The 227,188-nt window shown below is 67.1% G+C and carries 199 protein-coding genes, 4 tRNA genes, 2 pseudogenes and 1 riboswitch (1 of these 206 only partly in view); of the genes and pseudogenes, 119 read left to right on the top strand and 86 right to left on the bottom strand.

Annotated features, from left to right (window positions below; translation table 11 throughout):
- The gene (locus BLR51_RS04970) at window positions 1-972 is read right to left on the bottom strand and encodes a TRAP transporter substrate-binding protein (RefSeq protein WP_089844547.1); all 972 of its coding nucleotides are present in this window, start codon (window positions 970-972) and stop codon (window positions 1-3) included.
- A gap of 43 nt (window positions 973-1,015) precedes the next feature.
- The gene (locus BLR51_RS04965) at window positions 1,016-2,257 is read right to left on the bottom strand and encodes an NAD(P)/FAD-dependent oxidoreductase (protein ID WP_089844546.1); all 1,242 of its coding nucleotides are present in this window, start codon (window positions 2,255-2,257) and stop codon (window positions 1,016-1,018) included.
- A 196-nt stretch (window positions 2,258-2,453) separates the two neighbouring features.
- Between BLR51_RS04965 and BLR51_RS04960 the strand changes: the two genes are divergently transcribed.
- Window positions 2,454-3,143: a fumarylacetoacetate hydrolase family protein gene (locus BLR51_RS04960; protein WP_089844544.1), complete on the top strand. Its 690-nt coding sequence runs from the start codon at window positions 2,454-2,456 to the stop codon at window positions 3,141-3,143.
- 53 nt (window positions 3,144-3,196) lie between these two features.
- On the opposite strand, the gene BLR51_RS04955 is transcribed toward BLR51_RS04960, so the two are convergent.
- From BLR51_RS04955 to BLR51_RS04925, 7 genes are all read right to left on the bottom strand, one after another.
- Entirely contained in the window at window positions 3,197-4,342 is a 1,146-nt protein-coding gene (locus BLR51_RS04955) for an iron-containing alcohol dehydrogenase (RefSeq protein ID WP_089844542.1), read from the bottom strand.
- Window positions 4,339-5,718, bottom strand: a complete 1,380-nt coding sequence (locus tag BLR51_RS04950) for an aldehyde dehydrogenase family protein (protein ID WP_089844540.1) — start codon at window positions 5,716-5,718, stop codon at window positions 4,339-4,341. Before BLR51_RS04950 ends, BLR51_RS04955 begins: the two co-directional genes overlap by 4 nt.
- A gap of 12 nt (window positions 5,719-5,730) precedes the next feature.
- On the bottom strand, window positions 5,731-7,092 hold the full coding sequence (locus tag BLR51_RS04945) for a glutamine synthetase family protein (protein WP_089844538.1): 1,362 nt from the start codon (window positions 7,090-7,092) through the stop codon (window positions 5,731-5,733).
- A 72-nt stretch (window positions 7,093-7,164) separates the two neighbouring features.
- Window positions 7,165-8,202: a TRAP transporter substrate-binding protein gene (locus BLR51_RS04940; RefSeq protein ID WP_089844536.1), complete on the bottom strand. Its 1,038-nt coding sequence runs from the start codon at window positions 8,200-8,202 to the stop codon at window positions 7,165-7,167.
- A gap of 60 nt (window positions 8,203-8,262) precedes the next feature.
- Window positions 8,263-9,588, bottom strand: a complete 1,326-nt coding sequence (locus tag BLR51_RS04935; protein ID WP_089844534.1) for a TRAP transporter large permease — start codon at window positions 9,586-9,588, stop codon at window positions 8,263-8,265.
- Window positions 9,588-10,184 carry a TRAP transporter small permease subunit gene (locus tag BLR51_RS04930; protein WP_089844532.1) on the bottom strand — a complete coding sequence of 199 codons (597 nt, stop codon included), beginning with the start codon at window positions 10,182-10,184 and terminating at the stop codon, window positions 9,588-9,590. Before BLR51_RS04930 ends, BLR51_RS04935 begins: the two co-directional genes overlap by 1 nt.
- Window positions 10,177-10,950 carry an N-formylglutamate amidohydrolase gene (locus BLR51_RS04925; RefSeq protein ID WP_089844530.1) on the bottom strand — a complete coding sequence of 258 codons (774 nt, stop codon included), beginning with the start codon at window positions 10,948-10,950 and terminating at the stop codon, window positions 10,177-10,179. The genes BLR51_RS04930 and BLR51_RS04925 overlap by 8 nt, the downstream gene beginning before the upstream one ends.
- Window positions 10,951-11,091: 141 nt before the next feature.
- On the opposite strand from BLR51_RS04925, the gene BLR51_RS04920 reads away from it, so the two are divergent.
- Complete coding sequence (locus BLR51_RS04920) at window positions 11,092-11,961, top strand: MurR/RpiR family transcriptional regulator (RefSeq protein WP_089844528.1); 870 nt, start codon at window positions 11,092-11,094, stop codon at window positions 11,959-11,961.
- 108 nt (window positions 11,962-12,069) lie between these two features.
- Here BLR51_RS04920 and kce read toward each other — a convergent pair whose 3' ends face one another.
- From kce to BLR51_RS04895, 5 genes are all read right to left on the bottom strand, one after another.
- A complete protein-coding gene (gene kce / locus BLR51_RS04915) occupies window positions 12,070-12,999 on the bottom strand; it encodes a 3,5-dioxohexanoate:acetyl-CoA acetone transferase (protein ID WP_089844526.1) in 930 nt (309 codons plus the stop codon).
- Between the two features lie 12 nt (window positions 13,000-13,011).
- Window positions 13,012-13,956 (bottom strand): 3-hydroxyacyl-CoA dehydrogenase, encoded by a 945-nt coding sequence (locus tag BLR51_RS04910; protein WP_089844524.1) that lies wholly within the window; start codon window positions 13,954-13,956, stop codon window positions 13,012-13,014.
- A gap of 11 nt (window positions 13,957-13,967) precedes the next feature.
- A complete protein-coding gene (locus BLR51_RS04905; protein WP_089844522.1) occupies window positions 13,968-16,478 on the bottom strand; it encodes a branched-chain amino acid ABC transporter ATP-binding protein/permease in 2,511 nt (836 codons plus the stop codon).
- 4 nt (window positions 16,479-16,482) lie between these two features.
- Entirely contained in the window at window positions 16,483-17,358 is an 876-nt protein-coding gene (locus BLR51_RS04900) for a branched-chain amino acid ABC transporter permease (RefSeq protein WP_089844520.1), read from the bottom strand.
- Between the two features lie 76 nt (window positions 17,359-17,434).
- Window positions 17,435-18,676 (bottom strand): ABC transporter substrate-binding protein, encoded by a 1,242-nt coding sequence (locus BLR51_RS04895; protein WP_089844518.1) that lies wholly within the window; start codon window positions 18,674-18,676, stop codon window positions 17,435-17,437.
- Window positions 18,677-18,847: 171 nt separating this feature from the next.
- Between BLR51_RS04895 and BLR51_RS04890 the strand changes: the two genes are divergently transcribed.
- The 3 genes from BLR51_RS04890 to BLR51_RS04880 all read left to right on the top strand — a co-directional run bounded on the left by BLR51_RS04890 (window position 18,848) and on the right by BLR51_RS04880 (window position 21,000).
- A complete protein-coding gene (locus BLR51_RS04890; protein ID WP_089844516.1) occupies window positions 18,848-19,588 on the top strand; it encodes a GntR family transcriptional regulator in 741 nt (246 codons plus the stop codon).
- Window positions 19,585-20,352 (top strand): SDR family oxidoreductase, encoded by a 768-nt coding sequence (locus BLR51_RS04885; RefSeq protein WP_089844514.1) that lies wholly within the window; start codon window positions 19,585-19,587, stop codon window positions 20,350-20,352. Before BLR51_RS04890 ends, BLR51_RS04885 begins: the two co-directional genes overlap by 4 nt.
- A 213-nt stretch (window positions 20,353-20,565) precedes the next feature.
- Window positions 20,566-21,000: a DUF4168 domain-containing protein gene (locus BLR51_RS04880; protein ID WP_089844512.1), complete on the top strand. Its 435-nt coding sequence runs from the start codon at window positions 20,566-20,568 to the stop codon at window positions 20,998-21,000.
- Between the two features lie 65 nt (window positions 21,001-21,065).
- On the opposite strand, the gene BLR51_RS04875 is transcribed toward BLR51_RS04880, so the two are convergent.
- Both BLR51_RS04875 and lepA read right to left on the bottom strand, forming a co-directional pair.
- Complete coding sequence (locus BLR51_RS04875) at window positions 21,066-21,704, bottom strand: hypothetical protein (protein WP_089844510.1); 639 nt, start codon at window positions 21,702-21,704, stop codon at window positions 21,066-21,068.
- Between the two features lie 469 nt (window positions 21,705-22,173).
- A complete protein-coding gene (lepA, locus tag BLR51_RS04870) occupies window positions 22,174-23,976 on the bottom strand; it encodes a translation elongation factor 4 (RefSeq protein ID WP_089844508.1) in 1,803 nt (600 codons plus the stop codon).
- Window positions 23,977-24,279: 303 nt separating this feature from the next.
- Between lepA and BLR51_RS04865 the strand changes: the two genes are divergently transcribed.
- Window positions 24,280-24,624: a hypothetical protein gene (locus BLR51_RS04865; protein ID WP_089844506.1), complete on the top strand. Its 345-nt coding sequence runs from the start codon at window positions 24,280-24,282 to the stop codon at window positions 24,622-24,624.
- Window positions 24,625-24,640: 16 nt separating this feature from the next.
- Here the strand turns inward: BLR51_RS04865 and hisD are convergent, their stop codons facing one another.
- Window positions 24,641-25,930: a histidinol dehydrogenase gene (hisD, locus tag BLR51_RS04860; RefSeq protein WP_089844504.1), complete on the bottom strand. Its 1,290-nt coding sequence runs from the start codon at window positions 25,928-25,930 to the stop codon at window positions 24,641-24,643.
- 89 nt (window positions 25,931-26,019) lie between these two features.
- Here hisD and BLR51_RS04855 point away from each other — a divergent pair, with 89 nt between their 5' ends.
- A complete protein-coding gene (locus BLR51_RS04855) occupies window positions 26,020-26,988 on the top strand; it encodes a LysR family transcriptional regulator (RefSeq protein WP_089844502.1) in 969 nt (322 codons plus the stop codon).
- 132 nt (window positions 26,989-27,120) lie between these two features.
- Here BLR51_RS04855 and BLR51_RS04850 read toward each other — a convergent pair whose 3' ends face one another.
- Window positions 27,121-27,888, bottom strand: a complete 768-nt coding sequence (locus tag BLR51_RS04850; protein WP_089844500.1) for an alpha/beta fold hydrolase — start codon at window positions 27,886-27,888, stop codon at window positions 27,121-27,123.
- Window positions 27,889-28,115: 227 nt separating this feature from the next.
- Here BLR51_RS04850 and BLR51_RS04845 point away from each other — a divergent pair, with 227 nt between their 5' ends.
- Entirely contained in the window at window positions 28,116-28,508 is a 393-nt protein-coding gene (locus tag BLR51_RS04845; protein WP_131821789.1) for a hypothetical protein, read from the top strand.
- A 7-nt stretch (window positions 28,509-28,515) separates the two neighbouring features.
- Here BLR51_RS04845 and BLR51_RS04840 read toward each other — a convergent pair whose 3' ends face one another.
- Both BLR51_RS04840 and BLR51_RS04835 read right to left on the bottom strand, forming a co-directional pair.
- Window positions 28,516-29,211 (bottom strand): NUDIX hydrolase, encoded by a 696-nt coding sequence (locus tag BLR51_RS04840; RefSeq protein WP_089844496.1) that lies wholly within the window; start codon window positions 29,209-29,211, stop codon window positions 28,516-28,518.
- Between the two features lie 50 nt (window positions 29,212-29,261).
- A complete protein-coding gene (locus BLR51_RS04835) occupies window positions 29,262-29,702 on the bottom strand; it encodes a DUF983 domain-containing protein (RefSeq protein ID WP_089844494.1) in 441 nt (146 codons plus the stop codon).
- 221 nt (window positions 29,703-29,923) lie between these two features.
- On the opposite strand from BLR51_RS04835, the gene BLR51_RS04830 reads away from it, so the two are divergent.
- The 4 genes from BLR51_RS04830 to BLR51_RS04815 all read left to right on the top strand — a co-directional run bounded on the left by BLR51_RS04830 (window position 29,924) and on the right by BLR51_RS04815 (window position 32,047).
- A complete protein-coding gene (locus tag BLR51_RS04830; RefSeq protein WP_089844492.1) occupies window positions 29,924-30,502 on the top strand; it encodes an EF-hand domain-containing protein in 579 nt (192 codons plus the stop codon).
- Window positions 30,503-30,595: 93 nt separating this feature from the next.
- On the top strand, window positions 30,596-31,180 hold the full coding sequence (locus BLR51_RS04825; protein ID WP_089844490.1) for an RNA polymerase sigma factor: 585 nt from the start codon (window positions 30,596-30,598) through the stop codon (window positions 31,178-31,180).
- On the top strand, window positions 31,173-31,550 hold the full coding sequence (locus tag BLR51_RS04820) for a hypothetical protein (protein WP_230797143.1): 378 nt from the start codon (window positions 31,173-31,175) through the stop codon (window positions 31,548-31,550). The genes BLR51_RS04825 and BLR51_RS04820 overlap by 8 nt, the downstream gene beginning before the upstream one ends.
- The gene (locus BLR51_RS04815; protein WP_242656638.1) at window positions 31,550-32,047 is read left to right on the top strand and encodes a periplasmic heavy metal sensor; all 498 of its coding nucleotides are present in this window, start codon (window positions 31,550-31,552) and stop codon (window positions 32,045-32,047) included. Before BLR51_RS04820 ends, BLR51_RS04815 begins: the two co-directional genes overlap by 1 nt.
- 58 nt (window positions 32,048-32,105) lie before the next feature.
- Here the strand turns inward: BLR51_RS04815 and BLR51_RS04810 are convergent, their stop codons facing one another.
- The gene (locus BLR51_RS04810; RefSeq protein WP_089844485.1) at window positions 32,106-33,530 is read right to left on the bottom strand and encodes a diguanylate cyclase domain-containing protein; all 1,425 of its coding nucleotides are present in this window, start codon (window positions 33,528-33,530) and stop codon (window positions 32,106-32,108) included.
- Window positions 33,531-33,649: 119 nt separating this feature from the next.
- On the opposite strand from BLR51_RS04810, the gene BLR51_RS04805 reads away from it, so the two are divergent.
- From BLR51_RS04805 to BLR51_RS04785, 5 genes are all read left to right on the top strand, one after another.
- Window positions 33,650-33,934 (top strand): DUF3572 domain-containing protein, encoded by a 285-nt coding sequence (locus tag BLR51_RS04805; RefSeq protein WP_089844483.1) that lies wholly within the window; start codon window positions 33,650-33,652, stop codon window positions 33,932-33,934.
- Entirely contained in the window at window positions 33,931-34,638 is a 708-nt protein-coding gene (locus tag BLR51_RS04800; protein WP_089844481.1) for an HAD family hydrolase, read from the top strand. The genes BLR51_RS04805 and BLR51_RS04800 overlap by 4 nt, the downstream gene beginning before the upstream one ends.
- Window positions 34,639-34,730: 92 nt before the next feature.
- Window positions 34,731-35,348 carry a heme NO-binding domain-containing protein gene (locus tag BLR51_RS04795; RefSeq protein ID WP_089844479.1) on the top strand — a complete coding sequence of 206 codons (618 nt, stop codon included), beginning with the start codon at window positions 34,731-34,733 and terminating at the stop codon, window positions 35,346-35,348.
- Complete coding sequence (locus BLR51_RS04790; RefSeq protein ID WP_089844477.1) at window positions 35,345-36,349, top strand: GGDEF domain-containing protein; 1,005 nt, start codon at window positions 35,345-35,347, stop codon at window positions 36,347-36,349. The genes BLR51_RS04795 and BLR51_RS04790 overlap by 4 nt, the downstream gene beginning before the upstream one ends.
- A 93-nt stretch (window positions 36,350-36,442) precedes the next feature.
- Window positions 36,443-36,517: transfer RNA gene (locus tag BLR51_RS04785), tRNA-Gln, on the top strand.
- A 250-nt stretch (window positions 36,518-36,767) separates the two neighbouring features.
- Here the strand turns inward: BLR51_RS04785 and BLR51_RS04780 are convergent.
- From BLR51_RS04780 to BLR51_RS04760, 5 genes are all read right to left on the bottom strand, one after another.
- A complete protein-coding gene (locus BLR51_RS04780) occupies window positions 36,768-38,009 on the bottom strand; it encodes an extracellular solute-binding protein (protein WP_089844474.1) in 1,242 nt (413 codons plus the stop codon).
- A gap of 73 nt (window positions 38,010-38,082) precedes the next feature.
- A complete protein-coding gene (locus BLR51_RS04775) occupies window positions 38,083-38,901 on the bottom strand; it encodes a carbohydrate ABC transporter permease (RefSeq protein ID WP_089844472.1) in 819 nt (272 codons plus the stop codon).
- On the bottom strand, window positions 38,898-39,782 hold the full coding sequence (locus BLR51_RS04770; protein ID WP_207543550.1) for a carbohydrate ABC transporter permease: 885 nt from the start codon (window positions 39,780-39,782) through the stop codon (window positions 38,898-38,900). The genes BLR51_RS04775 and BLR51_RS04770 overlap by 4 nt, the downstream gene beginning before the upstream one ends.
- Window positions 39,779-40,858, bottom strand: coding sequence for an ABC transporter ATP-binding protein (locus BLR51_RS04765; RefSeq protein ID WP_089844468.1), 1,080 nt, complete (start codon window positions 40,856-40,858; stop codon window positions 39,779-39,781). The genes BLR51_RS04770 and BLR51_RS04765 overlap by 4 nt, the downstream gene beginning before the upstream one ends.
- Window positions 40,859-40,879: 21 nt before the next feature.
- Window positions 40,880-41,524 (bottom strand): TIGR00725 family protein, encoded by a 645-nt coding sequence (locus BLR51_RS04760; protein WP_165616729.1) that lies wholly within the window; start codon window positions 41,522-41,524, stop codon window positions 40,880-40,882.
- A 54-nt stretch (window positions 41,525-41,578) separates the two neighbouring features.
- Between BLR51_RS04760 and BLR51_RS04755 the strand changes: the two genes are divergently transcribed.
- Window positions 41,579-42,301 (top strand): DeoR/GlpR family DNA-binding transcription regulator, encoded by a 723-nt coding sequence (locus BLR51_RS04755; protein ID WP_089844465.1) that lies wholly within the window; start codon window positions 41,579-41,581, stop codon window positions 42,299-42,301.
- Between the two features lie 9 nt (window positions 42,302-42,310).
- On the opposite strand, the gene BLR51_RS04750 is transcribed toward BLR51_RS04755, so the two are convergent.
- The 5 genes from BLR51_RS04750 to BLR51_RS04730 form a co-directional block, all read right to left on the bottom strand.
- A complete protein-coding gene (locus BLR51_RS04750) occupies window positions 42,311-43,666 on the bottom strand; it encodes an HlyD family type I secretion periplasmic adaptor subunit (RefSeq protein ID WP_165616728.1) in 1,356 nt (451 codons plus the stop codon).
- Window positions 43,667-43,697: 31 nt separating this feature from the next.
- The gene (locus BLR51_RS04745; protein ID WP_089844461.1) at window positions 43,698-45,896 is read right to left on the bottom strand and encodes a type I secretion system permease/ATPase; all 2,199 of its coding nucleotides are present in this window, start codon (window positions 45,894-45,896) and stop codon (window positions 43,698-43,700) included.
- Window positions 45,897-46,080: 184 nt separating this feature from the next.
- Window positions 46,081-56,898: a calcium-binding protein gene (locus BLR51_RS04740; protein ID WP_089844459.1), complete on the bottom strand. Its 10,818-nt coding sequence runs from the start codon at window positions 56,896-56,898 to the stop codon at window positions 46,081-46,083.
- A gap of 66 nt (window positions 56,899-56,964) precedes the next feature.
- Complete coding sequence (locus BLR51_RS04735; RefSeq protein WP_089844457.1) at window positions 56,965-57,279, bottom strand: hypothetical protein; 315 nt, start codon at window positions 57,277-57,279, stop codon at window positions 56,965-56,967.
- Between the two features lie 374 nt (window positions 57,280-57,653).
- Window positions 57,654-58,262, bottom strand: coding sequence for a GntR family transcriptional regulator (locus tag BLR51_RS04730; protein ID WP_089844455.1), 609 nt, complete (start codon window positions 58,260-58,262; stop codon window positions 57,654-57,656).
- 187 nt (window positions 58,263-58,449) lie between these two features.
- Here BLR51_RS04730 and BLR51_RS04725 point away from each other — a divergent pair, with 187 nt between their 5' ends.
- From BLR51_RS04725 to BLR51_RS04705, 5 genes are all read left to right on the top strand, one after another.
- Window positions 58,450-59,535, top strand: coding sequence for an amino acid ABC transporter permease (locus BLR51_RS04725; RefSeq protein WP_207543549.1), 1,086 nt, complete (start codon window positions 58,450-58,452; stop codon window positions 59,533-59,535).
- On the top strand, window positions 59,535-60,599 hold the full coding sequence (locus BLR51_RS04720; protein ID WP_089844451.1) for an amino acid ABC transporter permease: 1,065 nt from the start codon (window positions 59,535-59,537) through the stop codon (window positions 60,597-60,599). The genes BLR51_RS04725 and BLR51_RS04720 overlap by 1 nt, the downstream gene beginning before the upstream one ends.
- 130 nt (window positions 60,600-60,729) lie before the next feature.
- Window positions 60,730-61,767, top strand: coding sequence for a type 2 periplasmic-binding domain-containing protein (locus BLR51_RS04715; protein ID WP_089844450.1), 1,038 nt, complete (start codon window positions 60,730-60,732; stop codon window positions 61,765-61,767).
- 111 nt (window positions 61,768-61,878) lie between these two features.
- Window positions 61,879-62,427, top strand: a complete 549-nt coding sequence (locus BLR51_RS04710; RefSeq protein WP_131821788.1) for a protein-tyrosine phosphatase family protein — start codon at window positions 61,879-61,881, stop codon at window positions 62,425-62,427.
- Window positions 62,428-62,457: 30 nt separating this feature from the next.
- Window positions 62,458-63,234: an amino acid ABC transporter ATP-binding protein gene (locus BLR51_RS04705; protein ID WP_089844446.1), complete on the top strand. Its 777-nt coding sequence runs from the start codon at window positions 62,458-62,460 to the stop codon at window positions 63,232-63,234.
- A gap of 21 nt (window positions 63,235-63,255) precedes the next feature.
- On the opposite strand, the gene BLR51_RS04700 is transcribed toward BLR51_RS04705, so the two are convergent.
- Window positions 63,256-65,124, bottom strand: coding sequence for a monovalent cation:proton antiporter-2 (CPA2) family protein (locus BLR51_RS04700; RefSeq protein ID WP_089844445.1), 1,869 nt, complete (start codon window positions 65,122-65,124; stop codon window positions 63,256-63,258).
- A gap of 101 nt (window positions 65,125-65,225) precedes the next feature.
- Window positions 65,226-65,302, top strand: a riboswitch (SAM riboswitch).
- Window positions 65,303-65,383: 81 nt separating this feature from the next.
- Between BLR51_RS04700 and metZ the strand changes: the two genes are divergently transcribed.
- The 4 genes from metZ (at window position 65,384) to BLR51_RS27665 (ending at window position 69,818) form a co-directional block, all read left to right on the top strand.
- Window positions 65,384-66,556 carry an O-succinylhomoserine sulfhydrylase gene (gene metZ, locus BLR51_RS04695; protein ID WP_089844676.1) on the top strand — a complete coding sequence of 391 codons (1,173 nt, stop codon included), beginning with the start codon at window positions 65,384-65,386 and terminating at the stop codon, window positions 66,554-66,556.
- A 282-nt stretch (window positions 66,557-66,838) separates the two neighbouring features.
- Window positions 66,839-67,936, top strand: a complete 1,098-nt coding sequence (gene folE2, locus BLR51_RS04690; RefSeq protein WP_089844443.1) for a GTP cyclohydrolase FolE2 — start codon at window positions 66,839-66,841, stop codon at window positions 67,934-67,936.
- Between the two features lie 107 nt (window positions 67,937-68,043).
- Window positions 68,044-69,492, top strand: a complete 1,449-nt coding sequence (locus BLR51_RS04685) for a TrkH family potassium uptake protein (protein ID WP_089844674.1) — start codon at window positions 68,044-68,046, stop codon at window positions 69,490-69,492.
- An 89-nt stretch (window positions 69,493-69,581) separates the two neighbouring features.
- A complete protein-coding gene (locus tag BLR51_RS27665) occupies window positions 69,582-69,818 on the top strand; it encodes a hypothetical protein (RefSeq protein WP_165616727.1) in 237 nt (78 codons plus the stop codon).
- Here BLR51_RS27665 and BLR51_RS04675 read toward each other — a convergent pair.
- Window positions 69,815-70,962 (bottom strand): IS3 family transposase gene (locus BLR51_RS04675; protein WP_375342675.1). Its coding sequence is split into 2 segments (ribosomal slippage): window positions 69,815-70,674 and window positions 70,674-70,962, totalling 1,149 coding nucleotides; the frame shifts between segments, so codons are not numbered across the junction. The genes BLR51_RS27665 and BLR51_RS04675 overlap by 4 nt on opposite strands.
- 97 nt (window positions 70,963-71,059) lie before the next feature.
- Between BLR51_RS04675 and BLR51_RS04670 the strand changes: the two genes are divergently transcribed.
- Window positions 71,060-71,503, top strand: coding sequence for a hypothetical protein (locus BLR51_RS04670; RefSeq protein ID WP_089844439.1), 444 nt, complete (start codon window positions 71,060-71,062; stop codon window positions 71,501-71,503).
- A 52-nt stretch (window positions 71,504-71,555) separates the two neighbouring features.
- A complete protein-coding gene (locus tag BLR51_RS04665) occupies window positions 71,556-72,734 on the top strand; it encodes a porin family protein (protein WP_110506200.1) in 1,179 nt (392 codons plus the stop codon).
- A 38-nt stretch (window positions 72,735-72,772) separates the two neighbouring features.
- On the opposite strand, the gene BLR51_RS04660 is transcribed toward BLR51_RS04665, so the two are convergent.
- Entirely contained in the window at window positions 72,773-75,910 is a 3,138-nt protein-coding gene (locus tag BLR51_RS04660; RefSeq protein WP_089844672.1) for a valine--tRNA ligase, read from the bottom strand.
- A gap of 745 nt (window positions 75,911-76,655) precedes the next feature.
- Window positions 76,656-76,874 carry a DUF1127 domain-containing protein gene (locus BLR51_RS04655; RefSeq protein ID WP_089844434.1) on the bottom strand — a complete coding sequence of 73 codons (219 nt, stop codon included), beginning with the start codon at window positions 76,872-76,874 and terminating at the stop codon, window positions 76,656-76,658.
- Window positions 76,875-77,123: 249 nt separating this feature from the next.
- On the opposite strand from BLR51_RS04655, the gene BLR51_RS04650 reads away from it, so the two are divergent.
- Entirely contained in the window at window positions 77,124-78,185 is a 1,062-nt protein-coding gene (locus BLR51_RS04650; RefSeq protein ID WP_089844432.1) for an Mrp/NBP35 family ATP-binding protein, read from the top strand.
- A 106-nt stretch (window positions 78,186-78,291) separates the two neighbouring features.
- Here BLR51_RS04650 and BLR51_RS04645 read toward each other — a convergent pair whose 3' ends face one another.
- The 4 genes from BLR51_RS04645 to BLR51_RS04630 are packed head-to-tail and all read right to left on the bottom strand — an operon-like array spanning window position 78,292 to window position 82,136.
- On the bottom strand, window positions 78,292-79,413 hold the full coding sequence (locus BLR51_RS04645; RefSeq protein ID WP_089844430.1) for a DNA polymerase III subunit delta': 1,122 nt from the start codon (window positions 79,411-79,413) through the stop codon (window positions 78,292-78,294).
- Window positions 79,410-80,039, bottom strand: a complete 630-nt coding sequence (gene tmk / locus BLR51_RS04640; protein WP_089844428.1) for a dTMP kinase — start codon at window positions 80,037-80,039, stop codon at window positions 79,410-79,412. Before tmk ends, BLR51_RS04645 begins: the two co-directional genes overlap by 4 nt.
- Window positions 80,036-81,211, bottom strand: coding sequence for a D-alanyl-D-alanine carboxypeptidase family protein (locus BLR51_RS04635; RefSeq protein WP_089844426.1), 1,176 nt, complete (start codon window positions 81,209-81,211; stop codon window positions 80,036-80,038). Before BLR51_RS04635 ends, tmk begins: the two co-directional genes overlap by 4 nt.
- A gap of 43 nt (window positions 81,212-81,254) precedes the next feature.
- Complete coding sequence (locus BLR51_RS04630) at window positions 81,255-82,136, bottom strand: SPOR domain-containing protein (RefSeq protein ID WP_089844424.1); 882 nt, start codon at window positions 82,134-82,136, stop codon at window positions 81,255-81,257.
- A gap of 456 nt (window positions 82,137-82,592) precedes the next feature.
- On the opposite strand from BLR51_RS04630, the gene BLR51_RS04625 reads away from it, so the two are divergent.
- Window positions 82,593-82,682 (top strand) — tRNA-Ser (locus BLR51_RS04625).
- A gap of 732 nt (window positions 82,683-83,414) precedes the next feature.
- On the opposite strand, the gene BLR51_RS04620 is transcribed toward BLR51_RS04625, so the two are convergent.
- Complete coding sequence (locus BLR51_RS04620) at window positions 83,415-83,702, bottom strand: hypothetical protein (protein ID WP_089844422.1); 288 nt, start codon at window positions 83,700-83,702, stop codon at window positions 83,415-83,417.
- A 137-nt stretch (window positions 83,703-83,839) separates the two neighbouring features.
- Between BLR51_RS04620 and BLR51_RS04615 the strand changes: the two genes are divergently transcribed.
- The gene (locus BLR51_RS04615) at window positions 83,840-84,655 is read left to right on the top strand and encodes a hypothetical protein (protein WP_131821786.1); all 816 of its coding nucleotides are present in this window, start codon (window positions 83,840-83,842) and stop codon (window positions 84,653-84,655) included.
- 64 nt (window positions 84,656-84,719) lie between these two features.
- On the opposite strand, the pseudogene BLR51_RS28115 reads toward BLR51_RS04615, so the two are convergent.
- Window positions 84,720-84,949, bottom strand: a pseudogene (locus BLR51_RS28115) (integrase core domain-containing protein); the annotation flags it as partial.
- A 132-nt stretch (window positions 84,950-85,081) separates the two neighbouring features.
- A complete protein-coding gene (locus BLR51_RS04605; protein WP_089844417.1) occupies window positions 85,082-85,975 on the bottom strand; it encodes a LysR family transcriptional regulator in 894 nt (297 codons plus the stop codon).
- 336 nt (window positions 85,976-86,311) lie between these two features.
- Here BLR51_RS04605 and BLR51_RS04600 point away from each other — a divergent pair, with 336 nt between their 5' ends.
- From BLR51_RS04600 to BLR51_RS04590, 3 genes are all read left to right on the top strand, one after another.
- Window positions 86,312-87,403, top strand: coding sequence for an alpha/beta hydrolase (locus tag BLR51_RS04600; RefSeq protein WP_089844415.1), 1,092 nt, complete (start codon window positions 86,312-86,314; stop codon window positions 87,401-87,403).
- Window positions 87,404-87,534: 131 nt separating this feature from the next.
- Window positions 87,535-87,888 (top strand): cyclophilin-like fold protein, encoded by a 354-nt coding sequence (locus tag BLR51_RS04595; protein ID WP_207543548.1) that lies wholly within the window; start codon window positions 87,535-87,537, stop codon window positions 87,886-87,888.
- 128 nt (window positions 87,889-88,016) lie between these two features.
- On the top strand, window positions 88,017-88,766 hold the full coding sequence (locus tag BLR51_RS04590; RefSeq protein WP_089844411.1) for a carboxymuconolactone decarboxylase family protein: 750 nt from the start codon (window positions 88,017-88,019) through the stop codon (window positions 88,764-88,766).
- A 401-nt stretch (window positions 88,767-89,167) separates the two neighbouring features.
- Here BLR51_RS04590 and BLR51_RS04585 read toward each other — a convergent pair whose 3' ends face one another.
- Window positions 89,168-90,265 (bottom strand): Acg family FMN-binding oxidoreductase, encoded by a 1,098-nt coding sequence (locus BLR51_RS04585; RefSeq protein ID WP_207543547.1) that lies wholly within the window; start codon window positions 90,263-90,265, stop codon window positions 89,168-89,170.
- Window positions 90,266-90,302: 37 nt separating this feature from the next.
- Window positions 90,303-90,716: a cupin domain-containing protein gene (locus BLR51_RS04580; RefSeq protein WP_242656637.1), complete on the bottom strand. Its 414-nt coding sequence runs from the start codon at window positions 90,714-90,716 to the stop codon at window positions 90,303-90,305.
- A gap of 425 nt (window positions 90,717-91,141) precedes the next feature.
- On the opposite strand from BLR51_RS04580, the gene BLR51_RS04575 reads away from it, so the two are divergent.
- From BLR51_RS04575 to BLR51_RS04550, 6 genes are all read left to right on the top strand, one after another.
- Complete coding sequence (locus tag BLR51_RS04575; RefSeq protein WP_089844409.1) at window positions 91,142-93,055, top strand: heavy metal translocating P-type ATPase; 1,914 nt, start codon at window positions 91,142-91,144, stop codon at window positions 93,053-93,055.
- 368 nt (window positions 93,056-93,423) lie between these two features.
- Window positions 93,424-93,756: an ElaB/YgaM/YqjD family protein gene (locus BLR51_RS04570; RefSeq protein ID WP_242656636.1), complete on the top strand. Its 333-nt coding sequence runs from the start codon at window positions 93,424-93,426 to the stop codon at window positions 93,754-93,756.
- Window positions 93,757-93,771: 15 nt separating this feature from the next.
- A complete protein-coding gene (locus BLR51_RS04565; RefSeq protein ID WP_089844407.1) occupies window positions 93,772-94,080 on the top strand; it encodes a hypothetical protein in 309 nt (102 codons plus the stop codon).
- A 146-nt stretch (window positions 94,081-94,226) separates the two neighbouring features.
- A complete protein-coding gene (locus tag BLR51_RS04560; protein WP_089844405.1) occupies window positions 94,227-94,877 on the top strand; it encodes a protein-L-isoaspartate O-methyltransferase family protein in 651 nt (216 codons plus the stop codon).
- 47 nt (window positions 94,878-94,924) lie between these two features.
- Window positions 94,925-96,319, top strand: coding sequence for a TolC family outer membrane protein (locus tag BLR51_RS04555; RefSeq protein WP_089844403.1), 1,395 nt, complete (start codon window positions 94,925-94,927; stop codon window positions 96,317-96,319).
- Between the two features lie 71 nt (window positions 96,320-96,390).
- Complete coding sequence (locus tag BLR51_RS04550; protein ID WP_089844400.1) at window positions 96,391-97,089, top strand: hypothetical protein; 699 nt, start codon at window positions 96,391-96,393, stop codon at window positions 97,087-97,089.
- A 102-nt stretch (window positions 97,090-97,191) separates the two neighbouring features.
- On the opposite strand, the gene BLR51_RS04545 is transcribed toward BLR51_RS04550, so the two are convergent.
- The gene (locus BLR51_RS04545; RefSeq protein ID WP_089844398.1) at window positions 97,192-97,521 is read right to left on the bottom strand and encodes a DUF6280 family protein; all 330 of its coding nucleotides are present in this window, start codon (window positions 97,519-97,521) and stop codon (window positions 97,192-97,194) included.
- 215 nt (window positions 97,522-97,736) lie between these two features.
- Between BLR51_RS04545 and efp the strand changes: the two genes are divergently transcribed.
- Together efp and BLR51_RS04535 are read left to right on the top strand one after the other, a co-directional pair.
- Window positions 97,737-98,300, top strand: a complete 564-nt coding sequence (efp, locus tag BLR51_RS04540; protein ID WP_089844397.1) for an elongation factor P — start codon at window positions 97,737-97,739, stop codon at window positions 98,298-98,300.
- A gap of 88 nt (window positions 98,301-98,388) precedes the next feature.
- Window positions 98,389-98,862: a GNAT family N-acetyltransferase gene (locus BLR51_RS04535; RefSeq protein WP_089844395.1), complete on the top strand. Its 474-nt coding sequence runs from the start codon at window positions 98,389-98,391 to the stop codon at window positions 98,860-98,862.
- A gap of 4 nt (window positions 98,863-98,866) precedes the next feature.
- On the opposite strand, the gene ygfZ is transcribed toward BLR51_RS04535, so the two are convergent.
- Genes ygfZ through BLR51_RS04520 form a run of 3 tightly spaced genes read right to left on the bottom strand, consistent with a single transcriptional unit; the run spans window position 98,867 to window position 102,112 of the window.
- Window positions 98,867-99,604, bottom strand: coding sequence for a CAF17-like 4Fe-4S cluster assembly/insertion protein YgfZ (gene ygfZ / locus BLR51_RS04530; protein ID WP_089844393.1), 738 nt, complete (start codon window positions 99,602-99,604; stop codon window positions 98,867-98,869).
- Between the two features lie 55 nt (window positions 99,605-99,659).
- Window positions 99,660-101,420, bottom strand: a complete 1,761-nt coding sequence (locus BLR51_RS04525; protein WP_089844391.1) for an ABC transporter ATP-binding protein — start codon at window positions 101,418-101,420, stop codon at window positions 99,660-99,662.
- The gene (locus tag BLR51_RS04520; RefSeq protein WP_089844389.1) at window positions 101,417-102,112 is read right to left on the bottom strand and encodes a phosphatase domain-containing protein; all 696 of its coding nucleotides are present in this window, start codon (window positions 102,110-102,112) and stop codon (window positions 101,417-101,419) included. Before BLR51_RS04520 ends, BLR51_RS04525 begins: the two co-directional genes overlap by 4 nt.
- Window positions 102,113-102,280: 168 nt before the next feature.
- Here BLR51_RS04520 and BLR51_RS04515 point away from each other — a divergent pair, with 168 nt between their 5' ends.
- Window positions 102,281-103,477: a pyridoxal-phosphate-dependent aminotransferase family protein gene (locus BLR51_RS04515; RefSeq protein WP_089844387.1), complete on the top strand. Its 1,197-nt coding sequence runs from the start codon at window positions 102,281-102,283 to the stop codon at window positions 103,475-103,477.
- Window positions 103,478-103,494: 17 nt separating this feature from the next.
- Here BLR51_RS04515 and BLR51_RS04510 read toward each other — a convergent pair whose 3' ends face one another.
- Together BLR51_RS04510 and BLR51_RS04505 are read right to left on the bottom strand one after the other, a co-directional pair.
- A complete protein-coding gene (locus tag BLR51_RS04510) occupies window positions 103,495-103,683 on the bottom strand; it encodes a histidinol phosphate aminotransferase (RefSeq protein ID WP_089844385.1) in 189 nt (62 codons plus the stop codon).
- 145 nt (window positions 103,684-103,828) lie between these two features.
- Complete coding sequence (locus BLR51_RS04505) at window positions 103,829-104,935, bottom strand: pyridoxal phosphate-dependent aminotransferase (RefSeq protein ID WP_089844383.1); 1,107 nt, start codon at window positions 104,933-104,935, stop codon at window positions 103,829-103,831.
- A 247-nt stretch (window positions 104,936-105,182) separates the two neighbouring features.
- On the opposite strand from BLR51_RS04505, the gene BLR51_RS04500 reads away from it, so the two are divergent.
- A complete protein-coding gene (locus tag BLR51_RS04500; RefSeq protein WP_089844664.1) occupies window positions 105,183-106,469 on the top strand; it encodes a lipoprotein-releasing ABC transporter permease subunit in 1,287 nt (428 codons plus the stop codon).
- Window positions 106,462-107,145, top strand: coding sequence for an ABC transporter ATP-binding protein (locus BLR51_RS04495; RefSeq protein ID WP_089844381.1), 684 nt, complete (start codon window positions 106,462-106,464; stop codon window positions 107,143-107,145). The genes BLR51_RS04500 and BLR51_RS04495 overlap by 8 nt, the downstream gene beginning before the upstream one ends.
- A gap of 7 nt (window positions 107,146-107,152) precedes the next feature.
- Here the strand turns inward: BLR51_RS04495 and BLR51_RS04490 are convergent, their stop codons facing one another.
- Entirely contained in the window at window positions 107,153-107,926 is a 774-nt protein-coding gene (locus BLR51_RS04490; RefSeq protein ID WP_131821785.1) for a hypothetical protein, read from the bottom strand.
- Window positions 107,927-108,001: 75 nt separating this feature from the next.
- A complete protein-coding gene (locus tag BLR51_RS04485) occupies window positions 108,002-108,436 on the bottom strand; it encodes a DMT family transporter (RefSeq protein WP_089844661.1) in 435 nt (144 codons plus the stop codon).
- 193 nt (window positions 108,437-108,629) lie between these two features.
- On the opposite strand from BLR51_RS04485, the gene BLR51_RS04480 reads away from it, so the two are divergent.
- Complete coding sequence (locus tag BLR51_RS04480; RefSeq protein WP_242656635.1) at window positions 108,630-108,977, top strand: c-type cytochrome; 348 nt, start codon at window positions 108,630-108,632, stop codon at window positions 108,975-108,977.
- Between the two features lie 9 nt (window positions 108,978-108,986).
- Here BLR51_RS04480 and BLR51_RS04475 read toward each other — a convergent pair whose 3' ends face one another.
- Complete coding sequence (locus BLR51_RS04475) at window positions 108,987-109,574, bottom strand: TetR/AcrR family transcriptional regulator (RefSeq protein WP_089844660.1); 588 nt, start codon at window positions 109,572-109,574, stop codon at window positions 108,987-108,989.
- Window positions 109,575-109,685: 111 nt separating this feature from the next.
- On the opposite strand from BLR51_RS04475, the gene BLR51_RS04470 reads away from it, so the two are divergent.
- The 9 genes from BLR51_RS04470 (at window position 109,686) to BLR51_RS04430 (ending at window position 116,844) form a co-directional block, all read left to right on the top strand.
- Window positions 109,686-109,973: a hypothetical protein gene (locus BLR51_RS04470; RefSeq protein ID WP_089844377.1), complete on the top strand. Its 288-nt coding sequence runs from the start codon at window positions 109,686-109,688 to the stop codon at window positions 109,971-109,973.
- A 108-nt stretch (window positions 109,974-110,081) separates the two neighbouring features.
- Window positions 110,082-111,374: a homoserine dehydrogenase gene (locus BLR51_RS04465; RefSeq protein ID WP_089844374.1), complete on the top strand. Its 1,293-nt coding sequence runs from the start codon at window positions 110,082-110,084 to the stop codon at window positions 111,372-111,374.
- 110 nt (window positions 111,375-111,484) lie between these two features.
- Window positions 111,485-112,450, top strand: coding sequence for a class II fructose-bisphosphatase (gene glpX, locus BLR51_RS04460; RefSeq protein ID WP_089844372.1), 966 nt, complete (start codon window positions 111,485-111,487; stop codon window positions 112,448-112,450).
- 111 nt (window positions 112,451-112,561) lie between these two features.
- On the top strand, window positions 112,562-114,325 hold the full coding sequence (gene recJ, locus BLR51_RS04455; protein WP_089844370.1) for a single-stranded-DNA-specific exonuclease RecJ: 1,764 nt from the start codon (window positions 112,562-112,564) through the stop codon (window positions 114,323-114,325).
- Between the two features lie 113 nt (window positions 114,326-114,438).
- Window positions 114,439-114,513 (top strand) — tRNA-Glu (locus tag BLR51_RS04450).
- Window positions 114,514-114,648: 135 nt separating this feature from the next.
- Window positions 114,649-114,723 (top strand) — tRNA-Glu (locus tag BLR51_RS04445).
- A 164-nt stretch (window positions 114,724-114,887) separates the two neighbouring features.
- The gene (locus BLR51_RS04440; protein WP_089844368.1) at window positions 114,888-115,664 is read left to right on the top strand and encodes an IclR family transcriptional regulator; all 777 of its coding nucleotides are present in this window, start codon (window positions 114,888-114,890) and stop codon (window positions 115,662-115,664) included.
- An 89-nt stretch (window positions 115,665-115,753) separates the two neighbouring features.
- Window positions 115,754-116,332 (top strand): helix-turn-helix domain-containing protein, encoded by a 579-nt coding sequence (locus BLR51_RS04435; RefSeq protein ID WP_242656634.1) that lies wholly within the window; start codon window positions 115,754-115,756, stop codon window positions 116,330-116,332.
- Entirely contained in the window at window positions 116,329-116,844 is a 516-nt protein-coding gene (locus BLR51_RS04430) for a GNAT family N-acetyltransferase (RefSeq protein ID WP_089844366.1), read from the top strand. Before BLR51_RS04435 ends, BLR51_RS04430 begins: the two co-directional genes overlap by 4 nt.
- 96 nt (window positions 116,845-116,940) lie before the next feature.
- On the opposite strand, the gene BLR51_RS04425 is transcribed toward BLR51_RS04430, so the two are convergent.
- On the bottom strand, window positions 116,941-118,314 hold the full coding sequence (locus tag BLR51_RS04425; RefSeq protein WP_089844364.1) for an L-serine ammonia-lyase: 1,374 nt from the start codon (window positions 118,312-118,314) through the stop codon (window positions 116,941-116,943).
- Between the two features lie 317 nt (window positions 118,315-118,631).
- Here BLR51_RS04425 and rpiA point away from each other — a divergent pair, with 317 nt between their 5' ends.
- The 4 genes from rpiA (at window position 118,632) to hflC (ending at window position 123,268) form a co-directional block, all read left to right on the top strand.
- Complete coding sequence (gene rpiA, locus BLR51_RS04420) at window positions 118,632-119,414, top strand: ribose-5-phosphate isomerase RpiA (RefSeq protein WP_089844654.1); 783 nt, start codon at window positions 118,632-118,634, stop codon at window positions 119,412-119,414.
- Window positions 119,415-119,502: 88 nt separating this feature from the next.
- Window positions 119,503-120,960, top strand: a complete 1,458-nt coding sequence (locus BLR51_RS04415; protein WP_089844362.1) for an FAD-dependent oxidoreductase — start codon at window positions 119,503-119,505, stop codon at window positions 120,958-120,960.
- Window positions 120,961-121,027: 67 nt separating this feature from the next.
- Window positions 121,028-122,185, top strand: coding sequence for an FtsH protease activity modulator HflK (gene hflK / locus BLR51_RS04410; RefSeq protein ID WP_089844361.1), 1,158 nt, complete (start codon window positions 121,028-121,030; stop codon window positions 122,183-122,185).
- A 3-nt stretch (window positions 122,186-122,188) separates the two neighbouring features.
- Window positions 122,189-123,268 carry a protease modulator HflC gene (gene hflC, locus BLR51_RS04405; protein ID WP_089844359.1) on the top strand — a complete coding sequence of 360 codons (1,080 nt, stop codon included), beginning with the start codon at window positions 122,189-122,191 and terminating at the stop codon, window positions 123,266-123,268.
- Between the two features lie 402 nt (window positions 123,269-123,670).
- Here hflC and BLR51_RS04400 read toward each other — a convergent pair whose 3' ends face one another.
- Together BLR51_RS04400 and BLR51_RS04395 are read right to left on the bottom strand one after the other, a co-directional pair.
- Entirely contained in the window at window positions 123,671-125,749 is a 2,079-nt protein-coding gene (locus BLR51_RS04400; RefSeq protein ID WP_089844358.1) for a TRAP transporter permease, read from the bottom strand.
- A gap of 96 nt (window positions 125,750-125,845) precedes the next feature.
- Window positions 125,846-126,841, bottom strand: a complete 996-nt coding sequence (locus BLR51_RS04395; protein ID WP_375342677.1) for a TAXI family TRAP transporter solute-binding subunit — start codon at window positions 126,839-126,841, stop codon at window positions 125,846-125,848.
- A 555-nt stretch (window positions 126,842-127,396) separates the two neighbouring features.
- Here BLR51_RS04395 and BLR51_RS04390 point away from each other — a divergent pair.
- The 15 genes from BLR51_RS04390 to BLR51_RS04325 all read left to right on the top strand — a co-directional run bounded on the left by BLR51_RS04390 (window position 127,397) and on the right by BLR51_RS04325 (window position 146,549).
- Window positions 127,397-128,800: a DegQ family serine endoprotease gene (locus BLR51_RS04390; RefSeq protein WP_242656642.1), complete on the top strand. Its 1,404-nt coding sequence runs from the start codon at window positions 127,397-127,399 to the stop codon at window positions 128,798-128,800.
- A 426-nt stretch (window positions 128,801-129,226) separates the two neighbouring features.
- Entirely contained in the window at window positions 129,227-130,822 is a 1,596-nt protein-coding gene (locus BLR51_RS04385; protein ID WP_089844353.1) for an ABC transporter substrate-binding protein, read from the top strand.
- Between the two features lie 66 nt (window positions 130,823-130,888).
- Window positions 130,889-131,842, top strand: coding sequence for an ABC transporter permease (locus BLR51_RS04380; RefSeq protein ID WP_089844351.1), 954 nt, complete (start codon window positions 130,889-130,891; stop codon window positions 131,840-131,842).
- Window positions 131,843-131,845: 3 nt separating this feature from the next.
- The gene (locus tag BLR51_RS04375; protein WP_089844349.1) at window positions 131,846-132,733 is read left to right on the top strand and encodes an ABC transporter permease; all 888 of its coding nucleotides are present in this window, start codon (window positions 131,846-131,848) and stop codon (window positions 132,731-132,733) included.
- A complete protein-coding gene (locus tag BLR51_RS04370) occupies window positions 132,720-133,769 on the top strand; it encodes an ABC transporter ATP-binding protein (protein WP_089844347.1) in 1,050 nt (349 codons plus the stop codon). Before BLR51_RS04375 ends, BLR51_RS04370 begins: the two co-directional genes overlap by 14 nt.
- The gene (locus BLR51_RS04365; protein WP_089844345.1) at window positions 133,766-134,740 is read left to right on the top strand and encodes an ABC transporter ATP-binding protein; all 975 of its coding nucleotides are present in this window, start codon (window positions 133,766-133,768) and stop codon (window positions 134,738-134,740) included. Before BLR51_RS04370 ends, BLR51_RS04365 begins: the two co-directional genes overlap by 4 nt.
- On the top strand, window positions 134,737-135,915 hold the full coding sequence (locus BLR51_RS04360) for an amidase (RefSeq protein ID WP_089844344.1): 1,179 nt from the start codon (window positions 134,737-134,739) through the stop codon (window positions 135,913-135,915). Before BLR51_RS04365 ends, BLR51_RS04360 begins: the two co-directional genes overlap by 4 nt.
- Window positions 135,902-136,363 (top strand): RidA family protein, encoded by a 462-nt coding sequence (locus tag BLR51_RS04355; protein ID WP_089844342.1) that lies wholly within the window; start codon window positions 135,902-135,904, stop codon window positions 136,361-136,363. The genes BLR51_RS04360 and BLR51_RS04355 overlap by 14 nt, the downstream gene beginning before the upstream one ends.
- A complete protein-coding gene (locus BLR51_RS04350) occupies window positions 136,356-136,991 on the top strand; it encodes an aspartate/glutamate racemase family protein (protein ID WP_131821784.1) in 636 nt (211 codons plus the stop codon). The genes BLR51_RS04355 and BLR51_RS04350 overlap by 8 nt, the downstream gene beginning before the upstream one ends.
- A gap of 217 nt (window positions 136,992-137,208) precedes the next feature.
- Window positions 137,209-138,819: an OpgD/OpgG family glucan biosynthesis protein gene (locus tag BLR51_RS04345; protein ID WP_089844339.1), complete on the top strand. Its 1,611-nt coding sequence runs from the start codon at window positions 137,209-137,211 to the stop codon at window positions 138,817-138,819.
- Entirely contained in the window at window positions 138,816-138,998 is a 183-nt protein-coding gene (locus BLR51_RS27355) for a hypothetical protein (RefSeq protein ID WP_131821783.1), read from the top strand. The genes BLR51_RS04345 and BLR51_RS27355 overlap by 4 nt, the downstream gene beginning before the upstream one ends.
- An 11-nt stretch (window positions 138,999-139,009) precedes the next feature.
- Entirely contained in the window at window positions 139,010-140,809 is a 1,800-nt protein-coding gene (gene mdoH / locus BLR51_RS04340) for a glucans biosynthesis glucosyltransferase MdoH (RefSeq protein ID WP_089844337.1), read from the top strand.
- A complete protein-coding gene (locus BLR51_RS04335; RefSeq protein ID WP_089844335.1) occupies window positions 140,796-142,070 on the top strand; it encodes an OpgC family protein in 1,275 nt (424 codons plus the stop codon). The genes mdoH and BLR51_RS04335 overlap by 14 nt, the downstream gene beginning before the upstream one ends.
- Before the next feature lie 129 nt (window positions 142,071-142,199).
- Window positions 142,200-143,438 carry an efflux RND transporter periplasmic adaptor subunit gene (locus BLR51_RS04330; RefSeq protein WP_089844333.1) on the top strand — a complete coding sequence of 413 codons (1,239 nt, stop codon included), beginning with the start codon at window positions 142,200-142,202 and terminating at the stop codon, window positions 143,436-143,438.
- A gap of 3 nt (window positions 143,439-143,441) precedes the next feature.
- Window positions 143,442-146,549 carry an efflux RND transporter permease subunit gene (locus BLR51_RS04325; protein WP_089844332.1) on the top strand — a complete coding sequence of 1,036 codons (3,108 nt, stop codon included), beginning with the start codon at window positions 143,442-143,444 and terminating at the stop codon, window positions 146,547-146,549.
- Between the two features lie 12 nt (window positions 146,550-146,561).
- On the opposite strand, the gene BLR51_RS04320 is transcribed toward BLR51_RS04325, so the two are convergent.
- The 11 genes and pseudogenes from BLR51_RS04320 to BLR51_RS04270 form a co-directional block, all read right to left on the bottom strand.
- A complete protein-coding gene (locus BLR51_RS04320) occupies window positions 146,562-147,002 on the bottom strand; it encodes a MarR family winged helix-turn-helix transcriptional regulator (RefSeq protein WP_089844653.1) in 441 nt (146 codons plus the stop codon).
- A gap of 85 nt (window positions 147,003-147,087) precedes the next feature.
- On the bottom strand, window positions 147,088-147,789 hold the full coding sequence (locus BLR51_RS04315) for an ABC transporter ATP-binding protein (RefSeq protein ID WP_089844329.1): 702 nt from the start codon (window positions 147,787-147,789) through the stop codon (window positions 147,088-147,090).
- Complete coding sequence (locus BLR51_RS04310; RefSeq protein WP_089844327.1) at window positions 147,782-148,552, bottom strand: ABC transporter ATP-binding protein; 771 nt, start codon at window positions 148,550-148,552, stop codon at window positions 147,782-147,784. The genes BLR51_RS04315 and BLR51_RS04310 overlap by 8 nt, the downstream gene beginning before the upstream one ends.
- Window positions 148,549-150,408 (bottom strand): ABC transporter permease, encoded by a 1,860-nt coding sequence (locus BLR51_RS04305; RefSeq protein WP_089844326.1) that lies wholly within the window; start codon window positions 150,406-150,408, stop codon window positions 148,549-148,551. Before BLR51_RS04305 ends, BLR51_RS04310 begins: the two co-directional genes overlap by 4 nt.
- A gap of 113 nt (window positions 150,409-150,521) precedes the next feature.
- Window positions 150,522-151,730: an ABC transporter substrate-binding protein gene (locus tag BLR51_RS04300; RefSeq protein WP_207543546.1), complete on the bottom strand. Its 1,209-nt coding sequence runs from the start codon at window positions 151,728-151,730 to the stop codon at window positions 150,522-150,524.
- Window positions 151,731-151,794: 64 nt separating this feature from the next.
- Window positions 151,795-152,865 carry an aromatic ring-hydroxylating dioxygenase subunit alpha gene (locus tag BLR51_RS04295; protein WP_089844324.1) on the bottom strand — a complete coding sequence of 357 codons (1,071 nt, stop codon included), beginning with the start codon at window positions 152,863-152,865 and terminating at the stop codon, window positions 151,795-151,797.
- A 31-nt stretch (window positions 152,866-152,896) separates the two neighbouring features.
- Window positions 152,897-153,472: an amino acid synthesis family protein gene (locus BLR51_RS04290; protein WP_089844322.1), complete on the bottom strand. Its 576-nt coding sequence runs from the start codon at window positions 153,470-153,472 to the stop codon at window positions 152,897-152,899.
- Window positions 153,469-154,053 (bottom strand): amino acid synthesis family protein, encoded by a 585-nt coding sequence (locus BLR51_RS04285; RefSeq protein WP_089844320.1) that lies wholly within the window; start codon window positions 154,051-154,053, stop codon window positions 153,469-153,471. The genes BLR51_RS04290 and BLR51_RS04285 overlap by 4 nt, the downstream gene beginning before the upstream one ends.
- A complete protein-coding gene (locus tag BLR51_RS04280; RefSeq protein ID WP_242656633.1) occupies window positions 154,046-154,942 on the bottom strand; it encodes a UPF0280 family protein in 897 nt (298 codons plus the stop codon). The genes BLR51_RS04285 and BLR51_RS04280 overlap by 8 nt, the downstream gene beginning before the upstream one ends.
- A complete protein-coding gene (locus BLR51_RS04275) occupies window positions 154,909-156,342 on the bottom strand; it encodes a 6-hydroxynicotinate reductase (protein WP_242656641.1) in 1,434 nt (477 codons plus the stop codon). Before BLR51_RS04275 ends, BLR51_RS04280 begins: the two co-directional genes overlap by 34 nt.
- Before the next feature lie 182 nt (window positions 156,343-156,524).
- Window positions 156,525-157,351: pseudogene (locus tag BLR51_RS04270) on the bottom strand (ferredoxin--NADP reductase).
- 203 nt (window positions 157,352-157,554) lie between these two features.
- Here BLR51_RS04270 and BLR51_RS04265 point away from each other — a divergent pair.
- From BLR51_RS04265 to BLR51_RS04250, 4 genes are all read left to right on the top strand, one after another.
- On the top strand, window positions 157,555-158,391 hold the full coding sequence (locus BLR51_RS04265) for an FAD binding domain-containing protein (protein WP_089844316.1): 837 nt from the start codon (window positions 157,555-157,557) through the stop codon (window positions 158,389-158,391).
- Window positions 158,381-161,104, top strand: coding sequence for a molybdopterin-dependent oxidoreductase (locus BLR51_RS04260; RefSeq protein WP_089844314.1), 2,724 nt, complete (start codon window positions 158,381-158,383; stop codon window positions 161,102-161,104). The genes BLR51_RS04265 and BLR51_RS04260 overlap by 11 nt, the downstream gene beginning before the upstream one ends.
- The gene (locus tag BLR51_RS04255; RefSeq protein WP_089844311.1) at window positions 161,101-163,197 is read left to right on the top strand and encodes a hydantoinase/oxoprolinase family protein; all 2,097 of its coding nucleotides are present in this window, start codon (window positions 161,101-161,103) and stop codon (window positions 163,195-163,197) included. Before BLR51_RS04260 ends, BLR51_RS04255 begins: the two co-directional genes overlap by 4 nt.
- 93 nt (window positions 163,198-163,290) lie before the next feature.
- Window positions 163,291-164,991 (top strand): hydantoinase B/oxoprolinase family protein, encoded by a 1,701-nt coding sequence (locus tag BLR51_RS04250; RefSeq protein ID WP_089844309.1) that lies wholly within the window; start codon window positions 163,291-163,293, stop codon window positions 164,989-164,991.
- A gap of 179 nt (window positions 164,992-165,170) precedes the next feature.
- Here BLR51_RS04250 and purU read toward each other — a convergent pair whose 3' ends face one another.
- Window positions 165,171-166,055 (bottom strand): formyltetrahydrofolate deformylase, encoded by an 885-nt coding sequence (gene purU, locus BLR51_RS04245; protein ID WP_089844307.1) that lies wholly within the window; start codon window positions 166,053-166,055, stop codon window positions 165,171-165,173.
- A gap of 248 nt (window positions 166,056-166,303) precedes the next feature.
- Between purU and BLR51_RS04240 the strand changes: the two genes are divergently transcribed.
- Window positions 166,304-168,034 carry a sugar phosphorylase gene (locus BLR51_RS04240; protein WP_089844645.1) on the top strand — a complete coding sequence of 577 codons (1,731 nt, stop codon included), beginning with the start codon at window positions 166,304-166,306 and terminating at the stop codon, window positions 168,032-168,034.
- A gap of 6 nt (window positions 168,035-168,040) precedes the next feature.
- Here BLR51_RS04240 and BLR51_RS04235 read toward each other — a convergent pair whose 3' ends face one another.
- From BLR51_RS04235 to metF, 4 genes are all read right to left on the bottom strand, one after another.
- Window positions 168,041-169,426, bottom strand: coding sequence for a GntP family permease (locus BLR51_RS04235; protein ID WP_089844305.1), 1,386 nt, complete (start codon window positions 169,424-169,426; stop codon window positions 168,041-168,043).
- 141 nt (window positions 169,427-169,567) lie between these two features.
- On the bottom strand, window positions 169,568-170,788 hold the full coding sequence (locus BLR51_RS04230; protein WP_089844303.1) for a glycosyltransferase family protein: 1,221 nt from the start codon (window positions 170,786-170,788) through the stop codon (window positions 169,568-169,570).
- A 3-nt stretch (window positions 170,789-170,791) separates the two neighbouring features.
- The gene (locus tag BLR51_RS04225; RefSeq protein ID WP_089844301.1) at window positions 170,792-171,565 is read right to left on the bottom strand and encodes an HAD-IIB family hydrolase; all 774 of its coding nucleotides are present in this window, start codon (window positions 171,563-171,565) and stop codon (window positions 170,792-170,794) included.
- Window positions 171,566-171,664: 99 nt separating this feature from the next.
- On the bottom strand, window positions 171,665-172,531 hold the full coding sequence (gene metF / locus BLR51_RS04220) for a methylenetetrahydrofolate reductase [NAD(P)H] (RefSeq protein ID WP_089844299.1): 867 nt from the start codon (window positions 172,529-172,531) through the stop codon (window positions 171,665-171,667).
- Window positions 172,532-172,626: 95 nt separating this feature from the next.
- On the opposite strand from metF, the gene BLR51_RS04215 reads away from it, so the two are divergent.
- A complete protein-coding gene (locus BLR51_RS04215) occupies window positions 172,627-173,532 on the top strand; it encodes a LysR family transcriptional regulator (protein ID WP_089844297.1) in 906 nt (301 codons plus the stop codon).
- Between the two features lie 11 nt (window positions 173,533-173,543).
- Here BLR51_RS04215 and BLR51_RS04210 read toward each other — a convergent pair whose 3' ends face one another.
- A complete protein-coding gene (locus tag BLR51_RS04210; protein ID WP_089844295.1) occupies window positions 173,544-173,750 on the bottom strand; it encodes a cold-shock protein in 207 nt (68 codons plus the stop codon).
- A gap of 226 nt (window positions 173,751-173,976) precedes the next feature.
- Between BLR51_RS04210 and BLR51_RS04205 the strand changes: the two genes are divergently transcribed.
- Entirely contained in the window at window positions 173,977-174,291 is a 315-nt protein-coding gene (locus tag BLR51_RS04205; RefSeq protein ID WP_089844293.1) for an arsenate reductase family protein, read from the top strand.
- Window positions 174,288-174,986: an SDR family NAD(P)-dependent oxidoreductase gene (locus BLR51_RS04200; RefSeq protein ID WP_089844291.1), complete on the top strand. Its 699-nt coding sequence runs from the start codon at window positions 174,288-174,290 to the stop codon at window positions 174,984-174,986. Before BLR51_RS04205 ends, BLR51_RS04200 begins: the two co-directional genes overlap by 4 nt.
- Before the next feature lie 56 nt (window positions 174,987-175,042).
- Here the strand turns inward: BLR51_RS04200 and thrS are convergent, their stop codons facing one another.
- The gene (gene thrS, locus BLR51_RS04195) at window positions 175,043-176,989 is read right to left on the bottom strand and encodes a threonine--tRNA ligase (RefSeq protein ID WP_089844289.1); all 1,947 of its coding nucleotides are present in this window, start codon (window positions 176,987-176,989) and stop codon (window positions 175,043-175,045) included.
- A gap of 268 nt (window positions 176,990-177,257) precedes the next feature.
- On the opposite strand from thrS, the gene BLR51_RS04190 reads away from it, so the two are divergent.
- The 7 genes from BLR51_RS04190 to BLR51_RS04160 all read left to right on the top strand — a co-directional run bounded on the left by BLR51_RS04190 (window position 177,258) and on the right by BLR51_RS04160 (window position 183,360).
- Complete coding sequence (locus BLR51_RS04190; protein WP_165616726.1) at window positions 177,258-178,157, top strand: DMT family transporter; 900 nt, start codon at window positions 177,258-177,260, stop codon at window positions 178,155-178,157.
- A 108-nt stretch (window positions 178,158-178,265) separates the two neighbouring features.
- Window positions 178,266-178,463, top strand: coding sequence for a hypothetical protein (locus tag BLR51_RS04185; RefSeq protein ID WP_089844643.1), 198 nt, complete (start codon window positions 178,266-178,268; stop codon window positions 178,461-178,463).
- Between the two features lie 78 nt (window positions 178,464-178,541).
- Window positions 178,542-179,114: a transcriptional regulator BetI gene (gene betI / locus BLR51_RS04180; protein ID WP_089844287.1), complete on the top strand. Its 573-nt coding sequence runs from the start codon at window positions 178,542-178,544 to the stop codon at window positions 179,112-179,114.
- Window positions 179,111-180,565: a betaine-aldehyde dehydrogenase gene (betB, locus tag BLR51_RS04175; RefSeq protein ID WP_089844285.1), complete on the top strand. Its 1,455-nt coding sequence runs from the start codon at window positions 179,111-179,113 to the stop codon at window positions 180,563-180,565. Before betI ends, betB begins: the two co-directional genes overlap by 4 nt.
- 89 nt (window positions 180,566-180,654) lie before the next feature.
- Complete coding sequence (gene betA / locus BLR51_RS04170; protein WP_089844283.1) at window positions 180,655-182,307, top strand: choline dehydrogenase; 1,653 nt, start codon at window positions 180,655-180,657, stop codon at window positions 182,305-182,307.
- 73 nt (window positions 182,308-182,380) lie between these two features.
- Window positions 182,381-183,046 carry a thermonuclease family protein gene (locus BLR51_RS04165; RefSeq protein WP_089844282.1) on the top strand — a complete coding sequence of 222 codons (666 nt, stop codon included), beginning with the start codon at window positions 182,381-182,383 and terminating at the stop codon, window positions 183,044-183,046.
- Window positions 183,047-183,123: 77 nt separating this feature from the next.
- Entirely contained in the window at window positions 183,124-183,360 is a 237-nt protein-coding gene (locus tag BLR51_RS04160) for an HP1242/YdcH family protein (RefSeq protein ID WP_089844280.1), read from the top strand.
- 6 nt (window positions 183,361-183,366) lie between these two features.
- Here the strand turns inward: BLR51_RS04160 and BLR51_RS04155 are convergent, their stop codons facing one another.
- Window positions 183,367-183,897 carry a glutathione peroxidase gene (locus BLR51_RS04155; RefSeq protein WP_089844278.1) on the bottom strand — a complete coding sequence of 177 codons (531 nt, stop codon included), beginning with the start codon at window positions 183,895-183,897 and terminating at the stop codon, window positions 183,367-183,369.
- A gap of 118 nt (window positions 183,898-184,015) precedes the next feature.
- Between BLR51_RS04155 and BLR51_RS04150 the strand changes: the two genes are divergently transcribed.
- Window positions 184,016-184,285, top strand: coding sequence for a DksA/TraR family C4-type zinc finger protein (locus tag BLR51_RS04150; RefSeq protein ID WP_089844276.1), 270 nt, complete (start codon window positions 184,016-184,018; stop codon window positions 184,283-184,285).
- A gap of 107 nt (window positions 184,286-184,392) precedes the next feature.
- Here BLR51_RS04150 and BLR51_RS04145 read toward each other — a convergent pair whose 3' ends face one another.
- The 5 genes from BLR51_RS04145 to BLR51_RS04125 all read right to left on the bottom strand — a co-directional run bounded on the left by BLR51_RS04145 (window position 184,393) and on the right by BLR51_RS04125 (window position 190,311).
- Window positions 184,393-186,210, bottom strand: a complete 1,818-nt coding sequence (locus BLR51_RS04145; RefSeq protein ID WP_375342674.1) for a M3 family oligoendopeptidase — start codon at window positions 186,208-186,210, stop codon at window positions 184,393-184,395.
- Window positions 186,211-186,413: 203 nt separating this feature from the next.
- A complete protein-coding gene (locus tag BLR51_RS04140) occupies window positions 186,414-188,006 on the bottom strand; it encodes an ATP-dependent DNA ligase (RefSeq protein ID WP_089844274.1) in 1,593 nt (530 codons plus the stop codon).
- Window positions 188,003-189,016: a ligase-associated DNA damage response exonuclease gene (locus BLR51_RS04135; RefSeq protein WP_089844273.1), complete on the bottom strand. Its 1,014-nt coding sequence runs from the start codon at window positions 189,014-189,016 to the stop codon at window positions 188,003-188,005. Before BLR51_RS04135 ends, BLR51_RS04140 begins: the two co-directional genes overlap by 4 nt.
- A 36-nt stretch (window positions 189,017-189,052) precedes the next feature.
- Entirely contained in the window at window positions 189,053-190,021 is a 969-nt protein-coding gene (locus BLR51_RS04130; protein WP_089844271.1) for an alpha/beta fold hydrolase, read from the bottom strand.
- Window positions 190,021-190,311, bottom strand: coding sequence for an SCP2 sterol-binding domain-containing protein (locus tag BLR51_RS04125; protein WP_089844269.1), 291 nt, complete (start codon window positions 190,309-190,311; stop codon window positions 190,021-190,023). The genes BLR51_RS04130 and BLR51_RS04125 overlap by 1 nt, the downstream gene beginning before the upstream one ends.
- Before the next feature lie 63 nt (window positions 190,312-190,374).
- Between BLR51_RS04125 and BLR51_RS04120 the strand changes: the two genes are divergently transcribed.
- The 6 genes from BLR51_RS04120 (at window position 190,375) to BLR51_RS27350 (ending at window position 196,081) form a co-directional block, all read left to right on the top strand.
- Window positions 190,375-190,938: a hypothetical protein gene (locus BLR51_RS04120; RefSeq protein ID WP_230797426.1), complete on the top strand. Its 564-nt coding sequence runs from the start codon at window positions 190,375-190,377 to the stop codon at window positions 190,936-190,938.
- A 36-nt stretch (window positions 190,939-190,974) separates the two neighbouring features.
- Window positions 190,975-194,043, top strand: a complete 3,069-nt coding sequence (locus BLR51_RS04115; protein ID WP_089844267.1) for a helicase-related protein — start codon at window positions 190,975-190,977, stop codon at window positions 194,041-194,043.
- Window positions 194,044-194,430, top strand: coding sequence for an Hsp15 family ribosome-associated heat shock protein (locus BLR51_RS04110; RefSeq protein WP_207543545.1), 387 nt, complete (start codon window positions 194,044-194,046; stop codon window positions 194,428-194,430).
- A 57-nt stretch (window positions 194,431-194,487) separates the two neighbouring features.
- The gene (fdxA, locus tag BLR51_RS04105; RefSeq protein WP_089844265.1) at window positions 194,488-194,826 is read left to right on the top strand and encodes a ferredoxin FdxA; all 339 of its coding nucleotides are present in this window, start codon (window positions 194,488-194,490) and stop codon (window positions 194,824-194,826) included.
- A gap of 279 nt (window positions 194,827-195,105) precedes the next feature.
- Window positions 195,106-195,615 carry a CarD family transcriptional regulator gene (locus BLR51_RS04100; protein WP_089844262.1) on the top strand — a complete coding sequence of 170 codons (510 nt, stop codon included), beginning with the start codon at window positions 195,106-195,108 and terminating at the stop codon, window positions 195,613-195,615.
- A 154-nt stretch (window positions 195,616-195,769) separates the two neighbouring features.
- Complete coding sequence (locus BLR51_RS27350; protein ID WP_131821782.1) at window positions 195,770-196,081, top strand: hypothetical protein; 312 nt, start codon at window positions 195,770-195,772, stop codon at window positions 196,079-196,081.
- Window positions 196,082-196,914: 833 nt separating this feature from the next.
- Here the strand turns inward: BLR51_RS27350 and BLR51_RS04095 are convergent.
- Together BLR51_RS04095 and BLR51_RS04090 are read right to left on the bottom strand one after the other, a co-directional pair.
- Complete coding sequence (locus BLR51_RS04095; protein ID WP_089844260.1) at window positions 196,915-197,382, bottom strand: GNAT family N-acetyltransferase; 468 nt, start codon at window positions 197,380-197,382, stop codon at window positions 196,915-196,917.
- A 127-nt stretch (window positions 197,383-197,509) separates the two neighbouring features.
- Window positions 197,510-197,779: a S24 family peptidase gene (locus BLR51_RS04090; protein WP_242656640.1), complete on the bottom strand. Its 270-nt coding sequence runs from the start codon at window positions 197,777-197,779 to the stop codon at window positions 197,510-197,512.
- On the opposite strand from BLR51_RS04090, the gene BLR51_RS27345 reads away from it, so the two are divergent.
- The 17 genes from BLR51_RS27345 to BLR51_RS04015 all read left to right on the top strand — a co-directional run bounded on the left by BLR51_RS27345 (window position 197,747) and on the right by BLR51_RS04015 (window position 215,865).
- The gene (locus tag BLR51_RS27345; RefSeq protein ID WP_131821781.1) at window positions 197,747-198,001 is read left to right on the top strand and encodes a hypothetical protein; all 255 of its coding nucleotides are present in this window, start codon (window positions 197,747-197,749) and stop codon (window positions 197,999-198,001) included. The two genes, BLR51_RS04090 and BLR51_RS27345, sit on opposite strands and share 33 nt — an antisense overlap.
- A gap of 95 nt (window positions 198,002-198,096) precedes the next feature.
- Window positions 198,097-198,657, top strand: a complete 561-nt coding sequence (locus BLR51_RS04085) for a phage protein Gp27 family protein (RefSeq protein WP_089844255.1) — start codon at window positions 198,097-198,099, stop codon at window positions 198,655-198,657.
- A complete protein-coding gene (locus tag BLR51_RS04080; protein ID WP_089844253.1) occupies window positions 198,654-198,947 on the top strand; it encodes a ubiquitination-like system serine protease family protein in 294 nt (97 codons plus the stop codon). Before BLR51_RS04085 ends, BLR51_RS04080 begins: the two co-directional genes overlap by 4 nt.
- Window positions 198,947-199,312, top strand: coding sequence for a hypothetical protein (locus BLR51_RS04075; RefSeq protein ID WP_089844251.1), 366 nt, complete (start codon window positions 198,947-198,949; stop codon window positions 199,310-199,312). Before BLR51_RS04080 ends, BLR51_RS04075 begins: the two co-directional genes overlap by 1 nt.
- 124 nt (window positions 199,313-199,436) lie before the next feature.
- Window positions 199,437-199,727 carry a hypothetical protein gene (locus tag BLR51_RS04070; RefSeq protein WP_242656632.1) on the top strand — a complete coding sequence of 97 codons (291 nt, stop codon included), beginning with the start codon at window positions 199,437-199,439 and terminating at the stop codon, window positions 199,725-199,727.
- Window positions 199,724-200,746, top strand: a complete 1,023-nt coding sequence (locus BLR51_RS04065) for a carbohydrate binding domain-containing protein (protein ID WP_131821780.1) — start codon at window positions 199,724-199,726, stop codon at window positions 200,744-200,746. The genes BLR51_RS04070 and BLR51_RS04065 overlap by 4 nt, the downstream gene beginning before the upstream one ends.
- A 10-nt stretch (window positions 200,747-200,756) precedes the next feature.
- Entirely contained in the window at window positions 200,757-203,090 is a 2,334-nt protein-coding gene (locus tag BLR51_RS27660; RefSeq protein WP_165616725.1) for a hypothetical protein, read from the top strand.
- A 10-nt stretch (window positions 203,091-203,100) separates the two neighbouring features.
- Complete coding sequence (locus BLR51_RS04060; protein ID WP_165616724.1) at window positions 203,101-203,841, top strand: LamG-like jellyroll fold domain-containing protein; 741 nt, start codon at window positions 203,101-203,103, stop codon at window positions 203,839-203,841.
- A gap of 773 nt (window positions 203,842-204,614) precedes the next feature.
- A complete protein-coding gene (gene mraZ, locus BLR51_RS04055) occupies window positions 204,615-205,121 on the top strand; it encodes a division/cell wall cluster transcriptional repressor MraZ (protein ID WP_089844244.1) in 507 nt (168 codons plus the stop codon).
- Between the two features lie 3 nt (window positions 205,122-205,124).
- Window positions 205,125-206,099: a 16S rRNA (cytosine(1402)-N(4))-methyltransferase RsmH gene (gene rsmH / locus BLR51_RS04050; protein WP_089844242.1), complete on the top strand. Its 975-nt coding sequence runs from the start codon at window positions 205,125-205,127 to the stop codon at window positions 206,097-206,099.
- Window positions 206,099-206,449, top strand: a complete 351-nt coding sequence (gene ftsL, locus BLR51_RS04045) for a cell division protein FtsL (protein ID WP_089844241.1) — start codon at window positions 206,099-206,101, stop codon at window positions 206,447-206,449. Before rsmH ends, ftsL begins: the two co-directional genes overlap by 1 nt.
- Window positions 206,446-208,245 (top strand): peptidoglycan D,D-transpeptidase FtsI family protein, encoded by a 1,800-nt coding sequence (locus BLR51_RS04040; RefSeq protein ID WP_089844239.1) that lies wholly within the window; start codon window positions 206,446-206,448, stop codon window positions 208,243-208,245. Before ftsL ends, BLR51_RS04040 begins: the two co-directional genes overlap by 4 nt.
- 49 nt (window positions 208,246-208,294) lie before the next feature.
- On the top strand, window positions 208,295-209,776 hold the full coding sequence (locus tag BLR51_RS04035; RefSeq protein WP_089844237.1) for a UDP-N-acetylmuramoyl-L-alanyl-D-glutamate--2,6-diaminopimelate ligase: 1,482 nt from the start codon (window positions 208,295-208,297) through the stop codon (window positions 209,774-209,776).
- Complete coding sequence (locus BLR51_RS04030) at window positions 209,773-211,197, top strand: UDP-N-acetylmuramoyl-tripeptide--D-alanyl-D-alanine ligase (protein ID WP_089844235.1); 1,425 nt, start codon at window positions 209,773-209,775, stop codon at window positions 211,195-211,197. The genes BLR51_RS04035 and BLR51_RS04030 overlap by 4 nt, the downstream gene beginning before the upstream one ends.
- Before the next feature lie 18 nt (window positions 211,198-211,215).
- The gene (gene mraY, locus BLR51_RS04025; RefSeq protein WP_089844233.1) at window positions 211,216-212,298 is read left to right on the top strand and encodes a phospho-N-acetylmuramoyl-pentapeptide-transferase; all 1,083 of its coding nucleotides are present in this window, start codon (window positions 211,216-211,218) and stop codon (window positions 212,296-212,298) included.
- Window positions 212,299-212,503: 205 nt separating this feature from the next.
- Entirely contained in the window at window positions 212,504-213,907 is a 1,404-nt protein-coding gene (murD, locus tag BLR51_RS04020) for a UDP-N-acetylmuramoyl-L-alanine--D-glutamate ligase (protein WP_089844231.1), read from the top strand.
- Window positions 213,908-214,089: 182 nt separating this feature from the next.
- A complete protein-coding gene (locus BLR51_RS04015) occupies window positions 214,090-215,865 on the top strand; it encodes an SLC13 family permease (protein WP_089844229.1) in 1,776 nt (591 codons plus the stop codon).
- 30 nt (window positions 215,866-215,895) lie between these two features.
- Here the strand turns inward: BLR51_RS04015 and BLR51_RS04010 are convergent, their stop codons facing one another.
- Window positions 215,896-216,381, bottom strand: a complete 486-nt coding sequence (locus tag BLR51_RS04010) for an RrF2 family transcriptional regulator (protein WP_089844227.1) — start codon at window positions 216,379-216,381, stop codon at window positions 215,896-215,898.
- A 260-nt stretch (window positions 216,382-216,641) separates the two neighbouring features.
- Between BLR51_RS04010 and BLR51_RS04005 the strand changes: the two genes are divergently transcribed.
- The 5 genes from BLR51_RS04005 (at window position 216,642) to tig (ending at window position 225,539) form a co-directional block, all read left to right on the top strand.
- Window positions 216,642-219,737, top strand: a complete 3,096-nt coding sequence (locus BLR51_RS04005) for a response regulator (protein WP_242656631.1) — start codon at window positions 216,642-216,644, stop codon at window positions 219,735-219,737.
- Complete coding sequence (locus tag BLR51_RS04000; RefSeq protein ID WP_089844225.1) at window positions 219,734-220,603, top strand: CheR family methyltransferase; 870 nt, start codon at window positions 219,734-219,736, stop codon at window positions 220,601-220,603. The genes BLR51_RS04005 and BLR51_RS04000 overlap by 4 nt, the downstream gene beginning before the upstream one ends.
- Complete coding sequence (locus BLR51_RS03995; RefSeq protein ID WP_089844224.1) at window positions 220,593-222,446, top strand: response regulator; 1,854 nt, start codon at window positions 220,593-220,595, stop codon at window positions 222,444-222,446. Before BLR51_RS04000 ends, BLR51_RS03995 begins: the two co-directional genes overlap by 11 nt.
- 153 nt (window positions 222,447-222,599) lie before the next feature.
- On the top strand, window positions 222,600-224,033 hold the full coding sequence (locus tag BLR51_RS03990) for an alanine/glycine:cation symporter family protein (protein WP_089844222.1): 1,434 nt from the start codon (window positions 222,600-222,602) through the stop codon (window positions 224,031-224,033).
- A 174-nt stretch (window positions 224,034-224,207) separates the two neighbouring features.
- Window positions 224,208-225,539, top strand: a complete 1,332-nt coding sequence (tig, locus tag BLR51_RS03985; protein ID WP_089844220.1) for a trigger factor — start codon at window positions 224,208-224,210, stop codon at window positions 225,537-225,539.
- A 616-nt stretch (window positions 225,540-226,155) separates the two neighbouring features.
- Here tig and rplI read toward each other — a convergent pair.
- The 3 genes in view from rplI to rpsF are tightly spaced (at most 19 nt apart) and all read right to left on the bottom strand, a layout consistent with a single transcriptional unit that may run on beyond the window.
- Window positions 226,156-226,749 (bottom strand): 50S ribosomal protein L9, encoded by a 594-nt coding sequence (gene rplI / locus BLR51_RS03980; protein WP_089844218.1) that lies wholly within the window; start codon window positions 226,747-226,749, stop codon window positions 226,156-226,158.
- A gap of 12 nt (window positions 226,750-226,761) precedes the next feature.
- A complete protein-coding gene (rpsR, locus tag BLR51_RS03975) occupies window positions 226,762-226,989 on the bottom strand; it encodes a 30S ribosomal protein S18 (RefSeq protein WP_089844216.1) in 228 nt (75 codons plus the stop codon).
- A gap of 19 nt (window positions 226,990-227,008) precedes the next feature.
- Window positions 227,009-227,188, bottom strand: partial view of a 30S ribosomal protein S6 gene (rpsF, locus tag BLR51_RS03970; protein ID WP_089844213.1) — the final stretch only. 249 nt of this gene lie beyond the right edge of the window; the window shows 180 of its 429 coding nt (coding positions 250-429); the start codon falls outside the window, past its right edge — the gene reads right to left on this strand; it ends in the stop codon at window positions 227,009-227,011.

Raw genomic sequence — 227,188 nt, 5'->3', positions numbered from 1 at the left:
TTACTCGCCGCGATAGGCGTCGATGATCGCCTGACCGTCGGGCCCGGCCTTGGCGAGCCAGTCCTGCGTCATCACTTCGCCCATCTCGCGCAGTTCCGCCATCATGGCGTCGCTGGCGCGTTCCACGGTCATGCCGTTGTCCTTCAGCGCGTCCACCGTGGTCTGCGTATAGTCCATGGAGGTCTGCAGCCCCTCTTCGGCGGCCTTGCCGGCGCAGTCGGTCAGGGCGGTGCGGGTTTCGTCCGAGAGGCCCTCCCATGCGTCCTTGTTCACGAAGACCGCGTTGCGCGGCAGCCATGCGTCGACTTCGTAGAAGTTGGACAGATGCTCCCAGACCTTGCGGTCAAAGCCGGTGGCGCCCGAGGAGATGAAGCTTTCCGCCACGCCGGTGGCCAGCGCCTGACTCAGTTCGGCGGCCTCCACCTGCACCGGCAGCGCGCCGGTCATCTCCGCCATCTTGGCGGTGGCGGTGGAGTAGGAGCGGAATTTCACGCCCTTCAGTTCCGAGATCGACGTGATGGGCTTGTTCATGTAAAGCCCCTGCGGCGGCCACGGCACCGAATAGAGATAGTGCAGATTGTCCTCTGCCAGCGCCTCGGTCACATAGGGTTCGGCCACATCCCACAGCTTTTCATGCTCCTCGAAGGAGGAGACGAGGAAGGGGATGGAATCCACGCCGTAAAGCGGGTTTTCGTTTTCATGCGCCGACATCAGCCGTTCGCCGATATTGGCCTGCCCGGTCATCACCGCGCGCTTGATCTCGGCCCCGCCGAACAGCGAGCCGGAGGGATGGGTGACAATCTCCAGATCGCCGCCGGTGGCCTCGGTCACGCAGGTCGCAAAATTGGCGGCGACTTCGGAATGGAAATTGGTCGCGGCATAGGCCAGCGGCATGTCCCATGTTTCCGCCGACGCGGCGCCCGCAGCCCCGGCCAGCGCCGTGGCGGCAAGAAGGGTGGTCATCGTCTTCATGGTCAGTCTCCCCGTGGTTTGTTTGTATGCAAAGGTTTATGTCTTATTGAAACCGCGTCGGCGCATAGGGTGCAAGGTCGATGTTGGGCCGCGCGCCGCTGACAAGCTGCGCCAGCAGCCGTCCGGTCTTGGGACCGCCTGTCAGACCGACATGATCGTGACCAAACCCGGCAAAGACGCCGCGCAGCTTTGGCGCCTCGCCGATCACCGGCAGCGAATCAGAGATCGACGGCCGGTGCCCCATCCATTCCACCTTGTGCTTCCATGTCAGCCCGGGCAGGGCGGCGCGGATGTTGCGCTCCAGCAGGGCGAAGGGCGCGCGCGAGGCGGGGGCCACCAGCCCGCCGAATTCCACGATCCCCGCCAGCCGCAGCCGCCCCTCCATCGGCGTTGCCACGAACTTGCCGCTGGCGATCATCATCGGCGCGCGCGGCATCACCGAGGGCTCCCAGAGTTCCAGATGGTAGCCGCGTTCGCTTTCCAGCGGCACGTCCAGCCCCAGCTTTGCCGCCAGCGGTTTCGACCAGACGCCGGTGGCCAGCACCGCCGCGTCGCAGGGCAGGGTTTCGCCGCCAAGGCGCAGCCCGGTCAGCCGGTCGCCCTGCCGGATGAAATCCGTGACCTCGCCGATGCGCAGCTCTGCCCCCTGACGCTGGGCATGGGCGGCAAGGTCTTTGACATACTGGCCGGGATCGGTGATGCGGCCATGGTTCGGCATCCGCACGCCAAGGCCAAGGCTCGGCGCCAGCGCCGGGTCATAGGCGGCAAAGGCCGCGCCCTCCATCACCTCGAACTCGAAGCCCAGATCGCGGCGGATGCCCCAGCCGAAGGCATCGGCCTCATAGGCGGCGCGGTTGGCATAGACGAAGGTGTAATCGCCGGGCACGAGCCATTTTTCCGCCCCCGTGCCCGCCGACAGCGCCTGATGGTCGGCAAGGCTGTCGCCGATGATATGGGTCACCGCCTCTGCCCGGCGGCGGGCGGCATCGGCATTGGCATGCGACATGTAGCGCCAGAGCCATGGCGCCAGCCGGGGCAGGTAGCCCCAGCGCAGGAACAGCGGCTGGTTGGGATCAAGCAGCATGCGCGGCGCGCGCCCCCAGAGCCCGGGCCCGGTGACCGGCACCACGGAGCCCGAGGCCAGCACGCCGCCATTGCCATGGCTCGTGCCTTCGCCGGGGCCCTTGCGGTCGATCAGCACCACGCGATGCCCGTCGCGCAGCAGCCACAGCGCCGTGGCCACGCCCACGATCCCCGCCCCGATCACCGCCACCGTCTTTGCCATCCGTCCGTTCCTCTGCCGCATCTGCTGCCGAACGCTTGCACAGACCGCGGGTGATGACAACGCCGTGACATTGGTGTGATCTTGGGTCCGGCCCGCAGCCAAGCGGGGGTGGCGCAGCCCGCGCCAAGCCGTCATGGTGCGGCAGCCCGCGCTGCGTCGCGTGGCGGATGATCCGCGCTGAAAGGAGCCTTAGCCGATGTCCTTCGTCTTTTCCCCTGCCGACACCTCCTCGCTGCCCGTGGCGGGATCCACGGACCGCTTTCCGGTGCGCCGCATCTTCTGCGTCGGGCGCAACTATGCCGCCCATGCCGCCGAGATGGGCGGGGATGCCGACCGCGAGCCGCCGTTCTTCTTCATGAAGCCCGCCGATGTTCTGGTCGAGGACGGGGCAGAGATTCCCTATCCGCCGCAGACCTCCAACCTGCATCACGAGGCGGAACTGGTCGTGGCGCTGGGGCAGGGCGGGCGCGACATCGCCGAGGCCGACGCGCTTACCCATGTCTGGGGCTACGCCGTGGGCAATGACCTGACCCGCCGCGACCTTCAGGCCGAGGCCAAGAAGATGGGCCGCCCGTGGGACATGGCCAAGGGGTTCGATCTGTCGGCGCCCATCGGGCCGGTGCATCCCGCGTCGCAGGTGGGGCATCTGGCCAAGGGGGCGATCCTGTGCCGGGTGAACGGCGCGCTGCGCCAGCAGGGCGATCTGGCCGACATGATCTGGTCGGTGCCGGAAATCGTGTCCTTCCTGTCGCGCAGCGTCGTGCTGCGGGCGGGTGACCTGATCATGACCGGCACCCCCGCAGGCGTGGGCATGCTGACCCCCGCCGACACCTGCGAGGTGGAGATCGAGGGGCTGGGCATCCTGACCACCCGCATCGCGGGCTAAGCCGGGGCAGGGACGCGCCCCGCACGGGCGCGTCCCGGTTCAGTCAGGCCGGATCAGAGGGCGGCGCGGAACAGCTCGGCCAGATTGGCCTCGGTCAAGGCCACCGGGTTGCCGCCGCAGGACGGATCCTTGATGGCGCCTTCGACCAGCGCCGGGATCGCCGCCTCGGTCACGCCAAGCGCGGAGAGGCCTTGCGGCACGCCCAGCCGGGTGTTGAATGCATCGACAAAGGCGCAGAACCCGTCAAACCCGCCGTCGATCCCCAGATAAGGCGCGGCGCGGTCGAACCGCGCGCGGATCGCCTCGGCGTTGAACTTCAGCACGGCGGGCATGCAGACGGCGTTGGTGGTGCCGTGATGCGTGCCGAAATGCGCGCCGATCGGATGGCTCATGGCATGGATCGCGCCCAGCCCCTTCTGGAAGGCGGTGGCACCCATGGCGGCGGCGCTCATCATCTGCGCGCGCGCTTCCAGATCGGTGCCGTCGTCATAGGCGCGGGGCAGGTAGTCGATCACCAGCCGCATGCCTTCCAGCGCGATGCCTTGGCTCATCGGGTGATAGAAGGGCGAGGAGAACGCCTCCACGCAATGGGCAAAGGCGTCAAGCCCAGTGCCGGCGGTGATCGCCTTCGGCATGCCCACGGTCAATTCGGGATCGCAGATCACCACGGCGGGCAGCATCCTTGGATGGAAGATGATCTTTTTCTCATGGGTGACGGAATTGGTCAGCACCCCGGCGCGGCCCACTTCGGAACCGGTGCCTGCGGTGGTGGGCACCGCCACCACGGGGGCGATGGCGCTGGCATCGGCGCGGGTCCACCAGTCGCCGATATCCTCGAAATCCCAGACCGGGCGGGTCTGCCCGGCCATGAAGGCCACGCATTTGCCCAGATCAAGCCCCGAGCCGCCGCCAAAGGCCACCACGCCGTCATGGCCGCCCGCAGTATAGGCGGCGACCCCGGCGGCAAGGTTGTGCTCGTTCGGGTTGGGATCGACATCGGCGAAGATCGCGGCATCAAGCCCCGCCGCGCGCAGGATTTCCAGCGTCTGCGCGGTGATGGGCAGGGCGGCCAGCCCGCGATCCGTCACCAGCAGCGGTTTCGTGATGCCCGCCTGCGCGCAGGCGGCGGGAAGCTCCGCGATGCGGCCCGCGCCGAACTTGATGGCGGTGGGATAGGACCAGTTGGCGGTCAGCGTCATTGGGTCACCTTCTTGAGATGGTAGGATTTGGGACGGGTCAGGGAGTGATAGCCGATCTCTGACAGCGCCCCGCCGCGTCCGGTGTTCTTGCAGCCGGTCCAGCACAGGCCGGGATCCAGATAATCGGCGCGGTTGAGAAAGACCGTGCCGGTCTGGATCGCATCGCCCAGACGGATGGCGCGGTCGACATCGCCGGTCCAGAGCGAGGCGGTCAGCCCGAAGGGGCTGTCATTCATCAGCGCCAGCGCCTCGGCATCGTCCTTGACCGGCATGATGCCGACCACGGGGCCGAAGCTTTCGTCGCGCATCACCCGCATGTCATGGCTGACATTGGTCAGGATCTGCGGGGTCAGATAGGCGCCGCCGTCATCTTCGGCAAAGGTCGGGATATGCGCGCGGGCGCCCATGGCCAACGCCTCGTCGATCTGGGCGCGGACCTCGGCGGCAAAGCGGGTGTTGGCCATGGGGCCGATGGTGGTCTCCGCGTCCAGCGGATTGCCCAGCCGGTAGCCTTTGACCACGGCCACCGCCTTGTCGACAAAGGCGTCGAACAGGCTTTCCTGCACATAGATGCGTTCGATCCCGCAGCAGCACTGCCCGGAATTGAACATCGCCCCGTCGATCAGCGTGTCGACGGCGGCATCCAGATCGGCATCTTCCATGACATAGCCCGGATCCTTGCCGCCCAGTTCCAGCCCCAGCCCGGTAAAGGTGCCCGCAGCGGCGCGTTCCACCGCCTGACCGCCGCCCACAGATCCGGTGAAATTGACAAAATCGAAGGCCCGCCCGGCGATCAGCGCCGCCGTGCTGTCATGATCCAGATAGACGTTCTGGAACACGTCCTCGGGGATACCCACCGCGTGAAAGGCGCGCGCCAGCCGTTCGCCCACCAGCAGCGTCTGCGTGGCGCCTTTCAGCACCACGGCATTGCCCGCGATCAGCGCGGGGGCCACGGTGTTGATCGCGGTCATGTAGGGGTAATTCCACGGCGAGACCACCAGCACCACGCCCTGCGGCACGCGGCGGATGAAGCGGCGGAAGGTGGCATCCTCGCCCACCTGAATGTCGGCCAGCGCGCGTTCGGCGATCTGGGCCATATAGGCGGCGCGTTCGTGAAAGCCGCGGAATTCACCGCCATAGCGCACCGGGCGGCCCATCATCCGGGCCAGTTCCGGCACGATCTCGTCATTCATCTCGCCGATGGCGGCAACCCCGGCCATGACAAGTGCCGTGCGTTCGGCCAGCGGGCGCGCGGCCCATGCGGCCTGTGCGGCACGGGCGCGGCGGGCGGCCTGCCGCGCCGCCTCCAGAGGCAGCGCCTCGCGGGTGGCAAAGACCGATCCGTCGATCGGAGAAACGCAGGTGAGGGTGGTCATGTCTGTCCTCGTTCAGGCTTTCTCGAACCCGCGGGCGAGTTCGTAATCGGTCACGGCGCGGTCGAAATCGGCCTGCTCGACCCGGGCGGCATGGGCGTAGTGATCCACCACCGCATCGCCGAAAGCGGCGCGCAGCATCGCCGATCCGGCAAAGGCCTCGGTGGCGGCGCGCAGGCTTGCGGGCACGTCGGGCACATCGGTCATGGCATAGACATCGCCGGAGACGGGATCGGGCAGATCAAGCCCTTCCTCGATCCCGGCCAGCCCCGCCGCAAGCTGCGCCGCACAGGCGAGATAGGGGTTCATGTCCGATCCGGGGATGCGGCATTCGATGCGCACGCCCTTGGTGTCCTCGCCCACCAGACGGAAGCCTGCGGTGCGGTTGTCCACCGACCATGCGGATTTGGTGGGGGCAAAGGTGCCGGGCACGAAGCGCTTGTAGCTGTTGACATAGGGCGCCAGCAGCAGCGTGACCTCTGGCGCGTATTTCAGCAGCCCCGCCACATAGCTGCGCATGGTCGCGGACATGCCATGCGCGGCCTCGGCATCATGGAACACGTTGCTGCCGCCCTTGAACAGCGACTGGTGGATATGCGCGGCGCTGCCCACCTTGTCGGCGCGCCATTTGGCCATGAAGGTGGCGGCATGGCCCTTCTGGTGGGTGATCTCCTTGATCGCGTGTTTGGCGATCGTGTGGTAATCGGCGCAGGTCAGCGCGTCGGCATAGCGGATGTTCAGCTCTTCCTGCCCGGTCTCTGCCTCGCCCTTGGTGCTTTCCACCGGGATGCCCATGGCGACCAGGTGGTTGCGGATGGGCCGCATGACATATTCTTCGCGGCTGGTGAACTGGATCGAATAATCCTGATTGAACGGGGTCAGCGGTTCCAGATCGCGGTGGCCGCTGTGCCGGATCGCGTCATAGGAGCGGGCATAAAGGAAGAACTCCAGTTCCGTCGCCATCATCGGCGCAAGCCCCAGGGCGGCGGCACGGTCCACCTGCGCCTTGAGGATCTGGCGCGGCGACTGCGGCACGGGCGCGTGGTGGTGATCCATCACGTCGCAAAGCACCATGGCGGTGCCCTCCAGCCATGGCACGAGGCGCAGCGTCGACAGATCCGGCTTCATCACGTAATCGCCATAGCCTGCCGCCCAAGAGGTGGTGGCATAGCCGTCCGGCGTCATCATCTCCAGATCGGTGGCCAGCAGGTAATTGCAGCAATGCGTTTCCACATGGCCATGTTCGATGAAGTTCGAGACATGGAACCGCTTGCCCTGCAGCCGCCCCTGCATGTCCACGATGCAGACGAGGATCGTGTCGATCTCGCCGCGCTCTGCGGCGATCTTGATCTGGTCGAGTGTCAATGTGCCGGTCATCGGCTGCTCCTTGGATCGGTCATGCGGGCCCTCCGCGCGCAGGCGGAGGGCCCCTTGGTCAGAAAGTGCGGATCAGAACGTATAGGGCGGACCGGCGCGGTTGATCACATCGTTATAGTCGCGGAAGATGTCCACGACCTTCTGATGCACCTCGCCTTCCTGCGCGATCTCGTCCCAGAAGGTGATGGCGGCGTCTTCGACCTGTTTCCATTCCTCGGGCGGGATCGAGCGCAGTTCCAGCTTGTCGCCGCGCGCGCGCAGCCGCGCCTCGCCGCCCCAGTACCACTGGTTGCGATAGGTGTCGGCGGATTTGATCGCCGCCATCACCAGTTCCTTCAGATGGTCGGGCAGATCGGCCCAGCGCTGCTGGTTGACGAAGATCGACCCGATCCACGCGCCGGAGATGTTGTTGGTCAGGAAATAGTCGGTCACATCCGCCCAGCCCACGGTGTAATCCTCGGTGATGCCGGACCATGCCATGCCGTCCAGCTCGCCGGTCTGCACCGCGACTTCGGCATCTTCATAGGGGATGTTCACCGGCACCACGCCGAACTGCGACAGGAAGCGGCCCGCCGTGGGGAAGGTGTAAAGCTTCAGCCCCTCCAGATCAGCAAGGCTGGTCACCTCTTTCTTGGTGTTGAAGTTGCACGGATCCTGCCCGGCCGCCGACAGCCATGTGACGCCGACCTTTTCGTATTCCGCCCGCCAGATATCGGCCAGCCCATACTGGTTGAACAGCACCGGCACGTCGAGGATGTGCTTGGTGGCAAAGGGGAAATAGCCGCCAAAGACCCGCATCGGCGTGGGCGAGGCCATGCTGTCGTCATCCGAATGCACCGCATCCAGCGTGCCGCGCTGCAGCGCCTGAAACAGCTCGCCGGTGGGCACGATCTGGTCGGCGTAATACAGCTCGATCTCCAGCTCGCCCTGGGCTGCGGCGTTGATGGCGTCGATGATGGGCTTGGTCACATGTTCGCCAAGGGCTGCACCCGCATAGGTCTGGAAGCGCCAGCGGATCGGTTCCTGCGCGCGGCCCACCGACGGGGCGGCGAGCGCGGCGGGGGCGGCAAGGGCTGCCCCGGCAAGGATCTTGCGTCGTGAAAGGGTCATTTCTGTCTCTCCTGTTGGTGGTTTGACGTCTCTGCCCCCGTTAGGCCGGGGGTCTTGGGCTTACTTGCCGTAGACCAGATCCGGCAGCCACAGCGCCAGATCGGGGAAAATCATGATGATCACCAGCACCACGATCATGACCGCCACAAACGGGATGATCGAGGTGTAGATGTCGCGCAGGCCGATTTCGGGCGGGGCCATGGCGCGCATCAGGAACAGGTTGTAGCCGAAAGGCGGCGTCATGTAGGCGATCTGGCAGGTGATGGTATAAAGCACGCCATACCACACCAGATCGAAGCCCAGCGCCCCCACCAGCGGCACGTAAAGCGGCGCCACGATCACCAGCATCGCGGTGTCGTCCAGAAAGGTGCCCATGACGATGAAGCTCAGCTGCATCAGGATCAGGATCACCCACGGGCTGAGCCCAAGCTGGTCGGTGAACAGCGTCTCGATGGCGCTGACCGCGCCCAGACCGTCGAACACCGCGCCAAAGGCCAGCGCCGCAAGGATGATCCACATGAACATGCAGGTCACGCCCAGAGTGTTGCGCACCGAATTCTCGAACACCTCGCGCGTCATGCGGCCCTTGAGCACCGCCGCGACAAAGGCCGCCAGCGCCCCGATGGCCGAGCTTTCCACCAGCGAGGTCCAGCCATTGATGAAGGGCACCATCATCACCGCGAAGATGCCCAGCGGCAGCAGCCCCGCCGTCAGCAGCCGCAGCTTTTCGGCGCGCGGCAGGTCGCGGTCGGCCTTGGGTAGGATCGGGCCAAGTGCGGGGTTCAGCTTGCAGCGGATCACGATGTAGATGATGAAGGCCGCCGCCATGATGAGCCCCGGCACGATGCCCGCCAGCCACAGCTGCCCCACCGGCTGCCGCGCGATCATGGCGTAAAGCACCAGCACCACCGAGGGCGGCACGAGGATCCCCAGCGAGGATCCGGCCTGGATCACCCCCGTGACCATGCGCTTGTCATAACCGCGTTTGAGCAGTTCCGGCAGCGCGATGGTGGCGCCGATGGCCATGCCCGCGACGGAAAGCCCGTTCATGGCGGAAATCAGCACCATCAGCCCGATGGTCCCCACCGCCAGCCCGCCCGACAGCCCGCCCATCCAGACATGGAACATCTTGTAAAGATCGTCGGCGATGCGGCTTTCGCTCAGCACATAACCCATGAAGATGAACATCGGCAGCGTCAGCAGCGGATACCATTTCATCAGCTTGATGGAGGCGGCAAAGCCAAGGTCGAAGCCGCCGCGATCCCCCCAGAGCAGCAGCGCCGCGATCACCGCGACAAAGCCGATGGCGCCGAACATCCGCTGCCCGGTCAGAAGCAGCCCCATCATGCCCGAAAACATGACGATTGCGATCATGTCCTGCGACATCAGATCTCCTCCCCGCGCAGGCGGGCGATGTCGCGGAAGAATTCCGCAGTGCATTGCAGGATCATCAGCGCGACGCCAAGGCACAGCACCACCTTGACCGGCCAGACATAGGGGCGCCACGCGCTGGGGCTGCGCTCCATATGGCCCATGACCTCGGAGGCGGCGGCGGGGCCGCCAGTGACGAAGGCGCGCGCCAGATCGGCGAAAAAGCTGAACGGCTCGGTGCCGAAATAGCCCAGCGAATAGGCGGTGGAGCTGATCGCGCCGTAAAGCAGCACGCCCAGATAGAACATCAGGAACCAGATGGTGATGACATCGGCCATGGCCTTGCGGCGCGGCGACCAGTCGCCATAGAAGAAATCCATCCGCACGTTGGAGCCCATCTGCATCGCATAGGGCCCGCCAAGGATGTAATAGCCCACCATGATGAACTGCGCGGTTTCCAGCGTCCAGAGCGTGGGGGTGAAGAAGGTTTTCGACACCGAGGACCACAGCAGCACGCCCACCAGCGCAAACAGCAGATACATGGCGCAGCGCCCGATGGCGCGGTTCATGGCGTCGATGCCGCGCACATAGGCGCGCAGGGCGTCAGGCATGATGCGCCTCCGCCAGTCCCAGCGTGGCAAAAGCGGGGCGCAGCAGGGCCAGCAGCTCGTCCGCCATGGCCTCTACCGCTGCGGCATCGGCAAGCAGGTCGTTGCGCGCCTCGATCATCACATTGGGCAGGCCATGGCGCAGGCCGTGACGCTGCAGCGAATGGGTCACGCCATCCTCGGGGCCATAGGGCGCGTTGCGGCGCAGGATCCGGTGGGGCAGGGCGGCGGCATGGTCCAGCATCGCATCGGCCAGACGGCTGTCGGCATCATGCAGCAGGCCCAGCTCCACTTCGCGCGGGGTGCCGTGCCAGAGCGGCGTGAAGCTGTGCAGCGTGACCAGCGCAAAGGGCGTGCCCTGCGCCTGCCGGGCCGCCAGAACCCGGTCCACCGCGTCGCAGAAGGGGGTATAGACCTGCGCCACGCGCGCCGCCCGTGCCTCGGGTGACAGGCCGGCATTGCCCGGCACCGCGATGCGTTCGCTGCGTTCGGGCATGGCAGACGGCGCCTCGGGCGGGCGGTTGCAGTCATAGACCAGCCGCGACACCGCCCCCGCCACCAGCGGCGCGTCAAGGGCGGCGGACAGCGCCTCTGCCAGTGCCAGCGCGCCCGGATCCCAGACCGCGTGGCTGTGCAGATCCTCCTCCGCCAGCCCCAATCCGTGATACTCTGGCGGAATCAGCGCCGAGGCGTGTTCGCACAGCAGCACGGCAGGGCCGCGCCCGGTCTTGTTGATGATCTGAAAGGCTGTTTCCGTCGTGGCGGTCACGGCTGATCCCCTCTGCTCTGGAAAAACCTTTCCACGCCGAAAATATTGCGTCAATAATTTTCCAGTTTCCGGAGCGTGGTTGTGGGCAGGCTGCACGGCGCGCGGGGAACTGCACAAAAAACCATCCGGGAAAGGCCGCCGATGACCACACCGTCAGGCACCGTGCGCCAGCTGATCCGCGAACATCACGCCCAGCTGACCCAGTCGGAACGCAAGTTCGCCCAGGCCCTGCTGGACGATTACCCCGGCGCGGGCCTGTCCTCCATCACGCAGGCGGCGGCTAATGCGGGCGTGTCGACGCCGACCGTGGCGCGCATGGTGCAGAAGCTGGGCTTCAAGGGCTATCCCGCCTTTCATGCCGCCCTGCTGGGCGAGCTGCAGGCCAAGGTGTCGGGCCCCGAGGCGCGGCGCGCGGTCTGGGCGGCGGAGGCGCCGGATTCGCATCTGCTGAACCGTTTCGCCGAGGCGGTGACCCAGAACCTGCGCCAGACCTTCGCCCATGTGGACACCGCGCAGTTCGACGCGGCGGCGGCACGGCTCGCCTCGCCGGAGGGGCGGCTTTACGTTGTGGGCGGGCGCATCACCCGGTCCCTTGCGGAATATGCCTTTACTCATTTTCAGGCGATCCGGGCGCGGGTCACGCATCTGACCTCCTCCTCCGCCACATGGCCGCATTACGTGCTGGACATGACCGAAGGCGACACGCTGCTGATCTTTGACATCCGCCGGTATGAGGAAAACCTGCTGCGGCTGGCCGAGATCGCGCAGGCCCGCAGCATGCAGGTGATCCTGATCACCGACCAGTGGTCGAGCCCCATCGCCAGCGTCGCCGCGCATACCTTCAACTGCTGGGTGGAAATCCCGTCGGCATGGGACAGCAACATCGCCACGCTGTCGCTGGTCGAGGCGCTGGTGGCGGCGGCGCAGGAACACCGCTGGCCCGAGGCGCGGGACAGGTTCGAACGGCTGGATGCGCTGTTCGAACTGACGCGGCTCTTCCGCAAGCCCTGAGCGGGATCGCCCCCGGCGCGTAAGGGCGCACCGGGGGCGGAGGCAGATCCGCCGGACCTTGGGCGGGAGGGGGAGCAAACCTTGCGCCCCGGGCCACGGCGGACCCGTTCAGAAGGCCACGCGGTCGGGGCCTTTCAGCTCGAGGATCTCGCGCGCGTCGTTGGGGGTGGCGATCTCCAGCCCCAGACCTTCGATGATCTGGCGGGCCTTCTGGACCTGTTCGGCATTGCTGCGCGCCAGCACGCCGGGAGCGAGCCACAGCGAATCCTCCAGCCCCACGCGCACATGCCCGCCCATGGCGGCGGCCATGGCGGCGATGGGCAGCTGGTTGCGGCCCGCGCCCAGCACCGACCAGCGATACTGGTCGCCAAAGAGCCGGTCGGCGGTGCGCTTCATGTGCAGCACGTCCTCGGGATGGGCGCCGATCCCGCCCATCAGCCCGAACACGGTCTGGATGAACAGCGGCCCCTTCACCAGCCCCTCGTCGAGGAAATGCTTGAGGTTATAAAGATGCGAGGTGTCGTAGCATTCGAATTCGAACTTGGTTCCCAGCGGCCCCAGCGTGGTCAGGATATGTTCGACCTGTCCGAAGCTGTTGTTGAAGATGATGTTCTTGTTGGCCAGATAGTCGCGTTCCCACTGGTGCTTGAGATCGGGGAAGCGCTTGAGCATCGGGAACAGCCCGAAATTCATCGACCCCATGTTGAGCGAGGCGACCTCGGGCTGGTGGGTGGCGGCGGGGCGCACCCGTTCCTCGATGGTCATGGTGGGGGCGCCGCCGGTGGTGATGTTCACCACCACGTTGGAGCCCTGCTTGATGACGCCCAGAAACGGCGTGAACGCCTCGGGGGACTGGTCGGGGCGGCCATCCTGCGGGTCGCGCGCGTGCAGGTGCACCACGGCGGCACCCGCCTCGGCAGCGCCAAGCGCGGCTTCGGCGATCTCTGCCGCGCTGACCGGCAGATGTTCCGACATCGACGGCGTGTGGATGGCGCCGGTGACGGCGCAGGTGATGATGACCTTGCGGGGTTTGGCCATGGGTCTGGTCCTTCAGTTCTGATCTGGGGTGGGTTCGGCGGCGAAATGACGGCGCAGCGCTGCCAGCCGCGCATCGCGGATGTCCTGCCGCGCCCGGATGCGGTCGGGGCTGCGGTCCTGCGGCCAGCTTGCGGCGATCTTTTCGGCATTGGCCACGTCAAAGACCTCTGGCCCGGCGGGCGCCTCGGCCAGCCGCGCGTAGAAGCCGCCATAACGGCTCATGTAATCGACGATGCCGCCGGGCGCGTTGAGGTCGATGGTTTCCATCGGCCCCATGAAGGACCAGCGCAGCCCCAGCCCGTGCTTGATGGTGGCGTCCAGCCCCTCGACGCTGACCACGCCTTCGCCCAAGAGCCGCATCGCCTCGGCCAGCAGCGCGCCCTGCAGCCGGTTCAGCACGAAGCCGTCGCGTTCTTCCGTCATGCGCACCGGCACCTGCCCGATGCCGTGATACAGCGCCTCCGCCCGGTCGAGCGTGGCGCTGTCGGTCCATGGCGCGGGGCACAGCTCGACCACCGGCACCAGATGCGGCGGGTTCACCGGATGCGCCACCAGACAGCGCGCCCGCCCCGCCAGCCCTTCGGTGAAGCGCGAGGCGACGATGGCGGAGGTGGAGGAGGCAAGGATGGTGCCGGGCGCTGCCGCCGCATCCAGCCGGGCGAACAGATCCTGCTTCACCTCCAGCCGTTCGGGGCCGTTTTCCTGCACCAGCGCCACGCCCGCCATCGCCTCTTCCAGCGTGGGGCAGGTGCGGATGCGGGCGAGCGTGGCGTCGCGGTCGGTCAGCAGCTGTTCGGCCAGCAGCGTGTCGCAGAGCGTGGCCATATCGGCGGCAAAGCGGTCCAGCACGCCGGGATCGGCGTCCCAGACCTGCACCGGATGGCCCGCGCGGGCAAAGAGCGCGGCCCAAGAGCGGCCGATGAGGCCAGCGCCGATGATGGCAACGGGGTCGGTCATGGGTAGTCCTTTCAAAGCCAGAGCACCTTGCGCCGCAGATCCAGATCGCTGGCCAGCGCGGCGGAGGGGCCTTCGTGGATGATGCGTCCGCGTTCCAGCGCCACGGTCCGGTCCGACAGCGTCAGCGCCAGATCAAGGTTATGGTCCACGATGATGATGGACACATCCTGCCGCAGCCGGTCGAAGGTGTCGAACAGCTGTTCGACCACGGCGGGGGCCAGCCCCTCGAACGGTTCGTCCAGCAGCAGCACGCGGGTGTCGCCCGACAGCGCGCGGGCCACCGCCGCCATCTGCTGCTCGCCGCCCGACAGGTAATCGGCGGGCGTGTCGATGCGGTCGCGCAGGCGGGGGAAATAGGCGAAGATGCGGTCCTGCGACCAGTGCGTGCCCTCGCCGGTGCGGCGCTGGATCCGGCCCAGTTCCAGATTGTCGCGCACCGACATGCCCGCGAAGAGCCCGCGCCCCTGCGGCACGTAGGAAATGCCCGCCCGCGCCATCGCCGCCGAGGATTCGCCCGAGATCACCCGCCCGTCGAGCCGGATTTCGCCCGAGCCCACCGGGGCGATGCCGATCAGCGATTTCAGCAGCGTCGACTTGCCCGCGCCGTTGCGCCCGAGCAGGGCAAGGATTTCGCCCTGCCGCAGATCGAAGCTGACATCGTTGAGGATGTGGCTTTTGCCATAGCTGACATTCACCTTCTCGAGCGACAGCAGCACCTTGTCCTGCACGGCGCTGACGCGCGGCTTGGCCGCCACGGCGGAGGTGCCGGAGCCGATATAGACCTCCTGCACGCGGGCATCGCCGCGCGCCTCCTCCACGGTGCCGTCCAGCAGCACCTGACCTTCGTTCATCACCGTGACATGATCGGCCAGTTCGAACACCCGGTCGATGTCATGTTCGACCAGCAGCACCGGGATGTCGCGGCTCAGCGCCTTGATAAGCAGGCCGACCCGTTCGCGTTCGGCCACCGACAGGCCCGCCAGCGGTTCGTCCGCCAGCAGGATGCGCGGGCTGTTCCCCAGCGCCAGCCCCAGATCCAGCAGCCGCTGCCCGCCATAGGACAGCGCGCCCGCCTCGGCCTCGTCCATGCCCGACAGGCCCGCATAGTCCATGATCTGGGTGGTGCGGTCGTTGACCTGCCCAAGGTTGCGGGCGCGGATCAGCGGGTTCATGCGCCGCGGATCCCCGGCCTGCACGGCAAGCCGGATGTTTTCCCGCACGCTGAGCGCCGGAAACAGGTTGGTGATCTGGAAGCTGCGCCCGATCCCGGCCTCCGAGATCTCCTCGGGGCTGCGGCCCGACAGCGGCCTGCCCGCCAGCGTCACCTCGCCGCCATCGGGGGTATGCAGCCCCGACATCAGGTTGAAGGCGGTGGTCTTGCCCGCGCCATTGGGCCCGATCAGCGCATGCAGGCTGCGGTCGCGGACCGAGATCGACACCTCGTCCACCGCCTTGAGCCCGCCGAACTGCTTGGAGATGCCGCGCGCCACCAGAAGCGGTGCCTCGCTGTGGCTTGCGGGTTTCAGGAAATCGGGCAGGGGGCGGATTTCGGCCCGGCGGTTGGCCATGGCGGCGCCGGTTTCGGCGGGCGGGTTCAGCGCGCGGCGGATCTGGCCGGGGATGCCCACCAGCCCGTCGCGGGCGTAAAGCACGAAGATCATGAAGACCAGACCGAACCAGAACAGCCAGTTGTCGGTGTAGATCGACAGGTATTCCCGGAACAGGATGTAGAACAGCGCGCCGATGGCTGGCCCGATGAAGCTGCGCATCCCCCCGATGACCACCATGGCCAGCAGTTCGCCGGAAAAGATCACCGACATCGGCTCTGCCGAGGTCATGCGGTTCTTGTAAAGCAGCAGCACGCCTGCCAGCGCGGTGATGGTGGCCGACAGCACGAAGGCCGCCAGCTTGTAGCGGTCCACCGGATAGCCAAGAAAGCGCGTGCGCTGTTCATTCTCGCGGATGGCCAGCAGCACCGATCCCAGCGGCGAATTGTTGAACCGCCACAGCAGCACCAGCACGGCAAAGGCGATGGCGGCGACCAGCCAGTAATAGGGTTCGGACATCTCGAAATCGAGCCCGGCAAAGCTGGGCCGGTCGATGCCGCCCAGACCGTTCTCGCCGCCGGTCACCTCGGTCCAGCGGAAAGCGATGGTGAAGCCAAGCGCCGACAGCGCCAGCGTCATGAGCGAGAAATAGACCCCCCTGCGGCGCAGGATCAGCGCACCGAAGGCGGCGGAGATCACGCCGGTGGCCAGCACCGCCACCAGAAGCGGGATCAGGAAGGCACCGCCCATGGCCAGCGAGGTGAGCCCGGCCAGATAGGCGCCCAGCCCGAACCACGCGCCATGGCCGAAGCTGATGAGCCCGGTGCGCCCGGCAAGGATGTTGAGCCCCATGCAGGCCAGACCATAGACCACCACCTCGGTGGCGGAGGTATAGGTCAGGCCTGCGGCAAGGATGACGAAGGGCAGGGCGATCAGCGCTGCGGCAGCGATCAGAAGCGGATGGATGCGGGGCATGGGATCACTCGAATCGCAGGATGCGTTCGCCCAGCAGGCCGCGCGGGCGCAGCAGCAGGACCACGAACATCAGAAGATAGATGGCGGCGGTGGACCAGGACGACAGGCCCACGGCGACCAGCACGCCCTTGGTCAGGCCGACCAGCACGGCGGCGATGATGACGCCCCAGAACGATCCCAGCCCGCCGATGACCACCACCACGAAGGCCAGCGTGATGATCTCTGCCCCCATGGCGGGGTGGATGGTGTAGATGGGCGACAGCAGCACGCCCGCCAGCCCGGCAAGCCCGATGGCGATGCCCGCCACCACCGACAGGTAGGGCCGCAGCGAAATGCCAAGGCTGCCGACGATTTCGGGGTTCTGCACGCCTGCGCGCACGATGCGGCCAAAGGCGGTGCGGTTGAGCAGCACCCACAGCCCGGCCACGGCCAGCACCGCCACGGCGATCAGGAAGATGCGGTAGCGCGAATAGATGAAATCGCCGAAGAACACCTGCCCGCGCAGGATGTCGGGCATGTTGTAGCTTTGCGGCGAGGCGCCGAAGATCCAGCGCAGACCCTGTTCGATCACCATGGCGAGCCCGAAGGTCAGCAGCAGCGAATAAAGCGGGTCGATGCGGTAGAACCGGGTGAACAGCGTGCGTTCGGTCACCATGCCCAGACCCGCCACGATCAGCGGCACAAGGATCAGCGCGCCGAAAAAGCCGGTGACCGGCGTGATGAGGATGGCAAGATAGGCGCCGATGGCAAAAAATGCCCCATGGGCAAGGTTGATGATGCCGCCCAGCGAAAAGATCAGCGACAGGCCAAGCGCGATCAGCAGGTAATAGGTGCCGTCCAGCAGGCCGTTCAGCACCTGCGCGATAAAAAGCCCCAGCATGTGGCGACGTGCCTCCTTGTGTCCGGTCAGGGTCGGGGGCGCGGCTTGCGCGCCCCCGGATGCGGGAAACGGGCGCTCAGAAGCTGCAGGTGCCGCCGGTCACGCTGGTGGCGAGCCGTTCCAGCGGTTCATTGGCAGCGGGGACCGGATCGGAGGTGGTGAAGATGTCCCATTCGTTCTGCGCCTCACCGGCGGGCAGCGCGGTGATGGCATAGATCTCCTGGATCAGCTGGTGGTCGGAGGGGCGGAAATAGCCCTTGCGCGATTTCATCAGGTCGAACTGCGCCTCTGGGCTTTCCAGATAGGCCACCAGCGCGTCGCCGCCCGCCTCTCCGGCTGCGGTCACGGCCTGCGCCATGATGAGGCCCGCGTTGTAATCGCCCCAGGCCTGATTTTCCGGCGGCTTGCCATAGGCGGTGGTGAAGGCCTGCACGAAGGCTTGGCTTGCGTCATTCTGCACGAGGTGGTTCCAGACGTTGGGCCATGTGCCGCGGAAGTTCTGCGCGCCTGCCGCCCATGCCGACACGGTGTCGAAGCCAAAGCCGCCCAGCGTGAAATCCAGCCCGAATTCGCCATATTGCTTGAAGAAGTTGGTGATCTGCGTGCCCGCAAGGTTCAGCGCAACCACATCCGGCTCGGCCTGCCGGATCTTCAGCAGATAGGACGAGAAATCGGTGGCATCCGTCGGTACCAGATCGTCGCCCACCAGCACGCCGCCATTGGCGTCCAGAAACGCCTTGGCCGCGTTCAGCAGGTCATGGCCAAAGGCGTAATCGGCGCTGAGCGTGTACCAGTTCTTGCCGTCTACCATGCCTTGCGCGTCGAAATATTCGCCCTCGGCATTCACATACATCGAGTTCTGCGTCTCGACATGGAACATGTAGCGGTTGCAGTCCGCCCCGCGCAGGCTGTCGGAATTGCCGCCGGTGTTGACGAAACATTTGCCATAGCGCGCCGCGACCTGACTGATGGTCAGGCAGGAGGCCGAAGAGATCTCGCCGATGATGAAATCGACCTGATCGCGTTCGAACATGCGTTCGGCCTTGGTCGAGGCGGTCTGCGGGTTGACGCTGTCCTCCATGATCAGCTCGACCTGACGGCCGCCCGCGCCGCCATTGGCGTTGATATGCTCCACCGCCAGCTTGATGCCCATCTGGGCATATTCGCCAAGCGGTCCCAGAAAGCCGGTGGTGGGGGTCAGGTGGCCGATCTTCAGCGGGGCGCCCTGCGCCCGCAGATAGGCCGGGGCCGCCAGCCCCAGCGCGAGCCCGGCGGCGCCGGTCCGCAGAACGGTCCTGCGGGTGGTCTTGAGTGTCATCTTGGGTCTCCTCCCTTTGTGACGATCACGGCGGGGTGTGGCCCCTGATTTTCCCGGCTGACTCTCCTCCTCCGCCGGGAGATCAATGGTTGCCTTCTTGCCCGTTCTGTTGTGATCTGAGATCACAGTTGCAGAGGGGGCACCTTCGAGTCAACAGGAGTTCCCGACGCCATGTCGCAAAATCTGGATCAGATCCGCCCCGCGCGCCGCCAGACCCTGTCGGATCAGGTGCATGACACGCTGAGCGAGATGCTGCTGTCGGGCGCGCTGCGCCCGCGCGACCGGCTGTCGCTGCGCGATCTGGCCGAGCGGCTGGAAGTGTCGATGATGCCCGTGCGCGAGGCGGTGAGCCGCCTTGCCGCCAGCGGTGCGCTGGACGTGTCACCCAAACGCGCGGTGATGGTGCCGCTGATGACCTCGGAGGCTTTCGCCGATCTGACGCAGGTGCGGATGCTGACCGAGGGCGAGGCGGCGCGGCTTGCCGCCAGCCGCGCGAGCCGCACCGAAATCGCCGGGATCCTCGCGCTGGCCGACCGGTTCGAGGAGGTGCTGGATGCCGCCTATGGCAGTGCCGCCGCCGTGGCCGCCAACAAGGATCTGCATTTTGCGCTCTATCGCGCGGCGGGATCGCCCGCGCTGATGGAGGTGATCACCATGCTCTGGCTCAAGGCCGGGCCGATCATCAATTTCGACATCGGGGTGGAGGCGGGCGTGCCCTCGGAGGAGGAAATGTCGCGCTCGCGCACCCACCATTCCCGCGCCCATCACCGCCAACTCTGCGAGGCGCTTTCCGCGCGCGATGGCGCGGCGGCGGCGCAGGCCATTGCCGAGGACATCCGTGTCGCCTCGGACCTGATCCGCGCCCATGGCGCGATGGACACGGACAACAGCCGCAGGAGGATCATGCCATGAAGCTGGAACTGGAGGGCGCGCGCGTCATCGTCACCGCAGGCGCGCAGGGCATCGGCCGCGCCATTGTCGAGGCCTATCTGGCCGAAGGCGCCCACGTCGCCACCTGCGACATCAACGAGGCCGCGCTGGAGACGCTGCCGGGCGAGGTGTTCCGGCAGCGGGCCGATATGGGCGATGCGGGCCAGATCGCCGGGTTCATGACCGCCGCCATGGCCCATCTGGGCGGGCTCGACGTGCTGGTGAACAATGCGGGCATCGCGGGCCCCACCGGCCCGGTGGAGGACATCGACCCCGCCGACTGGGACGCCTGCCTGACTGTCTGCCTGACCTCGCAGTTCCATTGCGTGCGCCATGCCGTGCCCGCGCTGCGGCAAAGCGGCAATGCCTCGATCATCAACCTGTCCTCGATGGCGGGGCGGGTCGGTTTTGCGCTGCGCACGCCCTATGCGGCGGCGAAATGGGGGGTGATCGGGCTGACCAAGTCGCTGTCTATCGAACTGGGCCGCGACGGCATCCGCTGCAACGCCATCCTGCCCGGGCTTGTCGCCGGGGACCGCCAGCGCCGCGTGCTGGAGGCCAAGGCGCAGCGGCAGGGCCGCAGCTTCGAAGAGGTGGAGGCCTCGGCCTTTTCCCATACCTCGCTCAAGGAATATGTGCAGCCCGAGCAGATCGCCGACCAGATCCTGTTCCTGACCAGCCCGCGCGGGCGCACCATCTCGGGGCAGGCGGTGTCGGTCTGCGGTGACTGCCAGATGCTGGCCTGACCGCGCGACCGTGACACGGGGGCGCAAAGGGTTCCATTGCGGCACTCCCTTTGCGCGGTCTGCCGCCGGTCGCGGGCGGCGGTTCCGGCGGCTCGCCGCTGCCGCAGCGCCGCAACACGCGCCGCCCTTTGCAGGGTGCGGTCGGGCTGCCTACCTCTTGGGGGACACCGCAGGACAGGTCTGCGGCAAAGCAAGCCGAGAAGGAGACAATCGATGAAACGCACGAGCATGCTGCTGAAATCTACGGTCATTGCCGCCCTCGTCGCCGCCCCGATGGCGCCGGTGCTGGCGCAGGACGCCATGCCCGCCGATCCCGCAACCCCGGCCGCGCCCGAAGCGCCCGCCGCGAATTTCAGCGATGACCAGCTGACCTCGTTCGTCGACGCCGCGATGAGCGTTCAGGAACTGCGTCAGGATTACATGACCCGCATCGACGCCACCGAAGCGCCCGAGGAAAAGCAGGCGCTGGTCACCGAGGCGCAGACCGAGATGGCCTCCGCCGTCGAGGAAACCGATGGCATGGACATCGCGACCTACAACCAGATCGGTCAGGCCGCGCAGGCCGACCCGCAGCTGAACGAACGCATCATGGCGATGGTGCAGACCCGTCAGGGCCCGGAAGACGGGCAGGGCACCATGACGGAATGACATCCCGGCGCTGACGCGACAGGGGGCCGTGCCGCAAGGCGCGGCCCTTTGTCATTCTATCTTGGTCATTCCACGGGGGCCGCATCCATCTCGGCCTCGGTCGGGACAAAGACCACCCGCCCGATGCGGCGGTTCGGCCCCCAGCTGCGATGCTTCAGCATGCCGTCGACGATATACAGATCCTCGACCAGATAGCTGTGCCGCTTGCCCGCCTCGTCATAGACTTCGATAAACGGGTTGAGCGTGTTTTCCTCCAGCCGGAAATAGGCCGGGTCGGAATGCGCCTGAAAATCCCGCATGACCTGCAGCACCGCGTCATATTCGGTGATGCGCTCGTCGACAAAAAGCGCGCAGGTCGCCTCGTATCCGGCGCCGCCCGCCACCACGATCAGCGCGGGCACCCAGACCGTCGGGTTCAGCACCACCGAGGCCACACCACCCGCGCCGCCCGCACCTTCGATCAGGCCGACGGTGCTGCTGGTGGCGGCGCCAAGCTTGGTGCCCAGAAGGGTCAGCCCGCTGGTGGTGTTGACCAGCGTGTAGAACCCGCCATCCGCCACCCGGTCGACGACGCCGCCCGCGAGGTCGGCAGCCCCCGCCACGGTGTCGCCCACCAGACGGCTGGGCCGGTAATCACAGACAGCCGCGGCGGCGGGGGCAGCCGACAGCGCCAGCAGAAGCGGAGCAAGGCAGAGGCGGGACATGGCGGATCCAAAGGTAAAAAGGGCTGCGCCCTTCTACCTCTGGCTGTGCGTCTGTGGGAAGGGTCCATGACAGGGCCCCCCGACACGACCGCGTGAACCTCAGGGCGTTCCGGCTGCGGCCATCTCGACAAAGACAACCCGCCCGATCTCCCTGTCGAAGCCAAGGCGGCGGTGCTTCAGCACTCCCGCAGGGGTCAAGTGCAGCCTGTTGCGGATACGGAAGGTGGGATGGCCGCGTCCCGGCAAGCTGGAATTACACAGGATCGACCTCCGTCGAAACCTGCGGCATCTCCTCCAGCACCGCGGGACACGGTCATCGCCAGAGACGCCACTCGCCTTGGCGCGCCGGCCCCTTGGGAAGACTGGAGCCAAGGGTAAAACGCAAATCCCCGCAGGCCAGACAGGCTCTGCGGGGAGTCATACGTCCAGAACGTCGCGGTCCGGCACCGGAGAGACGCAGACCTGCGGCTCAGCTGTCCATCTTCAGCGCGGAGATGAAGGCTTCCTGCGGGATCTCCACCTTGCCGAACTGGCGCATCTTCTTCTTGCCGGCCTTCTGCTTTTCCAGCAGCTTTTTCTTCCGCGTCGCGTCGCCGCCGTAACATTTGGCGGTCACGTCCTTGCGCATGGCCGACAGGGTCTCGCGCGCGATGACCTTGCCGCCGATCGCGGCCTGAATCGGGATCTTGAACATGTGGCGCGGGATCAGCTCCTTGAGCTTCTCGCACATGGCGCGGCCCCGCATTTCGGCGCGGTCGCGATGCACCATCATGGACAGCGCGTCCACCGGCTCGTCATTCACCAGAACCTGCATCTTCACGAGGTTGTCCTCGCGATAGCCTTCCAGATGGTAATCGAAGGAGGCATAGCCCTTGGTCACCGATTTCAGCCGGTCGTAGAAATCGAACACCACCTCGTTCAGCGGCAGGTCATAGACCGCCATGGCGCGCCCGCCCACATAGGTCAGGTCAAGCTGGATGCCGCGCCGGTCCTGACAGAGCTTCAGCACGTCGCCCAGATACTCGTCGGGCACCATGATGGTGGCCTTGATCCGCGGCTCCTCGATATGGTCCACGGTCGTCATGTCGGGCATGTCGGCGGGGTTGTGCAGGTCGCGCCGTTCCCCGTCCTTGGTGTAAAGATGGTAGATCACCGACGGCGCGGTGGTGATCAGCTCGATGTTGTATTCGCGCTCCAGCCGGTCGCGGATCACCTCGAGGTGCAGAAGCCCCAGAAAGCCGCAGCGGAAGCCGAAACCCAGCGCCGCCGAGCTTTCCATCTCGTAGGTGAAAGAGGCGTCGTTCAGCGCCAGCTTTTCGATCGCGTCGCGCATGTCGTTGAAGTCGTTGGCATCGACCGGGAAAAGCCCGCAGAACACCACCGGCACCGACGGCTTGAAGCCCGGCAGCGGCTCGGCGCAGGGTTTCCGTTCATGGGTGATGGTGTCGCCGACGCGGGTGTCGCGCACCTGCTTGATCGAGGCGTTGAGATAGCCGATCTCGCCGGGGCCAAGCTCCTTCACGCCGGTCATGGCGGGACGGTAGACGCCCACGTCATCCACGTCATAGGTGCCGCCGGTCTTCATCATGCGGATGCGGTCGCCCTTGCGCAGCACGCCGTCTATGATGCGCACGATACAGATCACGCCCAGATACTGGTCGTATTTCGAATCCACCAGCATCGCCTTCAGCGGCTTGTCGCGGTCGCCCTCATGGGGCGGGGGCAGGCGCTTGACGATGGCTTCCAGAACGTCGGGGATGCCGACGCCGGTCTTGGCGGAAATCAGGCAGGCCTGCGAGGCGTCGATGCCGATCACGTCCTCGATCTGCTCCTTCACCCGGTCGGGTTCGGCGGCGGGCAGGTCGACCTTGTTCAGCACCGGCACGATCTCGTGGTCGGCATCGATGGCGGTATAGACATTGGCAAGCGTCTGCGCCTCGACGCCCTGTGTGGCGTCCACCACCAGCAGCGAGCCTTCGACCGCGTGCATCGACCGCGCCACCTCATAGGCGAAGTCAACATGCCCGGGCGTGTCGATCAGGTTCAGGACATAGGTCTGCCCGTCTTGCGCCGGATATTCGATGCGCACGGTGTTGGCCTTGATCGTGATGCCCCGCTCGCGCTCGATATCCATCGAGTCGAGCATTTGCTCCTGCATGTCGCGTTCCGCGACAGTGCCGGTGAGCTGGATCAGCCGGTCGGCCAGGGTGGATTTCCCGTGGTCGATATGGGCGACGATGGAGAAGTTACGGATGTGCGCGAGATCGGTCATGATGCCCGGATATGTAAGGGATTCCGCTCCCGGTCAAGCCGGATCGCAAGCCCATCCGGCGGCCTGCCGCTTCTTCTGACCACAAATATCCCGGGGGAGGCCACGCGGCAGCGTGGCCGGGGGCAGCGCCCCCGCCCGCGAAGCGGCCTCGGGCGGCGCCTTGGGCGGCAAAGGCGGGGCGTCTTCCGCCTGCCAACGGATCGGTGAATTGAAAATATCGCAATTCTGCGGCATCCTGCCGTGAAGCTCCGCAAGACGTGTCGGCAGGACGCGCGAGGGGCATCGAGCAGAGAGTTCAGAGCAATGAAACCGATTTATCTCGTGACGATTCTCGCCGTGCTGGCGGGCTGCGGCGGCGGCTCGCGCTCGGGCAGCGAGTATCAGGTGGTGCGCACCGCCTCCGGCCCCATCAGCAAGGCCTGCATGGCCTCGGACCGCAAGGCGCGTAATCCGGCGCTTTGCGGCTGCGTGCAGGCGGCGGCGAATGTGGACCTGACCTCGGGCGACCAGCGCCGCATGGTCGGGTTTTACCGCGACCCGCACGAGGCGCAGGAAGTGCGCCAGTCCGACCGCAGCCGCGACCGCGACTTCTGGGACCGCTACAGCGCCTTCGTCACCCGCGCCGAAGGCATGTGCGCCGGGCTCTGATCCTGCCTTCCGCCGCTCAGCCGCAGGCGCGCAGATGCGGCGGCGGCACCAGCCGCGCCTCGGCGCTGCGGGCATGGCCCTCCATGCCCTCGGCGCGGGAAATCGCGGCGCTGGCCCGGGCAAGCTCGGGCAGGGCGGCGGGGGCGGCCTGCTGCCATGTCACGCATTTGAGGAATTTCAGCACCGACAGCCCGCCGGTATGCCGTGCCGCACCGCCGGTGGGCAGCACATGGTTGGGCCCCGCCGCCTTGTCGCCAAAGGCGACCGTGGTCTCCGCCCCCAGAAACAGCGAGCCATAGGCGCGCAGCCGTCCGCGCCACCAGCCCGGATCGGCGGCCATCACGTGCAGATGTTCGGGGGCGTAGCGGTCGGCCAGGTCCGCCATCTCTTCGGGGCTTGCGGCCAGCATCACCTCGCCCATCTGCGCCCATGCGGCGCGGGCCGCCGCGCGGTTGGGCTCCGGCAGGGCCTCGGCCAGCAGGGGCACCAGCGCCAGCACCGCCTCGGCCAGCGGGCGGTGCGTGGTGACCAGCCAGCAGGGGGAGGTGGCACCATGTTCGGCCTGCGCCACCAGATCGGCGGCGACGCGCTGCGGATCGGCGCTGGCATCGGCAAGGATCATCACATCGGTCGGCCCCGCCACCATGTCGATGCCCACCGGCCCGAAAAGCTGCCGCTTGGCTTCGGCCACATAAGCATTGCCGGGGCCGGCAAGGATATCCGCCGCAGGCCCGCCGAACAGGCCAAAGGCCAGCGCCGCGATCCCCTGCACCCCGCCAAGCGCCAGCACCCGCCGCGCCCCGGCCAGATGCAGCGCGTGCAGCACGGCGGGCGGGATGCCCTCCGGCCCGGGCGGGGTGGCGGCCACCACCTGCGCCACACCCGCCGCGCGCGCCGTGGTCACCGTCATCAGCGCCGAGGCGATATGGGCATAGCGCCCGCCGGGCACGTAGCAGCCCGCGCAGTCCACCGGGATCAGCCGCTGACCGGCGCGCAGGCCGGGGCGCAGTTCCACCTCGAATTCCTGCACCGACCCGCGCTGCGCCTCGGCGAAGGCGCGGATATTGGCATGGGCATAGGCGATGTCCTCGACCAGCGTCACCGGCAGGGCGCGGTGCGCGCGGGCAAGGCTCGCCTCGGGGACCACCACCTCCTGCTGCCAGCCATCCAGCCGCCGCGCGTAATCCCGCGCCGCCTCCTCGCCGCCCGCGCGCAGGCGGGCCAGCATGATCTGCACGGTGTCCTTGATGTCGGCGGCGCCTTCGGGCGGCAGGCCGGGAGCGGTTTTAAGATACGTCACGGGCATGGCGTTTGGTGTTGACCTGCGGGCTTCAGAGTTTCAGGAAGAGCGAAAGGACGGGAGGTGCGGCACCTGCCCGGAAGGAGGCAGGACCGATGCTGATGAAAGGGGTGACGCTGCGCGGGCTCGAGGTGTTCGAGGCGCTGGCGGCCACCGGCTCCGTGGCGCAGGCCGCCGAACGCACCGGGCTCAGCCAGCCTGCCGTCAGCCAGCAGATGCGCAATCTGGAAACCGCGCTTGGCACGGAACTGGTGGATCATGGCCGCCGCCCGATGCAGCTGACCTCGGCGGGGCGCAGTTTCCTGAGCCGCACGCAGGTGGTGCTGGGCCAGCTGCGGCTGGCGCAGAACGAACTGACGGTGATGGATCTGACCCATCTGTCGGTGCTGAACCTTGGCGTGATCGACGATTTCGACAATGACGTGACGCCGCAGCTGGTGACCATCCTTGCCGAGAACATGACGCGCTGCCGCTTCAAGCTGGTCACCGCCCCCAGCCACGAGATTGTCGAGGCGATGCGGGCGCGCAGCCTGCATATCGGCATTTCCGCCAGCCCCGGCGGGGTGATGGAAGGGGTCATCGAATATCCGCTGGCGCGCGATCCGTTTATTCTTGTGGCCCCGCGCGACCGCATGTCCGAACTGGGCGGGCCGGAGGCGCTGATGCGGGCGCTGCCCTTCCTGCGCTATGATCGCGACCAGATGATCGGGCGCCAGATCGAGGCGCATCTGGCCCGGCTCAAGCTGGATTTCCCGGAAAGGTTCGAGATCGGCGCGCATCTGTCGCTGATGACGCTGGTGGCGCGCGGCATGGGCTGGGCGATCACCACGCCCTTGGGTTACATGCGCGCGGCACGGATGCATGACCGGCTGGAGGCGCATCCGCTGCCCTTCACGCCCTTTGCCCGCACCATCGCGCTGTTTGCCGCCGCCGACTGGGCCGACCGGGTGCCGCGTGACGTGGCGCGCACCATGCGCATGCTGGTGGCCGATCAGGTGATGGGTCCGGCGCTGCGGCAGCTGCCATGGCTCGATGGCAAGCTGCGCCTGATCGAACCCGAATGATGCTGTCTGTGCCGTCTCGCTGACCATCACGCTCTCCGCCGGTCCGCGCAGACAGAAGCAGGCCGCCCCCACCCGCAAGAGGGGGCGCGGCTCTTTCGCAAAGAGGGATGGCCGGTTTCCGAAAAGCCGAATTCAGGCGGCGGTCATGTCCAGAAAGGCGCGCACGGCGGCTTCGAACTCGCGCGGTTTTTCGGCATGCAGCCAATGCCCGCAGCCGGGCAGCTTGGCGAATTTCGCCGATCCGAACAGCGCGCGAATCCGGTCGCGGTGTTCGGGCAGCACATAATCCGACTCCGCCCCGGACAGGAACAGCGCGGGCCCGTCGAACCGGCCCTCGATCTCGGGGAAGGACAGGATGGTCGGCATCTCGCGCGCCAGCACGTCAAGGTTGAGCATCCAGCGTCGCGCCTTCAGATCCAGCGACTGCGTGAAGAAGCTGGCCAGCGCCGGATCCTCCACCAGCCGTTCCAGCTGCGCCACGGCGTCGGAGCGTTTTTCGACGCGCCCCAGATCGACCGCCTGCATGGCGTCGATGTTGTGCTGCTGGCTGTGGCCATAGGTGACCGGCGCGATGTCGGCGACGATCAGCCGGTTGACCAGCGCGGGCCGGGTCAGCGCCAGCACCATCGCGGCCTTGCCGCCCATGGAATGGCCCAGCACGTCGGCACGCCCGCCAAGGCTGTCGATCACCTCGGCCAGATCCTCGGCCATGGCGGGATAGCTGTGGCTTTCCTTCCATGGCGAGGCGCCGTGATTGCGCAGATCCACCGCGATGACCTCGCGCCGGTCGGACAGGCGTTTGGCGATCACCCCCCAGTTGCGGGCGGACCCGAACAATCCGTGGATGATCAGCAGCGGCGGTTCATCGGTGGCGGCACCGTGGCGGAGAAGGTTCAGCATGGCCCCGTTCTAGAACCGGGCGCAGCGCGGGGGAAGGGGCAAAAGTGCTGCGCCGGAGCGGCGCCCCTTGCGGCGCTTGGTGTTCGCGCCCCTTGCGGGGCTTGTGGGTAGCGCCCCTTGCGGGGCTTGTGGGTAGCGCCCCTTGCGGGGCTTATGGGAAGCGCCCCTTGCGGGGCTTGAAGGACGCGCCCCTTGCGGGGCGACGCAAAATGCCGGAACCTGCGCGCATGAGCAGTGTCACCGAGCCCCCCGTCTTTGCCGAAACCGCCCGTCTGCAGGCGCTGTTCGACCAGCATCTCGACCAGCATCTTGGCCTGCGTCGTGGCAGCTTTGCCAGCAGGGCGCGCGCCGCCTCCCGTCATCTGCCGCGCCCGCTGCGCGCCGATCTGGCGCAGGTGGTGGCCGCGACCCGGCTGATGGGGCCGCCGAAGCTGTTCCGCCAGATCGACGCGGCGGCGCTTTCTGCCGCCAGCAACCGCGTCGCCGCACATCTGAAAACCATCGACCGCGCCGACCGCCGCCGCGGGCTGTGGCTGGGCATCCTTGGCGCGATCATGGCCAATATCCTGATCCTGACCGCTCTTCTGATCGCGCTGCTGCGCTGGCGCGGGCTGGTCTGATCCGGCCTCAGTCCGGCTGCGGCGCGCCGTAAAGCCGCAGGAACAGGCTCTGTTCGTCATCATTGCGGAAAAACGGCACCGAGGCGGGCGGGCTTGCATCCTGCGCGCGGGCGGCGATTTCGCCCAGCACCACCTCGGTGATGAAGGGCAGATCCAGACGCCGCACCTCGTCAAGCGCGATCCAGTGCAGATGCGAAAGCTCGTCGCAGGCCGCCGAGAAATCATCGGGATCCGAGGCAAGCTCTTCGGCCTCCAGCAGGAAGAACCGCGCGTCAAAGCGGCGCGGGCGGCCCGGCGGGGTGATGGCGCGGAAGACGAACTGCAGCGCCGAGGCATCGGGCAGATGGCCGGTGGCGGCAAATCGGCGCCAGCAGGGGGGCGGCGGGTCCGTCCATGTGCCCGACCTGCCCAGCACGAGGCCGGTTTCTTCCCAAAGCTCGCGCACGGCGGCCACGGCCAGCGCATGGGCGATGCCTTCGGGGGCGTTTTCAGTCAGGCGCGCGGCGCAGAGCGGCGGCAGCGGGCGGGCCAGCGGCACCTCGGCATCCTCGGCATCCACGGCACCGCCCGGAAAGACGAACTTGTTGGGCATGAAGGCCGCCTTGGCGCCGCGCTGCCCCATCAGCACGCGCGGGCGGGTGTCCCGGTCGCGCAGCACGATCACGGTGGCCGCGTCGCGCAGGCCGGTCTTGTCAAGCACCATGGTCTTTTCCCTCCTTCGGCCCGGCCCGCAGGCCCCGGCAAGGAGGCCGTTCAGCGGGGCGCGGCGAATCCGTGCATCCCGCGCGCCCATTGAAAGCCCACGATCGCCCCCTTCAGCCTTGGCAGAAGATAGAGGGAGAGACCGATGCAGCCAACAAGGAAGATCGTCATCAGGATCAGCGGCTCTGGCCGCCATGTGGTGAAGACCCAGAGCAGGCCGGGGGCCATGATATGGCCCACGATGAGGATGGTGAGGTACGCGGGGCCGTCATCGGCACGGTGATGGTGCAGTTCCTCGCGGCAGACCGGGCAATGGTCGCGCACCTTGAGATAGCCGCGCAGCACCGGGCCGGACCCGCATTTGGGACAGCGTCCCCGGTAGCCCCGCCAGACGGCGGGCCATGTGTCCCGCTCGGCGGCGGGGGAGGTGGAGGCGGCAACGGAAGCGGATTCCGCTCCGTCGTGCAGAGATGTGTCGGACAGATCGGACATGGATGTTCCTCGGGCGCGAATGTCCTGAAAATGGGGCAGGAGCGGTCCGGATGAAAGGGGGCACGATGACCTTGCGTCGGGATGTCGCAAACCCGCCCCGCGGCGGCAGGCGCCGGATTTTCTGCGCAGGGCCGCGACGGAAGCGCCGGGGCGGCGCGTGTCATGTCCAGATCGACGCGGCAAGACCCGCCGAGATGACGCGACAGACAGGAGTTCGCAGCATGACCCACATGACCCGCTTTCTGACCGGCGCCGCCATCCTTGTGATGGGGTCGGCGAGCCTTGCCGCCGCCTTTCCGGGGGACCGCTCCGAAGGCCCGCGCGACGCAGGCCCGGCGCCCGCGCCGATGATGTTCCGCATGATCGATGCGGATGGCGACGGGCAGGTGACACGCGCCGAGATGGAGGCCGCAGGCCCCGCCGCGGCCTTTGCCGCCGCTGATGCGGATGGCAGCGGCACGCTGGAGGGCGCCGAACTGACCGCCTTCGAGGAGGCGCGGCAGGCAGAGCACGAGGCGATGCGCCTGCGGATGCGCCAGCAGCGGATGCTGGACCGGCTCGATGCCGACAAGGACGGATCGCTGAGCCTTGAGGAACTGCAGGCGCGCGGCCCGGCGGGGATGTTCGAGCGTCTGGATGCCGATAGCGACGGCACCGTGACCGGCGAGGAACTGGCCGCCGCCCGCGCGATGCGCGACCGCGACGGCGACGGCCCGCGCGGCGATGGCCCGCGCGGCGGCTGGCACGAGCACGGGCGCGAGCATGGCAAGCGCCCCGGTGGCGAGCGCTGGGACCGCTGAGCTGATCGCTGTCCCCGGGATCCCTGCGGATCCCGGGGACAGCGGAGGATTGCGCGGGGCCCGGCATCGGGCTAGCGCGGGGACATGGACCGGATGCCCTACGACGCGATGACCGACACAAGCGACGAGCAGCTGCTGGCGGCCTATGCCGCAGGCGCCCCCGGGGCGGCGCGGGCGCTGACCGCCCGGCTGGGGCCGCTGGCCTTTGGCCATGCCTTCCGGATGCTGCGCGACCGGGCCGAGGCGGAGGATGTGGCGCAGGAGGCGCTGCTGCGGCTGTGGCGGGCGGCGCCGGGCTGGCGCGAGGGCGAGGCCAAGGTGTCGACATGGCTTTACAAGGTGGTGTCGAACCTCTGCATCGACCGGATGCGGCGCAGGCGCGGCGGCTTTGCCGCGCTGGAGGATGTGGCGGAACCTGCCGATCCCGCGCCCTCTGCCGCCGCGCGGCTGCAGGAGCGGTCGCGGGCCGAGGCGCTGGAGGGGGCGCTGGCGGCGCTGCCCGACCGGCAGAAACAGGCGGTGGTGCTGCGGCATCTGGAGGGGCTGACCAACCCCGAAATCGCCGCGATCATGGACATTGGGGTGCGTGCGGTGGAAAGTCTGACCGCGCGCGGACGCAAGGCGCTGGAGGGGCTGCTGGCGCCCCGGCGCGCGGATCTGGGGTATGAGGATGACTGACAGGCCAAGCAACGAGGAGGGCGCGCTGGCGCCATGGTTCGCGGCGGGCCGCGAGGCCGCACCGCTGCCCTCGGGCGAGTTCATGGCCCGGATGGAGGCGCTGGCGCTGGAAAGCCAGCCCGCGCCGCGCGCGGCCCCCGCCGCGCCTGCCCGGCAGAGCCGCGGGCCCGGACGGCTGCTGGCACGGCTGCGCGCCATGGGCGGCTGGCCCGCGCTGGCGGGGCTGACCGCCGCCTGTGCCATGGGCCTCTGGATCGGCGCCGCAGCCCCCGAGGCGGCGGTGGACTGGGTGGCCACGGCCACGCAGGAGCAGGGGCTGTCCGGGCTCGATCCGGCCAGCGGGTTCGATTACGCGATGCTGGGGCTGTGATGATGGCGGAATCCGAGAAAAAGACGCGAACGCCGCTCTGGATGCGTGGGCTGCTGCTGGGCTCGCTGGCGCTGAACCTCGCGGTGGCGGGGATCGTGGCGGGGGGGCTGTGGCGGCATGGCCCCGAGCGGTTCGAGCCGCCGCGCGGGCGCGATTTTGTCACGCCCTATACCCGCGCCTTCACGCCGGAGCAGCGGCGCGAACTGGGGGGGCAGCTGCGCGCGCGGTTCGAGCGGGGCCGGGACGAGCGTCCGCCACCCTTTGCGGATTACCGGCAGGCGCTGGATCTTCTGCGGCGCGAGCCCTTTGACCGCGCCGGGTTCGAGGCGGCGCTGGCGGCGCAGGACGGGCGGGCGGCGGCGCGCCAGCAGATGGGCCAGCAGGTGCTGGCGGAGTATATGGCGGGGCTGCCGCCCGCCGCCCGCGCCGCCTATGCCGACCGGCTGCAGGAGGATCTGGACCGGCTGATCCGCCGCATCGAGAAGGCGCGGAAGTGACGGAGGGAGCGGTTGCGCCGCGCCTTCGGACGCGGCGCCCGGGACACGGGGTCGCGGGTCAGGCCCCGCGCCCCGCTGCGGCCACGCTGCCGCCGCTGCACCGGGGCGGCACCGGGGCCAGCGGCGCCATGCGGGCGCAGTTGCGCCCGGCATGTTTGGCGGCATAAAGCGCCCGGTCCGCCTGCAGCAGCAGCGCCTCCGGGCCTTCGGTGGCCTCGGGCGTGCGCAGGGCGAGCCCGATGCTGAGCGTGACGCGCACCCCCTGCGGCGCCTCCCGCAGCGCCACCGGCTGCGCCGCGACGAGGGCGCAGATCCGCTCGGCGCTGCGCCGCGCCTGATCGGCGCCGGTATCGGGCATGGCGATCAGAAACTCCTCTCCGCCGATGCGGGCCACCAGATCGGCGGCGCGCAGGTTCTGCATCAGCCGCGCGGCCACCTCGGTCAGCACCTGATCGCCTGCGGCATGGCCGTAGCTGTCATTCACCTGTTTGAAATGGTCGAGATCGGCCAGCAGCAGCGCATAGGGGCGGCGGGTCTGCACCGCGCGTTCCTCGAGCCGGGCCAGATGCGGCAGGGCATAGCGGCGGTTGTAGAGCCCGGTCAGCGGATCGGTCACCGCCGCGCGCAGCCCGTCGCGCATGTCGGCGCGCAGCCGTTCGGCGGTGCGCTTGCGCGCCACCTGCCGGGGCAGGCGCACCGCCAGTTCCTCGGGGTCGAGCCCGTCGGCCAGAATGTCATTGGCGCCCAGATCCAGCGCGCTGGCGGCCAGATGCCGCGCCTCGGGTGCTGCGACATAGACAAGGCCCAGATGCCGGAAGCCGGGGCTGGCGCGCAACTGCGCCAGCAGCCCCAGCCCGTCGCCTGCGCCGCCGCTGTCGGCGATGACCACCACATCGGGCTGGCCGGTCAGGCCGGTGCGGATGTCGGCGGGGCGCAGCACCCGGACCACCGCCCCCAGCCGGGTGCGCAGGCGGCAGGCCGCCTCCGCCAGCCCGCGCAGCGGCCCCATCGGCACGATCACCACCTGCGGCGGCGTCTCGAAGGCGCGCGGCGCCTCGGCCAGACCCAGCGCGCGGCGGGTGTCTTCGCGCAGGCGCAGTTCGTCCTCGGCATGGGCGTCGCGCAGCAGGCTGCGCAGCCGGGCCAGCAGCACGCTGTCATCGGCCTGCGGCCCCAGCACGTCCTCCGCCCCGGCGGCGAGGGCGGCCATGCGGGCCTGCGGATCGGTCTGCCGCTGCAGCAGGATCAGCGGCATGTCGGCCAGACCGGCGCTGGCCTGCAGGGCGCTGCAGAACGCCTCTGCCTCCATGTCGGGCAGGTCGGCGGAGGCGATCACCAGATCGGGCCGCTCCTGCCGGATCAGGGCCAGCGCTTCGGCGCCGCTGCTTGCCTGCTGCACGTCGTAGAAGGCCGAGGTGAGTTTCACCCGCAGCACGATACGATTGGTCGGCACGCCATCGGCGATCAGGATTCGTCCGGTCATTGCAGCTGTCCAAGGCGAGCGGCGCCGCGATGCGGGACCGGGTGGTCCGGGCTTGCATCCGGCGTCCCGCTCAGTCTTTATAAAAACTGGTTAAGAAACGGTTGCGGAGTCTCCGGCCCATGTCGCTTTTGCAGGAACAGGCCGAACTGATCGGGCTTCAGGCCGTGGCGTGGCTGGCCGGGGAGGACGAGCTGCTGCCGGTCTTTCTGGGATCCACCGGCGCCTCCGAGCAGGATTTCCGCGAGGGTCTGGGCGATCCGGCCTTTCAGGGCGCGGTGCTGGATTTCCTGCTGATGAACGATGCGTGGGTGCGGCAGTTCTGCGCCGCGCAGGATCTGCCGCCCGACATGCCCTTCCGCGCGCGGCAGGCACTGCCCGGCGGCGGCGAGGTGCACTGGACATGACCCCAGCCATCGCGGCGGTGCTGTTCGACAAGGACGGCACGCTGTTCGATTTTGGCCGCACATGGAACGCGTGGTCGCTGCGCGCGCTGCGCGAGCTGTCGCAGGGCGATGCGCAGGTGATGGCCGCCATGGCCGAGGCGGCGCGGTTCGATCTGGTGGCGGGCCGGTTCCTGCCCGACAGCCCGATCATCGCGGGCACCAACCGCGAGGCGGCGGAGTGTTTCGCCAGGGGTCTGCCCGGGGCCGATGTGGCGGCGATCGAATCCTATCTGGCGCAGGGCGCCGCAGAGGCGCCGCTGGCCGAGGCGGTGCCGCTTGATCCCTTCCTGCGCGGGCTTGCGGCGCAGGGGCTGCGGCTGGGGGTGATGACCAATGACACCGAATTTTCGGCCCGGGCGCAGCTGGGCCGGGCCGGAGTGCTGGAGCGGTTCGAGTTTGTCGCAGGCTTTGACAGCGGGTTTGGCGCCAAGCCCGCGCCCGATCCGCTGCTGGCCTTTGCTGCCCATGTCGGGCTGCGCCCCGATCAGGTGCTGATGGTGGGCGACAGCCGCCATGACCTGATCGCGGGGCGCGCGGCGGGCATGGCCACGGCGGGCGTGCTGACCGGCATGGCGCAGGCGGCGGATCTGGCGCCGCTGGCCGATGTGGTGCTGCCCGATATCGGCCATCTGCCGGGCTGGCTGGGGATGACGCTGCCGGTCTGACCGCCGGGATTGTCCTTAAACTTTGAGGTGTTGCGGGTTTCTTAAACCGCCCCGCGCTAAGGTCTGTCCGGAATCGCGGACGGAATGGGCGGATGCACGGGCTGATCGCAAGGACATTTCAGTGCTTCCTGCAGGACACCTATGGACAGGCGGTCTGGGAGGAGATTGCCACCGCTGCCCGGGTCGATCCGCCGGGATTCGAGGCGATGCTGGATTACGCCCCCGACCGGGTGGAGGCGGTGCTGGTGGCCGCGACGGTGCGGCTGCACCGCCCGCGCGAGACGATTCTGGAGGATGTGGGCACCTATCTGATCACCCATCCCAACAATGAAAGCCTGCGCCGCCTGATGCGCTATGGCGGGGTGGATTTTATCGACTTCCTGCATTCGCTGGAGGATCTGCCGGGCCGTGCCCGGCTGGCGGTGGCCGATCTGGTCCTGCCCGATCTGGAGCTGCGCGATGACATGACCGGGCAGTTCCTGCTGCTCTGCCATGGCTCCGGGGCGGGGCTGCGCGGCTTCGGGCAGGTGCTGGTGGGGGTGCTGCGCGCCATGGCCGACGATTACGGCGCGCTGGTCATCCTTGACCATCGCGGGCGGCGCTGCGGCACCGAGGTGATCGACATCACCGTGGTGGAGGCGGATTTTTCCGAAGGGCGCGATTTTGATCTGGGCGCGGCGCTGCCCCTGCGTGAGGGATATGGCGGATGACCCTGCCGCAAAGCAGCCTCGACCTGCTCTGCCCGCTGCATGCGCGGCTGGATGCGGCGGGGCGGCTGGTGGCGGCGGGGCCGACGCTGACCAAGCTGCTGGGCGGGGAGGCGGCGCTGGGCGCGCCCTTCGCCACGGTGTTCGACATCTACCGCCCGCGCGAGGTCCAGACGCCGGAGGCGCTGCAGGATCTGGCCGGGCGCAAGCTGCAGCTGCGCCTGCGCCATGCCACACAGACGGCGCTGCGCGGCGTGGCGGTGCCGGACGGGCAGGGCGGGCTGGTGCTGAACCTGTCCTTCGGCATCGGCGTGGTGGAGGCGGTGCGCAGCCACGCGCTGACCAGCACCGATTTTGCGGCCACCGATCTCGCCATCGACATGCTCTATCTGGTGGAGGCGAAATCGGCGGCCATGGCCGCCTCGCGCACGCTGAACCGGCGGCTGCAGGGGGCGATGCTGGCCGCCGAACAGCGCGCCTATACCGATCCGCTGACCGGGCTGCGCAACCGCCGCGCGGTGGCGCATGTCCTGGGCGGGCTGCTGCGGCAGGAAAGCGCCTTCGCGCTGATGCATCTGGATCTGGATTACTTCAAGCAGGTGAACGATTCGCACGGCCATGGCGCGGGCGACCGGGTGCTGCAGGTGGTGGCGCGGGTCATGCTGGATCTCACCCGGCGCGATGACACGGTGGCGCGAATCGGCGGCGATGAATTTGTGCTGATTCTGGCCGGGCTTACCGGACGCAAGCGGCTGGCACATCTGGCCAGCCGCCTGATTCGCCGAATCGAGGAGCCGATTCCCGTCGGCGACACGCTGGCCCGGGTGTCCGCCAGCATCGGCATCGCCTGTCATGACGGCGGCGGCGGGCTGACGGCGGCGCAGGTGCTGCATGCTTCCGATCTGGCGCTTTATGCGGCCAAGCGCGCGGGGCGCGCGCAATATGCCTTTCTGCCTGTGGCAGAGGGGCGGACCGAAGCGCAGGAGGTGCTGCGCGATGGCTAGCGCGGGGACGGCAGGGCTGCGAAATTTCTGTCATATTTTTTCCGAGAAGGGGTTGATCCCGTCCGGAGGCTGGCGTAAATCCCGCTCCACAGTTGGGGCGTGGCCAAGTGGTAAGGCATCGGTTTTTGGTACCGTGTACCGTAGGTTCGAATCCTACCGCCCCAGCCAATTTTCTAGCAAGACACTGAAACGTTTGAAGGTTCTGGCGTCCGCCGGGACCGGTCGCGTCAGGCTTTGCCGCGCTGCGGGCGGGCTTCTGTGCCTGATCCGCATGGTCTGGCCCTGCTGCGCGCGGCAGGGCGCGGGGTCTGCCGCATCCGCTCCGCCCGCGCAGCAAAAAGCCCCCGCGCGGCGATGCGCAGGGGCTCGGTCTGGTGGCGGGGCTGTGGCGCCGCAAGGGCGCGGCGCCCGGCCCGGATCACTTCATGCCAAGCTGCAGGCGCAGGGTTTCGGCCAGATCGGTGATCGTCGGTTCGACTTCGGCGCCCTCGGTCACCTCGACCAGCGCTGCCGCGATCAGGTCGGTGACGGCCACGCCCTCGGCGCCGGGGAAGGCGTACCAAGGCCCGGCATGGTCGGCGACCTGCGCATGGGCGGTGCGGGCATTGGCGTTTTCGGCATAGTAGCTGCCCAGATAGGCCGAATCGTCCAGCACCAGCTTGTTGGCGGGGGCATAGCCGGTGTTTTCCACGATGATCTTCTGCCCCTCGGGCCCGGTGACGAAGGCGATGTAATCCCAGGCCGCCTGCTGCTTGGCGGGATCCTCGGTCAGCATCACGATGGCATTGCCGCCGGTGGGGAAATAGACGTTCTCCTCTGCCGCCACGGGCAGCGGTTTCACCGTGACGTCAAAGCTGTCGCCCGCGCCTTCGGTGAAGCGGGTCAGCAGCGACGAGCTTTCGAACATGATCCCCAGCGTCCCCGCCGGAAAGGCCTGCCGCGCGTCGTTTTCCGACATGGAGGACATGCCTGCCTCGGTGGCGAAGCGCTGGTAAAGACCTGCCGCTGCCAGCCCCGCCGCGTCGTCGAAGGTGATGTCGGATTCGTCCTCGGTCATCGGGCGCCCGCCATGCGAGCCCAGAAGCGACTGGAACCGCCAGTCATGGCGTGCGATCCAGACGCCTTCGGTGGTGTCCGACAGCGCGTCGATCTTGGCGGCAAGCTCGATCACCCCGTCAAAGCTGGTGGGGAAGTCCTCCATCGACCCGCCCGCCTGTTCGACCAGAGCCGGGTTCACATACATCACCAGTGTCGAGGCGGAGGTCCCGAGCCCCCATTGCGTGTCCTCGAACCGGCCCAGCGACAGCAGCGCGGGCGTGTAGCCCGCCGCTTGCGGATCGGCGGGCAGGAACGGGTCGAGCGGCTGCAGCACGCCCCGGTCTTCCAGCACGCGCCACAGGTTCAGCCCCACATAGGCGACATCCGGTGCGGTGCCCGCCACATGTTCGCGCAGCAGCCGCTGGGCGCCGTCCTCGTAGCCCTCGGCGGGACCGTCCAGCGTCAGCGTGACCTCGGGATGGGCGGCCATGAAGGCGGCGGTCAGCTTGTCCTGGGTTTCGGCCCAGATGGTGGGGATGGCGTAATGCACGCGCAGTTCGGTTTCGGCCAGCGCCGCGCTGGCGGACAGGGCCAGACCTGCGGACAGGATCAGGTGTTTCATGACATTCCTCGGAAGGTTGCGGGAGAAAGGAAAGGGGGGTGGGGACGGGCCTTTGGCCTCTTCTGCTCGGGTCTCATCGTTTCAGCCCCGTGCTGGCCAGCCCTTGGGTGAAGCGCCGCTGCGCCAGCAGGAAGGCCAGCACCAGCGGCGCGGTGACCAGCGTGGCCCCGGCCATCAGCGGGCCGGGTTCGTCGCCGCTTTCGGCATCGCGGAAGTAAAGGATGCCGCGCGGCGGGGTGGCGAGATCGGGATCGGTGACGGCGATCATCGGCCAGAACAGGTCGTTCCAGTGCGCGGTGACCGAAAAGATCGCAAAGGCGATCACGGTGGGCAGGGCCAGCGGGAAGGCCACGCGCCATGCAATCGCCAGTTCGGACATGCCATCGACCCGGCCCGCGTCGATCAGCTCGGCGGGGATCTGGGCAAAGGCCTGCCGCAGCAGGAACAGCCCGAAAGCGGTGGCGGCAAAGGGCAGGATCAGCGCCGTGTAGCTGTCCAGCATCTGCAGCCGCGCCATGCCCAGAAAGATCGGCAGTGCCGTGACATGGAAGGGCACCAGCAGGGCCGCCACCACCGCCCCGAACAGCAGCCCGCGCCCCGGAAAGCGGCGATGCGCCAGCGCATAGGCGCAGGGCACGCTCAGCACCAGCTGCAGGATCAGGATGCCCCCCGTGACCAGCACGCCGTTCAGCAGATAGCGCGGAATGGCGGTTTCGGTCAGCGCGCGGCGGTAATTTTCCAGCGTGGGGTTCTGCGGCAGCAGGCTGACATGGGGGGTGAAGATCTCGGCATGCGGTTTCAGCGAAACCGAGACCATCCAGACGAAGGGCAGCAGCACCAGCACCGCGCCAAGCGCCAGCAGGCCGAAGCCAAGGATCAGACCCGGTCTCATCGGTAATGCACCCGGCGTTCGACCAGCAGCATCTGCAACGCGGTCAGCGCCAGCAGCGCCAGAAAGAACACCACCGTGATGGCCGCCGCGTAACCTGCCTTGAAATAGACGAACCCCTCGCGATAGAGCGCGTAGACGATGGTGTCGGAGGCGAAGGCGGGGCCGCCCGCCGTCATTGTGGCCACGGTTTCAAAGACGCGGAAGGCGCTGGCGGCGGTGACGATCATCACGAAGAGCGTGGTCGGTCCCAGCATCGGCCATGTCACCGACCAGAACCGGGTCCAGCCGCGGTCTGCGCCGTCAACGGCTGCGGCATCGTAAAGCGTGGAGGGAATGGCGGCGAGCCCGGCCAGAAACAGCACCATGTTGTAGCCGGTGCTCTGCCAGATGCCGATGCCCGCCAGCGTGTAAAGCACCAGCCCCCGGTCCGACAGCCATTGCTGCCCGGGCAGGTTCAGCGCCTGCAGCCATGTGTTGGCAAGCCCCAGCGAGGGATGCAGCAGCATCTGCCAGCTGACCGCCATGGCCACCAGCGTTGCCGCGACCGGCAGGAAATACACCGCCCGCAGCAGCGCCGACAGCCGGGGCAGGCGGGTGGCCATGCCATGCAGCCCCAGCGCCACCAGCAGCCCCAGCCCGACCGAGCCGGGGATGACGATGGCGGCATAGGTCAACGTGTTCAGCAGCGCGTTGCGCCCCAGCCGCGACCCGAAGAGCTGGGCGAAATTGGCGCCACCCACCCACTCGGCCTGCGCCGCGCCCACCTGATAGTCGGTGAAGGCCAGCCCGAAGACCACGCCCACGGGCAGGAAGATGAACAGCACCACGGCCAGCGCGGCGGGTCCGACCAGCAGCAGGTCGGTCAGCGCGGCGCGGATCATGACAGCACCTGCTGGCGCAGGCCGCAGGCATCAAAGCCATGCAGCGCCTCGGGCGGGGCGGTCAGCCGCACGCTGTCGCCCGGCAGCGGCAGTGCCGACCCGCCGCGCAGCACCATGCGCAGCGCGGTGCCACGGTCGTCCTGCAGGCTGAGGATGGTTTCTTCGCCATGAAAGGCGCGGGAGCGGACCACGGCCTGCAGCGGGCCATCCGCCTGCAGCCGCAGATCCTCGGGGCGCACGCCCAGATCCAGCCCCTTGCCTGCCGGGTGCAGGGCGGCGGCGGGGCCTTGGGGCAGGATGTTCATGCGGTGATGGCCGATGAATTCGGCCACGGCGCGGGTGGCGGGGGTGTGAAACAGCTGCTGCGGCGTGGCGATCTGTTCGATGCGCCCGGCGATCATCACCGCCACCCGGTCGGCCATGGACAGCGCGTCGGACTGGTCATGCGTGACGATCAGGAAGGCATGGCCGGTGTCGCGGTGCAGGGCGCGCAATTCGTCGCGGGTGTCGGCGCGCAGCTGCGTGTCGAGATTGGACAGCGGCTCGTCCAGCAGGAAGGCCGCCGGTTTGCGCACCAAGGCCCGCGCCAGCGCCACGCGCTGCTGCTGGCCCCCCGACAGCTGGCCGGGCTTGCGCGCCAGCAGCGGCTCCAGCCGCAGCATGGCGGCGACGCGGCGCACCTGCGCGTCGATGTCCTCGCGGGTGCGGCGCACCGCGCCACTGAACCGCGCCGCGCCGGGCAGCCGTCCGGCCACCGACAGATGGCGCAGCCGCAGCGGCATGGCGATGTTCTGATAGACGCTCAGATGCGGATAAAGCGCGTAGGACTGGAACATCAGCGCGATGTTGCGGGCGGCGGCGCTGTCGCGGGTCACGCAGCGGCCCTGCATCAGCACCTGTCCTTCGCTGGGCCGGTCCAGCCCGGCAAGGATGCGCAGCGTGGTGGACTTGCCACAGCCGGAGGCCCCCAGCAGCGCCACGAATTCGCCCTGACCCAGCGCCAGCGACACGTCGGTGATTGCGGTCGTGTCGCCGAAGCGCTTGGTCACGCCGTCCAGCGCAAGGGCGGCGGTCATGTCCGCACCATGTAAGATATGTTACACATGATCCGGGCTCCGCGCCTGATCCAGCAGAGCGGCCAGCGTCAGATCCACCGCCTCCGCCACGGTGCGGGCGGGGCGCACGCCGTCGATCTGCGGCGCATCCTCCAGCGTGATCACCGGCTTGTCGAAATGCAGCCCATAGGCGACCTCGCTCAGCGTGCCATAGGATCCGCCGATGGCGACCAGCACCCGCGCGGCACGGGCAATGACCATATTGCGCCCCTCGCTAAGCCCGGTGGGCAGGGCGATGCTGACAAAGGGATTGGCCTCGGCGGGGTCGGTGCCGGGCAGGATCCCGATCATCAGCCCGCCCGCCGCCTGACAGCCCTTGCTGGCTGCCGCCATGACGCCAGTTTTTCCGCCACAGATCAGCGTGATGCCATAGCTGCCAAGCGCGCGGCCCACCGCCTCGGCGGCCTGTTCCTGCGCGGGGGTCGCGGCGCGCGGTCCGATGACCGCCACCACCAGATGCCGCAGCGATGCCTGCTGCGCCAGCGCGGCAAACGCCTCGGTCAGCGATACGCTGCGGCCCGGGGTCGCGGGTGCGGGCTGGCGCTGCCATGCTGCGGGGGTGATCCGGTGCCCGCCAAAGCACAGGCTGCCATCCTCTAGGATCCGGGTGTCTTGGGTGATTGTCATTCGTCTTCCACCGTGTAAGTTATCTTCCATATGTCAGGGGAGTGACACAGAAATATGACACTGCATCGCAAGGACGCCCTGCGCAGCGACCGCCAGACCGTGATCCTCGAACAGGTGGCGGAGACCGGCTATGTCACGATCGAGGCGCTGGCCGCGCGCTTTGGCGTGTCCACGCAGACCGTGCGCCGCGACATCATCGCGCTGGCCGAGAGCGGGCGGCTGCAGCGCTTTCACGGCGGGGCGGGACCGGTCGGCGCCACCGAGGCGGCGCGGCTCGACCATGGCGCCAAGCGCGAGATCGGGCGGCCGGAAAAGGCGATCGTCGGGCGGCGCGCCGCCGCCATGGTGCCCGACGGGGCGGCGGTCTTTCTGGACGTGGGCACCACCATCGAGGCCTGCGCCCGCGAACTGGCCCGGCGGCAGGGATTCGTGGTCTTCACCAATTCCATGCGCGCGGCGATGGAATTCGATCCGGCCCTGCACGAGGTGCATGTGCTGGGCGGGCGGATGGCGGGGCGCGACGGCTCGCTGGTGGGCGAAGGCGTGGTGGAGATGCTGCGCAACGTGCGTCTGGACGTGGCGCTGATCGCCTGTTCGGCGGTAGAGGAGGGCGGTCAGGTGATGGATTTCGACCTGTCGAAGATCGCCGTCAAGCGCGCCGCCATGGCCGCCTCGAACCGGTCGCTGCTGCTGGCCACGCGCAGCAAGTTCGGGCGCCGCGCGCTGGGCACCATCGGCCCGGTCGACCGGTTCGACGCGCTGGTGACGGAAGACTAGGCGCGGGGATCAGGGTTCGCGGATCGCCTCGTCGCTGTAGCGGTAGAGCGGGGACAGCAGGAAATCGATGATGCGGCGGCGCCCGGTCTTGAGTTCCACCGTGACGGCCATGCCGGGGGCCAGCGCCACGTCGCGGCCCTCGGCATGGATCGTCGTGCTGTCGAGCCGGATGCGCGCGTCATAGACCAGCCCCACGCCCTCCTGTTCGATGGCATCCTGCGAGATCGACACCAGCCTGCCGTGCAGCGTGCCGTAACGGGTGAAATTATAGGCCTCCAGCTTCACCTCCACGGGCAGACCTTCGCGGAGGCGGCCCATGTCCTTGTTCTGCAGCGTCGCGCGAATTTCCAGCGGTGCATTGTCGGGCACGATGACCATGATCGGGCGCGCGGGTTCGACCACGCCGCCTTCGGTATGGATGGCCAGCTGCTGCACGGTGCCGGTGACGGGGGCGCGCAGGATCTGCCGCTCCATCCGGGTCTGCGCCCGGTGCAGCGCAAGACTGATCTGTGCCAGCGCGGTTTCCGCCTTGGTCAGCGCGGCATAGGCCAGCCGCAGCCTGTCGGCCAGCAGATAGGCCAGTTCGCGCTCGATGGCGACCAGCGCGGTATCGGCCTCGGCCAGCCGGTTGCGCTGGATGTCCAGATCATGCGTGGCCTCGATCATGCTGGCCTGCACCTGCTGCATCTGCGGTTTCGAGGTCAGGCCCTTGTCAAACAAAGTGCCGGTCGACACCTCGCGGTCGCGCAGGATCGGCAGGATTTCTTCGCTTTTGGCCAATTCCGCCATGGCGGAGGCGCGGGCCGACAGGCGGCGGCTGCGCTCGGCCTCGATGCTGGCGCGTTCGGCCTCGAAGGCGGTGATGTCGCTGCGCAGCTGGGTTTCGTGGATGCGCCGCAGGGTGGCCGACGCGCCGGTGCCGCTGCCGTCGAAGGGCTGCGGATCGCCCAGAAGCACCGCGATATAGGCGGAGAGCCGCGCGGCTTCGAGCGCCTGTTCGACGTGCTGCTGGCGCAGCTGGTCCAGATCGACTTCGGCCTCGGTCGGGTCCAGTTCCACAAGGATCTGCCCTGCCGTGACCTTCTGCCCGTCACTGACATGGATGGCCCGCACCGTGCCCAGTTCCAGCGGCTGGATCAGCTTGCTGCCGCCCACCGGCGCCGTGCGCCCGGGAGCCACCGCCACCACATCGACCTTGCCGATCACCGCCCAGCAGATGGCCGCAACAAACATCGCGGCAAGGAGCAGCGCCAGCGCCCGCCCCGCCGGATTGGCCGGGGTCTCGAGGATTTCGAGGGCCGCCGGCAGAAACTCGCGCGCCTCGCCTGCGGGGGAGGGGGGCTTTGCCGTCAGGGCGCCGGTCATCGGGGGGATCTTGCCAGGAAGGGTCATGGGGTCACGCTGCGCTGACGGTTTCGCCGGACTGGATCCGCCACAGCCGGGCATAGGCCCCGCCGCTGCGGATCAGCTCGTCATGGGGGCCATCCTCGACCACGGCGCCGCCCTGCAGGGTGATGATCCGGTCGGCATGGCGCACGGTGGACAGCCGGTGCGCGATGATCAGCACGGTGCGGCCTTCGCAGATCTTGCGCATGTTCTGCTGGATGATCCGTTCGGATTCGTAATCCAGCGCCGAGGTCGCCTCGTCAAAGATCAGGATGCGCGGATTGCGCACCAGCGCCCGCGCGATGGCAAGCCGCTGTCGCTGGCCGCCCGACAGGTTGGAGCCGCGTTCGCCCACCAGCGTGTCATACCCTTCGGGCAGTTCCGAGATGAACTCCTCGGCCCCGGCCATGCGCACCGCCGCCACCACCTGGTCGAAGGGCATGCCCGGATCGCTGAGCGCGATGTTTTCCCGCACCGACCGGTTGAACAGCAGGTTTTCCTGAAGCACCACGCCGACCTGCTGGCGCAGCCAGCCCGGATCGACGGTGGCAAGGTCGATGCCATCCACCAGCACCCGTCCGGCGGCGGGCACGTACATGCGCTGCACCAGCTTGGCCAGCGTGGATTTGCCCGATCCCGAGGGGCCGACCACCCCCACCACCTGACCCGGCGCAATATCGAGATCGATGCCTGTCAGCACGTCGCGCAGATCGGGGCGGTAACGGAACCGCACCTGATCGAAGCGGATGCGGCCTTCGACCCGTTTCAGCGTGGCGCGGTTGGGGTTGTATTGCGGTTCGGTCGGGGTGTTGAGGATGTCGCCCAGCCGTTGCACCGACAGCCGCGCCTGCTGGAAATCGTTCCACAGCTGCGCCAGCCGCAGGATCGGCCCGGTGACGCGCCCGGCCAGCATGTTGAAAGCCACAAGCTGCCCCAAGGTCATCGCCCCGCCCACCACCGCCAGCGCGCCGAAATAGAGCGTCAGCGCGGTGGTGATCTTGCTGATGAGCTGCGTTGACTGACCCGCGATATTGCCAAGGTTGGCGGTGCGGAACGACGCGCCCACATAGCCCGCCAGCTGCTCTTCCCAGCGGCGCTGCGACTGCGGCTCCACCGCCAGCGCCTTCATCGTTTCCATGCCGGTGACGCTTTCGACCAGAAATGCCTGATTGCGGGCGCCGTGTTCGAATTTCTCGTCAAGCCGCGCGCGCAGGATCGGGGTCACCACCAGCGCCAGCACCACATAGAACGGGATCGACCCCAGCACGATCAGGGTCAGCATCGGGCTGAAATACCACATGACCGCGAAGAACACGCCGGTGAACACCACATCCAGCAGCAGGGTCAGCGTGGATCCGGTGATGAAATCGCGGATGTTTTCCAGCTCGCGCACGCGGGCGACCGACTGGCCCACCTGCCGGGATTCGAAATAGGCCAGCGGCAGCGCCAGCAGGTGCCGGTAAAGCTTGGCCCCCAGTTCCACGTCGATGCGGTTGGTGGTGTGAGAAAAGATGTAGGTCCGCAGCCCGCCCAGCACCACCTCGAACACCGACACGACGATCAGCGCAAAGACCAGCACGTCCAGCGTGGTCATGCCGCGATGCACCAGCACCTTGTCGATGATGACCTGAAAGAACAGCGGCGTGACCAGCGCCGCAAGCTGCAGGAAGAACGACGCGATCAGCACCTCTATGAACAGGCGGCGGTATTTCAGGATGGCGGGGATGAACCACGAGATATCGAATTTCGACCCCTTGCCGCCCAGCGTCGCGCGGCGGGTCACAAGGATCACCCGCCCGGTCCAGCTGGCGCGGAACTCTGCCGTGCCTTGGGTGGTCACCTGTCCGCTGCGCGCGTCCAGCAGCAGCAGCGCCCCGTCGCGGACACCCCCCAGCACCATAAAATCGCCCGAGGCCATTTCCACGATGGCGGGGGTGGGCAGGCGGGCAAGCTCGGCCGCGTTGCTGCGCAGCAGGCGGCCCTTCAGGTCCAGCCGCTTGATTGCCCGCACCATGGCCTCGGCAGAGATGGGGCGGCCCGGTTCGGCATATTGATGGCGCAGCTGCTGGTCATCAGCCGGAAGCCCCAGCATCTGCAACAGCCGGACGAGGCAGATCAGTCCGGTATCCGGCCCGGTGTCGCGGGGGTCATCGGCATCGGGCGCCGCGTCGATCCGCTGTGCCGATCCTTGAGGCGTGGTCCTGCGCATGTCGGGTCTCCTGTCGGGGCGGATCTTTTGCTGGCCGTATCCTGTATACAGGAATGCATCGCGAAGGTCACAAGGTCATGTCAATCGCGGGCGGGGCGGTCGGAAAACATGCGGGGGCGCCACTTTGCCGGGCAGGCGGCGCCCCTGTGCCGGTTCCGTCTGCCGGAACCGGCAGGGCCGCAGGTCAGGTCGCGGGCCGCCATGCGGCGGCCAGCGCCGTCTGCAGCCCGGTATCGGCCAGCATCGCGGTGTGGCGGTCCGCAAGCATCCCGCCATCCGAGGACCACGAGGCCATGGCCTGCACCAGCTGCTGCGTGGCGCTTTCCTGCATGACCTGATCGCCGACGATGAACTTGTCCATGCGGGTGGCGGCGCTGTCGTCAAGGGCGAACCAGTTGCTGATCTGATGCGTGCTCAGCACGCTGCCATCATCCCCCAGCACCTCCAGCAGCAGGTGATCGCCGTTCTGGCTGAACCAGATGTCCTGCAGCGACACGGTCTCGTCCGCCGCGCCGATCTGCAGCACATCGACCGACTCCGCGTCCATGGTGGTCAGCGCGTCCGGGCCCGCCCCGATGTCGAAACCGGGCTGCTCGATCACCGAACTGCCAGAGCCCGCGCGCACCTGATAGGTGTCGCTGCCCGCGCCCCCCACCAGCAGGTTGTGACCCTCGCCGCCGCTGAGCGTGTCATCTCCGGCGCCGCCGAACAGCGCATCGTCCCCGGCGCCGCCATCCAGCATGTCGTCGCCCCCCCGGCCGCTGAGCGTGTCATCGCCAGCCCCGCCGATCAGCATGTTGGACCCGGCGCCCCCGGCAAGCTCGTCATCCTGACCGGTGCCCAGCACGTCCTCGATGCCGGACAGGCTGTCGGTGACGCCATCCAGAGTGGCTGTCCCTGCGGCAAGATCCAGCCGCAGGCCAGCCGAGGCCGCTTCGCCGCTGTAATCCACCAGATCGAAGCCCGCACCGCCGATCAGCGTGTCGCTGCCCGCGCCGCCCGAAAGCTGGTCGTCGCCCGCGCCGCCGGTCAGCAGGTCATTCCCCGCGCCCCCCGACAGGGTGGCAGCGGTGTCACCTGCGGTCATCTGATCGTCAAAGCCGGTGCCGGTGACGGTGGTGATGTCGGTCAGGCTGTCCGACAGGCCGGTGCTATGGGCGGTGCCCTGCGCCAGATCGACCACCACAGCCGCTGTCAGCCTGTCATAGCTGACCCCGTCATTGTCGCCCAGATTGCCGATCAGCCGGTTGATGCCCAGCCCGCCAAAAAACAGCTCGGTCACCTCGGCCCTGCCGCGCAGCGTGTCGTCAAAGGCGCTGCCGATGATCTGCTCCATCTCGAAGATCCCGCCTTCGGTGCCGGTCTGGCCGACCGTGAAGCTGTCCTGCCCCAGATCGACGGAGACGCCTGCCGTTGCGGCAGAAAAATCCGCCGTGTCGGTGCCGTCGCCGCCCCGGATCGTGTCCCCTGCCAGATCGCCGCTGAAGAGGTCGTCGCCCCCGCCGCCTTCCATCTGGTTGAGCGCCGCGCCGCTGGCCAGACTGTCGTCGTGATGGCTGCCGATGACGTTTTCGATGCTGATGAAGCTGACGTCGGTATCGCCCACGGTCAGCCTGTCCTGTCCCATGTCCACCACGACGCCACGGGTCGCGCCCGAAGCGTCAAGCCAGTCCGACCCTTCGCCGCCGTCCAGTTCGCTCTCGGTCACCACCCCCGGAAGGTTGTTGGTGATGAAGTCGCCCACCGCGATGGTGTCTTCTCCGGCGCCGCCATGGACAAAGGCGGTGCCCGCGCCCGGATCCAGCAGGTCGTTGCCGTCATGGCCCATCAGCACATCGGCGCCGCCATTGCCGAACAGGCTGTCATTGCCCGCGCTGCCGTGCATCACGTCAAGATGATCGGTGCCGGAGACCATCTCGAACCCGGTGATCTGGTCGGTATAGGTCACGCCACCGGTCTGAAAGCTGACCGTGCCCGCCGCCAGATCGACGGTGACACCCGAGGTCAGCGTCAGGTATTCCAGCAGGTCGGCCTCGCCTTCGCCGCCATCCAGAACGTCATTGCCCAGACCGCCAAGCACGATGTCATTGCCGGCACCACCCCGCAGCGTGTCGTTGCCCGCCCCGCCTTCCAGCGTGTCGTCAAGTCCGGTGCCCTCGATCAGATCGGCGGTCACGCCGCCCGCAAGATAAAGCCCGCGGGCCTGCGCGATCTTGTAATCGGACAGATCCGACCCGGTCCTGACCTTCCCCTCCGCAGCCCAGCCCTGCGCCGCGTCGTCATACTGCGCCTGCCAGAGGTCCGCCCAGATCTCGCTTTCGGTCCGGGTCTGCCCCGGTTCGGCCCGTGCCGCAGCATAGGCCGACAGCAGCGCCTTTATCCCGTCGCGGGTCAGGTAGGTGTAGTCTGAAAAGGTATGTTCGGACCACGTATGCACCGCCTGAATGTCCTTGCCCGCCGCCTCTGCCGCAGCGGCGGCTGCCGCCTCTTCGGCGTTGTGTTCGGATTTCCACTCGTCAAGGAAGGTTGCGCCCTTGGTGCTGTCGCTCCAGACCGACAGCACCACCTGCGCGGCATTGGCGGTCCTGCTGTTGAAATAGTCCTTCACCCGGACAGAATTCATCGCGTCGGTGTCGTTGTCGGGATCGTCATCCAGCAGCGCCGCGGCATCCAGCGGGGCAGGGGCATCGCGATAGACCACCGGATCGGGCGCGTAGATCAGCAGATCGTCGCCGTCGCGGCGGAAGATCACCGGGGCGTCGCGCAGATCGGCGCTGTAATCGCCCAGACCCAGCTTTTCGCCGATGATGATCTTGTCCTCTGTCTCGTCGCCAAAGCCCAGCTTTTCGCCCCCCGCGTCAAGGATCACGCCGTCTTTCAGGCCAAAGCCCATGACATACAGATCCCTGTCCTTGGCGCCGCCTGCGCCGCCAAAGGCCACCACGTTGCGGCCCCGCATCACGATGGTATCGTCCCGCGCGACGATGCCGTGATCCTGCAGCGCGCGCCACGCCTCGCCAAAAGAGGAGGGGTCAAGTTCGGCCTGACGCTGCAGTTCTTCGGTGCCCGCGCTGCTGTCGCCGATCAATTCGCCCTGATCGGAATCGCGCGAGAACATCAGCAGATCCTCGCCCTCGCTGCCCCGGAAGGTGTCGCCTTTGCTCATCGCCTCGATATAGACCTTGGCGCCGGGCGACAGGGTGACGCTGGCCGCGCCGATATTGTGCACCAGCGCGCGGCTGCTGCTGCCGCCAAGGATGTAATAGTTGTTTTCGCCGCCCACGGCAAAAACCACATCGCTGCCCGCAAGATAGATGGAATTCTTGGCGCCATAGACCATCAGCAGGTTATAGCCCGATCCGGCGCGGGCCTTGGATTTGTTGCCCGCCACGATGATCGTGTCATTGCCGTCGCCCAGACGGATGTCGTTGCGGTCGCCAAAACCGAAGACCGTGTTGTGACCCTGACTGTCATGGATGACGTTATAGGCGCCCAGACCAAACATGTAGTCATCCCCGGCATTGCCGTTGAGATAGCCGTATTTGCCGATCGACAGCATGAAATCGTTGCCATAGCCGCCGAAATTATGGCCGACCTCGCCCAGCGTCACCATGATGTCGTCACCATGGCCGCCGAACTGCATGTTGCCGCCGCCTATGGCCAGCAGCACGTCGCCGTCACCTTTCAGGATTTCCATCTTTTCGGTCATGTTCAGCAGGCTGTCGAGCGGACCGCCTTCGCCCACGGCCACCACATCGGTGAAATTGACGATGGTCTGGTAAAGCGACTCCATGTTGGGAATGCCGGGGATCACCGGAAAGCCCGAGGCGCCGAAATGCATGTCTCCGACGCTGCCATCACCTTCGCTGTCGGTGTTGAGCATGAAGTCCTCAAGTGCGGCCATGGGATCGGTTTCTTCGGGGGCCTCTTCGGTTTCGCCCGGGGTTTCGAAAAACTCCGTATCCTCCTGAAAGGCGTCGGGCATGAAGCCGGTCAGCATGGTGCCCGCCATCTGGAACGTGTCGGTCCCGGTCAGCATGTTGAGCCCCTGCGCGCCGCCGCCGCCCAACAGGCCGCCAAACAGGCTGGAGGGCACGGTCAGGTCGATCCAGAGGGCATTGGCCAGCTGTCCCGCCACGGCATTGCCATCGGTGCCATAGCCGACGATCGCGCCCGTCGAGTCATAGCCAAGGTTGAACATCTCGCCGATGGTGAAATAGGGCACCGTTACCCCGATATCGCCAAAGTTCTGGAACCATTCGACAAATTCGATGGTGCGCTGGGTGGATGTCCAGTGCTTCTGGGTGGTGGCGGCCTTGTTGAAGCGCTCGTTGGACTGATCGTTAACGATCCCGTCCAGGTCCTTGTCATGCGGCTTGTTGACATACATCGCGATGATTTCGTTCAGCGACAGGGCCTGCGCATTGGCCGGGAAAAATGCCGTGACGGCAAAATCCACGAAGAACGACGAGGCATTGTCGCCAAAGACAAGGTTGCCTGATCCGTAAGTGACCACCACATCGGCGCCCGCCCCGGCATTGATGATGTTGCCGCCCTTCTTGAAGCCGTCGGTATAGGCGCCGGTGATGGTGTTCATGGCCTGCCGGATCTCGTAGCCATCCTGATAGGTCTGGGCATTGCGCGTCAGGGGCCTGGTGCTGTCCGCCTTCTGGTCCGCCTCCCGCTTTTGGCGGATCTCATAGCGCGTCATATGCGGCTCGGGCTCGGACGCGGACTTGTTGCTCGTGAACGGGCCGGTGAGGCCGGAGGCCATGCCGCTCAGCGCGCTATAGAGCGCAGCGGGGATCTTGGTGATCTGCGACTGGCCGGTGCGTTTGGCGAACTGGCTGGTGTTCTGGCCGGGTTTGTCGCCGAAATTCGCCAGCCCGGGGAAGGAGACGCCCAGCACCGCCAGCGACGCAAAGCTGCCGAACGAGGATGCGGCATTTCGGTCCCAGCTTTGCTTGCTGCTGACCGGACCGCCGGTCTTGCCCATATCGGTCAGATAGGTGAGCTGCGTCTTGCCGAAGTCGGTGACAGCGGCCATCGACCCGCTGAGTTTTTGTGAAAACTTCGCCTGATCGGCATCGGTCTTGTCCTTGCTCTCCCAGGAATGGCCGACATTGAACAGCAGGTCGTTGGAATAGCCGTAGTCGATAACGACGTTGTTCTGTCCTACCGTGGCTTTCATCCCGTCCAGCTTGGCCGGCAGCCATGGCAGTTTCATGTTGTTGTCGTCGTCGCCGTCGATGGTGCTGCCGATACGGACCATAAGGTTGTGCTTGCCATAGCTGAAGCCCAGCTCTGACCCGTTGCCGATGGTCACGCCCAGATTGTTGTCGCCGAACATCGCACGGGTGCTTGACCCGTCGCCGACCTTGATGCTGGCATTGAACGAGCCCTTGAACAGCGACAGGGCATCGCGGCCCCGGCTGGTCTGCAGCTCGCCCGCCGCGTTGGTCCTGATCTGGCCAAGCGGGGTGCCCGCGACAAAGACCCGGTCATCGCTGATATCGACCGAGATATTGGCATTGCCCACCGCCGCATGGACAAAATCGAAGCCCAGCCCGTGATCGGGGCCGGAGTCCCGGTAATTCTGCTCTGACGTGGAGGTGCTGTCGATGCTGTCGACGTAATTCGCCACCACGTTCAGGCTGCCCGTTTGCGCCACCACGGTGCGCCCGTCGCCGATCCGCAGGAAGATGTTGGCGGAACTGTCGAAGGACATGATCGACAGCAGATCCGACAGCGCCGACTGGCTGCCGGTCTGCGCCGCGCCCGCCTGCAATTCGCGGCCCGCATCGCCTTCGGTGAGGCTGGTCTTGCTGCCCTTCGGCTTGTCCAGAAGCGACAGGCCGATCTGCGTGAAGAACACGTCGCCATCGCCGAACTTGGCGCCGATATTGACCGACAGCTGGTTGGCCGCCTGAGTGTACATGGTGGAGAGCGACGGCGCCTTGGTCGCCTGTGTCGTGATCTTCTGCGCCGTGTCGCCGATCACGTCCGCCGCGCCGCCCAGATCGGGCCCGTTGCGCCCGCTGCCCGGCATCCCCGACGCCGCATCGTCGAGGCCCGTGCTGACATCTGCGGCGAGGTTGGTGAACCTCATCATCATCGCCGCGAATTCCCGGTCATTGCCGGGCATCAGCAGACGGCCCAGGCGGCCAGTGCCCAGCTGCGGTTCCTCCCCGTCGTGCCCGGTTCCGCCATTCTCGGTCCGGAGGATGTCGAAGATTCCTGCCGCCCGTTCGCCGTCCGAAGCCGGAGCGGTGAGGGCGTTCGTGACGGCTGCGGAACTGTCGAACGTCTTGCCCGCCTTGGCGGCCTTGCTGCCTTCGCGCACCTTCGCTTTCGACAGGCCGATGAACATCCCGTCGCCGACATGGATCGCGATATTCGCCTGACCGTTCAGCAGGGCACCGGTTGCGCCGTCGCCGACCTTGGTGGCGATGTTGCCGACCCCGTCCGCAGCGATGACCGTCGTGCCGTCGCCGACATGGGTGACGACATTGGCCTGACCGGTGCCGATCAGCACTGTCGCGCCCTTGCCATCCTTGCCCAGATAGCTGTTGCCGATCTTGGTCATGACGTTCAGCTTGCCGATCTGAACCGCAACCATGGTGCCGTCGCCCACATGGGTCACGACATTGGCGCTGCCGCCATAGCCGATCGCGACCAGCACCCCGTCCCCGACCTTGGTGACGGCGTTCAGCTTGCCGCCGACTGCGGCATACATTGACGAGGTCTCGCTGTTGACCACGGTCAGCACGTTGACGCTGCCCAGCATGCCCACGCCCACCGTGCCGTTGCCGACACGGGTGACGATGTTGGTGCTGCCCAGAAACACTCCGACCATCGTGCCGTCGCCGACGCTGGTGGCCACGTTCAGGCTGCCCGCCATGATGAAGATCGCGGTGTCGTCGCTGCCGCCGGTGTTGACATGGGTGGCGATGTTGGTGCTGCCCCCCATGAAGAAATAGGCGTCGCCCCCGCCGATCTTGGTCGCCACGTTCAGCGAGCCCAGCATTACCGCCACATAGCGGCCTTCGCCGACATGGCTCAGCGAGTTGATCGACCCCGCCATCACGCCGGTCACGGCGCCGTCACCCTGCTTGTGCGCGACGTTCAGCTGTCCGCCCATGACGGCGACCAGATTGCCCTGCTTGTTGGCAGTCTCGCCCGGTTTCAGCCCGCCGTGATAGACAAAATTGGAGTGACCCAAGGCGAAGGCGTAAAGGTTGCCATCGGCATCCTTGTTGACAAAATTGCCCATGCCCAGCTGGATCGACACATCCTCGGCGCCGGAGCCCATCAGCGCGACATTGCCCGCGGCGGCCTGCACCACCACGTCATTGCCCGCGCCGCCCAGAAACGCATTCCCCACACCCAGCATCAGCGCGATGTCGTCGCCATCGCCGCCGCTGATGTAGTTCATCGCGGAAAGGGCGACGACAATGTCGTCCTTGGCGCCGAAGCTGGCGACATTGGCCAGACCCAGCAGCAACGCGAAGTTGTGGTCGCCAAAGGACAGCTCGAACCCGCCGCCCGCGCCCGCGCCGATGCCGCCGTTCTGGTCATCTTCGGGATTGCCAAGGGCGGGAATGTCGGTGCCCTCCGCGACCGAATGGGCGTCGTCGCCTTCGGCCTCTTCGGCTTCCGCCGCGGCCCTGCCCGCGGCCTCGGCCTCGGCGCTGGCCTGTTCGGGGGTCTGCTGCGCCTTCTCCAGCGTCTCGGCATGGCGTCCGAGTTCGGCCTCCACCCCGGCAAGCAGGGCGGTCTGGTCGATGGCGGGCACGTCGCCCGCAGCGCTGTCGGCGCTGGCCGCCTCGCCACGCTGCGCGAGTTCGTCCACGGTCATCACCGTCCAGTCGTCGCCGATCAGCGATGCGGCAGAGGCGCCCGTCTCTGCGGTCTCTGCGGGCAGGGCGGCGGCATCCTCTTCGCTGGTGTCCAGCCCCGCCTGTTCGCCCATGGCCAGTGCCTCGTCGATTGCCGACAGATAGACCGACGGATCGGAGAACATGCCGCCTTCACCCTCGCCGCCGGTTTCGATCTCGGCGATGGTGGTGTCGATCACGGCATTGGTGGAACGGGCCACCACATCCACCAGCTTCAGCTCGCCCGGCTGGGTGACAGAGGCGGTGGTGTCCTCGCCGCCGTCGCGGATGGTGGTAAAGGCGCCGTAGGATTCGATGTGATTATGGTCGCCAGAGGTGGTGATGACATTGGCCACGCCTGCGGTGCGGATGGTGTCGGCATGGGCGCCGGTCTTGATGATGTTCAGGGCACCCACCGCGTTGACATCGGCATGGCCCTTGATGTCGACCACGTTCGCCGTCCCGACAAGCACGGCCTTGGTGGTGCCGGTCACATCGGTGTTGAGGACGTTGGCCCGGCCCACCATGGTCGCGTTGACATCCGAGGGCGGCAGGGCAGGGGCGCCCTCTGCGGCGCGGCCCATGTCGACGCTGACCAGATTCAGGGCCCCGCCCAGCGTCAGATCGACATTGCCCGCGCCGTGGCGTTCCACCCGGTTGCCGCCGCCCATGGCGGTGACGGTCAGATCACCCTGTTCCACGTCGTGATAGATGGAATTTGCCAGCCCCGCGCCGGTAAATTCCAGATCGCCGCTGCGACCGGTGCGGGTGACGAAATTGCCGCCGCCGCCGCCGATAAAGGTCGTGTCGCCATGATCGGTCAGATGGGTGACGACGTTGCCAAGGCCGACACCGTGGAACACGACATCGCCGGTAGAGCCTGTGTCCCCCAGTCGGGTCACGGCATTCGCGGCCCCCGCGCCCACGAAAACGATATCGCCGTGGTCGACCGTCGAGGTAAGGCCATTGCCATAGCCCGCCCCCTGGAAATGGATGTCGCCTTCGGAGTCCGCGCCGGTATCAAGCCGGGTCAGCACATTGGCGGCGCCCGCCCCGACAAAACGGATGTCACCACGATTGACCGCGGATGTGATCACGTTGGCGCCACCGGCCCCGGTGAACCGGATGTCGCCCTGCGAGTTCGCGTGTTTCGCGCTGCGCGTGATGATGTTTGCCGCGCCGACTCCGGTAAAATCGATGTCGCCGGTCGTGACCTCGTTGCGCACCACGTTCGCGCCGCCACCGCCGCGGAAAACCACATCGCCGCTGGACTCGGCGGCATTGCTCGCCCGCCGCACGTCATTGCCCAGACCGACACCGTCGAAGCGGATGTCGCCGTGATCGACCCAGGACAGCACGGTATTTTTTCCCCCGGCCCCGGCGAAATCCACGTCGCCGCGGGTGTCCGTGCCAGCCCTCCAGCGCGTCACCCTGTTGTTCGCGCCGCCGCCACGGAAGACGATGTCGCCGGTCAGGACGCGGGAGGTGATAAAGTTGGAGGCCCCGCCGCCGGTAAAGGTGACATCGCCTGTGGCCGTGTCCGAGCCGATGCGGCGGATTTCGTTTGAACCGCCCAGACCGGAAAAATGGATGTCGCCGTGTTCCATGGTAGAGCGCAGCACATTTCCGGCGCCGCCACCCGTGAAGTCGATATCGCCGGTGGAGTCGCCCGCGCCATCCTTCGCCAGAAGCTCGACGATATTGGCCACGCCACCGCCAGCAAAGTTGATGGAGCCGTTGCGGGTCTTGAAACAGACCTCGTTGCGGCTGCCGGCCCCGGCGAAGCGCACCTGACCGCGATCCGCCGCAACGTTGATGACATTCCAGCCGCCGGCGCCGGCGAAATCGACGTCCGCACGGCTGTTGACCCCCAGACCTTCGGCCTGAATCCTGTTATAGGCGCCCGCGCCACGGAAGGTGATCTGGGTCTGCGCAGCCCGCGTGGCGATGAGATTGGCACCACCTCCGCCCGTGAAATCGACCTTTGCCCGCGACGCGCTGCCCCGCTCGGTCTGGGCGACCACTTCCACGGTGTTGCCCGCCCCGATGCCGTCGAAATCGACCGCACCGTCATCCGACTGCACGAAGATGGAATTGACGATGCCCGCACCAGAAAAATCCACCCGTGCCCGGTCGGCCAGAACGTCGATCTCGGTGTAGCCCCCGGCGCCCGCATAGGACACCGTTGCGGCGGAATTCGCGCCATATCCGGTGGCGGAGATGCTGTTATGCGCTCCGGCGCCGTTGAAATCGATTTCGGTCTGGTTGGCGCCGACCTCGATCACGTTATTGGCGCCCGCGCCGTCAAAGCGCAGCTTGGCGCGGGTGTCTTCGCGTTCTTCGGCGGCCTCTGCTGCGGCAACAGCGGCAGAGACTGCCGAGGCAGGGCTGCTGGCCTGAGACCCACTGGCCCCGCTTCCGGCGACGGAAATTGCGGCTGGCAGCGTGGTGAGGGCGGTGTCCAGATCGTTCTCAAACGTGCCGATGGTGATGCGGTTGTCTGCGCCCGCTCCGGTGAAATTCACCTCCGCATCGTCGGCTTCGACGCTGATGCTGTTGGCAATGCCGCCGCCCACAAAATCCACCTTGCTCGACCGAGCGCGGGTCATGATCTGGTTCCGCGCGCCTGCGCCTGCAAAATCGACATCGATGCGCGAACTGGCGCTGGCAGACGCTGCCTCGCCCTTGACCGTGTTCGATCCGCCCGCGCCGCGAAAGAGCAGGAGCGCGTCGTTTGACACCGTTTCCAGATGGTTGGCGAACGCCGCCCCCGCGTAATCGATGCTTCCCTTGCCGCGCAGATCGGCAACGCCTGCGGCACCACGGAAGCGGATATTGCCGCTGCCGGTCTTGCGCACCCGCACCGAGCCCGCCGCACCGTTGATGTTCAGGGCCCCGGTGGTGTCCTCCACGTCCACGGCACCCGCGCCCATGTTGACCGTATCATCGCCGCCCTTGGTCTTGACCGTGCCCGCGATGCCGATGGCGTTGAGCGTATCGTTGCCTTCGGTCCCGCTCAGTTCGCCGGTGAAGGTGAACTCCACCACGTCCTTGACGATCTCGACGACCTGGGTGACCGCCTTTTTCACTTTCTTGAAGGCTCTCTTGATGCGTCCAAAGGCCATGACTGCAGTTCCTGTGACTGGAAGGGGAGGGAGGGACGGTGACCGGCGTGGAAACGGGCGGTCAGATCACTCTGCGGGAGCGCGCGGCTGGTCAGCGGCGGTGCCCGGCAGCAGTCCGGCCTGCGCGTGGCGGCTGATGATGTCCTGCATCTTGGGATCGTCGATCAGCCCCTTGATCACAGAGACCATGTACAGGAATCCGTTCAGCGGCATGATAACCTGCTGCTTCTTGCGCAGCCTGATGTCCTGCGCGGCATTGGCCTCAGCCCCCGCGTCCACGCCATCGGCAAGGCTGTCGGGATCCTGATCCACCATGATCATGCGCACGATGCCGTTGTTGAAATTGATGGCGGTGACGGTGTCGACGTAAATGTCCTGCATTCTGCAAGGCTCCTGCTGGGGCGGCGCTGCCGCGTCGGGATGTGCCGGAGAAGCGCCGGCCCGCGTCGGGGTCATTCAGGGCGTTGAAACGGTCTTTCGCGCGCCTTGGCGTCACGGACGCAGAAGGTGGGATGCCGGGTCAGATCACTTATCCTGTATACAGGGATACGTGATTCGCTCTCTGATTGTCCTCACAGGCGTGTGAAGTTTTTGTAAAATCGGCTGGGATCGTGCAGGAATTGGGCAGGGCGGACCGGATGCCTGCGGATCAGGCGGACCTGATCCGGGGCCAAAACGCCACGGCAGATGCAAAAAGCCCGTCACGCGGGGCACGTGACGGGCTGGGCCTTGGACGGGTCTTGCGGTGGTGGACGTCAGTCCGCGGCAGGATCGACCAGACGGGCGAACAGGTCAGACGCCTGCCGGTCCTCATAGGCCACCAGCCGGGCCATCCGCGCGCGCAGCGCATCGGTGGCGCGCTGCGGATCGCTGGCCAGATCGCGCATGTGCCAGCGCAGCGCCCGCCAGAAGCTGGCAGAGAAGGCGTCGGCCAGCACCGGATCATCGACCAGCTGCACGACGATGGCATGCAGGCGCGTCAGCAGTTCGTATTGTAGTTCCGGATCATCGGGCTGCAGCGCGTTGGCGAAACTTTCCAGAGCCAGAACGTCAGAATGCTGCGACACGCTCAGCGCGGGCAGGTCATGCAGCAGGATCGCCTCGATCAGGCCGCGATAGCTGCACAGGTCGCGGCTGCGATGCTCCTCGACCAGCGGTGTCACCACGGTGCCGACGCCAGAGCGGGTCAGCACCAGCCGTTCATAGGCCAGCCGCTGGAGGATCTGGCGGATCGGGGTCCGCGACATGCCGAATTCATTGGCGAGATCCGTTTCGTGCAAAACGTGTTCCCCGTCGAAAGAGCTGACGCAGATGGTCTTGCGGATGGCATCCAGGGCGGTTTCGGCTTTCGGAGCTCGGGTCATTTCTCTCTTTGTCTTTTTTGTGCGGCACTGCTGTTTCCTGTCCCGGTGGCCTTTCACGCGCCATGATATGCCTGTATACAGGAGGAAAGTCGTGCAATCTTAGAGGTCACTCATGATTCCGCCAAGCCCTCCCCCTCCGGCATCCTGGAAGTTTTCGGTCAGGGACGCACTGATCGCGGCAGGTGCGGTGACGCTGGCGGGACTGGCGGTCTGGAATGTGCTGCAAAACATGCAGGGCGCGGGGCTTGCGCCGGGATTTGCCTTTCTGTGGCAGGGGGCCGGGTTTGACGTCAGCGAGACGCTGGTGCCCTACAGCCCCGCCGATCCCTATGCGCGCGCCATTCTGGCGGGCACGCTGAACACGCTGTTTCTGGCGGCGGTCAGTCTGGTGCTGGCCACGGTCGTGGGCCTGATCGTGGGGCTGATGAGCGTGGGGCCGAGCCCGATCGCCCGCGCCGTGGCGGGCGCCTATGTGGAGATTTTCCGCAACCTGCCGAAGCTGCTGGTCCTGCTGGTGCTGTTCGTGGCAGCGGTGACCGGGCTGCCGCATGTGCGGCAGGCGCTGTCGCTGGGGCCGGTGCATCTGTCCAACCGGTCGCTGCTGTTCCCGGTCCCGGTGCTGGAGCCGGGCCATGCGCTGGTGCTGGCCGCCTTCGGGGCGGGCTGCGGGGCGTGCTGGCTGCTGGCGCGGCACTTTGCCCGGCGGCGCGAGGCGGGGCAGGCCGCCCCGCCGCTCTGGCCCTTTGTGCTGCTGGCGCTGGGCGGGCTGCCGCTGGCCGTGGCGCTGGGGCTTGGGCTGCCTTTTGCATGGTCGGTGCCGCAGCTTGCGGGCTTCGATTACGAAGGCGGGGCGCGGGTGTCGCTGCAGTTCATGGTGATCGCGGTCACGCTTGCGCTCTATCACGGCGCCCAGATCGGCGAGGTGGTGCGCGGCGGCATCAGCGCCATTCCGCGCGGCCAGACCGAGGCCGCCCATGCCATCGGCCTGACCCCCCGGCAGGCCACGCGCTACATCGTGGTGCCGCAGGCGGTGCGGATCATCGTGCCGTCGATGAACAACCAGTATGTGAACCTGATCAAGAACACCTCGATCGCCATCGCGGTGGGCTATTCCGACCTGATGTCGGTGTCCGGAACGGTCATCAACCAGACCTTCCGCCCGCTGGAAATGATGCTGCTGACCATGGCCGTCTATCTGGCGATCTGCCTCTGCGTCACCACCCAGCTCAACCGGATCAACGACCGGCTTCGCCTCAAGGAAGGACGCGCCTGATGTGGAAGTCCCGCCGCCTTGCTCCGCTGGGGCAGGCCTTCCGCACGCCGCTTTCGGCGCTGCTGTCTCTGGCCACGCTGGCGCTGTGCCTGCCGCTGCTGTGGGTCGCGCTGCACTGGCTGGTCCTGTCCGCCGTCTGGCCATGGCAGCCCGCCGCGCTGTGCCAGAGCCAGACCGGCACCTGCTGGCCCTTCGTCGCGGAAAAGCTGAACCTGATCCTGTTCGGCACCTATCCCCGGGAGGAGCTGTGGCGGCCCGTCGTCACCTCGGTCCTGCTCTGCGCGATGACGGTGCAGACCGGGTTGCAGATGACCGGGCGGGGGCTGCCGCTGCGCCTTGGCCAGACGGCGCTGCTGTGGCTGCTGGCGCTGGGGCTGAGCTTTGCGCTGATGGCGGGGGGCGTGCTGGGGCTGGCGCCGGTGGACAGCATCCGCTGGAATGGCCTGCCCATCCTGCTGCTGCTGTCGGTGGGGGCCATCGCGCTGGCCTTTCCCGCCGGGATCGTGCTGGCTCTGGCGCGCGATCAGGACAGGGTGCCGATGCTGGCGCGGCTGGCGGCGGGCTATATCGAGATCGCGCGCGGTGTGCCGATGCTGACCTTCCTGTTCGTGGGCATCTTCGTGCTGCCGCTGATGCTGCCGCCGGACACGCGGATTTCGCCGGTGGCGGCCACGCTTGTGGCGCTGATCGTCTTTCACGCCGCCTATTTCGCCGAAGACATCCGGGGCGGGCTGCACGCGCTGCCCGCAGGACAGGCCGAGGCGGCCCATGCCCTGGGCCTGCCCTATGCCACCACGGCCGGGCGGGTGCTGCTGCCGCAGGCGATCCGCCGCGCGCTGCCCTCCATCGTCAACAGCGTGATCGGCGCCTACAAGGATACCTCGCTGGTGGTGGTGGTGGGCATCCACGATCTGACCGCCACCGCGCGCATGGCCTTCAGCGATCCGGAATGGCGCAGCTTTGCGCTGGAGGGGTATTTTGTCGTGGGGCTGTGGTTCTTTGTGACCTGCGCCTTCCTGTCCATGGTGGGACGGCAGCTGCACCGGCACAGCCCCGCGCGCTGAGCCTGTTTTGCGGGCAGCGGATGCGGTGACGCGGCAAAATCTGCCGTTTTGTCTTAAAACCTTCAAGATACACTTGTATACATGTTCTTGAGTGAACCGCTCGCTGATCCCCTTCACAAGGACATTCCTCATGAAATTCCTGTTCGCCTCGCTTCTTCTGACCACGGCCAGTCTGGCTGCGCCCGCGGTGCAGGCCGGTGCCGCGCTGGACGACATCAAGTCCGGTGACGCTCTGGTCTGCCTTGTCAGCCCCAATGCCCCCGGCTTTTCGGTGCCCGACAGTCAGGGCGTGTTTCAGGGCTTCAATGCCGATTTCTGCCGGATGGCCGCAGCGGCCGTTCTGGGCGATGCCGCCAAGGCCGACATCCGCGGCGTGGGTTTTTCGGATTCGATGAAAACGCTGGTGGCCCGCGGCGGGCATCTGGCCTCGCGGTCGATCACGGCCACCGGCACCCGCGATGCCGATGCGGGCATGGCCTTCATCGCCACCACCTTCTTTGACGGGCAGGGCTTCATGGTGCCCGCAGCACTGGGCGTGTCCGCCGCCGCCGATCTGCAGGGCGCCACCGTCTGCGCCGAGGACGGGTCGACCACGCTGCTGACCCTTGCCGACTGGTTTGCGGACCGGGGCATGAGCTACCGCGTTGAAAACATCGCCGACAAGACCGCCCGGCTGGAGGCGTTTTTCTCTGGCAAATGTGATGTCTATGCGTCGGACGTGACCGCGCTCAACTCCGACCGGATGCTGGCCGCAAACCCCGACGATTACGTCATCCTGCCCGACGTGATCTCTGCCGAGCCGCTGACGCTGGTCTCCCAGCCGGATCAGGAGCTGGAAAGTGCCGTGTTCTGGGCGTTTCAGGTTATGCTGAACGCGGACAAGTTCGGCATCACCTCCGGCACCATCGACGATGTGATCGCCGATCTTGACAGCCAGCCGCAGGAAGTGGCCCGGCTTTTTGCCGCTGACGGCGCCGGGGCCGACATGGCTGCCAAGCTGGGTCTGCCCGCTGACTGGGCCTATCAGGTGGTCAAGCAGGTGGGGTCTTATTCCGAAGTGTTCGACCGCCATCTGGGCATGAATTCCCCCTTCAAGCTGGACCGGACCAAGACGCTGAACGCCTCCGTCGAGGAAGGCGGGCTGATGTATCCTTACCCGATCCGCTGAAAACCCGCCGCCGCGCCGGTGCTGCGACTGGCGCGGCGGCTGTTAATCTTGATAAAAAGGACATGAAGTATGGCCATCATGGAGCCGGAAAAATACTCGCCAGAATTGCGCATGAGTCTTATGGACCTCGAGACGAGCATCCGGGCGGAAATTGCGGCTCCGACAGGGGGGCGCATCGTCACCCTTGGCTTTCCCGGTCTGGCCTTTGGCGTCACCGGCGACGCCTATCTTGATCCCGACCGTATGCGGGCCACGCTGACCCATGCCGCGCTGCGCCGCTGCCGCCTGCTGGTCGTGCTGGTAGAGCCGGGCGAGCTGCCCGAGGGCGCGCTGGATCAGCTGCATGGCCTTTGCGTCGCGCTGCGCCTGCGGCTGGTCCATCTGCCGATCGAGGATTACATGGTCCCCGATGCCGCCTTTAACCGGGGCTGGTCCGGCATCGCCCCCGAGATCGACGCGCTGCTTCGGGCCGGAGACACCGTCGCGCTGTCCTGCCATTACGGCGCGGGGCGGTCCGGCATGATCGCCGCCGGTCTGCTGATCGATCAGGGCATGACGCTTGGCGATGCGATCCTGACCCTGCGCGCGCAGTTTCCCGATTCCATCGAAAGCGACCAGCAGCTGGCGTGGCTTTCGGCCAAAAGCCAGCGCCGCGGCTGAGCCGCCGGTCCCGATCCAGAAAGTGCCCTGATGAGCCTGCATGACGCCGCCGTCCTGCGCCCGCCTGCCGCCGCGCAGGATGTGGCCATAGAAATCACCGGCCTGAACAAATGGTATGGCGACTATCACGCGCTGCGCGATGTGACCCTGACCGTGCGGCGGGGCGAACGCATCGTGATCGCCGGGCCGTCGGGGTCGGGGAAATCCACGCTGATCCGCTGCCTCAACGCGCTGGAAACCGCGCAGCAGGGGCAGATCCGCATCAATGGCGCGGTGCTGGACGCGCGGCGGGCAGGGCGGATCGGGTCCGAGGTGGGCATGGTGTTCCAGCAGTTCAACCTGTTTCCGCACATGACCATTCTGGAGAACTGCATCCTTGCGCCGATGCGGGTGCGCGGCACTTCCCGCGCCGAGGCGGAGGCGCGGGCCATGGAGTTTCTGGAAAAGGTGCGCATCCCTGATCAGGCGCAGAAATACCCCGGCCATCTGTCCGGCGGCCAGCAGCAGCGTGCCGCCATCGCCCGTGCGCTGTGCATGAGGCCGCGCATCATGCTGTTTGACGAGCCGACCTCGGCGTTGGATCCCGAGATGATCAAGGAAGTGCTGGACATCATGGTGACGCTGGCGCGCGAGGACATGACGATGATCTGCGTCACCCACGAGATGGGTTTTGCGCAGGCGGTGGCCGATCGGGTGATCTTCATGGATCAGGGCCAGATCGTCGAACAGAACCCGCCAGAGCAGTTTTTCGGCGCGCCGCAGAACGAACGGACCCGGCTGTTTCTCAGCCAGATCCTCGGGCACTGACCCCGCTGCGGGGCAGCCCCCTCAGGCCGCGTCGCCCCGGCGGCTGTCCAGCGCGGTGAAAAGTGCTGTTTCCAGCTCTTTCTCCAGCTCGCGGGCGCGGGCAATATAGGCTTCGTTCTGGGCGGGCGGCACATGCGGATCCCAGAGCCGGGCCAGATCGCGCATGGTCTTGCGGTCGTGGTGGTAAAAGGTTTCTTCGGCAATCGCCGCCTCGTATTCGGTGAGCCCGCTTTCCTCCAGCACGTAGCGGCCCGCGCGCAGCGAACTGTCGAACATCTCGCGCACGATCTTGTCGGCCCCCGCCTGATACAGCTCGTAGACATGGGTGCGGTCCCGCGCGCGGGCCACCACGAACAGATCGGGTCGCATCCGCTTGGCAAAGCGCACCAGCTTGGTGGTGGCCTTGGGATCATCCAGCGCCGCCACAAGGATCTTGGCCTTGCCGATGCCCGCCGCGTGCAGCAGTTCGGGGCGGGTGGGATCGCCAAAGAACCCCTTGAAGCCGAAGCGGCGCATCAGGTCGATGGTCTGCATGTCATGGTCGATGATGACGGTGCGAAAGCCCGAGCTTTGCACCAGCCGGTGCACGATCTGCCCGAACCGCCCGATGCCCGCGATGATGACCGGGGCCTGTTCGTTGATCTCGTCGGCGGGCGGCGCCTCGGTCGCGTCCTCCAGCCGCCGCGACAGCGCGTCATAAAGCAGGAACAGCGCGGGGGTGATGAGCATGGACAGCGCCACCACCAGCAACAGCCGCTGGCCCAGCTGGTCGGTCAGGACATTCTGCTGCAGCGCGAAAGAGATCAGCACGAAACCGAATTCCCCCGCCTGTGCCAGCGACAGGGTGAACAGCATCCGGTCGCGCCCGCGCAGTCTGAACAGCCATGCCAGCCCGGTCAGGATCAGCCCCTTGAGCAGGATCAGCCCCGCCGCCAGACCAAGGATGGTGCCCGGCTCGCTCAGGAAAGCGTCAAAATCCACCCCGGCGCCCACGGTGATGAAGAACAGCCCCAGCAGCAGGCCCTTGAAGGGTTCAATGTCGGATTCAAGCTGGTGGCGGAATTCGGAGTTGGCCAGCACCACCCCGGCCAGAAAGGTGCCAAGCGCGGGCGACAGCCCCACCAGTTCCATCAGCACCGCGATGCCGGTGACGATCAGCAGCGCCGTGGCGGTGAACATCTCGGGCAGGCGCGAGGCGTTGATATGCCGGAAGAGCGGGCGCGCGCCAAAGATGCCCGCCGCGATGATCAGCGCCACCGCCCCCAGCGTCACCAGCGCCACGCCCCAGCCGGGCAGACCCTCGACCAGCGACAGGCCGTGATGCGCCTCCTGCGCCTCGGGCAGGGCGATGGATCCGTCGGGCGCCAGAGACACCGTGGCGACGCCGCCCAGCAGGGGCAGCACGATCAGCATGGGAATGACGGCGATGTCCTGCGTCAGCAGCACCGAAAAGGCGGATCTGCCGCCCGGGGTCTGCATCAGCCCCTTTTCCGACAGGGTCTGCAGCACGATGGCGGTGGAGGAGAGCGCAAAGATCATCCCCGTGGCCAGCGCCGGGCGCCAGTCCAGCCCCAGCGCCATGGCCGCCCCCATGACCGCCGCCATGGTCAGCAGCACCTGCAGCCCGCCCATGCCGATCAGCCGGTGCCGCATGTCCCACAGCGCGCGCGGCTCCAGTTCCAGCCCGATGATGAACAGCATCATGACCACGCCGAATTCGGCGAAATGCATCAGGTCATCGGTGGCGGCGACCAGATGCAGCACCGGCCCGATGATGATCCCCGCCATGAGGTATCCCAGCACCGACCCCAGCCCCACCCTTGCGGCGATGGGCACCGCGATCACTGCGGCGGCAAGATAGACCGAAACCTGAAAAAGCGCGCCGTCCATAAATGCTCCTGCACAATCCGGGCCCCATGTTGCGGCGGATTGCCGGGCAGCACAACCACCGCCCTGCGCGGCAAGCTTGACCGCTGGCCGCAACAGGCGTATGCGCGCCGCGTGGCGATTTGGTGACGGATTGCGGGCCACGTTAAACATGCCGCTAAAAGGTCGGACGAGAGAGCCCCTTTCGCTTGACCGCGGACGGGGTTTTTTCTTTGGCCCGGCAGGGCCCGCAGCGAAAGGCAGACGGATGGCAAAAGGGACCATGGGACGGCGCACCGCATTGGTGCATGGCGGCACGAAGCGCAGCCAGTGGGGCGAGCTGAGCGAGGCGATTTTCCTCACGCAGGGCTTTGCCTATGACAGCGCCGAACAGGCCGAGGCACGCTTCGTGAAGGCGGGGCCGGATGAATTCATCTATGCACGGTATGGCAACCCGACCGTGGCCATGTTCGAGGAGCGTATGGCGCTGCTTGAGGGGGCAGAAGATGCCTTTGCCACCGCCTCCGGCATGGCGGCGGTATCGGCCTCGCTGACCGCGCTGCTGAAGGCGGGCGACCGGGTGGTGGCGGCCAAGCAGCTGTTCGGATCCTGTCTGTATATCCTTGAAGAAATCCTGCCGCGCTTCGGCGTGGATGTGGTGTTTGTCGACGGCACCGATCTTGCGGCATGGGAGCAGGCGCTGCAGCCCGGCGCCACGCTGGTGTTCTTTGAAAGCATGGCCAACCCGACGCTGGATCTGGTGGACATCGAAGGTGTGGCGAAGCTCGCCCATGCCGTGGGGGCGCTGGTGGTGGTGGACAACGTGTTTTCCACCCCCGTCTACAGCCGCGCCATCGAACAGGGCGCCGATCTGGTGGTCTATTCCGCAACCAAGCATATCGACGGGCAGGGCCGCACGCTGGGTGGCGTGATTCTTGGCACGCGGGATCTGATCCGCAAGCGGGTCGAACCCTATCTGAAACATACCGGCGCCGCGATGAGCCCCTTTACCGCATGGGTGATGCTCAAGGGGCTGGAAACCATCGACCTGCGGGTGCGGGCGCAGACCGCCTCGGCGGGGGCGATCGCGGCGGCGCTGTCGGGCCATGCCGCCGTTGGCGCGGTGCGCTATCCGGGGCTGGAAAGCCATCCGCAGCACGCGCTGGTGAAGCGTCAGCTGGGCGGGGCAGGGGGCACCATGGTGGCCTTTGACCTGAAAGGCGGCAAGGAGGCAGCGTTCCGCTTCTGCAACGCGCTGGAGATCGTGCTGATTTCCAACAACCTTGGCGATGCCAAATCCATCGCTACCCATCCCGCGACCACCACCCACCAGCGTCTGAGCCCGGAACAGCGGGCGGGGCTTGGCATCAGCGACGGGCTGATCCGGCTGTCGGTCGGGATCGAGGATCCGGAGGATCTGGTGGCCGACCTGCTGCAGGCGCTCGACAGCATCTGAGCCGCTGCCGTCGAAATGACATGATCTCTGTGTATCTCCCCTGCAATACTTGCGGGGGAGTATGCAAAAAGGACTATCCTTGCAGTTGTGGCACCGGTATCCGGAACTTTGCCTGCCTTTGAGTAAACAAGCGGAACATCGCTTTTCACAAAGGGGCAAGCAAAGAAACGCCACAACTGATCCGTATGCCTCCCCTATGCGTAAGAAGTTGTGGAACTGTAGGAATCCTGTGCGGAAATCCTATGTTGTTTGACGGGAACCACGCCTGGGAGGGCCGGGAAAATGAACGTGCACACGCCTGAAATTGACCGCAAGCCTAGTCTAGAGGAAGCGGAAACCGCACTGGCTCTGTTGCGCCAATGGACCGGAAAAGCCCAAGACGCCGAAATCGAGGCGCTTGACCCCGCGCTGCTGGGGCTCGTGCCCGGCGCGCTGCCCTATCCCGATCTGTCGCGGGATTACCCGCGCGATTTCGGGGTGGATGAAGCCTATCGCGACACGCTGCCGGATCTGCAGAACGGTCCGTCCTCGCTGATCCGGGGCGCCAACCGCATGATCCAGCATGTCGGGATCTCGAACTTCCGCCTGCCCATCCGTTACCGGATGCGCGGCGAAGGAGAGCTGATGCTGGAGACGTCGGTCACCGGCACCGTCAGCCTTGATGCCGACAAGAAGGGCATCAACATGTCCCGCATCATGCGCAGCTTTTACGAGCATTCCGAAAAGACTTTCAGCTTCGAGGTGATCGAAGCGGCGCTGGACGATTACAAATCCGACCTTGAAAGCTTTGATGCCCGGATTCAGATGCGCTTTTCCTTCCCGATGCAGGTGCCCAGCCTGCGCTCGGGGCTGAAGGGCTATCAGTATTACGACATCGCGCTGGAACTGGTGGAACTGAACGGCGTGCGCCGCCGCATCGTGCATCTGGACTATGTCTACAGCTCCACCTGCCCCTGCTCGCTGGAACTGTCCGAACATGCCCGCCGCACCCGCAACCAGCTGGCCACCCCGCATTCGCAGCGGTCCGTGGCGCGGCTGTCGGTGGAACTGCGCCCCGGTCAGGACATCCTGTGGTTCGAGGATCTGGTGGAGATCTGCCGCTCTGCCGTGCCCACGGAAACGCAGGTCATGGTCAAGCGCGAAGACGAACAGGCCTTTGCAGAGCTGAACGCCGCCAACCCGATCTTTGTCGAGGACGCGGCCCGGCTTTACGCGGAGGCGCTGCTGAACGACCCGCGCATCGGCGATTTCCGCGTGCTGGCCAGCCATCAGGAAAGCCTGCATTCGCATGATGCGGTGGCGGTGCTGACCGAAGGCCCGACCTTTGCGGCAACCAGCCTCGACCCGATGCTGCTGCCCTCGCTGATCCACCGCGGCTGACCCGCCGCAGTGCACGCGTGGCCCCCTCGCCGCAGGGTGGGGGGGCGCTTTCGGGGCAGCCCATGGCGGTGCTTGACAGCACGTCGGCGCCAAGCCAAGCCTCGCGCATGTTCGACATCCGCCCCGTCGCCTATGTCCTTGGCCTTCTGCTGCTGGCGCTTGGCGCCTGCATGATCCTGCCCATGCTGGTGGACATCGTGGAGGGGCGCGGCCAGTGGCATGTCTTCCTGCAATCCGCCCTTGTGACCACGCTGGCCGGCGGGCTGGTGTCGCTGGCCTGCGCCAATGGCGTGAAGGACGGGCTGACCCTGCAGCAGACCTTTCTGCTGACCACCGGCGCCTGGGTGGTGCTGCCCGCCTTCGGGGGCATTCCCTTCATGCTGGGGGCGACCGAGGCGCGTTTCGTCGATGCGTTTTTCGAGGCGATCTCGGGCATGACCACCACCGGATCCACGGTGTTTGTCGGGCTCGACTCGCTGCCGAAGGGGCTGCTGCTGTGGCGCGGCCTGCTGCAATGGCTGGGCGGGGTCGGGATCATTGTCGTGGCCATGGTCTTTCTGCCCGAATTGCGGGTGGGGGGGATGCAGATATTCCGCTCCGAAGCGTTCGAGACGATGGGAAAGATCCTGCCCCGCGCCACGCAGATCGCCTCGTCGATCTCGACGATCTATGTGGGGCTGACGCTGGCCTGCACGGTGGCCTATCTGCTTTGCGGCATGAACGCCTTTGACGCGACGGTGCATGCGCTGACCACAATCTCCACCGGCGGCTTTGCCAATTACGACGCGTCTTTTGCGGCCTTTGCCGGGCCTGCCGAATATGTTGCTTCGGTTTTTATGGTGATGGCGGCGCTGCCCTTTGTCCGTTACGTCCAGATGATGGGCGGCAATCACCGCGCGATCTGGCGGGACAGTCAGGTCCGGGCCTTTCTGGGCACCATTCTGGCACTGGTGCTGGTGGCATGGGTCACGCTGATTTCCGTCTTTCCGCATCATCCCGAACAGGCCGTGCGCGAGGCGCTGTTCAACATCACCTCGATCATTTCCGGCACCGGCTATGCCAGCGTGGATTACATGGGGTGGGGGTCGTTTCTGGTCACGATGTTCTTCTTTATCGGGCTGATCGGGGGCTGTGCCGGATCCACCGCCTGTTCGGTCAAGATCTTCCGATATCAGCTGCTCTTTGCCTCGATCCGGGTGCAGCTGAAACGTATCCGCGCGCCGCATGGCGTCTTTACCCCGCGGTTCGAAGGCCGCCCCGTGGCCGAGGATGTGCTGGCCTCGGTTCTGGCCTATTTCGTGTTTTTTGTGGTGACGCTGGGGGTTGCGTCGGTGGCGCTGGGGCTGACAGGGCTGGATTTCATCACCTCTGTGTCGGGCGCGGCCACGGCGCTGGCCAATGTGGGACCGGGGCTTGGCGACCAGATCGGGCCTGCAGGCAATTTCGCCGGGCTGAATGACGCGGCCAAATGGATCCTCGCCTTTGTCATGCTCGTCGGTCGGCTGGAGATCATGGCTGTATACGTTTTGTTCACCGTCAGTTTCTGGCGCGCTTAAGCGTCATTTTAGCAAGACAGGCCCAATTCTTTGTGCAACATCATAAGTCTGAACATTTCCCCTGCGACACGACCAATCTGGATAAAATGATGAAAACCTTCTCTCTCGCGGCGGCACTGCTGGCGACCGGTCTTCTTGCGGCCTGCTCGGGCTCTTCGGGCTCTTCGGGCTCCTCCGGCTCGCCGGTGACCACGGAGTCGAATTTCGACGCGGCGATGGATTTTGTTGATGAGGCAGGGCCCAATGGCCGCAACATCCGCGCCATTTCCGCCGACCAGCTTCCTGAGCTACTCCCCGATCCTTGGACAGATTTCCGGCTGAGTTAAGCTACTGCCTGCACCTGCTGATCGGTTTCAATGTGGTTGAAGTAGACCACGGCGGGCGGCTGTCCGCCATGGGCAGTGTGTGGGCGATGGTGGTTGTAGAAGGTGATCCAGCGGCCGATTCCGGCTTTGGCCTGCGATCCGGTTTCCCAGGCGTGCAGGTAGACGCATTCATATTTCAGGGATCGCCAGAGCCGCTCGATGAAGATGTTGTCGAGGCAGCGCCCCTTGCCGTCCATTGAGATCCGGGTGCCGAGCCGTTTCAGCCGGTCAGTCCAGGCGAAGGACGTGAACTGGCTACCCTGATCCGTGTTCATGATCTGGGGCGGGCCGAAGCGGTGGACGGCTTCGTTCAGCGCCTCGACGCAGAAGTCGGCCTCCAGCGTGTTCGATATCCGCCACGCCAGAACCTTGCGGGTGGACCAGTCCATGACGGCGACCAGATAGAGAAAGCCGCGGCGCATCGGCAGGTAGGTGATGTCAGCGCACCAGACCTGGTTGGGTCGATCAACCCGCAGCCCGCCCAGCAGGTAGGGATAGGTTTTGTGCCCCTTGGCGGGCTTGCTGGTGTCGGGTTTCTGGTAGATCGGCATCAGGCGCATGAGCCGCATCAGCCGCCGGATGCGCTTCTGGTTCACGACATGGCCCTCGTTCTGCAAGTGCCACGTCATCTGCCGCACGCCGTAAAAGGGCGTCTCCAGAAACTGCTTGTCGATCATCAGCATGAGGGCGAGGTTCATCTCGGTCTCGCCCTTCGGCGCGTAGTAGAACGAGGATCGCGAGATCGACAGCAGGCGGCACTGCGCGCCCACCGACAGGGCAGGATGGTCGCGTTCGATCATCTTGCACCTCACTTCCCGGTCCAGGGCTTGAGCTTTCGCGACAAAAAATCGTTGGCGACGGCCAGTTCCCCGATCTTCGCGTGCAAGGACCGGACCGTCTCCTCATCGACCTCGGTTGCCTGCGTTCTGCCGCCGCGCTCGAAGATGTCCGACGCCCCCTCAAGCAGCGCCTTCTTCCACTGATGGATCATCGTCGGATGCACGCCGTATTCGGCGGCCAGTTCCGACACCGTGCGCTCGCCCTTCACGGCTTCCAGCGCCACACGAGCCTTAAAGCCCGCGTCATGGTTCCTGCGTTTCCTCATGTCCTGATCTCCTCGTTCTTGGAGACCAGCAGACGTCAGATCGTAGCTTCCGTCACTGTCCGATTTTCAGGGGGTAGCTCATCCGGACCGTGCCCGGATGAGCGGCCAGATGCTGGCCGCGATGGAGCGGGCGCCAGAGGCGACCTTTGTCGGGGATGCCACCGCCACCGCCAATTTCACCACGGGGCGTCTGGCGGGCCGCGCCGATAACTTCACCGAATATGCAACCAACGCCGCCTGCGAGAGCGGCACGCGCGGCTGCGTCAGCACTTCGGTTCAGTCGCTGGGCGGCTCGCTCGATATTGCCGGGCGCATCAGCGATACGGAATTCACCTATTCCGCCACCGGCACGCTGACCGGTGACGACATTGCCATGGGCGCGGTCAGCGCCGATATCGACATGGACGGGGCTGGCCGCTTCGGCCAGATGAACGGCCGGCTGGTGGCTCTTGGCGCGCAGGAGGGCACCGCGGTGCTGACCTCCGGCACGGGCGCGACCGCCACATCAGAGGCTATCGGCTTGCTGCTTCTGTCCGAGTGAGACGATGACCACCGGTCCGGCCCTTTCGGGCCGGGCCAGCCGGATCAGTCCCATGCTCAAGACCCCCTTCTTCCCTCTGTTGGCCGCCCTTCTGCTGGCCTGCCTCCTGCCGCTGTCCCTGCGGGCCGATCCGGTTCCTGACCCGCGTCTCGCGCAGATCCGGGCTCAGGCCGCACAGATTCTGATGCGGGAACCCGACAACCGTCTGGCGCGCTTTCGCTATGCGCAGGCCTCCTATCAGTCCGGCGATCACGATCCGGCCAAGCGCCAGCTTCTGATCCTGATGCGCAGCAGCCAGAGCGCCGAGGAGCTGGACGAACTCAAGGCCGCCTATGGCACCGTGCTGCGGGCGCGACCGTGGCGCTTTGGCGTCGATCTGGCGATCCTGCCTTCGACCAATATCAACAAGACCTCCTCCAACCAGATCTTCGACACGCCGTTCGGGCAGTTCCTGATCATCGATGGCGGCGTGGAAGACAGCGGCGTGGGCTTCCGGCTGGGCGGGCGGGCCAGTTATGACCGTCTGCTGCACTCGGGCGCCGTGCTGAGCTACGGGCTGGAGATCAGCCGCCATCACTATCCCGCCGACCGGCTGAACCATCTCGACGGCACGCTGAGCCTGACATGGAGCCAGCGCGGGCTGGGCCGCCAGACCCGGATCATCCCCTATCTGCGGCGGATTGCTTATGACATCTCGGCAGAGGATGGCCCGGACTCGACGCGGTTCGGGCTGCGGCTGATCCATGACCATGACCTGACCCCGGCCAGCACGCTGTCAGGGGCGCTGACGCTGGAACAGCGCGATTATGACCGGCTGGATCAGCTGGACGGCCCGTTCCGCAGCGCGGTCGTGGCCTATCAGGGCGAAATCGACCCCCGCACCGGCTACAGCCTCAGCTTCGGGCTGAGCCAGTCGCTGCCGCAGATCACGCGCCTGCGCTACCGCGAGACGGTGCTGAGCGCAGAACTGCGCCGCGCGCTGGGATCCTTCGGGGTGGTGGGGGTGAATGCCGGGCTGCAGCAGCGCCAGTATGCGGGCGATTTTCCGGCACTGGCAGAGCCGCGCGCAGACCGGTCCCGCAGCATTGGCCTGTCGGTCCGGTCGCCGCATCTGCGGATCGGCGATCTGGTGCCGGAACTGTCCTGCGAGATCACGCAGAACGACTCCAACGTGGCGCTGTATGAATTCCGCTCCACCGACTGCGCGGTAAGCTTCGATCACACGTTCTGAGGGATCCCCCGCCCGAAGCCGGGCAGGGGAGCAGAGCTTCAGCCGATTTCGGCAAGACGGGCCAGCGCCTCGCGCAGCTTGGCCTCTTCGTCTTCGCGGGCGGCAAGGTTGTCGCGGGTCTCGGCCACCACCTCTTCGGGGGCACTGTCGGCGAAGGCCGGGTTGTTGAGCCGTCCACGCAGGCCGCCCAGTTCCTTGGCCAGCTTCTGCAGCGCCTTTTCCAGCCGCGCCTTTTCACCGGCCACGTCGATGATCCCGGCCAGCGGCAGGCCAAAGGTGGCGCCGCCCACCGGCACCGTCACGGTGCCCTTGGGGAAGCTTTCCACCTCGCTCAGACCTTCGATGCGCGCCAGCCGCAGGATCAGCGCTTCGTTGCGGGCCCATGCGGTGCGACCGCCCGCGTCGATCTGCGTGGCCAGCATCGGCACATGCAGCCCGGCGGGCACATGCATCTGCGCGCGGGCCGACCGCACGCCCTCGATCACCGCGATGACCCAGCGCAGTTCGGCCTCGGCCTCGGGGTCGACCAGATCGGCGGCGGAGTACTCCGGCCAGTCGCCATGCACCAGCATCTTGGCGCGGCTGCCCAGCGAGCCCCACAGATCCTCGGTGATGAAGGGCATGAACGGGTGCAGCAGCAGCAGGCACTGGTCGATGACCCAGGACATGGTGGCGCGGGTTTCATCCGCCACGCCCGGCTCGTCAGAGCCGAGCAGGGGCTTGGCAAATTCCACATACCAGTCGCAGACCTTGCCCCAGACAAAGGCGTAAAGCGCGCTCGCCGCGTCGTTGAAGCGGTAGTCGGCCAGCGCCGCATCCACCGCCTCGCGCACCTGCGCGGTCTCCCCGATGATCCAGCGGTTGACCGTGGCCTGCGGCACGGGCCGCGCGCCGCCCAGACCCACCGCGCCGTTCATTTCGGCAAAGCGGCAGGCATTCCACAGCTTGGTGCCAAAATTGCGGTAGCCCGCGATGCGCTGCATGTCGAGCTTCAGCACCCCGCCCATGGAGGCCATGGCGGCATTGGTGAACCGCAGCGCGTCGGCGCCGTATTCGTCGATGATCTCCAGCGGATCGACGACATTGCCCAGCGATTTGGACATCTTCTTGCCCTTGGCGTCGCGCACGAGCCCATGCAGATAGACGTCGCGGAACGGCACCTCGCCCACCACGGCAAGCTGCATCATCATCATCCGCGCCACCCAGAAGAACAGGATGTCCTGCCCGGTGACCAGCACCGAGGTGGGGAAGTATTTCTGCAGCTCCGCTGTCTGGTCGGGCCAGCCCAGCGTGCCGATCGGCCAGAGCCCGGAGCTGAACCACGTGTCAAGCACGTCGGGATCGCGCCAGACCGGATAGACCAGCCGCGTCGGATCCTGAGAAAGGTTATACTCGGCAAGGCTCGCCGCCAGCGCCTCTTCGGCCTCGGCGCGGCTTGCCACCTCGACGACCCGCATCGCGTGCAGCGGAGCGGGCAGGCCCGCCAGCACATCGCCGAACTGGCCGCGCACGCCGTCGAAATCCGCCGCGCAGTGATGCCGCGCGCCGCGCAGCACAAAGCCTTCGGTCAGCAGCCGCAGCAGCTCCACCTCGTCCAGCGCCGCATCACCCTCGTCATCGGTGAACTGCCCGGCATCAAGGTTGAGCCCGTACCACACCGGGATCTGATGGCCCCACCACAGCTGGCGGCTGATGCACCAAGGCTCGATATTCTCCAGCCAGTGGTAATAGGTCTTTTCGCCGCTTTCGGGCAGGATCCGCACACGGCCCTCGCGCACCGCATCCAGCGCGGGCCCGACGATGCGCGCGGTGTCCACGAACCACTGGTCGGTCAGCATCGGCTCGATGACGACCTTGGACCGGTCGCCAAAGGGCTGCATGATCGGCTTGGCCTCGACCAGCGGCACCTCGTCCTCGGCGCCCTCGGCCCCCGGCTTCAGCGCGTCGCGCCCCAGACGGGGATCGTCGGCGCGGGTCATCACCGCCAGCCCTTCGGCGGTGATCTCGGCCACCACCGCCTCGCGCGCGGCCATCCGGTCAAGCCCGCGCAGATGGTCGGGCACAAGGTTCAGCGCGTCGGTTTCCAGCTCGCCCAGCACGCGGGTGCCCTGTGCGGCCTCCTGCGCCACGGCGGCGGCCTCGGCATGGGGCACGCCGTCGCTGCGCATCCGCGCCCGGGTGTCCATCAGCCGGTAGCAGGGGATGCCTGCGCGTTTCGCCACGCCATAGTCGTTGAAATCATGCGCGCCGGTGATCTTCACCGCACCCGAGCCGAAGGCCGGATCGGGATGCTCGTCGGTGATGATCGGGATCAGACGGCGGTGCTCCTTGGGCCCCACCGGGATCTCGCAGAACTTGCCGACGATGGGCGCATAGCGCGGGTCAGACGGATGCACCGCCACCGCGCCATCGCCCAGCATGGTTTCGGGGCGGGTGGTGGCGATGGAGATGTAATCGCGCTCCTCGGACAGGATGACGCGGCCTTCCTCGTCCTTCTCGACATAAGTATAGGTCTCGCCGCCCGCCAGCGGGTATTTGAAATGCCACATATGGCCCGGCACTTCGGCATTCTCGACCTCCAGATCGGAAATCGCCGTCTCGAAATGCGGATCCCAGTTCACCAGCCGCTTGCCGCGATAGATCAGCCCCTTGTCATACATGTCGACAAAGACCTTGATCACCGCATCGTGGAAATTGCCCTCTTCGCCCTCGGGCGCGCCCTCGGCGCCGGACATGGTGAAGGCATTGCGCGACCAGTCGCAGGAAGCGCCAAGCCGCTTCAGCTGGTCGATGATGGTGCCGCCCGACTGCGCCTTCCACTCCCAGACCTTGGCCAGAAACGCCTCGCGGCCCATCTCCTGCCGGGTCGGCTCCCCGGCGCGGGCCAGTTCCCGTTCCACCACCATCTGCGTGGCGATGCCGGCATGGTCCTGTCCAGGCTGCCACAGCGTGTCAAAGCCGCGCATCCGGTGCCAGCGCACAAGGATGTCCTGCAGCGTGTTGTTGAAGGCATGGCCCATATGCAGCGAGCCCGTCACGTTGGGCGGCGGGATCATCACGCAGAAGCTTTCGGCGCGCGAGGCATTGGCCCCCGCCGCGAAGGCGCCCTGCGCCTCCCATTCCGCCGCGATCCGCGCCTCGGCCTCGGCCGCGTTGAAGGTCTTTTCCATCGCCATGGCAGCGTTCCCCATGCCTGTCCTGTTGCGGTCCCTGTTCCTCTAGCGAATGCCCCGGCAAAGGAAAAGCGCCGCAGGCGCAAAACCCCGCGACGCGGCTGTGTTCTTCTTGGCGGAAATATCCCGGGGGGCGGGCCGCAGGCCCGTCAGGGGGGCAGCGCCCCCCGCCCGGGCGGCAAAGCCGCCCGGAGTCCCGAAACGGCTGCGGCAAAGCCGCCCAAAAACGCAAAACGGCGGCGCCCGGGAGGAGGAGAGGCGCCGCCGTTCAATCACGAAAACCCTCAGGAGGAGGAGTGGGCTTCCGATCCGGCGGGGCTTTGCGGCCCCGGTATAAGGGTGCGGCGGTCTCAGGGAGGAGGAGAGAGACCGCCGCGTATCGAACGCCCCAGGGAGGAGGAGAGGGGCTCCGAAACTCTTGGGGCTTTGCGGCCCCGGTATAAGGGTGCGGCGGTCTCAGGGAGGAGGAGAGAGACCGCCGCGTATCGAACGCCCCAGGGAGGAGGAGAGGGGCTCCGAAACTCTTGGGGCTTAGCGGCCCCGGTATAAGGGTGCGGCGGTCTCAGGGAGGAGGAGAGAGACCGCCGCGCATCGAACGCCCTAGGGAGGAGGAGAGGGGCTCCGAAGCTCTTGAGGCCTTGCGGCCCCGGTATCTGTTTTCGGCGGCAGCCTCAGGGAGGAGGAGAGAGGCTGCCGCCGGACCGCTCCGGCTCAGGGAGGAGGAGAGAGCCGGAGGGTATTCGAAATCTTACGCCTCGTAGGCGGCCTGATAGGCGATCCGGCGGATCATGGAGCGGTGCAGCCCCAGATCGCTCAGTTCGCGGTTGCTCAGGGCGCCAAGTTCGCGGATGGTCTGGCGATAGAGCTTGCGCCGTGCCAGAGCGTCGCGGAGGCGGGCGACCAGACCGGCGGTCCGGCCTTCAAGTGCGCCGTGTGCGTGAGTGCTGTGTTCGGTTGCATATGCCATCGTCTTGTCTTTCGTCTGCGGACCGTTGTGGTCCTGCGCTGTCTGTTGAGCCATAGATGGGGCATATGCTGCAGTTGCACAATCCCGTTGCTGGGCAATGCCGCTATGCAGCGGATGCATGGACAAAAACGCATCCTTTCGAGCGGAAGCAAACGGTTAAGCGTAAGGATTGGGCGGAACACGGACGAGAATTGCGCGCCACGCAGGGCGACCCTACGTCAGCCCTGCAGTAGAGGAAGGGAAGAACCCATGACACAATTGTCAGACGCTATCAGAGAGGTGCTTGCGGGCTTCGATCTGCCCGATGGCGGCACGCTGATCTCGCGCGACATGATTCGTGCGCTCACCACCGAGGACGGCCATGTGCGCTTCGTGATCGAAGCGCAGAGCCCCGACATCGCCCGGGTCATGGAGCCGATGCGCGCCGCCGCCGAACGCGCCGTGGCGGCGCTGCCCGGGGTCGCCACGGTCAAGGTGGCGCTCACCGCCCATTCAGCGCCCAAGGCGCCGTCGCTGAAGATCGGCGGCCACGCGCAACCGCAGGAGGGCCGCATGGCGCCGCCGGGGGTCAAGCGCCTGATCGCCATCGGCTCGGGCAAGGGCGGCGTCGGCAAGTCCACGGTGTCGTCGAACCTTGCCGTGGCGCTGGCGCGGGCCGGCAAGCGGGTGGGGCTGCTCGATGCCGACATCCACGGCCCGTCGCAGCCGCGCATGTTCGGCATCTCGCGCCGCCCGGCCAGCCCGGATGGCAAGACGATCATCCCGCTCTCGGCGCATGGCGTCACGCTCATGTCCATCGGCTTCATGCTCCCCGAGGACAAGGCGGTGGTCTGGCGCGGCCCGATGCTGATGGGCGCGCTGCAGCAGATGCTGATGCAGGTGGAATGGGGCGAGCTTGACGTGCTGCTGATCGACCTGCCGCCGGGCACCGGCGACGTGCAGCTGTCGCTGGGCCAGAAATCCGACCTGACCGGCGCCATCGTGGTCTCGACCCCGCAGGACGTGGCGCTGATCGACGCCAAGAAGGCGCTCGATGCTTTCGCCACGCTCAAGGTGCCGGTGCTGGGCCTGATCGAGAACATGAGCACCTTTCACTGCCCGAACTGTGGGCACGAGGCGCATATCTTCGGCCATGGCGGCGTCGCCGCCGAAGCCTCGCGGCTCGGCCTGCCGGTGCTGGCCGATCTGCCGATCGATCTGGACACAAGGCTGGCCGGGGATGCGGGCACGCCGGTGGCGCTTGGCGAGGGTCCGATGGCGCAGGCCTATGCCACGCTGGCGCGGCGGATGATCGACACCGGCGTGGTCTGACCACAGTCCCGCGCCCGGCGCTTCCAGCGGCCCCAAATATCCCGGGGGAGCCCCCGCAGGGGGCGGGGGCAGAGCCCCCGTCCTGCCCCGCCGCCACGGGCCCGGCTCAGGCGGGTTTGCGCCACTGCAGCAGCAGATCCAGCACCAGCGCCGCCGGATCGACATTGACGGCGCGGGCATGGCGGGCGCGTTCGCCCGCCTCCTGCGCCAGCTGCGCCCAGGCCCGGCCCGCCGCGGCGCTGGGGGCCAGACGGCGCAGGATCTCCGCCTCGCGCGGGGCGGCTTCCACCTGCGGCCCGGCCCCGGTGACCCCGGTGCGCGCCAGCCGCGCCATCAGCCGGTCGGTCAGGGTCAGCAGCTGGTCCAGCCGCGCCTCGTTGCCGCGCCCGGCGGTGGCCTCGCCAAGCGCCATGGCTTTCTGCCGGTCAAGCCGGGGCAGGCTGTCCGCGAGCGCCACCAGATCGGCATAAAGCTTCAGCCCGTCCTGCCCCAGCAGCCGCAGCGCCTCGCCCACCGACCCGGCGGACAGCTCCGCCAGCGCCGCAGCCTCCTGCGGGGCGACCTCGGCCCCGGCCTGTGCCAGCGCCTGCGTCATCTCTGCCGCATCGAGCGGCATCAGCCGCAATTCGCGGCAGCGCGAGCGGATGGTGGGCAGCAGCCGCGACGGCTGGTGGCTGACCATCAGCAGCGTGGTGCGGGCGGGCGGTTCCTCCAGCAGCTTCAGGATGGCATTGGCGGCGTTGGGGTTCATCTCGTCGGCGGCATCCACGATGACCACGCGCCGCCCGCCATCGGTGGCCGAGAGGGTAACGAACCGCTTCAGCGCGCGCACTTCTTCGACGGTGATGACGCCGCGCAGCCGCTTGGTCTTGTCATCCCAGCCGCGCCGCAGCAGATGCAGGCGCGGCTCTGACAGGGCGCGCAGGCGATGGATCACCGGATGATCCGGCGCCACGTCCAGACTGGCGGGCGGGGGCGGGGCGCCGAACAGCCCGTCCTCCTCGGCCGGATCCGGGGCCGTCAGCAGAAAGGCGGCGATGCGCCATGCCAGCGTGGCCTTGCCCACGCCGCGCGGCCCGCTCAGCAGCCAGCCATGATGCAGCCGACCCGAGGCGAAGGCGGCCAGAAAATCCGCCTCGGCGCGGGCCTGACCATAGACCCGCGCGGTGTCGCGCGGATGCGGCGCGCCGTCGACGCGGTCGGCTTCGGGCTGATCCTCGGCGCTCATGCCGGGTGCCGCGCGTCAAGGCTGGCGCGGATCTCGGCGGCCACCACCTCGGGGGCGCGGGCGCCGTCGATGACCACGACGCGCTGCGGAAATTCCCGCGCCAGCGCCAGAAAGCCCGCACGCAGCCGCTGCTGCAGGCCAAGGCCAAAATCCTCGAACCGTTCCTCGGCGGTGGCGCGGGCCTTGGCGCGGGTCAGCGCCGCCTGCGGATCCATGTCGATGAGAAAGGTCAGATCCGGCTCCAGCCCGATCATCAGCCGGTGCAGCGCATCCACCGTGCCGCGCAGATCCTCGCGGCGCAGGCCCTGATACATGCGGGTGCTGTCGGCGAAGCGGTCGCAGATCACCGTCTGCCCCGACGCCAGCGCAGGCCGGATCGTGCGTTCCAGATGGTCGCGCCGCGCGGCGGTGAACAGCAGCAGTTCGGTTTCCGCCGACCAGCGGTCCGGCGCCCCCTGCAGCACCAGCGCGCGGATCTCCTCCGCCCCCGGGGAGCCGCCGGGCTCGCGCGTCAGCACCACCTCGCGGCCCCGGGCGCGCAGGCTTTCGGCCAGATGCCGCGCCTGCGTCGACTTGCCGGACCCGTCGATGCCCTCGAAGCTGACAAAAAGCCCAGGGGCGGTCACATCGCCTCCGGCTCGGGGGCAGGCTCCTGCAGGCGGTTCACCAGCACCGAGCTGACGGTCATCATGCGCTTCAGGAACCCGCCCGAGGGCACGTCCTCGGCAGCAAACAGCGGCACGCGATGTTCGGGCAGGCCTTCGGGGCGGATGATCAGCTCGGCCAGCTGCTGGCCCGCCGCGATGGGCGCGCGCAGCGGTCCGGTATAGACCACTTCGGCGCCAAGCTCGGTGCCCGGCGTCACCGGGATCAGCAGATCCACATCCTCGCGCGCCACCAGCCCCACGCTGTCCTCGTCGCCCAGCCAGACCTGCGCGCGGGCGATCTCGTTGCCCTGTTCCACCAGCTTGCGCTCGGCGAACTGCCGGAAGGCCCAGTTGACGATGGCCTCGCTTTCCTCGGCGCGGGCGCGTTCGCTCTCCAGCCCGGAAATGGCAAAGATCACCCGGCGCTCGCCCTGACGGGCAGAGCCCACCAGACCATAGCCCGCCTCTTCGGTATGGCCGGTCTTCAGCCCGTCGGCGCCGATGTCCAGCGCCAGCAGCGGGTTGCGGTTGTTGACGTTGGAAGGCGCGCGGCCATCAAATTCGAAGCGGCGTTCGGCGAACATCGGATAGAATTCGGGGAAATCCTCGATGATGCGCCGCGCCAGCAGCGACAGATCCCGCACCGACATCACATGCCCGTCGGCGGGCCAGCCAGAGGCGTTTTCGAACTGCGATCCGGTCATGCCAAGCTGCTGCGCGCGGCGGGTCATCAGATCGGCAAACCCTGCCTCGGTGCCGTTGGGCGACAGCGCCTCGGCGATCACGGCACAGGCGTCATTGCCCGACAGCACGATGATGCCGCGCAGCAGATCCTCCACCCGGACCCGGTCGGTGGTGTTGAGAAACATGGTCGAGCCGCCATAGGACATGGCGTGTTCCGACACTGGCAGTTCCTCGTCGAGCTTCAGGCGGCCATCGCGCACCGCCTCGAAGGCCATATAGAGCGTCATCAGCTTGGACATCGACGCGGGCGGCAGGCTTTCATCGGCGTTCTTGGCCAGCAGCACCGTGCCGGTGGTATAATCCAGCACGAATGCGGCGCGGGCGCTGGTGTCGAAGGCCTGCGCGGTTCCTGCCATCAGGGCCAGCGCGGCGGCGCCCATCAGGCAGCGGCGAAGGGATCGGATCATGCGGCAGCTCCTCTGCGTCTGGCCCCGGGTTGCGGCGGGGGCGTCAGTTGGTGACGGCATAGGCGTCGGTAAAGCCCGCCTCCTTGATCTTGGCAAGCACGGCGTCAAGGTCGGACTGGGTCTGTGCGGGGCCGACCAGCACGCGCCAGAAGGTCTTGCCCGAGCTTTCCTGACGGCGCACCTCGGGAACCATGCCGGCCTGCCGCATGGAGTCGGCGGTGTTTTCGGCGTTCTGCTCGACGCTGAAGATGCCGATCTGCACATAGGGCCGCGCCAGCGCGGAGGCGGGACGCGGGGCAGGGGGGGCGGCCACGGGCGGCGGTGCGGAAAGGTCGGCAGCCTCCGGCGCGGTCTCGGGGGCAGCGGCGGCAGGGGCCGGATCCAGCGGCGCCTCGGTCACGTCGGGGGCTTCGGGCATGGCGCCCTCGCCAAGGCCAGCGGCGGCGGGCAGGGTGGCGGGATCCTCCGCCGTCTCCTCGCGGCGCAGCGCCACGACATTCAGCTCGACCGGCTGGCCCGCCAGCATGCCGATGGCGGCGGCGGCATCCGAGGACACCTGCAGCGCGGGGCCGGGGCTCATGCGTTCGCGGCGGAACAGCGCGCCAATGACAAACTGACCGTTGCTTTCGTTGCGGATGATGACCCGCTCGGGCTCGGTCACGTCGGGATGGGCCACCCAGACCCCGCCCAGCGACGGACGCCCGTCCCAGAGCCCGGCTTCGGTCGCCTGAAAGATCTCGGGGGCTTCGATGTCGCGCTCCACCATGCGCGGCACCTGCGGTCCCTCGGAGGTGGCAGAGGATCCGCCGCCCTTCAGGAAGCCGGGCATCTGCCCTTCGGAGCAGCCGCCCAGCAGCGCCAGCGCCAGTGCCAGACAGGTGCCTGCGCGCAGGCCTGCGCGTGCGGTTCCGTTGCTTTCGACCATGTGTCACCCCCTGCCTGAACCGCGTCCGGACGGGGCCTCGCGGCCTTGCCCGGATCGCACCGCCGGTCTGCGCCGGTCTTTGGACGTCGTTGATCCGCGCCGTGCCGATTGCCTCTGCGCACCCTGACCGGGCCCGCTTTTGCGCGCAGAGTAACGGCTGGCCCGCCCCAAGAAAAGACTGCAAACTCCGCATGCGCGGATTTTCCCGTCTGCCCGCAGCGCCACGGCTTTCGCCGGAACGGCCTGCCGGGAGAGCCGTCTGCCTTGCGTCTGCTAGGCGGCCTGAGGCACGCTCCGCAGCCTGCTCCGTCCCCACAGAAGGCCGCCCCGCCCGCAGCCCCGCCTGCCGCCCGATTTTTGCGCCATTTTGTGCGACAGAGATTGCCCCACCCCCGCCCAAGCCCTTGGCCCCGCGCCAGGATGTGCTATAGCGCAACGCCAGCCGAGAGGCGAAGCGGATGGGTGGCCGAGTGGTTTAAGGCTCTAGTCTTGAAAACTAGCGTGCGGGGAACCGTACCGTGGGTTCGAATCCCACCCCATCCGCCATCATCCCTGTTGCGAACACGGACAGGCGCCCCATGCGGCGCGGAAATAGTCGTGTTTTCAAAGGGCTTTGCCTCCCCCATGCGAACCTCTGAGACCGCGCGCCAAGCCCATTCCCGGCTCTGAACGGCGCTCCGTCTCTGTTCGAGCGAACCTCGCCGTTTTCGGTTCCTTTGTGTAACCGGACAGAAACATGGGGATCTCTGAGGCCTGAGGCTGGAAAAGCCGTCGCTACCTGTCGTCAGGTGTCGCAAGCCGTCGGAGCCTTGTAAATAAGGGCTTTTACCCCGCAGAAGGCGTCCGTTGAGCCTTGACCTGCCCCAGAAGTCACATTGCATCTCGTTTGAACTGAGGGGGTACGCGGACCGCGATGTTGGTTCCTCTACATCCACCGTAAACCCGCTTTATCCGCGTATCTCCTTATTTTTATGGCTTCGGTGCCTATCGGTTGGCCGAGCAAGGATCCTTGAACGTGGAACTGATGCAAACCTTTTCGAATATGGTTCAAAGTCTTTTTTTCAATAGCTTGAATGCCGTCAACTTCAGAAGGGAACTCGCATCTTCGACGATTAAGGGCGTTTTCTTGGAACTTAGCGACTCGACAGTTCAAAGTTATTATTTATCAATATGTTAATTTAGACTTACCCAAGTCTCTGTAGATCAAGCCATGCACAAACCGCAAGTGTGTGTGGGCGTGTCCAGGACTACCCACACACACTTTTACGCGTCCTCAGTTCACCCGATCCCGTAGGCCGAGGCGAAGAAGGCATCGACGCGTGCCCGCTCTGCTGCGGCGGCGCTGGCCAGCAGGTCGATGTCCCAGATCATCAGGTCGGAGATGTGGCCGCTCCAGAGCCCGCTGCCGGGGGTGGCGCCCAGCACTGTGGCGCTGCTGACGGTCGGATCGCTGCCGGTGCCCGCAACCGCCGCGCCGCCATTGACGGCGATCCGGGTGTAGCGGTGCGCCAGCTTCCGGATCGCGGCGTGACAGCTTCCGGGGAGTAAAGTTTCAAACAGCTGCATATGGAGTGGCGCGTGGTGAATACGCTTAACTAGCGTTCGGAAGTTCAAATGCACCGCAGGATATTTCGTCGTCGCTGATCGTAACACAGGACTGGACTCGCCTCACCTGCATTGTTGATATCTTGGAGGAGAGCATCATGAAGTTTGGGGGCAGAGTGAAATCGTTGATCGATGAGAGATTTTCCGCCGCGCAAGACAGTCTAGACTGGGCAGTCGAGGCGATTACCGAATTCGCGCAAGAGTGTGATGCATTTTTCACCCGAGATGGCGTCGCGGAATTGACTGCCGTTCCTGAGGCTGACCCTGAGTGGACAAGTTTGAAAATACGCCTGTTGGCGAAAATTCCGAGCAAATTGAACCGCCGCGCAAGCGAGGCTCTCGTCAATGCTAAAGCAAGTCTAGACCAAGCAACCCGCGCGGCGAGAGACCTGACAACCGGTGTCCACAAGAGTATGGCCTATTTCCCTTGGAGCATGACGCCAATTGACTTGAAGCGACTGCTTGAGAACCGCAAGATACACCCGGAGCTTTGGGATGTGTTCGCCAAGCATGAACCGTATCCAACGTCTGCACTGCACAGTGGTGGCAATGATGTTAGGCGTGCCATCGCTCAGATGATTAATGACCGCCATACCGTCGGGCTTGGTGCAAATGTAGCAGTTGATTGTGCCGTATATAAACGTTTGATCAATGTGTCGGGTCAAACCGAAATCCCCGCCCTTAACTGGGACAGAGTGGCGAATGAAGCAACCCTCCTCCGCTACACGGGCGAAACGACTATCGGGGGTAACTTTATGGTCTACTGGAGCATGGTTTTTTGTGACGATCACTTCCCTTTACCTGTCAAGGCTGTGGAAGCCATGTCTGACTTTGCAGGTATGGCCCAAAGCGTCATCTATGATCTGAAAGCGAAGTGCGAAGAATTTGTCCGCGAGAGCCCAACTGCGGAGTAGTGAACTTATATTGCTATGAGCGTTTTTTGATATGTTCCACATTGCGCCCTTGCCCAGCGTGCAATCACGCTCGGCTTAGCCCAAGCCACTGACTTACCCCCCCGGTCATCCCTCGTTCATAACGAGAGTCCTTGGGGTTGATAGTGGTCGGCTTCTGGGCAAGCGCGCTGGACGCGGAGCCCCCAGATTGCTCAAGCGTCCGGCGCGCTTCTGCCGGGGTTTGGTTCCCCAGCGATGAGTGTGGCCTGATCTGGTGTAGTCGTATCGCCACAGGGCCAGCTTGCGGCGGGCGTCGGCAGCCCGGCATCCTGCTCTTTGATCATCCAGATGAGTTGCGCATCAGTGAAACGGCTTTTTCTCATGTCGTCTGCTCCTTCACGGTTGGGCTGATTCTACATCAGACTGAGGGAATTTCCGGGGGGCAGGTCATCCCGCGTAACGAAGCGCGTCGACAATGACCCTGAAGGCCGGAAGATTTTGCCGCCGACTGGGGTAGTAGATGAAGTATCCGGCGAAGAAGGGCGACCAGTCGTCCAGAATCTGAACAAGATCTCCCGCCGCGATGTGCTGGACGACCGTATCCTCCGGAATGTAGGCGATGCCGTAGCCGTTCAGCGCCGCATCGATCATCGCGTGCGAGGAATTGAAGGCGAGTTGACCATCGACCCGGACCCGCAGATCCTGCCCATCCTTTTCAAACTCCCAGGCGTAGAGCCCGCCGGCCCTGAGGTGCCTGTGGTTGATGCAGTTGTGACCGATCAGCTCTTCGGGGTGACCCGGCGCGGGATGCATCTTCAGATATCCGGGTGACGCAACCGCCACCAATCTCCAATCCGGGCCGATCCGCACCGCGATCATGTCTTTCTCGACACTTTCGCCAAGGCGAACGCCCGCATCGAATCCTTCCTCGACGATGTTGCGAAAGCCGTTGTCGATGTTCAGCTCGAGCTTGATGGCCGGATATTCGAGAAGCACAGGCCTCAGCTTGGGCCAGACGTAGCTCTGGAGCGCGTGATCGGACAGCGTGATCCTGATGGTCCCCGCGGGCTTGTCGCGAAGCTCCGTCAGCAACGCGATTTCCGCCTCGATCTCTTCTACGCGCGGCGCCAATGTCTGGCGCAGGCGTTCTCCGGCCTCCGTTGGCACGACGTTCCGTGTCGTGCGCGTCAGGAGCCGGATGCCCATCTGCGTCTCGAGGCGCTTGATGGTATGGCTGAGCGTGGACTGGGCGATGCCGAGCTTGGCAGCGGCGCGCGTGAAGCTGCGCTCCTCGGCGACAGCCAGGAACCACAGCAGGTCGTTGAACTGTCCTTTCGGCATGTGCGTGCTCCCTGATCACCGGCATATTCATGTGCCAGGTCGATTAATGCAATCGTATTTGCCCGCCTAATCCATCTGTCCGGCACCTGCTATTTCTGCCCCATCAAAAGCCGGCTCTGCAGCCGGAAGCGAGGCGCAGAATGTCCACGACACTCAGAGCAGAACCAGCCCATACGCGCTCCGCCTGGACGGGCATCATCTTCGCCGGCCGGTTTCTAGCATATTCCTGATCGTCACGGCCGCGCCCGCCATCGCGCGCGGAGAATTCGGCGGGTTTCGACCTGCCGCGCGTCCCACCACCACAATTGAATCACTCGCTTGAAGGAGCAAGATGTCATGACTGAAGGAACTGTTCACACTTCGAACGATCTGCCCAACGCGGGTCGCCGAAGCCTGCTGATGATGACCGGAGCGGGTCTTGCCGCCGCAGGCCTTGTCTCTCTGGGCTCCGCGCCAGCTCGGGCGCAGGCCAGCGGCGACTGGGACAAGACGTTCCCCCGCAGCGAAGCCGTGACCCATGAGAAGGTCACCTTCATGAACCGCTACGGCGTCACGCTGTCCGGCGACCTCTACATACCGGCTGACCGTGGCAATGCCCGGCTTCCTGCGCTGGCCCTTTCCGGGCCGTTCGGTGCCGTCAAGGAACAGTCTTCCGGACTCTACGCGCAGACCATGGCCGAACGCGGCTTCGTCACGCTCGCCTTCGATCCGTCTTTCGTCGGAGAAAGCGGCGGCGGGACGCATGCCGTGGCTTCTCCCGACATCAACACCGAGGACTTCATGGCCGCCGTCGATTATCTCGGCCTGCATCCTTCCGTCGATCGTGAGCGCATCGGCCTTCTGGCGGTCTGCGGTCTTTCCGGCATGGCGCTGAATGCCGCCGCCGTGGACAAGCGCGTCAAGGCCGTCGCAGTTGCCAGTATGTATGACATGTCGCGCGTGATGGCGCGTGGCTACTATGACAGCCTGACGCCCGAGGCCCGCGCGGAGATGCTGGAGCAGATGAGCCGGCAGCGCTGGGCTGATGCCGAAGAAACGACGCCCGCACTGGCCGGCGGTCTGCCCGATACGCTGGACGGCATCGATGACCCGGTCGTGACCATGTACTGGAACTACTACAAGACCGACCGCGGTTTCCATGCGCGTTCGCTGAATTCGACCACGGGCTGGACCGTAACCAACGGCTTCTCGTTCATGAACATGCCAATGATGACCTACATCACTGAAGTCTCGCCGCGACCGATCTTGCTGATTGCCGGCTCCGAGGCGCATTCGCGTTACTTCAGCGAGGATGTCTACGCCGCGGCAGCCGAGCCGAAGGAGCTGATGATCATCGACGGCGCCGACCATGTCGATCTGTACGATCGGAGGGACGTGATTCCGTTCGACCGGCTGGCCGAGTTCTTTGGCGAGCATCTCGCGGCCTGAGCCATGCGAGAGGGCCCGGCGCGAGAGCGCGGGCCCCATGCCCACTCAAGATAGCTGAAGGGAGGCACGTCAACATGTGGACATCAACACTGGGCGCTGCCGCTTTCGGCCTGGGATTGTCTGGAGCTGCCATGGCACAGGAACAGATTCGAATTTCGTCAGACTGGGGCGAGGTGACCGCCACGCTTGCCGATAACAAGGCCGCCCATGCCTTGCTGGAGATGCTGCCGCTGACCATCGACATGCGCGACCATCTTCGCCAGGAAAAGACAGGCCACCTGCCGTCTGACTTGCCCGAACTGACGCGACAGCGCGACTTCTCGACCGGCACGCTCGGTCTGTGGAACTCCAATCACGTCGTGATCTACTACAGCTCTGGCAGCGTCCCGGCTCCGGGAATCATCATCCTCGGGCAGATCACGGGCGATGTGTCGGTCTTCGATCAGCCTGGTAACGTCACTGTCGAACTGACCCGTCTCGATTGAACCCGCGGCTGCGCGGACCGCTCCACAATCCCGCTGCGGTTCGGACGGCGGTCCGCCGTTTCATGCCAGATTCCAGGTCCAACTTCTTCGGCCTGCCGGCAGAACGCTCACCACACCAAGGATACCTGATGAAGTTTATCGCACCCCTTACCGTCGCCCTCAGCATGTCCGCTGGAGTCGCCATGGGCCAGACCGACGTGACCAGCCGGGTATCGCCGGCGCTCTCGCATTACAACTCCTCCGTCGTCGAAGAAGACGTCTGGCAGAGGCATGACCTTTCCGCCCGCGACCGCAGCGTGGTGACCGTCGCCACCCTGATTGCGCGGCAACAGACAGCGCTGATGCCGCAGGAGTTCTCGCGCGCGCTGGAGAACGGCGTCACGCCTGCCGAGATGTCAGGGGTCGTGACTCATCTGGCTTTCTACTCGGGGTGGGGGAACGCGGCGGCCGCGGCTGAAGCGCTGGCGCCAATCTTTGAGGCGCAAGGTGTCGCCGCGGACAGCCTGCCCGGCGCAGATGTCGACCTGTTGCCGCTGGACATGGAGGCCGAGAGCGCGCGCGAGGAGAATGTGCAGGCCGATCACGCCGAAACCGCCATTGGCGTGGTCGATTACACTCGCGAGACGCTTTTCCGCGACCTCTGGCTGCGCCCGGACCTTGCCCCGCGCGATCGCAGCCTGATCACCGTGACCGCGCTGGTAGCCTCGGGACAGAGCGAGCAGGTGCCGTTCCACTTGGGCCGAGCACTGGATAACGGCCTGACCCGGGACGAGGCATCCGAAGCTCTGACCCAGCTCGCCTTCTACGCTGGATGGCCGCGCGTGTTTTCGGCGATGCCCGTTTTCCGCAACGTCTTCGATGCCCGCGCGGCAGACTAGCGGGCCGCTTATGAACGAACCTAACAGATCGAAGGAGAACCTGATGAAGAACGTCTTAATCGGAGCCTCTGCAGCGGAGGAAATCCGCGAGGCGCATGGCAAGGACCAGCCGGGTGTGCGGGTGAGGTGTTGCTGTCCTTAACAGGTCGGCCAGCCCTCCATTTGGTGCGCGGTGGACTGGCGTTTGTGATTGGCAATATTCAGGCAGCTTCCGCTGCGTCACGTTCCGGCAAGTCGGAACCTTCGTCATCTTGCGGAACGTCCTCTCCCTCTTCGGGTGCTGCATCGGACGGTTGATTGAGTGACCGGTTGCAAACCCTGTTGTCCGGCGCGCGGCAGATGTCGCGGTTCTGGTCGGTATACGCTTGGTTCACTGACAGCCCGAACTGCCGCCTCGCCTCTCAAACCATCACCGCTTCGACCGGCCTGCGCGCCGACATTGGCATTGCGGGCGCCCGTCCGAAGCGCATCACGATATCGGGTCTGCGCCCTGGCAGACCGACCAGTGCGGCGAGGTCAGCCCGCAGGGCGGAAACCTCGACCGGCTGATTTATGTATGCGGTCTTCAGCCCCAGGGCGGTCGCCTGCAAGGAAAACCGCTGGCAGGCGCGACCGGCTTGCACCCAGTGTTCGGGCTCGTCCCGTGCCGACACGAACACCGCGACCCCGGAGGAGGTGGCGATCTGGCGGGCGTATTTCGCGTTCTCCGCCCTGGCGGTGAACACCATGTCGAAGAGGCGCGGCGCCAGCCAGTCCGGCATGGCGGGGTTGCCGCTGGCTGCGCTGTAAAGGCCGTCGCCCGGTGTCATGGCTGCTGCCGGGTTGAACCGCAGCCAGTGCATCAGTTCTGCCACGAAGGCCGGGTCGGCCATCTGGGCGCTGTTGCCCGCGATCACGAGGTCGCGCAGTTGCTCGATCTGGCCGCGTTCGGTGATCAGGATCAGATCGACGCCCTCGACCGCTGCTGCCGTCGCAAGCTGCGACAGGTCGGCGGCGCTGACCGCACTGCCGTCATAGTCGGATCGCGTGGACTGCCGCAGCGGAATCGCGCCGAAGAGGGCCGTATCGACGACAGGTGCACTGCGCAGATCGACGCGCAGCTTGCCGCCGCCCTCCGGATCGAAGGCAATCTCGCCCGATTGCCCCCGCGCGCGTGCGGCAAGCGCGAGGTTTTCCGCCGCGCATCCGAGGCTTGCAAAAAGATGGTGATCGTCGGGGTCCACAACCGGGGTCCGGCGGGTGAAATCGGGCAGGATCTCGATGCCCTGTGCATCCGGGCGGAACAGCCAGGGCTGGGTGTTGTGTCCGTTTGCGGCCAGCGTCGCATAGCGGATCAAATCGCGGCTGGTGGCCGGAACGGGCAGGGGGGCCCGCAACCCCGCTGCGTAGTCAGACATGTCCGCCGCCGCCCGCCTCCGTTGCCAGCCTGCCCAAGCGGCGCCGCCAAGGGCCAGCGGCCCGAGGCCGCCACCGATCAGCAGGGATCTGCGCCGCATCATGACACCGCGCCTGTGGCGCAGGATGCGAGGGGCGCCATCATTCGGTTGCCCCGCCATCGAAGGCCTCATGCGAAGCCTCGGCCTCGGCCTTGGTCTTCTGAACCAGATGGTCCATGTGTTCCGGCGGGCTGTAGAGCGTGTAAAGATGCAGGGGCTTTTCGCCCGTGTTGGTCACGTTATGGACCGCCCCGGCGGGCACGATGACGCAGTCGCCGCCCTTGACCTTGTGGGTCACGCCGTCGATCACGGCGGCGCCTTTGCCTTTCTCGATGCGAAAGAACTGGTCATGGGTCGCGTGCGTTTCCGCGCCGATGTCCTGCCCCGGTTTCAGCGTCATCAGCACCAGTTGCAGATGCGCGCCAGTGTAGAGAACCTGCCTGAACTTTTCGTTCTTCTCGGCAAGCTTCTCGATATCGGCAACATAGCCTTTCATCGCGGTCTCCTTTTCCATGCCTGTCTCTGGCCGGGTCCGGCGGGACGCCAGCGCGCGTGCAGTAAAGGCGCGATTGGCCGCGCCGTCCCTGATGCACATCAATGCAGGTGCCGGTCCATCGGGTCACAGTCGGATCAGGCGCCGCATGCGGGGCGTGGCGCGACACGGAAGGGAGACCCGATGCCCAAGGCGACACCCGCAGGGCAAGTCCGTGCCGGGCGCGGCGCGGTGTGCCATGGCGCAGGGCATCCGCCTGCGCCTCACGAGGCGCTGCTGGCGCCCCGGCCTGCCGAGGCGGGAGGCTGGGATTTGCCGCGTGGAACTGACTTGAACGCTCTCGTCCTTGATCGTGTGGGCGCTCTGCCTCGCGAGACGCGAGCGGGACGGCTGTGTGATCCCCGACCAGCCCCCGGGTGCGGGATTGCTGCAGGGACAGGCCCCGGATGATGGCCTTGTTTCATGATCGCCTGAACGTTGCCCTGCTGGGTCTGGCCCTGCTGGGTCTGGTGTCCGGCCTTGTGTTCTGGCTGCTGGGGGAGCCGGGCTTTGCCGCGATCGCGTGGACGGCAGGTGTCATCCCCGTCCTTGCGGCGCTTTGCGTCGAAATCCTGCGCAGCCTTGGGCAAGGCGAGGTCGGGCTCGACATCGTGGCGGCGCTGTCGATGTCGGCAGCCCTTCTGTTCGGCGAGACGCTGGCGGCGGCGGTGGTCGCGCTTATGTATTCGGGCGGCACCTTCCTTGAAAGTTTCGCGCAGGGCCGTGCCCGGCGCGAGATGAGCGACCTTCTGTCCCGCGTGCCCCGCACCGCCACCCGCCACCGCAATGGTGCGCTTGACGAGGTGCCTCTGGCTGACATCGCCCCGGGCGACCTGCTGCTGATCCGGCAGGGCGACGTGGCGCCGGTGGACGGGACGGTAGAGAGCGCGGGCGCGATGCTGGACCAGTCGGCGCTGACCGGCGAGTCGATGCCCGCTCGGCTGGAGCAGGGGCAGGCCGTCATGAGCGGCTCCACCAATGCGGGCGAGGCGTTCGATCTTCGGGTCACGCGGCGTGCTGCCGACAGCACCTATGCCGGGATCGTCAGGCTGGTCGAGGCGGCGCAGGAATCCAAGGCGCCGATGGCGCGGCTGGCCGACCGGTATTCGCTGCTGTTCCTGATCGTGACGGTCGCGCTGGCGACAGCCGCATGGTGGTTTACCGGCGATCCGATCCGCGCGGTGGCGGTTCTGGTGGTCGCGACACCCTGTCCGCTTATTCTTGCCGTGCCGGTGGCGCTGGTGGCGGGGCTGTCGCGGGCGGCGCATTTCGGGGTTCTGATCAAGGGGGCGAAACCGCTCGAGGCGCTGGCCCGGATCAGGACGCTGATCCTCGACAAGACCGGGACGCTGACAGAGGGGCGGCCACAGATCGTGTCGGTCAACCGGCAGGGGGACCTGTCCGAAGAGGAGATCCTGTATTTCGCCGCCGCGCTCGATCAGGCATCGAAACATCCGATCGCTCAGGCGGTTGTCGCGGCGGCGCAGGCGCGTGGTCTCGCCCTGCCTGTTCCCGAGAGTGTCGTGGAGACGCCGGGCGAAGGCGTTGCAGGCAGCGTCGACGGACGACGGGTCGTTGTGGGCGGCGCGGGTTTTGTTGCCGCGCAGACCGGTGTGGCCACCCCGGAAGGCACGGTCCTCACGGCGGGGTCGGTGGTCGTGTCGCTTGCCGTGGACGGCAGGTTGGCGGGTCATCTGGTGATGGCTGACGCGCTGCGTGCTGGCACGGCTGACCTGCTGGCGGGGCTGCGCCGGTTGGGGATCACGCGCATCCTGCTGGCGACCGGCGACCGCCGCGCCGTCGCCGAGGCGGTGACGGAGGGGCTGGGGCTCGACGCTGTCCGGGCCGATCTGACCCCCGATCAGAAGGTGCGTCTGGTTGTGACAGAGCGCAAGACCGGCCCGGTCATGATGGTCGGCGATGGCGTCAACGATGCGCCAGCGCTGGCGGTCGCGGATATCGGCGTCGCGATGGGGGCGCGCGGGGCGGCAGCTTCGGCCGAGGCGGCGGATGTCGTGCTGCTGGTCGATCATCTGGACCGCCTGTTGCCGGGGATCGAAATCGCGCAGAGGTCGAAACGCATCGCGCTTGAAAGCGTCGCGGTCGGGATCGGTCTTTCGGTGCTTGGCATGGTGGCGGCGGCTTTCGGATACCTGACACCCGTGCAGGGCGCGCTTTTGCAGGAGGTGATCGACGTTGCGGTGATCCTGAACGCCTTGCGGGCGCTGAGGATCGTGCCCGGGCAGACAGGTCAGGGCGCGGGCAGTCCGGCCGATGCAGCAGCGCGCCGCCTGCCGCGGCCCAAATCGACCGCCGCATAGGTCGAAGGGATCCGTCAGATGAGCAGGCTCTCTGACATGCCCGAGGCGGAGCTGGAGGACCTGACCCGTGACTGTCGGTTGGGCGGGGGGCCACCCATTGGCCACAGCGTTGTGGCACCGCTGGTCACTGGATCTTATCCCTGCGCTGGCTTGGCAAATTTCTTGCAAGGGCTCCTCAAAGCCGGGCAGGTTCAGGGCAGGTCAAGGGCTGCGCCGGGCCCGCAGCGCCGCAGTTTGCTGCGGCCGCTCTTCTTCTGGAACCTTTTGGGCGGGGGCCGCGTTTGTCTACGAACACTGACCTAGGACAGGAGTGGATCATGGCTGCGACCGCATCCAAGACCGAAAATGGTTCTGCAATGGAGAAAACTGTGAGCAAGGATACCGACGCCGTCAGCGATCAGATCGCAACCCTGCGCGCCGATGTGGCCGCACTGACCGAGCTGGTGGGAGAGATCACCTCGCGTCATGGTCGCGAGGCGCGCAGCCGCGTCGATGCCGCCGCGCATGATCTGAAGGACCGCGCCAACCACGCGGTGCATGATGCCCGCGACCGCACCGAAGAGGCGCTGCGCGAGGCAGGCCGTCGCGCCGCCGAGTTCGAGGACAACACCCGCGGCTCGATCCAGAGCAATCCGTTTCAGGCGGTGGGCATCGCCGCCGCGGTGGGGTTCCTGATGGGCTATCTGGGCTCGCGGAGGTAATCCGGCTTGCTCGGAATGATCGAAGCACGGCTGCGCGCGGGCCTGACCCGCGCCTGCCGCAATCTTGCCGGGGCGGTCTGCCTGACCGTCGCGGCCATTTTTTTGACTCGCGCAGCGTGGCTGTCCCTTGCCCTCTCTTATAACCCGCAGACCGCCGCGCTGGTGGTGGGGCTGGTCTATCTGGTGCTGGCGCTGCTGCTGTTCTTCATCCCCGTGCGCCGTCGCGTGCCCGTGGCTGCCGCCCCCCGCGCCACCTCCATGGCTGCGGTGATCGACGCGTTTCTGGCCGGGCGCAATGCCGGGCGGGCGATGCGGGACGACTGAAATCTGCCCTGTCGGGGGCATGGCGCGGATGTGTCCGGATCACACCCGCGCCATGCCTTTTGATTTGTCGCTGTCGGGTCATTGCCCCACCCGCGCAAGTGTGGCACAACCTCTTCCATGGAAATCTGAACGGAAGAGTTTAGCAGATGACCGATTTCGCCATGCTGCGCCGCATGATGGTGGACACGCAGGTTCGTCCTTCGGATGTCACCAAGTTCCCGATCATTGATTCGATGCTGCGGATCCCGCGCGAGCAGTTCGTGCCCGCGGAATTGCGCGATGCCGCCTATGCCGGTCGCAATGTCGACCTCGGCGGCGGTCGCGTGGTGCTGGACCCGCGCACCTTTGCCAAGATGCTCGACGCGCTGAACCTCGGGGCCAATGATCTGGTGCTCGATCTGGGGGCGGGGCTGGGCTATTCCGCCGCCGTCATCGCCCGCATCGCCGAGGCCGTGGTTGCGGTCGAGGATGACGAGGCCCGCGTCACCGAGGCGCAGGGCCTGCTGAGCGATCATGCCGACAATGTGATCCTGCAGACCGGTCCTCTGGCCGAAGGTGCGCCCCAGCACGGCCCCTATGACGCGATTCTTGTCGAAGGCGGCGTGCAGGCGCTGCCCGACACCATCGCGGCCCAGCTGAAGGAAGGCGGGCGCATCGCCTGCATCTTCATGGAAGGCGCACTGGGAACGGTGCGGGTCGGCTGGAAGATCGATGGCGCCATCAACTGGCGGTTTTCGTTCAATGCCACGGCGCCAGTGCTGCCGGGCTTTGAACACAAGACGGAATTTGCCCTCTAGGCGCCAACGGCACCTTGAGGGACAGAACAGGCCAGAGAGGGCAGAGCATGGCGCGCAGGACGCTGAAGGGAATGATCGCGGGGGTCTGCCTTGCGGCGGCATCCGTGGGTCCGGTCACGGCCGAGACGCTGGCAGAGGCGCTGGTCGGAGCTTACAACACCAGCGGACTTCTGGAACAGAACCGCGCGGTGCTGCGCGCCGCAGACGAAGACGTGGCGCAGTCGGTGGCCGCGCTGCGCCCGGTCATCGCATGGAGCAGCGACGTCACCCGCAGCTTCAGCGACACCCGCAGCGCTGCCACGCTGAGTTCGGTCAGCAATACCGCCAGCCTTGGCCTGTCCGCGACGCTGACGCTGTTTGACGGCGGCAACAACCGCCTGTCGCTGGAAGGGGCCAAGGAATCCGTTCTGGCCACCCGCGCCGCACTGGTCTCGATCGAGCAGGAGGTGATGCTGCGCGGCGTTCAGGCCTTCATGGAAGTGGTGCGTGCCACCGAAGCCCTGCAGCTGCGCCAGAACAACGTGCGCGTCATCGGCGAAGAACTGCGCGCCGCCGAAGACCGGTTCGAGGTGGGCGAGGTGACCCGCACCGACGTGGCCGCCGCAGAGGCGCGTCTGGCCGAGGCCCGCGCGCTGCTGGCCTCTGCCGAGGGCTCGCTCGACATTGCGCGCGAGGAATATCTGGCGGTGGTCGGGCGCTATCCCGGCACTCTGGTCGAACCGCAGGCCCTGCCGACGCTGCCCGCCAATGTCGAGGCGGCGAAGTCGCAGGCGCTGCGCAACCATCCCGACATGTCGCAGGCCCAGCATCAGGTGACCGCCGCCGAAATCGGCATCGCCATCGCCGAGGCGGCCCGCCGCCCCACGGTGTCGCTGCGCGGCAGCTACGGGCTGGACGAGAACTTTGACAATGACAACCGCCAGATCGGCGGCACCATCGGCCTGCAGGCCGAAGGCCCGATCTATAGCGGCGGCGCGCTCAGCTCCTCGCGGCGTCAGGCGATGGCGGTGCGTGATCAGAACCGGGCGCAGCTGCTGCAGGTGTCGCAGATCGTGCCGCAGAACGTGGGCACCGCCTATGCGCAGCTGCGCGTGGCGCGGGCCTCGATCTCTGCCTCGTCCGAGCAGGTGCGTGCCGCAGGCGTGGCCTTTGACGGCATCCGCGAGGAAGCGACTCTGGGCGCCCGCACCACGCTGGACGTGCTGGATGCGGAACAGGAACTGCTGGACGCGCGCAACGCGCTGATCTCTTCGGAAGTGGACGAGACCATCGCGGCCTATACCGTGCTGGCCACGCTGGGGCTGCTGACCGCAGAGTCGCTGCAGCTGAACGTGCCGCGTTACGATCCCGCCGAATACTACAATCTGGTGAAATCGGCCCCCGTGCAGTCGCGGCAGGGCGCCGATCTGGACCGCATCCTGAATGCGCTGGGGCGCGAATAAGCCCTGCCACGGTCTGTTGTCGGGGTGAGCCGCTCGGGCTACACTCCGGCAACAGGCAAGAGTGGTAAAAAATGTCCGACCCCGTTACCAAAGTTGAAATAGAGGACGTGCTGTCCTCGATCCGGCGACTCGTCACCGAAGACATCCGCACCCGTCAGCAGGCCCAGTCCGCCCCCGCCGAGGGGCGGCTTATGCTGACCCCGGCGCTGCGCGTGGCGGAGTCCGCGGCCGAGTCCAGGCCCGAACCCGCCTCCCGTCCCGCGCCGCTGCGCCTGCACACGCCCGTGGCGGTGCCGGACAGCGCCCCGGCAGACGCAGCCCCCGAGCATCAGCCCGAAAGCCCGGCAGACCAGCCGGACATGGCCCGCAAGCTGGCCGAGATCGAATCCGCCTTGGCCCGCCGCAGCCTTGCGTCAGAGACCGGGGCGGAGGCGCCTGCCTCCGAGGAAGAGGGGCCAGCGGCCTTCATCCGCCATGCGTCGGCTCCGGCGCCCAACGAGCCTGTGGCCACAGCAGACAGCCTGCTGGAGGCCGATCCGGCGGAGGAGGCGGAGGAGGGGCAGCTCTCCCTTGGCAGCGCGGATGCGGTCCGCGCGGATGCGCCGCCGCTTGATCTGTCGCAACTGGACGAACAGGCGCTGCGGGCGCTGGTGACAGAGATTGTGCGGCAGGAACTGCAGGGTGCGCTTGGCGAGCGGATCACCCGCAACGTGCGCAAGCTGGTGCGGCGCGAGATTCAGCGCGTGATGACCACTCAGGATGTGGACTGACGCTGACGCAGCGGCAGAGGATCATGGTCCAGAACGTCGAAGGCGCGCTCCGCAGGGAGCGCGCCTTCGACATGACGGGCCAGAGCGGCCCGAGGTTCCTGATCAGGCAGCTTCGGCCTGATCGGCAGAGGCGGCAGCGTGACGGCGTTCGCTTTCTTCGCGCGACAGCGCGACAGAGGTGCGAACCCCCTTGGACACGAACTCCATCAGACCGGACACAACCCGTTCGTTGGGGTCGATCCCGGCGCAGGACAGAACCTCGCGGCCATCCCGCGAGCGCGCCCAGCGGGCGATCTGCTCGGGGCCATTGCCGTATTTCTTGTCATCAGCGATGGCATCGTCAAGCGCAGCCAGAACCACGGCGGCAAAAAGCTTCCGCGCGCGGTTGCCTTGCTCGGCATTATAGGCTGTGCTGTCCACGAAATCTTTCATGTTTCGACCTTAGATTATTGCTCTTGTGTTTTCCGGCGTGTGGCGCGTTATGGACCATTCAAACCGATTCGGATACACCACAAGTGCATAGCACGTTTGCGCTCCCCGCATATCTCTGGATGGCTTGAACACGAGATATCGTTGTCTTGCACGGGTCCGACCAGCCAGATATAGGAGGCACCAAAATCCCTTCAACCTTTCTTCAAGGTTTATCCATGCCCAAGATCAACGGTAACGAGATCCGCCCCGGCAACGTGCTGGAGCATGAAGGCGGCCTCTGGGCCGCGGTAAAGGTCGATCATGTGAAGCCCGGCAAGGGCGGCGCTTTCGCCCAGGTGGAACTGCGCAACCTGCGCAACGGCACCAAGCTGAACGAGCGCTTCCGCTCCGCCGACAAGGTGGAACGGGTCCGGCTGGAACAGAAGGACATGCAGTTCCTTTACGAAGAAAACGGCCAGCTGATCTTCATGGACACCGAAACCTATGAACAGGTGCAGCTGCCCGCCGAGATCCTTGGCGAACGTCGGCCGTTCCTGCAGGATGGCATGACCATCTTCGTGGAATTCCACAACGAAGAGGCGCTGAACGCCAGCCTGCCGCAGAAAGTCACCTGCAAGATCGTCGAGACCGAGCCGGTGGTCAAAGGCCAGACCGCCGCCAACAGCTTCAAGCCCGCCGTGCTCGACAATGGCGTGCGCATCACCGTGCCGCCCTTCGTGGCGCAGGACGAGCTGATCATCGTGAACACCGAAACCATGGAATATTCGGAACGCGCATAACCCGCGCGCCGACATTCTGTCCCCGTGCGATCCGGGGGCAGCGACGGACGACCAAGGCCTCCGGCGCCCAGCCCCGGAGGCCTTTTTTATGATTACGCCCTGCACCACATCCGACATTCCCGCGCTGGCGGCCCTGCTGCGCGGGTTGCAATCCCATCACGCCGCGCATCTGCCGCAGCGGTTCCATGACCGTGCCACCGAGGCCGATCTGCGCGACGTGCTGCACGACGCGCTGTCCGAAGGTGCCGAACTGCTGGCCTATCGCGTCGAGGGCGTGCCGCGCGGCTATCTGATGTGGCGCTGGCGCGAGCGGCCAGCATCCGCGCTGGAACATCCGGCGCGGCTGGCGCAACTGGACCACATCTGGACCGATCCGTCATGGCGGCGGCGCGGCATCGCACGACGGCTGATCGCGGCGTTCGAGGCGCGTGCGGCAAGGAGCGGGGCAACAGGCTGGATCGTCGCCCTGCACAGTTTCAACGCCGCCTCGCGAGGGCTGATGGCGGGGGCAGGGGCGCAGCCCTCGGTGGAGGTTCTGGAAAAGCGCCTTGCCCCCGTTTAGGGGCTCAGGGCAGGCGGCGCAGCACCGCGTCGCCCGCCGTCATCTCGCCCTCGGCGCGGTCGAAGCGCAGATAGGCGATGCCCTGACCGTTGGCCTGCGTGTAAAGCGTGCCCGCGACCTTTGCGCCCGCCATGATCTCGGTGCCGACGGGGGCGCTGCCCTGCACCTCGACCAGCGCCAGACCCTTGCGCAGTTCGGTCTTGTGCTTCATCCGCGCGGTGACCTCCTGCCCGACATAACAGCCCTTGCGGAAATCCACGCCACCAAGCCGTTCGAACCCGGCTTCAAGGATGAAGGTGTCCGGGGTCAGTTCCACCCCGCTCTGCGGCACGCAGGCGGCGACGCGCAGCGCGTCCCAGTCGGCGGGCTGCGACGGCTGGCCATCATAGCCGCGCCAGCCAAGGCTGGGGTGGCGCGGATCGGCAAAGGCGCCCTCGGGGGCGGGGCCGGTGCCTTGGCTCACGGTGATCTCCGTCGGCTCCAGCGTGACCTTGGCGCGCAGCTTGTAAAGCGACAGCGCGCGGGTCAGATCCTCGGCCAGGGCGGCTGCCACATCCAGCAGGACCGAGCCATCCTGCTGCGGCACAAGGAAGAAATCGGCGCGGTATTTGCCCTGCGCGGTCAGCATCGCGGCATAGACCAGCCCGTGTTTCAGCTGCGCCACGTCATTGGTGACGAGCCCCTGCAGGAACTCCGCCGCCTCCGGTCCGCTGACGCGCAGCACCGTCCTGTCTTCGGTCATGGGGGCTCTCCGTGCTTTGGTTGCTGCCCTGACTATAAGGGCTCTGCAGCGCGGGTTACAGGGGGGCGTCCGCATCCTCGAACTGCATGGCATGCAGGCGGGCATAGGCGCCGTCGCGGGCGATCAGCTCGTCATGGCTGCCCTGTTCGACCACGCGGCCCTGATCCATCACCACGATCTTGTCGGCATTGCGGATGGTCGACAGCCTATGCGCGATGACCAGCGTCGTGCGGCCCGCCGACAGCCGGTCCAGCGCCTGCTGCACCACCTGTTCCGAGGCGGCATCAAGGGCCGAGGTCGCCTCGTCCAGCAGCAGCACCGGCGTGTCGCGCAGCAGCGCGCGGGCGATGGCGATGCGCTGGCGCTGCCCGCCCGACAGGTTGGATCCGCGCGGCCCGGCGCGGCTGTCCAGTCCCTCCGGCAGGCGCGGCAGGAAATCCGCCACATGCGCGGCCTCCAGCACCTGCTGCAACTCCTCCTCGGTCACGTCATCGCGGCCCAGCAGGATGTTGTCGCGCAGGCTGTCCTCGAACAGCAGCGCGTCCTGCGACACGACCGAGAACAGCCCGCGCAGATCCGCAAGCCGCATGGCGGAGACCGGCACGCCGCCGATGGTGACCTCGCCCTGTTCGGGATCAACAAGACGCGTCAACACGTTGAATACCGTGGATTTTCCCGCGCCAGAGGCGCCGACCAGCGCCGTGGTCTTGCCCGCCTCGGCGACAAAGGAGGTGCCGCGCAGCACCGCAGCCCCGGAATAGCTCAGCTCCACATTGCGCAGCGCGATTTCCGGCACGCCCGAGGGGGCCGGGACGGGATCGGGCGGGTCGCGCAGCTCTGGCGTGGTTTCCAGCAGTTCCTTGATCCGCTCGATCGAGGCGGCGGCGATCTGCCAGCTGCCGCTGACTGCGCCCAGACGGCGCAGCGGCTCGAAGGCAAGGCCGATGGCGGTGAAGAACGCCATGAAATCGCCCACGGTCTTTTCGCCGGAAATGATCTCTCCGCCGCCGTAAAGCAGCACGCCCAGAATGCCGACGCCCGACATGATGTCGATGAGCCCGGGCAGCGCCGCCTGTCCCATGCTGGAATTGACCGTGGTGCGCACCCGTTCGCGGGTCAGGCGGCGGTAGCGCCCGGCCTGATAGGCTTCCAGCCGGTTGAGCTTGACCGGCACGATGCCGTGAAAGATCTCGTTGAGCCGCGTGGACAGCCCCGCCGAGATGTCGCGGGCGTGGCGGGCATATTTGCGCACATAGCGCTGCAGCAGCACGGTGGGGGCGATCATCAGCGGCACGCCGACCAGCGCCACCAGCGTCCAGCGCCAGTCCATGCCGATGGCGACCGCAAACAGCGCCACCAATGCGATGGCATCGCGCCCGGTGCCGGTGATGAGAATGCGCCAGACCTTGTTGATGGCGTCCACATCGCCTTCGACCCGCTGCATCAGATAGCCGGGCCCGTGTTTCTGGTGAAAGGCGCCGTCCAGCGTCATCAGATGCGCCAGCAGGTCGTTGCGGATGTCGGCCACGGTCAGCTGCGACACGCGGGTCAGCAGCACCTTCTGCACGATGCTGGCCAGCGCGCGGGCCATGAAGATGCCGAAGATCGCAAAGCCCACCCAGATCAGCGCGGATTCCGACCCGCCCACCAGCACCTGATCGAACATCGGCTTCATCATGTAGCTGAGAAAGCCGAACATCGAGCCTTCGATCATCATGAAGAAGAAGGCCACCGCGATCTGCCCGCGATAGCGCCACAGGTAACTCCACCAGAGCCAGCCAAGCAGGGAGCCGGATTTGCGGGGGGGGCGGGTCACGCCAGATCTTCCGGCGGGCGGCGGGCATCAAACCCGGCCTGCAGCGCCTTGTCGTCATATTCGGTGCGGATCCACGCCTCGAACGAGATGGGATCGCGGCGGTTGCGCGCGGCATAGGTGTCAAGGATGTAGCCCTGAATGCCGGTCTTGGTGAATTCCAGATGGATGTATTTCAGCCCCAGCTGCTTGCGCGCCTCTTCCACCGGCACGCCCTCGAACACCATCAGATAAAGCGCAGAGGCAAAGCCCGCCCGGTCCGCGCCGGATTTGCAGTGGAACATCAGCGGCTTTTCGGCGGTGCGCAGCGTGTCGATCAGATGCACGATGCGGTCGCGCTTGGGCGCCATCCGTGCCCAGAGCTTGGCATGCAGCAGGGTCAGCCCCAGCTTCTCGCAGCTTTCCTTCTCGAACAGGTAATGCGAGAATTTTTCCTCGCCGCGCAGGGTGATGACGGTCTTGATCCCCATGCGCGCGTATTTTTCGAACCGGGCATGGGTGGGATGGTTGGACCGCCAGACCCCGGGCGCCAGCTGAAAGAAATTGGTCCAGACCGTGCGCAGGAAGGCATGGTCGAACACATGGTAATGCAGCTTTGACAGCAGCCGCGCGCCGGGCGTCGAGATATCCGTGCCAAAAGACCGGCGCAGGCGCCGTTCCGCAGTCTCGATGCGTTGCCAGAGTGTCTTGAGCATCCGCTCCATCCTGTCAGTCCCGCGCGGTTTACGGGCAAGCCGCCGCCGTGGCAAGCAGTGCGCCCGTAGGGGCCGCCTCAGGGCGCCGTGGGTGATTGACGCCGCCGCGACTGCGGTTAGGTTGGCCCGAGCCCCGCAATTTCAAGGGGCGCAGTCGGAGATCCCCCAATGTCGCTTGCCCACGGCCGCCCCTATCTGGCCATTCCCGGCCCTTCTGTCATGCCCGATGCGGTGCTGCGCGCCATGCACCGCGCCTCGCCCAACATCTACGAGGGCGCGCTGGTCGAAATGGTGGCCGATCTGATCCCTGATCTGCAATATGTGGCCCAGACCACGGCGCGCGTCGCGATCTATATCTGCAACGGCCATGGCGCATGGGAAGCGGCGCTTGCCAATGTCGCCGAAGAAGGCGATGTGGTGCTGGTGCCCGCCACCGGGCGCTTCGGCCATGGCTGGGCGGAAATGGCGCGCGGGCTGGGGATCGAGACGCAGGTGATCGATTTCGGCACCAAATCCACCTTCGATCCGGCGCAGGTTGCCGCCGCGCTGGAGGCCGACAAGGCCCACCGCATCAAGGCCGTGCTTGCCACGCATGTGGATACCGCCAGTTCGGTGCGCAACGACATCGCGGCGCTGGGGGCGGCGATGCGCGCCACCGGCCATCCCGCGCTGCTGATGGCCGACTGCGTCGCCTCGCTGGGGGTGGACGAGTTCCGCATGGATGACTGGGGCGTGGACGTGATGGTGACCGGCTCGCAGAAGGGGCTGATGGTGCCGCCGGGGCTGGGCTTTGTCTATTTCAACGACCGCGCCGCCGCCCGCCGGACCGAATTGCGCCGGGTCAGCCGTTACTGGGACTGGACGCCGCGCGGCAAGCCGGATTTCTTCTACGAATACTTCGGTGGCACGGCGCCCACCCATCATCTTTACGGGCTGCGCGCCGCGCTCGACATGATTCGCGAGGAGGGGCTGGAGCAGGTCTGGTCCCGTCACGCCACGCTTGCACGTGCCATCTGGGCCGCGGTGGAGGTCTGGGGGCAGGGCGGGCCGATGACCCTGAACATCACCGATCCCAGCCTGCGCAGCCATGCCGTGACCGCGCTGCGTCTGGGGGCGCCGCATGGCACGCGGCTGCGCGAATGGACCGCCGCGCAGACCGGGGTGACGCTGGGCATCGGGCTGGGCATGACCGAGCCCGACGACCCCAAGGGCACCGGGTTTTTCCGGCTTGGGCATATGGGCCATGTCAACGCGCATATGATCCTCGGCCTGCTGGGCGTGGTCGAATCCGGTCTGCGCGCGCTGGACATTCCCCATGGCAAGGGTGCGCTTGGCGCCGCTGCCGAGGTGATTTCGGGCGCCTGATCTGGGGCGCCTGACCGCTACTGGCGGGACTTGCGGCGGTGGTCGATCACGGTGATGCCGTGATTGATCGCCACCGCCAGCAGGATCACGACCTCAAGGCCGAACACGGCCCAGAGCGCCACAAAGATCCAGAGCATGTTGACGAAGATCATCACCAGATTGGCGGGGAAATAGTCCGGGGCGGGTTGGCGGGTCTGCGGATCCATGAGGCCATTCCTGAACTGGGGGCTGCCCGACACAGGATAGAACGAATTTCCCCTGCGTCACGGGGCAGGATCGCAGCCAAGGCTTGCAAATTCGTCAATGCGCGCGAACGTGAACGGCGCGGCGCTTTGGCCGGGTTCGGCGCGCTCAGCCCCGGGCGGCGGCCAGCGCCTGCGGCAGCGCCTCGGCCAGCGCGTCCAGATCCTGCGGCGTGCCGGCGCTGATGCGGATGCAGCGGTCCTGCGGCGCAACAAAAGGCATGCGCACGAAGACCCCGCGCGCGCCCAGCTCCGCCAGCACCCGCCGCGCGAAGGCGCCGTCGCGCCCGCAATCCACCGCGACAAAATTGGTGGCCGAAGGCAGCGCGGTCAGCCCGCAGCCAGCGGCAATCGCCGTGATGCGATAGCGGGCCTGCGCCACTTCGGCGCGGACATGTTCCAGCCAGCCATGGTCCTGCAGCGCCGCAAGCGCGCCCGCCTGCGCGCTGCGGTTCATGCCGAAATGGTTGCGCACCTTGTCGAAGGCCGCGATCAGCGGCGCCGCCGCCAGCGCATAGCCCACCCGCGCCCCGGCCATGCCATAGGCCTTGGAAAAGGTGCGCAGCCGGATGACGCGCGGATCGTCGATGGCAATGCGCGGGGCCGTGGCTTCGGGCGCAAATTCCACATAGGCCTCGTCCAGCACCAGCAGCGTCCCCTCGGGGATCCGGTCCAGCAGCGCCTCGATGGCGTCGCGGGGCAGCATGCTGCCCATGGGGTTGTCGGGATTGGCGAAATAGACAAGCTTGGCGTCAAGCTCCGCCGCCCGGTCCAGCAGCGCTGCCAGATCCTCGGCATCGTCGCGATAGGGCAGCTTGGTCAGCGCGCCGCCGAATCCCGCCACATGATAGTTGAAGGTGGGATAGGCCCCGTCCGAGGTGACCACGGCATCGCCGGGTGCCACCACCAGCCGCACCAGATAGCCCAGAATGCCGTCGATGCCTTCGCCCACCATCACGTTTTCCGGCGCGCAGCCGTGATGCGCGGCCAGCGCGTGGCGCAGGTCATAGCTGGTGGAATCGCCGTATTTCCAGATCTCGGCCTCGGCGGCCTGCATCGCGGCGATGGCCTGCGGCGAGGGGCCGAAGACGTTTTCATTGGCGCCGATGCGGGCGCGGAACGGCGCGCCGCGCTCGCGCTCCTGCGTTTCGGGCCCGACAAAGGGCACGGTTGCGGGCAGGCTGGCGACAAGGGCGGTATAGCGGGGTCCGGTCATGGCGGAGTTATGGCGCGCGGGCGGCAGCCGCGCAAGTGGGGGCTCTGCCCCCTCTGCGGCTGCGCCGCATTCACCCCCGGGATATTTGCGGTCAGAAGAAACCGGCACGCGCTTCTTCTGACCAAAAATATCCCCGCCGGAGGCGAAAGGCTCGGAACGCGGGAGCGGCGCGCCGCCGCGGCACGGCTTGACCCCGGCGGGGGGGGAGGGCAGGGTCCGCGCGCATCTGACCCTGAAAGTGACCGCCATGGCCCGCACCCCGCCTCCCTTTGCCGCCTTCGAATGGAAGATCGCGTGGCGCTATCTGCGCGCACGGCGCGCCGAGGGCGGCGTCAGCACGATGACATGGATCAGCCTGATCGGCATCACGCTGGCCGTGTTCGCACTGATCGCGACGCTGTCGGTGCGGTCGGGCTTCCGGGCGGAGTTTGTCGACACGATTCTGGGGGCGAATGCCCATGCCAGCGTCTATGCCTCGGCGCGGGAGGACGAGTTCGGCCGCGTCGTGCGCACCTTTCCCGATTACGCCGAACGCGCCGCCCGGGTGGCCGAGGTGCCGGGGGTGGACCGCGCGGCACCGTTGGTCAAGGGGCAGGTCATGGCCAATGCCAATGGCCGCAATGCCGGGGTCGAAGTGTTCGGCATCGCCGCCGAGGATCTGGCGGGGATCCGGCGCATCGTCGATCCGGAGACCGGGCGCGGCGATCTGGCGCGGTTCGGCGAGGGGCTGGCGCTGGGATCGGGGGTGGCGCGCGAACTGGGGGTCGAGGTGGGCGATCAGGTCCGGCTGATCTCGCCCGAGGGGGTGAAGACCGCCTTCGGGGTCAGCCCGCGCGTCAAGGCCTATGAGGTGGTGTGGATCTTCACCGCCGGGCGCTATGACATCGACCGCACCCGCGCCTACATGCCCTTTGACGAGGCACAGCTTTATTTCAACCGCGAGGGCGTGGCGGATGAGCTGGAGGTCATGGTCAGCGATCCCGAGGCGGTGCGGGGGCTGGCGCAGCCCATTGCCGAGGCTGCCGGGGCGGGGGCGATGATCTGGACGTGGCAGGATGCCTCCGGCGGGTTCCTGCGCGCGCTGGAGGTGGAGGACAACGTGATGTTCGTCATCCTGTCGGTGCTGGTGCTGATCGCCACCATGAACATCGTGTCGGGGCTGATCATGCTGGTCAAGAACAAGGGCCGCGACATCGGCATCCTGCGCACCATGGGGCTGACCGAAGGATCGGTGCTGCGGGTGTTCTTCATCTGCGGCGCCTTCACCGGGGTGATCGGCACGGCGCTGGGGGTGGTGCTGGGCTGTCTGTTCGCCATCTATATCGATCCGATCTTTTCCTTCGTGAACTATGTCGCGGGGGGCGGGGTCTGGGATCCGTCGATCCGGGGCATCTATGCCCTGCCCGCCAAGCTGCAGGCGGGCGATGTGTTCAGCGCCATGGCGCTGTCGCTGGGCCTGTCCTTTGTGGTCACCATCTTTCCCGCGCGCCGGGCGGCGCGCATGAACCCCGTGGAGGCGCTGCGTTATGAGTGATCCGGTTCTGCGCCTGTCGGGCATCGCCAAGACCTACAATCCCGGCAGACCCAATGCCGTTCAGGTGCTGCGCGACGCCGATCTGGAGGTGGCGCGCGGCGAGGTGGTGGCGCTGGTGGCGCCTTCGGGCGCGGGCAAGTCCACGCTGCTGCATATCGCGGGGCTGCTGGACGTGGCCGATGCCGGAGAGGTGGCCATCGGCGGCGAGGTGATGGGCCGCAAATCCGACCGGCGGCGCACCGTGGTGCGGCGGCAGATGGTGGGCTTTGTCTATCAGTTTCACCACCTGCTGCCGGAATTCACCGCGCTGGAAAACGTCGTGCTGCCGCAGCTGGCCAATGGCGCCTCCGCGTCGGAGGCCGAGGCGCGGGCGCGCGGGCTTCTGGACAGCGTGGGGCTGGCCGACCGCGCGGCGCACCGTCCCGCCGCCATGTCGGGCGGCGAGCAGCAGCGCGTCGCCTTCTGCCGCGCCATGGCCAACACCCCGCAGCTGCTGCTGGCGGACGAGCCCACCGGCAACCTTGACCCCGCCACCTCGGACCGGGTGTTCGACGCGCTGGTGCGGCTGGTGCGCGACACCGGGCTGTCGGCGGTGATCGCCACGCATAACCTTGATCTGGCCGCGCGCATGGACCGCCGGGTGCGGCTGACCGAAGGGCGGCTGGTGGCCTTCTAGGCTTTGGTCATTCGGGGGCGGGGGCGGCGCTGCGCGCGTCCTGCAGTTCGGTGCCGAGCCGGGCGCAGCTTTGCTCCACGTCGATCAGCGCCGAGATTTCGGCGGTCGCCTCGACCCCCAGCGACCAACCGCCGCCCAGCGTCACCGTCAGTTCACGCGGGCGGATGCTGACCGCGCAGATCTCGGACAGCACGCTGAGGATCTTGTGGCTGAGCGAGGAGACATCCTTGCCCTGCTGTTTGGCCTGCACCGGCTTGGCGCGGTCGCCGCGGCGGGCGCTGGACAGCAGGAACGCTTCGGAACTGACGCCGGGGGGCGGGGTGGCAAGGCCCTTGAAGGTGCCCGCCGCGTCGTAAAGCGCAAAAAGGTTCACCGGCACCTGTGGCGCGGTGGCAAGCCCGAGGCTTTGCAGATCCAGCGTGGTGTCGCCGCCCCATTGCAGCGCCTGCACCTGCGCCGGGTCAAGCGGTGTCTGCCGCAGCGCGTCGGGTGGCAGCAGCGTGCCGGCTTCCAGATCCTGCAGCGTCAGCACGGGGCCTGTCGTGGGAAAAGGAATGCTGTCGTCTTGGAGATAGCGGGTCCAGGCTTCGTCGAGCAGATCCTGCTGCCGCGACGGCTCCAGAATCTGCACCTGCGGGGCATCCAGCAATGGTCCCGGCACCGCGCCGGGCAGGAAGGCGCCGGGCTGTTGCTGTTGCTGGGGCAGGGGCGAAAGCGACGGGGTCTGGGCAAGCACGGGCAGCGCAAGCAGGGCAAAGGCTGTGGTCAGCAAAAGGCGCATGGCGGGGGTCCGGGCAAAGGCGTTGGGGTCAATGCCCGCAAGCATGCCCGCGCCGCCCCAGCCGCGCAAGCGCGCTCAGCCGCGCTGCGCCAGAAACACGCCCGCGCCCATCAGCGCGATCCCGGCGAGACGGTTCAGCGTCACCGGGGCGATGCGCGCGCCAAAAAGGCCGAAATGGTCGATCAGCGCCGCGCTGATCAGCTGGCCCAGCAGCACGAAGAACACCGCGCGCCCGACGCCGAAGCTTGGGGCCACATAGGTCACGGCCAGCACGTAGAAAGCCACGAAGAGCCCGCCCAGAAACAGGTGGCGCGGCGCGTCCATTGCGCGGACCAGCGCGCGCGGCTCCAGCACCAGCAGCACCAGCGTGGTGGCGGCCAGCGCCACGCAGAACAGGATCACCGCCGCCCCCGCAGGCGAGCCCATCCAGCCGCCCAGCCGGGCGTTCAGTGCGGCAAGGATCGGAATGCCGATGCCGGCGGCCAGCATGATCAGGGCTTGGGAGGGCATGAGCGGATCCTTGCGGCGGAATGCCCGTCCGTGATGCCCGCTGCGCGCTGCGGCGGCAAGTCCCTTGATCCGCGCGGCGGGACGGGTCAGACAGGGGCAAAGCACAGCAGAAGAGGGCAGAGCGATGCAGAGGATCCTTTGGGGCGTCTGGGGGGCAGGCTTGCTGGGACTTGCGGCCTGCATGGACAGCGCCATGCCTGAACCCGGCGATGGCCGCGCGCTTTATGGCGATTACTGCGCGGGCTGCCACGGGGCTGCCGGGCGCGGCGACGGGCCGCTGGCGGCGGGGATGACGCCTCCGCCCGCCGATCTGACCCTGATCGCCGCGCGCCATGGCGGCGCGCTGCCGCGTGCGCAGGTCATGTCCACCATCGACGGCTATTCCCGCGTTCATCCCGACGGGCCGGGCATGCCGGAATTCGGCGCGCTGCTGCAGGGCGATCTGGTGCCCTACGATTCGGGCGACGGCACGCTGACGCCCACGCCGCGCCGTCTGGTGGCGCTGCTGGAATATCTCGAAACGCTGCAGGTCGAGGGCTGAGGCGGGGGCTCAGGCCCCCACCGCCCGCCGCGTCATGTCCCAGTAAAGGCTGGCCACCTCGGGTTCCGACAGGCGGCCATCGGCGCGATACCATGTGTTGACCCCGGTCAGCATCGCGATCAGTGCAAAGGCCGTGATGCGCGGCTCGTCCAGCTGGAACACGCCCGCGTCGCGGCCCTGCGCCAGAATCGCCTCCAGCTCCTGCTCATAAGTCTTGCGCAGCGATTCGATGGCGGCAAAGGGCGCGGGCTCCAGATTGCGCAGCTCCATATAGGAGATGAAGATCGCCTCGGGCCGCGCAAGGTTGAAGCGGATATGGAAGCGCACGAAGCTTTCCAGCCGTGCCAGCGGATCCGCGCCGCGCGGCTCTGCCTCCCACGCGGCCAGAAGCTCGTCCATATGGCCCTGCAGCAGCGAGAACAGCAGCGCCTGCTTGTCGGGGGTGTAGTTGTAAAGCGCGCCGACCTGCACCCCCACCTCCCGCGCGATCTGGCGCATGGAGACGGCGGCATAGCCGTGCTTGGCAAAAAGCCGCAGCGCCGCCTCGCGGATCCGCGGCCCGGTGATTTCGGAATGCGATCCAGTGGTGCGGGCCATGGCCGCGTATGTATCTGAACGTGTGTTCAGAACAAGCGCGAAGCGGCGCAAGGCTTGCTCCGGCGGGCGGGCTGCGGCATGACGGGCACAGACAGTCCGGATCCGCCGCCCATGCGCCTTTTGCTTCTGCCCCTCTGCGCCGCGCTTGCGGCCTGCACCCCCTTCCCCGAGCTTGAGGGCGCGCAGACGCCGGGCGTGGCCGAAGCCCCTTGGCCGGATCTGCTGCCGCTGGGGCCGCTTCTGGCCGAAGCCGCACCGCCCCGCGCCACGCCCGAGCAGCAGGAGGGGCTGGAGACGCGCGCCAGCGCCCTGCGCGCCCGCGCCGCAGGGCTGCAGGGGCCGGTGGTGGATGCCCAGACACGGGCGCGGATGGCGGCAGGGGTGCCCGATCCGTTCTGATCCGGTCCGGCGGCGCCATTGCGTGCCGCCACCGATCCCGTTGCAGACCTGCCGCGATGCGGCTAAGCCAGCGCGGACAGGATCACGGATAAAAAAGGAGCCCTCCCCATGTCTGAACCGCTTCGTCTTGGGATCGCCGGGCTGGGCACCGTGGGGGCCGGGGTCGTCAAGATCGTGCGCCAGAAGGCCGCGCTGCTGGAGGCGCGGACCGGGCGCCCCATCGTGATCTCTGCCGTCTCCGCCCGCAACCGCGACAAGGAACGCGGCGTGTCGCTGGCCACCTATGAATGGGTGGATGATCCGGTGGCGCTGGCCGCGCGCGACGACATCGACGTGTTCGTGGAACTGATCGGCGGCAGCGACGGCCCGGCCAAGGCCGCGACCGAGGCGGCGCTGAAGGCGGGCAAGGACGTGGTGACGGCCAACAAGGCGCTGCTGGCCCATCACGGGCAGGCACTGGCCGAACTGGCCGAGGCCAAGGGCTGCGTGCTGCGCTTCGAGGCGGCGGTGGCGGGGGGCATCCCGGTCATCAAGGCGCTGACCGAGGGGCTGGCCGCCAACGAGGTGACCCGCGTCATGGGCGTGATGAACGGCACCTGCAATTACATCCTGACCCGGATGGAAAACGCGGGCCTGACCTATGAACAGGCCTTCGACGAGGCGGACAAGCTGGGCTATCTGGAAGCCGATCCCGAACTGGACGTGGGCGGGATCGATGCCGGGCACAAGCTGTCGCTGCTGTCGGCCATCGCCTATGGCACGCAGGTGGATTTCCACGCGGTCGAGCTTGAAGGCATCGGGCGCGTCTCTGCCGAGGATATCCGGCAGGCCGCCGACATGGGCTACCGCATCAAGCTGCTGGGGGTCTGCCGCCTGACCGGGCGCGGGCTGGAACAGTCGATGGCGCCCTGCCTCGTGCCCGCCACCTCGCCCTTGGGGCAGCTGGACGGCGGCACGAACATGGTGGTGATCGAGGGCGATCAGGTCGGCCAGATCGTGCTGCGCGGCGCGGGCGCGGGCGAAGGGCCCACCGCCTCTGCCGTGATGGGCGACGTGATGGACATTGCGCGCGGCACGCGGCTGTCGACCTTTGGGGCGCCTGCAAGCCTGCTGAAACGCGCCACGCCGGCCAAATCCACGGCGCCCGCGCCCTATTACCTGCGCATGGCGCTGGTCGACAAGCCGGGCGCGCTGGCCAAGGTGGCGGCGGCGCTTGGAGAGGCGGGCGTGTCGATCAACCGGCTGCGCCAGTATGGCCAGTCGCGCGAAAGCGACAGCGCCCCGGTGCTGATCGTGACCCACAAGACCACGCGCGAGGCGCTGGATACGGCGCTGGCCGCGATGCCGGAAACCGGCGTCGTGCTGGGCAGCCCGGTGGCCCTGCGCATCGAGGCCGCCTGAGACGTGGCAGAGTTGCGGGCGCCCCGGCGCCCGTTAGCGCCACCGCCCTTGCCCTTGCGCAAGCGCGCGCGATACACCGCCCTCACCGAACAACTTCAAGGAACGCCCCGATGTCCACCCCCAAGGATTTTAACGACCGCATGCTGTCGCTGGGTCTGGCCCGCGTCGCCGAACAGGCCGCCATCGCCTCGGCGAAGCTGGTGGGTCATGGCGACGAGAAGGCCGCCGATCAGGCGGCGGTCAACGCCATGCGCGAACAGCTGAACATGCTCGACATCGCGGGCGTCGTGGTGATCGGCGAGGGCGAGCGCGACGAGGCGCCCATGCTCTATATCGGCGAGGAAGTGGGCACCGGCAACGGCCCCGGCGTGGACATTGCGCTCGACCCGCTGGAAGGCACCACGCTGACCGCCAAGGACATGCCGAACGCGCTGACCGTCATCGCCATGGGCCCGCGCGGGTCGATGCTGCACGCGCCTGACGTCTATATGGACAAGCTGGCCATCGGCCCGGGCTATGCCGAAGACACCGTGACGCTGGACATGTCGCCCGCAGAGCGGGTGCAGGCGCTGGCCCGTGCCAAGGGCTGCGACGCGTCCGACATCACCTGCTGCATCCTTGAGCGTCCCCGCCATGAGGAGATGATCGCCGAGGTCCGCGCCACCGGCGCCGCGATCCGTCTGATCACCGATGGCGACGTGGCAGGGGTCATGCACTGCGCCGAACCGCAGATCACCGGCATCGACATGTATATGGGCTCGGGCGGCGCGCCCGAGGGCGTGCTGGCTGCCGCCGCGCTGAAATGTATGGGCGGGCAGATCTATGGCCGCCTGCTGTTCCGCAACGACGATGAACGGGGCCGCGCCGCCAAGGCAGGCATCACCGACCTGAACCGCGTCTACAAGCGCGACGACATGGTGACCGATCACGTGATCTTTGCCGCAACCGGCGTCACCAACGGCTCCATCCTGTCGGGGATCAAGCGGGAAATCGGCTGGATCACCACCGAAACCCTGCTGATGCGGTCCAAGACCGGGTCGGTGCGGCGGGTGATCTACCGCAACCCGTTCAAATAACGCCCCGCCCCCCTGCGGGGCAGGACCGGGCACCAGACGAACAAGGGCGGTCCCTGACAGGGGCCGCCGGTTTCTTTTCCGGCAGAGCGCTGGCCGGAGGAAAGGACGACCATGAGCTATCTCGGAGTGGCGCAGTCGCTGACCGGCCGTCGCTGGATCGGTCCGGACGTGGAATGCGAACGGCAGGCCGAGGCGCTGGCGCAGGCCACCCATCTGCCGCGCCCGCTCTGTCAGGTGCTGGCCCGGCTGGGCGTGGCCGCCCCCGAGGTGCCGGGCTTTCTGGACCCGAAACTGCGCGACCTGCTGCCCGATCCGCGCAGCCTGCGCGACATGGACAAGGCCGCGGCGCGGATCCTGCAGGCGGCGACGCGGCGCGAGCGGATCGCGGTCTTTGCCGATTATGACGTGGATGGCGGCGCCTCTGCCGCGCTGCTGCTGGACTGGATCCAGCAGATGGGCCATGCCGCCACGCTTTATATCCCCGACCGCATCGAGGAAGGTTATGGCCCCAACGTGCCCGCGATGGAAAAGCTGGCGCGCGACCATGACCTGATCGTCTGCGTCGATTGCGGCACGCTGTCCCATGATCCCATCGCCGCCGCAAAAGGCGCCGATGTGGTGGTGCTGGACCATCACCTTGGCGGCGAGACCCTGCCGGACTGTCTGGCGGTGGTGAACCCCAACCGTCAGGACGAGGATGGTGCGCTGGCCCATCTTTGCGCGGCGGGCGTGGTGTTCCTGTGTCTGGTCGAGTGCGGGCGGCTGCTGCGCGAGGCGGGGCAGCGCGGGCCCGACCTGATGGCGATGCTCGATCTGGTGGCGCTGGCCACGGTGGCCGATGTGGCGCCGCTGCGCGGGGTGAACCGCGCGCTGGTGCGGCAGGGGCTGCAGGTGATGGCCCGCCGCGCCCGCGCCGGTCTGGTGGCGCTGTCGGATGTGGCCCGGCTTGATACCGCGCCAAGCGCCTATCATCTGGGCTATGTGCTGGGGCCGCGCATCAATGCGGGCGGGCGCATCGGGCAGGCCGATCTGGGCGCGCGCCTGCTGGCCACCCGCGACCGCCACGAGGCCGAGGCGCTGGCCGAACGGCTGGACAGGCTCAACACCGAACGCCGCGAGGTCGAGGAGGCGGTGCGTGCCGCCGCCGTGGCGCAGGCCGAGGCGCGGGGGCTGGATGCGCCGCTGGTCTGGGCGGCGGGCGAGGGCTGGCATCCCGGCGTGGTGGGCATCGTGGCCTCGCGCCTCAAGGAACTGACCAACCGCCCCGCCGTGGTCATCGGGCTGGACGGGGCCGAGGGCAAGGGCTCGGGCCGCTCCGTCTCGGGGGTGGATCTGGGCGCCAGCATCCACCGGCTGGCCACCGAAGGCCTGCTGCTGAAAGGCGGCGGGCACAAGATGGCGGCGGGGCTGACCGTGGCCACCGACCAGCTGGAGGCCGCGATGGCGCGGCTCTCCGATCTTTTGGCCAAGCAGGGCGCGGGGCAGGGCGGCGCCGCCGATCTGCGGGTCGACGGCATGTTGATGCCCGGGGCCGCCAGCAGCGAGCTTTGCGACCGGCTGGATCAGGCCGGGCCCTATGGCGCGGGGGCCTCCGGTCCGCGCTTCGCCTTGCCGGACGTGCAGCTGGGATTCGTCAAGAAGGTCGGCACCGGCCATCTGAAGCTGAGCCTTGGCGACGGGCTGGGCGCCAAGCTGGAGGCGATCTGTTTCAACGCCTTCGACAGCCCGCTGGGGGCCGCGCTGACCGATCACAGGGGCGCGCGATTCCACATGGCCGGACGGTTGGAGATCAACGAATGGAACGGTCGCAGAACCGTGCAGCTGCGCCTTGAAGATGCCGCGCCTAGCCTGGAGGCGGGATCGGCAACTCGCTGATTTTGCGTGGCTTTTGCAGCGTTCAAGAAAATGTTGCAGAAGCTGCGTTTTGGCGAAAATTCCGCTTGCATGGCCGCCGCGCTTTGCTTAGAACGCCCCTCACCAGCCAGCACGGCCCGTTCGTCTATCGGTTAGGACGCCAGGTTTTCAACCTGGAAAGAGGGGTTCGATTCCCCTACGGGCTGCCACTGGTTTCCTGCCAAGACCTTGCGTCGGGCTGGAAATCGGCGGCAGTTTCGGTGCTGATCTGGCATCAGAGGTTCGCACACGATCCTCGCCACGGACCCTGTCACAGCGACAGGACTGCGGCGCAACGTCTGCATGGCCCGTTCGTCTATCGGTTAGGACGCCAGGTTTTCAACCTGGAAAGAGGGGTTCGATTCCCCTACGGGCTGCCATTTTCTCTGAAATTCCCCAGATTTCCCACCAGTCACAGCCCACCTGCGGCCTTTCCTGTCCTGCCGGACGCCGTGCGTGCCCTCTGCGATCCCGCTTTTCCGCCCTCTCCTGACCGCCTAAAATACGGGTTGCGACAGGCAAGACAGGAAGGGCGCACCGCGCGATGACCGACACCAGTGACGATGACAAGTATCGCGCCCCGGCGCTGTCCAAGGGTTTGGACATTCTCGAACTGCTCGCCTCCGGCGCGGAGGGGCTGACGCAGGTGGACATCGCCAAGACGCTGGGCCGCACCACGCCTGAAATCTTCCGCATGCTCATGGTGCTGCGCCAGCGCGGCTATGTGGAGCTGGGAGAGGGGGATGACCGCTATCACCTGTCCACCAAGATGTTCGAGGTGGCGCATCGCCACCCGCCGCTGCGGCGGCTCACCGCCATTGCGGGCGAGGCGATGCAGAAGCTGGCGGATGCGCTCAACCAGTCGATGCATCTGGCCATCCTGAGTTCGGGGCGGGTGCTGGTGGTGGCGCAGGTCGACTGCCCGGACAATCACCTCACCTCGGTCCGGCTCGGGGCGCAGGTTCCGGTGGCGGATACCGCCTCGGGCCGGGTGCTGGCGGCGTGGATGGCGCCGCCCGCGCTGGACCGGCTGCTGGCGGAAATGGCCGAACCCGAGCCCCGGCGCGCGGGGTTTCTGGCGGATCTGCCCGGGGTGCGGGCGGCGGGCTATTGCGAAAGCCCCTCGCTGACCATCGCGGGCGTGCACAATCTCTCGGCGCCGGTTTTCGATGTCTCGGGCCGGGTGGCGGCGGCGGTGACGATCCCCTTCATCACCCGGCTCTCCGGCACCTCGACCGTGGGGCCCGCTGCCTCGCGTCAGGCGCTGGTGGAGATGGCGGCGGATCTGTCCCGGCGGATGGGCGCAGGCGCGCGCGGCTGACGCATCTGTCGCAGGCGGGGCTTGCATCGCGGCAGGTTTCTGGCAGGCTTATCTCTAAATAGGGAATCATTCCCGATATGGAGAAGGTGATGACAGACACCGCCGTGATGACAGAGGACATGACCAAGAGGCTGGCGCAGCGGCTTGCAGCGCTGCGCAGCGACCGTGGCCTGACACTGGACGCGCTGGCCGAGGCCTCGGGGCTGTCGCGCGCCGCGCTGTCGCGGTTCGAGAAGGCCGAGGTCAGCCCGACGGCAGAGGCGCTGGGGCGGCTCTGCCATGCCTACGGACTCAGCATGTCGCGGCTCATGGCCATGGTCGAGGAGGGATTTACCGCGCATCTGCGCCGCGCCGACCAGCCGGTCTGGCGCGACCGTGACACCGGGTTCCTGCGCCGCGTCGCCTCGCCGGGGGGGCGGCTGCTGGCGGCGGAGGTGCTGGACTGCGAACTGGATCCGGGCGCCTGCATCGCCTATCCCGCCGCCGCCGTGCCGGGCATGGAGCATCACCTGCTGATGCTGTCCGGCACCCTGATGGTGGAGGTGGACGGCACCCGTCACGATCTGGATCCGGGCGACAGCCTGCGCTACCGGCTTTCGGGGCCGACCCGCTTCGTGGCGGGCAGCGGCGCTGCGGCGCGTTACATCCTCGTGCTGGTGGCGCCATGATCCGCGCGATTTCCGCCGCCGAGGCGCCCGCCCATCTCGACGCCCTGTCATGGGTGCTGGCCGCCTGCGTCGCCGACGGGGCGAGCGTGGGCTTTGTCCTGCCGTTTCCCGAATCCGAGGCCAGAGCCTTCTGGCAGGGGCTGCTGCCCGGTATCGCCAGCGGCGAGCGGCAGCTCTGGGGCGCCTTCGCCGAGGGGCGGCTGGTGGGCACGGTGTCGCTGGCGCTGGCGGCCATGCCCAACCAGCGCCACCGCGCCGAGGTGTCCAAGATGCTGGTCCATCCGGAGTTCCGCCGCCGCGGGCTGGGGCGGGCGCTGATGGCGGCGCTGCTGGAGGCGGCAGAGGCGGAGGGGAGGTCGCTGATCACGCTCGACACCCGCTCCGGCGATCCGTCGCAGGCGCTTTACGCCAGCTGCGGCTTCCGCGTCGCGGGGGAAATCCCCGGCTATGCGCTGGCCCCCGAAGGCACGGCGCGGCGCGATGCCACCACCTTCATGTATCTCGACCTCTGACCTTTGGCGTCAGGCCCGCCACGGGCGCCGAGCCGGGCGCGGCTGCGCCCGGCGAGACGGGCACCGGCCCGGCCGGGGCACCCGGACGGGCGCCGCTTAACAATTGGGGACGTTGACGGCGAGCCCGCCCAGCGAGGTTTCCTTGTATTCATGCCCCATGTCGCGGCCGGTCTGGCGCATGGTCTCGATGCAGGCATCCAGCGACACCAGATGCTGGCCATCGCCGCGCAGCGACAGCGACGCCGCCGACACCGCCTTGATCGCGCCGAGCCCGTTGCGTTCGATGCAGGGCACCTGCACCAGCCCCGCCACCGGATCGCAGGTCATGCCCAGATGATGCTCCAGCGCGATTTCCGCCGCGTTCTCGATCTGCTCGGGCGTGCCGCCCAGCACCGCGCAGAGCCCTGCCGCCGCCATCGCCGCTGCCGATCCCACCTCGGCCTGACAGCCCGCCTCCGCCCCGGAAATCGAGGCGTTGTATTTCACCAGCCCGCCGATCGCCGCTGCGGTCAGCAGGAATTCCGGCACTTTCGCGGGCGCGGCACCCGGCACAAAATCCAGCCAGTAGCGGATCACTGCCGGGATCACCCCGGCGGCACCATTGGTGGGGGCGGTCACCACCTGTCCGCCGGCGGCGTTTTCTTCGTTCACCGCCATGGCAAAGCAGCTCATCCAGTCATTGATCACATGCGGCGCGGTCAGGTTGCGCCCGCGTTCGGCGAGAAGCTGGCCGTGGATCGGCCCGGCGCGGCGGCGCACCTTCAGCCCGCCGGGCAGGATGCCTTCGCCCTGCAGCCCGCGCTCCAGACAGTCCGCCATCACCTGCCAGAGCCGGGCCAGCCCCTCGTCCAGTTCCGCCTTGGGGCGGCGGGACAGTTCGTTGCGCCGCTTCATCTCGGCGATGCTCAGCCCCGAACGCGCCGCCATCTCCAGCATCTGCGCGGCGCTCTGGAAGGGAAAGGGCACGGGCGGGCCCTGATCGCTGTCCTTGCCCTGCGCCAGTTCCGCCTCGGTCAGCACGAAGCCGCCGCCGACGGAATAATAGATTTCCTGCAGGATCACGTCGCCTTCGGCATCCACCGCGCTCAGGATCATGCCATTGGCATGGCCGGGCAGGCTGCGGTCATAGTCAAAGCGCAGGTCGCGGGCCGGATCGAAGGCCAGCGGCGCCAGCCCCTGCGGCGTCACGCGGTGCTCGCTGCGGATCCGGGTCAGGGTCTCTTCCGCCGCCTCGGCATCATAAGTGTCGGGGCGGAACCCGGCGAGGCCGAGCACCGTCGCCCGGTCGCTGGCATGGCCCACCCCGGTGAAGGCCAGCGATCCGTGCAGCGAGGCACGCAGCCCGTGGGCGGTAAAGGGCGCGCCGCGCAGCCGGTCCAGAAACCGGGCCGCCGCCACCATCGGCCCCATGGTATGCGAGGAGGAGGGGCCGATGCCGACCTTGAACATTTCGAAGACGGACAGGAACATGAGCGGGCTTTCCGGATCTGGAGGGCTTGGGCGCGCGGCGGGGTCCGCGCCTGAGCGGCAGACTAGGCCGTGACGCCGCGCTGTCACCCGCCAAAAGCGGCATTTCCCGCCAGATTGCAGACCTTCGCCCGGCACTGCCGGGATCGCGGGCGGCTCAGGGGCCAAAGGGGGGGCGCTGCCCCCCGCCCGCCGGGGCGGGCTCCCCCCGGGATATTTCCGCCAAGAAGAAGCAGCGGGGCTGCGCGCGCAATTTCCGCTCGCGCCCGCAGGGGTTTTTGCCTATAGGGCGGGGGCCGTCAGAACAGGGGATCATGCGCATGACCGGAGAGCTTTCGCCCATCGACAAGGCCAAGTTCGTGGCCGCAAAACGCGCCGCGGAGTTTGTCGAGGATGGCATGCGCGTGGGGCTTGGCACCGGATCCACCGCCGCATGGCTGGTGCGCTGTCTGGGCGAGCGGGTCCGCAAGGAAGGCCTGCGGTTTCGCGGCGTGCCCACCTCCACCCGCACCGCGCAGCTGGCGCGGGAGCTGGGGATCGAGGTGATTTCGCTGGAAGAGGCGGGCTGGCTTGATCTGACCATTGATGGCGCCGACGAGATCGATGGCGAGCTGAACCTCATCAAGGGCGGTGGCGGCGCGCTGCTGCAGGAAAAGATCGTGGCCACCGCATCGGACCAGATGGTGGTGATCGCTGATGCCGCCAAGCAGGTGGAGACGCTGGGCGCCTTCCCGCTGCCGGTGGAGGTGATCGCCTTTGGCCAGAGTGCCACGCAGGCCCTGCTGGAAGAGGCGCTGGTGTCGCTGGACGTGCTGGGGCGCCGGACCAGCCTGCGCATGAACGGCGCCAAGCCCTTTGTCACCGACGAGGGCAACCACATTCTTGATCTGCATCTGAACCGGATCGGCAATGCCCGGGAACTGGCCCTGATGCTGAACCAGATCCCCGGCGTGGTGGAAAACGGGCTGTTCATCGACATCTGCGACCGGGTGGTGATCGGCCATGGCGACGGTCGGGTGGAACTGCGCGACATCACCGGCGGCAGCGGCTCCGAAGAGCGGATCGATCTGGACGAAAGCGACAATCTTTTCACCGATCTCTGAGCGCCTGCGCCGGGTTTGACGGCGCTGCGGTCTGGTCATCGGCGGGTCTGTGTGGTCTACCTTCCGCGCAACCGGACGAGGGTGGATCATGAGCGATTTCGACTACGATCTTTTTGTCATCGGCGGCGGATCGGGCGGCGTGCGCGCGGCCCGTGTCGCGGCGGGAGAGGCGGGCGCCAAGGTGGCGCTGGCCGAAGAGGACCGTTATGGCGGCACCTGCGTGATCCGTGGCTGCGTGCCCAAGAAGCTGATGGTCTTCGCCTCGGAATATGCCCATGTCGCCGAAGATGCGCGCGGCTATGGCTGGGAGATGAGCGAAGGCAGCTTTGACTGGCCGCGCTTCCGCGAGCGGCTGACCTCCGAACTGGACCGGCTGGAAGGCATCTATCGCAAGCTTCTGGCCTCGGCCGGGGTCACCACCTATGACGCGCGGGCGCGGCTGGTCGATGCGCATACGGTGGCGCTGTCCACCGGCGAGACGGTGCGCGCCAAGCACATCCTTGTCGCCACCGGCGGGCGCCCGCTGCGCCCCGAGATCGCCAATGCCGAACTTGGGCTCGTCTCGGATGACATCTTTCATCTGGAAAACCTGCCGAAATCCATCCTGATCGTCGGCGGCGGCTATATCGCCTGCGAATTCGCCTGCATTCTCAACGGGCTGGGCGTGGAGGTGACGCAGTATTACCGCGGCGCTCAGATCCTGCGCGGCTTTGACGAGGAAGCGCGCGGGCTGATCGCGGAAAGCATGGTGGATCAGGGGATCCATCTGCATTGCGGCACCGACATCGTCGAGATGCGCCGCGCCACCGCGCAGGATCATGACGGCGCGCAGGATGGCGACATTCCCATGGGCGCGGCGCTGCAGGACATGACCGCCGATCACAGCGGCGGACGTCCGGGCGACGGTCCGGTCTGGGTCAAGGCCACCAACGGCAACACGCATGTCTTCGATCAGGTGCTGTTCGCCACGGGCCGCGTGCCCAACACTGCCGAGATGGGTCTGACCGAGGCTGGCGTGACGCTGGGCCGCCGGGGCCAGATCGAGGTGGACAAGTTCAGCCAGACCAGCGTGCCATCGGTCTATGCCATCGGCGACGTGACCGACCGGGTCAACCTGACGCCGGTGGCCATCCGCGAGGGCATGGCCTTTGTCGAGACGGTGTTCCGCGGCAATCCTACGCCGGTGGATCACGGCCTGATCCCCTCGGCGGTGTTCACCCAGCCGGAATTCGGCACGGTGGGCCTGTCGGAAGAACAGGCAGCGGAGCAGGAGCCCATCGAGGTCTATGTGACCTCGTTCCGGCCCATGCAGACCGCCTTTGCCGGACGCCCCGACCGGGTGATGATGAAGCTGGTGGTGGCACAGGACAGCCGGCGGGTGCTGGGGTGCCATATCGTCGCGCCCAATGCGGGGGAAATGATCCAGCTCGCCGGGATCGCCGTAAAGATGGGCGCGACCAAGGAGGATTTCGACCGGACCGTGGCGGTGCATCCGACCATGGCCGAAGAGATCGTGACCCTGCGCAAACCCGTTCGCACCGCTTGAAAATCCTGTGCGAATGCACAGGTTGGAAGTGGACACACAGGGACGATATTCAGAGGGAAGAGAGTTCATGGCAGGACACGGCGGCGGCCCTTGGGGCGGCGGTGGTAACAGGGGCGGCAACGGTCGTCCCCCCGGCGGAGGCGGCGGCAAGCGCCCGGAAGATCCGCAGATCCCCGAGATCGACGAACTGATGAAAAAGGGTCAGGAACGGCTGCGCGTGCTCATGGGCGGGCGCGGCGGTGGTGCCAATAACGGCGGCGGAAGCGGTTCGGGCGGCGGGTTCTCCGGCGGCCCGAAACTGACGCGCGGCACGATCATCGTCGGCGCGCTGGTCGCGGCGGGGGTCTGGGCGGCGCTCAGCTTTTACACCGTGCGCCCCGAAGAGCAGTCGGTGGAACTGTTCCTTGGCAGCTATTCCTCGACCGGCTCGCCGGGCCTGAATTTTGCGCCTTGGCCGTTCGTCACGCATGAGGTGGTCAACGTCACCTCCGAACGGACCGAGACGATTGGCGGCGGGCAGGCCAACGGCTCCGAAGGGCTGATGCTGACCACCGATGCAAATATCGTGGACATCGAGTTTCAGGTGGTCTGGAACATCAACGATCCGGCCAAGGTGCTGTTCAACATCCGCGATCCGCAGCTGACCGTGCAGGCCGTTTCCGAGGCGGTGATGCGCGAGATCATCGCGGCGTCGAACCTCGCGCCGATCCTCAACCGCGACCGCGGCATCATCGCCGACACCGCGCGGCAGGAAATCCAGCAGACGCTGGACGAGTATGAAAGCGGCATCACCATCGTGCGGATCAACCTTGATACCGCCGACCCGCCCCGCGAAGTGATCGACGCCTTCCGCGAAGTGCAGGCCGCCGAACAGGAACGCGACCGGCTGCAGCGTCAGGCCGATGCCTATGCCAACCGCGTCGTGGCCGAGGCCCGTGGTCAGGCCGCGCAGATCCGCGAAGAGGCCGAAGGCTATCGCGCGCAGGTCGTCAACGAGGCGCTGGGTGAGGCGTCGCGCTTCTCCGCCGTGCTGGCGGAATACGCCAAGGCGCCCGAAGTCACCCGCCGCCGTCTCTATCTGGAGACGATGGAACGGGTGCTGGGCGGGGTCGACAAGACCATCCTCGATCAGGGTGTGACCGGCGGCGCGCAGGGCGGTGGCGTGGTGCCTTACCTGCCGCTGAACCAGCTGAACCGCAGCACCAGCACCGCAGGGGGGAACTGAGCCATGCGCAAGACGACCTTCATCCTGCCCGCGATCGTTGTTCTGGCCATCGTCGCCATGTCCTCGATCTTTGTGGTGGACGAGCGCGAAAAGGCGCTGGTCATGCAGTTCGGCCAGATCCGCTCCGTCAAGGAAAGCCCAGGGCTTGGCTTCAAGATCCCGGTCATTCAGGAGGTGGTGAAATATGACGACCGCATCCTGTCGCTTGACACCGAAACCATCGAGGTGACGCCCTCGGATGACCGCCGTCTGGTGGTCGACGCCTTCGCCCGCTACCGCATCGCCGATGTGGTGCAGTTCCGTCAGGCCGTAGGTCTGGGCGGGGTCCGCACCGCAGAGGACCGGCTGCAGGGCATCCTGAACGCGCAGATCCGCGAGGTTCTGGGTGCGGATCAGGTGACGTCGGACGTGATCCTGTCGACTGACCGCCGCATCCTGACCAACCGCATCCGCGATCAGGCCCGCGCACAGGCGCTGTCGCTGGGGCTCGATGTGGTGGACGTGCGGCTGAAGCAGACCAACCTGCCGTCGCAGAACCTTGAAGCCACCTTTGCCCGGATGCGCGCCGAGCGTGAACGGGAAGCGGCGGACGAGATCGCCCGCGGCAACGAGGCCGCGCAGCGGGTGCGGGCTCTGGCCGACCGGACCGTGGTGGAAACCCAGTCCGCCGCCAGCCGCGACGCCGACATCATCCGCGGTGAGGCCGATGCCGAACGTAACGGCATCTTCGCCGAAGCCTATGGCGCGGATCAGGAGTTCTTTGGCTTCTACCGCTCGCTGCAGGCCTATGAGACGGCGCTGGGGCAGGGCAACTCCTCGCTGGTCATGACCCCGGATGGCGAGTTCTTCGAGTATTTCAAGAGCCAAGGCTCGCAGGGAATCCCCACCGCCGCCGCGGCGGCGGATGCTCCGGCAGCGGAAGCTCCGGCCGAAGACGCTCCGGCAGCAGAGACGCCGGCGGAACAGACCCCGGCAGCCCCGGCAGCAGAACCGCAGACCGAGGCAGCCCCGGCAGAGGAGGCCCCGGCAGCGGACGGCCCCGAAGCCGAGCCCGCCGCCCCGGTCACGCCCGGCAGCAACTGACCCCGCACCACGCGCGAGGACAAACGACAAGGGCCGGTCGAAAGACCGGCCCTTTTTGCGTGACGTTCCCCCACGGGGTCAGTCCTGACGGCATGAGGTGCCCCGATGTCGCGGGCGGGAAAGGGAACACCCCAGACGCTGTGGCGCAACTTGGTCGTTGCGGGGGCATAGGGGGGGACGACGCTGCTGCCGCGGGATTTCATCCTTGCCCGCCTGCCGGCCTTGGTCCTGCCGTCGCAGCGGCGCGGTTGGGACGTCACAAGGCGGAGCTGCCCGTCCGGCGTTCGGGCCTGATCCCGCAGCAAGAGCCGGTCTGCGGGATCAGAGGGGGCCCGACCGGGGGTCGCCCGGTCGGGCCATGGCACCGCGCGTGGTGCTGACGGACGCGCGGCTTTGCCAAGGTCAGGCCGTCGTCGGGCCGCGCCACTTCGGGATCAGCTGGCGCAGGGCGATCGGGACCACCAGCAGCAGGCCGATGGCCGTGGAAGTCAGGTTCGGCGCGACCAGCAGGATTGCGGCGAAGACCAGCACGATGCGTTCGAACCAGTAAAGCGGGGCAAAAAGCCAGCTCGACACCGCAGAGGCCAGAACCCAGATCCCGAGGATGGCGCCGCTGAAGGCCAGCGCGAAGGCCTCCCATGTGAAGCCGTCGGTCACGAGCAGCAGCGCGGGCTGGAAGGCAAAGACGAAGGGCACCAGCGCCTTGCCCATGCTCAGCCGGAACGCCGTGTTCCCGGCCTTGAAGGCATTCGCCCCCGCGATCCCCGCACCGGCATAGGCGGCCATCGCCACGGGGGGTGTCACATCCGCCAGCACCCCGTAATAGAACACGAAGTAATGCGCGACCATCGGCTGCACGCCCAGCATGCCAAGGATCGGCGCGGCCACCGCCACCATGATGATGTAATTTGCAGTGGTGGGGATGCCGCAGCCCATCAGGATGCAGACGATTGCGGTCAGGATCAGGGTGAACAGCAGCGTCAGCGAGGCGACGGTCATCAGCTCGAAAGGCAGGAAGGCCAGCGTGTCATGCAGCGAGGTGGCCCAGCCCTGCGCGATGCTTGTCACCATATAGGCGATCTTGAAACCTACGCCGGTCAGGGTGACGATGCCGATCACGACGCCGACAAGCGCCGCGGCGGCGGTCACCGACAGCGACTGCTTGGCGCCAAGGATGAAACCTTCGACGATGCCGGTCACGGTGCCCTTGAGGCCGTCGGCAAGGCCCGAGGCCTGCACCTGCTGGATCGCAAGCACGAGGATACAGGCGGTGATCGAGTAGAAGGCGGCAGCAAAGGGCGTGCGGCCCGACAGCAGCACCGCGACGAGGATCACCAGCGGAAGGACGGACAGCCAGCCTGCCTTCAGCACCTTCCACGCATTCGGAAGCTCGTCCGCCGAGAGACCACGCAGGCCAAGACGCCGCGCTTCAAGGTGAACCTGCACCAGCACGCCAAAGAAATGCATGAAGGCGGGCACAAGTGCCGCAGTCAGGATCGTGGTCAGCGGAACGCCCAGATATTCGATCATCAGGAAGGCGACTGCCCCCATGACCGGGGGCGTGATCTGCCCGCCGGTCGAGGCGGCGGCCTCGACCGCGGCGGCGAAGTGGCGCGGATAGCCGACGCGGATCATCGCGGGGATGGTCAGCGCGCCGGTGGTCACCGTGTTGGCGATGGAGGATCCGGAAATCGAGCCGAGCAGGGCGGAGGACAGCACCGACACCTTTGCCGGGCCGCCCGCGTAGCGTCCGGCCAAGGCGGAGGCGATGTCGATGAAAAGCTGGCCAAGGCCGATCCGCGTCGCCATCACGCCGAACAGCACGAAATGGAACACGTAAGTGGCGATCACGCCAAGTGCTGTGCCGTAGATGCCCTGCGAGGTCAGGTATAGGTGGTTGACGATGTTCGACCAGCTGGCGCCGGGATGCACGAGGATCCCCGGCATGGCCTGCCCGAAATAGGCATAGGCGATGAACAGCAGCGCGATCACCGGCAGCGGCCAGCCCATGGAGCGCCGCACGGCCTCCAGCAGCACCACGATCAGGATCGTCCCCATCACCACGTCGATGGGCAGCGGATTGCCGACCCGGAAGGCCAGTTCGCTGTAGATCCACGGAACGTAAAGCGCGCTGATGATGCCCGCGATGGCAAGCACCCAGTCCAGCAGCGGCAGGCCGAATGGCGCGCGCCCGCTGCTGGCATGCTCCTGCTTGCCGAAGGCAGAGAAGCTCAGGAACACGACCAGCAGCGTCAGGCCCAGATGCAGCCCGCGATGCACCGTCGCCTGAGGAATGCCGAAACCGGCCGTGTAATAATGATAGCAGGACAGCAGGAACAGGACCGCGCCGGTGGTCAGGGCCAGCGGTCTGGCCAGCTTGCGGAACCGGAGTTCCGGGTCGAATTCCTCTTCGATCGCCTGCAGTTCTTCGGCGGTCAGGTGACGGACGTCCTCGCCGTCCTTGCTGCGATCCTCGGTCATTCACTGCTCTCCTGGGGGGCAAAAGGGGGCCGCGCCGGACGCAACCCCCTGAAAAAGCCAAGCGGCGCGGGATCGATCCCGCGCCGCCGTGACATGTTACTGAAGCAGGCCCGCTTCCTTGTAGAACTTCTCGGCGCCGGGGTGCAGCGGCACACCGATGCCGTTCAGCGCGGTGTCCTTGGTGATCAGCTTGCCCTTGGCGTGACCGGCATCCAGCTGCTTGCGGGTGTTGTCGTTCCACAGCGCCTTGGTGATCTCGTAGATCAGATCTTCGGGCTGCTCGGCGCTGGTGATCCACTGCGCGCCGACCGACAGCGTGGTCACGTCGTCGGCATTGCCCTCATAGGTGCCGCCGGGCACGGTGTCTTCGGCGAAGAACTTGAATTCTTCGCAGATCTTCGGCGCGTCGTCACAGCTGATCGGGATCACCTTGACGTCATGCTGGCTGGCCAGTTCCGAAATGGCACCGGCGGGGTAGCCGCCGACGAAGAAGAACGCATCCATGGCGCCATCGCGCATCCGGTCCGCAGCCTGATCGGGCTTGAGGAATTCGGGGGTGATGTCTTCCTCGGAGAGGCCGTAACCGTCAAGGATGATCCGCGCATCGACCAGCGTGCCCGATCCCGGCTCGTCCATGGAGACGCGCTTGCCCTTCAGATCGGCGACCGTGCTGATGCCGGACTCGGCGCTGGCGATCAGGTGGATGCTTTCGGGATAGAGGTTGGCGATGGCGCGCAGGCTTTCGACCGCAGGCTTGCCTTCCCAGATGCCGGTGCCGGTATAGGCCCAGGTCGCGACGTCGGACTGGGAAAAGCCGGATTCAAGCGTGCCGCCAGCAATGGCGTTGATGTTCGCGACCGAGCCGTTCGCGGACAGGGCAGAGGCGACGAGGCCGGGAACGCCGCAGGATCCGCCCTCTTCGCAGGAGCGCGAGCCCGGCGGGTTCGAGATCGCGTTCGCGAGAAGACCCCCGATCGGGTAATAGGTCCCGGCGGTGCCGCCGGTGCCGATGCGGAAGAAGCTCATCTCCTGCGCGCCGGCAGACGAAGCGGCAACGCCAAGGGCCAGCGCAGCGCTGGCAACGATCTTCATATGTTTCATGGTCTCCACAATCCTCCGTGCAGTGTCATGCCGGAAGTTAATCCGACGGGAAGACACGATACAAGCCTTCACCTGACGGCTCCGTTACATCCCGTGATCTGGCGTGCAAGTCCTTGGGGTCGATGAAACGGCGTCCTGATGGCCATGAACGCGGCTTGCGAGGCCCGTTTCCGCGCGATCAGCCTGCGCCGCGCGGCATCGGGGACACAGCGCTCCTGCGCGTCTCTCCCTCCCGCCCGCGGTGGGGGACGCGGGCGCGCAGTGCCCTTGCTGCCTGCGGTTTCTGGCGGGGCGGGCAGGGCGGAGGGGGGATGCAGCGCTCACCGCGCTTTCACCGTCAAGTCACATGGGCTTGACAGGCTGAAACCATTTCTTCCGTGGTGCCGCCGCGCACCTATGTTAGGTTTGTTCATGAGGAGGCGGGGCAGGTGTGCCGTTGCGCGACCTGCTGCCCAACAGAAGGAGTCCCCGGTGAAACAAACCTCACTTGCAGCAACGTTCCAAGGCGCGCGTCCGCTGCGGCTGTTCTGGCTCGCGACGCTGTCCATGGTCCTGATCCTGTCGCAAAGCCTGATGGCCGCCGCCCGGGGCGCGCCCGAAAGCTTTGCCGATCTGGCCGAACGCATCAGCCCCTCGGTGGTCAACATCACCACCTCTACCATGGTGGCAGGCCGCACCGGACCGCAGGGCATCGTTCCCGAAGGCTCGCCCTTCGAGGATTTTTTCCGTGAATTTCAGGACCGCAACGGTCAGAACGGCGACAGGCCGCGCCGGTCCTCGGCGCTGGGCTCGGGCTTCGTGATTTCCGAAGACGGCTTCATCGTCACCAACAACCACGTCATCGAGGGTGCCGACGAGATCACCATCGAATTCTTCTCGGGGCGCGAACTGGTGGCCACGCTGGTGGGCACCGACCCCAATACCGACATCGCGCTGCTGAAGGTCGAGGCCGAGGAGCCGCTGCCCTTCGTCAGGTTCGGCGATTCCGACACTGCCCGCGTGGGCGACTGGGTCATGGCCATGGGCAACCCGCTGGGACAGGGCTTTTCGGTCTCGGCAGGCATCGTGTCGGCGCGCAACCGGGCGCTGTCGGGCACCTATGACGATTACATTCAGACCGATGCCGCCATCAACCGCGGCAATTCCGGCGGTCCGCTGTTCAACATGTCCGGCGACGTGATCGGGGTGAACACCGCGATCCTGTCGCCCAATGGCGGCTCCATCGGCATCGGCTTTTCCATGGCCTCCAACGTGGTGACCAAGGTTGTCGACCAGCTCAAGGAATTCGGCGAGACCCGCCGCGGCTGGCTGGGCGTGCGCATTCAGGATCTGACCCCCGACATGGCCGAGGCGCTGGGTCTGGCGGACGCCACCGGCGCCATGGTGTCGGACGTGCCGGAAGGTCCGGCGATGGATGCGGGCCTGCAGGCGGGGGATGTCATCACCTCGTTCGACGGCAAGGAGATCGAGGACACCCGGCAGCTGGTCCGGCTGGTCGGCAATACCGAGGTCGGCAAGGCGGTGCGGGTGATCGTCAACCGCAACGGCACCACCGAGACGCTGCTGGTCACGCTGGGCCGCCGCGAGGACAGCGAAGAGACCTTCCCGGCCTCGCAGCAGCAGGATCTGCCCGAAGAACCGTCGAGCATGGATCTGATGGGCCTGACCCTGTCGCCGCTGACTGCGGATCTGCGGCAGGAACTGGCGCTGGAGGACAGCGCCCGCGGGCTGGCGGTGACGGCGGTGGACGAAGCCTCCGAAGCCTTCGAGAAGGGCCTGCGTCCGGGCGATGTCATCACCGAAGCCGGGCAGGCGCAGGTGCTGAGCCTGAGCGATCTGGAGGACAAGATCGCCGAGGCGCAGGAGGCGGGCCGCAAGTCGATCCTGCTTCTGGTGCGCCGCGGCGGCGATCCGCGCTTTGTCGCGCTGTCGCTGGAGGCCACCGAATAAACGGCGGTCTGACCGGATCATCTGGAGAGGGCGGGGAGACATCCCCGCCCTTTTGCGTTGTGGCCCGGTTGCAGCGGGGGTTTCACACCCCCGCACCCCCGTGGAGTTTAGGGGCAAGATGAAGGGCCTTGCCGGGGGCTGCGGGGCGTGCGGGCGCATCGGCGCTTTGGCGTGCGACCGGGTGCCGGGGCGGGGTCTGGGGCCGTGATGACGGGCCGCAGCGGGGGCTGCGAATTTCTGGCTGCCTGCAAGCTGGGCGGCGGCGGGCGAACTGCTTAATCTTGCGGCATGGAATGCCATTTTGCGGGGGCGCGCGTGCTGTGCTCTGCCCTGTGCCGCGCGGCGCGCGGCATCCTTGGCGAAGCGGACGGGGTGCCATGAATGCAGCCCGCCGAACCAGGAACAGGGACAATTCGGAGGTATGAGATGCTTCGTCTGAAAGCAGGGATCGCGGCGCTGGCGCTGGCGGCCAGTCTGGCCGGGGCGGCGATGGCCGAGGGCACGCTGCGCATCGGCATGACGGCGGCGGATATTCCGCTGACCACCGGCCAGACCGATCAGGGCGGCGAGGGCATGCGGTTCATGGGCTATACGGTCTATGATTCGCTGATCGAATGGGATCTGACCAGCGCCGACAAGCCGTCGATGCTGATCCCCGGGCTGGCCACCGACTGGTCGGTGGATCCGGAGGACCAGACGAAATGGACCTTCACGCTGCGCGAGGGGGTGACGTTTCACGACGGTTCGCCCTTCAACGCCGAGAATGTGGTGTGGAACCTCGACAAGCTGCTGGTGGAAGGGTCGGAGCAGTACGATCCCCGGCAGGCGGCGCAGGGCAAATCGCGCATTCCCGCCATCGCGTCGTACAGCGTGGTGGATGATCTGACCGTAGAGATCGTGACCAAGGAGCCCGATGCCACGCTGCCCTATCAGCTGGCGTGGATCCTGATGTCGTCCAAGGCCAACTGGGAGGCGCTGGGCAAGGACTGGGAGCAGGTGGCGATGGCGCCTTCGGGCACCGGGCCGTGGAAGCTGGAGACCTTCGTGCCGCGCGAGCGCGCCGAGATGGTGCCTTTTGCCGATTACTGGGATGAAAGCCGCATTCCGCAGCTCGACAAGCTGGTGCTGATCCCGCTGCCGGAACCGAACGCCCGCGCGGCGGCGCTGATGTCGGGGCAGGTGGACTGGATCGAGGCGCCCGCGCCCGACACCATCCCGGCGATGGAGGGCAACGGCTTCGTCATCTCCTCCAACGCCTATCCGCATAACTGGACATGGCATCTGAGCCGGGTCGAAGGCTCGCCATGGAATGACATCCGGGTGCGCAAGGCCGCGAACCTTGCCATCGACCGTGAAGGCATGGCGCCGCTGCTGGGCGGGCTGATGGTCCCGGCCAAGGGCTTCCTGCCGCCGAGTTCGCAGTGGTTCGGCGAGCCCGAATTCGACATCAGCTATGATCTGGAGACCGCGAAGGCGCTGATGACCGAGGCAGGGTTTGGCCCGGAAAACCACCTGCAGGTGAAGGCGCTGATCTCGCCCTCGGGGTCGGGGCAGATGCTGCCGCTGCCGATGAACGAGTTTCTTCAGCAGAGCCTTGCCGAGATCTGGATCGACGTGGAGTTCATGGTCGTCGAGTGGAACCAGATGATCAACCTGTGGCGGGCGGGGGCGGCGGACCCGTCGGTCGAAGGCGCCATGTCCATCAACTTTACCTATTTCATTCAGGATCCGTTCACCGGGCTCATCCGCCATCTGGACTGCAACCTGATCGCGCCCAACGGCACCAACTGGGGCCATTACTGCGACCCCGAGATGCAGGATCTGTTCGCCCGCATCAAGACCACCTTCGATCCCGCCGAACAGGATGCGGTGATGCGCGAGACGCATGAGAAATATGTCGATGACGCGCTGTTCCTGATGGTCACCCATGACGTGGCGCCGCGCGCGCTGTCGCCGAAGGTGAAGGGATTTGTGCAGGCGCAGAACTGGTATCAGAACTTCTCGTCCATCACCATGGAGTGACCCCCACCGGGGTCGCCGCCCCTGCCGCGTTCTAGCGCGGCGGGGGCCTCAGCCAGGAGCCAGCCCGTGCTCAGCTATTTTCTCCGCCGTCTGATCCTTGTCCTGCCCGTGGCCTTCGGCGTGTCGGTCATCTGTTTCCTGCTGGTGCAGATCGCGCCCGGCGATCCGCTGACCGCGATCATGCCGGTGGATGCCACCGCCGAGGAGCAGGCGGCGATGCGCGCCGCCTATGGCTTGGACAAGCCCCTGCCGGTGCAATACGCGATCTGGATCGGCAATCTTGCGCAGGGCGATATGGGCCGGTCCATCGCCACCGGACGCCCCGTCGCGCAGGAGGTGTTCGGGGCGGTGCAGAATTCGCTGCTGCTGGCGGTGAGTGCGGCGGTGATCGCCTTTCCGCTTGGGATCTTTCTGGGGTTTCTGGCGGGTTATTTTCGCGACACGACCCTGGACAAGGTGGTGACCGCGCTGTCGATCACCGGGGTGTCGGTGCCGAATTACTGGCTGGGCATCGTGCTGGTCATCATCTTTTCGGTCAATCTGGGCTGGCTGCCGTCGATGGGGGCGGGGCCGGGCGGATCGCAGGACTGGGCCTGGGACTGGCTGCACATGCGCCATCTGGTGCTGCCCGCCGTGACGCTGGCGGTGGTGCCCATCGGCATCGTGGCGCGCACGGTGCGGGCGCTGGCGGGCGACATCCTGACCATGGATTTTGTCACGGCGCTTTACGCCAAGGGCATGAGCCGCGCGGACGTGCTGCGCCATGTCGCCCGCAACGCCGCCGCCACCGCGCTGTCGGTGATGGGGCTGCAGCTGGGCTATCTGCTGGGCGGATCGATCCTGATCGAGACGGTGTTCAACTGGCCGGGGTCGGGGTTTCTGCTGTCCAACGCCATCTTCCAGCGTGACCTGCCGCTGCTGCAGGGCACCATCCTTGTGCTGGCGCTGTTCTTTGTCGCCATGAACCTGATCGTCGATGTGGCGCAGGCCGCCATCGACCCCCGCATCAAGAGGAGCTGAGCCATGGCCTTGGCGGAAAGCGGACCCCTTGCCGGGGCCGGGGCGCAGAAGCCGCAGGGCTACTGGGCGGGTGTGGGGGCGCGGCTGCTGCGCGACCCGGTGGCGATGATCTGCGCGGCGGTGCTGCTGGCGCTGATCCTGTCGGCGGTGTTTGCGCCATGGCTGGGGCTGGCCGATCCCTACAAGGGCTCGATGATCGCCCGGCTGAAGCCGCTGGGCACCGACGGTTATCCGCTGGGCACCGACGAGCAGGGGCGCGACATGCTGGCCCGGCTGATCTATGGCGGGCGGCTGACGCTGTTCATCGGGCTGATGCCGGTGGTGCTGGCGTTCTTCATCGGATCCGCGCTGGGCATCGTGGCGGGCTATGTGGGCGGCATGGTCAATACCGTCATCATGCGGGTGGTGGACGTGTTCTTCGCCTTCCCCTCGGTGCTGCTGGCCATCGCCATTTCCGGCGCGCTGGGCGCGGGGATCGTCAACAGCCTTGTGTCGCTGACCATCGTGTTCATCCCGCCCATCACCCGCGTCGCCGAGGCGGTGACCTCGGGCGTGCGCGGCCTTGATTACATCGATGCGGCGCGCGCCACCGGTGCCAGCGCATGGACGGTGATCCGGGTGCATGTGATCGGCAACGTGCTGTCGCCGATCTTTGTCTATGCCACCTCGCTGACCAGCGTCTGCATGATCCTTGCCGCCGGGCTGTCCTTTCTGGGCATCGGGGTGCGCCCGCCAGAGCCGGAATGGGGGCTGATGCTGAACACGCTGCGCTCGGCCATCTATGTGAACCCGTGGCTGGCGGCGCTGCCGGGGGTGATGATCTTTCTGACCTCGCTGTGCCTGAACCTGCTCAGCGACGGATTGAGGAGTGCGATGAATGTCCGTGACTGAAAGCTTTGCCCAGACCCCCGACAAGGGCGGCCCCGCGCAGCCGCTGGTCATCGTGCGCGACCTGCAGAAACATTTCCCGATCCGGGGCGGCATCCTTGGCCGCACCACCGCCCATGTGCAGGCGGTGGACGGCGTGTCCTTCAGCGTCCGCAAGGGCGAGACGCTGGGCATCGTCGGCGAATCCGGCTGCGGCAAATCCACCACCGCGCGGCTGCTGATCGGCCTGATCGAAAAGGACAAGGGAGAGATCATCTTTGACGGGCAGGCGCTGGGTGAAAGCCTGAGCCTGCGCGATCTGCGCCGCGACGTGCAGATGGTGTTTCAGGACAGCTATGCCTCGCTGAACCCGCGGCTGACCATTCTGGATTCCGTGGCCTTCGGCGCGCGGGTGCAGGGGCTGGACGAGCCGGAGGACCGCGCCCGCAGCCTGATGGCGCGGGTGGGGCTTGATCCCGACCGCTTCGCGCACCGCTACCCGCACGAGCTGTCCGGCGGGCAGCGCCAGCGCGTCAACATCGCGCGGGCGCTCGCCATGTCGCCCCGGCTGGTGGTGCTGGACGAGGCGGTGTCGGCGCTCGACAAATCGGTGGAGGCGCAGGTGCTGAACCTGCTCACCGATCTGCGCCGCGAATACGGGCTGACCTATATCTTCATCAGCCATGACCTGAACGTGGTGCGCTATATCTCTGACCGCATTCTGGTCATGTATCTGGGCGAGGTGGTGGAGGTGGCGCCGGTGGACAGCATCTGGCAGCAGCAGGCGCATCCCTATACCCGGTCGCTGTTTTCGGCGATGCCGTCCATGGATCCGGACAACCGCACCAAGGTGCCGCCACTGGCGGGCGATCCGCCGAACCCGATCAACCCGCCCTCGGGCTGCCGCTTTCACACCCGCTGCCGCTATGCCGAAGCGGTGTGCAAATCCGCAGCACCCCGGCTCGGGGCCCTGCCGGGGGCGCCCGACCATCTGACCGCCTGCCATCTGCACGATGCCGCCTCCGGCCATTCAAGGGCTGGCATGGGGATCCCGGCATGACCCGGCTGCTGGACATCCGCAACCTGACGCTGCGCTTTACCGGCAAGCGGACGGTGCATGCGCTCAACAACGTGTCGCTGGCGATGGAACAGGGCGAAACGCTGGCCCTGCTGGGCGAAAGCGGCTCTGGCAAGTCGGTGACGCTGAAGGCGCTTCTGGGGCTGCTGCCGCCCAAGCGCACGCAGATCGAAGGCCAGATGACGGTGAACGGCATCGACGTGCTGTCGCTGTCGGGCCGCGCGCTGCAGAAATACCGGGGCGGCGAGGTGTCCATGGTGTTTCAGGAACCGGCGCTGGCGCTGGATCCGGTCTATACCATCGGCCATCAGATCGCGGAATCGGTGATGCGCCACAAGGGCGTGAGCCGGGCCGAAGCCATGTCCACCGCGCTTGATATGCTGGACCGGGTGCGCATTCCTTCGGCGAACCGGCGGCTGCACAATTACCCGCATGAACTGTCGGGGGGGATGCGGCAGCGGGTGATGATCGCGCTGGCACTGGCCTGCCGTCCGCGCCTGCTGCTGGCGGATGAACCCACCACCGCGCTGGATGCCACGGTGCAGATCCAGATCCTGCTGCTGCTGCGCGAATTGCAGAAGGAATTCGGCATGGGCGTGATCTTTGTCACCCATGACATTGGCGTGGCGGTGGAAATCTCGGAACGGGTGGCGGTGATGTATGCCGGCCAGATCGTGGAGGAGGGCACCACGCGCGAGATCATCAAGGAGGCCCGCCATCCCTATACCCAAGGCCTGCTGGCGGCCAACCTGCATGACGTGGCGCGGGGCGCCCGGCTTAACGCCATTCCCGGCGCGCCGCCCTCGCTGGAGGTGAAGCCCGATGCCTGCTCCTTTGCGCCGCGCTGTCCGCTGGCCCATGCCGACTGCCTGAAGGGGCTGCCGCCGATGGTGCATCCGGCGCCGCGCCGCCGCGTCGCCTGTGTCTGCGCCGAACGGATGGCTGCGGAATGAGCGCGGATCGCTGGCACTGCCTGATGCCCTATCCGCCCGCGCCTGTGCCCCATGCCGCCAGCGGGCCGCTGTCCGGCCTGCGGCTGGCGGTGAAGGATATCTTCGATGTCGCAGGCTACCCCACCGGCTGCGGCTGTCCGCTGAAGCTGGCGCAGAGCGGGATCAAGCCCCGCACCGCCTCTGCCGCGCTGGCGCTGCTGGAGGCGGGCGCGGAATTTGTGGGCAAGACCCATACCGACGAGCTGGCGTGGTCCATGTATGGCATGAACGCGCATTTCGGCACGCCGGTGAACCCCGCAGCCCCCGACCGCATCCCGGGCGGGTCCTCCTCCGGCTCTGCCGTGGCGGTGGCGGCGGGGCTTGCGGACCTCGCCATCGGTTCGGATACCGGCGGATCGGTGCGCGCGCCCGCCAGCTTCTGCGGCATCTGGGGGATCCGGCCCAGCCATGGCGCGCTGCCGCTCGATCACACGATGGAGCTTGCCGCCAGCTATGACACCTGCGGGATCTTCGCGCGGGACGGGGCGACGCTGCTGCGCGCGCTGCAGGTGCTGCTGCCTGATCCGGGCGTGGCGCTGGATGCGCCCGACCTGCTGCGCCCTGCGGACATGTGGGATCAGCTTGCACCCGCGCCGCGCGCGGTGCTCGAGCGCGCCTTTGCCGGGCAGAGCGCGCGCGAGCTGAGCATCTTTCCCCAAGGGGTCGAGGCCGCCTATGCGACCTTCCTGACCACGGTCAATGCCGATGCCCGCGACAGCGTGCTGCCCTTCATCCGCGACACCGCCATGCCGCTGGTGCGTGGCATCGACGGGCGCGTCGCCGCCGCCGAGGCGCTGACCGAGCCAGAGATCGCGCAGGCCCGCGCTGACCGCGCCGTGTTTGCTGCGGAACTGGATGCGCGGCTGGGGCCGCAGGGCGTGCTGCTGGCGCCGGTGGTGCATGACGCGCCCTTCAGGCTCGACGCGCCGCTCGCGGTGTTCGACAGCTACCGCCATCACGCCATGCGGCTTTTATGCGTGGCAGGGCTTGCGGGACTGCCGCAGGTGGTGTTTCCGGCAGGGCAGGTGGAGGGCGCGCCCTATGGCGCTGCCCTGATCGGCCCGCGCGGATCCGATCTGGCGCTGCTGGCGCTCGCCTGCGAGATGACGAAAGGACAGACCCATGGATCCCATTGAACAGCGTCTGGCAGAGCTTGGCCTGTCGCTGCCCCCCTCCGCGCCGTCCCGCGCGCTGTTCCTGCCCGGCAAGATCAGCGGCAACCTGCTGTTCCTCTCCGGCCAGATCTGCGAATGGGAAGGGGTTCCGCAATATTTCGGCCCGGTGGCCGAGGGGTTCGACATGGACACGGGGCAGGCGGCGGCGCGGATGTGCGCGCTGAACCTGCTTTATTCCATCAAGACCGTGGCGGGGTCGCTGTCGCGGGTCAGCAGCGTGATCCGGCTGGGGGGCTTTGTCGCGGCGCCGCCGGGGTATGGCGAAGGGCCGTTCATCGTCAACGGTGCGTCGCAGCTGTTCATCGATCTTTACGGCGAGGCGGGGCGGCATGCGCGCACCGCGGTCAATGTCGCCTCGCTGCCTGCCAATGCGCTGGTGGAAATCGACGCGGTGGTGGAGCTTGGCTAGGCCCGTCCTGCTGATGAACCCCAACAGCAGCGAAGCCACCACGCGGGCCATGGTGGCCATTGCCGCCCGGGTCTTGCCCGAGGTCGAAGGCTGGACCGCGCCCGCCGGACCGCCGCTGCTGACCGATCCGGCGGTGCTGGCGCAGGCGGGCGATCTGGTGGCGGCGGCGGAGGTGCCACAGGGCATCGCGGCGGTGATCGTGTCGGCCTTTGGCGATCCCGGTCAGGCGGCGCTGGCGGCGCGGCTTGCCGTGCCGGTGGTGGGCATTGGCGGGGCTGCGGCGCGGGCGGCGGCGCGGGGCGGCAGACGCTTTGCGGTGGTCACCCACACACCCGCTTTGGTTGAGTCCATCGACGCGCTGATGCGGCAGGCCGCCCCCGGGGAGGGCTGGCTGGGCACCTTTCTGGCCGAGGGCGATCCCGCCGTTCTGGGGGCTGATCCGCCGCGGCTGGATGCCGCGTTGCTGGCCGCGATCCACCATGCGACAGCCGCCGGGGCAGAGGTGGTCATCATCGGCGGCGGCCCCTTGGGAGAGGCGGCAGAGCGACTCAGGCACCTGTCGCCATGCCCGCTGGTTTCGCCCATTTATGAGGCAGCGCAGGAAGTGCTAGCAAAACTTTGCCGGTAGAGCGGTCAACAGGCGAAAAACCGCCAAAAATATGCACAAAAAAACAGCACATTTTCGGGCGTTCGGCGAAGTTTTGCTACAGTGCAGCGAAACCTCGCTTTACAGGGAACCCCCTTTGATTACGGGGTGTTGTGTTTCCCGATGCGGAAACCACATTCCGCTCCAGCCTTGTTCACGGAGCAAACTTTTGCGGAATCACCCGACCCTGACCCCTGCCATGCCCGGAAACTCCCTTCAGGCGCGGCCCAGCCGTCGCCGTTTCCTGACCAGCCTTGCCGGATCGGTCGCGGTGCCCGCTCTTCTTGGGGCCTCGCCGCTGATCGCGCAGGACGCTGCCGCCCCGACGCCGCCGCCCGAAGACGCCGGCAGCCCGTTTTCCTTTGACCTGCTGTCGGAGGGGATGGCGCGCGCCGCCATGAGCCCGCCGCGCAACCCTGAGGTGATCGAGGGGTTTCTGGCCGATCTGGATTACGACGGCTACCAGCGCATCCGCTTTGATCCCGAACGTGCCCGCTGGCGCGAGCCGGATGTGGGATTCCGCCTGAGCGCCTTTCATCTGGGCTGGCTTTTCGAGACCCCGGTGCACCTGTTCGAGGTGGTGGACGGCCAGTCCCGCCCGATGACCTTCGGCACGCAGGATTTCGACTATTCCAGCCTTGAGAGCGTGGAGATTCCCGCCGACACCCCCATGCCGGGCGTGGCCGGGTTCCGGCTGAACACGCCGCTGAACCGCGCCGACATCTTTGACGAACTGGTGGCCTTTCTGGGCGCCAGCTATTTCCGGGCGCTGGGGCGCGGCACGCTCTACGGGCTCAGCGCGCGCGGGCTTGCGGTGAACACCGGCCTTGCCGCCGGGGAGGAATTCCCGCGCTTCAGCGATTTCTGGCTGGAACGCCCGCAGCCGGGCGCCGAGACGCTGACGCTTTATGCGGCGCTGGAAAGCCAGTCGGTGACCGGCGCTTACCGGTTCATCATCCGTCCCGGCACCGACACGCAGATCGACGTGACCGCCCGGCTGTACCTGCGCAACGACATCGAACAGCTTGGCATCGCGCCGCTGACCTCCATGTTCCTTTATGGCGGTGCCGATGCCGGGGAGTTCGACGATTTCCGCCCGGCGGTGCATGACAGCGAGGCGCTGGTGTTGACGACGCGGGCGGGCGCCACCATCTATCGTCCTCTGAACAACCCGCCGCGGCTTGCCAGCAGCTATTTCGGGGCGATGAGCCCGAAAAGCTTTGGTCTGGTGCAGCGCACCCGCGATTTCAGCGAATACCTTGATGCAGAGGCGCATTACGAAAAGCGCCCGACGCTGATGGTGGAACCGCTGGGCGACTGGGGCGAGGGCTCGGTGCGGCTGGTGGAGATTCCGTCCAAGCTTGAAGCCAATGACAACATCGTCGCCTACTGGATCCCCGATGTGGACACCACGGCGGGCGCGGCGCTGGAATTCTCGTACCGGCTGAGCTGGGGTCTGGCGCCCGAGGGTGACGGATCGGTTGACCGGGCGCGCGTGGTGCGCACCCGCGTCGGCAAGGGCGGCGTTTCGGGGATGGAGCAGGACACCGATCGGCGGAAATTCGTCATCGATTTTGAAGGCGGCCTTCTGGGGGAACTTCCGGGGGACGCCGAAGTTGAGGTGCAGACAACTGCCGTGCGCGGCGAGATCGCCGAAGCCGTGGTAAGCCGCATTTCAGGGACCAACACCTGGCGGCTGGTGCTGGAAGTAGAAGCCCCCGGCGGAACAGCCGCGGAACTTTCGGCGGAATTGATCGGCTACGGCCATACACTGACAGAAACCTGGACCTATCAATGGGTGAAGGAATGAGTGCTGAACTGAATAACATGAGCGATCTGAGCCAAGCCGCGCTGGTGGAACAGCCGCACTGGGCTCCGCCGGAGGCGCCGCTCGAGATGCCGGAGCAGGTGGTTGAGACCGAGGTCCAGCCCGCCGCCTGGCTGCATGACTGGGTGCAGCGCGTGCTGCTGCCCCGTCAGCGGATCTGAGGAGCGCGCCCATGCCCGTGCTGCCGCGGCCCAGTCGCTCCACCATCGCCATCAGGGCCACGGCGGTGATCTTTTCACTGCTGGCAGCCGGGACAGCCACGGTGCTGCTGCTTGAAGTTGCGCTGCAGGACGGGTCCGACCTGTGGGATTACGTCCGCGCGGTGCTGATCCTTGTCACCACCGCATGGCTCGCCTGGGGGGCGGGTCTGGCGCTGAGCGGGCTTGCCCCGCAGCGGCGCACCTCCGTGCCCGAAATGCAGGAGCCCCAGCCGCCCACCGTGGTGCTGGTGCCGATCTGCAACGAGGATCCGGTGACCACCTTCGCCCGCATTGCCGCGATGGACCGCTCCATCCGGCAGGCGGGAGTTGCGGCGCATGTGGCGATCCTGTCCGACACGCGCGATCCGCAGGCCGCCGATCTGGAGCGGCGCACTTTCGTGCGCCTGCTGCAGGAGACCGAAGGCGAGGGCCGCATCTTCTACCGCCGCCGCACTGACAACCGGGGCCGCAAGGCCGGCAACGTGGAGGATTTTTTCCGCAAGTCGGGCTCTGCCTACGAGCTTGCGGTGATCCTTGATGCTGACAGCCTGATGGAAGGATCCGCGATCCGCGCCATGATCGCGCGGATGCAGGCGGATTCCGGTCTGGGGCTGCTGCAGACCCTGCCGCGCGTGATCGGCGGGCGGTCGTTCTTTGCCCGCGCGATGCAATTCGCGGCGGCCTTTCACGGGCCGGTCTTCACCCGGGGACTGGCGCGGATGCAGGGCGCGGCGGGGCCGTTCTGGGGCCATAACGCCATCGTGCGGGTCCGTGCCTTTGCCGCAAGCTGCGCGCTGCCGGAACTGCAGGGCAAGCCGCCCTTTGGCGGGCATATCCTCAGCCATGACTATGTGGAGGCGGCGCTGCTGGCCCGCGCGGGCTGGAAGGTGGAGGTCGATTCCACCATCAACGGTTCCTTCGAGGAGGGGCCGGAAAACCTGCTGTCCTTCGCCAAGCGCGACCGCCGCTGGTGTCAGGGCAACCTGCAGCACATGCGCCTGCTGACCGCGCCCGGCCTTGCGCCGTGGAGCCGGTTCGTCTTTGTGCAGGGCATCTTTGCCTATCTGGTGTCGCTGCTCTGGGCGGGGTTCCTCGTGGCCTCGCTGATCGCGGCGATCACGGCCCCCGTGCCGGATTACTTCCCCGATCCGCATCAGCTTTTCCCGGTTTTCCCCTCGGACCGCACCAAGGAGATGATCGCGCTGATGCTGGGCATCTTCGGCCTGCTCATCATGCCGAAATTCGCCATTCTGCTGGAATCGGTGCTGGCGCGCCGCGATGCGGGCTTTGGCGGCTGGGGCCGCGCCGCGCTGTCGGTGCTGGCCGAAATCCTGCTCACCTCGCTGATTGCGCCGCTGATGCTCATGTATCAGACCCGCGCCGTGCTGCAGGTGCTGTCGGGGCGCGATGGCGGCTGGCCCGCCAGCCAGCGGGCCGAAGGCTGGCTGAGCCTGCGGCAGGGCGTGCGGGCGGGGCTGTGGATCATGGTGACCGGCGCGCTGGCGCTTGGCGCCACCGCGCAGCTGTCGCCGGGGCTGGCGCCTTGGCTGCTGCCTGTCAGCCTGCCGATGATCCTTGCGCCCGCGCTGATCGCATGGACCTCGCGTCCGCTGACCCACAAGCTGTTCATCACCCCCGACGAGCTTGATCCCTCGCCGGTGGTGCGCGACTACCGCGCCACGGTGGCCCGCTGGACCGACGGTCCTGCCGCTGCCGCCGTGCCGCAGGGCGCACCCCTGCCGGGCGGAGGGACAAGCCATGCCGCCGCCTGACACCAAAGCGACACCGGCCCAGCAGGGCGACGCCAAGAAACTGGTGACGTTTCCGGGCGTGCCAGAAGGCACGGTCCGTCGCCCCCGCGACCCGCGCATCGACGCCTTTCGCGGCCTCGCGCTGGTGATGATCTTCGTCAATCACGTGCCGGGCAACCCTTATGAGGCGCTGACCATCCGGAACTTCACCTTTTCGGACGCGGCTGAGACTTTTTTCATCATGTCGGGCATCGCGGCGGGTCTGGCCTATGCCGGGCGCTTCCTGCCGGAGGCGCGGGCGCGCACCGGGCTCTGGCATGGCGTGGCTCCGATGTGGGGGCGCAGCTGGACGCTGTATCTGGCGCATCTGTTCCTGACCGCTTGGGCCATGGCGATCTATGCCGCCGCTTCGGGCATGTTCGGGATGCCGGAGCTTCTGGCGCAGATCAACCTGCGCCCGGTTTTCGCCACCACCGAAGAGGCGCTGTTCGGCGTCGCCGCGATGACCCACCAGCTGGGCTATGTGAATATCCTGCCCGCCTATACCGTGCTGCTCTTCGCCGGTCCGGTGCTGGTGCTGCTGGGGCTGTGGCGGCTGGGGGCGCTGCTGGCGCTGTCGGGGCTTTTGTGGTTCGCCGCCGGGCTGTGGCGGCTGAACCTGCCGAATTTCCCCAATGAAGGCGGCTGGTTCTTCAACCCGCTGTCATGGCAGCTGCTGTTCGTGGTGGGGCTCGCCATCGGTCTGCGCCTGCGCGACGGGCAGCGGCTGGTGCCCCGCTCAAAGCCGCTTTTCGCGCTGGCGGCCGGGTTCTGCCTGCTGGTGCTGGTGTGGAAACACGTCCCCGCCGTGGCAGAGGTGCTGAACCACCAGATGTCGCGTCTGGCCGATCTGGGCGCGCCGTTCCATCTGGTCAGCCATGACAAGACCTATGTCGCGGTGCCGCGCCTGCTGAACGTGCTGGCGCTGGCCTATGTGCTGTCCTGCCTGCCGATGGTCACCGCCGCCTCGGCGCATCGCTGGGCCGCGCCGCTGCGGCTGCTGGGGCGGCAGGGGCTGATCGTGTTCTGCACCGGCACGCTGCTGTCGCTGGTGCTTCAGGTCATCATCGCCGGGGCGGGCGAGCCGCGCTGGATGGCATGGATCCTGCCGCCGGTCGGGGTGGCGATCATGCTGGGCATCGCGTGGCTGGCCATGCCGCGCAAGCCCATTGCCCCGCGTCAGGGCAGCGCACAGGCGCAGGGCGGCGTGGTGGCGCGCCCCGCAGGAGCCCGCGCCAGCTAAGCGCGGCTCACGGAAACGTCAGACCGAAAAGGCCCCGCCGCAATGACTTTTGCGGCGGGGCCTTCATCTTGCGGCGTGTAACGCTTGGTCCTGCGACCCATGCCGGATGACAGACGCAAAGGAACCTTCATGCCGATCCGACCCGTTCTGCGGACAGTTGCCGTGTTTGCCGCGCTGAGCCTTGCTGCTCCGCTGACAGCCCAGGTGCCGCCCTCTGGCGCTGCCCAAGCCCGGGAGGTGGGAGTGGTCACGCTGGAACGGGCGCAGGTGCCCTATCAGGTCACGCTGCCGGGCCGCTCGGTCGCCTTTGACGAGGTGGCGGTGCGTCCGCGCGTGTCCGGCATGATCTCGGAAATTGCCTATGAACCGGGGCGGAACGTGGCGGCGGGGGATCTGCTGTTCCGCATCGAAGGCGACACCTATGCCGCCGATGTCGCCGCCGCCGAGGCCGATCTGGAGGGCGCGCGCGCCGCGCTGCAATCCGCCGAGGCGACGCTGAGCCGCTATCAGCGCCTGTCGGGCACCGGGGTCGCCGCCACCGAGGTGGAGACGGCGGAAGTGTCGGTGGCGCAGGCCCGCGCCACGGTCAGCGCGGCAGAGGCGGCGCTGGATCTGGCGCGGCTGGAGCTGGACCGCACCACCATCACCAGCCCCATCGACGGCATCGTGGCGCTGCCCGAGGTGTCGGTGGGCGATCTGGTCACCGCCAACCAGACCGATGCGCTGACCACGGTGACGCGGATCGACCCGATCTATGTGGACGTGCAGGAATCCATCCGCCGCATTCAGGAGGTGCGCGCCCGGTTCGAGGCGGGCACGCTGATGCCCGGAGAGGTGCGCGACGTGACGCTGGAGCTGGAAACCGGCACCCGCTATGACGGGCAGGGCAGTTTCGTGTCGCCGCCGATCAGCGTGTCCACCACCACGGGCACCTCTGCCATCCGCTTCAGCTTTCCCAATCCCGACCGCCGCATCCTGCCGGGGCAGTTCCTGCGGGTGCATATCAGCGTGGGCACGGCGCAGGCGATCCTTGTGCCGCAGGGCGCCACCTCGCGCGCAGGTGATGGCAGCCTGACCGCCTTTGTGGTGACCGATGGCGTGGCCGAAGAACGGATGCTGACCGAAGAAGGCACCTTCGGCAATGACTGGGTGGTGACCGAAGGCGTGACCGAAGGCGAGACGCTGGTGGTCGACGGGCTGCGCAACCTGATGGCTGGGGCCGAGGTGCGCCCGGTTCCGGTCGCCATTTCCGAAGAGGGCGTGGCGGTCCGCGCCGATGGCCAGAGCGAAAGCTTCACATCCCCCGCCGCCGCCTCCGGCGACAGTCCTCCTGTCGCCTCCGGTGACGCCTCCGGCGACGAGGGCTGATCCATGGGACATTTCTTCATCGGGCGCCCGGTTTTCGCTTGGGTGCTGGCCCTGCTGACCATGCTGGGCGGCGCCTTTGCCGTGCTGACCCTGCCGGTCAGCCAGTATCCCGACATCGCGCCGACCTCGGTGCGCATCTCTGCCAGCTATCCCGGCGCCACCGCCGAGGCGGTGCAGAATTCCGTCACCCGCGAGGTCGAGGACGCGATGACCGGGCTGGAGGGGATGCTCTACATGACCTCCAGCTCGTCACAGGGCTCATCCTCCATCGAGATCACCTTTGACGAAAGCGTGGATCCCATCGACGCGCAGAACGAGGTGCAGTCCAAGGTCAGTCAGGTCGAGGGCCGCCTGCCCACATCGGTGCAGAGCCAGGGCGTGCGGGTGTCGCGCTCCAGCTCGTCGATCCTGCTGGTGGGGGCGCTGGTGGACACGTCCGGCACTTACAGCACGCTGCAGCTTGGCGACATCATGTCCACCACGGTCGAAGGCCCGGTCGAACGGACCGATGGCGTGGGTGGCGTGCAGAGCTTCGGTTCGGGCTATGCCATGCGCATCTGGCTCGATCCGCTGTCGCTGGCGCGCTACCAGCTGACGCCCTCGGACGTGACCAGCGCCGTGCAGGAGCAGAATTCCACCGTGTCCGTGGGTTCGCTGGGCGAACAGCCCACGCTGACCGGGCAGCAGTTCACCGCCACCGTCACCGCGCAAAGCCAGCTCACCACGGTGGAGGAATTCCAGAGCATCCTGCTGCGCTCCTCCGAAGAGGGGGGCGTGGTCCGGCTGGGCGATGTCGCCCGGGTCGAGATCGGGCAGGAAAGTTACGGCGGCGGCTCGCGGTTCAACGGGCTCGCCTCTTCGGGCTTTGGGGTCAATCTTGAAACCGGGGCCAATGCGGTGGACACCGCCGCCGCCGTGCGCGCCACGCTGGACCGGCTTGCCCCGGCGCTGCCCGAAGGCGTGGAATTCCGCATCGCCTATGACACCTCGCCCTTTGTCGAGCTGTCCATCGAGCGGGTCTATCACACGCTGATCGAGGCGGTGGTGCTGGTGCTGGCGGTGCTGCTGATCTTCCTGCAAAGCTGGCGCGCCACGCTGATCCCGCTGATCGCGGTGCCGGTGGTGCTGCTGGGCACCTTCGGAGTGCTGCTGGTCACCGGCTTCACCATCAACACGCTGACCATGTTCGCCATGGTGCTGGCCATCGGTCTTCTGGTCGATGACGCCATCGTGGTGGTGGAAAATGTCGAACGGCTGATGGAGGAGCAGAAGCTGTCGGCGTTCGAGGCCACCAGACAGTCCATGGCGCAAATCACCACGGCGCTGATCGGCATCAACGTGGTGCTGGCGGCGGTCTTTCTGCCCATGGCGTTTTTTGGCGGCTCCACCGGCGTGATCTACCGGCAGTTTTCGGTGACCATGGTGGCGGCCATGGCGATTTCGCTGATCATGGCGATCATCCTTGCGCCGCCCATGTCGGCGCGGCTGCTGCGCCCCAGCCACGGGCCCGCGCGGTTTGCGCCTGCGCGCTGGTTCAACAGCGGGCTCGCGCGCCTGACGGCGGGCTATGGCCGCGTGGTGCGGGCCAGCCTGCGCGCGCCTGCCATGGTGCTGGTGGTGCTGGCGCTGGTGCTGGGCGGCGCATGGGCGGTCTATGACCGGCTGACCTCCTCGTTCATTCCGACCGAGGATCAGGGCGTGCTGATGACCATCATCTCGCTGGACGAGGGCGCCACCACGCAGCAGACGCTGGCCACGGTGGAGCGGGTCGAGGAGTATCTGCTGACCGAAGAACGTGCTGCGGTGGAAAGCACCTTCGCCTCGCTGGGCTTCGGCTTTGGCGGGTCGGGGCAGAATCAGGCCATGGTCTTCGTCAAGCTGCGCGATTTTGCTGAACGCGAGGGCGATCCTGACTTGGCCGCCGAGGCGGTGGCGGGCCGCGCCACCATGGCCTTTGCCGCCAACCGGTCGGGGCAGATCTTTGTCACCCAGCCGCCCGCGATCCGGGGCATCGGCAATACCGGCGGGTTTTCCTTCTATCTGGTCGATCAGGCGGGCAACGGCATCGCGGCGCTGCAGGCCGCCGCCGAGGAGCTGGAGGCGCGGTCCGCCGACAGCAGTGCCGTCACCAACCTGCGCGTGTCGGGCACCGAGGAGGAAAGCGCGCTGCGCATCGAGGTGGACCGCGAAAAGGCGGAAAGTTTCGGCCTGACCCTGTCCAGCATCAACGCCATGCTGTCGGTCATCTTCGCGGGCAGCGAGGTGAACGATTTTGTGCTGGGGTCGGAACTGCGCCCGGTGATCGTGATGGCCGATGCCGCCTACCGGATGCAGCCCGACAACATCATGGACTGGTATGCCCGAAACGACGCCGGAGAGATGGTGCCGTTTTCGGCCTTCATGGACACCACATGGGAGCCGGTGGCGCCGCGTCTGCAGCGCTATGCCGCCACCGCCGCCATCGAGGTGTCGGGGTCGGCGGGCGAGGGCGTCAGTTCCGGCGCAGCCATGGCCGAAATGCAGGATCTGGTCGCGGAACTGGAGGGCGGCTACGGGCTGGCATGGACGGGCCTGTCCTATCAGGAACAGCAGTCGGGCTCGCAGGCGCCCTATCTTTACGCCATCTCGGCGCTGGTGGTGTTCCTTGCACTGGCGGCCCTTTACGAAAGCTGGTCGATCCCCTTTGCGGTCATGCTGTCGGTGCCGGTGGGCGTGCTGGGGGCGCTGGTGGCGGCGTGGCTCTTCGGGCAGTCCAATGACGTCTATTTCAAGGTGGGGATGCTGACGACCATCGGGCTTGCCGCGCGCAATGCCATCCTCATCGTGGAATTCGCCGAGGATCTGCGCAAGCAGGGCCGCAGCATCGCCGAAGCGGCGGTGGAGGCGGCACAGCTGCGGCTGCGGCCCATCCTGATGACCGCGCTGACCTTCATTCTGGGGGTGGTGCCGCTGGCCATCGCCACCGGGGCGGGGGCCAAGGCGCAGAACGCCATCGGCATCGGGGTGATCGGCGGCATGATCGCCTCCACCGTGATCGGGATCTTCCTCGTGCCCGGCTTCTATGTGCTGGTCATGCGGCTGGTGCGGCGGGTCACGGGCCGCACCGCCTGAGGCGAGGCTGCCTTAGATGATCTTGCGAAGGAGGCGCAGCAGCGTCTCCTTCTCCTTGTCGCGCAGGGGCGCCAGCGTGTCGGCGGTGACAAGGATCGCCGCCTCCACCGCCTCGTCGACCAGCGCCACGCCGGAGGCGGTCAGCGACACCAGATGCCGCCGCCGGTCGTCGGGATCGCGCGCGGTGCGCAGCAGGCCGCGCGCGATCAGCCGGTCCACCACGCCCTTGGTGGTGGCGCCGTCCATGGCCACCGACCGCCCCAGCGCGTTCTGCGACATGGGGCCATCCTCGGCGAGCCGGTACATCACCGAAAACTGCGTGGTGGTGAGCTTGCCGGGCACCTTTTCGGCAAAGATCACCGAATTGCGCTGATAGGCGCGGCGCAGCAGGAAACCGATCTGGTCATCCAGCGTATAGCCGTGTTCGGCACTGGTTCGGGCGGGGCGGGGCATGTCCAAGCGGCGTCTCCTTCTTGGCTTTGCCCTAGCGGCGTCGCGCCGCAAGGGCAATCCGGCCCCGCCACAGAGCGGCGTCAGGTCACACGGACAGATAGGCGTCGCGGATCTCGGGCTGCTGTTCCAGTTCGGCAAACGTGCCGTCGAATTTCTTCTGTCCACCTTCGATGATGATCGCCCGGTCGGCCACGGCGCGGGCAAAATGCAGGTTCTGTTCGGAAATCATCACCGTCAGCCCTTCGGCCTTCAGCTGCAGGATGGTGCGCGCCATCTGTTCGACGATGACCGGGGCGATGCCTTCGGAGGGCTCGTCCAAGAGCAGCAGCGCGGGGTTGCCCATGAGCGTGCGCGCGATGGTCAGCATCTGCTGTTCGCCCCCCGACATGTGCTTGCCCCGGTTGCCGCGCCGTTCCGACAGGTTGGGGAAGATCTGGAACAGCTGCTCCACGCTCCAGTGCGGGGCATCCCTGCGCGCGGGCTGGCGGCCCACCTCGAGGTTTTCGAGCACCGTCAGGTCGGTGAAGATGCGCCGGTCCTCGGGCACATAGCCAAGCCCGGCCTTGGCCACGCGGAAGGCCGGGTCGCCCACCAGATTGCGGCCCTGAAACATCACCGCGCCGTCGCGCGGGCGCACCAGTTGCATCACCGATTTCATCGTGGTGGACTTGCCCGCGCCGTTGCGGCCCAGCAGGGCCACCACCTCGCCGCGCCGCACCTCGAAACTCAGATCGTCAAGGATATGGGCCTTGCCGTAATAGCTGTTGATCCGCTCGACGCTAAGCATGCGCCTCCTCCTTGAACAGGGTGCCGCCGCCCAGATAGACCTCTTGCACCTTGGGGTTGTTGCGCACCTCGGCGGCAGAGCCGTCGGCGATCAGCGCGCCACGGTTCAGCACCATGATGTGATGGGCATGGGCAAAGACCACGTCCATGTCATGTTCGGTGAACAGCACCGACACGCCCTGATCGCGCACGATGTCGGCGGTCAGCTGCATCAGCGCGATGCGCGCCTGCGGCGCCATGCCCGCGGTGGGTTCGTCCATCAGCAAGAGCCGGGGCCGGTGGCAGAGCGCGATCGCCAGTTCCAGCCGCTTCAGATCGCCATAGGCCAGCACCGAACAGGGCCGGTCGGCCTGATCCTGCAGGTCGACGGTGCGCAGGAAGTCCATCGCCTCGTCCCGATACAGCCGCCACGCCCGCGCCCCGAAGGAGAACAGCCGCCGGTGATGGCTGATCAGCGCCATCTGCACGTTCTCGATCACCGTCATCGACTGATAGGTGCCGGTGATCTGGAAGGTGCGGCCCACGCCGCGCCGCCAGATCTCGCGCGGCTTCTGCCCGGTGATGCGGGATCCGTCCAGAAACACCTCTCCGGCGGTGGGCCTGAGCTGGCCCATCAGCATGTTGAAGCAGGTGGATTTGCCCGCGCCATTGGGGCCGATCAGCGCCTTCAGCTCGCCCTGTTTCACCGAGAACGACACGCCATTGACCGCGATGAAGCCGTCATAGCTTTTCTTCAGGTTTTCGACCCGGAGGATTTCCGTCATTTGCTCACCTCGGACTTGCTGCCGGTGACACGCGCCCACAGGCTGCGCAGGCTGCCCACGATGCCTTCGGGCATCAGGATCACCACGGCGATGATGACCAGACCCAGCACCAGCCGCCAGTATTCCAGCCGGGTCAGCCAGTGTTCGACTGAACTGAGGAAGGTGGCGCCGACCACGCCGCCCGCCAGCGTCTTGACCCCGCCAAGGAAGACGACGATCAGCGCGTCGAAGCTTTTGGCGATCTCAAGCTCGGTGGGAAAGACCGAGCCCTTGGCGAAGACGAAGATGCCGCCCGCCAGACCCGCCATAACCCCCGCGATGGCAAAGGCCACCAGCTGCACGCGCTTGACGTCGATGCCCATGGCCTCGGCCTGACGCGGGCTGTCGCGGCCCGCGCGCAGCGCATAGCCGAAGGGCGCGTGGATGATGTGGCGCAGCACGAGGATGCCCCCCACCGCAAGGATCAGCGTGAAGTAGTAATAGGTGACCGGCCCGTTCAGCCATGGCGCGGGCCAGATGTTGATCAGCCCGTCATCGCCGCGCGTCAGCCCGCGCCACTGGAAGGCCACCGACCAGACCAGCTGCGAAAAGGCCAGCGTCAGCATGGCGAAATAGACGCCCGAGAGCCGGATGCAGAACCAGCCGATCCCCAGCGCCAGCAGCCCCGCCGCCAGCGGCGCGAAGAGAAACGCCAGCTCCATCGGGGTGTCGGTGTGAAAGACCAGCAGCGCCGCCGCATAGGCGCCACCGCCAAAAAATGCGGCATGGCCAAAGCTTACCAGCCCGCCCGAGCCAAGGATGAAATGCAGCGAGGCGGCAAACAGCGCGAAGATCAGGATGTCGATGGTCAGGATCAGCAGGAACTGGTCCGCGACGAAGGGCAGCGCGGCCAGCACCAGCAGCAGCGCCGTCACCACCATGCGGCCCCGGGTGCCATAGGGGCGGATGGGGGTTTCGGGGGCGCCGACCTGTCCGTGTTCGCCCGCCACCTCCTCGCGGCCCAGCAGGCCGTAGGGGCGGATGATCAGCACGATGGCCATGACCACGAACATCAGCACCAGCGTCGACTGCGGCAGGTAGGTCACGCCGAAGACGTTGAGCACGGAAATCAGCACCGCCGCGATGAAGGCGCCGGGCAGGCTGCCCATGCCGCCGATCACCACCACCACGAAGACCGCGCCGATGATGTTGAAATCCATCAGCAGATCGGCCCCGCCCTTGGGCAGCTGCAGCGCGCCGCCCCATGCCGCCAGCGCCGAGCCAAGCGCGAACACCCCGGTAAAGAGCCATGCCTGATTGACGCCAAGCGCGCCCACCATCTCGCGGTCCTGCGTGGCGGCGCGCACCAGCACGCCCAGCCTTGTGCGGGTGATGAGATACCACAGCGCGAACAGGATGAACGGCGTCATGGCGATGAGGATGATGTCATATTTCGGCACCGGCTCGCCGAAGATGCGCCAGACGCCGCGCAGGCCGGGGGCGCGCGGCCCCAGCCGGTCCTCCGCGCCCCAGATCATCAGCGCCAGATCCTGAATGACGAGGATCACGCCGAAGGTGGCGACAAGCTGGAACAGTTCCGGCGCGCGGTAGATGGGGCGCAGCACCACCATTTCGACCACGGCGGCGATCAGCCCGACCACCAGCCCGGTCAGCACGATGGCGCCCCAGAACCCCACCGCGCCGGGCAGGAACTCCATCAGGGTGACCCCGACAAAGGCGCCCAGCATGTAGAAGGAGCCATGGGCAAAATTGACGATCCGGGTGACGCCGAAGATCAGCGACAGCCCGGAGGCGACAAGGAAAAGGGCGGCGGCATTGGCGAGCCCTGTCAGGAACTGGGCGAAGAAGAAGGCCATGGAAGGGTCAAATCCGTCTCATTCCGTCCCCGGACCGGGGCGCGGTCGCCCGATGGCAGCGCCACCGGGCCTGCTGCGGCGTCAGCCCCTGCGCTGTGGCAGGGGCCACGGGGTCACTCGGCGGGGCGCATCGCGGACACGTCCTCGTCCGAGGGCGTGTAGGCGGCGGGATCCTTGTATTCCCAGTTCACCATCACGCCCTTGCCGTCTTCCACCGCCGTGGTGCCGACCCATGCCCCCAGCGAGGACTGGTTGTCGATCTCGCGGTAATGCAGCGTGCCGATGGGGGTGTTTTCCACGTCGAGCCCTTCGAAGGCCATGCGCAGCGATTCCGTATCGGTGGCGCCGGCCTTTTCGATGGCGGCGGCGATGGACTGCGCCGTCATGTAGCCCACGACCGAGCCGATCTTGGGGGTCTCGCCGGTTTCCTCGACATAGGCATCGACGAAGATCTTGCCGGGGATGCCGTCCTCGAACCCATACCACGGGAAGCCGGTGACGAACCAGCCTTCGGGGGCCTCGTCGCCAAGCGGTTCCAGATATTCGGGCTCGCCGGTCAGCAGGCCGTAAACGTCGCGCCCGTCGAACAGGCCACGGTCGCCGCCTTCACGCACGAATTTGGCAAGGTCGGTGCCGAAGGTCACGTTGAAGATGGCGTCGGGCTTGGCACGTTCCAGCGCCTGAACCTCGGCGCCCGCGTCGATGTTGAAAAGCGCGGGCCACTGTTCGGCCACGAACTCCACCTCGGGCTTCAGCATCTTGAGATTGGCCTTGAACGCCTCCACCGCCTCGGTGCCATAGGCGTAGTTGGGCGCGATGGTGGCGTATTTCACCGCATCGGTGGTGGCGGCCTGTTCGGCCAGCATCGCCGCCTGAATCCATGTCGAGGCGCGCAGGCGGAAGGTGTAGGGGTTGCCCGATTTCCACACCAGCGTGTCGGCCAGCGGTTCGGAGGCGAGGTAGAGGTATTTCTTTTCCGCCGCGAAGGAGGACAGCGCGAGGCCCACATGCGACAGGATCGAGCCGGTGAACATCACCGTGCCGTCGCGGGTCATCAGTTCCTCGGCGATCTTGATCGCTTCGGCGGGGTCGCCCTGATCGTCGCGGAAGATGAATTCCAGCGGCTTGCCCAGCACGCCGCCATCTTCGTTGATCTCTTTCAGCGCCAGTTCGATGCCCTTCTTGTAGGGCTCGGCAAAGGCCGCCATGCGTTTGTAATGGTTGATTTCGCCAACCTTGATGCTGTCCTGCGCAAAGGCTGCGGCAGGGGTCAGCGCCAGGGCTGCGGCACTGGCCAGTAGGGTGCGTCGAAGCAGGGTCATTGCGGGGGTCTCTCCTGTTGATGGGCCGCCGGTCGGGCGGCTGCGGGTCCGGTCTTGCGCCGGTTCAGTCGTGATAGACGAAGGCAGGCGAGGGGTCTGAGGCCAGATCCTCGGTGCGTTCCAGTTCCAGAAGGTCGTTGATCCGCTTGCGATACACAAGCGGTCCCTTGTCGATGGCGATGCGGATGGGCCGCCGCTTCGCGGGACGCAGTTCTTCCTGCTGCACGGCTTCGAGGATCTCCTGATCCTCGGCAAAGGCCTTGCGGAACATCGCATCCATGCGGTCGGCGGCTTCGGGATCGTCCTGCGCGGTGTTGCGCAGGTGCATCCAGCGGTCGATCGTATGGGTTTCGGTGACGGGGGTCATGAAGTGCAGCGCAAAGATGCGCACGCCCTGATCGCGGTCTTCCTCGGCACAGTGCTTTTCTGTGTCGATGGAGCCGAAATCGATCACCGCCGTGCAGGGGGTATAGAGGTAATAGTAATGCCAGCGGTCGACATTGCCCGCAAACCCGCCGAAGGCCTTGAAGAAGCCCACGGGTTCGGCATCGCGGATCCAGCGCCATGCGACGATGGCCTCGCCTTCGGTGCGCACATGCACCGGCACGTTCTCCGAGGCGGAGCTGCCCAGCGTGGTCGGATGCACGAAGCTGACATGCGCGGGATCGACCAGATTTTCCGCCACGTTGAGGTAGTTGGATTTCAGATGCAGCGCGTCGCCCTGATGCGCGGCCCAGTTGGGGTCTGAAAACTCCGGCATGTCAAAGACGGTTTCGGGATCGGCCTTGGCGGGATCGCCCATCCAGATCCAGACGATGTCGTGCTTTTCGACGATGGGATAGGCCTGCACATAGGCCGAGGCGGGCAGGTTGGTCTGGCCCGGCACCCGCACGCATTTGCCCGAACAGTCGAAGGTCAGCCCGTGATAGCCGCATTGCACCGTGTCGCCGATGCGCTTGCCCTTGGACAGCGGCAGCAGGCGGTGGGGGCAGCGATCCTCCAGCGCCACGACACTGCCATCGGATTTGCGGAACATCACCACATGCTCGTTCAGAAGCGTGACGCGGCGCAGCTCGGCGTCGATCTCGCGGGACCAGCCCGCCACATACCACGCATTTTTTACGAAACCCGTCATCCTCTTGCTCCCTTGGCTGGAGATGTCGTGATCAGCGCAACCCGTCCGCGCCGGTGATGTCTTCGTGGCGCAGCCCGCCCACGCGCGGGTCGGGCCGTCCGGTCAGGGCCAGCGCCACCGCCACCACGATCTCGCCCGCCCGGGGCGCATCGGGGATGGTCAGGCGCATGCCGTCAAAATGGCTGCGGACATAGGCCGCGTCCTTGTGGCCCAAGGGCACGTCGATCACCGCCCCCGGACCGCCCATCGCCTTGGAGGACGGGACCAGCGCCGCGCCCCCGCCCAGCACGGCGCGCAGCGGCGCGCCCATCTGCGGATGCAGCAGGGCGGCGGCATGTTCCAGCTCGCCCTCCTCGCCCACAAGGGCGGCCTTGCCATAGCTCTGCACCGCCTCTGGTGCGCAGCCAAGCGCTGTCAGCGCCTCCGCTCCCAGCAGCCCGCCCAGCGTCGCGCCCATGTCGATCAGCGCCGCGAGGTCGGGCGCATACTGCCCGGCATGCGGATTGGCGATCACCGCCGCCGCCAGCGCACGGCGCGAGGGCGGCAGGTCGCGCCCCCGCTCGGCCCGCGTTTCCTCGACAAAGTTGATGAGCTTGCGCAGCTTCACCGCAACCCGTCCTCGCCCTTCACATCCGCCGCCGCGAGCCCGCCCATGCGGGCATGGATGCGCCCGCCGGTGGTCATCACCAGCACCAGCACGATTTCATCGGCGCGCGGCGCGTCGGGGATCCCCACCTCCATCGCGTCGTAATGCGACCGGACATAAGAGGCATTGGTATGCGTCACCGGCACGTCGAGCCGGGCACCGACCGGCCCCACCTTCTTGGTGGAGGGCACGATGGCCGCGCTTTTCTCGATGGCGTCGCGCATGGCGTAGCCGCCGGGCACATGCCAGAGCGCGCCATGCTCGATCTCGCCCGCAGCGCCGACGATGGCGCCCTTGCCATAACCTTCGACCTGCGCGGCATCACCGCCAAGCGCTGCCACCAGATCCTGCGCCATCTGGGCGCCAAGCGGTTCAAGGTCCTTCATGAAGGGCGCGATGTCTTCCACATAGCGGCCCGCGAAGGGGTTCTTGATGACCGCCATGGCCGCCGCGCGGCGCTGCGGCACGTCGGGCGCGGGGCCGCCTTCGTGGTGGATGGTTTCAACGATCATCGCGGTCTTGCGGATCTGCGGCTCAGGCATGGGTCAGGTCCAGTCGTTCCAGTGAGGGGCCAAGGATGCGCCTTTGCCCGCCAAGCGCAAGGCAGCAGGCGCGGATCAGCCCGCGGTGGGTAAATTCTGTGGCGCGGGCCTCGCCCCGGTCCAGCGCCTGCGTGATCTCGGCTTCGGTCAGCGCGCCCACATCGGTGGTGACGGCGCGGGATCCCAGATCGCTGTCGGGGCTCAGCAGATCGGCGGGCTGCCGGGTGATGGCGGGATGGCCGGGCAGGTCCACCGCATTGGCGATCAGCGTGGCGGCGGCATCCGCCTCTGCCGCGCTGCGGGCCAGCACGGTGACGGCATCGGCGATGCCGAGGGACTGCGACCGCCCGCGCCAGCCGCTGGTGGCGACACCGCCCACGCCATCGCCGGGCGCGATGCTGGCCCGGGCCCCGGGCGCGCGGCGGAGCGGATCCTCGCAGACCATCAGCCGCAGCGGCGTGGTCCCGGTCCAGAGCGCGATGTCGCCGCCATTGTTGACATGGGCGCGGGTCAGTCCGTGGCCGGGGAGCAGCAGGGCGGCCAGCACAAAATCCGCCACCGCCCCCGCCACCGCCGCCATGGGAGTGACGAAGATGGGCGCAAAGGGCGCCGTCACCGCCACCATGCGCCGCGCGACAGCGCCCTGCGGGGCGGGGCCATGGGCGGCGCGCAGCCGGGGCAGTTCGGCGGCAAGCTCCGCCAGCAGCGGGGCAAAGGCGGCGCGGGCCCGGGCATGGGCCTGTGCCACGGCGGGGGCGGGGCCTTCTGCCGTCACGATCAGGTCGATGGGGCCATGGATCAGCCGCAGCCGCCCGTCCTGCGCCAGATGCGCCGTGGGGGCTTCGGCCCAGCCCATCAGGCCAGTTCCCCGCTGCGCGACACCGGCCATGGCGCGCCCTTCTTGCGGGTTTCCGACCGGCGGCCCGACAGGCGGTGGTCGTTCTGCCGACCCGTCAGCCCCTGCATCGCCTGTTCCAGCGGCATGACGTAATCCATATGCCCGCCAAGCGCCTGATAATCGGCGCGCGACATGGTGAATTCGATGGGCGCCACCAGCGCGGGCGTGGGCACATAGCCAAAGGCGTTTTTCGGCATCTGCGTCACATCGGCCATGAAGGTGATGCCGCCGCCGGGCCACATCATCACCGGCGCGCCGCCGCAGGTCACCCGGGTCAGACGGCTTTGCACCGACCGCGTCAGGCTCACCGGGTTTTCGGTGACGCCGGAGCGCAGCGAACCGCCCGCCCCGGCCATGAACAGCACAGAGGCCAGCGAGGGTTCGCAGTTCTCCTCGATCCGCCGGACCGAGGGCAGCAGCCGCGCGGGCATCTCCTGCTGCACCGGCACCAGATCGCTATTCAGCTCATAATAGGCGGCATGTTCGCCGGTGGTTGACACCATCAGCAGCGACAGGCCGGGCCATGCCTCGGGCTTCCATGTGTCAAGAATGGCCAGAGGGTCGATCAGATCGGTGCCGCCCCAGCCGGTGCCGGGTTCGGCCACCTGAAAATACCGCCCCGGCGTCGACCGGCGGCCCTTGATGCGGATGCCGGTCTGCGGCCAGCCGATGACCTTGCCCGCCTGATGTTCGGACATCACGCCGGTGATGTGGTCATCGACCACCACCACCTCGTCCACCAGCCCCTTCCACTGCGCGGCGAACATGCCCACCGTGGCAGAGCCGCAGCCGACACGCATCCGTTCCTCGCGCGCGCCATTGACCACCGGCGCCTGACCGGCAGCGATCTGCAGCTCGGCCCCGCCATCGATGGTCAGATCGACCGTTGCGCCATTGCACAGGGCCAGCAGCGTGGCGCAGGTGACGCGGCCTTCTTTCTTGGAGCCGCCGGTCAGGTGATGCACGCCGCCAAGGCTCAGCATCTGGCTGCCATATTCCGAGGTGGTGACATGGCCGATCACCTCGCCCTCGGCGCGGACGGCGGCGCATTCGGCGCCCAGATGGCGGTCGGTGTCGATCTTCACCTTGGCGCCGCAATAGGAAAAGATGCCTTCGGTCACCACGGTGATCATGTCCACGTCCCGCGCGCGGGAGCCGACGATGAAGGGCGCGGGCTTGTAATCGGGATAGGTGGTGCCCGATCCGACGGCGGTGACAAAGGCATCCTCGCCCGACACGATCTCGCCATCCCATTCGCGGTCAAGGAAGGGCACCACGGCGCCATCTTCGCGGTTTTCCAGAATGGTCAGCGGGTCGAGCCGCACAAGCGCGCCGCCTTCGTTGGCATAGCGGTCACAGGCGCCCGCGCGGCCTTCGGCGATGTAGCACATGACCGGACAGGCATCGCAGCGGATCTTCTCCGGCTTGTCGGCGGCGCTGCGGCGCGCGGGGGGGGCGATGGTGTCGGTCACGGCGCTGGCTCCGGTTCTGCGAGGCTCGCGTAATTCGTTTGTATACGAACGCACGCGACTCGATTGTCTGTCAACAAGTTTGCGTCTCCGAGGGGGGCGGTTCAGTCGACGAAGGCCTTTTCGACCACGAATTCGGCAGGCTTGTTGTTCGCCCCCTCGGTCAGCCCCAGATCAAGGCAGATCTGGCGGCAGTCCTGCAGCATCTGCACCGATCCGCAGATCATCACCCGGTCTTCCTCGGGGGTGATCGCGGGCAGATCCAGCGCCTGATGCACGGCGCCCGAGGTCAGCAGATCGGTGATCCGCCCGGTCACCCGGTAAGGTTCGCGCGTGGTGGCATTATAAAGCCGCAGCCGACCTGTCGCCGCCTCGCCCACCAGCGGATCCGCCAGCGTGGCGGCGGTGATTTCGGCGCCATAGGCCAGTTCGCTGACCAGCCGGCTGCCCTGCATCAGAATCACCTGATCGAAGCGGTCATAGGTTTCCGGATCGCGGATCAGCGAGGCAAAGGGGGCGATGCCGGTGCCGGTGGACAGCATCCACAACCGCTTGCCGGGGCGCAGCGCGTCCAGCACCAGCGTGCCGGTGGGCTTCTTGCGCATCAGCACCGTGTCGCCCACCGCCACCTTCTGCAGATGTTCGGTCAGCGGGCCATCCGGCACCTTGATGGAATAGAATTCCAGCTCTTCATCCCATGCGGGCGAGGCCACGGAATAGGCGCGGAACACCGGGCGTTCGGCATTGGGCAGGCCGATCATCACGAACTCCCCGACCGGAAGCGGAAGCTGGCGGGGCGGGTCACCCGGAACCGGAACAGGCGGTCGGTGTAATGCTGCACCTCGGTCACGGTCAGCGCAAAACAGTTGGCGGGGGCCGCGAATCCCGCATCGGCGCCACGATAGACAAGAGTGGGGGCAAGCTCGGTCACAGGGTGCTCCTCTTTGCATCATTTCGCAGCAGATGCTGGCGGAAAATTCATTCGTATACAAACGAAATTCACTTTCTGGCCCGAAATCACCAGACAGCCGCTCAAGGCAATTGACAACTTTTCGGGCATCTTCCTAGGCTGTGCTTGTATCGTTTGCATACGAATGAAGTCTCGCCACCCGATTTCCCCGACAGGAGGCCGCCATGACGCTTCACCGCCCCGAATCGCTGGAGGATGCGCTTGCGCTGCTGGGGCAGGGCGGCGCCCGTCTGCTGGCGGGAGGGACCGACCTTTATCCGGCGCTGCGCGACGGGCCGCCGCCGCCCGCGCTGATCGACCTGACCGGCGTGCCGGATCTGCAGGGCATCCGCCGCGACGCCTCTGGCTGGCGGATCGGCGGGGCGGTGACATGGCGGCAGATCCTGCGCGCCGAGCTGCCGCCGCTTTTTGCGGGGCTGAAAGCCGCCGCGCGTGAGGTGGGATCGGTGCAGATCCAGTCCACCGGCACCGTGGCGGGCAACCTGTGCAACGCCTCGCCCGCCGCCGATGGCGTGCCCGCGCTGCTGGCGCTGGAGGCAGAGGTGGCGCTGGCAGGCCCCGAAGGCCCCCGCCGCCTGCCGCTGGCGGAGTTCCTGCTGGGGCCGCGCCGCACCGCGCTGTGCGAAGGCGAGATCGTGACCGCGCTGCATGTGCCCGACCGGGCCGGCACCGGCGGCTTCGGCAAGCTGGGGGCGCGGCGCTATCTGGTCATCTCCATCGCCATGGTGGGGGTGGTGGTCGACTGGCAGCAGGGCCGCATCGCCGCCGCCCGCGTGGCGGTGGGGGCCTGTTCGCCGGTGGCGGTGCGGCTCGGCGCGCTGGAGGCCGCGCTTGTCGGCCAGCGTGCCACCGATCTGCGCGCGGTGGTGGCGGCGGCCCCGCTGCCGGAGCTTGCGCCCATCGACGACGTGCGCGCCAGCGCAGACTATCGCCGCGATGCGGTGCGCCCGCTGATCCATGATACGCTGCACAAGACGCTGGAGGTGTCCCATGTCGCTTGACGCGCCGCTTGGCCATATCGGCTTTACGCTCAACGGGGCGGAGGTGACCGTGCCCGCCGCCGCCACCGCCCGGCTGTCCGAGGTGCTGCGCGATCAGGCGGGCGCGGGGGATGTGAAGGTGGGCTGCAATGCCGGGGATTGCGGCGCCTGCACCGTGCTGCTGGACGGTGCGCCGGTCTGTGCCTGCATCACCGCCGCCGGACAGGCGCAGGGCCGGGTGATCGAGACGCAGGCGGGGCTGGTGGCGCGGGATGCCGATGCGCGGCGGCTGGCGCAGGCCTTCCAGCGGCATCAGGCGGCGCAATGCGGCATCTGCACGCCGGGCATGATGGTGTCCGCCGTGGCGCTGCTGCGCGAGCGCGCGCCCTTGGATGAAGGCGCTGTCGCGGATGCGCTGGGCGGGGTGCTCTGCCGCTGCACCGGCTATCGCAAGATCATCGCCGCCGTTCTTGATGCCTCCGACGCGCCGCTGCTGACCGAGGGCGGGGTGGGGGCCTCCATCGCGCGGCTGGATGGCTGGCCCAAGGTGGCGGGTACCGAACGGTTTGGCGATGACGTGGCGCCGGGCGATGCACTGGTGGTCAAGGCGATCCGGGCGCCGCACCACCGCGCCGCCTTCACCTTCGGCGATCTGGAGGCGTATCGGCGCCAGACCGGGCTCGACCTGATCCTGACCGCCGCCGACATTCCCGGGCGCAACGCCTTTGGCGTGATCCCCGGCTTCGAGGATCAGCCGGTTCTGGCCGAGACCGAGACGCGCTTCCGGCTGGAGGCGGTCGCCGCCGTGGTGGGCCGGGCCGAGATCGTGGCCAATCTGCCGCCCTTTCCGGTGAGCTATACCGAACTGCCCGCCGCCCTGATCCCGTCAGAGGCAGGGGCGGTCGCGGATCTGCACCCAGGGCGGGAGGGCAACGTGATGTGCCGGGGCCATGTCTCGCGCGGGGATGCCGCGGCAGCATTTGCCGCCTCCGCCCATGTGGTGGAGGGGCATTTTTCCACCGGCTTCATCGAACACGGCTATATCGAACCCGAAGCGGCCTCCGCCCGCCGCATCGGCGACCGGGTCGAGGTCAGCTGCTGCACGCAGGCGCCCTACATGAACCGCGACGGGCTGGCGGGCATCCTTGGCCTTGCGCCAGAGGCGGTGCGCATCCTGCCCACGGCGGTGGGGGGCGGGTTCGGATCGAAGCTTGACCTGACTGCGCAGCCCTTCGTGGCGCTGGCGGCATGGCGGCTGGGGCGCCCGGTGCGCATGGCCTATAGCCGCGTCGAAAGCATCGCCACCTCGACCAAACGCCACCCGTCGGAAACCTACATGCAGATCGGCTGCGACGCGACGGGCCGCATCACCGCCGCGCGGTTCGAGGGCACGTTCAACACCGGCGCCTATGCCAGCTGGGGGCCGACCGTGGCCAACCGCGTGCCGATCCATGCCTCCGGCCCCTATCTGACCCCCAGCTATCAGGCGGACAGCGCTGCGATCCACACCCATACCGCGCCCTCTGGCGCCTTCCGGGGCTTCGGCGTGCCGCAATCGGCGGTGGCGCAGGAACAGCTTTACGACCTTCTGGCTGAACGGGTGGGCATGGACCGGCTGGCCTTCCGCCGCCTGAACTGCCTGCGCAACGGCGATCCCACCGTGACCGGGCAGGTCTTTGACACCGGCATGGGCATCGACGCCTGCCTTGACGCGCTGGCCCCGCACTGGGACCGCGCGCTGGCCGAGGCGGAGGCCTTCAACGCCACCAGCACGCGGGTCAAACGCGGCGTCGGCATCGCCTCGGGCTGGTATGGCTGCGGCAACACCTCCATGTCGAACCCCTCCACCATCCGGGCGGGGATCACTGCGGCGGGCGAGATCTGCCTGCATCAGGGCGCGGTGGATATTGGCCAAGGCTCCAACACCGTGATCCTGCAGATCTTCGCCGAGGCGCTGGGCGTGCCGGTCTCTGCCATCACCCGCATCGGCGCCGATACCGACCTGACCCCGGACGCGGGCAAGACTTCGGCCAGCCGCCAGACCTTTGTCACCGGCAATGCCGCGCGGCTCTGCGGGGCGGCGCTGCGCGCGCAGATCCTGCGGCTGGGCAATGTCTCCGACGCGGCGGTGATCCATGTCACCCCCGGCGCGCTGGAACTGTCCGAAGGCGGCGCCACCCGCCGCATCGCGCTGGAGCCGGGCGCGGGCCCCTATGCGCTGGAGGCGAGCGAGACCTACGATCCGCCCACCACGCCTCTGGATGCGCGCGGGCAGGGCGCGCCCTATGCCGTGTTCGGCACCGCCGCCCAGATGGCAGAGCTGGAGGTGGATCTGGATCTGGGCACGGTCCGGCTGCGCCACATCACCGCCGCGCATGACGTGGGCCGCGCCATCAACCCGCTTTCCGCCGAAGGCCAGATCGAAGGCGGCGTGGCGCAGGGTCTGGGGCTGGCGCTGATGGAGGAATTCCTGCCCGGCCGCACCGAGAACCTGCACGATTACCTCATTCCCACCATGGGCGACGTGCCGCCCGTCCGGTCGATCCTGATCGAATCCGGCGATGCCCATGGCCCCTATGGCGCCAAGGGTCTGGGCGAGCACTGTCTCATCCCCACCGCCCCCGCCATCCTCAACGCCATCGCCCATGCCACCGGCGTGCGCATCCACCACCTGCCCGCCACCCCCGACCGGGTGCGCGCGGCGCTTTTGACCGCAGGCAAGACCCCAGCATGAAAGATCTCGACCAGACCGCCGATCACAGCGCAGAGCACAGCCCGGGCCAGATCTCCGGCCAGATCGCCGGGATCGACGTGGGCGGCACCTTCACCGATCTTGTGTTCTATGACGCCACGCAGGCGCGGGTGCGGCTGGCCAAGGTGCCCACCACGCTCGACAACCAGTCGCGCGGCGTGCTTGACGCGCTTGATGCCGCCGAGGTCGATGCCGCGGCGCTGGATCTGATCGTGCATGGCACCACCACCACCACCAATGCGGTGCTGGAACGGCGGCTGTGCCGCACCGGGCTGATCACCACCATGGGCTTCCGCGACGTGCTGGAGCTGGGCCGCCGCACCCGCCCGCAGGCCTATGGCATGAAGGGCCAGTTCCGTCCGCTGATCCCGCGCGACCTGCGGCTGGAAGTGCCCGAACGCATGCTGGCCAGCGGCGCCGTGCACACGGCTCTGGACGAGGTCGCGCTGCGGCAGGCGCTGCGCGCGCTGGTGGCGCAGGACTGTGAATCGCTGGTGATCCATTTCCTGCACGCCTATGCCAACCCCGCCCATGAACTGCGCGCCGCCGAAATCGCGCGCGAGGAATGGCCCAATGGCAACATCACGCTGGGCCATGCGCTGCTGTCGGAAAGCCGCGAATACGAACGTGGCGTGACGGCGGCGGTCAATGCCAGCGTGCAGCCGCTGCTGCGCCGCTATGTGGAACGGCTGGCCGACCGGCTGGCCGAGCGCGGCTATACCCGCGACCTGCTGGTGATGACCGGCAATGGCGGCATGGTCTCCGCCCGCATCGTCGCCGAAGAGGCGGCGAAAACCGTGATGTCCGGCCCGGCCTCGGGGGTGATGGCCGCCGCCTATACCGGCAGGCGGGCGGGCATTCCCGATCTTCTGACCTATGACATGGGCGGCACCTCCACCGATGTGGCGATGATCCGCGGCGCCGATCCCGCTGTCAGCCACGAGATCGAGATCGAATATGCCATGCCGATCCATGTGCCCATGGTCGACGTGCGCACCGTGGGCGCGGGCGGCGGATCGCTGGCGCGGATCGATGCCTCGGGCCTGCTGCAGGTCGGCCCCGACAGCGCCGGATCGGTGCCGGGGCCGATCTGCTACGGCAAGGGCGGCACCGAACCCACCATCTCGGATGCCAACATGCTGCTGGGGCGGATGAACCCCGCCCGGCTCAACACCATTCAGGGCGATGTGACGCTGGCCGATATCGAGGCGGCCTTCGCACAAAAGCTGGGCGCGCCCTTGGGCCTTTCGGCAACCGGGGCGGCCTCGGCGGTGCTGCGCATCGCCACCGCCAAGATGGCCGATGCCGTGCGCATGGTGTCGATCTCGCTGGGCGAGGATCCGCGCGATTTTGCGCTTTTTGCCTTTGGCGGGGCGGGGCCGCTGCATGCCTGCGACATCGCCCGCGAACTGGGCGTGCCCCGGGTGCTGGTGCCCGCGCGCCCCGGCATCACCAATGCGCTGGGTTGTATCGTGGCCGATCTGCGCCATGACTATGTGACCACGGTCAACCGCCCGCTCGCCGCCTGCGACATGGCCGAGGTCCACGCGCAGTTCGCCCGCCAGATCGAGGAAGGCCGCGCCGCCATCGCCCGCGAACGGGTAAAGATCGCCGATCTGCGCGTGACCCATTCCGTGGACATGCAGTTCATCGGCCAGACCCATCTGCTGCGCGTGGCGCTGCCCGGTCCCGCCCCCACGCGCGAGGATCTGGCCGAGCTTTTCGAACAGGCCTATTTCCGGCGCTTTCAGGTGGCGCTGCCGGAAATCCGGCCCGCACTGGTCAATGTCAACACCTCCGTCATCGGGCGCCGCCCCGAGGTCGATCTCTCGGCGCTGATCGACGCGGCAGGCCGCAGGCCCACGCTGGCCGAGGCGCGGACCGGCAGCCGCGCGGTGTTCTTCGACGACTGGCACGACACGCCGGTTTACTGGCGCGACCATCTGCCCGCCAGCGCCACGCTTGCGGGCCCCGCCATCGTCGAACAGATGGACTGCACGCTGGTGCTGTCGCCGGGCGATACCGCCACGCAGGACGCCGATGGCAACCTGATCGTCACGGTCAGGGCGCTGTGATGACCCGCGCCCGCCCTTCATCTTGCCCGACAAACTCCCGCCGGAGGCGGACCCGCGCCGCCACCGCCGCCCGCCCCGCCTTCGGAGGTCGCCATGACGCTTGATCCCATCACCCTCACCGTGATCCAGTCCGGCCTGCAGCAGGTCTGCGACGAGATGGATCTCACCTTTTCCCGCGCCGCCTTCTCGCCGGTGATCGCCGAGGCCAATGACCGTTCCGACGGCATCTATTCCGCCGAAGATGGCAGCCTGATCGCGCAGGGCTCGCAGGGCCTGCCGGTCTTTGTCGGGGTGATGCAGTATTCCACCGGCAAGATCATCGAGATGATCGCGGCAGGCACGGTGACCGCCCCCGAACCGGGCGACATCTACATCGTCAACGATCCCTATCTGGGCGGCACCCATCTGATGGACGTGCGCTTTGCCATGCCGGTCTGGCGCAATGGCAGGATCTTCTGCTGGCTCAGCAATACCGGCCACTGGCCCGATACCGGCGGCGCGGTGCCGGGCGGATTTTCCGCCTCCGCCACCTCGGTGGAACAGGAGGGCCTGCGCCTGCCGCCGGTGCGGCTTTTCAAGAAAGGCGTGATGGACCCCGAGATCTACGCGATCATCTGCTCCAACATCCGCGTCGCCGAACAGCGCATCGGCGATGTGAAGGCGCAGGCGGCAGCGCTTTATGTCGGAGAGGCGCGGCTGACCCGGCTGCTCGACCGTTATGGCGATGCTCTGGTGCAGGAGGCCATCGCCGAACTGCGCAGCCGCGCCGCCCAGCAGATGCGCGCCCGCATCGCGGAAATCGCTCCCGGCACCTACCGCTCGGTGGCCTATATCGACAGCGACGGCGTGGTGAACGCGCCGCTGGAGATCCGGCTCGCCATCACCGCCAGCGGCGACCGCCTGAGCTTCGATTTCAGCGGCTCCTCGGCGCCCTGCGCGGGGCCGATGAATTCGGTGCTCGCCACCACGCTGAGCTCGGTCTATCTCGCCATGCGCCACATCTTTCCCGATGTGCCGATCAGCGCCGGCGCCTTCGAGCCGCTGGAGATCCAGCGCCCCGAGGGCACGTTTCTGGATGCGCAATATCCCCGCCCGGTCTCCGGCTGCGCCGCCGAGGTCAGCCAGCGCGTCGCCGAGGCGGTGTTCGCCGCCCTTGTCGGCCCGCTGCCGCAGCGCGTCACCGCCTCCCCCGCTGGATCCTCCGGCAATTTTGCGCTGGGGGGCGAGGTGCCCGAGGAAGGCCGCAGCTTCGTCATGTATCAGATCTCGGGCGGCGGCTATGGCGGCTATGCCGGGGGCGACGGCATCTCCAACGGCTGCTCGACCATCGGCATCTCCAAGGCGCCGCCGGTGGAGATCATGGAACAGCAGTTTCCCGTGCTCTATCACCGCTACGCGCTGCGCGAAGGCTCGGGGGGCGCGGGGCAGCATCGCGGCGGCTTCGGGCTCGATTACGAGGTGGAGCTGCTGAAGGGGAATGCCCGCGCCAGTTTTGTCATGGATCACGGCCGCACCGGCCCGCAGGGCGCGCTCGGGGGCGGTGACGGCGCGGTGAACGAGGTGCGCGTGACCCGTGGCGGCGTCACCACCACGCCCGAGCATCTGTCCAAGGCGCAGGACATCCCGCTGGTGGCCGGAGACCGGGTGCGGGTGCGCACCCCCGGCGGCGGCGGCTATGGCGATCCTGCGCTGCGCGACCCGGCGCTGGTGGCCGAGGACGTGCGGCTGGGGCGCTACAGCGCCGAAGCGGCGGAGCGGCTCTTCCGCCCCGCCCCGTCGCCGCAGGACGCCTGAGCGGGGCAGGAGGGGGGCGCTGCCCCCCTCGGCGCGTGCCGCGCCTCACCCCCCGGGATATTTTTGCCAAGAAGAAGCGGCAGGCGCGCGACCTTCGTCCTTCTTCTTGGGTCAAATATCCCCGCCGGAGGCAGGCCGGACCGCGACGCTGGCACGGCCTGCGGTCTGCGCGCGGCGGTTCAGCCCATGCGTTCGGAGGCGTAGCTGCCGGGGGAGGCGGGGAAGACCACCGTCTTGTTGCCGTTGAGAAAGACGCGGCGGTGGATATGGGCATGGATGGCGCGGGCCAGCACCTGTGCCTCCACGTCGCGGCCAAGGCTGACGTAATCGTCCGGGCTCTGCGCATGGGTGACGCGGATGGTGTCCTGTTCGATGATCGGGCCTTCGTCGAGATCGGCGGTGACGTAATGCGAGGTGGCGCCGATCAGTTTCACGCCGCGCTCGAAGGCCTGCTTGTAGGGGTTGGCGCCCTTGAAGCTGGGCAGGAAGCTGTGGTGGATGTTGATGATCCGGCCCGACATCTTCTGGCACATCTCGTCGCTGAGGATCTGCATGTAGCGCGCCAGCACGATCAGGTCGGCGCCGGTTTCCTCGACCACGGCCATGATCTGCGCCTCGGCCTGCGGCTTGTTCTCCTTGGTGACGCGGATCATGTGGAAGGGGATGTCGTGATTCACCACCACCTTCTGGTAATCCATGTGGTTGGAGATCACCGCCACGATGTCGATGGGCAGCGCGCCGATCCGCCAGCGGTAGAGCAGGTCGTTCAGGCAGTGGCCGAAGCGCGACACCATGATGACCACCTTCATCTTGGCCTTCTCGTCATGGAACTGCGCCTGCATGGCGAAGCGGGTGGCGACCTCGGCGAAGGCGGGCTCCATCACCTCCAGCGTCGCCCCGGTTTCGGACTGGAAGCTGACGCGCATGAAGAAATTGCCGGTCTCCAGATCGTCGAACTGGGCGCTGTCGGTGATGTTGCAGCCATGCTCTGCCAGAAAGCCGGCGATGGCGGCGACGATGCCGCGGGTGGAGGGGCATTTGACGGTCAGCGCAAACGAGCTCATGCGGGTCTGTCCTTTGCGGAAAAAGGGATGGCGCCTCTGGCTGGCCGCTTATGGCGGGCGCGTCAAGGCCTCTGCCCGGTGTGATGCCCCAGCTGCGCGGCGGCGTGGCGCCTGCCCGCGACCTGTTCACTGCCGCGTGCGACACGCGGGCCGGGGCAGGGGCGGGCAGTTTCTTCTTGTGCCCTGCCGGACGGGGCGCCATGCTGATACCCATCTGCCCGGAGCCGCCGGAGATGCCGCCCCCCGTCATGACCGATCCCTCGTTCAGCACCCGCCTCGCCGATCTTCTGCGCTTCGTCTATCCGCAGCTTGATGCCGATATTCTGGCCAGTCAGGTGATCGAGGCGTTCTGGCCCGAGGGGCGGGGCCGCCGCCGCCGCCCGCGCCGTCCGGGCAACACGCTGTGGTCGCAGCGCGATGCGGTGCTGATCACCTATGGCGACAGCCTGATCGACGGGCGGCACAAGCCGCTGGACCTGCTGCGGCATTTCCTGACGGCGCGGCTGCGCGGCGTGGTGAACGGGGTGCATGTGCTGCCGTTCTTTCCCTATACCTCGGATGACGGTTTCGCGGTGACCGATTACCGCAAGGTGAATCCGCAGCTGGGCGACTGGTCCGACATCCGCCGCATCGGCCGCGACTTTCACCTGATGTCGGATCTGGTGCTGAACCATGTCTCGTCGCAGGGGGTGTGGTTCACCGCCTACCGGCAGGGGCAGGCGCCCTATGACCGCTTCTTCGTCGAAGCGGCACCCGAAGATGACCTGACGCAGGTGGTCCGCCCGCGCACCACGCCGCTGCTGCGCGAGGTCGACACCGCCATGGGCCGCCGCCATGTCTGGTGCACCTTCAGCCATGATCAGGTGGATCTGGATTTCGCCAATCCCGAGGTGCTGCTGGAGATCCTGCGCATCATCCGGCTGCATGTGGACCGGGGCGTACGGATCATCCGGCTGGATGCGGTGGCCTTTCTGTGGAAGGAACCCGGCACCCCCTGCATCCACCTGCCGCAGACCCATGCCCTCATCCGCCTGCTGCGCCTGCTGGTGGATCATGCCAGCGAAACCGTGATCCTGCTGACCGAAACCAACGTGCCCAAGGCCGAGAACCTGAGCTATTTCGGCCATCGCAACGAGGCGCATATGGTCTACAACTTCCCGCTGCCGCCTTTGGTGCTGCATGCGATGCTGTCGGGCAGCGCCGCCAGTCTGAACGGCTGGCAGCGCGGCATGCCGCCCGCGCCGCTGGGATGCGCCTATCTGAACTTCACCGCCAGCCATGACGGCATCGGCATGCGCCCCGCCGAGGGGCTGCTGCCGCCTGCCGAGATCGGGCGCGTCATCGACACCATCCGCGACATCGGCGGGCTGGTGTCGATGCGCACGCTGCCCGGCGGCGGCGAGGCGCCTTACGAGCTGAACTGTTCGTTTTTTGCCGCCATGTCCCGCAGCTTCAAGGGAGAGGATCAGCACCATCTGGCGCGGTTTCTCGCCTCGCAGACCATCGTCATGTCGCTGGAGGGGATCCCGGCCTTTTACATCCATTCCATGCTGGGCACGCCCAACGACCTTGACGCGGTGGCGCGGCGCGGCATGAACCGGGCGATCAACCGGCACCGCTGGCATTACCCGGACCTGACCGCGGCGCTGGACGATCCCGGCACGGTGCAGGCGCAGGTGCTGGCGCAGCTGTCGGAGCGGCTGAGGCTGCGCGCGCGCCAGCCCGCCTTTCATCCCAATGCCACGCAGTTCACGCTGCGGCTTGACGAGCGGGTGTTCGGGCTGTGGCGGCAGTCGCTGGACCGGGACCAGTCGATCTTTGCGCTGCACAATGTCAGCGACGAGGAGGTGGAAATCCCCCATGACGCGCTGAACCTGATCGCCGACGAGCCGTGGCGCGACCTGCTGGGCGGGGAGGTGGTGGCGCAGGGCGGGGTCCGCCTTGCGCCGTATCAGTGCCGCTGGATTTCCAACCGCTGAGCGGCGTCAGAGCCCCAGCGAGCCCAGCAGGATCACCGTGATCAGGGCCACGACCGGGATCGCCACCGCCACCACGAAGATGTCGCCATAGCTTTTCTTGTGGGTCAGCCCGGTGATGGCCAGCAGCGTGACCACGGCGCCGTTATGCGGCAGCGCGTCGAACCCGCCAGAGGCCAGCGCGGTGACCCGGTGCATCAGCCCCATGCTGACGCCCTGTTCGGCGCCCATGGCAGCGAACTGTTCGCCAAGGGCCGCCAGCGCGATGGACATGCCGCCCGAGGCGGAGCCGGTGATGCCCGCCAGCACGTTGACCGCCACGGCCAGCGAGGCCACGGGATTGTCGGGAAAGAGCCCCAGCACCGCGTCGCGGATCAGCGCGAAGGCCGGAAGCGAGGCGATGACGGCGCCATATCCCACTTCGGAGGCGGTGTTGAAGATCGGCAGCAGCGAGCCCATGGTGCCGTTGTTCACGCTGTCCTTGAGGCTGGCGAAGCGGCTCCAGTTCAGCCCGATGGCCAGCGCGATGGACAGGGTCAGCGACACGATGATGGCCCAGATCCCCGCCACCTTGTCGAGGCTGGTGGCGCCATATTCGGGCTCTGCCAGATAGCCCGCCTCCATCTGCGGGAAGACCAGATAGGTGAAGAGGGCGTTGAGCGCGATCACCGCCACCACCGGGGCTATGGCCACGGCGAAGCCGGGCAGGTTGGCATCTTCGGGCAGGGAGCTGTCGGCGGCGGTGGTTTCATGCGTGCCATAGCCTTCGGAGGCGCGGGCGGCGGCGGCGGCGCGGCGGTTCAGCCACAGCACCCCGCCTGCCAGCATGATGACCCCGGCCAGCGTGCCCAGAAGTGGGGCGGCAAAGACATTGGTGCCGAAGAACGGGATGGGGATGGCGTTCTGGATCGCGGGCGTGCCGGGAAAGGCGGTCATGGTGAAGGTGAACGACCCCAGCGCGATGGCGGCGGGCAGCAGGCGCTTGGGCACATCGGCGCGGCGGAACAGCGCGTTGGCGATGGGATAGATGGCAAAGGCCACCACGAACAGCGACACGCCGCCAAAGGTCAGCACGCCGCAGGCCAGCACCACGGCAAGAATGGCGCGGTTGCCGCCCACCCAGTCCACGATGGTTTCGGCGATGGTGCGCGCGGCGCCGCTGTCGGCCATGACCTTGCCAAAGATCGCGCCCAGCAGGAACAGCGGGAAATAGGTGATGACATAGCCGCCCAGCGACTGCATGAACACCTGCGTGTAGGTGGCCAGCAGCGGCAGCCCGCCCGACAGCAGCACCGCCAGCAGCGACAGGAGCGGTGCCAGGATCAGCACGTTGATGCCGCGATAGGCCAGATACATCAGCAGCCCGAGCGATAGAACAATCCCCAAAAGACCCATGCGTTTCCTCCTGTCGTGATCTGCCGCGGGCCGGGTGGCGCGGCGCAAAGGTTCTACTTCCGGCAGAGCTAGCGCAAGTCAATGACGGGTCGGCAAAAACCCGGCCCCCGGCGGCGGTGCCGTGGCGGCAAGGCCTGCGGGTCAGCCAAACTCCGCCTCGTCGGCCGCGACGGCGGCGCGGAAATCCGCCAGCAGCGTCGGGTCGGCGGAATGCACCCGGTTCCATGTGGGGATGAACGGCGTTTCCTGCGGATTTTCGATGAACAGCTGGCCCGCGCGCACGATGTTTTCGCCAAACATCTCGATGCTGCGTTCCTCGGCATGGCGGTCGATGGCCAGCCCGTTCATGCGCGCATCGGCCCAGTAGGCCTCCAGCAGATCCAGCGCGGAGCGGTAATAGGTCGCTTTCAGCGTGCGGAAGACATGCGGGGTAAACACCGTGCCATCGGCGGCGAGCTTGCGGAAGATCGCCTTGCAGATGTCCACCGACATGCGCGACAGCCCCTGAGAGGCATCCTCGGGCGACAGATCCTGATGCTTGTGATCGTAGCTGTCGGCAATCTCCACCTGACAGACCTGCCGGGGGCCAAGGTTGCGCCATGCCTCGGACAGCACGCCGATTTCCAGCCCCCAGTCCGAGGGGATGCGCAGATCGGGCAGAAGCCCGGTGCGCAGCGCCATCTCTCCCGACAGCGGATAGCGGAAGGCGCGCAGGTAATCGATGTAATCGCGGTCGCCGATGGTGCGCTTGAGCGCGATCAGCAGCGGCGAGACCAAAAGCCGCGTCACCCGCCCGTTGAGCTTGCCCTGACCGATCCGCGCGTAATAGCCCTTGGACAGCTGATAGGAAAAGCCGGGATGCGCCACGGGATAGACCAGCCGGTGCAGCATCTCGCGCCGGTAGGTGACGATGTCGCAGTCATGGATCGCCATCACCGCGCTGTCGGCGCAGGAAATCAGATAGCCCATGCAGCCCCAGACATTGCGGCCCTTGCCCGGCTCCTGCGGGGCGAGCCCCAGCGCATCCAGCCGCGCCATGATGTTGAGCATCCGGGGGCTGTCGTTCCAGATCACCGTGGTCTGCTGCGGTAGCACCGAGAAGAAATCGCGCGCGTGGCGATACTGCGCCTCGTCGGCGCGGTCGAGCCCGATGATGATGCGGTGCAGATAGCTGACCTGCGCCAGTTCCGACAGGATGCCGGGCAGCGCCTCGCCCTCCAGTTCCGAATAGAGGCTGGGCAGCACCAGCGAGATCTTGCGGCTTTGGGAAAAGGTCTCAAGCTCGTAGACCAGTTCCTCCAACGGGCGTGCCCGCAGGTTGTGGAATTGCGCGATATTGCCGTTCTGCTGGAAGTCCGCCATGGGTCAGGTCTCCGGGAAACCAAGATCGGAAAGATGCGCCAGCACCGCCGCGTTCCAGCCTTCGGGGCCGGGCAGGGTGCTGCGCGTGATATGGCCCGTCACCTCGCCCGGCAGGGGCGGGACCGGGCGGCCATGGGGATTGGGCAGGATGACGCCGCGCGTGGCGGTCTGCAGCATTTCCGCATCATTGGGCGCGTCGCCAAGCGCCAAGGACTGCTCTGCCCCCAGATCGGACATGATCGCCGCCATCTGATCCGCCTTCGTGCCGCCATGGGACAGGGTCAGGAACCGCCCGCCCTGCCGCGCCTGCAGGCCTTGGGCCGCCAGCGCCTGCAGAAACCGGGCAAGCTGCGACTCGGTCCCGGACCACAGGCCCGGTTCGCTGAACCGGCGGTCACGGGCGCGGGCGGCATCCTCGGGGGGAAGACCGGTCAGCGCGGTCACCTCGGCGGCGTCCATGTCGCCAAAGCCGCGGAACCCCGCGCGCAACTCGCGGGGCAGGGCGTTGAGCGCGGCGCGCAGGCGGGGATAGTCGTCGCAGGCCGGGGGCTGGCCCGGCACCATGCGCTGCGCGCCGTTTTCCACCAGCGCCGGCCAGTGGCCCAGACCAAGGGCCGCATGCAGCGGCGCGATTTCGGCGGCGGTCTTGGACGAGGCGAGGATCAGCGGGATGTTGTGACGGCGCAGGGTTGCCAGCGCGGGGGCTGCGGCATCATAGCGATAGCTGCCATGATCCAGCAGCGTGCCGTCAAGATCGGTAAACACCACCAGCCGCATGCCTGCTCCGTCTTTCTGCCCTGCAGAAAGACTAATGTGGCGCGGCGGAAAGGAAATGCCGGGGGCGCGGATAAGCCACGCCCCGGCGGGGATCAGCCGTCAGGCGACGTTTTCCAAGGCAGTTTCCGGGGTGACCCCCAGCGCCGCGCAGACATCGCGGGTCAGTTCGGGGCGGTTCAGCGTGTAGAAATGCAGCTTGTCGACGCCCCCCGCCATCAGATCCTGACAGAGCCGGGTGCAGAGCTCGGTCGCGATCTGGTCCTGCCGCCCCTCGGCCTGCGGTGACTCGAAGAGGTCGATCACCCAGCCGGGGATCTTGGTGCCGGTGGCTTCGGCAAAGCGGCGCGCGCCTTTCCAGTTCTCGATCGGCAGGATGCCGGGCACCACGGGCTTGTCGATCCCGGCGGCAGCACAGGCATCGCGGAAGCGGAAAAAGCTGTCCGGTTCAAAGAAGAACTGCGTCAGCGCTTCGGAGGCGCCCGCCTCGAACTTGCGCTTGAGCCATGCCACATCCGCCTGCGCATCCGCCGCTTCGGGATGCTTGTCGGGATAGGCGCCGACGCGGATGGTGAAATCGCCAGCCTCGCGCAGCGCCGCGATCAGATCAAGCGAGGAGGCAAAGCCGTCAGGATGGGCGGTGAAGCCCGACGAGCCCTTGGGCGGATCGCCCCGCAATGCGACGATGTCCTGCACGCCCGCTTCGCGAAACTGCCGGGCGATGCCCAGCGTTTCCTCGCGCGTGGCGTCGACGCAGGTCAGATGCGCCGCAACCCGCAGGCCGGAGCGTTTGTGCAGCGCCGCCACCACATCGCGGGTCAGTTCGCGGGTGGTGCCGCCCGCGCCATAGGTGACCGACACGAAGCGCGGCTTCAGCGGGGCCAGCGCCTGCACGGTGTCCCACAGCCGGAAGGTGGCCTCGACATTGCGGGGCGGGAAGAATTCGAAAGAGATCTCGGGGCGGGTCATGACCGGGCTCCAGTTCAGATTTCGCGCCTTGTGACACAGCAGGCTTTGTGAGACAAACTCATAAATCTCATCAACAACATGAAGCGGACGCTAGGATGCATATCGAGTTCCGCCATCTGCGCACCATCAAGGCCATCCATGATGCGGGCGGGCTCGCCCGCGCGGCGGAAACGCTGAACATAACGCAATCGGCGCTGTCGCACCAGATCAAGGGGCTGGAGGATCAGGCCGGGGTGGAGCTGTTCGTGCGCCGCGCCAAGCCCATGCGCCTGTCGGCGGCGGGGCTGCGCCTGCTGCGGCTGGCCGAACAGGTGCTGCCGCAGGTCGAGGCGGCGCTGGCGGAATTCGACGGTCTGCGCAAGGGATCCTCGGGGCGGCTGCACATCGCCATCGAATGCCACGCCTGTTTCGAATGGCTGTTCCCGGTGCTGGAGGCTTTCCGCAAAAGCTGGCCCGACGTGGATGTGGACATCCGGCCCGGCCTTGCCTTCGACGCGCTGCCCGCGCTGGTCAAGGAGGATGTGGATGTGGTCATTTCCTCCGATCCGGAGGATCTGGGCGGGGTCACCTTCACGCCGCTTTTTGACTACAGCCCGGTCTTCGTGGCCGCCGCAGCACATCCGCTGGCAGCCAGACCCTATATCGAGGCGCAGGATTTCCGCGGCGAGACGCTGATCACCTATCCGGTGGACCGCGCCCGGCTTGACGTGTTCTCGCAGCTTCTGACCCCCGCCAAGGTGGAACCGGCGGCGATCCGTCAGGTGGAACTGACCGCGGTGATCCTGCTGCTGGTCGCCTCGAACCGGGGCGTGGCCGTGCTGCCCGACTGGGTGGTGCGGGAGGTCAAATACAATTCCGATTACGTCACCCGGCCACTGACCGCGACCGGGCTCACCCGCGGGCTTTACGCCGCCAGCCGCAGCGGCGATCTGGACAAGCCGTTCATGCGCGATCTGATCCGGCTCGCCGGGCAGGAGGCCCGGCGGCTGCAGGCGCGCTGAGGCGGCAGTTGTTACAGCGGCCGGATGTCCGAGGCCATCATCCGTCCGTCGCGCCCTTCTTTCAGGTCATAGCTGACCTTCTGGTTGTCCGCGAGCCCGGTCAGCCCGGAGCGTTCCACGGCAGAGATATGCACGAATACGTCCTTGCCGCCCTCTTCCGGGGCGATAAAGCCGTAACCTTTGGTGGTGTTGAACCATTTCACGGTGCCGCTCGGCATCTGTCCCGTGCTCCTTCAAGTCTTTCCTGCGTCTCACCCGCCGGAGCGGGCACCCTGTCACCTTCCTGTGCGGAGGGGCTGTGGGCCGGCGCCTTGGCCGTCCGGGTCCGATCCGTGGAAGATCACCCTGCCAGAGTTGCACGGCGCCTGTAAAAATCAAGCGAAACACTTCGCGCCTGCGGCATTCCGCCCTAAAACGGCGGAGGAAGATGCAAGGAGACTGCGGATGCAGCTTTACGGACTAAAAACCTGTGACACCTGCCGCAAGGCATTGAAGGCGCTGCCATCGGCGGACTTCATCGACGTGCGCGCCCAAGGCGTGCCCGCGCCGGTGCTGGCGGCGGCTTTTGCGCGCTTTGGTCAGGCGCTGGTCAACACGCGCAGCACCACATGGCGCGGCCTGTCAGAAGAGGCGCGCGCCCGCGATCCGCTGGCGCTGCTGGCGGATGAGCCGACGCTGATGAAACGCCCGCTGATCGTCGCCGGGGACGAGATGTATCTGGGCTGGGACAAATCGGTGCAGGCGGCGCTGTGGGCATGACCGCGCCGGGACGGGTGGTGCTGGTCACCGGCGGCACGCGCGGCATCGGCCACGCCATCGCCGCCGAATTTGCCGCCGATCATGCGGTGGCGGTGACATGGCGCAGCACCCCGCCCGATCCCGGCGCCGCGCTGGCGATCAGGGCTGATCTGGCGGATCCCGACAGCGCGGCGCGCGTGGTGGCCGAGGTGCTGGCGCGCTTCGGCAGGCTCGACGTGATCGTGAACAATGCGGGCCAGATCAGCCCCAGCCCGGTCGAGGGGCTTGATGCCGAGGCGGGGCAGGGGCTGCTGGCGGTCAACCTGCTGGCGCCCGCAGCGCTGCTCGCCGCCGCGCTGCCGCATCTGGCGCCGGGCTCGGCCATCGTCAGCATCTCTTCGGTCAATGCGGTGCTGCCGCCCCGCGGGGCGGTGCTTTACGGGGCCAGCAAGGCCGCGCTCAACCTCTGGACCCGCGCCATGGCCAAGGAACTGGGGCCACGCGGCATCCGGGTCAACGCTGTGGCCCCCGGCGCCATCACCACGCCCGAAACCCCGCGCCCGGCGGATCTGCAGCAGGCCTTTCTGGCCGAGACCGCGCTGGGACGGCTGGGCAGGCCGCAGGACGTGGCCCGCGCCGTGCGCTTTCTCGCCTCCGACGCGGCCTCTTTCATCACCGGCGAAGTGCTGACCGTCTCCGGCGGCTACCGGCTCTGACCCCAGCAAAAAGGCCCCGGAACCGCTCCGGGGCCTTCTGCAGAAACAGGCGCGGCTTAGCGCAGGTCGGGGGGCGTGGCCTCTGCCGCCAGATCGGCCAAAACCGTCTCCAGCGCCACCACCCGCGTGTCCTTTTCGCCAAGGCGACGCAGGCTGACGGTGCGCTCCTCCACCTCGCGATGGCCGACGGCAAGGATCACCGGCACCTTGCCCACCGAATGCTCGCGGACCTTGTAGTTGATCTTTTCGTTGCGCGTGTCGGCCTCGGCCCGCAGCCCGGCCTTCTGCAGCGCCGCCACCACCTCGGCCACATAGCCATCGGCTTCCGAGGTGATGGAGGCCACCACCACCTGACGCGGCGCCAGCCACAGCGGCAGACGGCCCGCGTGGTTTTCGATCAGGATGCCGATGAAACGCTCGAACGAGCCCAGACAGGCGCGGTGCAGCATGAAGGGCGTGTGCTTGGCGCCATCCTCGCCGACATAGCTCGCGTCCAGCCGCTCGGGCAGGTTGGGGTCAAGCTGCAGCGTGCCGCACTGCCAGTCGCGCCCGATGGCATCGGTCAGCACGAATTCCAGCTTCGGCGCATAGAAAGCGCCCTCGCCGGGGAACAGCTCATACTCATAACCCGCCGCGGTGCAGGCATTGGCCAGCGCCGCCTCCATCCGGTCCCAGATCTGGTCCGACCCCACGCGCTTTTCCGGTCGGGTCGACAGCTTCACCCGCCACCGCTCGAAGCCCAGATCGGCATAGATCTTGGCCAGAAACTCGATGAACTTGGTGGATTCCGCCTCGATCTGGTCGAGCGTGCAGAAGATATGCGCATCATCCTGCGTAAAGCCGCGCACCCGCATGATGCCATGCAGCGCACCCGAAGGTTCATAGCGCGCGCAGGATCCGAATTCCGCCATGCGCAGCGGCAGGTCGCGATAGGATTTCAGCCCGACATTGAAGATCTGCACATGGCAGGGGCAGTTCATCGGCTTCAGCGCATTGATGACCTTGTCGCGGGCGCCATCCTCGTCAACCTCGACGATGAACATGTTCTCGCGGTAATTCTCCCAATGCCCCGAAGCTTCCCAGAGCTTGCGGTTCACCACCTGCGGCGTGTTCACCTCGACATAGCCGTCGCGGCGCTGCTGGCGGCGCATGTAATCCTGCAGCGTGGTGTAGATGGTCCAGCCGTTGGGATGCCAGAAAATCTGCCCCGGCGCCTCTTCCTGCATGTGGAACAGATCCATCTCGCGGCCAAGCTTGCGGTGGTCGCGCTTGGCGGCTTCCTCAAGGAAGGTCAGATGCGCCTTCAGATCCTCGCGGTTGCGGAAGGCGACGCCGGTGACGCGCTGCAGCATGGGGCGGCTGACATCGCCGAACCAGTAGGCACCCGAGACGCCCATCAGCTTGAAGGCGTCGGCGGGCAGCTGCCCGGTGGTCTGCAGATGCGGGCCCCGGCACAGATCCTGCCACTCGCCATGCCAGTACATGCGGATCGGCGCGCCTTCGGGGATGCGGTCCAGCAGCTCCACCTTGAACGGCTCGCCCGCGTCGATGTAATGCTGGCGGGCGCGCTCGCGGTCCCAGATCTCGGTGCGGACCGGCTCGCGGGCGTTGATGATCTCCTTCATCTTCGCCTCGATGCGGCCCAGATCCTCGGGCGTGAACGGCTCGGCCCGGTCGAAATCGTAGAACCAGCCCTTTTCGGTCACCGGCCCGATGGTCACCTTGGTGTCGGGCCAGATCTCCTGCACGGCGCGCGCCATGACATGGGCAAAGTCATGGCGGATCAGCTCCAGCGCGGGCGCGTCATCGGCCATGGTGTGGATGGCAATGGAGGCATCGCTCTCCAGCGGCCAGGCCAGATCCCAGTGCGCGCCATCGACGCTGGCCGAGATCGCCTTTTTCGCAAGGCTCTTGGAGATCGAGGACGCCACCTCGGCAGCGGTCACGCCGCGCGGAAACTCGCGCTGGGATCCATCGGGAAATGTCAGGGAAATCTGGGCCATCGGCCAATTCTCCTCGTCGGTCTGGCGCCCACGGAACGCCCGGTTGCGGGTTGATATGTGTGCGCGCCTTGTCGCGCCGCCCCCGCCGCCTGTCAAGCCATGCGCCCTTCTTCTGACCCCAAATATCCCGGGGGAGGCGCCGCAGGCGCCGGGGGCAGCGCCCCCTTCCACCGCGCCGCCGGGCGCTGCCCCGCCGCGTCCGGGCGCAAACCCATGCCCGGAGCACGCTTGGGCTTGCCTCTGCCGACAGGCAGTCTACCAAGGAGGCATGACCGACCAAAGCTTCCAGCCCGCGCGGGGCATTTTCTGGATGATCGTCACCGGGCTCTGCTTCGTGGGGGTCACGGCGCTTGTCAAACTTCTGGCCGGGCGGGTGCCCGCGGCGGAATCCGCCTTCCTGCGCTATCTGCTGGGGCTGGTGTTTCTGGTGCCCATGTGGCGGTCGATCCGCGGCATGCGCCTCACGCCGCGGCAATGGCGGCTCTCGGCGCTGCGCGGCATCACCCATACCATCGGCGTGATCTGCTGGTTCTTCGCCATGTCGCGCATCCCCATGGCCGAAGTCACGGCGATGAACTACCTCACCCCGGTCTATGTCACGATCCTCGCCGTCTTCGTGCTGCAGGAACGGCTGGCGATCCGCCGCATCCTCGCCATCGTCGCGGCGCTTGGCGGCGCGCTGCTGATCCTGCGCCCGGGCTTCCGCGAGCTTGATCCCGGCCATTTCGCCATGCTGGCCACGGCGCTGCTGTTCTCGGTCTCCTATCTCATCGCCAAGATCATCACCGACGAGCTGTCGCCCGTGGCGGTGGTGGCGCTGCTGTCGGTCTCGGTCACCATCGGCCTTGCGCCCTTCGCCGCCGCGGTCTGGGTCACGCCCACATGGTCCGATCTGGCGGTGCTGTTCGGTGTCGCCTGTTTCGCCACCGGCGGGCATTACGCCATGACGCTGGCCTTTGCCGCCGCCCCGGTGACGGTGACCCAGCCGGTCACCTTCCTGCAGCTGGTCTGGTCGGTGCTGGTGGGCGCGATCTTCTTTGCCGAACCCGCCGATCCTTTCGTGGTGGCGGGCGGGCTGGTCATCATCGGCTCGGTGCTGTTCATCACATGGCGCGAGGCGGTGCTGAAACGCCGCGTCACGCCCTCGGGGCCCGAAACCAAGCTCTGACGCCACGAAACAGACCGTTTCCTTCTGCGAAATCGCCACGCGCCCTGCGCATTTGTGCCTCATTCCGGCGGCAGCCTGACGTTCAGTCACCTGCACCGGAGAATGGACATGTTCGCAGACAATCACCTGACCGAGTCGCTTGAAGAGGTCACCGCCTTCCTGCTGAGCGAGCGGCGCAAGACGCTGTCCGAGGCGGAATGGCGGTTCCGGATGCGCGGCTACGGCTACAGCCTGCGCCGCACCGACCGGGGCGTCGAGGTGGCGCGCCTGCCGCAGAAGACGGTTCTGGGCACGATTCAGGCCTGAGACGCGGCGCTCCCGTTTTTATTGATTGACCAGTCAATCAACTTGTCGCACCCTGCGCGCGAAGCCCCGGAGGATGCCATGCCCAGACCAGCACAGGAACCGATGCGCCGCGCGGCGCTGGTGGCGGCCACCGTGGCCGAGGTCGGCGCACGCGGCACGCTGGACGTGACCGTGGGCCAGATCGCGCGGCGGGCGGGCATGTCGCCCGCGCTGGCGCATCACTATTTCGGCGGCAAGGCGCAGATCTTTCTGGCCGCCATGCGCCAGATCCTTGCCGATTATTCCGCCGAGGTGCGCAGCGCCCTGCATCAGGCGCCACAGGGCGCCCGGCTGGAGGCGCTGATCGCCGCCAATTTCGCCGAAAGCTGCTTTCAGCCCGCCACCGTTTCGGCATGGCTCAACTTCTACGTTCTGGCGCAGCGCGACCCCGATGCGGCGCGGCTGCTGACCATCTACCAGCGTCGCCTGCAGTCCAACCTGACCCATGCCCTGCGCGGGCGCAGCCCCGATCCTGTCGGCCATGCCCGGATGATCGGCGCGCTGATCGACGGGGTCTATCTGCGCGCCGCCCTTGCCGGGCAGGGCGTCGGAGAGGCGGCGGCAGAGGTGCACCGCGCGGCCCATGCGCTTTTGACAAAGGACAGATCATGATCAACCCGCAACCGCAGGCCAGCCATTTTGTCGATGGCGCATGGCTGGAAGATGCCGCGGGCGCGGCGCTCGCCGTGATCCACCCCGCCACCGGCGCCGAGATCGCCCATCTGCACGAGGCGACGCCCGCCGTGATCGACGCGGCGCTGGCCGCCGCCACCCGCGCGCAGGCCGACTGGGCACAGCGCAGCGGCGCCGAGCGGGGCAGGGTGCTGCGCCGCGCCGCCGACCTGATCCGCGCCCGCAACCGCGCGCTGTCGGAACTGGAAACGCTCGACACCGGCAAGCCGCTGCAGGAAACGCTGGTGGCCGATGCCAGCTCCGCCGCCGATGCGCTGGAGTATTTCGGCGGGCTCGCCGCCACCCTGACCGGGGAGCATATCCCGCTGGGCGCCAACTGGGCCTATACGATCCGCGAACCGCTCGGCGTCTGCGTCGGCATCGGCGCGTGGAACTATCCGACCCAGATCGCCTGCTGGAAAGCCGCACCGGCGCTGGCCTGCGGCAATGCCATGGTGTTCAAACCCTCCGAGGAAACCCCGCTCTGCGCGCTGCAGATCGCCGAGATCCTTGTGGAGGCGGGCGCCCCTGCCGGGCTTTTCAACGTGGTGCAGGGACGGGGCGCGGTCGGCGCGGCGCTGGTCAGCGATCCGCGCGTGGCCAAGGTCTCGCTCACCGGCTCGGTGCCCACTGGCGCGCGGGTCTATGCCGCCGCTGCTGCGGGCATGAAACATGTGACCATGGAACTGGGCGGCAAGTCGCCGCTGATCGTGTTCGAGGATGCCGATCTCGACGATGCGGTGGGGGGTGCCATCCTTGGCAATTTCTACTCCTCCGGGCAGGTCTGCTCCAACGGCACCCGCGTCTTCGTGCACCGCGCGCTGCGCGAGGCCTTCCTTGCGCGCCTCACCGAGCGGCTGGCGGGCGTGGTGATGGGCGATCCGCTGGACGAGGCCACGAATTTCGGCCCGCTGGTCAGCGCCGCACAGCGCGACAAGGTGATGGGCTTCATCACCCGTGCGCAGGCGGAAGGTGCGCGGCTGGTCTGTGGCGGCACCATCCCCGACCGCCCCGGCTTCTTCGTGACCCCCACGGTCTTCGCCGATGTCACCGATGACATGGAAGTGGCCCGCGACGAGGTGTTCGGCCCGGTCATGTCCGTGCTCGATTTCGACAGCGAGGAGGAGGTGCTGGCCCGCGCCAATGCCACGGAATTTGGCCTCTCCGCCGGGGTCTTCACCCGCGATCTGACCCGCGCGCATCGCGTCATCGCGCGGCTGCAGGCGGGCACCTGCTTCATCAACTCCTATAACGACGCCCCCGTCGAGGTGCCCTTCGGCGGCACCAAGGCGTCGGGCGTGGGCCGCGAAAACGCCCGCGCCGCGATCGAGCATTATTCGCAGCTGAAATCCGTCTTCGTGCGCATGGGCCCGGTCGAGGCACCGTACTGACCGAACCCCGCCCTTTCATCTTGCCAGATAAACTCCCGCCGGAGGCGTCCGACCCCGCCACCGGCGCATCCCCGTCACAGGAGACCGCCATGCAGGCCGATTACGTCATCGTGGGCGCCGGTTCCGCCGGCTGCGCGCTTGCCTTCCGGCTGGCCGAAGCCGGGCGCAGCGTCATCGTGCTGGAACATGGCGGCAGCGATGCCGGGCCCTTCATCCAGATGCCCGGCGCGCTGAGCTTTCCCATGAACATGCCGCGCTATGACTGGGGCTTCCGCTCCGAACCGGAGCCGCATCTGGGCGGGCGGCGTCTGGCCACCCCGCGCGGCAAGGTGGTGGGCGGCAGTTCCTCGATCAACGGCATGGTCTATGTGCGCGGCCATGCCCGCGACTATGACACATGGGCCGAAATGGGCGCGCAGGGCTGGAGCTATGCCGAGGTGCTGCCCTATTTCAAGCGGATGGAGCACTGGCATGATGGCGGCCATGGCGGCGACGCCGCGTGGCGCGGCGACAGCGGCCCGCTGCATGTCACCCGGGGCGGGCGGCAGAACCCGCTGACCCGCGCCTTTGTCGAGGCGGGCGGGCAGGCGGGCTATCCGCTGACCCCCGATTACAACGGCCCCCAGCAGGAGGGCTTCGGCCCCTATGACATGACGGTCTGGCGCGGGCGGCGCTGGTCGGCGGCCAATGCCTATCTGCGGCCCGCGCAGAAGCTGGGCGCGCGGCTGGTGCGCGGCTTTGCCCGGCGCGTCGTGATGACCGGGGGCCGCGCCACCGGGGTGGAAATCCTGCGCGGTGGCGCCATCGAGGTGGTGGAGGCGCGGCGCGAGGTGATCCTGTCGGCCTCCTCGATCAATTCGCCGAAGCTTCTGATGCTGTCGGGCATCGGCCCTGCCGCCCATCTGGCGCAGCATGGCATCACGCCGCTGGTGGACCGTCCCGGCGTCGGGCAGAACCTGCAGGACCATCTGGAGATCTATCTGCAGATGGCGGCCAAGCAGCCGGTCAGCCTCTATTCCTACTGGAATCTCTGGGGCAAGGCGCTGGTGGGGGCGCAGTGGCTCTTCACCCGCAAGGGGCTGGGCGCCTCGAACCAGTTCGAAAGCGCGGGCTTCATCCGGTCGCGCGCCGGGGTGGACTATCCCGACATCCAGTTCCATTTCCTGCCGATCGCCGTGCGCTATGACGGGCAGGCCGCCGCCGAAGGCCACGGCTTTCAGGCGCATGTCGGTCCGATGCGCTCCGCCTCGCGCGGGGCCATCAGCCTTGCCAGCGGCGATCCCGAAGCGGCCCCGCGCATCCTTTTCAACTACATGAGCGATCCGCAGGACTGGGAGGATTTCCGCACCTGCATCCGCCTCACGCGCGAGATCTTTGCCCAGCCCGCCTTCGCCGCCTTTGCCGGGGCCGAGATCCAGCCCGGCGCCGCGCTGCAGTCGGATGCAGAGCTGGACGGTTTCCTGCGCGAGCATGTGGAAAGCGCCTATCACCCCTGCGGCACCTGCCGCATGGGCGCGCCGGAGGATCCCATGGCGGTGGTCGATCCGGAGGCGCGGGTCATCGGCGTGGACGCGCTGCGGGTGGTCGACAGTTCGATCTTTCCGCGCATCACCAATGGCAATCTCAACGCGCCCTCGATCATGGTGGGCGAAAAGGTCGCCGATCACATCCTGTGCCGCAGCCTGCCCGCCGAAGACGTGCAGCCATGGATCCATCCCGAATGGCAGACGGCGCAGCGCTGAGCCTGCCGCGGAAATCTTAACGAAGGTTAACGAATCCGGTTGATCCCGCCCCGGCGGGCTGCAAGATGCGGCCATGATCCGCATTTGTTCCCTTCTTCTCGCGCTGCTGGCCACACCGCTGGCAGCGGATCCCCGTGGCCCGATCCAAGTGATCGACGGCGACACCTTCGACATCGGCGGCACCCGCGTGCGCCTGCATGGCGTGGACGCGCCCGAACAGGCGCAGCTCTGCGGCGAGGGCACGGCGCAGGTCTGGTCCTGCGGCGCATGGGTCACCCAAGAGGTGCGCGCCCGCTATGAGGGCCGCGCCGCCCGCTGCACCGCGCTGGGGCAGGATGGCTATGGCCGCACGCTGGCCCGCTGCGACGTGGACGGCGCCGATCTGGGCCGGACCCTCGTCTCTGACGGGCTGGCCTTCGCCTTCCGCCGCTATTCCATGGACTATGATCTGGATGAAAAGCGCGCGGTCGTGGCCCTGCGCGGCCTGCATCGCGAAGAGATCGACCGCCCGTCCGACTATCGCGCCGGGATGCGGCAGGCGCAGGCCGTCGCCAACAGCGCCGGGGCGCCCGAGGACTGCGCGATCAAGGGCAACATCTCCCGCAAGGGCGAACGCATCTTCCACGCCCCCGGACAGGAGCATTACGGCGCGACCCAGATCAGCACCGCCAAGGGCGAACGCTGGTTCTGCACCGAAGCCGAGGCGCGGGCGGCAGGCTGGCGCAAGGCGCGCCGCTGATCCGGCTTGCGCCAGATCAAGGCGCGGCCTTGGCATCGCGGCGATACTGCCCGGGACAGATCCAAGGAGGATAGCCCATGTCGCATGTGCCGCATGACCTGCACGAAGACTTCCCCGGTCAGGCCGACCGCATTTCGGTGCTGAAACAGCAGGACCGGCATTTCGCCCAGCTGGTGGAGCGGTACCACGACATCAACCGCGAAGTGCACCGCGCCGAAACCCTCGTGGCTCCGATGGCAGATCACGCCGAAAGCGAACTGCGCCGCAGCCGCGCCCTGCTGAAGGACCAGATCCGCGCCGCCCTGCGCGGCTGAGCCGGATCAGTCCAGCAGGGGTTCGATCGCGCGCCGGATCGGGGCAGAGGTCGGGCGCGTGGTCGATCCCCAAGCCGCGACAAATTCGCCCTCCGGCCCGATCAGCACCTTGTTGAAATTCCACGAGGGCGCAAATTCCGCCTCGTCCTGCAGCCACAGGTAAAACGGATGCGCGCCCGCGCCGGTCACCGGGGTGATCGTGGTCATCGGCAGGTCAAGGTCGAAATTCAGCTCGCAGTATTCCTTGACCGCCGCCTCGCTGCCCAGCTCCTGCCGGAAATCATTCGACGGCACCGCCAGAACCACCAGCCCGCGGTCGCGGTAACGGTCATAGATCTCCTGCATCCCGTCATATTGTGGCGCGAAGCCGCAGCGCGAGGCGGTGTTGACCACCAGCACCGGCTGGCCGCGCCACTCGTCCAGCGCCAGCACCCCGCCATCGATGCTGTCAAACACGAAGCCCTGCTGCGGCTCGGCGGCAGCCAGAAGGGCGGGCAGGGCGGCAAGAAGTCCAAGACCAAGAAAAATCGCACGCATCACAGGGGCCTCCTTTTTCCGTGACCTAGGCTTGACGGCGCAAAGTCAAGCCCGAGTCGCGCAAAGCCTCTGGACCCGGCGCGCGGCGCGCCTATCTTGACAGGATCGGAGGTGACGCATGGCCGGAGGCTGGACGCGCGACGGCGCGGTAAATGACCAGATCGAGGATTCGATCCGCGACGAACTGGCGCGGCTCAAGGCGCGGCGCGCGCCGGTGGGCGAAAGCCGCAGCCATTGCGCCGAATGCGAAGACCCGATCCCCGAGGCGCGCCGCGCCGCGCTGCCGGGGGTCAAGCTCTGCCTCGACTGCCAGCAGGAGCGCGACCGCACACCCCAGACCCGCGCGGGCTTCAACCGCCGCGGCTCCAAGGACAGCCAGCTGAAATAGCGCGCAAACCAAAAGGGGCAGCCGCGCCGCGCCCGCCCCTTCATCTTGCCGGATAAACTCCCGCCGGAGGCATCCCGCCCCCGGCCAGAAAGCCCGATGGCCGGGGATCAGTCCTCCATCGCCTCCAGCTCGTCGATGAAGCCTTCGATCATCGACAGGCCCTTGTCCCAGAATTTCGGATCCGTGGCATCCAGACCAAAGGGCGCCAGCAGCGCCTTGTGATGCTTCGACCCGCCCGCCTTCAGCATGTCGAAATACTTGTCCTGAAAGCCCTCCGGCGCCTCCTGATAGGCGGCGTAAAGCGCGTTCACCAGCCCGTCGCCAAAGGCATAGGCATAGACATAGAAGGGCGAATGCACAAAATGCGGCACATAGGCCCAGAAGGTCTCGTAGCCCTCCATGAAGTCGAAGGCACCGCCAAGGCTTTCCGCCTGCACCGACATCCACAGCGCGTTGATGTCCTCGGGGGTCAGTTCGCCGCCGCGCCGCGCCTCGTGCAGCTTGCATTCGAAATCGTAAAAGGCGATCTGGCGCACGACCGTGTTGATCATGTCCTCGACCTTGCCCGCCAGCAGCACCTTGCGTTCGGCCTGATCCTTGGCCCGGTCCAGCAGCGCGCGGAAGGTCAGCATCTCGCCAAAGACCGACGCGGTCTCGGCCAGCGTCAGCGGGGTGGAGGCCAGCATCTCGCCCTGTCCCGCCGCCAGCACCTGATGCACGCCATGACCCAGCTCATGGGCCAGCGTCATCACGTCGCGCGGCTTGCCGAGATAGTTCAGCAGCACATAGGGATGCACCTCGGTGACGGTGGGATGGGCAAAGGCGCCGGGCGCCTTGCCGGGCTTGGCGGCGGCATCGATCCAGCCCTTGCGGAAAAACGGCTCGGCGATCTCGGCCATGCGCGGATCGAACCCGGCATAGGCCTCCATCACCATGCGCTCGGCCTCGTCCCAGCCGACGATGCGGGTGCTTTCCATGGGCAGCGGCGCGTTGCGGTCCCAGACCTGCATCCGGTCCAGCCCCAGCCATTTGCGCTTCAGCTCGTAATAGCGGTGCGACAGCCGCGGATAGGCGGCCACCACCGCATCGCGCAGCGCCTGCACCACCTCGGGCTCCACGTCATTGGCCAGATGCCGGGCGGATTGCGCGGTGGGCATCTTGCGCCAGCGATCCATCACCTCCTTTTCCTTGGCCTGCGTGTTGTGCACGCGGGCAAAGGTGCGGATGTTGCGGCCAAAGACCCGGGCCAGTTCCCGCGCCGCCGCCTCGCGCTTGCTGCGGTCCTGTTCGGTCAGCAGGTTCAGGGTGGATTCCAGCCCCATCTCCTCGCCGTCGATCTCGAAGCTCAGCCCGGAGATGGTCTCGTCGAAAAGCCGCTCCCACGCATCGCCGACCACACCCATGTCATGCAGGAAATGCTCCATCTCGTCGGAAAGCTGATGCGGCTTCATGGCGCGGATGCGGTCGAAGGCGGGCTTGTAGCGGCCAAGCTCGGGATCGGCGGCAAAGAGCCCGTCCAGAAACGCATCCTCCAGCCGGTTCAGCTCCAGCGTGAAGAACACCAGCGGCGTGGTGAAGCGCGTGAGCTTTTCCTGACAGTCGGACAGGAACTTCGCCCGCTCCGCATCCAGCGTCAGCTGGTAATAGCGCAGGCCCGCATAGGACATCAGCCGCCCGCCCACGGCCTCGATCCGCTCGTGGCGGCGGATCATCTCCAGAAAGCCCGCCGCGTCCAGATCGCCCAGCTTGCCCTCGTAATCCTCGGCAAACCGCGCGCAGGCCTCCTCCAGCCAGTCCAGATCGCGCTTCAGCTCGGGCGCGTCGGGGGCGGGGTAAAGGTCGGTCAGATCCCATTCGGGCAGATCGCCCAGATCCCGGCCACCAGCGGCGGCGGTTGCGTCGAAAAGCCGATCGGGCGTCATCATGTCTCTCCTTGACTGTCTGGCCCCACAGGTAAGGGCCGCATCCCCCGGTGTTCAAGGCCAAAGCGCCGCGCGCCCCGGCTGCGGCTTCTTCTTGGCCCAAATATCCCGGGGGAGCCCCCGCAAGGGGGCGGGGGCAGAGCCCCCTCCTGTTTCTCTCGCCTCAGGCGGGCGGGGCAGAGCGCCTGCCCATCTCCCGCTCCCCCTCAGCCATAGCGCGCCAGCAGCGCCCGCAGCCCCTCCAGCGTGTCGACCTCGGAGGCGGGCTTGTCGCGGCGCCAGCGGGCCATGCGGGGAAAGCGCAGCGCGATGCCGGATTTGTGGCGGGGGCTGGCCTGAATCCCCTCGAAGGCAATCTCGAAGACCAGATCGGGCGTGACCTGCCGCACCGGGCCAAAGCGCGCCTGCGTGTGGCGGCGCACCCATGTGGTGATCTCGGCAAATTCGGCATCGGTCAGCCCGGAATAGGCCTTGGTGAAGGGCACCAGCGCCTCGCCATCGCGCACGGCAAAGGTGAAATCGGTGAACAGGTTGGCCCGCCGCCCGTGGCCCTGCTGGGCATAGATCATCACCGCATCGACGCTGAGCGGATCAAGCTTCCATTTCCACCAGTCGCCGCGCCGCCGCCCGTCGCGATAGGGCGAGGCAAGCCGTTTCAGCATCAGCCCCTCGGCGCGCCGCTCCCGCGCCTCGGACCGCAGCCGCGCCAGCGCCGCCCAGTCCGGGGCGGTGACGGCGGGCGACAGGTCGACCCCCGCCTCCTCGGGCAGCCCGTCGAGCAGCGCCGCCAGCCGCGCCCGCCGATGGGACAAGGGGGCGGCGCGCAGATCCTCTCCGCCGTCTTCCAGCAGATCATAGGCTAAAAGCCGCACCGGCGCCTCGGCCAGCAGCTTTTTCGGCACGGTCTTGCGCCCCAGACGCGCCTGCAGCGCGGCAAAGGGCTGGGGCGCGCCGTCCCCCCAGACGAGGATCTCGCCATCGATCACCGTGCCCTGCGGCAGGAAATCCGCCGCCCGAGCCAGTTCGGGAAAGCTGTCGGTGATCAGATCCTCGCCGCGCGACCACAGATGATGGGTGCCGCCGCGCAGCAGCAGCTGGCCGCGGATGCCGTCCCATTTCCATTCCGCCAGCCAGTCGGACAGATCGCCCAGCGACTCGGGCGGATCCTCCAGCGGCGAGGCAAGGCAGAACGGGTAGGGGCGGCTGGCATCGCTGTCCGCATCCTCCTCGGCGGTCAGGGCGGCCCAAGTGGTGGCTTCGGGATCCCATGTGCCCATCAGCCGCAGCGCCAGCGCCGCCTCGTCGCGCCCCGTCGCCTGTGCCAGCGCGCGGGTCATCAGCTTGCGGCTGACGCCGATGCGAAAGCCGCCGGTGATGAGCTTGTTGAACAGGAACCGTTCCGTGGTGCCCTGCCGCGCCCAAGCCGCCAGCACCCCGGCGCGGCGCTGCTCGGGGGCGGCGCGGGCGATGGCGCGCAGCTCGAGGATCCATTGCGTCAGCGACTGCTCCTGCGGATCCGGGGCGGGGGGCAGCACAAGGCTGATGGTTTCGGCCAGATCGCCGACGATGGGATAGGCTTCCTCAAAAAGCCAGAGCGGGATGCCTGCCTCCTCGGCGGCCCAGAGCCGCAGGTCGGTGGTGGTCACCGCGCGCTTGGGCCTGCGGCCCGAAAACAGCGCCACGGCCCAGAGCCGGTCGGTTTCGGGCGCCTCGCGAAAGAACTGCGCCAGCGCCTCGGTCTTGACGCTGGTCTTGGTGGTCTGGTCGAGCCGGGTGAAAAGCTGCGCAAATTCCTTCATGCGCCCGCCTCCGCTTCCGCCTCGTCATCGCCGCCGAATTCGGTGGGAACCGGGGTGGCGTCATAACCTTCGGCCTTCAGGTGGCGCGCGAAGATTTCGGTGTAACCATGTGTCGGAAATATCTTTTCGGCCCCAGTCTCTGCCACGGCGCGCAAAAGCGCGTCCCAGTCGGCATGATCCGAGATGACAAAGCCGCGCTCTGCCCCCCGTCTGCGCCGGATGCCGCGCAGCCGCATCCAGCCCGACGCAAAGGCCTCCGATCCCGGGCCCAGACGGCGGGCCCATGCGCTGCCAAGCGCGGCGGGCGGCGCCACGACCATGGCGCCCCGGGCGCGGGCGCGGTCAAACTCCGGCGTGATCTGTTCGGTCGCGGGGGCAAAGGCGCCGAGCCCGCGCAGCACCGCATTGGTGCCCTCGACCGCGCCATGGGTCAGCACCGGCCCGATGGACGGGTCGAGCATGGCGATCAGCCGCTGCGCCTTGCCCAGACTGTAGGCGCCAAGGATCGACACCCGGCCCGCTGCGGCGTTCGCCGCCCACCAGCGGTTCATCTCGGCTGCGACCTGCGCCTGCGGATCCCAGCGGAACACCGGCAGGCCAAAGGTGCATTCGGTGACAAAACCGTGGCAGCGCACCGGTTCGAAGGGCTCCGACACGCCATCGGCTTCCAGCTTGTAGTCGCCCGACACCACCCAGACCTGTCCCGCCACCTCCAGCCGGACCTGCGCCGAGCCGGGCACATGGCCTGCGGGATGAAAGCTGACCGTGGCCTCGCCCATGCGCAGCGGCGTGCCATAGGGCAGGGCCTGCACCGGCACGTCGCCCAGCCGGTGCCGCACCAGCGCTGCGGTCAGCGGCGTGCACAGATACGATCCCATGCCGGGGCGGGCATGGTCGGAATGGGCATGGGTGATGATGGCCCGGGGCACCGGGCGCCACGGATCGACATAGGCATCGGCGGCAGTGCAATACATGCCGCGTTCGGTGAAGCGTAGCACAGGATCCGTCATGCGCCTGTTCTAGCACGCGGGCGGGGCCGGGAAAGATCAGGCGCGGCGCATGTCCTCGGCGCCTGCGGCGGCGGCGGTGAACACCTGCGCCAGCTGCGCCACGATGCGGCCCCGGGTCACCGCATCCTCCATCAGCACCTCGTGTTCGCCGCCCTGCACCAGCTCCAGCCGTCCGCGCGGCCAGCGCGCCATGCGGGCGCGGATGCGGGGCACGTCGACGATGCGTTCATTCGATCCCATGAAGGTCAGGCAGGGCAGATCCGGCGAGGGCAGGCGCGACAGGGCAAGGCATTCCGCCAGCGCCTCGTGCAGCCAGCGCAGCGAGGGACCGCCAAGCTGCAGCTCCGGGATCGCCTCGACCTGACGGCGCATGTAATCCCAGCCGCCGCGGTCGGTGGTCAGCAGGTTGCCCGCAAACGCCGCCTGCGCGACATAGCTGCCCGGCCCGGTGGAGGGGGCATAGGCATGGCCCAGCCCCATGCGCGCGCCCGACCAGCTGAGCGCCCATGCCGCCTGCCGCACCGGCCCGGTAAAGCGGATGCCCCACATCGGCCCGGTGAAGCCAGCGGCGGCCACCGGGGCACCGTTCATCAGCGCGCGCAGCCCGATGCAGCCGCCCATGGAATGCCCCAGCAGGAAGAACGGTCGCGGCAGGTCCAGCGCCTCTGCCGCCTTCACCAGCGCCGCCACGTCTTTCTGGTAATCGGCAAAAAGATGCACATGCCCGGTGCGCGGATCGTCCAGCATCCGGTCGGCCAGCCCCTGTCCGCGCCAGTCGATGGTCAGGGTGTGAAAACCGTGGCGGGCAAATTCCGCCGCCACCCGGCCATATTTCTCGACATATTCGGTGCGGCCCGGAAACAGCAGCACGGTGCCTGTGGCCTCGACCGGGCCGGGATACTGGGCGATGCGCAGCCGCAGGTTGTCCTCGGCCTTGATCCAGAAGGCGCAGGCCCCCTCGGGGCCTTCCGCAAGCTCCGCGTGGAAAGGGGCCGCGAGCAGCATCAGGACAGCACGCCTGCCAGACGCATGGCCGCACCCATGTCGCCATCGATGCTGAGCCTGCCGCCCATGAAGGCGGCGGTGGGGTTCAGATCCCCCTCCAGAATGGCGCGGAAGGTTTCGGCATCCGCCGACAGCGTCACGTCTGCGGGGGCATCCTCCTGCCGCGCGCCGTTCTGGTCGACAAGGATGCTGCCCTCGTCCTCGATGACGAACTTGGCCACGCCATCGAATCCCGCGCCGTCCAGCTTGGTGTTCAGCGCGGCCACGGCCGCCTGCAATGTTGCGCTCATTCCGGGGTCTCCTCACGAAATCCTGTGCTGGCTTTCCAGCAGGGCTGGGTTACACTTCCCTGTATGAGCAGGACACACGCCAAATACAAATCTATCATCGCGGCCACCGCCGCGCTGGTCATGTATTCCATACCCGGCGCCGCGCTGGCCGACCGCGCCGCCGACCTGCTGGCGGACCTGCGCGCGGCCCCCGATGCCGCGCAGGCGGAGCGGCTGGAAAAAGAGCTGCGGCTGGAATGGTCCAAATCCGGATCCGCCGCCATGGACCTGCTGCTGAAGCGGGGCCGCGACGCGCTGGAGGTGCAGGATACCGCAGCCGCCATCGAACATCTGACCGCCCTCACCGACCACGCGCCCGGCTTTGCCGAAGGCTGGGCGGAACTGGCGCTGGCCTATTACAGCGCCGAGATGCTGGGCCCGTCCATGGACGCGCTGGAACACACGCTGGCGCTGAACCCAGATCATTTTGGCGCGCTGCAGGGCGTCGCCGCCATCTACGAACAGCTGGGTGATACAGGCCTTGCCTATCGGGCCTACTCGCAGGTATTGGACCTGAGGCCTCATGACGAGACCGTCACCGAGGCAATGCAGCGGCTCGAAACCGAGGTGCGGGGCACGGCGCTCTGATCCTTCGGGATCCGGGCCGGAGAACAAGGCGGCTTCATGGCCCAACGCGCACGGATCGCGGCCGTTCTTGGCCCGACCAATACAGGCAAGACCCATTACGCCATCGACCGGATGCTGGGTCACAGGACCGGCATGATCGGGCTGCCGCTGCGGCTGCTTGCCCGCGAGGTCTATGACAAGGTGGTCAAGGCCCGGGGGCCTTCGGTGGCGGCGCTGGTCACCGGCGAAGAGCGCATCGTGCCGCCGCGCGCGCAATACTGGATTTGCACGGTTGAGGCGATGCCCGAGGGCATGGGCTGCGATTTTGTCGCCATCGACGAGATCCAGCTTTGCGCCGATCCCGAGCGTGGCCATGTTTTCACCGACCGGCTGCTGCGGATGCGCGGCCTGCACGAGACGCTGTTTCTGGGCGCCGACACCATGCGCGGGCCGATTTCGGCACTGGTGCCGGGGGTGGAATTCCTGCGCCGCGAGCGGATGAGCCAGCTCAGCTATCTGGGCTCGAAAAAAATCAGCCGGATGCCGCCGCGCAGCGCCATCGTCGGGTTTTCGGTGGACAATGTCTATGCCATCGCCGAACTGATCCGCCGCACCAAGGGCGGCGCCGCCGTAGTGATGGGTGCGCTCAGCCCGCGCACCCGCAACGCGCAGGTGGAGCTTTATCAGAATGGCGAGGTCGATTATCTGGTCGCCACCGATGCCATCGGCATGGGGCTCAACCTCGACATCGACCATGTGGCGTTTTCGTCGCTGACAAAGTTCGATGGCCGCCGGATGCGCGAATTGATGCCGAACGAGCTGGCGCAGATCGCGGGCCGGGCCGGGCGGGGGATGCGCGACGGCACCTTCGGCACCACCGGCGAGGCGGGGCAGATCCCCGACGACTGGGTGGAGGCGATCACCGCCCACAGTTTCACTCCGCTCCGCAAGCTCAACTGGCGCAACGCAAAACTGTCCTTTGGCACCCCGGAAAAACTGATCGAGTCGCTGGAGATGTCGCCCGACGATCCGACGCTGGTGAAAGCGCGCGAGGCCGATGACCTGATGGCGCTGAAGTCGCTGACGGCGCAGGCCGAGGTGCGCGCCCGCGCCTCCAGCCCGCAGGCGGTGCAGCTGCTTTGGGATGTCTGCCGCATTCCCGATTTCCGCGGCATAAGTCATGGCGAACATTCTGGGCTGTTGTCGGTTATCTACGGGCATCTGCACGAACGCGGCAGCATCCCCCGGGAGTTTATCGCGCAGCAGGTGCAGCGCATCGACAGAACCGATGGGGACATTGATGCGTTGTCGAAACGGCTGGCCTATATCCGCACCTGGACCTATGTGGCGCAGCGGCGGAACTGGGTCGACGATGAAAGCCATTGGCGCGAGGCGACCCGCGCGGTAGAAGATTCCCTGTCTGACGCGCTCCACGCGCGTTTGACGCAAAGATTTGTAGACCGGCGCACCTCTGTGCTGCTGCGCCGGTTGAAGCAGAAGGAGACCCTCTTGGCCGAGGTGAACGACAACGGAGAAGTGACCGTCGAAGGCGAATTCGTCGGTCGGCTTGAGGGCTTCCGCTTCCGGCAGGATGCCGGCGCGACGGGGCAGGAGGCAAAGACGCTGAAAACCGCGTCGCTGCAGGCTTTGGCGCCGCATTTCCACCTGCGGGCGGACCGGTTCTATAACGCCCCCGACACCGAGATCGACTTCACCGAGCAGGGGGGCCTCATGTGGGGCGCTCAGGCGGTGGGCAAGCTGGTCAAGGGCGATGACCCGCTGAAGCCGCGAATCTCGGTCTTTGTCGACGAAGAGGCCGGGCATGATGTGGCGCAGAAGGTGGAACGCCGCCTGCAGCATTTCATCGACCGCAAGATCGCGGCCCTGTTCGAGCCGCTGCTGGCCATCCAGCGCGACGAGGCGCTGGCCGGTCTGGCGCGCGGCTTCGCCTTCCGGCTGGTCGAGACGATGGGGATCATTCCCCGTTCGCAGGTCGCCGAGGACGTCAAGCAGCTGGATCAGGACAGCCGGGGCGCGCTGCGCAAGCACGGTGTCCGGTTCGGCCAGTACACCATCTTCATGCCGCTGCTGCTGAAGCCCGCGCCGACCCGGCTGCGGCTGGTGCTGTGGTCGCTGGCCAACGGGCTGGATCATTTCCCCGAGGCGCCGCCGCCGGGGCTGGTGACCGTGCCCAATATCCGCGACGTGCCGATGCAGCATTACACGCTGGCAGGCTACCGTCCGGCGGGCGAGCGCGCGATCCGCATCGACATGCTGGAACGTCTGGCCGACATGCTGCGCGGCGAGGACAGCCGGGGCGGGTTCGAAGCCAAGCCCGACATGCTGTCGATTACCGGCATGACGCTGGACCAGTTCGCCGATCTGATGCAGGGCATGGGCTACCGCGCCGAAAAGGGCGAGCGGAGCAAGGTCCGTGCCGCAGACCGCGTGGTGACCGAAACCAGCGAGCCCGAGGCGGAACCCGCCGAGGAGCAGCCGGTTTTTGATGCCGCGCGCGAGGTGGAAGCCACGCCCGCCGCCATGGCCGATCCCGCCGACACGCCCGCCGCCGCCGATGCGGTGCCCGAAGCCATCGAGCTGGAGGACGAGGGTGTGGCGCCCGTGGCGGAGGACGCTCAGGGCGAAGAGGTCAGCGACCACATCGCCGAGACCCCCGAAGAGGAAATCCTGCCCGGCACCGCCCCCGACGAGGCGCTGGCCGGTCCGGAGATGGAAGCCTTCTACACCTTCACCTGGGGCGGCACCCGGGGTGCGCGCGGCGGACGTCAGGGCCAAGGTCAGGGCGCCCGCGAGCCGCGTGAAGGCGGTCAGGCCCGCGAACCCCGCGAAGGCGGATCGCGGCGCGCGCCGCGCGACCGTGACGCAGGTGCAGGTGCAGGCGCCGAGGGCGCAGGCGGCGGCGAGCGCCGGGGCAAGGGCGGCCCGAAAGGCGGCGGCAAGCCCGGTCAGGGCGGTCGCGGCAAGGGTGGCCCCAAGGGCGGCGGCAAGGGTCCGCGTCCCGACAGCGGTCCCAAGACCTTTGAATCGCGGCCCGAGAAGAAGGACCGCATCGATCCCGACAACCCCTTCGCCGCCGCGCTGATGGGGTTCAAGAGCAAGTCCTGAGTGGCCGCTGACCCCGACAGCCCGCCGCTGAAGCTGCGGATCGACAAATGGCTGTGGCAGGCCCGCTTCTTCAAGACGCGGAGCCTTGCCGCCAAGGCCGTGTCGGGCGGGCTGCGGGTCAATGGCACCAGCGTCTCCAAACCCGCCTCCGCGGTGGGGCCGGGGGATGTGCTGACCTTCACTCAGGCGCGCGCGGTGCGGGTGATCCGCATCTCGGCGCTTGGCGACAGGCGCGGTCCCGCCCCCGAGGCGCAGGCGCTTTACGAGGATCTGGCCCCGCCACAGGCTGATCCGCCACAGGCACAGGCTCCCCGCTACGATGGCGGGGGCCGCCCCACAAAACGTGACCGGCGCATGCTGGACCGCAGCCGGGATGTGCTTGAATGATCCCGGCCGCTGGTCTAGGGAATCACCGATCTCCTGCCCAAGCGGAATGCCAAGCCCATGACCTATGTCGTCACCGACAATTGCATCGCCTGCAAATACACAGACTGCGTGGAAGTCTGCCCCGTGGACTGTTTCTACGAGGGCGAGAACATGCTGGTGATCCATCCCGACGAGTGCATTGACTGCGGCGTCTGCGAACCCGAATGCCCCGCCGATGCGATCCGGCCCGACACCGAGCCGGACATGGAAAAATGGGTGGAGTTCAACCGCAAGTATTCCGAGATGTGGCCGGTGCTGGTCACCAAGAAGGACCAGCTGCCCGAGGCCGAGGAGCGCGACGGCGAAGCCGGCAAGCTGGAGAAGTATTTCTCCGAAGCGCCGGGCGAGGGCGGCTGATCAGCGATTCGCCGCGGCCTGCGCACCGCAGGTTTGAAATTTTCTCCAAGCCCTTGGAACAAAAGGCATGTTTGCCCAAACGGCAGAGTCCTAGGAAGGGCGTGCTTTTTGTGCTATGTTCAGGGGCACTCATGTTGAAACCAAGCACAGGCACGCACGGGTCAATTCCCGGAGCATGAGCAAGAGGACGCTGATCTTCAGGCGAACGGGATGCTTTGCATATCCGTCCGTCTTTTCTGTCGCCCGCGTGCAGGGTTTGGCTGCTAAGGACGCTGTTGGATGACCAAGACCAAGAAGAACGAATTCCGCCCGAATGACTACGTGGTCTACCCTGCGCATGGCGTGGGTCAGATCATGTCCATCGAAGAGCAGGAAATCGCCGGCATTACGCTGGAACTGTTCGTGATCTCCTTCGAGAAGGACAAGATGACGCTGCGTGTGCCCACGCACAAGGCAAGCGAGATCGGCATGCGGTCGCTGTCGACGCCGGATGTGGTCAATCAGGCCATGAAGACGCTCAAGGGCAAGGCCAAGGTCAAGCGGGCCATGTGGTCGCGCCGCGCGCAGGAATATGAGCAAAAGATCAATTCCGGCGACCTGATCGCCATCGCCGAAGTGGTGCGCGACCTGCACCGCGCCGATGACCAGCGCGAGCAGTCCTATTCCGAGCGTCAGCTTTACGAAGCCGCGCTGGAACGGCTGACCCGCGAAGTGGCCGCCGTCTCCGGTGGCGACGAAGTGGCCGCCGCCCGGCAGGTCGACGAGGTGCTGGGCCTGCGCGCCGCCTGATTCCCTGCCTGACGGCAAGTTCAAAAACGGCCGCACCTCCGGGTGCGGCCGTTTTTCGTATTTTGCGCGCGCTTGCGTCCGGGCCTGACCGCACGGGCTTTCCCCCCGTCGCAGCGCCGCTGCATGGATCTCGGCGGCGCGGCTCCGGCAAGGCATGGCAGCGCCGGTCCCCAGCCGAGGATCGCGGAGCCCGCCCGCCTGCGCCCCCGCAGGCCCCGCCGAATACCGCCTCGCGCCGCGCAATGGTGACAGTGTTTCCGGCGCCACCGTCGGGCTCTTGTCTTCTGAGGATACGCCCAATGGCGTCAGACCCATCGACCTTACCAGCCTCGCCAGCGCCGAGGACTTGCTGGCGCATGACGGCGGCACGCTGGGAATGCTCCCCGTGCCCGCCCTCAGCACCCGGCTCGCCGCCTCCGGCGCCGTGGCCGACCGGCTGGCCGAACTGGACCGGGCCCCTTTTTAGCCAGCCTGCTGCGCCCGAGCTGGGCGGCGCTGGCGCCAGAGGCGATCAGCCAGCCCGAGGTCAGCCCCGAGGATACCGGCAGCCATCCCGATCCGCAGACCAGTTCCACGGTCGCCAATGCCGGGCACTGCAGCGCCTTCGGCACCGCGGCCGGGGACTGGACGTGCGTGACCGACGACAGCACCGCCTTTGCCGGTGCCGCGCAGGGTGCTCTGGCCGTGAGCGCGGTGCAGCCCGCTGCCATCCTCGGGTTCAGCGCCGGTCTGGTCGGTCCCGAAGGCCCGGGCGGAGTGACATCTATTCTTGCAGTGACGGCAGCGGCGCTCGGAAGATGCCAGAAAGGTAATGAACTCAGAGCTTCGTGCGGCGCGCGGGCTGGAGGGCGTGTTTTGCAGTCGCAGCCGAAACCGCCTTACGAAGGCCAGCGGGGCACATTATTTTCGGCGTCCCGCCGCCGGAGGGATAAAACCCGATATAGCTTTGTGAAATCTACCTAAACGCCTGTTTTAAAGAACTTTTACGTCGAAATTTCGGCCTCGTGGGCGCATTCGGAAGTGGGCCGGGGATCACCCACTTCTGCGCCTCTGTCCCACATGGCGAATAGGCAAATAAAACAGGCCCATGAGCTGCCACGCGCCTGTTGCGAAGGCCTGCTCGAGTGGCCCCCGATTTTACGCCGGAAGGCCTGAACTGTCTTGGCTGCGTGGTTGCCCGCGCTGGTGATCGAGGAGAGGGCATGCGTGCGGCACCTCACGCCATCCAGCCCCAATGTCGGCGAGGCATGGCTTGCGGCCACCTGCGGCGTCCCGGCAGACCCCGCCAGATCGCACTGGTCATGCGGTGAACCGCTTCTCCAGATCCAGCCGCATCGTAGCCATGCCGTGGCGACGGGACAGCTCCTCGTAGCCTGCCGATACATAGGCATTGAAGGCGGGCGCGTTGTCGAGATCCACCTTCAAGGTCAGGATCAGCGCGTCGAGATCCCGCGCCGCCTGCTCCACCCGCTCCGTCAGTTCCGCGGCAGCCCCGCCGCGCGCCTCTTCGGCGAGATAGACATAGGTGAGGTGCCGCACTTCCGGCCCAATACCCTCCCGCAGGGCGAAGAACCCGACGTCCCGTCCCGCAGCATCCTGAAGGTAGAAAGAGACATCCTCACTGTCTCCAAGCCACTTGCGATGCCATTCCACCTCATCGAAGGGCACTTTTGCATTGGGATTGAGCAAGGGTATTTCCGCGTCCGTCAGCATAGCTGCCAAGGGCGCCAGATCGCGGTCGCGATTGCGACGCAGAGTGAGTGCCATGGATCCTTCCTTCGGCTGGGCCCGGGGCCAGCGCGCCGGGGTGCTTCATGAAAGCCGCGCGTCTGACACAGACGGCCCGCCCTAGTCAACCGGCGGGAGCATCAAGGCCATCGCGCCCAGATCAGCGCTACGGGCTGCCTGCCACGGCGCAAACCAGTCTTTCGCTGCGCCCTGGACGAGTGCCATCTTCCGGGTCGTTGTAGACGTAAATCTTTCCCGAGGTGATCGCGGTCTTGCGCCGGTCCAGCATCACCAGATCCCCGTCCGAGATGGCCGGTGCCATGCTGTCGCCGCGTGCGGTGATCAGCATGCACTCTTCCGGACGGATGCCGTTCTGCATCAGCCAGTCGAGAGAGAAGGCAAGGTGGTCGACCGTCTGATCCTCCGGGTTGACCAGCCCGTCTCCGGCTGCAGCCGTGGCGGCATAGCGCGGGACGGTGGCGAAGCGCTCGCCGTTGATCTGGGTCGTCGCCTCAACAGCCCGTGGCGGCCCAAAATAGAACTCGAGCCCGAGCGCATCTGCCAGCGCCCGAAGATTGTCGATCGGGTGCGCACGCTCTCGGTCGGTGGGCCGGTTCTTCAGGTTCTTGATCAGCGACGGGTTTCCAATCGCTTTTAGCGATGCCGCAGACGCGGAGAGCCCTTTGCGTTCAAGGGCGGCTTCTATGGCTGCGACAATGTCGCGTCCAGCGCCCGCGCCCGAGGATCTGAGCCATGCCCGCTCCGGCCAAACTGGACCTGATCCCGCCCGAGCTGCGCGCCTGGCTGCGCGAGGCGCTGGAGGCGCGCGGCTTTGCCGAGATCGTGGCGGTGACCGAGGAGCTGAACTTCCGGCTGCAGGACTGCGGGCTGGAGGTCAGCATCGGCAAGACGGCGGTGGGCAGGTTCTCCAAGGCGCTGAAGGACCAGCGCGAGGCCTTTTCCATTGCCGAGACGCTGCTGTCGGACATGGACATCGCGGCGGAGGGCGAGCTGCACAAGGTGCTGGTGCAGATGATCGCCACCTCTGCCGTGCAGATGATCCGGGCGGTGCGCGAGGAGGACGGCCATCTGGAGCCCAAGGACCTGATGGCGCTGGGGCGCATGGTCAAGGATCTGATGGCAAGCTCCGGCCTGCGGGAGAAGCTGCTGGCCGACGAACGCGAGCGGGTGGCCCGCGAGGCGCGCGAGGCGCTGCAGACCGAGCTTGCCGCAAAGCTGGAGGCGGGCGTGGCGCGGGGTTCGGTCAATGCCGAAGCTGCGCGGGCCGCGCGCGAGATCATGGGCTTCGCATGATCCGGGCCATCCATTTTGACGCCCGCACCGAGTTCCGCGCCCGCCGCCTGCCGGGCAGCGTGCACTTCACCGATCCGGGCACCGACCGCGTCTCTTACATGTGGTTCTTCTGCCCCTGCGGCTGCGGCGCGCTCGACCACATCCTGACCGGGGTGGAGTTCAGGCCGCAGTCCGGCGTGCCGTCATGGCTCTGGAACGGATCGCGCACCGAGCCGACGCTGCGCCCCTCGGTGCGCCGCCAGCCGCATTGGCATGGCTGGCTGCGCGACGGCTATTGGGAGGCCTGCTGATGACCGCGCCGAAATCGCGAACGACATGGCCGCACATCTGCGACGGCGGCAATGCCACCGCGCGGCATCGCGCGCTGCTGGAGGCGATCAATGCGGGCGGCATGCCGCCGCTGGCGGCTTTTGCCCAGGGCGGGGCGGTCGGACCTGTGGGGGCGGCGATGCTGCCGCAGAGGCCGCAGATCACCTTCATCGACCAGTCCGGGCGGGGTGTTGACGTGAAGACCGAAGAGCGCCTCGAGGGCGGGCGGCGCCAGATGCGCTTCGTGCTGTCGGATGCCGTGGCCGATGCCATGACCACGCCCGGCGGCCGGGCGCGCAGCACGCTGGCGGGCCTGGGCGCGCGCCCGCAGAGGCCGGGCCGATGACGGCGGTCTGGCCCGCCGAGCTGCCCCGGCCGCTGCGCGACGGCTACCGGCAGAGCGCTGTCGAGGCGCGGGGGCGCGCAGCGCCGAGACCGGCCCGCCCGCCTATGCCCGCCGCTACTCTTCCGTGCCGCGCAGCGTGGCGCTGTCGCTGGTGCTGAGCCGCTCGCAGAAGGCGGTGTTCGACCGCTTCTGGCGCGAGACGACGCGGCACGGGGCGCGGCCCTTCTTCATGCCTGATCCGACCACGGATGGCTGGCCGCTGCTCACGCCCGAAGGGCACTACCTGCGTACCCCCGGCGGCGCGCCGCTGCTCCTGTCGGCGCAATGGCTCTGCCTCTTTGGTGACAGCCTGCCCTCCGAGACGCTGCGCGGGGCGAGCTTTACCCTCTCCTTCGACATCTGGGTGATGCCATGAGAACCTTATCTCTCAATGCCCGCCGCGCCCGCGAGGGGCTGGCGCCGGGTGAGGTGGAGGTGCTGCTGATCGAGGTCACGCATCCCGATCTCGAGGCACCAATCCGGCTCAGCACCGATCCCACCGAGCGGATCAGCACCGACCCGCTGGTCTATGGCACGCGGTCAAGCTGGCGCGGGGCCGATCCTGCCAGTGAGCCGTTCCTGTTTGCGCTGCTCTCGGCGGAGGTGCCGGGCGACATGGAGGAGGCGCCCGCCTCGGCCACGCTGGTGCTGGAGAATGTCGATCACGCCATCGCGGAGCTGCTGCGCACCCATGTGATCGGCGCCAGCGCGGCCCCGGTGCCTGCCGCCCTCGACCCCGAGGGCATTGTGGCCCGCGGCGGGCTCGGCCATGCCACGCTGGCTCTGGCGGTCAGCGATCCCGCCACCGTCACGGTGCAGCTTTACCGCACGGCGGCGGGGGCGGCCTTTGATCCGGAGACCGACGCGCTCGGGGAGCCGCGCCCGGTCACGCCGGGCGCCACGGTCACGCTGGTGGATGGCGATGCCACCCGGGCCAGCCTGCTCGCCGATGGCGGCTTCGACGAGTTCGGCGTCTGGACGGCGGGCAGCGGCTGGACCGTGGGCGGCGGGCAGGCCAGCCACAGCCCCGGCAGCGCGGGCGTGATCAGCCAGGACGTCACGCTTAACCTGGGCAGCACCTATCGCGTGGCCTTCCAGATCGGCCCTCATGTCGCGGGCACGCTCACACCCGAGCTGGCGGGCGGCCTCCTGCAGCAGGGCGCCGCCGTCAGCGGCACGGGCTGGCACTTCGCCGAGCTCACCGCCGCCTCCGGCAACACCCACTTCCGCCTCGCCGCCTCAGCCGGTTTCGACGGCGCGGTGACCGCAGCGCTCCTTTATATACGCACCCCCGCCTGCGCCCCCGCAGGCCCGGTCGAATACCGCCTCGCGCCGTGCAATGTTGACAATGTTTCCGGCCCCACCGCCGGGCCACTCTCCACTCTTATCTTCTGAGGATAAGCCCATGCCCGACAACGGCGTCAGAACCATCGACCTTACCAACCTCGCCAGCGCCGAGGACCTGCTGGCGCATGACGACGGCACGCTGGGGATGCTGCCGCTCGCCAGCCTCAGCACCCGGCTCGCCGCCTCTGGCGCTTTGGCCGAGGCGATTGCGGGCCGGGCCAGCAGCGAGCAGGCCGATGCTCTCGCGGCCGAGATCGACGTGATGCGCACCGAATATCAGGAGATCGGGGCCGACCTCGCCACGCTGGACGCCGAAGACCTGCCCACCCGCGTCCAGACGCTGGAAGAGGCGCAGGTTGGGGGCTTTGTGGCGGCGGCCACTTGGACTGGTCTGTTGGCCATCACGCCCTCTGTCGACGGCACCGCCGGTGAGGTGTCGGACAGCGACACCGGTACGCATAGCGACGCCAGCGGCACGGGCTATGACGGCGACAGCGTGCCAAATGCCGGGCGCTATAGCTGGAATGACAGCTGGGGCCGCTGGGTGTGGATCAGCGACACGGGCCTGTCCGGCAAGCTCAACTCTGCCGCCAACCTGAGCGACGTGGCCGACGCCGCCACAGCGCGGGGCAACCTTGAAGCCGCAGCACAAGCAGAGTTCGAGGCGGAGGCGCAGGCCCGCGCCGCCGTCAGCCGGGATGTGGCCCGGGTTCGGGCCGGGGGTCTGGGCCGCGACGGCGTGGAGGGCTGGGCGTGGCCGGTGATGGACCGCGCGGGCAAGGTGGCCGGTGGCTTCAGGCGCGACGGCAGCTTCCATGCGCAGGGCCTCGGAGTCTCGGTGCCCGCTCTGGCGGCGCGGGATGTTCCGCGCATCCCGCTGGTCCGGGATGCCGAAGGGCACATGGCGCTGGGGCTGGAGCCGGATGGCAAGCTGATCCTGCCCGCCCTGTCAGAGCAGACCATCACCCTGCTGCAATCCCTTGTCGGGGGCGCGGGCAGTGCCGTGCCCGGCGGGTTGTTCCGGAACGTGCCCGGCTGGAACCACCGGATCTATGATGCGACGCATCACCTGGTCACCATGCCCACGGCCTTCGGGCCGGTCGATGTGCTCTATCCGGTGGCGGGGTCGGGTCTGGCGTTCGCCGTGACCCGTCAGCCGGTGGAGCTGCTGAGCGTCTCGGGCCAGAGCAACATTTTCCTCGGGGGTAATAAGGAGGCGGGCATCAACGGCTTTGTCCTGCGCGGGGTCCGCGATCCGCACCGGGCCTTCCGCTCGGCGCATGGCACCAGCTGGGGCGACGGGACCGGCTCGGCCGCCGCCTATTCCCCCGGGGATCTGAGCGCGATCGTGCCCTCGGGGCAGGATGAAGACAGCGGCACTGCCGGGCAGTTCACCCCGGACGTGATCCAGTTCAGCGCCATCGCCACCGACGCGCGCGAGGCGCGGGAGCAGCGCGTCTACCTGCAGCTCACCTCCGCCGAAAGCGGCACGTCGCTCACGCAATACATGGCGGGCACCCCCAAGGGTGACAACATCGCCAGCTATATCCCGGCGGCGGAGACGCTGATGCAGGGCACCTATGGCCGTGACCTGATCATGTATGCGCATTTCCTGATCGGGCATGAGGGGCTGGATTTCACCGGCTATGACGATTACGGCGCGCTGCTTTCGGCCTTCGCCGATGAGGTCTGCGGCTATGGCGCGGCGCTGGAGGCCAATGTCGCGGCAGACGTGCGGCCCAAGGTGATCACCTACCAGCCCAACAGCTACATCACCGACGCCGCGACGCCAAACGGCACCACGATCCGCCAGACCGCGCTGGACACGCTCGACACGGCGCTCACCGATCCGGACGTGGTCTGCATCGGCCCGGTCTATCACGAGCGCACCGTCGATAACGGCATCCACATGACCGGCAAGCTGATGACCGGCGAGCTCTTTGCCCATGTCTATGACCGGGTGCGCAGCGGGGCGGGGTTCACGCCGCTGCACATCACCTCGGCCAGCCGGGAGGGCGCGGTGATCACGCTGGAACTCGACGGCCCGGCGGGCTTCCTGATGCTGGATGACGACTGGATGCCGGCTCTGGAGCATGGCGGGATCCACTATGGCGATGACAGCGACAGCGCCGCGATCGTCTCCGTTGCGCTGGTCACCGCCTCGGCCACCAGCCGCAGCATCGTGGTCACGCTCGATGCCGTGCCCGGTGGCGCCAACCCGACGATCTCTGTGGCGGGGCACACCAACACCACAGACGAGACCCGCCCCGGCGGCATGGCCTCGATCTACATCCCCGGCCCGCGCAGCTTCTGGCACGCGGCAGGCTATACCGAGTTCACCACCCCCGAAATTCGCTTCTACATCTGCCGCCAGCGCGTGGCAGTCAGCTAAGGAGACGGCCATGTCCGGAATTCGCCTCGATACCCTTTTCACCGATACGAGCCTGCCGGTGGGGGAAAGCCTCGCCGCCGGGCTGCTGGCCTCCGAAAACCTCGTGCACTGGTTTCAGGCCGACGCCGCCCATGTCGACCTGACCGGCGACACCATCGACAGCTGGACCGACCGGGCAGGCAGCGGGCGCGTGCTGACCCCGCGCGGCGGCGGTGCCACCCTCGCCGATGCAGCGCTTGGGTCTTTTCCGGCGGCGCTGTTTGACGATGCGAACGGCGATACCTACGGCATGTCCGGGGCAAACCTGCCCTGGACCGGCGCCTGGACGATTGCGGTGGTGGCGCGGCTTGATGATCTGACATCGGCGCTGCGCATGTTGGTGGGGGCGGGCAGCGGGCAGACCTTCTATCTCGGGCGGATCGGCACCGAGACCCTGCGGCTGCGCTGCGGCGGCACCAACAACACCGACATCGCCTTCACCGGGTTTGGCGACTGGTTTTCGGTCCTCGCCTCCTATGACGGCACATCGGTCACGCGGATCGCCGTCAATGGCGGAGCGGCGGTTGCGGGCACCGGCAGCGATCCGACCGTCAGCAGCGCCACGGTGCTGGGCGACACCCCCGGCAGCGGGCTCTGGAGCGGCCACATCTCCGACCTGATGATCTGGGATACCGACCTGCTGGCCAGCGCCGCCGCAGCAGAGCGCGCGCGCGTCGATGCCTTCTTCGCCTCGGCCTACGGGATCGGCTGATTCGTGGCGGTGGGGCTTGAACGGGCCTTGAACCGCCCGTTCAAGCCGCCCAGCGCAAAAATGCTTTGCTGTAAGTTTGGCTGTAAATCACTGCAAGTTTGGCCGTCACGCTACAGCTACACTACAAACAGCCGCCTTGCCGTCACGCTGCATCGTCTGGGGGTAGCGCATGGGAAAACATGGGAGAGGGGTGGAGAGCTCGAATCCGGGCATGTCGATTGGCGGGATTTTTCTGTGAAAACGGCTGATTCTGGCTCTGGCCATTCGGCGTCCGGAGAGATAAGGCAGGTTTGCACAGATGTAAGGCGCTGTTTTTCGCTCTGGGGGCGGGAAATCATGGGCGGGATTTGTTCACGGCGCCGTTACCATATATTGAGCATCATCGTCCAGCCCTTACCAAATGTCGTGTCGTTTTACGCAACTGTCACGCAAGATTTGGTTTTCAACAGGGGTCTGTGGACAAGATCATGTGGGGATTTCCCGTAAAATTCTGTTGCGGCCCATGAATTCCCATGACATACCTTTAACCACGGCGAAGGTCGGGAGAGGGGCAGCAAGACCCCGAAAATCCCGGAAAAAACAAAAAAAAGCAGGTTCATACAGGCATCCCTTCTTCGCCGTGACCAGAAGACTCCAGCGCGTGGGCGAGCAGACATCCCCCCAGGTGGCACGCGTAGCTGGACCAGCCCGCAAGACGGGTCAAGGCGGCGGGTTGATCAGTGGCAGCGGATCAACCCGCCGTATTCCGTTCTGGGGGGACGTAGGCAGGGACAGTGAGCCGACGTCTGAGGTTCCGAGGCGAAAGCCGCAACAAGGTGGATGGCAAGGGGCGCGTGTCGATCCCGGCCAGCTTCCGCCGCGTGCTGGAAGCCGGTGACCCGGACTGGACCGAAGGGCTCAACCCGAATTTTGTGGTCGTCTATGGCGATCACCGCCGCAAATATCTGGAATGCTACACCATCCAGGAGATCGAGGCGGTCGAGGACCGCATCTCTGACATGCCGCGCGGGTCGCAGAACCGGCGCATCCTGGAGCGGCTGTTTTCCACGCAATCCGTCACCACCTCGGTGGACGAGACCGGGCGGATCGTGCTGCCTGCCAAGCTGCGCGAGAAGATCGGGCTGGAGGACTGGGCCTATTTCACCTCGAATGTCGACACGTTCCAGATCTGGAAGCCTGAAACCTATGAGGCTGAAGAACTGGCGAAGACGGAAGAATTCCTGGACGAGATGCCCGAGGATTTCGACCCGCTGTCGCTTCTGGACGAGACGGAGAGCTGAGCCATGACTGACCGCGCCCCCCATGTTCCCGTGCTGCTGGGCCCGCTGCTGGCGGCGGTGGCGCCGGTCAGCGGCACATGGATCGACGGCACCTTCGGGGCAGGGGGCTATGCCCGTGGCCTTCTGGAGGCGGGTGCCGACCGGGTGATCGGCATCGACCGCGATCCGCTGGCGCATGAGATGGCGCAGGGCTGGATCGGGGACTATGGCGACCGGCTGGAACTGGTCGTGGACAATTTCGCCAATATGGATGCCCATGCCACGCAGGTGGATGGCGTGGTGCTGGATCTGGGCGTGTCCTCCATGCAGCTGGACCGGGCGGAGCGGGGGTTTTCCTTTCAGAAGGACGGCCCGCTGGACATGCGCATGGAACAGCAGGGCGAATCCGCCGCCGAACTGGTCAAGCGGCTGGACGAGACGCAGCTTGCGGACATCCTTTACACCTATGGCGAGGAGCGCGCCTCGCGCCGGATCGCCAAGGCCATCGTGCGGGCGCGCGGCGAGGCGCCGATCGAGACCACGGCGCGGCTGTCTTCCATCGTGGAGGCCTGCCTGCCGCGTCCCAAACCCGGCCAGTCGCACCCGGCCACCCGCAGCTTTCAGGCGCTGCGCATCGCGGTCAATGACGAATATGGCGCGCTGTGGCGCGGGCTGATGGCCGCCGAACGCGCGCTGCGTCCCGGCGGCGCGCTGGCGGTGGTGACCTTCCATTCCGTCGAGGACCGCATGGTCAAGCGCTTCCTGCAGGCGCGCACGGGTCGGCTGGGATCGGTCAGCCGCCATGCGCCCGAGGCCGAGGTGGACACCCCGCGCTTTGCCGCCGTCACCCGCAAGGCGGTGGGGGCCGATGACGCGGAACTGGCCGTCAACCCGCGCTCCCGGTCGGCCCGGCTGCGCGTCGCCCGCCGCACCGAGGCGCAGCCCGGCGAGGTGGGGGCGGACCTGATTTCCATGCCGCAACTGAGGGGGAAAAGCTGATGCGGACACTTCTCTATGTGACCAGCTTCATGGCGGTGATCGGGCTCAGCTTCTGGGCCTATCACGAGAATTATGAAACGCAGGCCGCGCTGGACCATGTCGAGGATCTGCAGCGCGACATCGGGGATGCCCGCGCGCGCCTGTCGATCCTGCGGGCGGAATGGGCCTATCTCAACCGGCCCGACCGTCTGCGCGAGCTGGCCGAGATCAATTTTGAACGGCTGAACCTGCTGGCCATGCGTCCCGAACAGTTCGGGCGCATCGATCAGGTCAACTATCCCGACACCCGCGCGCTGGTGGTGACCGACGCGGTGGATGTGATCGGCGCAAAGGATGGGCTGGAGCCATGACCCGCACCCCGCTACGCCCGCTTGCCCGCATTCTTGAGGCGCGCCGCCGGGGCGAAAACCCCGACGCCATCGAACGCGAGAACCTGCGCATCCGCCACGAACAGCTGCGCGACCGGGCCCGGATGCGCGCCGAAAGCCGCCTTCTGGTGCTGGGGGCCGTGTTCTTTCTGGCCTTCCTGACCATCGGCGTGCGGATGGGGGTGATTGCGCAATCCTCCCCCGAAGAGCCGCGTGCGCAGGCGGGCGGCGCCTCCATCGTCGCGTCGCGGGCCGATATCGTCGACCGCCGTGGCCGTATCCTTGCCACCAACATGGAAACCCATTCGCTTTACGCCCATCCTCATCAGATGGTGGAGCCGGTGCGCGCGGCCAAGGAACTGGCGGCGATCTTCCCCGATCTGGACGAAGAGCGGATGGTGAAGGATTTCACCGATCCCAAGCGCAAGTTCCTGTGGGTGCGCAAGAAGATCAGCCCCGAGCAGATGCAGCTGGTGCATGACATCGGCGAGCCGGGCTTGCTGTTCGGCCCGCGCGAGATGCGGCTTTATCCCAATGGCACGCTGGCCGCGCATGTTCTGGGCGGATCGAGCTTTGGCCGCGAGGGCGTGGATTCCGCCGAGGTGATCGGCACGGCCGGGATCGAGCGGTTCTTTGACGAGCCGCTGCGCGATCCCGCGCGCGAAGGTGCGCCGCTGGAACTGTCGCTGGATCTGTCGGTGCAGGCCGCGACCGAGCGGGTGCTGCAGTCCGGCATGATGCTGATGAATGCCAAGGGTGCCGCTTCGGTGCTGATGGATGTGGATACGGGCGAGGTCATCGCCATCGCCTCGCTTCCGGATTTTGATCCCAACGACCGCCCGCGCCCGCCGACCAAGGGCCGCCCCTCGGACAGCCCGCTGTTCAACCGCGCGGTGCAGGGGGTCTATGAACTGGGCTCGACCTTCAAGATCTTTGCTGCCGCGCAGGCCATGGACATGGGGCTGGTGACGCCGCAGACCGTCATCGACACCTCGCCGCCCTTCTCTGTGTCGGGGTTCCGCATCGGCGAATTCGACGGCCACAATTACGGCAAGCAGACCGTCGAGGGCATCATCGTCAACAGCTCCAACCGGGGCACCGGCAAGCTGGCGCTGGCCATCGGGCCGCAGCGGCAGCAGGAATTCCTGCGCAGCATGGGCTTCTTTGACGCCACCGGGCTGGAGATCGTCGAGGCACAGGGCGGCAAGCCGCTGGTTCCCTCGCGCTGGACCGATCTGAGCACGGTGACGATTTCCTACGGGCACGGGCTTTCGGCCTCGCCGCTGCATCTGGCGACGGGCTATGCCACCATCGCCAATGGCGGCCATCTGGTGAAGCCGACGCTGCTGAAGCAGGCCGCCCCCGTTCAGGGTCCGCGCGTGATGTCCGAAGCCACCGCCGCCGCCGCGCGCAGCATGCTGCGCAAGGTGGTCACCGAAGGCACCGCGAGCTTTGGCGAGGTGCCGGGTTACAAGGTGGGCGGCAAGACCGGGACCGCCGACAAGCCCAAGGAAAACGGCGGCGGCTATTACGAGGACAAGGTGATCACCACCTTCGCCACGATGTTCCCCGCCGATGACCCGCGCTATGTGCTGGTGGTCACGCTGGACGAGCCGGTGGAAACCTCGGGGCCGAAACCGCGCCGCACCGCAGGCTGGACGGCAGTGCCGGTGGCCGCCGAGATGATCGGCAGAATCGCGCCGCTTCTGGGCTTGCGTCCCGAATATGATCTGCCAGAAGTGGCGCAGCTGACCATGGTCCGGGCCGAGGGCGAATAACCCCGCCCCGGCGTGGCAGCGCAGGATCCAAAGGAACGAAGGGGTGGTCATGGGCGAAGGCAAGAGCCTGACCGATCTGGGATTGACCGCACGGGGCGGACGCGAGGCCCGCGTCACCGGCCTGTCGCTGGACAGCCGCGAGGTGGCACAGGGCCATCTGTTCGCAGCGCTTCCCGGCACCCGCGTGCATGGCGCGCGCTTCATCGCCACGGCACTGGAGCGGGGGGCGGCCGCGGTGCTGACCGATGCCGAAGGGGCGGCCCTCGCCGCCGAGGCGCTGGCGGGCAGCGAGGCCGCGCTGATCGTGGCGGCAGAGCCGCGCGCGGCCTTGGCCTATGCCGCGGCGCTGTGGTTCGGCGCGCAGCCCGCCACGATGGTGGCGGTGACCGGCACCAACGGCAAGACCAGCGTCGCCACCTTCCTGCGCCGCATCTGGCAGGAACTGGGCTTCCGCGCCATCAACCTTGGCACCACCGGGATCGAGGGCGACTGGCAGGCGCCGCTGAAACACACCACCCCCGATCCGCTGACCCTGCACCGCGCGCTGGCTGATGCCGCGCGCTCCGGCGTCGATCATGGCGTGATGGAAGCCTCGAGCCACGGGCTGGACCAGCGGCGGCTGGACGGGGTGCAGATCCGGGCGGCGGGCTTTACCAATTTCACGCAGGATCACCTCGATTATCATGCGGATTTCGAGGAATATTTTGCCGCCAAGGCCGGGCTTTTTGCCCGGGTGCTGCCCGAGGATGGCACGGCGGTCATCAATCTGGACGATGCGCGCGGCATCGACATGCTGGCCATCGCGCGGGCACGCGGGCAGAACACGATCAGCGTCGGCGAAACCCATGGCGCGGATCTGCGCATTCTGGGGCAACGCTTCGACGCCACCGGCCAGATCCTGCGCCTGTCATGGCGCGGCGCCGTACAGCAGCTGCGGCTGGGGCTGATCGGCGGGTTTCAGGGCCAGAACGCCACGCTGGCGGCGGGGCTGGCGCTGGCTTGCGGCGCCGAGCCCGCACCGGTCTTCCGCGCGCTGGAACGGCTGGAGACGGTGCGCGGGCGCATGCAGCTGGCCGCGAGCCGGGACAATGGCGCGGCGGTCTATGTGGATTTTGCCCATACTCCCGATGCGGTGGCCACGGCGCTGCGCGCGCTGCGCCCGCATGTGATGGGGCGGCTCATCGCCATCATCGGCGCGGGCGGCGACCGCGATCCGGGCAAGCGCCCGCTGATGGGGGCGGCGGCCTTGGCCCATGCGGATATGGTCATCGTCAGCGACGACAATCCCCGGTCCGAGGATCCGGCGGCGATCCGTGCGCAGGTGCTGGCGGGGGCGCCGGGCGCCACCGAAATCGGCGACCGCGCCGAGGCGATCCTGCGCGGCGTCGACGCGCTGGCGCCGGGGGATGCGCTGATGATCTGCGGCAAGGGCCACGAGACCGGGCAGATCGTCGGCGACACGGTCTATCCCTTTGACGATGTGGAACAGGCGAGCCTTGCCGTGGCGGCACTTGATGGGAGGGGTCTGTGATGCTCTGGACGGCAGCCGAGGCTTCTGCCGCGACAGGCGGCACCGTGGCGGGCGACTGGCAGGCGCGGGGCGTGTCCATCGACACCCGCACGCTGGAGCCGGGCGATCTGTTCGTGGCGCTGCAGGCCGCGCGCGACGGCCATGATTTTGTGGCGCAGGCGCTGGAGAAGGGCGCTGCCGCAGCCCTCGTCAGCCGCATTCCTGAGGGCGTGGATCCGGCCCGGCTGCTGCTGGTGCCGGATGTGCAGGCGGGGCTGGAGGCGCTGGGACGCGCCGCCCGCGCCCGCAGCCGCGCGCGCGTGGTGGCGGTGACGGGCTCGGTCGGCAAGACCTCCACCAAGGAGATGCTGCGCTCGGTTCTGGGCGGGCAGGGCTCGGTCCATGCTGCCGAAAAAAGCTACAACAACCACTGGGGCGTGCCGCTGACGCTGGCGCGGATGCCGCGGGAGGTGGATTTTGCCGTGATCGAGATCGGCATGAACCATCCCGGCGAAATCGCGCCGCTGTCGCGCATGGCCCGGCCCCATGTGGCCATGGTGACCATCGTCGCCGCCGCGCATCTGGCCGCCTTCGACAGCCTTGAGGGCATCGCCCGCGAAAAGGCCGCGATCTTCGAGGGGCTGGAGCCGGGGGGCGTGGCGATCATCAACGGCGATCTGCCGGTGACGCCGATCCTGCGCAGCGCCGCATCCCATGCCGCACAGGTCATCGAATTCGGCGAGGCGCCGCACAACCACCACCGCGTCGAGGAGGTGACGGTCTGCGATGCCGCCACCGTTGCGCGCGGGCGGGCATGGCGCACGCCGGTGCTTTACAAGGTGGCGGTGCCGGGGCGGCATTTCGCCATCAACGCCATGGGCGTGCTCGCCGTGACCCATGCGCTGGGGCTGGACCGGGCGCTGGCCGTCACCGCGCTGGGGCAGTGGCAGGCGGGCGCCGGGCGCGGCCTGCGCGAGGTCATCGTGCTGGACAAGGTCGAACCGCATCTGACGCTTGATCTGATCGACGACGCCTATAACGCCAACCCCGCCTCGCTGGGGGCGGCGCTGGAGGTGCTGGCGGGGGCGCGACCCAAGGACGGGCTGGGCCGGGTCAGCCATGGGCGGAGGATCGCCTATCTGGGCGACATGAAAGAACTGGGCCGCGAGGAACAGGCGCTGCACCGCGCGCTGGCCACCCGGCCCGGCATGGAGCGCATCGACATCGTGCATTGCGTGGGCCCCTTGATGCGCGAGCTGTGGCGCAGCCTGCCAGAGCGGCAGCGCGGCCACTGGTGCGAGGACAGCGCCAGCATGGCGGCCCGCGTGGCGCATGATCTGGATGCGGGCGACGTGGTGCTGGTGAAGGGGTCGCTGTCCATGGGGCTGGGCCGCGTGGTTGACGCGATCCGGAAAATGGGCCATGGCCCCGCGACCGTTTGAGACCGAAGGACCGGGCATATGCTCTACTGGCTGACGAGCCTCAGTGATGGCGGCGATCTGTTCAATCTGTTCCGCTACATCACTTTCCGCGCCGGGGGCGCGTTCCTGACCGCACTGCTGTTCGGGTTCATCTTCGGGCGACCGCTGATCGACGTGCTGCGCCGCCGTCAGGGCAAGGGCCAGCCGATCCGCAGCGACGGGCCGGAGGGGCATTTCCTCAAGGCGGGCACCCCCACCATGGGCGGGCTGCTGATCGTCGGCGCGCTGCTCAGCTCAACCCTGCTCTGGGCGCGGCTTGATACCGGCTTTGTCTGGATGATCCTGTTCGTGACCATAAGCTATGCCGCCATCGGCTTTGCCGATGACTATGCCAAGGTCAAGAAACAGACCTCGGCGGGGGTGTCGGGCAAGGTGCGGCTGCTGCTGGGCTTTGCCATCGCGGGCATTGCCGGGGCGTGGGCGGCATGGCTGCATCCTGACGAGCTGACCGGCTATCTGGCCTTTCCGGTGTTCAAGAACGCGCTGCTGTATCTGGGCTGGTTCTTCGTGCCCTTCGCGATGATCGTCATCGTGGGCGCGGCCAATGCGGTGAACCTGACCGACGGGCTTGACGGGCTTGCCATCATGCCGGTGATGATCGCCGCGGGCACGCTGGGCATCATCGCCTATGCGGTGGGGCGCACCGATTTCACCGAATATCTGGATGTGCATTACGTCCCCGGCACCGGCGAGATCCTGATCTTCACCGCCGGGCTGATCGGCGGGGGGCTGGGATTCCTGTGGTATAACGCGCCGCCTGCGGCGGTGTTCATGGGCGATACCGGCTCGCTGGCGCTGGGGGGCGCGCTGGGGGCGATCGCCGTCGCCACCAAGCACGAGATCGTGCTGGCCATCGTCGGCGGGCTGTTTGTGGTCGAGGCGCTGTCGGTGATCATTCAGGTGCTGTATTTCAAGCGCACCGGCAAGCGGGTGTTCCTGATGGCGCCGATCCACCATCATTACGAGAAAAAAGGCTGGGCCGAGCCGCAGATCGTCATCCGCTTCTGGATCATTTCGCTGATCCTCGCGCTGATCGGGCTGGCCACGCTGAAGCTGCGCTGAGCGCCGCGCCGGGTGTGATGCTGCGCTGAGCGCGGGCCGGGGGCGCTGCCCCCGGACCCCCGGGATATTTTTGGTCAGAAGAAGGCGGGAGCGGGGCTGGGACGGGAAGCCCGAGCGCTGACGGGGCCGAGGATGGGGCGCTCTCTGGCCTTGGCGGGCGGGATCCGGTAGCGCTGGGGTAACAGGCGCAGAAGGAGGCTTTGGCATGATTCCGGTCAGCGGGTTTGAAGGACGCGTGGTCGCGGTGCTGGGGCTGGGGCGGTCCGGCCTTTCGGCGGCGCGGGCGCTGCGCGCGGGCGAGGCGGATGTGCTGGTCTGGGACGACAATCCCGAGGCGCGGGCGCGGGCCGAGGCCGAGGGCTTCGTGGCGCGCGATCTGGCCCGCGAGGGCGGGTTCGACGGTGTCGACTGGCTGGTGGTGAGCCCCGGCATTCCGCATCTTTACCCCAGCCCCAACCCGGTTGTTGCCGCGGCATGGACGGCGGGGGTGCCGGTGGATAATGACATCGGGCTGTTCTTCCGTGCGCTGGGGGGCGAGGGCTGGGACAGCTTCGACAGCCCGCCGCGCGTGGTGACGGTGACCGGATCCAACGGCAAATCCACCACCTCGGCGCTGATCCATCACATCCTGACCAGTTCCGGGCGCGAAAGCCAGCTTGCGGGCAATATCGGGCGCGGCGTGCTGGATATCGAGCCGCCCGAGGATGGCGGCGTGGTGGTGCTGGAGCTGTCCTCCTACCAGACCGATCTGGCGCGGGCGCTGACCCCGGACGTGGCGGTGTTCACCAATCTTTCGCCCGATCATCTGGACCGGCATGGCGGGATGGGCGGCTATTTCGCCGCCAAGCGGCGGCTCTTTGCCGAAGGCGGGCCGGACCGCTGCGTGATCGGAGTGGACGAGAACGAGGGCCGCTATCTGGCCAACCAGCTGGCCGAAGGGCCGACCGATGACCGCGTGATCCGCATCTCCTCGGGGACGAAGCTGGCGGGGCCGGGCTGGCATGTCTTTGCGCGCAAGGGTTTTCTGACCGAATGGCGCAAGGGGCGGCAGGTGGCCTCCATCGACCTGCGTCCGGTGCGCGGCCTGCCGGGCGCCCATAACCACCAGAACGCCTGCGCCGCCTATGCCGCCACCCGCGCGCTGGGGCTGGCCCCGCGCGAGGTGGAGGCGGCCTTTCACAGCTTCGAGGGTCTGCCGCATCGCAGCCAGATCATCGCCGAGGCGGGCGGCATCACATGGGTCAATGACAGCAAGGCCACCAATGTGGACGCTGCCGTGAAGGCGCTGCTGGCCTTCGGCAACATCCGCTGGATCTGCGGCGGGCTGATGAAGGAGGGCGGGCTCACCGGTCTGGCGCCGGGTCTGGCGCATGTGACCAAGGCCTATGTCATCGGGCGCGAGGCGGCGGGGTTTGCGCTTGGCCTGCCCGGGGTGGAGGCGGAGATCTGCACCACCATGGAACAGGCGGTGGCCCGCGCCCATGCCGAGGCGCAGCCGGGCGAGGTGGTGCTGCTGGCCCCCGCGGCGGCGAGCTTTGACCAGTATGACAGCTTCGAGAAGCGCGGCGAGGATTTTGCCGCACGGGTGCGGGGGCTGCTCGGTCTCTGATCCCGGCTGTTCTGCACGCGCTGACCCGCCTCTGGCTGCCGCCGGGGCGGGTTTTTGCTGTTTTAAAGGGCGGTTTCGCCGCTGGTCCGAGGCTTGTGGCGGATTGCGCTTGTAAAAACGACTGAGTTGATCGTCTATTACGTGATTAGCGGGCAAGACCCGGCTTTAGCGGAGTGCGCGTGATGACCTTCGACCAGATTCTTGTGCTGGGGCTGCTTGGGATCGTGTTCCTGAGCTTCTTCCGGGAGACCTATCCGCCGGAGGTGGTGGCGCTGGCCGCCCCTGCGGTGCTGATCGGCACCGGCGTGCTGGAGACCGCCGATTTCCTGACCGTCTTCGGCAATTCCGCGCCCATCACCATCGCGATGATGTTCATCATCTCCGCCGCGCTGGAACGCACCGGCGTGCTGGATCTGGTGGGCGACGCGCTGCGGCGGCTGGCGCGCGGATCCTTCCTGCGCACCATCACCTTCATGATGCTGGGCACCATGGCGGCCTCGGCCTTCATGAACAACACGCCGGTGGTGATCCTGCTGACGCCGATCATGATCGCGCTGGCGGGATCGGTGGGGGTGGCGCCGTCGCGGCTGCTGATCCCGTTGTCCTTCGCCGCGATCTTTGGCGGCACGCTGACGTTGGTGGGCACCTCCACCAACATCCTGATGAGCGGGGTGGCGCGGGATGCGGGCCAGCCGCCCATCACCATGTTCGAGATGACGCTGCCGGGGCTGGTCTTTGCCGCGGTGGGGCTGGTCTACATGGTGCTGGCGGGGCGGTTCCTGCTGCCCGACCGCGCCTCGCTGGCCTCCTTGCTGGGGCAGGGCGGCAAGCGCAAGTTTCTGGCCCGGCTGCTGATCCCGCATGATTCCCGGCTGATCGGCAAGGGCGTGCGCGACCTGCCGCTGAACTCTGCCAGCGCGCAGATCCTTGACGTGCTGCGTGGCGAGGAGTCGCTGCGCCGCAGCCTGCCTTCGCTGGTGCTGGCGGCGGGCGACCGGGTGGTGATCCGCACCGATCCGGGCGAGATCCTCGGGCTGAAAGACAGCGGCGAGATCGTCTTTCACGACATGGAGGAGCGCGGGCTGGAGCCGGTGACCGCCGACCGCACCCTGACCATGGAGGCCAGCGTCGGCCCGAATTCGCATCTGCGCGGGCGGCCCATCCGCGACCTGAAGCTGCGGCGCAAATATGGCGTCTATCTGATGGCGGTGCACCGGCAGGGGCAGAACCTGTCGCAGGATCTGCCCGACATGCGGCTGAACTTTGCCGACACGCTGCTGCTGGAAGGCCCCGCCGAAGGGCTGCGGCGGCTGGTGGAGGATGGCGGCATCGTCAACCTGACCGCCCCCAGCGAGCAGCCGCTGCGCCGCAGGAAGGCCCCCATCGCCATTGCGGTCATCCTTGCCGTGGTGATCCTGTCGGCCTTCGAGGTGCTGCCCATCGCTGGCCTGTCGCTGATCGGCGCGGTGCTGGTGATGCTGACGCGCTGCGTCGATCCCGCCGAGGCTTTTGATGCCATCGACTGGCGCATCCTGTTCCTGATCTTCGGCATGCTGGGGCTGAGCATGGGGCTGGAACAGTCGGGGGCGGCGGCGATGATCGTGACGGCGGTCGTGGCGGCGGTGGGCGATCTGGGGCCGCTCGCGATCCTTGCGGTGATCTATGTGCTGACCTCCACCCTGACCGAGATGGTGTCGAACAACGCGGTGGCGGTGCTGATCGGCCCCATCGCCATCGGGCTGGCGCAGCAGCTGGGATATGACCCGCGCCCCTTCATCATGGCGGTGATGTTTGCCGCCTCGGCCAGCTTCGCCACGCCGATCGGCTATCAGACCAACACCTTCGTCTATAGCGCCGGGGGCTACAGGTTCAGCGATTTCCTGCGGGTGGGCCTGCCGCTGAACGTGATCTTTGCGGTGGTGGCGGTGCTGGTGCTGCCGCTGTTCTTCCCGTTCTGACCGGGAGGGTCCAGCCGGCGGCAGGTGGCGTCAGTCCTCCGCCGCCGGTTCGGGGTCGGGATCGTGTTCGGTCAGCCCGAACCGCTCCAGCGGGGATGTGTCTTTTTGCAGGTCGGCCAGCGTCAGGCTTTCGATCATCAGCAGATAGGTGGCGTAGAACCCGCCGAACACCGCCCGCACCCGGCAGGTTTCCTCGTCGGTGCAATCCTCGCAGCGCTGATAGGCCTTGCGCGACAGACAGGGCAGCGGCGCCATCGGCCCGTCGATGAGCCGCAGCACCTCGGCCAGCGAGATGCGCCGCGCCTCCTTGATCAGCTCGTATCCGCCATGGCGTCCGCGGCGGCTGCCGATCAGGCCCGCGCGTTTCAGATCAAGCAGGATATGTTCCAGAAACCGCTTGGGCGCGCCGGACCGCGCCGCCACCTCCTCGATGCGCAGGGCGTCGCCGTCCTGCGCCTTCTGGTCGGCGAGCACCATCAGGGCTTTGAGCGCGTATTTGGTCTTGTAGGTGATCATGGGTCCGGCCAGCTGGGTCCGCGCTACATCTAGGGCAGCTATGCCCGGTTGGCGAGCCGGAACCCCCATGCCCGCGCGGGGGAGTCTGGAAAAAATGTCACGGCGGGCGGAACCTTGGCGGCGCTGTCGCGTTTCGCCTGCGGTGTCGTTCCGTGCAGAGCGTGGGGATCCGCTGCGGCAACGGGCAGTTGCGGGGCTGGCAGGGGCCGACCAAATCGCGGATACCCAGCCGGACGGCACCGGGACAGGCAGGAGCGCGCGTGAAGAAATTCGAAGAACCGGCCATTCTGGCGGCCATTGTCGCAGCCATCGCTGCGGTGTTCACGCTGGATGTTTTTTATCCCATGGGCACCGCGGTCTGGATCATCTACCTGCTGCCGCTGGTGCTGGCCTTTGCCTCGCGCAGGCCGATGGTTCCGGTGGTGAGCGCCGTGGCCATCTGCATCATCATGGCGGTGGGCTATGTGCTTGACCGGCGCGGCATCGACCCGACGGTTGCCATGGCCAACCGCAGCATGGCGGGCGTGGTCATCCTGATCATCGGGGTGGTGGGCCGGTCGATGATCCTTGCCCGGACCGCCCTGACCCGCACCGAATGGGTGCAGCAGGGGCAGGTCGCCGTGTCCCGCGCCGTGCAGGGTGACAAGACCGTGGAGGCGCTGGGGGATCATGTGCTGCGCGCGCTGGCCGAACGCAGCGGCGCGCGGGCGGCGGTGGTCTGGGTGCGCTCTGGCCCCGAATTCCGCCGTGTGGCCAGCTGGGGCGTGGACGAGTCCGATCTGCCGTCCCGCGTGGCGCAGGGGCAGGGCCATCTGTGGCGCGCCGTGACCGACCAGAAGATCATCGAACTGGACACCACGCCGGAACAGGCGCTTGGCTGGGCCACCGGGCTTAGCCGCGGGCACTGTGCGCAGTCGGTGATCGTGCCGGTGGAAGACGGGCTGCAGATCAACGGTCTGCTGGAATTCGGCCTTGATGCGCCGATGTCGGGCCGGGTGCGCGAGCTGTTCGAACGGGTGTCGGACAAGATCGGCATCGCCTTCCGGTCGGCGCAGTATCGCGGCCAGCTTCAGGAACTGCTGGAGGAGACCCGCCGTCAGGCCGAGGAACTGCGCAACCAGACCGAAGAGCTTGCCGCCTCCAACGAGGAACTGGAGGAGCAGGCCCGCGCCCTGCAGGACAGCCAGCGCCGTCTGGAGCATCAGCAGGCCGAGCTGGAAGAGCAGAACGCCCAGCTGGAAAGCCAGACGCAGGAGCTGGAGGAACAGCGCGACGCGCTGGCCCGGTCGCGCCGCCTGCTGGAGGACCAGTCGCAGGCGCTGGCCCGCGAAAGCCGCTACAAATCCGAATTTGTCGCCAACATGTCGCACGAGCTGCGCACGCCGCTGAATGCGCTGCTGATCATGTCGCGGCTTCTGGCCGAAAACCGCGCGCGCACGCTGACCGATGAACAGGTCCGCTGGGCGCAGACCATCGAAAGCTCGGGGCAGGATCTGCTGACCCTCATCAACGACATTCTGGATCTGTCCAAGATCGAGGCGGGCAAGCTCGACATCGCCGCCGAACCGGTGGCACCAAAGGCCGTGGCGCAGAAGATGCTGCGCGGCTTCGAGATGCAGGCCCGCGCCAAGGGGCTGGACCTGTCCACCGAGGTCGACCCGAAGGCGACCGAGATCATGACCGATCCGGGGCGGCTGGAACAGGTGCTGCGCAACTTCCTGTCGAACGCCATCAAGTTCACCGAACGCGGCCGGGTCACGCTGCGGGTGACGCCCGCCCCGGGCGGCGGCGTGAGCTTTGCGGTGGAGGATACCGGCATCGGCATCGACATGGCCGAGCAGGAAGCCGTGTTCGAGGCGTTCCGTCAGGCCGATGGCACCATCTCGCGCCGCTTTGGCGGCACCGGGCTGGGCCTGTCGATTTCGCGCGAACTGGCGGATCTGCTGGGCGGACGCATCACGCTGAAAAGCGAGAAGGGCCGGGGCAGCACCTTTGCGCTGACCCTGCCGAAACAGCTTCCCGGCCAGCCCGTCGCAAGCTTGCCCGCCGCCCTGCCAGAGCGCGCCGCGCCGCTTCCGGAGCCCGCGCCCGCCGCTTTGGACGCCGCCGCGCTGAGTTTCGAAGCGCTGGAGGGGGTCGAGGATGACCGCGACGCGCTGACCCCCGGCGACCGCGTGATGCTGGTGGTGGAGGATGACCCGGCCTTTGCCGCCGTGCTGCTGGATCTGGCCCGCGAACTGGGCTTCCGCTGCGTCTGCGTGGGCCGGGCCGAGGATGCGCTGCGCGCCGCGCGCGCGCTTCTACCTGCGGGCATCGTGCTGGATGTGGGCCTGCCCGATCATTCCGGCCTGTCGGTGCTGGACCAGCTCAAGCGCGACCCCGCCACGCGGCACATTCCCATCCATATGGCCTCTGCCGAGGATTACACCCATGTGGCGCTGTCGCAGGGCGCGCTCAGCTACATGCTGAAGCCGGTGCCGCGCGACGATTTGGAACAGGCCTTCCGCAAGCTGGAACACCGGCTGGAACAGCGCCTGCGCCGCGTGCTGATCGTGGAGGATGACCCCGCGCAGCTGGAGGGGCTGCAGGCGCTTCTGGGCAATGACGAGGTGGAAACCGTGGGTGCCGCCACCGCCGCCGAGGCGCTGGAGGCGTTCCGCGCCCATCCTTTCGACTGCATCGTGCTGGACATGACGCTGCCCGATGCCACCGGCTTTGACCTGCTCGAACAGCTCGACGCCGACAGCGCCACCTCTTTCCCGCCGGTCATCGTCTATACCGCCCGCGCCCTCTCGGAAGCCGAAGAACTGCGCCTGCGCCGCTATTCCAAGTCGATCATCATCAAGGGCGCCAAATCGCCCGAGCGGCTGATCGACGAGGTCACGCTGTTCCTGCATCAGGTGGTGTCGGATCTGCCGGAGAAACAGCGCGCGCTGCTCGCCGCCTCGCTCAACCGCGACGCCATGCTGGAGGGGCGGCGCATTCTGGTGGTGGAGGATGACATCCGCAACGTCTACGCGCTGACCGGCATCTTCGAGCCGCATGGCGCCATGGTGCAGATCGCCCGCAATGGCCGCGAGGCGCTGGAGGCGCTGGCGCGCACCGCCGATGGCGCGGCGCCCAAGGTCGACCTTGTGCTGATGGATGTGATGATGCCGGAAATGGACGGGCTGACCGCCACGCGCGAGATCCGCAAGATCGACCGCTGGAAGGGCCTGCCGATCATCATGCTGACCGCCAAGGCCATGGCCGAGGACCAGAACCAGTGCCTTGCCGCCGGGGCTAATGATTACCTGCCGAAGCCCCTCGATGTGGACAAGCTGCTGTCGCTGACCCGCGTCTGGATGCCGCGATGACCGCCGCGCCGCTGCCCGCTGTCGGCACCGCCGAGGGGATCGAGCTGGATCTGTTCCTCGAGGCGCTGCACCGGCGCCATCACTACGACTTTCGGTCCTATTCGCGCTCCTCGCTGCTGCGCCGCGCCGATCTGGCGCGGGAACGGCTGGACTGCGAGACGCTGTCGGATCTGCAGAAGCGCCTGCTGCATGATCCGGACGTCCTGCCCGAGATCATCGACGCGATGACCGTGCAGGTCAGCGAGATGTTCCGCGATCCGTCCTATTTCCTTGCCCTGCGCCGCGAGGTGATCCCGCATCTGCGCACCTTTCCCTCGCTCAAGGTCTGGGTGGCGGGCTGTGCCGATGGCGAGGAGCTGTATTCGCTGGCGATCCTTTTCCGCGAGGAGGGGCTGTTCGACCGCACGCTGTTCTATGCGACGGAGATCAACCGCCGGGCGCTGGCGCGGGCGGAATCGGGCATCTATGACATCGACCGGCTGGCGGCGTTTTCGCACAACTATTACGGCGCGGGCGGGCGCGGCTCGCTGTCGGATTACTACACCGCCGGCTATGGCCGCGCGGTGATCGACCGCAGCCTGCGCGCGCGCACCGTGTTCACCGAACACAACCTTGCCACCGATCAGGTGTTTTCCGAGGTGCATCTGATTTCCTGCCGCAACGTGCTGATCTATTTCGACTCGGTGCTGCAGGACCGCGCGGTGGGGCTGTTTGCGGAGGCGCTGGCGCGGGGCGGCTTTCTGGGTCTGGGCTCGCACGAGACGCTGCGCTTTTCGACCCATTCGGCGGCCTTCGCCACCTTCGACGAAACCGACCGCATCTGGCGGCGCACGACCTATTCTCAGGAGGCTCTCAATGCCGGCTGAACCCATCCGTTTTCTGATCGTCGATGACATCGAGGAAAACCTCATGGCGCTGGAGGCGCTGCTGCGTCGGGATGGTCTGGCCATTGACCGGGCGAAATCGGCGGATGCGGCGCTGGAACTGATGCTGCGCCACGATTACGCGCTGGCGCTGCTGGATGTGCACATGCCCGGCACCGACGGGTATGAACTGGCAGAGATCATGCGCGGCACCGAACGCACCCGGTCCGTGCCCATTATCTTTGTCACCGCCTCCGAAGTGAACGAGGCGCGGCGCTTCCGCGGCTACGAGGCGGGGGCGGTGGATTACATCTTCAAGCCCATCGATCCGCTGATCCTGAAATCCAAGGCGGAGGTGTTTTTCCGCATCGGCCAGCAGGCGCGCGATCTGGAACGCCAGCGCGACCAGATGCTGGAGATCGCCCGTGCCCGCGACCGCGCCATGGCGCAGCTCAAGGCCCATGCCGACAATTCGCCGCTGGCGCTGGTGGAATGCGACGGCGCGCTGGTGATCCGGCGCTGGTCGCAGGGGGCAGAGCGGCTCTTCGGGCGCAGTGCGGCGCAGATGGTGGGCCTGCCGCTGCCGCAGGCGGGCTGGCTGAGCGCCGAGAATATCGCGGTGCTGTCGGGCTGGCTGGCCTCGGCGCCCGATCCCGCCACGCCGCCGCGCTTTTCCACCGAATTCACCGTGACCCAAGGCGCCGGGCGCGCGCTGGAATGCGAGGTCTATGGCTCGGTTCTGGCCAGCGCCGAAGGCGCGCAGTCGCTGTCGCTGCAGATCCTCGACATCACCGAACGGCGGCAGGCCGAGGAGGTGCGGTCGCTGCTGATCGGCGAGCTGAACCACCGGATCAAAAATACGCTGGCCAATGTGCAGGCCATCGCGCGGCAGAGCCTGCGGCAGGCGGTGGATCTGCGGTCTTTCGAGCGCAGCTTCATGGGCCGGTTGCAGGCGCTGTCGCGGGCGCATTCGATCCTGTCGGATGCCACATGGGCCAGCGCCCCGCTGGACCAGCTGATCGATGACCAGATCCGCGCGGGCACGCTGGATGGCGAACGCCTGCACCGCTCCGGCCCGCGCGTGGACCTGTCGCCCGACACCATGCTGCGCATGGCGCTGATCCTGCACGAACTGGGCACCAATGCTGGCAAATACGGTGCGCTGAGCGTGCCGGAGGGCGAGGTGCATCTGAGCTGGGCGCTGGCGCCCGAGGGCCTGACCCTGCGCTGGGAGGAACGCGGCGGCCCCGTCGTGGCCACCCCGGACCGCAAGGGTTTTGGCATGACCATGATCGGATCCAGCGCCACCGGCGATGGCGACTGGTTCAACACCGACTGGCGCCCCGAAGGCGTGATCTGGACCTTCGGCCTGTCGCGCGGCGTGACCGCCACCCGCAGCCGCGCCATGGCGCAGACCGGCGACTGCCCCGCCGCCGCTGCGGGCGCGGGCGCGCTGGCGGGCCGCCGCGTGCTGGTGGTGGAGGACGAGCCGCTGGTGGCGCTGGACATCAGCTTCGAGCTGGAGGATGCGGGCGCCGAGGTGGTGGCCGTGGCGCGCACCCTGTCGGATGCGCTGGACACCGCGTCGCGAGTGCGCTGCGATCTGGCGCTGCTGGATGGCAACCTGAACGGCGAGCCGGTGGACCGGGTGGCGGCGCTGCTGGTCTCGCGCGGCATCCCGTTCTGTTTCGTCTCGGGCTACGGGCGCGAGCATCTGCCGCGCGATTTCCAGACCGTGCCGCTGGTGGAAAAGCCGTTCAACCCCGACGCGCTGCGCTCGGTGCTCTGCGACATCATGGTGATGCCCGCCGCCGCCGATCTTCCGCCGCCGGGCCTGCCCGCCTGAACCTGCGGCCACGCCCGGGGTGCGGAATTTATGCATCCTCTGCGCAGTTTTTGACCAGACGCGGCCCGCGAAGGGTTTTCACCGGCGCCGGATCCGCCCAGCATGGTGGGTGCGGGCAGCGGATCCGCGCGTTCAGCCGAAAGGAATACAGGTTTGGAAGTTTTTGACACGATCTTCACGCTGGTGAACGACCTGACATGGGGCTGGGCGCTGGTGCCCTTTCTGGTGGTCATGGGCACGTTCTTCACCGTTGCCAGCGGCTTTGTGCAGTTCCGCTTCTTCCGCCGCATGTTCAACGTGCTGCGCAAGGGCTCGCAGACCGACGATCCCAACAAGATCTCGGCCCGGGCGGCGCTGCTTGTCTCGGTCGGCGGGCGCGTCGGCGGCGGCAACATCGCGGGCGTGGCCGTGGCGATCACCGCAGGGGGCCCCGGCGCGGTGTTCTGGATGTGGGCCATCGCGCTGATCGGCATGTGTTCGGCGCTGATCGAGTCGACGCTGGCGCAGGTCTTCAAGCGCAGCACGCCGGAGGGCGCCTATCGTGGCGGTCCCGCGCAGGCCATCATCCACGGGCTGGGCCCGCAGTATCGCTGGCTGGCGGTGATCTATGCGGTCTGTCTGATCGCCTCCTTCGCCGTGGGCTTCAACGCCTTTCAGGGCAACACCGTGGCGGGGGCGGCGCAGGACAGCCTTGGCGTGCCCCGGCTCTGGACCGGCATCTTTCTGGCGCTGGCCACCGCGGCCATCGTCTTTGGCGGCATCCGCCGCATCGCCAAGGCCGCCGACATCATCATCCCGGTGATGGCGGTGGGGTATCTTGCCATGGCGCTGCTGGTCATCGTGCTGAACCTTACCAGCCTGCCCGCCGTGCTGTGGGACATCGTCGCCAATGCCTTCGGCCTGCGCGAGGCGGTGGCGGGCGGCATGGGGGCCGCGCTGTCCAACGGCCTGCGCCGCGGGCTCTTCTCCAACGAGGCGGGACTGGGCTCTGCGCCCAACGTGGCGGCCACCGCCTATGTGCGCCACCCGGTGAGCCAGGGCATCACGCAGAGCTTTTCGGTCTTCATCGATACCATGGTGATCTGCACCTGCACCGCCATGGTGATCCTGCTGGGCGATGTCTACGTGCCCGGCGCCGCCGAGGTGGATGGTGTGGTGCTGACCCAGCAGAGCCTTGTCAGCCATGTGGGGACTTGGGCGCAGTATTTCCTGACGGCGGCGATCTTTCTCTTCGCCTTCTCCTCGATCATGTACAACTATTACCTTGGCGAGACCGCGCTCAACTTCCTGTTCCGCGGGGATGGCGGCGTGCTGGGGCTGCGGCTGGGGGTCATTGCCGTGGTCCTGCTGGGCGCCATCGCGCCGGGGGCGACGGCGGTGTTCAACTTCTCCGATCCGATGATGGGCATTCTGGCGGTGGTCAACCTGCTGGCGCTGATGATGCTCTTCCCGATCGCGCTGCGGCTCATCACCGACTTCCGCAGGCAGCTGGCGGAAGGGGTGGCGCGCCCGGTCTTCGATCCGGCGGGCTTCCCCGATCTGGACACCGATGCCACCGCATGGCCCGACGCGCCGCGTCGACGCTGAGCGGGCAGGGCAGGCACTGGGGGCCGCAGCCGGGCGACCGGCTGCGGCCCTTGGCGTCCGGCCCGGGGCTGGCTCGCGCGAATCCGCCTTGCACGCTTGGGCGGGGATGAATAGAAGGCTCCAAATTCGGACGAAGGGGGCCGCGTGCCCCACTTGAAGCATATGAGGATTGGCATGCAGGTCACCGAGACGCTGAACGACGGGCTGAAGCGCACCTACGCGATCACCGTCACCGCCGCGGAGCTGGAAGAAAAGGTCAACGCCAAGCTGGCGGAAGCCCGGCCCGAAATCGAGATGAAGGGCTTCCGCAAGGGCAAGGTGCCGATGCCGCTGCTGAAGAAGCAGTATGGCCAGCGTCTGCTGGGCGAGACCATGCAGGAAGCCATCGACGGCGCCATGTCCGAGCATTTCGAACAGACCGGCGACCGTCCGGCCATGCAGCCTCAGGTCAAGATGACCAACGAGGACTGGTCCGAAGGTGACGACGTGCAGGTCGAGATGAGCTATGAAAAGCTGCCCGACGTGCCGGAAATCGACGCCTCGGCCATCACGCTGGAAAAGCTGGTGGTGAAGGCCGACGAGTCCGCCGTGGACGAGGCGCTGGCGCAGCTGGCCGAAAACGCGCAGGATTTCAACGACCGCGCCGAGGATGCCGCCGCCGTGGACGGCGACCAGATCGTGATCGATTTTCTGGGCAAGGTCGATGGCGAGGCCTTTGAAGGTGGCGCCGCCGAGGATTACCCGCTGGTGCTGGGATCCGGTTCGTTCATCCCCGGCTTCGAAGAGCAGCTTCTGGGCCTGAAGGCGGGCGACGAGAAGGCCGTCGAGGTCACCTTCCCCGAGGAATACGGCGCAGAGCATCTGGCGGGCAAGGCCGCCGTGTTCGACGTGACCGTGAAAGCCGTCAAGGAGCCGGTGGCTGCCGCCATCGACGACGAGCTGGCCAAGAAATTCGGTGCCGAGGATCTGGACGCCCTGAAGGGCCAGATCCGCGACCGTCTGGAAGCGGAATATACCGGGGCCGCGCGTCAGGTGATGAAGCGCGCGCTGCTGGACGCGCTGGACGGTCTGGTCAGCTTCGATCTGCCGCCCGCACTGGTGGAGGCCGAGGCCAAGCAGATCGCGCATCAGCTGTGGCACGAAGAAAACCCCGACGTACATGACCACAACCACGACACCATCGAGCCCAGCGAAGAGCACCAGAAGCTGGCCGAGCGCCGCGTGCGTCTGGGGCTGCTGCTGGCCGATATCGGCCAGAAGGCCGAGGTCGAGGTCACCGATCAGGAAATGACGCAGGCCGTCATGGCGCAGGCCCGCCAGTATCCGGGTCAGGAGCGCGCCTTCTTCGACTTCGTGCGCCAGAACACCCAGATGCAGCAGCAGCTGCGCGCGCCGATCTTTGAAGACAAGGTGATCGATCACATCGTGGCCGGTGCCGTGGTGACCGAAAAAGAGATCACCAAGGACGAGCTGCAGGCAGCTGTCGAGGCGCTGGACGAGGAGTGATCCCCGCCCTCTGCAAGGCCTTCCGAGGCATCAGGGCCGCCCTTCGGGGCGGCCTTTTCTTTTGCGCGGGCGGCGCGGAGGGCAGGAGGGGGCGCTGCCCCCTCTTGGCCTGCGGCCAATTCACCCCCGGAGTTTAGATGCAAGATGAAGGAGCAGGCGCGGCGCCGTGCGGCGGCACTGAGCGCGCGGCGGGAGCGGCCGCATGCGCAACCGGGGCGCCGCGCTGGAGGGCCGCGTGGGGCACCTTGGGCAGGGTGTCGGGCGCATCCGGCGGTCGGAAGCGGACATGCGGCACCGGAGGGCGGCCTGGGGCGGGGCAGGACGGGCCGCGCACGTGTCCGGGTGCCGGCTCGCCGGGCATGGGCCGGGGCTGAGAGTGCAAGGGGGGCAGGCGGCGCGCGTCCGGGTGCCGGATGCAGGCACGCCGCGCCGGAGGGCTGCATGGGGCCGGGCTGGAGGGCTGAGCTGAGCGGCGGCGGATGCAGGCCTGCCGGGCCGCATGGGCAGGGGCTGAGGGCTGAGTGCGACGGGAGGGGCGGCGCGCAGCCGGGCCCAGAAGCAGAAACGCCGCGCCGGGGGACCGGCGCGGCGTCTGTCTGTGCGGGATCGCGCCGGATCAGGCGTCGTCGCGCTCGTCCCGGTCTTCGTCGTCGGTGGCGCCACCGAGATCATCGAACAGTTCCGAGATCTCGAATTCGGCCTGTGCCTCTTCCTCGGCGGCCAGTTCCTGAATGGACTTGCCGGCGGCCTGAATTTCGGCCTCCTCGGGGGAGCGGGCGACGTTGAGCAGGATCACGACCGTCACCTCGGGGTGCAGGTGCACCTCGACTTCGTGCAGGCCCAGTTCCTTGATCGGCTTGCGGATCAGGACCTGCTTGCGGTCGATCGTGAAGCCGGCTTCGGTGGCGACATCGGCGGCGTCACGGGTGGTGACGGAGCCATAAAGCGCGCCGCCATCGGACGCCTGACGGATCACGACAAAGCGCTGGCCGTCAAGGTTCTGTGCCAGAGCCTCGGCTTCCTTGCGGGTGTCGAGGTTGCGCGCTTCAAGCTGGGCTTTCTGCGACTCGAAGGCGGCGATGTTCTCTTTCGAGGCGGTCAGCGCCTTGCCCTGCAGCAGCAGGTAGTTGCGGGCGAAGCCGGGCTTGACGTCGACGACATCGCCCATCTGGCCAAGCTTGGCCACGCGTTCCAGAAGGATGACTTGCATCTGTCTTGCTCCTTACTTCACGACGTAGGGCAGAAGGGCGAGGAAGCGGGCGCGCTTGATGGCGCGGGCCAGTTCACGCTGCTTCTTTGCGGAGACGGCGGTGATGCGCGAGGGCACGATCTTGCCGCGCTCGGAGATGTAGCGCTGCAGCAGACGGGTGTCCTTGTAGTCGATTTTCGGCGCATTGTCCCCGGAGAAGGGGCAGACCTTGCGGCGGCGGAAAAACGGTTTTGCGGCCATGGTTTAGCTCCTTTCCAGTTCAGTTGCGGCGTTCGCGGCGTTCGCCACGATCACCCCGGTCGCCACGATCACCTCGGTCGCCGCGATCTCCGCGGTCGCCGCGATCACCCCGGCCTTCGCGCTCGTCGCGCTTCTGCATCTGGGCGGAGGGGCCTTCCTCATGCGCTTCGACCTTGATGGTCAGGACGCGCATCACGTC

Origin of the sequence: Salipiger marinus (genome assembly GCF_900100085.1) — a bacterium.
Classification (GTDB): domain Bacteria; phylum Pseudomonadota; class Alphaproteobacteria; order Rhodobacterales; family Rhodobacteraceae; genus Salipiger; species Salipiger marinus.
Note: the sequence above shows the minus strand (reverse complement) of the source record. Positions and strands in the feature narration are given on the sequence as shown.

Excerpts from the sequence above, each read along its gene's own strand:
- BLR51_RS04970 (WP_089844547.1), bottom strand. The coding sequence starts at position 972 with ATGAAGACGATGACCACCCTTCTTGCCGCCACGGCGCTGGCCGGGGCT.
- BLR51_RS04965 (WP_089844546.1), bottom strand. The coding sequence starts at position 2,257 with ATGGCAAAGACGGTGGCGGTGATCGGGGCGGGGATCGTGGGCGTGGCC.
- BLR51_RS04960 (WP_089844544.1), top strand. The coding sequence starts at position 2,454 with ATGTCCTTCGTCTTTTCCCCTGCCGACACCTCCTCGCTGCCCGTGGCG.
- BLR51_RS04955 (WP_089844542.1), bottom strand. The coding sequence starts at position 4,342 with ATGACGCTGACCGCCAACTGGTCCTATCCCACCGCCATCAAGTTCGGC.
- BLR51_RS04950 (WP_089844540.1), bottom strand. The coding sequence starts at position 5,718 with ATGACCACCCTCACCTGCGTTTCTCCGATCGACGGATCGGTCTTTGCC.
- BLR51_RS04945 (WP_089844538.1), bottom strand. The coding sequence starts at position 7,092 with ATGACCGGCACATTGACACTCGACCAGATCAAGATCGCCGCAGAGCGC.
- BLR51_RS04940 (WP_089844536.1), bottom strand. The coding sequence starts at position 8,202 with ATGACCCTTTCACGACGCAAGATCCTTGCCGGGGCAGCCCTTGCCGCC.
- BLR51_RS04935 (WP_089844534.1), bottom strand. The coding sequence starts at position 9,588 with ATGTCGCAGGACATGATCGCAATCGTCATGTTTTCGGGCATGATGGGG.
- BLR51_RS04930 (WP_089844532.1), bottom strand. The coding sequence starts at position 10,184 with ATGCCTGACGCCCTGCGCGCCTATGTGCGCGGCATCGACGCCATGAAC.
- BLR51_RS04920 (WP_089844528.1), top strand. The coding sequence starts at position 11,092 with ATGACCACACCGTCAGGCACCGTGCGCCAGCTGATCCGCGAACATCAC.
- kce (WP_089844526.1), bottom strand. The coding sequence starts at position 12,999 with ATGGCCAAACCCCGCAAGGTCATCATCACCTGCGCCGTCACCGGCGCC.
- BLR51_RS04910 (WP_089844524.1), bottom strand. The coding sequence starts at position 13,956 with ATGACCGACCCCGTTGCCATCATCGGCGCTGGCCTCATCGGCCGCTCT.
- BLR51_RS04905 (WP_089844522.1), bottom strand. The coding sequence starts at position 16,478 with ATGCCCCGCATCCATCCGCTTCTGATCGCTGCCGCAGCGCTGATCGCC.
- BLR51_RS04900 (WP_089844520.1), bottom strand. The coding sequence starts at position 17,358 with ATGCTGGGGCTTTTTATCGCGCAGGTGCTGAACGGCCTGCTGGACGGC.
- BLR51_RS04895 (WP_089844518.1), bottom strand. The coding sequence starts at position 18,676 with ATGACACTCAAGACCACCCGCAGGACCGTTCTGCGGACCGGCGCCGCC.
- BLR51_RS04890 (WP_089844516.1), top strand. The coding sequence starts at position 18,848 with ATGTCGCAAAATCTGGATCAGATCCGCCCCGCGCGCCGCCAGACCCTG.
- BLR51_RS04885 (WP_089844514.1), top strand. The coding sequence starts at position 19,585 with ATGAAGCTGGAACTGGAGGGCGCGCGCGTCATCGTCACCGCAGGCGCG.
- BLR51_RS04880 (WP_089844512.1), top strand. The coding sequence starts at position 20,566 with ATGAAACGCACGAGCATGCTGCTGAAATCTACGGTCATTGCCGCCCTC.
- BLR51_RS04875 (WP_089844510.1), bottom strand. The coding sequence starts at position 21,704 with ATGTCCCGCCTCTGCCTTGCTCCGCTTCTGCTGGCGCTGTCGGCTGCC.
- lepA (WP_089844508.1), bottom strand. The coding sequence starts at position 23,976 with ATGACCGATCTCGCGCACATCCGTAACTTCTCCATCGTCGCCCATATC.
- BLR51_RS04865 (WP_089844506.1), top strand. The coding sequence starts at position 24,280 with ATGAAACCGATTTATCTCGTGACGATTCTCGCCGTGCTGGCGGGCTGC.
- hisD (WP_089844504.1), bottom strand. The coding sequence starts at position 25,930 with ATGCCCGTGACGTATCTTAAAACCGCTCCCGGCCTGCCGCCCGAAGGC.
- BLR51_RS04855 (WP_089844502.1), top strand. The coding sequence starts at position 26,020 with ATGCTGATGAAAGGGGTGACGCTGCGCGGGCTCGAGGTGTTCGAGGCG.
- BLR51_RS04850 (WP_089844500.1), bottom strand. The coding sequence starts at position 27,888 with ATGCTGAACCTTCTCCGCCACGGTGCCGCCACCGATGAACCGCCGCTG.
- BLR51_RS04845 (WP_131821789.1), top strand. The coding sequence starts at position 28,116 with ATGAGCAGTGTCACCGAGCCCCCCGTCTTTGCCGAAACCGCCCGTCTG.
- BLR51_RS04840 (WP_089844496.1), bottom strand. The coding sequence starts at position 29,211 with ATGGTGCTTGACAAGACCGGCCTGCGCGACGCGGCCACCGTGATCGTG.
- BLR51_RS04835 (WP_089844494.1), bottom strand. The coding sequence starts at position 29,702 with ATGTCCGATCTGTCCGACACATCTCTGCACGACGGAGCGGAATCCGCT.
- BLR51_RS04830 (WP_089844492.1), top strand. The coding sequence starts at position 29,924 with ATGACCCACATGACCCGCTTTCTGACCGGCGCCGCCATCCTTGTGATG.
- BLR51_RS04825 (WP_089844490.1), top strand. The coding sequence starts at position 30,596 with ATGCCCTACGACGCGATGACCGACACAAGCGACGAGCAGCTGCTGGCG.
- BLR51_RS04820 (WP_230797143.1), top strand. The coding sequence starts at position 31,173 with ATGACTGACAGGCCAAGCAACGAGGAGGGCGCGCTGGCGCCATGGTTC.
- BLR51_RS04815 (WP_242656638.1), top strand. The coding sequence starts at position 31,550 with ATGATGGCGGAATCCGAGAAAAAGACGCGAACGCCGCTCTGGATGCGT.
- BLR51_RS04810 (WP_089844485.1), bottom strand. The coding sequence starts at position 33,530 with ATGACCGGACGAATCCTGATCGCCGATGGCGTGCCGACCAATCGTATC.
- BLR51_RS04805 (WP_089844483.1), top strand. The coding sequence starts at position 33,650 with ATGTCGCTTTTGCAGGAACAGGCCGAACTGATCGGGCTTCAGGCCGTG.
- BLR51_RS04800 (WP_089844481.1), top strand. The coding sequence starts at position 33,931 with ATGACCCCAGCCATCGCGGCGGTGCTGTTCGACAAGGACGGCACGCTG.
- BLR51_RS04795 (WP_089844479.1), top strand. The coding sequence starts at position 34,731 with ATGCACGGGCTGATCGCAAGGACATTTCAGTGCTTCCTGCAGGACACC.
- BLR51_RS04790 (WP_089844477.1), top strand. The coding sequence starts at position 35,345 with ATGACCCTGCCGCAAAGCAGCCTCGACCTGCTCTGCCCGCTGCATGCG.
- BLR51_RS04780 (WP_089844474.1), bottom strand. The coding sequence starts at position 38,009 with ATGAAACACCTGATCCTGTCCGCAGGTCTGGCCCTGTCCGCCAGCGCG.
- BLR51_RS04775 (WP_089844472.1), bottom strand. The coding sequence starts at position 38,901 with ATGAGACCGGGTCTGATCCTTGGCTTCGGCCTGCTGGCGCTTGGCGCG.
- BLR51_RS04770 (WP_207543550.1), bottom strand. The coding sequence starts at position 39,782 with ATGATCCGCGCCGCGCTGACCGACCTGCTGCTGGTCGGACCCGCCGCG.
- BLR51_RS04765 (WP_089844468.1), bottom strand. The coding sequence starts at position 40,858 with ATGACCGCCGCCCTTGCGCTGGACGGCGTGACCAAGCGCTTCGGCGAC.
- BLR51_RS04760 (WP_165616729.1), bottom strand. The coding sequence starts at position 41,524 with ATGACAATCACCCAAGACACCCGGATCCTAGAGGATGGCAGCCTGTGC.
- BLR51_RS04755 (WP_089844465.1), top strand. The coding sequence starts at position 41,579 with ATGACACTGCATCGCAAGGACGCCCTGCGCAGCGACCGCCAGACCGTG.
- BLR51_RS04750 (WP_165616728.1), bottom strand. The coding sequence starts at position 43,666 with ATGACCGGCGCCCTGACGGCAAAGCCCCCCTCCCCCGCAGGCGAGGCG.
- BLR51_RS04745 (WP_089844461.1), bottom strand. The coding sequence starts at position 45,896 with ATGCGCAGGACCACGCCTCAAGGATCGGCACAGCGGATCGACGCGGCG.
- BLR51_RS04740 (WP_089844459.1), bottom strand. The coding sequence starts at position 56,898 with ATGGCCTTTGGACGCATCAAGAGAGCCTTCAAGAAAGTGAAAAAGGCG.
- BLR51_RS04735 (WP_089844457.1), bottom strand. The coding sequence starts at position 57,279 with ATGCAGGACATTTACGTCGACACCGTCACCGCCATCAATTTCAACAAC.
- BLR51_RS04730 (WP_089844455.1), bottom strand. The coding sequence starts at position 58,262 with ATGACCCGAGCTCCGAAAGCCGAAACCGCCCTGGATGCCATCCGCAAG.
- BLR51_RS04720 (WP_089844451.1), top strand. The coding sequence starts at position 59,535 with ATGTGGAAGTCCCGCCGCCTTGCTCCGCTGGGGCAGGCCTTCCGCACG.
- BLR51_RS04715 (WP_089844450.1), top strand. The coding sequence starts at position 60,730 with ATGAAATTCCTGTTCGCCTCGCTTCTTCTGACCACGGCCAGTCTGGCT.
- BLR51_RS04710 (WP_131821788.1), top strand. The coding sequence starts at position 61,879 with ATGAGTCTTATGGACCTCGAGACGAGCATCCGGGCGGAAATTGCGGCT.
- BLR51_RS04705 (WP_089844446.1), top strand. The coding sequence starts at position 62,458 with ATGAGCCTGCATGACGCCGCCGTCCTGCGCCCGCCTGCCGCCGCGCAG.
- BLR51_RS04700 (WP_089844445.1), bottom strand. The coding sequence starts at position 65,124 with ATGGACGGCGCGCTTTTTCAGGTTTCGGTCTATCTTGCCGCCGCAGTG.
- metZ (WP_089844676.1), top strand. The coding sequence starts at position 65,384 with ATGGGACGGCGCACCGCATTGGTGCATGGCGGCACGAAGCGCAGCCAG.
- folE2 (WP_089844443.1), top strand. The coding sequence starts at position 66,839 with ATGAACGTGCACACGCCTGAAATTGACCGCAAGCCTAGTCTAGAGGAA.
- BLR51_RS04685 (WP_089844674.1), top strand. The coding sequence starts at position 68,044 with ATGTTCGACATCCGCCCCGTCGCCTATGTCCTTGGCCTTCTGCTGCTG.
- BLR51_RS27665 (WP_165616727.1), top strand. The coding sequence starts at position 69,582 with ATGAAAACCTTCTCTCTCGCGGCGGCACTGCTGGCGACCGGTCTTCTT.
- BLR51_RS04670 (WP_089844439.1), top strand. The coding sequence starts at position 71,060 with ATGAGCGGCCAGATGCTGGCCGCGATGGAGCGGGCGCCAGAGGCGACC.
- BLR51_RS04665 (WP_110506200.1), top strand. The coding sequence starts at position 71,556 with ATGCTCAAGACCCCCTTCTTCCCTCTGTTGGCCGCCCTTCTGCTGGCC.
- BLR51_RS04660 (WP_089844672.1), bottom strand. The coding sequence starts at position 75,910 with ATGGCGATGGAAAAGACCTTCAACGCGGCCGAGGCCGAGGCGCGGATC.
- BLR51_RS04655 (WP_089844434.1), bottom strand. The coding sequence starts at position 76,874 with ATGGCATATGCAACCGAACACAGCACTCACGCACACGGCGCACTTGAA.
- BLR51_RS04650 (WP_089844432.1), top strand. The coding sequence starts at position 77,124 with ATGACACAATTGTCAGACGCTATCAGAGAGGTGCTTGCGGGCTTCGAT.
- BLR51_RS04645 (WP_089844430.1), bottom strand. The coding sequence starts at position 79,413 with ATGAGCGCCGAGGATCAGCCCGAAGCCGACCGCGTCGACGGCGCGCCG.
- BLR51_RS04635 (WP_089844426.1), bottom strand. The coding sequence starts at position 81,211 with ATGATCCGATCCCTTCGCCGCTGCCTGATGGGCGCCGCCGCGCTGGCC.
- BLR51_RS04630 (WP_089844424.1), bottom strand. The coding sequence starts at position 82,136 with ATGGTCGAAAGCAACGGAACCGCACGCGCAGGCCTGCGCGCAGGCACC.
- BLR51_RS04620 (WP_089844422.1), bottom strand. The coding sequence starts at position 83,702 with ATGCAGCTGTTTGAAACTTTACTCCCCGGAAGCTGTCACGCCGCGATC.
- BLR51_RS04615 (WP_131821786.1), top strand. The coding sequence starts at position 83,840 with ATGAAGTTTGGGGGCAGAGTGAAATCGTTGATCGATGAGAGATTTTCC.
- BLR51_RS04605 (WP_089844417.1), bottom strand. The coding sequence starts at position 85,975 with ATGCCGAAAGGACAGTTCAACGACCTGCTGTGGTTCCTGGCTGTCGCC.
- BLR51_RS04600 (WP_089844415.1), top strand. The coding sequence starts at position 86,312 with ATGACTGAAGGAACTGTTCACACTTCGAACGATCTGCCCAACGCGGGT.
- BLR51_RS04595 (WP_207543548.1), top strand. The coding sequence starts at position 87,535 with ATGGCACAGGAACAGATTCGAATTTCGTCAGACTGGGGCGAGGTGACC.
- BLR51_RS04590 (WP_089844411.1), top strand. The coding sequence starts at position 88,017 with ATGAAGTTTATCGCACCCCTTACCGTCGCCCTCAGCATGTCCGCTGGA.
- BLR51_RS04585 (WP_207543547.1), bottom strand. The coding sequence starts at position 90,265 with ATGATGCGGCGCAGATCCCTGCTGATCGGTGGCGGCCTCGGGCCGCTG.
- BLR51_RS04580 (WP_242656637.1), bottom strand. The coding sequence starts at position 90,716 with ATGGAAAAGGAGACCGCGATGAAAGGCTATGTTGCCGATATCGAGAAG.
- BLR51_RS04575 (WP_089844409.1), top strand. The coding sequence starts at position 91,142 with ATGATGGCCTTGTTTCATGATCGCCTGAACGTTGCCCTGCTGGGTCTG.
- BLR51_RS04565 (WP_089844407.1), top strand. The coding sequence starts at position 93,772 with ATGATCGAAGCACGGCTGCGCGCGGGCCTGACCCGCGCCTGCCGCAAT.
- BLR51_RS04560 (WP_089844405.1), top strand. The coding sequence starts at position 94,227 with ATGACCGATTTCGCCATGCTGCGCCGCATGATGGTGGACACGCAGGTT.
- BLR51_RS04555 (WP_089844403.1), top strand. The coding sequence starts at position 94,925 with ATGGCGCGCAGGACGCTGAAGGGAATGATCGCGGGGGTCTGCCTTGCG.
- BLR51_RS04550 (WP_089844400.1), top strand. The coding sequence starts at position 96,391 with ATGTCCGACCCCGTTACCAAAGTTGAAATAGAGGACGTGCTGTCCTCG.
- BLR51_RS04545 (WP_089844398.1), bottom strand. The coding sequence starts at position 97,521 with ATGAAAGATTTCGTGGACAGCACAGCCTATAATGCCGAGCAAGGCAAC.
- efp (WP_089844397.1), top strand. The coding sequence starts at position 97,737 with ATGCCCAAGATCAACGGTAACGAGATCCGCCCCGGCAACGTGCTGGAG.
- BLR51_RS04535 (WP_089844395.1), top strand. The coding sequence starts at position 98,389 with ATGATTACGCCCTGCACCACATCCGACATTCCCGCGCTGGCGGCCCTG.
- ygfZ (WP_089844393.1), bottom strand. The coding sequence starts at position 99,604 with ATGACCGAAGACAGGACGGTGCTGCGCGTCAGCGGACCGGAGGCGGCG.
- BLR51_RS04520 (WP_089844389.1), bottom strand. The coding sequence starts at position 102,112 with ATGCTCAAGACACTCTGGCAACGCATCGAGACTGCGGAACGGCGCCTG.
- BLR51_RS04515 (WP_089844387.1), top strand. The coding sequence starts at position 102,281 with ATGTCGCTTGCCCACGGCCGCCCCTATCTGGCCATTCCCGGCCCTTCT.
- BLR51_RS04510 (WP_089844385.1), bottom strand. The coding sequence starts at position 103,683 with ATGGATCCGCAGACCCGCCAACCCGCCCCGGACTATTTCCCCGCCAAT.
- BLR51_RS04505 (WP_089844383.1), bottom strand. The coding sequence starts at position 104,935 with ATGACCGGACCCCGCTATACCGCCCTTGTCGCCAGCCTGCCCGCAACC.
- BLR51_RS04500 (WP_089844664.1), top strand. The coding sequence starts at position 105,183 with ATGGCCCGCACCCCGCCTCCCTTTGCCGCCTTCGAATGGAAGATCGCG.
- BLR51_RS04495 (WP_089844381.1), top strand. The coding sequence starts at position 106,462 with ATGAGTGATCCGGTTCTGCGCCTGTCGGGCATCGCCAAGACCTACAAT.
- BLR51_RS04490 (WP_131821785.1), bottom strand. The coding sequence starts at position 107,926 with ATGCGCCTTTTGCTGACCACAGCCTTTGCCCTGCTTGCGCTGCCCGTG.
- BLR51_RS04485 (WP_089844661.1), bottom strand. The coding sequence starts at position 108,436 with ATGCCCTCCCAAGCCCTGATCATGCTGGCCGCCGGCATCGGCATTCCG.
- BLR51_RS04480 (WP_242656635.1), top strand. The coding sequence starts at position 108,630 with ATGCCTGAACCCGGCGATGGCCGCGCGCTTTATGGCGATTACTGCGCG.
- BLR51_RS04475 (WP_089844660.1), bottom strand. The coding sequence starts at position 109,574 with ATGGCCCGCACCACTGGATCGCATTCCGAAATCACCGGGCCGCGGATC.
- BLR51_RS04470 (WP_089844377.1), top strand. The coding sequence starts at position 109,686 with ATGCGCCTTTTGCTTCTGCCCCTCTGCGCCGCGCTTGCGGCCTGCACC.
- BLR51_RS04465 (WP_089844374.1), top strand. The coding sequence starts at position 110,082 with ATGTCTGAACCGCTTCGTCTTGGGATCGCCGGGCTGGGCACCGTGGGG.
- glpX (WP_089844372.1), top strand. The coding sequence starts at position 111,485 with ATGTCCACCCCCAAGGATTTTAACGACCGCATGCTGTCGCTGGGTCTG.
- recJ (WP_089844370.1), top strand. The coding sequence starts at position 112,562 with ATGAGCTATCTCGGAGTGGCGCAGTCGCTGACCGGCCGTCGCTGGATC.
- BLR51_RS04440 (WP_089844368.1), top strand. The coding sequence starts at position 114,888 with ATGACCGACACCAGTGACGATGACAAGTATCGCGCCCCGGCGCTGTCC.
- BLR51_RS04435 (WP_242656634.1), top strand. The coding sequence starts at position 115,754 with ATGACAGACACCGCCGTGATGACAGAGGACATGACCAAGAGGCTGGCG.
- BLR51_RS04430 (WP_089844366.1), top strand. The coding sequence starts at position 116,329 with ATGATCCGCGCGATTTCCGCCGCCGAGGCGCCCGCCCATCTCGACGCC.
- BLR51_RS04425 (WP_089844364.1), bottom strand. The coding sequence starts at position 118,314 with ATGTTCCTGTCCGTCTTCGAAATGTTCAAGGTCGGCATCGGCCCCTCC.
- rpiA (WP_089844654.1), top strand. The coding sequence starts at position 118,632 with ATGACCGGAGAGCTTTCGCCCATCGACAAGGCCAAGTTCGTGGCCGCA.
- BLR51_RS04415 (WP_089844362.1), top strand. The coding sequence starts at position 119,503 with ATGAGCGATTTCGACTACGATCTTTTTGTCATCGGCGGCGGATCGGGC.
- hflK (WP_089844361.1), top strand. The coding sequence starts at position 121,028 with ATGGCAGGACACGGCGGCGGCCCTTGGGGCGGCGGTGGTAACAGGGGC.
- hflC (WP_089844359.1), top strand. The coding sequence starts at position 122,189 with ATGCGCAAGACGACCTTCATCCTGCCCGCGATCGTTGTTCTGGCCATC.
- BLR51_RS04400 (WP_089844358.1), bottom strand. The coding sequence starts at position 125,749 with ATGACCGAGGATCGCAGCAAGGACGGCGAGGACGTCCGTCACCTGACC.
- BLR51_RS04395 (WP_375342677.1), bottom strand. The coding sequence starts at position 126,841 with ATGAAGATCGTTGCCAGCGCTGCGCTGGCCCTTGGCGTTGCCGCTTCG.
- BLR51_RS04390 (WP_242656642.1), top strand. The coding sequence starts at position 127,397 with ATGGTCCTGATCCTGTCGCAAAGCCTGATGGCCGCCGCCCGGGGCGCG.
- BLR51_RS04385 (WP_089844353.1), top strand. The coding sequence starts at position 129,227 with ATGCTTCGTCTGAAAGCAGGGATCGCGGCGCTGGCGCTGGCGGCCAGT.
- BLR51_RS04375 (WP_089844349.1), top strand. The coding sequence starts at position 131,846 with ATGGCCTTGGCGGAAAGCGGACCCCTTGCCGGGGCCGGGGCGCAGAAG.
- BLR51_RS04370 (WP_089844347.1), top strand. The coding sequence starts at position 132,720 with ATGTCCGTGACTGAAAGCTTTGCCCAGACCCCCGACAAGGGCGGCCCC.
- BLR51_RS04365 (WP_089844345.1), top strand. The coding sequence starts at position 133,766 with ATGACCCGGCTGCTGGACATCCGCAACCTGACGCTGCGCTTTACCGGC.
- BLR51_RS04360 (WP_089844344.1), top strand. The coding sequence starts at position 134,737 with ATGAGCGCGGATCGCTGGCACTGCCTGATGCCCTATCCGCCCGCGCCT.
- BLR51_RS04355 (WP_089844342.1), top strand. The coding sequence starts at position 135,902 with ATGGATCCCATTGAACAGCGTCTGGCAGAGCTTGGCCTGTCGCTGCCC.
- BLR51_RS04345 (WP_089844339.1), top strand. The coding sequence starts at position 137,209 with ATGCCCGGAAACTCCCTTCAGGCGCGGCCCAGCCGTCGCCGTTTCCTG.
- BLR51_RS27355 (WP_131821783.1), top strand. The coding sequence starts at position 138,816 with ATGAGTGCTGAACTGAATAACATGAGCGATCTGAGCCAAGCCGCGCTG.
- mdoH (WP_089844337.1), top strand. The coding sequence starts at position 139,010 with ATGCCCGTGCTGCCGCGGCCCAGTCGCTCCACCATCGCCATCAGGGCC.
- BLR51_RS04335 (WP_089844335.1), top strand. The coding sequence starts at position 140,796 with ATGCCGCCGCCTGACACCAAAGCGACACCGGCCCAGCAGGGCGACGCC.
- BLR51_RS04330 (WP_089844333.1), top strand. The coding sequence starts at position 142,200 with ATGCCGATCCGACCCGTTCTGCGGACAGTTGCCGTGTTTGCCGCGCTG.
- BLR51_RS04325 (WP_089844332.1), top strand. The coding sequence starts at position 143,442 with ATGGGACATTTCTTCATCGGGCGCCCGGTTTTCGCTTGGGTGCTGGCC.
- BLR51_RS04320 (WP_089844653.1), bottom strand. The coding sequence starts at position 147,002 with ATGCCCCGCCCCGCCCGAACCAGTGCCGAACACGGCTATACGCTGGAT.
- BLR51_RS04315 (WP_089844329.1), bottom strand. The coding sequence starts at position 147,789 with ATGCTTAGCGTCGAGCGGATCAACAGCTATTACGGCAAGGCCCATATC.
- BLR51_RS04310 (WP_089844327.1), bottom strand. The coding sequence starts at position 148,552 with ATGACGGAAATCCTCCGGGTCGAAAACCTGAAGAAAAGCTATGACGGC.
- BLR51_RS04305 (WP_089844326.1), bottom strand. The coding sequence starts at position 150,408 with ATGGCCTTCTTCTTCGCCCAGTTCCTGACAGGGCTCGCCAATGCCGCC.
- BLR51_RS04300 (WP_207543546.1), bottom strand. The coding sequence starts at position 151,730 with ATGACCCTGCTTCGACGCACCCTACTGGCCAGTGCCGCAGCCCTGGCG.
- BLR51_RS04295 (WP_089844324.1), bottom strand. The coding sequence starts at position 152,865 with ATGACGGGTTTCGTAAAAAATGCGTGGTATGTGGCGGGCTGGTCCCGC.
- BLR51_RS04285 (WP_089844320.1), bottom strand. The coding sequence starts at position 154,053 with ATGCCTGAGCCGCAGATCCGCAAGACCGCGATGATCGTTGAAACCATC.
- BLR51_RS04280 (WP_242656633.1), bottom strand. The coding sequence starts at position 154,942 with ATGGCCGGTGTCGCGCAGCGGGGAACTGGCCTGATGGGCTGGGCCGAA.
- BLR51_RS04275 (WP_242656641.1), bottom strand. The coding sequence starts at position 156,342 with ATGTGCTACATCGCCGAAGGCCGCGCGGGCGCCTGTGACCGCTATGCC.
- BLR51_RS04265 (WP_089844316.1), top strand. The coding sequence starts at position 157,555 with ATGACGCTTCACCGCCCCGAATCGCTGGAGGATGCGCTTGCGCTGCTG.
- BLR51_RS04260 (WP_089844314.1), top strand. The coding sequence starts at position 158,381 with ATGTCGCTTGACGCGCCGCTTGGCCATATCGGCTTTACGCTCAACGGG.
- BLR51_RS04255 (WP_089844311.1), top strand. The coding sequence starts at position 161,101 with ATGAAAGATCTCGACCAGACCGCCGATCACAGCGCAGAGCACAGCCCG.
- BLR51_RS04250 (WP_089844309.1), top strand. The coding sequence starts at position 163,291 with ATGACGCTTGATCCCATCACCCTCACCGTGATCCAGTCCGGCCTGCAG.
- purU (WP_089844307.1), bottom strand. The coding sequence starts at position 166,055 with ATGAGCTCGTTTGCGCTGACCGTCAAATGCCCCTCCACCCGCGGCATC.
- BLR51_RS04240 (WP_089844645.1), top strand. The coding sequence starts at position 166,304 with ATGACCGATCCCTCGTTCAGCACCCGCCTCGCCGATCTTCTGCGCTTC.
- BLR51_RS04235 (WP_089844305.1), bottom strand. The coding sequence starts at position 169,426 with ATGGGTCTTTTGGGGATTGTTCTATCGCTCGGGCTGCTGATGTATCTG.
- BLR51_RS04230 (WP_089844303.1), bottom strand. The coding sequence starts at position 170,788 with ATGGCGGACTTCCAGCAGAACGGCAATATCGCGCAATTCCACAACCTG.
- BLR51_RS04225 (WP_089844301.1), bottom strand. The coding sequence starts at position 171,565 with ATGCGGCTGGTGGTGTTTACCGATCTTGACGGCACGCTGCTGGATCAT.
- metF (WP_089844299.1), bottom strand. The coding sequence starts at position 172,531 with ATGACCCGCCCCGAGATCTCTTTCGAATTCTTCCCGCCCCGCAATGTC.
- BLR51_RS04215 (WP_089844297.1), top strand. The coding sequence starts at position 172,627 with ATGCATATCGAGTTCCGCCATCTGCGCACCATCAAGGCCATCCATGAT.
- BLR51_RS04210 (WP_089844295.1), bottom strand. The coding sequence starts at position 173,750 with ATGCCGAGCGGCACCGTGAAATGGTTCAACACCACCAAAGGTTACGGC.
- BLR51_RS04205 (WP_089844293.1), top strand. The coding sequence starts at position 173,977 with ATGCAGCTTTACGGACTAAAAACCTGTGACACCTGCCGCAAGGCATTG.
- BLR51_RS04200 (WP_089844291.1), top strand. The coding sequence starts at position 174,288 with ATGACCGCGCCGGGACGGGTGGTGCTGGTCACCGGCGGCACGCGCGGC.
- thrS (WP_089844289.1), bottom strand. The coding sequence starts at position 176,989 with ATGGCCCAGATTTCCCTGACATTTCCCGATGGATCCCAGCGCGAGTTT.
- BLR51_RS04190 (WP_165616726.1), top strand. The coding sequence starts at position 177,258 with ATGACCGACCAAAGCTTCCAGCCCGCGCGGGGCATTTTCTGGATGATC.
- BLR51_RS04185 (WP_089844643.1), top strand. The coding sequence starts at position 178,266 with ATGTTCGCAGACAATCACCTGACCGAGTCGCTTGAAGAGGTCACCGCC.
- betI (WP_089844287.1), top strand. The coding sequence starts at position 178,542 with ATGCCCAGACCAGCACAGGAACCGATGCGCCGCGCGGCGCTGGTGGCG.
- betB (WP_089844285.1), top strand. The coding sequence starts at position 179,111 with ATGATCAACCCGCAACCGCAGGCCAGCCATTTTGTCGATGGCGCATGG.
- betA (WP_089844283.1), top strand. The coding sequence starts at position 180,655 with ATGCAGGCCGATTACGTCATCGTGGGCGCCGGTTCCGCCGGCTGCGCG.
- BLR51_RS04165 (WP_089844282.1), top strand. The coding sequence starts at position 182,381 with ATGATCCGCATTTGTTCCCTTCTTCTCGCGCTGCTGGCCACACCGCTG.
- BLR51_RS04160 (WP_089844280.1), top strand. The coding sequence starts at position 183,124 with ATGTCGCATGTGCCGCATGACCTGCACGAAGACTTCCCCGGTCAGGCC.
- BLR51_RS04155 (WP_089844278.1), bottom strand. The coding sequence starts at position 183,897 with ATGCGTGCGATTTTTCTTGGTCTTGGACTTCTTGCCGCCCTGCCCGCC.
- BLR51_RS04150 (WP_089844276.1), top strand. The coding sequence starts at position 184,016 with ATGGCCGGAGGCTGGACGCGCGACGGCGCGGTAAATGACCAGATCGAG.
- BLR51_RS04145 (WP_375342674.1), bottom strand. The coding sequence starts at position 186,210 with ATGATGACGCCCGATCGGCTTTTCGACGCAACCGCCGCCGCTGGTGGC.
- BLR51_RS04140 (WP_089844274.1), bottom strand. The coding sequence starts at position 188,006 with ATGAAGGAATTTGCGCAGCTTTTCACCCGGCTCGACCAGACCACCAAG.
- BLR51_RS04135 (WP_089844273.1), bottom strand. The coding sequence starts at position 189,016 with ATGACGGATCCTGTGCTACGCTTCACCGAACGCGGCATGTATTGCACT.
- BLR51_RS04130 (WP_089844271.1), bottom strand. The coding sequence starts at position 190,021 with ATGCTGCTCGCGGCCCCTTTCCACGCGGAGCTTGCGGAAGGCCCCGAG.
- BLR51_RS04125 (WP_089844269.1), bottom strand. The coding sequence starts at position 190,311 with ATGAGCGCAACATTGCAGGCGGCCGTGGCCGCGCTGAACACCAAGCTG.
- BLR51_RS04120 (WP_230797426.1), top strand. The coding sequence starts at position 190,375 with ATGAGCAGGACACACGCCAAATACAAATCTATCATCGCGGCCACCGCC.
- BLR51_RS04115 (WP_089844267.1), top strand. The coding sequence starts at position 190,975 with ATGGCCCAACGCGCACGGATCGCGGCCGTTCTTGGCCCGACCAATACA.
- fdxA (WP_089844265.1), top strand. The coding sequence starts at position 194,488 with ATGACCTATGTCGTCACCGACAATTGCATCGCCTGCAAATACACAGAC.
- BLR51_RS04100 (WP_089844262.1), top strand. The coding sequence starts at position 195,106 with ATGACCAAGACCAAGAAGAACGAATTCCGCCCGAATGACTACGTGGTC.
- BLR51_RS27350 (WP_131821782.1), top strand. The coding sequence starts at position 195,770 with ATGGCAGCGCCGGTCCCCAGCCGAGGATCGCGGAGCCCGCCCGCCTGC.
- BLR51_RS04095 (WP_089844260.1), bottom strand. The coding sequence starts at position 197,382 with ATGGCACTCACTCTGCGTCGCAATCGCGACCGCGATCTGGCGCCCTTG.
- BLR51_RS04085 (WP_089844255.1), top strand. The coding sequence starts at position 198,097 with ATGCCCGCTCCGGCCAAACTGGACCTGATCCCGCCCGAGCTGCGCGCC.
- BLR51_RS04080 (WP_089844253.1), top strand. The coding sequence starts at position 198,654 with ATGATCCGGGCCATCCATTTTGACGCCCGCACCGAGTTCCGCGCCCGC.
- BLR51_RS04075 (WP_089844251.1), top strand. The coding sequence starts at position 198,947 with ATGACCGCGCCGAAATCGCGAACGACATGGCCGCACATCTGCGACGGC.
- BLR51_RS04065 (WP_131821780.1), top strand. The coding sequence starts at position 199,724 with ATGAGAACCTTATCTCTCAATGCCCGCCGCGCCCGCGAGGGGCTGGCG.
- BLR51_RS27660 (WP_165616725.1), top strand. The coding sequence starts at position 200,757 with ATGCCCGACAACGGCGTCAGAACCATCGACCTTACCAACCTCGCCAGC.
- BLR51_RS04060 (WP_165616724.1), top strand. The coding sequence starts at position 203,101 with ATGTCCGGAATTCGCCTCGATACCCTTTTCACCGATACGAGCCTGCCG.
- rsmH (WP_089844242.1), top strand. The coding sequence starts at position 205,125 with ATGACTGACCGCGCCCCCCATGTTCCCGTGCTGCTGGGCCCGCTGCTG.
- ftsL (WP_089844241.1), top strand. The coding sequence starts at position 206,099 with ATGCGGACACTTCTCTATGTGACCAGCTTCATGGCGGTGATCGGGCTC.
- BLR51_RS04040 (WP_089844239.1), top strand. The coding sequence starts at position 206,446 with ATGACCCGCACCCCGCTACGCCCGCTTGCCCGCATTCTTGAGGCGCGC.
- BLR51_RS04035 (WP_089844237.1), top strand. The coding sequence starts at position 208,295 with ATGGGCGAAGGCAAGAGCCTGACCGATCTGGGATTGACCGCACGGGGC.
- mraY (WP_089844233.1), top strand. The coding sequence starts at position 211,216 with ATGCTCTACTGGCTGACGAGCCTCAGTGATGGCGGCGATCTGTTCAAT.
- murD (WP_089844231.1), top strand. The coding sequence starts at position 212,504 with ATGATTCCGGTCAGCGGGTTTGAAGGACGCGTGGTCGCGGTGCTGGGG.
- BLR51_RS04015 (WP_089844229.1), top strand. The coding sequence starts at position 214,090 with ATGACCTTCGACCAGATTCTTGTGCTGGGGCTGCTTGGGATCGTGTTC.
- BLR51_RS04010 (WP_089844227.1), bottom strand. The coding sequence starts at position 216,381 with ATGATCACCTACAAGACCAAATACGCGCTCAAAGCCCTGATGGTGCTC.
- BLR51_RS04000 (WP_089844225.1), top strand. The coding sequence starts at position 219,734 with ATGACCGCCGCGCCGCTGCCCGCTGTCGGCACCGCCGAGGGGATCGAG.
- BLR51_RS03995 (WP_089844224.1), top strand. The coding sequence starts at position 220,593 with ATGCCGGCTGAACCCATCCGTTTTCTGATCGTCGATGACATCGAGGAA.
- tig (WP_089844220.1), top strand. The coding sequence starts at position 224,208 with ATGCAGGTCACCGAGACGCTGAACGACGGGCTGAAGCGCACCTACGCG.
- rplI (WP_089844218.1), bottom strand. The coding sequence starts at position 226,749 with ATGCAAGTCATCCTTCTGGAACGCGTGGCCAAGCTTGGCCAGATGGGC.
- rpsR (WP_089844216.1), bottom strand. The coding sequence starts at position 226,989 with ATGGCCGCAAAACCGTTTTTCCGCCGCCGCAAGGTCTGCCCCTTCTCC.